Annotated in this window: 192 protein-coding genes, 1 pseudogene and 1 riboswitch (2 of these 194 running past the window's edge); of the genes and pseudogenes, 86 read left to right on the forward strand and 107 right to left on the reverse strand. The window is 69.9% G+C overall.

Annotated features, from left to right (window positions below; all coding sequences use genetic code 11):
* The 6 genes in view from JNUCC0626_RS09930 to JNUCC0626_RS09955 are tightly spaced (at most 45 nt apart) and all read right to left on the reverse strand, a layout consistent with a single transcriptional unit that may run on beyond the window.
* A protein-coding gene (locus JNUCC0626_RS09930; RefSeq protein ID WP_394619393.1) for an amidase crosses the window boundary here: on the reverse strand, window positions 1–1,193 show its 5' portion. 262 nt of this gene lie to the left of the window's left edge; only the first 1,193 of its 1,455 coding nucleotides appear in the window; the start codon lies at window positions 1,191–1,193; its stop codon lies beyond the left edge, outside the window.
* Window positions 1,194–1,219: 26 nt separating this feature from the next.
* A complete protein-coding gene (locus tag JNUCC0626_RS09935; protein WP_394619394.1) occupies window positions 1,220–2,029 on the reverse strand; it encodes a hypothetical protein in 810 nt (269 codons plus the stop codon).
* Window positions 2,026–3,774 carry an amino acid adenylation domain-containing protein gene (locus tag JNUCC0626_RS09940; protein WP_394619395.1) on the reverse strand — a complete coding sequence of 583 codons (1,749 nt, stop codon included), beginning with the start codon at window positions 3,772–3,774 and terminating at the stop codon, window positions 2,026–2,028. Before JNUCC0626_RS09940 ends, JNUCC0626_RS09935 begins: the two co-directional genes overlap by 4 nt.
* The gene (locus JNUCC0626_RS09945; RefSeq protein WP_394619396.1) at window positions 3,771–3,983 is read right to left on the reverse strand and encodes an MbtH family protein; all 213 of its coding nucleotides are present in this window, start codon (window positions 3,981–3,983) and stop codon (window positions 3,771–3,773) included. Before JNUCC0626_RS09945 ends, JNUCC0626_RS09940 begins: the two co-directional genes overlap by 4 nt.
* A 45-nt stretch (window positions 3,984–4,028) precedes the next feature.
* On the reverse strand, window positions 4,029–5,075 hold the full coding sequence (locus tag JNUCC0626_RS09950) for an NAD-dependent epimerase/dehydratase family protein (RefSeq protein ID WP_394619397.1): 1,047 nt from the start codon (window positions 5,073–5,075) through the stop codon (window positions 4,029–4,031).
* A complete protein-coding gene (locus tag JNUCC0626_RS09955; protein WP_394619398.1) occupies window positions 5,072–6,721 on the reverse strand; it encodes a condensation domain-containing protein in 1,650 nt (549 codons plus the stop codon). The genes JNUCC0626_RS09950 and JNUCC0626_RS09955 overlap by 4 nt, the downstream gene beginning before the upstream one ends.
* 108 nt (window positions 6,722–6,829) lie before the next feature.
* Here JNUCC0626_RS09955 and JNUCC0626_RS09960 point away from each other — a divergent pair, with 108 nt between their 5' ends.
* The 5 genes from JNUCC0626_RS09960 (at window position 6,830) to JNUCC0626_RS09980 (ending at window position 18,491) form a co-directional block, all read left to right on the forward strand.
* Window positions 6,830–9,505 carry an AfsR/SARP family transcriptional regulator gene (locus tag JNUCC0626_RS09960; protein ID WP_394619399.1) on the forward strand — a complete coding sequence of 892 codons (2,676 nt, stop codon included), beginning with the start codon at window positions 6,830–6,832 and terminating at the stop codon, window positions 9,503–9,505.
* Between the two features lie 514 nt (window positions 9,506–10,019).
* Entirely contained in the window at window positions 10,020–13,526 is a 3,507-nt protein-coding gene (gene car / locus JNUCC0626_RS09965; RefSeq protein ID WP_394619400.1) for a carboxylic acid reductase, read from the forward strand.
* A 53-nt stretch (window positions 13,527–13,579) separates the two neighbouring features.
* On the forward strand, window positions 13,580–14,299 hold the full coding sequence (locus tag JNUCC0626_RS09970; RefSeq protein ID WP_394619401.1) for a helix-turn-helix transcriptional regulator: 720 nt from the start codon (window positions 13,580–13,582) through the stop codon (window positions 14,297–14,299).
* 182 nt (window positions 14,300–14,481) lie between these two features.
* Window positions 14,482–16,635: a DEAD/DEAH box helicase family protein gene (locus JNUCC0626_RS09975; RefSeq protein ID WP_394619402.1), complete on the forward strand. Its 2,154-nt coding sequence runs from the start codon at window positions 14,482–14,484 to the stop codon at window positions 16,633–16,635.
* A gap of 164 nt (window positions 16,636–16,799) precedes the next feature.
* Complete coding sequence (locus tag JNUCC0626_RS09980) at window positions 16,800–18,491, forward strand: SIR2 family protein (protein WP_394619403.1); 1,692 nt, start codon at window positions 16,800–16,802, stop codon at window positions 18,489–18,491.
* An 18-nt stretch (window positions 18,492–18,509) separates the two neighbouring features.
* Here JNUCC0626_RS09980 and JNUCC0626_RS09985 read toward each other — a convergent pair whose 3' ends face one another.
* A complete protein-coding gene (locus JNUCC0626_RS09985) occupies window positions 18,510–18,668 on the reverse strand; it encodes a hypothetical protein (RefSeq protein ID WP_394619404.1) in 159 nt (52 codons plus the stop codon).
* Between the two features lie 193 nt (window positions 18,669–18,861).
* Here JNUCC0626_RS09985 and JNUCC0626_RS09990 point away from each other — a divergent pair, with 193 nt between their 5' ends.
* Window positions 18,862–19,932, forward strand: coding sequence for a sensor histidine kinase (locus JNUCC0626_RS09990; RefSeq protein WP_394619405.1), 1,071 nt, complete (start codon window positions 18,862–18,864; stop codon window positions 19,930–19,932).
* A 4-nt stretch (window positions 19,933–19,936) separates the two neighbouring features.
* On the opposite strand, the gene vanX is transcribed toward JNUCC0626_RS09990, so the two are convergent.
* The 4 genes from vanX to JNUCC0626_RS10010 all read right to left on the reverse strand — a co-directional run bounded on the left by vanX (window position 19,937) and on the right by JNUCC0626_RS10010 (window position 23,303).
* Complete coding sequence (gene vanX / locus JNUCC0626_RS09995; protein ID WP_394619406.1) at window positions 19,937–20,536, reverse strand: D-Ala-D-Ala dipeptidase VanX; 600 nt, start codon at window positions 20,534–20,536, stop codon at window positions 19,937–19,939.
* A complete protein-coding gene (locus JNUCC0626_RS10000; protein WP_394619407.1) occupies window positions 20,533–21,531 on the reverse strand; it encodes a D-alanine--D-alanine ligase family protein in 999 nt (332 codons plus the stop codon). The genes vanX and JNUCC0626_RS10000 overlap by 4 nt, the downstream gene beginning before the upstream one ends.
* A complete protein-coding gene (locus JNUCC0626_RS10005) occupies window positions 21,528–22,481 on the reverse strand; it encodes a D-isomer specific 2-hydroxyacid dehydrogenase family protein (RefSeq protein ID WP_394619408.1) in 954 nt (317 codons plus the stop codon). The genes JNUCC0626_RS10000 and JNUCC0626_RS10005 overlap by 4 nt, the downstream gene beginning before the upstream one ends.
* Window positions 22,482–22,667: 186 nt before the next feature.
* Entirely contained in the window at window positions 22,668–23,303 is a 636-nt protein-coding gene (locus tag JNUCC0626_RS10010; RefSeq protein ID WP_394619409.1) for a TetR/AcrR family transcriptional regulator, read from the reverse strand.
* 134 nt (window positions 23,304–23,437) lie between these two features.
* Here JNUCC0626_RS10010 and JNUCC0626_RS10015 point away from each other — a divergent pair, with 134 nt between their 5' ends.
* From JNUCC0626_RS10015 to JNUCC0626_RS10035, 5 genes are read left to right on the forward strand one after another with little or no spacing between them, the layout of a single operon-like run.
* Window positions 23,438–24,241, forward strand: coding sequence for an SDR family NAD(P)-dependent oxidoreductase (locus tag JNUCC0626_RS10015; RefSeq protein WP_394619410.1), 804 nt, complete (start codon window positions 23,438–23,440; stop codon window positions 24,239–24,241).
* Between the two features lie 4 nt (window positions 24,242–24,245).
* A complete protein-coding gene (locus JNUCC0626_RS10020; protein WP_394619411.1) occupies window positions 24,246–25,373 on the forward strand; it encodes a DUF5938 domain-containing protein in 1,128 nt (375 codons plus the stop codon).
* Window positions 25,373–26,908 (forward strand): acyl-CoA synthetase, encoded by a 1,536-nt coding sequence (locus JNUCC0626_RS10025; RefSeq protein ID WP_394619412.1) that lies wholly within the window; start codon window positions 25,373–25,375, stop codon window positions 26,906–26,908. Before JNUCC0626_RS10020 ends, JNUCC0626_RS10025 begins: the two co-directional genes overlap by 1 nt.
* 33 nt (window positions 26,909–26,941) lie before the next feature.
* Entirely contained in the window at window positions 26,942–28,789 is a 1,848-nt protein-coding gene (locus JNUCC0626_RS10030; protein WP_394619413.1) for a cytochrome c oxidase assembly protein, read from the forward strand.
* On the forward strand, window positions 28,786–30,888 hold the full coding sequence (locus JNUCC0626_RS10035; protein ID WP_394619414.1) for a heavy metal translocating P-type ATPase: 2,103 nt from the start codon (window positions 28,786–28,788) through the stop codon (window positions 30,886–30,888). Before JNUCC0626_RS10030 ends, JNUCC0626_RS10035 begins: the two co-directional genes overlap by 4 nt.
* Here JNUCC0626_RS10035 and JNUCC0626_RS10040 read toward each other — a convergent pair.
* A complete protein-coding gene (locus tag JNUCC0626_RS10040; protein WP_394619415.1) occupies window positions 30,848–31,738 on the reverse strand; it encodes an NADP-dependent oxidoreductase in 891 nt (296 codons plus the stop codon). The two genes, JNUCC0626_RS10035 and JNUCC0626_RS10040, sit on opposite strands and share 41 nt — an antisense overlap.
* Window positions 31,739–31,845: 107 nt before the next feature.
* On the opposite strand from JNUCC0626_RS10040, the gene JNUCC0626_RS10045 reads away from it, so the two are divergent.
* From JNUCC0626_RS10045 to JNUCC0626_RS10055, 3 genes are all read left to right on the forward strand, one after another.
* Entirely contained in the window at window positions 31,846–32,682 is an 837-nt protein-coding gene (locus JNUCC0626_RS10045) for a LysR family transcriptional regulator (RefSeq protein WP_394619416.1), read from the forward strand.
* A gap of 79 nt (window positions 32,683–32,761) precedes the next feature.
* Entirely contained in the window at window positions 32,762–33,913 is a 1,152-nt protein-coding gene (locus JNUCC0626_RS10050; protein WP_394619417.1) for a PucR family transcriptional regulator, read from the forward strand.
* Window positions 33,910–34,752: an RNA polymerase sigma-70 factor gene (locus tag JNUCC0626_RS10055; protein WP_394619418.1), complete on the forward strand. Its 843-nt coding sequence runs from the start codon at window positions 33,910–33,912 to the stop codon at window positions 34,750–34,752. Before JNUCC0626_RS10050 ends, JNUCC0626_RS10055 begins: the two co-directional genes overlap by 4 nt.
* On the opposite strand, the gene JNUCC0626_RS10060 is transcribed toward JNUCC0626_RS10055, so the two are convergent.
* Complete coding sequence (locus tag JNUCC0626_RS10060; RefSeq protein ID WP_394622004.1) at window positions 34,744–35,592, reverse strand: NAD-dependent epimerase/dehydratase family protein; 849 nt, start codon at window positions 35,590–35,592, stop codon at window positions 34,744–34,746. The two genes, JNUCC0626_RS10055 and JNUCC0626_RS10060, sit on opposite strands and share 9 nt — an antisense overlap.
* An 88-nt stretch (window positions 35,593–35,680) precedes the next feature.
* Between JNUCC0626_RS10060 and JNUCC0626_RS10065 the strand changes: the two genes are divergently transcribed.
* Window positions 35,681–37,027, forward strand: a complete 1,347-nt coding sequence (locus JNUCC0626_RS10065; protein WP_394619419.1) for a PLP-dependent aminotransferase family protein — start codon at window positions 35,681–35,683, stop codon at window positions 37,025–37,027.
* Between the two features lie 3 nt (window positions 37,028–37,030).
* Here the strand turns inward: JNUCC0626_RS10065 and JNUCC0626_RS10070 are convergent, their stop codons facing one another.
* The 3 genes from JNUCC0626_RS10070 to JNUCC0626_RS10080 all read right to left on the reverse strand — a co-directional run bounded on the left by JNUCC0626_RS10070 (window position 37,031) and on the right by JNUCC0626_RS10080 (window position 39,338).
* Window positions 37,031–37,441, reverse strand: coding sequence for a hypothetical protein (locus tag JNUCC0626_RS10070; protein WP_394619420.1), 411 nt, complete (start codon window positions 37,439–37,441; stop codon window positions 37,031–37,033).
* 20 nt (window positions 37,442–37,461) lie between these two features.
* Complete coding sequence (locus tag JNUCC0626_RS10075) at window positions 37,462–38,682, reverse strand: NAD(P)/FAD-dependent oxidoreductase (RefSeq protein ID WP_394619421.1); 1,221 nt, start codon at window positions 38,680–38,682, stop codon at window positions 37,462–37,464.
* Between the two features lie 83 nt (window positions 38,683–38,765).
* Window positions 38,766–39,338: a hypothetical protein gene (locus JNUCC0626_RS10080; RefSeq protein ID WP_394619422.1), complete on the reverse strand. Its 573-nt coding sequence runs from the start codon at window positions 39,336–39,338 to the stop codon at window positions 38,766–38,768.
* Window positions 39,339–39,543: 205 nt separating this feature from the next.
* Between JNUCC0626_RS10080 and JNUCC0626_RS10085 the strand changes: the two genes are divergently transcribed.
* The 3 genes from JNUCC0626_RS10085 to JNUCC0626_RS10095 are packed head-to-tail and all read left to right on the forward strand — an operon-like array spanning window position 39,544 to window position 42,087.
* Window positions 39,544–40,557, forward strand: coding sequence for a hypothetical protein (locus JNUCC0626_RS10085; RefSeq protein ID WP_394619423.1), 1,014 nt, complete (start codon window positions 39,544–39,546; stop codon window positions 40,555–40,557).
* Window positions 40,558–40,592: 35 nt separating this feature from the next.
* The gene (locus JNUCC0626_RS10090; protein WP_394619424.1) at window positions 40,593–41,453 is read left to right on the forward strand and encodes an alpha/beta hydrolase; all 861 of its coding nucleotides are present in this window, start codon (window positions 40,593–40,595) and stop codon (window positions 41,451–41,453) included.
* Between the two features lie 28 nt (window positions 41,454–41,481).
* The gene (locus JNUCC0626_RS10095) at window positions 41,482–42,087 is read left to right on the forward strand and encodes a TetR/AcrR family transcriptional regulator (RefSeq protein WP_394619425.1); all 606 of its coding nucleotides are present in this window, start codon (window positions 41,482–41,484) and stop codon (window positions 42,085–42,087) included.
* Here JNUCC0626_RS10095 and JNUCC0626_RS10100 read toward each other — a convergent pair.
* Together JNUCC0626_RS10100 and JNUCC0626_RS10105 are read right to left on the reverse strand one after the other, a co-directional pair.
* Entirely contained in the window at window positions 42,084–45,086 is a 3,003-nt protein-coding gene (locus JNUCC0626_RS10100) for an MGH1-like glycoside hydrolase domain-containing protein (protein WP_394619426.1), read from the reverse strand. The two genes, JNUCC0626_RS10095 and JNUCC0626_RS10100, sit on opposite strands and share 4 nt — an antisense overlap.
* Before the next feature lie 25 nt (window positions 45,087–45,111).
* On the reverse strand, window positions 45,112–46,266 hold the full coding sequence (locus JNUCC0626_RS10105; protein ID WP_394619427.1) for a glycosyltransferase: 1,155 nt from the start codon (window positions 46,264–46,266) through the stop codon (window positions 45,112–45,114).
* A 58-nt stretch (window positions 46,267–46,324) separates the two neighbouring features.
* On the opposite strand from JNUCC0626_RS10105, the gene JNUCC0626_RS10110 reads away from it, so the two are divergent.
* From JNUCC0626_RS10110 to JNUCC0626_RS10120, 3 genes are all read left to right on the forward strand, one after another.
* Window positions 46,325–46,939 (forward strand): class I SAM-dependent methyltransferase, encoded by a 615-nt coding sequence (locus tag JNUCC0626_RS10110; RefSeq protein ID WP_394619428.1) that lies wholly within the window; start codon window positions 46,325–46,327, stop codon window positions 46,937–46,939.
* 67 nt (window positions 46,940–47,006) lie between these two features.
* The gene (locus tag JNUCC0626_RS10115; RefSeq protein WP_394619429.1) at window positions 47,007–48,914 is read left to right on the forward strand and encodes a sigma-70 family RNA polymerase sigma factor; all 1,908 of its coding nucleotides are present in this window, start codon (window positions 47,007–47,009) and stop codon (window positions 48,912–48,914) included.
* A gap of 25 nt (window positions 48,915–48,939) precedes the next feature.
* Window positions 48,940–49,722: a lipoyl protein ligase domain-containing protein gene (locus JNUCC0626_RS10120; RefSeq protein WP_394619430.1), complete on the forward strand. Its 783-nt coding sequence runs from the start codon at window positions 48,940–48,942 to the stop codon at window positions 49,720–49,722.
* Here JNUCC0626_RS10120 and JNUCC0626_RS10125 read toward each other — a convergent pair.
* A complete protein-coding gene (locus JNUCC0626_RS10125) occupies window positions 49,704–50,660 on the reverse strand; it encodes a hypothetical protein (protein WP_394619431.1) in 957 nt (318 codons plus the stop codon). The genes JNUCC0626_RS10120 and JNUCC0626_RS10125 overlap by 19 nt on opposite strands.
* A gap of 242 nt (window positions 50,661–50,902) precedes the next feature.
* Between JNUCC0626_RS10125 and JNUCC0626_RS10130 the strand changes: the two genes are divergently transcribed.
* Complete coding sequence (locus JNUCC0626_RS10130) at window positions 50,903–51,700, forward strand: ion transporter (protein ID WP_394619432.1); 798 nt, start codon at window positions 50,903–50,905, stop codon at window positions 51,698–51,700.
* A gap of 498 nt (window positions 51,701–52,198) precedes the next feature.
* Here the strand turns inward: JNUCC0626_RS10130 and JNUCC0626_RS10135 are convergent, their stop codons facing one another.
* The 10 genes from JNUCC0626_RS10135 to JNUCC0626_RS10180 all read right to left on the reverse strand — a co-directional run bounded on the left by JNUCC0626_RS10135 (window position 52,199) and on the right by JNUCC0626_RS10180 (window position 67,946).
* Window positions 52,199–52,660: a DUF6892 domain-containing protein gene (locus JNUCC0626_RS10135; protein WP_394619433.1), complete on the reverse strand. Its 462-nt coding sequence runs from the start codon at window positions 52,658–52,660 to the stop codon at window positions 52,199–52,201.
* A gap of 425 nt (window positions 52,661–53,085) precedes the next feature.
* The gene (locus JNUCC0626_RS10140) at window positions 53,086–53,901 is read right to left on the reverse strand and encodes a peptide deformylase (RefSeq protein WP_394619434.1); all 816 of its coding nucleotides are present in this window, start codon (window positions 53,899–53,901) and stop codon (window positions 53,086–53,088) included.
* Window positions 53,864–58,564, reverse strand: coding sequence for a trypsin-like peptidase domain-containing protein (locus JNUCC0626_RS10145; RefSeq protein ID WP_394619435.1), 4,701 nt, complete (start codon window positions 58,562–58,564; stop codon window positions 53,864–53,866). The genes JNUCC0626_RS10140 and JNUCC0626_RS10145 overlap by 38 nt, the downstream gene beginning before the upstream one ends.
* A gap of 64 nt (window positions 58,565–58,628) precedes the next feature.
* On the reverse strand, window positions 58,629–59,558 hold the full coding sequence (locus JNUCC0626_RS10150; RefSeq protein WP_394619436.1) for a hypothetical protein: 930 nt from the start codon (window positions 59,556–59,558) through the stop codon (window positions 58,629–58,631).
* An 8-nt stretch (window positions 59,559–59,566) separates the two neighbouring features.
* Complete coding sequence (locus JNUCC0626_RS10155; RefSeq protein ID WP_394619437.1) at window positions 59,567–59,959, reverse strand: hypothetical protein; 393 nt, start codon at window positions 59,957–59,959, stop codon at window positions 59,567–59,569.
* A 658-nt stretch (window positions 59,960–60,617) separates the two neighbouring features.
* Entirely contained in the window at window positions 60,618–63,353 is a 2,736-nt protein-coding gene (locus JNUCC0626_RS10160) for a DUF5682 family protein (RefSeq protein ID WP_394619438.1), read from the reverse strand.
* The gene (locus JNUCC0626_RS10165; protein WP_394619439.1) at window positions 63,350–64,462 is read right to left on the reverse strand and encodes an AAA family ATPase; all 1,113 of its coding nucleotides are present in this window, start codon (window positions 64,460–64,462) and stop codon (window positions 63,350–63,352) included. Before JNUCC0626_RS10165 ends, JNUCC0626_RS10160 begins: the two co-directional genes overlap by 4 nt.
* 43 nt (window positions 64,463–64,505) lie before the next feature.
* Window positions 64,506–65,873: a VWA domain-containing protein gene (locus JNUCC0626_RS10170; RefSeq protein ID WP_394619440.1), complete on the reverse strand. Its 1,368-nt coding sequence runs from the start codon at window positions 65,871–65,873 to the stop codon at window positions 64,506–64,508.
* Window positions 65,870–67,249, reverse strand: a complete 1,380-nt coding sequence (locus tag JNUCC0626_RS10175; RefSeq protein WP_394622005.1) for a hypothetical protein — start codon at window positions 67,247–67,249, stop codon at window positions 65,870–65,872. Before JNUCC0626_RS10175 ends, JNUCC0626_RS10170 begins: the two co-directional genes overlap by 4 nt.
* A gap of 199 nt (window positions 67,250–67,448) precedes the next feature.
* Complete coding sequence (locus JNUCC0626_RS10180) at window positions 67,449–67,946, reverse strand: hypothetical protein (RefSeq protein ID WP_394619441.1); 498 nt, start codon at window positions 67,944–67,946, stop codon at window positions 67,449–67,451.
* A 170-nt stretch (window positions 67,947–68,116) separates the two neighbouring features.
* Here JNUCC0626_RS10180 and JNUCC0626_RS10185 point away from each other — a divergent pair, with 170 nt between their 5' ends.
* The 3 genes from JNUCC0626_RS10185 (at window position 68,117) to JNUCC0626_RS10195 (ending at window position 71,110) form a co-directional block, all read left to right on the forward strand.
* Window positions 68,117–69,496 carry a DUF2867 domain-containing protein gene (locus JNUCC0626_RS10185; RefSeq protein ID WP_394619442.1) on the forward strand — a complete coding sequence of 460 codons (1,380 nt, stop codon included), beginning with the start codon at window positions 68,117–68,119 and terminating at the stop codon, window positions 69,494–69,496.
* Between the two features lie 19 nt (window positions 69,497–69,515).
* The gene (locus JNUCC0626_RS10190) at window positions 69,516–70,187 is read left to right on the forward strand and encodes an AIM24 family protein (protein ID WP_394619443.1); all 672 of its coding nucleotides are present in this window, start codon (window positions 69,516–69,518) and stop codon (window positions 70,185–70,187) included.
* Window positions 70,188–70,309: 122 nt separating this feature from the next.
* Entirely contained in the window at window positions 70,310–71,110 is an 801-nt protein-coding gene (locus tag JNUCC0626_RS10195) for a hypothetical protein (protein WP_394619444.1), read from the forward strand.
* Here JNUCC0626_RS10195 and JNUCC0626_RS10200 read toward each other — a convergent pair whose 3' ends face one another.
* A complete protein-coding gene (locus JNUCC0626_RS10200; RefSeq protein ID WP_394619445.1) occupies window positions 71,111–72,019 on the reverse strand; it encodes an amidohydrolase family protein in 909 nt (302 codons plus the stop codon).
* Window positions 72,020–72,077: 58 nt separating this feature from the next.
* Between JNUCC0626_RS10200 and JNUCC0626_RS10205 the strand changes: the two genes are divergently transcribed.
* Complete coding sequence (locus JNUCC0626_RS10205; RefSeq protein ID WP_394619446.1) at window positions 72,078–72,524, forward strand: MarR family winged helix-turn-helix transcriptional regulator; 447 nt, start codon at window positions 72,078–72,080, stop codon at window positions 72,522–72,524.
* Here the strand turns inward: JNUCC0626_RS10205 and JNUCC0626_RS10210 are convergent.
* On the reverse strand, window positions 72,514–73,473 hold the full coding sequence (locus tag JNUCC0626_RS10210) for a helix-turn-helix transcriptional regulator (RefSeq protein ID WP_394619447.1): 960 nt from the start codon (window positions 73,471–73,473) through the stop codon (window positions 72,514–72,516). The two genes, JNUCC0626_RS10205 and JNUCC0626_RS10210, sit on opposite strands and share 11 nt — an antisense overlap.
* Before the next feature lie 108 nt (window positions 73,474–73,581).
* On the opposite strand from JNUCC0626_RS10210, the gene JNUCC0626_RS10215 reads away from it, so the two are divergent.
* Window positions 73,582–74,028, forward strand: coding sequence for a VOC family protein (locus JNUCC0626_RS10215; RefSeq protein ID WP_394619448.1), 447 nt, complete (start codon window positions 73,582–73,584; stop codon window positions 74,026–74,028).
* Here JNUCC0626_RS10215 and JNUCC0626_RS10220 read toward each other — a convergent pair.
* Window positions 74,025–74,453 carry a DUF6069 family protein gene (locus tag JNUCC0626_RS10220; protein WP_394619449.1) on the reverse strand — a complete coding sequence of 143 codons (429 nt, stop codon included), beginning with the start codon at window positions 74,451–74,453 and terminating at the stop codon, window positions 74,025–74,027. The genes JNUCC0626_RS10215 and JNUCC0626_RS10220 overlap by 4 nt on opposite strands.
* Window positions 74,454–74,561: 108 nt before the next feature.
* On the opposite strand from JNUCC0626_RS10220, the gene JNUCC0626_RS10225 reads away from it, so the two are divergent.
* Window positions 74,562–75,122, forward strand: a complete 561-nt coding sequence (locus JNUCC0626_RS10225) for a TetR/AcrR family transcriptional regulator (RefSeq protein WP_394619450.1) — start codon at window positions 74,562–74,564, stop codon at window positions 75,120–75,122.
* Here JNUCC0626_RS10225 and JNUCC0626_RS10230 read toward each other — a convergent pair whose 3' ends face one another.
* Window positions 75,123–75,461 (reverse strand): MerR family transcriptional regulator, encoded by a 339-nt coding sequence (locus JNUCC0626_RS10230; RefSeq protein WP_394619451.1) that lies wholly within the window; start codon window positions 75,459–75,461, stop codon window positions 75,123–75,125.
* A 72-nt stretch (window positions 75,462–75,533) separates the two neighbouring features.
* Between JNUCC0626_RS10230 and JNUCC0626_RS10235 the strand changes: the two genes are divergently transcribed.
* Both JNUCC0626_RS10235 and JNUCC0626_RS10240 read left to right on the forward strand, forming a co-directional pair.
* Window positions 75,534–75,854 carry a DMT family transporter gene (locus tag JNUCC0626_RS10235; RefSeq protein ID WP_394619452.1) on the forward strand — a complete coding sequence of 107 codons (321 nt, stop codon included), beginning with the start codon at window positions 75,534–75,536 and terminating at the stop codon, window positions 75,852–75,854.
* Entirely contained in the window at window positions 75,851–76,174 is a 324-nt protein-coding gene (locus tag JNUCC0626_RS10240; RefSeq protein WP_394619453.1) for a DMT family transporter, read from the forward strand. Before JNUCC0626_RS10235 ends, JNUCC0626_RS10240 begins: the two co-directional genes overlap by 4 nt.
* Here JNUCC0626_RS10240 and JNUCC0626_RS10245 read toward each other — a convergent pair.
* The 7 genes from JNUCC0626_RS10245 to JNUCC0626_RS10275 all read right to left on the reverse strand — a co-directional run bounded on the left by JNUCC0626_RS10245 (window position 76,171) and on the right by JNUCC0626_RS10275 (window position 82,526).
* Window positions 76,171–76,776 (reverse strand): response regulator transcription factor, encoded by a 606-nt coding sequence (locus JNUCC0626_RS10245; RefSeq protein ID WP_394619454.1) that lies wholly within the window; start codon window positions 76,774–76,776, stop codon window positions 76,171–76,173. The genes JNUCC0626_RS10240 and JNUCC0626_RS10245 overlap by 4 nt on opposite strands.
* Window positions 76,773–77,846 (reverse strand): sensor histidine kinase, encoded by a 1,074-nt coding sequence (locus JNUCC0626_RS10250; protein WP_394619455.1) that lies wholly within the window; start codon window positions 77,844–77,846, stop codon window positions 76,773–76,775. Before JNUCC0626_RS10250 ends, JNUCC0626_RS10245 begins: the two co-directional genes overlap by 4 nt.
* 9 nt (window positions 77,847–77,855) lie before the next feature.
* Complete coding sequence (locus tag JNUCC0626_RS10255) at window positions 77,856–78,584, reverse strand: ABC transporter permease (protein ID WP_394619456.1); 729 nt, start codon at window positions 78,582–78,584, stop codon at window positions 77,856–77,858.
* On the reverse strand, window positions 78,584–79,483 hold the full coding sequence (locus JNUCC0626_RS10260; RefSeq protein WP_394619457.1) for an ABC transporter ATP-binding protein: 900 nt from the start codon (window positions 79,481–79,483) through the stop codon (window positions 78,584–78,586). Before JNUCC0626_RS10260 ends, JNUCC0626_RS10255 begins: the two co-directional genes overlap by 1 nt.
* An 88-nt stretch (window positions 79,484–79,571) precedes the next feature.
* On the reverse strand, window positions 79,572–81,023 hold the full coding sequence (locus tag JNUCC0626_RS10265; protein WP_394619458.1) for an aldehyde dehydrogenase family protein: 1,452 nt from the start codon (window positions 81,021–81,023) through the stop codon (window positions 79,572–79,574).
* Window positions 81,020–81,880, reverse strand: coding sequence for an ROK family protein (locus JNUCC0626_RS10270; protein ID WP_394619459.1), 861 nt, complete (start codon window positions 81,878–81,880; stop codon window positions 81,020–81,022). Before JNUCC0626_RS10270 ends, JNUCC0626_RS10265 begins: the two co-directional genes overlap by 4 nt.
* Entirely contained in the window at window positions 81,858–82,526 is a 669-nt protein-coding gene (locus JNUCC0626_RS10275; protein WP_394619460.1) for a flavin reductase family protein, read from the reverse strand. Before JNUCC0626_RS10275 ends, JNUCC0626_RS10270 begins: the two co-directional genes overlap by 23 nt.
* Before the next feature lie 108 nt (window positions 82,527–82,634).
* Between JNUCC0626_RS10275 and JNUCC0626_RS10280 the strand changes: the two genes are divergently transcribed.
* Window positions 82,635–83,783 (forward strand): ROK family transcriptional regulator, encoded by a 1,149-nt coding sequence (locus JNUCC0626_RS10280; RefSeq protein WP_394619461.1) that lies wholly within the window; start codon window positions 82,635–82,637, stop codon window positions 83,781–83,783.
* A gap of 4 nt (window positions 83,784–83,787) precedes the next feature.
* Here the strand turns inward: JNUCC0626_RS10280 and JNUCC0626_RS10285 are convergent, their stop codons facing one another.
* Window positions 83,788–84,819, reverse strand: coding sequence for an N-acetylglucosamine kinase (locus tag JNUCC0626_RS10285; protein WP_394619462.1), 1,032 nt, complete (start codon window positions 84,817–84,819; stop codon window positions 83,788–83,790).
* 61 nt (window positions 84,820–84,880) lie between these two features.
* Between JNUCC0626_RS10285 and JNUCC0626_RS10290 the strand changes: the two genes are divergently transcribed.
* The 7 genes from JNUCC0626_RS10290 (at window position 84,881) to JNUCC0626_RS10320 (ending at window position 92,264) form a co-directional block, all read left to right on the forward strand.
* Entirely contained in the window at window positions 84,881–86,128 is a 1,248-nt protein-coding gene (locus tag JNUCC0626_RS10290) for a 6-phospho-beta-glucosidase (RefSeq protein ID WP_394619463.1), read from the forward strand.
* A gap of 77 nt (window positions 86,129–86,205) precedes the next feature.
* Window positions 86,206–87,462 (forward strand): extracellular solute-binding protein, encoded by a 1,257-nt coding sequence (locus JNUCC0626_RS10295; protein WP_394619464.1) that lies wholly within the window; start codon window positions 86,206–86,208, stop codon window positions 87,460–87,462.
* Between the two features lie 31 nt (window positions 87,463–87,493).
* The gene (locus JNUCC0626_RS10300; RefSeq protein ID WP_394622006.1) at window positions 87,494–88,426 is read left to right on the forward strand and encodes a carbohydrate ABC transporter permease; all 933 of its coding nucleotides are present in this window, start codon (window positions 87,494–87,496) and stop codon (window positions 88,424–88,426) included.
* Between the two features lie 8 nt (window positions 88,427–88,434).
* Entirely contained in the window at window positions 88,435–89,283 is an 849-nt protein-coding gene (locus JNUCC0626_RS10305; RefSeq protein WP_394619465.1) for a carbohydrate ABC transporter permease, read from the forward strand.
* Window positions 89,280–90,767, forward strand: a complete 1,488-nt coding sequence (locus JNUCC0626_RS10310; protein WP_394619466.1) for a GMC family oxidoreductase — start codon at window positions 89,280–89,282, stop codon at window positions 90,765–90,767. Before JNUCC0626_RS10305 ends, JNUCC0626_RS10310 begins: the two co-directional genes overlap by 4 nt.
* 4 nt (window positions 90,768–90,771) lie before the next feature.
* Window positions 90,772–91,434, forward strand: coding sequence for a type 1 glutamine amidotransferase domain-containing protein (locus JNUCC0626_RS10315; protein WP_394619467.1), 663 nt, complete (start codon window positions 90,772–90,774; stop codon window positions 91,432–91,434).
* Window positions 91,435–91,445: 11 nt separating this feature from the next.
* On the forward strand, window positions 91,446–92,264 hold the full coding sequence (locus tag JNUCC0626_RS10320; RefSeq protein WP_394619468.1) for an aminoglycoside phosphotransferase family protein: 819 nt from the start codon (window positions 91,446–91,448) through the stop codon (window positions 92,262–92,264).
* Here the strand turns inward: JNUCC0626_RS10320 and JNUCC0626_RS10325 are convergent.
* Window positions 92,261–94,123: a serine/threonine-protein kinase gene (locus JNUCC0626_RS10325; RefSeq protein WP_394619469.1), complete on the reverse strand. Its 1,863-nt coding sequence runs from the start codon at window positions 94,121–94,123 to the stop codon at window positions 92,261–92,263. The two genes, JNUCC0626_RS10320 and JNUCC0626_RS10325, sit on opposite strands and share 4 nt — an antisense overlap.
* 122 nt (window positions 94,124–94,245) lie before the next feature.
* Between JNUCC0626_RS10325 and JNUCC0626_RS10330 the strand changes: the two genes are divergently transcribed.
* Window positions 94,246–94,899 (forward strand): DUF899 domain-containing protein, encoded by a 654-nt coding sequence (locus tag JNUCC0626_RS10330; RefSeq protein WP_394619470.1) that lies wholly within the window; start codon window positions 94,246–94,248, stop codon window positions 94,897–94,899.
* On the opposite strand, the gene JNUCC0626_RS10335 is transcribed toward JNUCC0626_RS10330, so the two are convergent.
* From JNUCC0626_RS10335 to JNUCC0626_RS10370, 8 genes are all read right to left on the reverse strand, one after another.
* Entirely contained in the window at window positions 94,896–95,093 is a 198-nt protein-coding gene (locus JNUCC0626_RS10335) for a hypothetical protein (protein WP_394619471.1), read from the reverse strand. The genes JNUCC0626_RS10330 and JNUCC0626_RS10335 overlap by 4 nt on opposite strands.
* A gap of 141 nt (window positions 95,094–95,234) precedes the next feature.
* Window positions 95,235–96,437, reverse strand: a complete 1,203-nt coding sequence (locus JNUCC0626_RS10340; protein ID WP_394619472.1) for an ROK family transcriptional regulator — start codon at window positions 96,435–96,437, stop codon at window positions 95,235–95,237.
* Between the two features lie 52 nt (window positions 96,438–96,489).
* On the reverse strand, window positions 96,490–97,497 hold the full coding sequence (locus JNUCC0626_RS10345) for a sugar phosphate isomerase/epimerase family protein (RefSeq protein WP_394619473.1): 1,008 nt from the start codon (window positions 97,495–97,497) through the stop codon (window positions 96,490–96,492).
* Window positions 97,498–97,510: 13 nt separating this feature from the next.
* Complete coding sequence (locus tag JNUCC0626_RS10350; RefSeq protein WP_394622007.1) at window positions 97,511–98,650, reverse strand: Gfo/Idh/MocA family protein; 1,140 nt, start codon at window positions 98,648–98,650, stop codon at window positions 97,511–97,513.
* A gap of 253 nt (window positions 98,651–98,903) precedes the next feature.
* Window positions 98,904–99,932 (reverse strand): substrate-binding domain-containing protein, encoded by a 1,029-nt coding sequence (locus JNUCC0626_RS10355; RefSeq protein ID WP_394619474.1) that lies wholly within the window; start codon window positions 99,930–99,932, stop codon window positions 98,904–98,906.
* A gap of 44 nt (window positions 99,933–99,976) precedes the next feature.
* The gene (locus JNUCC0626_RS10360; RefSeq protein ID WP_394619475.1) at window positions 99,977–100,999 is read right to left on the reverse strand and encodes an ABC transporter permease; all 1,023 of its coding nucleotides are present in this window, start codon (window positions 100,997–100,999) and stop codon (window positions 99,977–99,979) included.
* Window positions 100,996–102,504: a sugar ABC transporter ATP-binding protein gene (locus JNUCC0626_RS10365; RefSeq protein ID WP_394619476.1), complete on the reverse strand. Its 1,509-nt coding sequence runs from the start codon at window positions 102,502–102,504 to the stop codon at window positions 100,996–100,998. The genes JNUCC0626_RS10360 and JNUCC0626_RS10365 overlap by 4 nt, the downstream gene beginning before the upstream one ends.
* A 181-nt stretch (window positions 102,505–102,685) precedes the next feature.
* Entirely contained in the window at window positions 102,686–104,671 is a 1,986-nt protein-coding gene (locus JNUCC0626_RS10370) for an FAD-binding oxidoreductase (protein WP_394619477.1), read from the reverse strand.
* A gap of 56 nt (window positions 104,672–104,727) precedes the next feature.
* Between JNUCC0626_RS10370 and JNUCC0626_RS10375 the strand changes: the two genes are divergently transcribed.
* Together JNUCC0626_RS10375 and JNUCC0626_RS10380 are read left to right on the forward strand one after the other, a co-directional pair.
* Complete coding sequence (locus JNUCC0626_RS10375; protein ID WP_394619478.1) at window positions 104,728–105,336, forward strand: TetR/AcrR family transcriptional regulator; 609 nt, start codon at window positions 104,728–104,730, stop codon at window positions 105,334–105,336.
* Window positions 105,337–105,480: 144 nt separating this feature from the next.
* On the forward strand, window positions 105,481–108,189 hold the full coding sequence (locus JNUCC0626_RS10380; protein ID WP_394619479.1) for a glycosyl hydrolase family 95 catalytic domain-containing protein: 2,709 nt from the start codon (window positions 105,481–105,483) through the stop codon (window positions 108,187–108,189).
* Here the strand turns inward: JNUCC0626_RS10380 and JNUCC0626_RS10385 are convergent.
* Entirely contained in the window at window positions 108,179–109,831 is a 1,653-nt protein-coding gene (locus JNUCC0626_RS10385) for a glycoside hydrolase family 76 protein (RefSeq protein WP_394619480.1), read from the reverse strand. The genes JNUCC0626_RS10380 and JNUCC0626_RS10385 overlap by 11 nt on opposite strands.
* A 37-nt stretch (window positions 109,832–109,868) precedes the next feature.
* Between JNUCC0626_RS10385 and JNUCC0626_RS10390 the strand changes: the two genes are divergently transcribed.
* The 4 genes from JNUCC0626_RS10390 (at window position 109,869) to JNUCC0626_RS10405 (ending at window position 111,149) form a co-directional block, all read left to right on the forward strand.
* Complete coding sequence (locus tag JNUCC0626_RS10390; protein ID WP_394619481.1) at window positions 109,869–110,075, forward strand: hypothetical protein; 207 nt, start codon at window positions 109,869–109,871, stop codon at window positions 110,073–110,075.
* Between the two features lie 137 nt (window positions 110,076–110,212).
* Entirely contained in the window at window positions 110,213–110,359 is a 147-nt protein-coding gene (locus JNUCC0626_RS10395; protein ID WP_394619482.1) for a hypothetical protein, read from the forward strand.
* Window positions 110,356–110,865 (forward strand): SigE family RNA polymerase sigma factor, encoded by a 510-nt coding sequence (locus JNUCC0626_RS10400; RefSeq protein ID WP_394619483.1) that lies wholly within the window; start codon window positions 110,356–110,358, stop codon window positions 110,863–110,865. The genes JNUCC0626_RS10395 and JNUCC0626_RS10400 overlap by 4 nt, the downstream gene beginning before the upstream one ends.
* Window positions 110,865–111,149: a hypothetical protein gene (locus JNUCC0626_RS10405; RefSeq protein ID WP_394619484.1), complete on the forward strand. Its 285-nt coding sequence runs from the start codon at window positions 110,865–110,867 to the stop codon at window positions 111,147–111,149. The genes JNUCC0626_RS10400 and JNUCC0626_RS10405 overlap by 1 nt, the downstream gene beginning before the upstream one ends.
* On the opposite strand, the gene JNUCC0626_RS10410 is transcribed toward JNUCC0626_RS10405, so the two are convergent.
* The 10 genes and pseudogenes from JNUCC0626_RS10410 to aceA form a co-directional block, all read right to left on the reverse strand.
* Window positions 111,121–111,588 carry a hypothetical protein gene (locus JNUCC0626_RS10410; RefSeq protein ID WP_394619485.1) on the reverse strand — a complete coding sequence of 156 codons (468 nt, stop codon included), beginning with the start codon at window positions 111,586–111,588 and terminating at the stop codon, window positions 111,121–111,123. The two genes, JNUCC0626_RS10405 and JNUCC0626_RS10410, sit on opposite strands and share 29 nt — an antisense overlap.
* Window positions 111,585–112,535, reverse strand: a complete 951-nt coding sequence (locus JNUCC0626_RS10415; RefSeq protein WP_394619486.1) for a DUF6461 domain-containing protein — start codon at window positions 112,533–112,535, stop codon at window positions 111,585–111,587. The genes JNUCC0626_RS10410 and JNUCC0626_RS10415 overlap by 4 nt, the downstream gene beginning before the upstream one ends.
* Before the next feature lie 13 nt (window positions 112,536–112,548).
* The gene (locus tag JNUCC0626_RS10420) at window positions 112,549–113,376 is read right to left on the reverse strand and encodes a hypothetical protein (RefSeq protein WP_394619487.1); all 828 of its coding nucleotides are present in this window, start codon (window positions 113,374–113,376) and stop codon (window positions 112,549–112,551) included.
* A complete protein-coding gene (locus JNUCC0626_RS10425; RefSeq protein WP_394619488.1) occupies window positions 113,377–113,781 on the reverse strand; it encodes a hypothetical protein in 405 nt (134 codons plus the stop codon). It abuts the gene before it with no gap.
* A gap of 29 nt (window positions 113,782–113,810) precedes the next feature.
* Complete coding sequence (locus JNUCC0626_RS10430; protein ID WP_394619489.1) at window positions 113,811–116,609, reverse strand: CHAT domain-containing protein; 2,799 nt, start codon at window positions 116,607–116,609, stop codon at window positions 113,811–113,813.
* 47 nt (window positions 116,610–116,656) lie between these two features.
* Window positions 116,657–117,181 (reverse strand): AAA family ATPase, encoded by a 525-nt coding sequence (locus tag JNUCC0626_RS10435; protein ID WP_394619490.1) that lies wholly within the window; start codon window positions 117,179–117,181, stop codon window positions 116,657–116,659.
* Window positions 117,182–117,185: 4 nt separating this feature from the next.
* Window positions 117,186–118,018 (reverse strand): annotated as a pseudogene (locus tag JNUCC0626_RS10440) (SAM-dependent methyltransferase).
* 11 nt (window positions 118,019–118,029) lie between these two features.
* Entirely contained in the window at window positions 118,030–118,572 is a 543-nt protein-coding gene (locus tag JNUCC0626_RS10445; RefSeq protein ID WP_394619491.1) for a molybdopterin-dependent oxidoreductase, read from the reverse strand.
* A gap of 123 nt (window positions 118,573–118,695) precedes the next feature.
* Window positions 118,696–120,210: a malate synthase A gene (gene aceB, locus JNUCC0626_RS10450; protein ID WP_394619492.1), complete on the reverse strand. Its 1,515-nt coding sequence runs from the start codon at window positions 120,208–120,210 to the stop codon at window positions 118,696–118,698.
* Window positions 120,210–121,472, reverse strand: a complete 1,263-nt coding sequence (gene aceA / locus JNUCC0626_RS10455) for an isocitrate lyase (RefSeq protein WP_394619493.1) — start codon at window positions 121,470–121,472, stop codon at window positions 120,210–120,212. Before aceA ends, aceB begins: the two co-directional genes overlap by 1 nt.
* A gap of 157 nt (window positions 121,473–121,629) precedes the next feature.
* On the opposite strand from aceA, the gene JNUCC0626_RS10460 reads away from it, so the two are divergent.
* A complete protein-coding gene (locus JNUCC0626_RS10460; protein WP_394619494.1) occupies window positions 121,630–123,000 on the forward strand; it encodes a short-chain fatty acyl-CoA regulator family protein in 1,371 nt (456 codons plus the stop codon).
* A gap of 13 nt (window positions 123,001–123,013) precedes the next feature.
* The gene (locus tag JNUCC0626_RS10465) at window positions 123,014–123,346 is read left to right on the forward strand and encodes a hypothetical protein (protein ID WP_394619495.1); all 333 of its coding nucleotides are present in this window, start codon (window positions 123,014–123,016) and stop codon (window positions 123,344–123,346) included.
* A 22-nt stretch (window positions 123,347–123,368) separates the two neighbouring features.
* Here the strand turns inward: JNUCC0626_RS10465 and JNUCC0626_RS10470 are convergent, their stop codons facing one another.
* The 7 genes from JNUCC0626_RS10470 to JNUCC0626_RS10500 form a co-directional block, all read right to left on the reverse strand.
* Window positions 123,369–123,647, reverse strand: a complete 279-nt coding sequence (locus JNUCC0626_RS10470; RefSeq protein ID WP_394619496.1) for a DUF3040 domain-containing protein — start codon at window positions 123,645–123,647, stop codon at window positions 123,369–123,371.
* A 111-nt stretch (window positions 123,648–123,758) separates the two neighbouring features.
* Entirely contained in the window at window positions 123,759–124,787 is a 1,029-nt protein-coding gene (locus JNUCC0626_RS10475) for a ribonucleotide-diphosphate reductase subunit beta (protein WP_394619497.1), read from the reverse strand.
* Window positions 124,784–127,156, reverse strand: a complete 2,373-nt coding sequence (locus tag JNUCC0626_RS10480) for a ribonucleoside-diphosphate reductase subunit alpha (protein ID WP_394619498.1) — start codon at window positions 127,154–127,156, stop codon at window positions 124,784–124,786. Before JNUCC0626_RS10480 ends, JNUCC0626_RS10475 begins: the two co-directional genes overlap by 4 nt.
* Before the next feature lie 109 nt (window positions 127,157–127,265).
* Window positions 127,266–127,486: riboswitch (cobalamin riboswitch) on the reverse strand.
* A 190-nt stretch (window positions 127,487–127,676) separates the two neighbouring features.
* Complete coding sequence (locus JNUCC0626_RS10485; RefSeq protein WP_394619499.1) at window positions 127,677–128,717, reverse strand: aldo/keto reductase; 1,041 nt, start codon at window positions 128,715–128,717, stop codon at window positions 127,677–127,679.
* 105 nt (window positions 128,718–128,822) lie between these two features.
* Window positions 128,823–129,431, reverse strand: coding sequence for a TetR/AcrR family transcriptional regulator (locus JNUCC0626_RS10490; RefSeq protein ID WP_394619500.1), 609 nt, complete (start codon window positions 129,429–129,431; stop codon window positions 128,823–128,825).
* A 33-nt stretch (window positions 129,432–129,464) separates the two neighbouring features.
* Entirely contained in the window at window positions 129,465–129,866 is a 402-nt protein-coding gene (locus tag JNUCC0626_RS10495) for an ATP-binding protein (protein WP_394619501.1), read from the reverse strand.
* Window positions 129,867–129,935: 69 nt separating this feature from the next.
* Window positions 129,936–131,033 carry a GAF domain-containing protein gene (locus tag JNUCC0626_RS10500; protein WP_394619502.1) on the reverse strand — a complete coding sequence of 366 codons (1,098 nt, stop codon included), beginning with the start codon at window positions 131,031–131,033 and terminating at the stop codon, window positions 129,936–129,938.
* A gap of 196 nt (window positions 131,034–131,229) precedes the next feature.
* Between JNUCC0626_RS10500 and JNUCC0626_RS10505 the strand changes: the two genes are divergently transcribed.
* From JNUCC0626_RS10505 to JNUCC0626_RS10520, 4 genes are all read left to right on the forward strand, one after another.
* On the forward strand, window positions 131,230–132,525 hold the full coding sequence (locus JNUCC0626_RS10505; RefSeq protein ID WP_394619503.1) for a cation:proton antiporter: 1,296 nt from the start codon (window positions 131,230–131,232) through the stop codon (window positions 132,523–132,525).
* A 40-nt stretch (window positions 132,526–132,565) separates the two neighbouring features.
* Window positions 132,566–133,588 carry a TerC/Alx family metal homeostasis membrane protein gene (locus JNUCC0626_RS10510; RefSeq protein WP_394619504.1) on the forward strand — a complete coding sequence of 341 codons (1,023 nt, stop codon included), beginning with the start codon at window positions 132,566–132,568 and terminating at the stop codon, window positions 133,586–133,588.
* 10 nt (window positions 133,589–133,598) lie between these two features.
* Window positions 133,599–136,292 carry a helix-turn-helix transcriptional regulator gene (locus JNUCC0626_RS10515; protein WP_394619505.1) on the forward strand — a complete coding sequence of 898 codons (2,694 nt, stop codon included), beginning with the start codon at window positions 133,599–133,601 and terminating at the stop codon, window positions 136,290–136,292.
* 100 nt (window positions 136,293–136,392) lie between these two features.
* The gene (locus JNUCC0626_RS10520; RefSeq protein WP_394619506.1) at window positions 136,393–137,142 is read left to right on the forward strand and encodes an SDR family NAD(P)-dependent oxidoreductase; all 750 of its coding nucleotides are present in this window, start codon (window positions 136,393–136,395) and stop codon (window positions 137,140–137,142) included.
* A gap of 6 nt (window positions 137,143–137,148) precedes the next feature.
* Here JNUCC0626_RS10520 and JNUCC0626_RS10525 read toward each other — a convergent pair whose 3' ends face one another.
* The 4 genes from JNUCC0626_RS10525 to JNUCC0626_RS10540 form a co-directional block, all read right to left on the reverse strand.
* Window positions 137,149–138,117, reverse strand: a complete 969-nt coding sequence (locus JNUCC0626_RS10525) for an MsnO8 family LLM class oxidoreductase (RefSeq protein ID WP_394619507.1) — start codon at window positions 138,115–138,117, stop codon at window positions 137,149–137,151.
* 7 nt (window positions 138,118–138,124) lie between these two features.
* Entirely contained in the window at window positions 138,125–139,333 is a 1,209-nt protein-coding gene (locus JNUCC0626_RS10530) for an MFS transporter (RefSeq protein WP_394619508.1), read from the reverse strand.
* Window positions 139,330–142,038: a class III lanthionine synthetase LanKC gene (gene lanKC / locus JNUCC0626_RS10535; protein WP_394619509.1), complete on the reverse strand. Its 2,709-nt coding sequence runs from the start codon at window positions 142,036–142,038 to the stop codon at window positions 139,330–139,332. The genes JNUCC0626_RS10530 and lanKC overlap by 4 nt, the downstream gene beginning before the upstream one ends.
* Before the next feature lie 80 nt (window positions 142,039–142,118).
* Entirely contained in the window at window positions 142,119–142,283 is a 165-nt protein-coding gene (locus JNUCC0626_RS10540; protein WP_394619510.1) for a hypothetical protein, read from the reverse strand.
* 262 nt (window positions 142,284–142,545) lie between these two features.
* On the opposite strand from JNUCC0626_RS10540, the gene JNUCC0626_RS10545 reads away from it, so the two are divergent.
* From JNUCC0626_RS10545 to JNUCC0626_RS10570, 6 genes are all read left to right on the forward strand, one after another.
* The gene (locus JNUCC0626_RS10545; RefSeq protein ID WP_394619511.1) at window positions 142,546–143,757 is read left to right on the forward strand and encodes a radical SAM protein; all 1,212 of its coding nucleotides are present in this window, start codon (window positions 142,546–142,548) and stop codon (window positions 143,755–143,757) included.
* Complete coding sequence (locus tag JNUCC0626_RS10550; RefSeq protein WP_394619512.1) at window positions 143,754–144,419, forward strand: iron-containing redox enzyme family protein; 666 nt, start codon at window positions 143,754–143,756, stop codon at window positions 144,417–144,419. The genes JNUCC0626_RS10545 and JNUCC0626_RS10550 overlap by 4 nt, the downstream gene beginning before the upstream one ends.
* Window positions 144,403–144,606, forward strand: coding sequence for an aroma-sacti cluster domain-containing protein (locus tag JNUCC0626_RS10555; protein WP_382441806.1), 204 nt, complete (start codon window positions 144,403–144,405; stop codon window positions 144,604–144,606). Before JNUCC0626_RS10550 ends, JNUCC0626_RS10555 begins: the two co-directional genes overlap by 17 nt.
* A gap of 101 nt (window positions 144,607–144,707) precedes the next feature.
* On the forward strand, window positions 144,708–147,497 hold the full coding sequence (locus JNUCC0626_RS10560) for an AAA family ATPase (protein ID WP_394619513.1): 2,790 nt from the start codon (window positions 144,708–144,710) through the stop codon (window positions 147,495–147,497).
* The gene (locus JNUCC0626_RS10565; protein WP_394619514.1) at window positions 147,494–148,306 is read left to right on the forward strand and encodes a S8 family peptidase; all 813 of its coding nucleotides are present in this window, start codon (window positions 147,494–147,496) and stop codon (window positions 148,304–148,306) included. The genes JNUCC0626_RS10560 and JNUCC0626_RS10565 overlap by 4 nt, the downstream gene beginning before the upstream one ends.
* A gap of 10 nt (window positions 148,307–148,316) precedes the next feature.
* On the forward strand, window positions 148,317–148,880 hold the full coding sequence (locus JNUCC0626_RS10570) for a GAF domain-containing protein (RefSeq protein ID WP_394619515.1): 564 nt from the start codon (window positions 148,317–148,319) through the stop codon (window positions 148,878–148,880).
* Here JNUCC0626_RS10570 and JNUCC0626_RS10575 read toward each other — a convergent pair.
* From JNUCC0626_RS10575 to JNUCC0626_RS10595, 5 genes are all read right to left on the reverse strand, one after another.
* The gene (locus tag JNUCC0626_RS10575; RefSeq protein WP_394619516.1) at window positions 148,849–150,636 is read right to left on the reverse strand and encodes an AfsR/SARP family transcriptional regulator; all 1,788 of its coding nucleotides are present in this window, start codon (window positions 150,634–150,636) and stop codon (window positions 148,849–148,851) included. The two genes, JNUCC0626_RS10570 and JNUCC0626_RS10575, sit on opposite strands and share 32 nt — an antisense overlap.
* Before the next feature lie 167 nt (window positions 150,637–150,803).
* Window positions 150,804–154,139, reverse strand: coding sequence for a BTAD domain-containing putative transcriptional regulator (locus tag JNUCC0626_RS10580; RefSeq protein WP_394619517.1), 3,336 nt, complete (start codon window positions 154,137–154,139; stop codon window positions 150,804–150,806).
* A 186-nt stretch (window positions 154,140–154,325) separates the two neighbouring features.
* On the reverse strand, window positions 154,326–155,276 hold the full coding sequence (cysK, locus tag JNUCC0626_RS10585) for a cysteine synthase A (protein ID WP_394619518.1): 951 nt from the start codon (window positions 155,274–155,276) through the stop codon (window positions 154,326–154,328).
* Window positions 155,277–155,300: 24 nt separating this feature from the next.
* Window positions 155,301–155,936, reverse strand: a complete 636-nt coding sequence (gene epsC / locus JNUCC0626_RS10590; RefSeq protein WP_394619519.1) for a serine O-acetyltransferase EpsC — start codon at window positions 155,934–155,936, stop codon at window positions 155,301–155,303.
* Entirely contained in the window at window positions 155,933–156,835 is a 903-nt protein-coding gene (locus tag JNUCC0626_RS10595; protein WP_394619520.1) for a DMT family transporter, read from the reverse strand. The genes epsC and JNUCC0626_RS10595 overlap by 4 nt, the downstream gene beginning before the upstream one ends.
* Window positions 156,836–157,012: 177 nt before the next feature.
* Between JNUCC0626_RS10595 and JNUCC0626_RS10600 the strand changes: the two genes are divergently transcribed.
* The 3 genes from JNUCC0626_RS10600 to JNUCC0626_RS10610 all read left to right on the forward strand — a co-directional run bounded on the left by JNUCC0626_RS10600 (window position 157,013) and on the right by JNUCC0626_RS10610 (window position 159,355).
* Window positions 157,013–158,194: a sensor histidine kinase gene (locus JNUCC0626_RS10600; RefSeq protein ID WP_394619521.1), complete on the forward strand. Its 1,182-nt coding sequence runs from the start codon at window positions 157,013–157,015 to the stop codon at window positions 158,192–158,194.
* The gene (locus JNUCC0626_RS10605) at window positions 158,185–158,835 is read left to right on the forward strand and encodes a response regulator (protein WP_394619522.1); all 651 of its coding nucleotides are present in this window, start codon (window positions 158,185–158,187) and stop codon (window positions 158,833–158,835) included. Before JNUCC0626_RS10600 ends, JNUCC0626_RS10605 begins: the two co-directional genes overlap by 10 nt.
* A gap of 88 nt (window positions 158,836–158,923) precedes the next feature.
* Window positions 158,924–159,355 carry a hypothetical protein gene (locus JNUCC0626_RS10610; protein ID WP_394619523.1) on the forward strand — a complete coding sequence of 144 codons (432 nt, stop codon included), beginning with the start codon at window positions 158,924–158,926 and terminating at the stop codon, window positions 159,353–159,355.
* Window positions 159,356–159,397: 42 nt separating this feature from the next.
* On the opposite strand, the gene phoA is transcribed toward JNUCC0626_RS10610, so the two are convergent.
* The 3 genes from phoA to JNUCC0626_RS10625 all read right to left on the reverse strand — a co-directional run bounded on the left by phoA (window position 159,398) and on the right by JNUCC0626_RS10625 (window position 162,972).
* Window positions 159,398–160,702, reverse strand: a complete 1,305-nt coding sequence (phoA, locus tag JNUCC0626_RS10615; RefSeq protein WP_394622008.1) for an alkaline phosphatase — start codon at window positions 160,700–160,702, stop codon at window positions 159,398–159,400.
* A 292-nt stretch (window positions 160,703–160,994) separates the two neighbouring features.
* Entirely contained in the window at window positions 160,995–161,657 is a 663-nt protein-coding gene (locus JNUCC0626_RS10620) for a potassium channel family protein (protein WP_394619524.1), read from the reverse strand.
* Window positions 161,647–162,972, reverse strand: a complete 1,326-nt coding sequence (locus JNUCC0626_RS10625; protein ID WP_394619525.1) for a TrkH family potassium uptake protein — start codon at window positions 162,970–162,972, stop codon at window positions 161,647–161,649. The genes JNUCC0626_RS10620 and JNUCC0626_RS10625 overlap by 11 nt, the downstream gene beginning before the upstream one ends.
* 91 nt (window positions 162,973–163,063) lie before the next feature.
* On the opposite strand from JNUCC0626_RS10625, the gene JNUCC0626_RS10630 reads away from it, so the two are divergent.
* The 3 genes from JNUCC0626_RS10630 to JNUCC0626_RS10640 all read left to right on the forward strand — a co-directional run bounded on the left by JNUCC0626_RS10630 (window position 163,064) and on the right by JNUCC0626_RS10640 (window position 165,475).
* Window positions 163,064–163,972 carry a DUF6891 domain-containing protein gene (locus JNUCC0626_RS10630; protein ID WP_394619526.1) on the forward strand — a complete coding sequence of 303 codons (909 nt, stop codon included), beginning with the start codon at window positions 163,064–163,066 and terminating at the stop codon, window positions 163,970–163,972.
* Window positions 163,973–164,058: 86 nt separating this feature from the next.
* Window positions 164,059–165,003: a hypothetical protein gene (locus JNUCC0626_RS10635; protein WP_394619527.1), complete on the forward strand. Its 945-nt coding sequence runs from the start codon at window positions 164,059–164,061 to the stop codon at window positions 165,001–165,003.
* Between the two features lie 61 nt (window positions 165,004–165,064).
* Window positions 165,065–165,475, forward strand: a complete 411-nt coding sequence (locus JNUCC0626_RS10640) for a Calx-beta domain-containing protein (protein WP_394619528.1) — start codon at window positions 165,065–165,067, stop codon at window positions 165,473–165,475.
* Here JNUCC0626_RS10640 and JNUCC0626_RS10645 read toward each other — a convergent pair.
* The 3 genes from JNUCC0626_RS10645 to JNUCC0626_RS10655 all read right to left on the reverse strand — a co-directional run bounded on the left by JNUCC0626_RS10645 (window position 165,453) and on the right by JNUCC0626_RS10655 (window position 170,712).
* The gene (locus tag JNUCC0626_RS10645) at window positions 165,453–168,236 is read right to left on the reverse strand and encodes an AfsR/SARP family transcriptional regulator (RefSeq protein WP_394619529.1); all 2,784 of its coding nucleotides are present in this window, start codon (window positions 168,234–168,236) and stop codon (window positions 165,453–165,455) included. The two genes, JNUCC0626_RS10640 and JNUCC0626_RS10645, sit on opposite strands and share 23 nt — an antisense overlap.
* 253 nt (window positions 168,237–168,489) lie before the next feature.
* Window positions 168,490–169,995, reverse strand: a complete 1,506-nt coding sequence (locus JNUCC0626_RS10650; RefSeq protein ID WP_394619530.1) for a hypothetical protein — start codon at window positions 169,993–169,995, stop codon at window positions 168,490–168,492.
* 42 nt (window positions 169,996–170,037) lie between these two features.
* The gene (locus tag JNUCC0626_RS10655) at window positions 170,038–170,712 is read right to left on the reverse strand and encodes a TetR/AcrR family transcriptional regulator (protein ID WP_394619531.1); all 675 of its coding nucleotides are present in this window, start codon (window positions 170,710–170,712) and stop codon (window positions 170,038–170,040) included.
* 53 nt (window positions 170,713–170,765) lie between these two features.
* On the opposite strand from JNUCC0626_RS10655, the gene JNUCC0626_RS10660 reads away from it, so the two are divergent.
* The 3 genes from JNUCC0626_RS10660 to JNUCC0626_RS10670 all read left to right on the forward strand — a co-directional run bounded on the left by JNUCC0626_RS10660 (window position 170,766) and on the right by JNUCC0626_RS10670 (window position 175,692).
* On the forward strand, window positions 170,766–172,190 hold the full coding sequence (locus tag JNUCC0626_RS10660) for an MFS transporter (RefSeq protein ID WP_394619532.1): 1,425 nt from the start codon (window positions 170,766–170,768) through the stop codon (window positions 172,188–172,190).
* A gap of 49 nt (window positions 172,191–172,239) precedes the next feature.
* A complete protein-coding gene (locus tag JNUCC0626_RS10665; RefSeq protein WP_394619533.1) occupies window positions 172,240–174,237 on the forward strand; it encodes a tetratricopeptide repeat protein in 1,998 nt (665 codons plus the stop codon).
* A gap of 93 nt (window positions 174,238–174,330) precedes the next feature.
* Window positions 174,331–175,692, forward strand: a complete 1,362-nt coding sequence (locus JNUCC0626_RS10670) for an alpha-amylase (RefSeq protein WP_394619534.1) — start codon at window positions 174,331–174,333, stop codon at window positions 175,690–175,692.
* Between the two features lie 55 nt (window positions 175,693–175,747).
* Here the strand turns inward: JNUCC0626_RS10670 and JNUCC0626_RS10675 are convergent, their stop codons facing one another.
* The 4 genes from JNUCC0626_RS10675 to JNUCC0626_RS10690 form a co-directional block, all read right to left on the reverse strand.
* Window positions 175,748–176,881: a S1 family peptidase gene (locus tag JNUCC0626_RS10675; protein WP_394619535.1), complete on the reverse strand. Its 1,134-nt coding sequence runs from the start codon at window positions 176,879–176,881 to the stop codon at window positions 175,748–175,750.
* A gap of 161 nt (window positions 176,882–177,042) precedes the next feature.
* Complete coding sequence (locus JNUCC0626_RS10680; RefSeq protein ID WP_394619536.1) at window positions 177,043–178,140, reverse strand: zinc-binding dehydrogenase; 1,098 nt, start codon at window positions 178,138–178,140, stop codon at window positions 177,043–177,045.
* A complete protein-coding gene (locus tag JNUCC0626_RS10685) occupies window positions 178,137–178,550 on the reverse strand; it encodes an acyl-CoA thioesterase (RefSeq protein WP_394619537.1) in 414 nt (137 codons plus the stop codon). Before JNUCC0626_RS10685 ends, JNUCC0626_RS10680 begins: the two co-directional genes overlap by 4 nt.
* A gap of 14 nt (window positions 178,551–178,564) precedes the next feature.
* On the reverse strand, window positions 178,565–180,931 hold the full coding sequence (locus tag JNUCC0626_RS10690; protein WP_394619538.1) for a helix-turn-helix transcriptional regulator: 2,367 nt from the start codon (window positions 180,929–180,931) through the stop codon (window positions 178,565–178,567).
* A gap of 185 nt (window positions 180,932–181,116) precedes the next feature.
* Between JNUCC0626_RS10690 and JNUCC0626_RS10695 the strand changes: the two genes are divergently transcribed.
* Entirely contained in the window at window positions 181,117–181,971 is an 855-nt protein-coding gene (locus JNUCC0626_RS10695) for a dienelactone hydrolase family protein (protein ID WP_394619539.1), read from the forward strand.
* A 314-nt stretch (window positions 181,972–182,285) separates the two neighbouring features.
* Window positions 182,286–185,345 (forward strand): tetratricopeptide repeat protein, encoded by a 3,060-nt coding sequence (locus JNUCC0626_RS10700; protein ID WP_394619540.1) that lies wholly within the window; start codon window positions 182,286–182,288, stop codon window positions 185,343–185,345.
* Here the strand turns inward: JNUCC0626_RS10700 and JNUCC0626_RS10705 are convergent.
* Window positions 185,336–186,511 (reverse strand): helix-turn-helix domain-containing protein, encoded by a 1,176-nt coding sequence (locus tag JNUCC0626_RS10705; protein ID WP_394619541.1) that lies wholly within the window; start codon window positions 186,509–186,511, stop codon window positions 185,336–185,338. The genes JNUCC0626_RS10700 and JNUCC0626_RS10705 overlap by 10 nt on opposite strands.
* A 98-nt stretch (window positions 186,512–186,609) precedes the next feature.
* Between JNUCC0626_RS10705 and JNUCC0626_RS10710 the strand changes: the two genes are divergently transcribed.
* Complete coding sequence (locus JNUCC0626_RS10710) at window positions 186,610–188,406, forward strand: NAD(P)-binding domain-containing protein (RefSeq protein ID WP_394619542.1); 1,797 nt, start codon at window positions 186,610–186,612, stop codon at window positions 188,404–188,406.
* On the opposite strand, the gene JNUCC0626_RS10715 is transcribed toward JNUCC0626_RS10710, so the two are convergent.
* From JNUCC0626_RS10715 to JNUCC0626_RS10725, 3 genes are all read right to left on the reverse strand, one after another.
* Window positions 188,399–189,145 carry a hypothetical protein gene (locus JNUCC0626_RS10715; RefSeq protein ID WP_394619543.1) on the reverse strand — a complete coding sequence of 249 codons (747 nt, stop codon included), beginning with the start codon at window positions 189,143–189,145 and terminating at the stop codon, window positions 188,399–188,401. The genes JNUCC0626_RS10710 and JNUCC0626_RS10715 overlap by 8 nt on opposite strands.
* A gap of 181 nt (window positions 189,146–189,326) precedes the next feature.
* Window positions 189,327–192,917 (reverse strand): S8 family peptidase, encoded by a 3,591-nt coding sequence (locus JNUCC0626_RS10720; protein ID WP_394619544.1) that lies wholly within the window; start codon window positions 192,915–192,917, stop codon window positions 189,327–189,329.
* A gap of 79 nt (window positions 192,918–192,996) precedes the next feature.
* Entirely contained in the window at window positions 192,997–194,850 is a 1,854-nt protein-coding gene (locus JNUCC0626_RS10725; protein ID WP_394622009.1) for an acyltransferase family protein, read from the reverse strand.
* A gap of 649 nt (window positions 194,851–195,499) precedes the next feature.
* Here JNUCC0626_RS10725 and JNUCC0626_RS10730 point away from each other — a divergent pair.
* Window positions 195,500–196,003 carry a CBS domain-containing protein gene (locus tag JNUCC0626_RS10730; RefSeq protein ID WP_394619545.1) on the forward strand — a complete coding sequence of 168 codons (504 nt, stop codon included), beginning with the start codon at window positions 195,500–195,502 and terminating at the stop codon, window positions 196,001–196,003.
* A gap of 83 nt (window positions 196,004–196,086) precedes the next feature.
* A complete protein-coding gene (locus tag JNUCC0626_RS10735) occupies window positions 196,087–197,370 on the forward strand; it encodes an SLC13 family permease (RefSeq protein ID WP_394619546.1) in 1,284 nt (427 codons plus the stop codon).
* Here JNUCC0626_RS10735 and JNUCC0626_RS10740 read toward each other — a convergent pair.
* Window positions 197,346–198,563 (reverse strand): MFS transporter, encoded by a 1,218-nt coding sequence (locus JNUCC0626_RS10740; RefSeq protein WP_394619547.1) that lies wholly within the window; start codon window positions 198,561–198,563, stop codon window positions 197,346–197,348. The two genes, JNUCC0626_RS10735 and JNUCC0626_RS10740, sit on opposite strands and share 25 nt — an antisense overlap.
* Entirely contained in the window at window positions 198,553–199,518 is a 966-nt protein-coding gene (locus tag JNUCC0626_RS10745) for a helix-turn-helix transcriptional regulator (RefSeq protein WP_394619548.1), read from the reverse strand. The genes JNUCC0626_RS10740 and JNUCC0626_RS10745 overlap by 11 nt, the downstream gene beginning before the upstream one ends.
* Before the next feature lie 90 nt (window positions 199,519–199,608).
* Between JNUCC0626_RS10745 and JNUCC0626_RS10750 the strand changes: the two genes are divergently transcribed.
* Entirely contained in the window at window positions 199,609–200,004 is a 396-nt protein-coding gene (locus tag JNUCC0626_RS10750) for a RidA family protein (protein ID WP_394622010.1), read from the forward strand.
* A gap of 58 nt (window positions 200,005–200,062) precedes the next feature.
* Here the strand turns inward: JNUCC0626_RS10750 and JNUCC0626_RS10755 are convergent, their stop codons facing one another.
* Window positions 200,063–200,860 (reverse strand): SDR family NAD(P)-dependent oxidoreductase, encoded by a 798-nt coding sequence (locus JNUCC0626_RS10755; protein ID WP_394619549.1) that lies wholly within the window; start codon window positions 200,858–200,860, stop codon window positions 200,063–200,065.
* An 82-nt stretch (window positions 200,861–200,942) separates the two neighbouring features.
* Here JNUCC0626_RS10755 and JNUCC0626_RS10760 point away from each other — a divergent pair, with 82 nt between their 5' ends.
* Complete coding sequence (locus tag JNUCC0626_RS10760; protein WP_394619550.1) at window positions 200,943–201,356, forward strand: MarR family winged helix-turn-helix transcriptional regulator; 414 nt, start codon at window positions 200,943–200,945, stop codon at window positions 201,354–201,356.
* A 93-nt stretch (window positions 201,357–201,449) separates the two neighbouring features.
* Here the strand turns inward: JNUCC0626_RS10760 and JNUCC0626_RS10765 are convergent, their stop codons facing one another.
* Together JNUCC0626_RS10765 and JNUCC0626_RS10770 are read right to left on the reverse strand one after the other, a co-directional pair.
* Complete coding sequence (locus JNUCC0626_RS10765) at window positions 201,450–202,064, reverse strand: ester cyclase (RefSeq protein WP_394619551.1); 615 nt, start codon at window positions 202,062–202,064, stop codon at window positions 201,450–201,452.
* Between the two features lie 245 nt (window positions 202,065–202,309).
* Window positions 202,310–203,092, reverse strand: a complete 783-nt coding sequence (locus JNUCC0626_RS10770; RefSeq protein WP_394619552.1) for a PaaX family transcriptional regulator — start codon at window positions 203,090–203,092, stop codon at window positions 202,310–202,312.
* 66 nt (window positions 203,093–203,158) lie between these two features.
* Here JNUCC0626_RS10770 and JNUCC0626_RS10775 point away from each other — a divergent pair, with 66 nt between their 5' ends.
* From JNUCC0626_RS10775 to JNUCC0626_RS10795, 5 genes are read left to right on the forward strand one after another with little or no spacing between them, the layout of a single operon-like run.
* A complete protein-coding gene (locus tag JNUCC0626_RS10775; RefSeq protein ID WP_394619553.1) occupies window positions 203,159–204,037 on the forward strand; it encodes an SDR family NAD(P)-dependent oxidoreductase in 879 nt (292 codons plus the stop codon).
* An 11-nt stretch (window positions 204,038–204,048) separates the two neighbouring features.
* Window positions 204,049–204,924, forward strand: a complete 876-nt coding sequence (locus JNUCC0626_RS10780) for an amidohydrolase family protein (RefSeq protein WP_394622011.1) — start codon at window positions 204,049–204,051, stop codon at window positions 204,922–204,924.
* Complete coding sequence (locus tag JNUCC0626_RS10785) at window positions 204,921–205,379, forward strand: MaoC family dehydratase (RefSeq protein ID WP_394619554.1); 459 nt, start codon at window positions 204,921–204,923, stop codon at window positions 205,377–205,379. The genes JNUCC0626_RS10780 and JNUCC0626_RS10785 overlap by 4 nt, the downstream gene beginning before the upstream one ends.
* Window positions 205,380–205,391: 12 nt before the next feature.
* Window positions 205,392–206,708, forward strand: a complete 1,317-nt coding sequence (locus JNUCC0626_RS10790) for an MFS transporter (protein WP_394619555.1) — start codon at window positions 205,392–205,394, stop codon at window positions 206,706–206,708.
* Window positions 206,647–208,083 (forward strand): acyl-CoA synthetase, encoded by a 1,437-nt coding sequence (locus JNUCC0626_RS10795; protein WP_394619556.1) that lies wholly within the window; start codon window positions 206,647–206,649, stop codon window positions 208,081–208,083. The genes JNUCC0626_RS10790 and JNUCC0626_RS10795 overlap by 62 nt, the downstream gene beginning before the upstream one ends.
* Here the strand turns inward: JNUCC0626_RS10795 and JNUCC0626_RS10800 are convergent.
* Entirely contained in the window at window positions 208,052–208,684 is a 633-nt protein-coding gene (locus tag JNUCC0626_RS10800; protein WP_394619557.1) for a TetR/AcrR family transcriptional regulator, read from the reverse strand. The genes JNUCC0626_RS10795 and JNUCC0626_RS10800 overlap by 32 nt on opposite strands.
* Window positions 208,685–208,786: 102 nt before the next feature.
* On the opposite strand from JNUCC0626_RS10800, the gene JNUCC0626_RS10805 reads away from it, so the two are divergent.
* The gene (locus JNUCC0626_RS10805) at window positions 208,787–209,542 is read left to right on the forward strand and encodes an SDR family NAD(P)-dependent oxidoreductase (RefSeq protein WP_394619558.1); all 756 of its coding nucleotides are present in this window, start codon (window positions 208,787–208,789) and stop codon (window positions 209,540–209,542) included.
* Window positions 209,543–209,656: 114 nt separating this feature from the next.
* Window positions 209,657–210,649 (forward strand): IS481 family transposase, encoded by a 993-nt coding sequence (locus tag JNUCC0626_RS10810; protein ID WP_394619559.1) that lies wholly within the window; start codon window positions 209,657–209,659, stop codon window positions 210,647–210,649.
* Here JNUCC0626_RS10810 and JNUCC0626_RS10815 read toward each other — a convergent pair.
* Window positions 210,646–213,681 (reverse strand): BTAD domain-containing putative transcriptional regulator, encoded by a 3,036-nt coding sequence (locus JNUCC0626_RS10815; RefSeq protein WP_394619560.1) that lies wholly within the window; start codon window positions 213,679–213,681, stop codon window positions 210,646–210,648. The genes JNUCC0626_RS10810 and JNUCC0626_RS10815 overlap by 4 nt on opposite strands.
* Before the next feature lie 44 nt (window positions 213,682–213,725).
* Here JNUCC0626_RS10815 and JNUCC0626_RS10820 point away from each other — a divergent pair, with 44 nt between their 5' ends.
* Window positions 213,726–214,589, forward strand: coding sequence for an alpha/beta fold hydrolase (locus tag JNUCC0626_RS10820; protein ID WP_394619561.1), 864 nt, complete (start codon window positions 213,726–213,728; stop codon window positions 214,587–214,589).
* A 110-nt stretch (window positions 214,590–214,699) separates the two neighbouring features.
* The gene (locus JNUCC0626_RS10825; RefSeq protein ID WP_394619562.1) at window positions 214,700–215,536 is read left to right on the forward strand and encodes a polysaccharide lyase; all 837 of its coding nucleotides are present in this window, start codon (window positions 214,700–214,702) and stop codon (window positions 215,534–215,536) included.
* A 43-nt stretch (window positions 215,537–215,579) separates the two neighbouring features.
* Here JNUCC0626_RS10825 and JNUCC0626_RS10830 read toward each other — a convergent pair whose 3' ends face one another.
* The gene (locus tag JNUCC0626_RS10830) at window positions 215,580–220,016 is read right to left on the reverse strand and encodes an alginate lyase family protein (protein ID WP_394619563.1); all 4,437 of its coding nucleotides are present in this window, start codon (window positions 220,014–220,016) and stop codon (window positions 215,580–215,582) included.
* 203 nt (window positions 220,017–220,219) lie between these two features.
* Here JNUCC0626_RS10830 and JNUCC0626_RS10835 point away from each other — a divergent pair, with 203 nt between their 5' ends.
* Window positions 220,220–221,062 carry a polysaccharide lyase gene (locus JNUCC0626_RS10835; protein ID WP_394619564.1) on the forward strand — a complete coding sequence of 281 codons (843 nt, stop codon included), beginning with the start codon at window positions 220,220–220,222 and terminating at the stop codon, window positions 221,060–221,062.
* A 2-nt stretch (window positions 221,063–221,064) separates the two neighbouring features.
* Here the strand turns inward: JNUCC0626_RS10835 and JNUCC0626_RS10840 are convergent, their stop codons facing one another.
* From JNUCC0626_RS10840 to JNUCC0626_RS10860, 5 genes are read right to left on the reverse strand one after another with little or no spacing between them, the layout of a single operon-like run.
* Complete coding sequence (locus tag JNUCC0626_RS10840) at window positions 221,065–221,892, reverse strand: carbohydrate ABC transporter permease (protein WP_394619565.1); 828 nt, start codon at window positions 221,890–221,892, stop codon at window positions 221,065–221,067.
* Window positions 221,889–222,770 carry a carbohydrate ABC transporter permease gene (locus tag JNUCC0626_RS10845; RefSeq protein WP_394619566.1) on the reverse strand — a complete coding sequence of 294 codons (882 nt, stop codon included), beginning with the start codon at window positions 222,768–222,770 and terminating at the stop codon, window positions 221,889–221,891. Before JNUCC0626_RS10845 ends, JNUCC0626_RS10840 begins: the two co-directional genes overlap by 4 nt.
* The gene (locus tag JNUCC0626_RS10850) at window positions 222,767–224,041 is read right to left on the reverse strand and encodes an ABC transporter substrate-binding protein (protein WP_394619567.1); all 1,275 of its coding nucleotides are present in this window, start codon (window positions 224,039–224,041) and stop codon (window positions 222,767–222,769) included. Before JNUCC0626_RS10850 ends, JNUCC0626_RS10845 begins: the two co-directional genes overlap by 4 nt.
* On the reverse strand, window positions 224,038–225,039 hold the full coding sequence (locus tag JNUCC0626_RS10855; protein WP_394619568.1) for a Gfo/Idh/MocA family protein: 1,002 nt from the start codon (window positions 225,037–225,039) through the stop codon (window positions 224,038–224,040). Before JNUCC0626_RS10855 ends, JNUCC0626_RS10850 begins: the two co-directional genes overlap by 4 nt.
* The gene (locus tag JNUCC0626_RS10860) at window positions 225,036–226,166 is read right to left on the reverse strand and encodes a GntR family transcriptional regulator (protein ID WP_394619569.1); all 1,131 of its coding nucleotides are present in this window, start codon (window positions 226,164–226,166) and stop codon (window positions 225,036–225,038) included. The genes JNUCC0626_RS10855 and JNUCC0626_RS10860 overlap by 4 nt, the downstream gene beginning before the upstream one ends.
* Before the next feature lie 131 nt (window positions 226,167–226,297).
* Here JNUCC0626_RS10860 and JNUCC0626_RS10865 point away from each other — a divergent pair, with 131 nt between their 5' ends.
* The 3 genes from JNUCC0626_RS10865 to JNUCC0626_RS10875 are packed head-to-tail and all read left to right on the forward strand — an operon-like array spanning window position 226,298 to window position 228,697.
* Complete coding sequence (locus JNUCC0626_RS10865) at window positions 226,298–227,293, forward strand: NAD-dependent epimerase/dehydratase family protein (RefSeq protein WP_394619570.1); 996 nt, start codon at window positions 226,298–226,300, stop codon at window positions 227,291–227,293.
* Complete coding sequence (locus JNUCC0626_RS10870; RefSeq protein ID WP_394619571.1) at window positions 227,293–228,309, forward strand: dihydrodipicolinate synthase family protein; 1,017 nt, start codon at window positions 227,293–227,295, stop codon at window positions 228,307–228,309. Before JNUCC0626_RS10865 ends, JNUCC0626_RS10870 begins: the two co-directional genes overlap by 1 nt.
* Window position 228,310: 1 nt before the next feature.
* On the forward strand, window positions 228,311–228,697 hold the full coding sequence (locus JNUCC0626_RS10875; protein ID WP_394619572.1) for a glycoside hydrolase family 20 zincin-like fold domain-containing protein: 387 nt from the start codon (window positions 228,311–228,313) through the stop codon (window positions 228,695–228,697).
* On the opposite strand, the gene JNUCC0626_RS10880 is transcribed toward JNUCC0626_RS10875, so the two are convergent.
* The 3 genes in view from JNUCC0626_RS10880 to ngcE are tightly spaced (each overlapping or abutting the next) and all read right to left on the reverse strand, a layout consistent with a single transcriptional unit that may run on beyond the window.
* Window positions 228,658–229,473: a carbohydrate ABC transporter permease gene (locus JNUCC0626_RS10880; protein ID WP_394619573.1), complete on the reverse strand. Its 816-nt coding sequence runs from the start codon at window positions 229,471–229,473 to the stop codon at window positions 228,658–228,660. The two genes, JNUCC0626_RS10875 and JNUCC0626_RS10880, sit on opposite strands and share 40 nt — an antisense overlap.
* The gene (locus tag JNUCC0626_RS10885; RefSeq protein WP_394619574.1) at window positions 229,470–230,444 is read right to left on the reverse strand and encodes a carbohydrate ABC transporter permease; all 975 of its coding nucleotides are present in this window, start codon (window positions 230,442–230,444) and stop codon (window positions 229,470–229,472) included. Before JNUCC0626_RS10885 ends, JNUCC0626_RS10880 begins: the two co-directional genes overlap by 4 nt.
* Window positions 230,441–230,686 carry the 3' end of an N-acetylglucosamine/diacetylchitobiose ABC transporter substrate-binding protein gene (gene ngcE / locus JNUCC0626_RS10890; protein ID WP_394619575.1) on the reverse strand. The gene runs 1,158 nt beyond the window's last position, so the window shows 246 of its 1,404 coding nt (coding positions 1,159–1,404); its start codon lies off the right edge, out of view — the gene reads right to left on this strand; its stop codon occupies window positions 230,441–230,443. Before ngcE ends, JNUCC0626_RS10885 begins: the two co-directional genes overlap by 4 nt.

Here is a 230,686-nt window from a genome sequence, read left to right on the forward strand (position 1 = left end):
TCGTCGGCCGAGGTGAACCATCCGACCGGCCGCGGCGGCTGGGCCAGCGTCGGGGTGAGCAGCGCGTCGTAGCCGGCGGCATGAACCACCGCGGTGCGTGCCAGCTTTCGCAATGCCCGCAACGAGGTGACGAACTCGACGGCCGAGACCTCCGTCCCCCGCTCTCGCAGCCAGCGGGTGAGCGGCGTCAGCTCGGCCGTCTGCCGGTCGTCGAGTGCGAGGGCGGCCGGGCCGACGCAGAGGACCGTCTCGAAGTGATGCACGATCTCCGCGGGGAACGGCGACTCCACGTCCTCCACCTCGTGCCCCAGCTCGGTCAGCAGCGCGGTGGCGTCGTCCCACGCGGCCATGCACTCCTCGTGCACGGGCAGGGCCGGGCCGGCAGGGGTGTTGTACCTGCCGATGCGGAGCTTGCCCGGTGGCCGGTGGGCATGGCCCAGGTACGTCTCCTCCAGCGGCAGCGGTGCCGCGGTGAACAGTTCGCCCGGCATCGGCACGGCCATCGCGTCCAGCATCGCGGCGGCGTCCGCGACGGTCCGCGCGATCGGGCCGTTGGCCACCATTCCTGTCGTTTCGCCGCCACCAGGACCGTTGGCGATCCTGCCGCGCGACGCCTTGAGACCCACGACACCGCACACGCTGGCCGGCACGCGGATGGAGCCTCCGCCGTCGTTTCCCTGCGCGATCGGCACCAGGCCCGCGGCCACGGCGGCCGCCGCGCCACCGCTGGAGCCTCCCGCCGAGCAGGTGAGGTCCCACGGGGTGCGTGCGGGTGGCGCGACCCCGCTCTCGGTGTAGAACGGCACGCCGAACTCGGGGACGTTGGTCTTGCCGAGGCTGATGGTCCCGGCGTCCCGCAACAGCGTCACCACGTGGTCGTCGTGCTCGGGCACGACGCCCGCAACCGCACGGGATCCCGACGACATGGGCACGCCCGCCACGTTGTTCAGGTCCTTGATCGCGGTCGGCACTCCGAAGAGAGGCGGGAACTGCCCGCCGTGGCGCAACAACGCCTCCGCGGCCGCAGCCTGGCCGCGCGCCAGGTCGGCGGTCACCGTGACGAACGCACCGAGCGCCGGGTCGTGCTCCCGGATCCGGTGCAGGTAGTGGTCGACGAGCTCGACCACACCCACCTCCCCCGTGCGGACGGCCGCAGCCTGTTCGAGCGCGGTGAGGTCGTGCAGTTCCGCCATGGTTCCCGCTTCCGTCACAGAGGTGGCTACAGCTGGATTCGCACGACGGTGGCGTCGTCGCTGATCTTCGTGCGGCGCCGACCGGGTTCCGGGTGGGCCCGCTCGTGCGTGCGCAGCCTGGTGATCAGCTCGTCGACGCCGTGCGCCGTCACGAGCTCGTGGATGCCCGCCCAATCGGTCAGTCCGAACAGGTCGGCGTACCGGGTGGCGCCGTCGGTCATGGCCAGCAGGCCACGGGCCGAGTCCCTCGCCACCGCGCCCGTCACCGCCTGGCGGACCGCCTGCGGGTCCGCCGCCGCCGTCCAGTACCCGCCTGGCGCGTTGCGCAGGGCGCGGTAGCGGTCCCGGGCTTTGCGCGCTTCGCCCGACCCGGCGGGCAGGTGACCGTAGCGGTGCAGGAACTCCTGGGCGAGCCGCTCACCGCGGTCGTCGGTGACGACGAGCAGGCCCGCGGGCAGGTCCACGAGCAGCACCACGTCGCCCAGCACGAAGTAGTCCACGGACGTGGGTCCGCACCTCACCACCAGCAAGGTCGCTTGCGGTGTCGCCCAGTTGTCCAGGTCGCACTGCACGCCGCCGCGCCGGTGTTCGCGAGCCGTCTCGGTGATGGCCGCGGCCACGCAGTCGCCGAGTGGCGCGCCGGGGCTGCCGGACAGCCCCCGCATGATCGCCGAGCCGAGCGTCCGGACGAACCATCCGACGCCGTGTACGCACCCGTCGTCGTCGGCCTGCGGAGTGACGCCGTCGAGCAGAACGCACACCTCCGGTGACAGCAACACGAAGTCGTCGTTCGGCACGCCGGCGTCACCCGGCTCGGACATCACCTGTGCTCTCACCGCTCGCTGCCCTCGATCGCCCTGGCGAACTCCGCCACGGTGGGAGCCTCGAACAGCAGGGCGATCGGCAGGTCGACACCGAACTGCCGCCACACCTGGTCGACTAACTCCGGGACCAGCAGGGAGTGACCTCCCAGCGCGAAGAAGTTGTCTGTCGTGCCGACCCGGGCGACCCCGAGCAACGACGACCAGATCGACGCCACCGCGTTCTCGATCGGGCCCTGCGGCGGAGAGTCGGCGACGACTTCCGCCGCCGCCGACTCCGCCACCGCCCGCCGGTCCAGCTTGCCGCTCGTCGTGACCGGCAGGGCGTCCAGCTGGACGAAAACCGCCGGCACCATGACCTCGGGCAGCCGTTCGGACAGGTGAGCTCGCAGGTCCTGGTCCACGGGCGCGGTGCACGGCTCCGCGACCCAGCAGGCCACCAGACGTGGTCCCGCCACCGGCGTGTCCGTGACCGCCACGGCGGCCTGGGCCACGCCGGGGCAGGACGCCAGCGTGTTTTCGATCTCCCCGAGCTCGATGCGCTGGCCGCGTATCTTGATCTGGTCGTCGACGCGGCCGACGAACACGAGCAGGCCGTCGCCGTCCCGCCGGACCAGGTCTCCGGTCCGGTACATGCGCTCACCGGGGCCGCCGAAGGGGTCGGCGACGAAGCGCTCCGCGGTGAGGTCCGGTCGTCCGAGGTAGCCGTGCGCGAGTTGAACCCCCGCGAGGTACAGCTCGCCCTCGGACTCCCCTGTGACGGGGTCGAGCCGGTCGTCCAGCACGTACGTGCGGCACCCCGGCACCGCAGTGCCGATCGGCACCACCGAGCCAGGCGGTTCGCCGGGGCAGTCGAACGCCGTGACGTCGATGGCAGCCTCGGTCGGGCCGTACAGGTTGTGCACCGGCACGTCCGTCTCCGCACGCAGGCGTCTGACCAGATCGGCGGGCAGTGCCTCCCCGCTGCAGAACACCCGCCGCAATGCCGTCAGGCCGGTGAACCCGCCGCGGTCGACGAAGACCCTCAACATCGACGGGACGAAGTGCGCGACGGTCACCCGGTTGTCGGCCATCAGCTGAGCGAGATAGCGGGGATCGCGATGTCCTCCTGGCTTGCAGACCACCACCGCAGCGCGGGCGTTGAGCGCCCACAGGTACTCCCAGATCGACACGTCGAACCCGCAGGGTGTCTTCAGCACGACCCGGTCGGCCTCCGCGAGCGGGTAGCGCTCCTGCATCCAGGCCAGGCGGTTGGCCAGTGCACGATGGGAGGTGATCACGCCCTTCGGTTCGCCGGTGGAGCCGGAGGTGTACAGGACGTACGCCGGGTGGTCGAAGCTCACCTCGCCCACCCTCTGCGGTTGCTGCGCGTTCGCCTCGCAGATCTCGTCGACGTCCACGATCGGCACGTCTGCCAGCCAGTCGGCGGCACCGGCCGCGGCCGAGGTGATGACGCACCTCGGCGCGGCATCCCCGACCACGTGCGCCAGCCGCAGGGCCGGGTGGTCGAGGTCCAGCGGAAGGAACGCCGCGCCTGCCTTCACCACCGCGAACATCGCCACGAACTGCGCCGCCGACCGCGGCAGCGCGATGGCGACCAGGTCACCCGCGCGGATGCCGCGCTCGAGCAGGCCGGCGGCCAGCCCGTCCGCCCGGCGGTTCAGATCCCCGTAGGACAGCTCCTCCGTCCCGTCCAGGACTGCGAGCTTGTCGGGCAACGCGGCCGCCGTCTGCTCGAACCGCTCGATCAGCGTCTTCACGACGGCGCTCCACTCGTGCGGACACCGGCGGGCCGGATGTCGGTCCAGCTCTGCGTGATGAACTCCAGCGCCACACTCCGCCTGGTCTCCGGAAGCACCTGCCGCCAACCCTTCGGCACCGGGACGAACGCGGGCCACAGCGAGTGCTGGTCCTCGTCGTTCACCAGGACGACGAACTTGCCCTCGGGGTCTTCGAAAGGATTGCTCACCAGCTCACGCTCCTCGACGTGGATGGGTGGGTGGGTGACGGCGGTTCACGCCGCGCCGAAGCTGAGCTGCGGCCAGCGGTGACCGCCCGTGGTCCCGGCAGCCGGGTGGGCGTCGCGGAGAGCGGTGCGCACCAGCTCGACGTTCACGTACTCAGCCGCGCCAGGGTCGGCCCACTGACCCGCGAGCAGCCTGTCCGCGATCGACCGCACGGCGTCAACGAGCTCACGACGCGGGGTGAAGCCGAGGGTGGTGCGCATGCGGCTGAAGTTGACCCGGTAGTTGCGCAGGTCCGCGGAGTCCGTCTCGACGTGCACCTCGGTGCCGGGCACGACCTCCGCGATCATCGTGGCCAGTTCGGCGATCGGGTAGGTCTGCTCCTCCGACCCGCAGTTCCAGATCCGCATCCCGTCCACCCGGTCGAGCTCTGCGGCCCGGATCAACGCGTCCGCCGCATCGGCGATGTGCAGGAACGGGCGCCATTGCTCGCCGCCGAACACCGTGATCCTCCTGTCCCGCACGGCGTGCGCGGTCATCACGTTGACCGCGAGGTCGAAGCGCATCCGCGGCGATATACCGTACAAAGTGGACAGACGCAGGATCCGCGGGCTGAACTCGCCATCGGCGTTGGCCAGCAGGTGGTGTTCGGAGTGGACCTTGCTCTCCGCGTAGACCGAGTGCGGGTGCAACGGTGTGCCGGCCTCCACGGCGTCCTCAATGGACATGCCGTAGTTGCTGCAGGTGGAAGCGAACACGAACTTCGACACACCGTGCCGCCGGCAAGCCTCTGCGAGCCGCACGGTGCCCAGGTAGTTGGTCTCCCAGGTCAGGTTCTCGTCGAGGCTGCAGGCTGGATCACCCACTATCGCGGCCAAGTGGATCACGGCGTCCACACCGTCCAGCACTGACGCCCACTCGCTCACGTCACGCAGGTCGGCGTCGAGGTGTTCACCGTTGGCCAGGGGTGCGCTCGGCCGGGCGACGAGCCCGTTGTCGATGCCGATCACCCGGTGGCCGCGCCTGTCCAACTCGGTGACCAGCACCGAACCGAGATAGCCCGACGCCCCTGTGACCAGGACGTTCAACTTCTTCATGCTGGGTGTCCTCCCTGCCCTGAGACCCGCCGGAGATCGTCGGCGGCGATGAGTACTAGCTCGTCCGGGACGACCGCACCGGACAAACGCCGCTGTCGGCCGACGTACCACTCCCACAACCGGTGTTCGGGCACTGGAACGTTGAGACGGACCTCGGCGCGCAGCAGGCGTCGTCCTTCCGCACCGATGTGCAGGCTGAAGTCGCACGCCACGACCGCCGGGTGGCTCAGCAGGAGATCGCGCGTGGTGGCGACGTCGAGAGAAACACCGCTGTGGTGCCCGTGCAGCAGCCCGGCAACGGCGGGTAACGGCTCCACGGCAACGTCGGTGACCTTGTCCTGCGGTGCCCGGCAGAGATGCCGTGTCGTCGTCAGCAGATCGGCCAGTAGCCGGGCCGGTTCCCGCTGCCGCCACACCGGGGGCCTCGCGGACAGGATCACCGCCGCGCCCGCCTGTTCCTCCCAGATGGAAACGGCGAGGTCCGCGTTCGCGGCACGTGGGTCCACCCGGACGCTGCTTTCCTCCTCCACCGGCGCCGTGCTCACGAGCGACGTGCTCAGATCGGCACGCATCGCCGCCGCGTGGTTGATCTCGAAGGCCGGCTTGAAGACGGCACCCGCACGCACGTCGGGCTCGTCGAGCCAGTCCAGGAGTGCGGCCACCTCGTGGACACCGTGGTGCTGCGCCGCGAGCACAGCGGTGTGCACCTGCCGGACCCGCTCCCCTGCGGTGTCCGAGGATCCTCCGTCAACTCGCGGGTAGAGGGCCTGTGCGAGCTGGGCGACGACACCGAATTCGGAGGCGCGGGTGCGGTTCGCCGTGGTGGAGCGGAAAACCAGGTCGTGCCTGCCGGACAACGCCGAGGCGAGCAGGTGCGCCGCAGCCGTCCAGATGACGAACGGGCTGGTCCGCAACCGGCCCGCCGCAGCGCGCACCTCCTGCTGCAGCGCGGATTCCACAATCACGCCGACCGATCTGACGACCTCCGTCAGTCCTCGGTCGCCGCCAGAGTACGTGCACGCTCGCGGTGCCCGCTGCAGAACCTCCCGCCAGTGCGCGGTGTTCGCCTCCAGCACCGCCTCGGCGCGTTCGCCGCTGAACGCGCTGGCCTGAAGCGCGGCGGGAACCTCGGTGATCGTTCCGTTCAGCAGCGCTTCCAGCGTGCGCACCAGGACCTGCTGGCTCACGCCGTCGGCGAAGACGTGCGACACGGACAGCATCACCACGCGGACGCGGCCTCGGATGGTGTAGAGCGTGCAGTGGGAGGCCGCCTTCTCCGGATCGACGGGATGGGGACGCAGTCGTTCGGCGACCTCCTCCGGATCAAGTGAGTCGTCGAGTTCCTCGTGGTGGTGGCCCAGGGTTCGCGCCGCGGTCGTCACGTCCACAACCTGCTGCGCCAACGCTCCGTTCGAGTCGTGCGCGAGCCTGCTGCGCAACGCTTCGTGTGCGGCGATCAAGCGGTGCAATGCCGTGTGCGCGGCATCCGCGGAACACCCGTCGGGCAGCGCGACGATGATCTCGACGACCTTGCCGGGGCGTTCCTCCACCGACCAGTTCCGGAGCACCCTGCGCTGTGCGTGGTTGAGCGCGAAGACACGTTCTACGGCGACAGATGTCAGCCGATCGCCAAGGTGTTCCTCCACCAGTGCTTCCCCCCGAGGTGAACCTGTTTCCAACGCGGCCGACTTTGGCGAAACGCTCTAACAACCTGCTAACAAGCCACTACCCTGTGCACTGGGGGAGGACGTGCTGTGCGGTTTGCTGTGCTCGGTCCGGTCGAGGTCTCGCGCGACGGGGAAGTCGTGCCGCCCGGCAGCGGACGGGAGAGGTTCGTGCTCACGACGCTGCTCCTGGCCGCTCCTGCGGCGGTGCGGGCGGATGCACTGATCGACGCGCTGTGGCCGGACGACCCGCCACCGACGGCCAAAGCCCAGCTGCACAACCTCGTCAGCCGGCTGCGCGGGCGCCTCGGCCCGGAGGTGATCACGTCCGGGACCGCCGGGTACGAGCTACGCATCGACGGACACCAACTGGACCTGCACGAGTTCCGCTCGCTGGCCGCCAACGGAGCGCTGGACGACGCGCTGGCGCTGTGGCGCGGGCCCGCGTTGGCGAACGTGCCGGACGAGCTGGCTGCCGGGTTGCGCCAGGCGCTGCACGGCGAGCGGCTCGCGGTGATCGAGACGCGGTTGGCAACCGAGCTCGAGGCCGGCCGGACCGAGGACGTGCTGCGCGAGTTGCGCGAGCTGATCCGCGAGCATCCGTACCGGGAAGAGTTGCGGGAGCAGCACATGCGGGCGCTGCTCAAGGCAGGGCGGCGCGCGGAGGCGTTGGAGGTGTACCGCCGGACGCACCGGGTGTTCGCCGACGAGCTCGGCATCAAGCCGGGAGAAGGCCTGCGCCGCCTGGAACAGCAGGCATTGCACGGGATCGCGGTGCGCCCGCGGCAACTGCCCGCTCAGGTCGTCCCGCTGGTCGGCCGGGCCGACCTGGTACAGGAAGTCAGCGCAGCGCATGGGGTCGTCCTGCTGCTCGGACCTGGCGGCGTGGGCAAGTCCGTGCTGGCGCTCACGGTTGCGCACCGGATGTCGGCCAAGTTCCCCGACGGGCAGCTGTACGCGGACCTGCGAGCCACTCCTGCAGCGCACGAGGTGCTCGGCAGATTCTTGCGGGCTCTGGGGGCCGAGCCTCCTGCGGACAGTGCCGAGCGGGTCGCCCTGTACCGCAGTCATCTCGCTGACCGCCAGGTGCTCGTGGTGCTGGACGACGCTCGTGACGAGGAGCAGGTCCGCCCGTTGCTGAACGGGACAACGCTGATCACCTCGCGCCATCGGCTCGGCGGGTTGCTGGGGGTGCGGCGGTGGACGTTGCCGCTGCTGTCACCCGCGTCGTCGGCCGAGCTGCTGGCGAGCGTAATCGGAGCACAACGCGTTGCGGCGGAACGAGAAGCGGCCACCGAGATCGCAGAGCTGTGCGGGCATCTGCCGCTCGCGCTGTCCGTCGCGGCGGGCAGGCTCGCGATCGAGGAGACGTGGCGGCTCGAAGACCTGCGGGCCAGGCTCACCGACGAACGCTCGCGGCTCGGAGCCCTCCGCGTCGGTGACGTGGACGTGCGGGCGAGCATCGAGCTGAGCTGCGAGGCGCTCGATCCGGCCGCGCGCAAGCTCTTCCACACCCTGGGCAACCTCAGCGGGCCCGACTGGCCCGCCTGGGTTGCCACACCGGCGGTCGACGCGCTCGTGGACGCGCACCTGGTGGTCCGCCTCGGCCGGGACGCCGCCGGCCAGGAGCGGTACCGCATGCACGAACTCGTGCTGGCATTCGCACGGGAGCGGGAAGAGGACGTGAGCGCGATCTTGACCGGGTGGCTCGCACTCGTGTCGGAGGCGGACGCGCAGCTCGATCACGACCTGCCGCGACCGTCTCCGCTGCGTGCGGTGGCTCCGACCACCGCGGCCCGGCGCCACCCGCTCGAGTGGTTCGACACGGAGTGGCCGAACCTGTTGGCCGCAGTCGCACAGGCGAGCGACCTCGAACTCGGCGACCTCGCCACCGAACTGCTGGTGCGCATGGCCGGCTACTGGTGGTTGCGCTCACTCGGCGACGAGCTGGAACACCTCATCCCGGTCAACGACGACATCCGGCTCATCGACGTGCTTTTCGAGATCCGGTTGCAACGCAACGAGTACGCCGGCCTGCCCGCGCTGGCCGACCGTCTGTTGTCGGCCGCGAGCACCCCGGAGTGGGAGGTGCGGGCCTTGCGCAGGCGCGGCCAGGCATCGATGCGCCAGGGCCTGCTGGGCGAGGCGGCCGCCTGGCACAGCCGCGCGGTGGCCGCCGCCCGCACCGGCTGCCCCGACCTGGTGCAGACGTGCCTGGACAGCCTCGCTTGGACACTCACCGAGTCGGGGAAACCGGAACGCGCGGTGACGCTGTTCGACCCCTCGGCAACCGGCGCGCTCGCTCACTACCACCGCGGCATCGCGCTCACCGACCTGAACCGGATCGAGGACGCGGACCGCGCCTTCGCCAAGGCACGCAAGATCGCCGACGAGGGCGGCGAGACCGCCGGACTCGCCTACCTCGACCAGGCGTCGGCGGACGCCGACATCCGTGCGGGCCGCTACGCCCAGGCAGCGTTCCGCCTCGACGCCGCCCTTGGCGAGCACGAACGCAACTCGTGCGCGGACGGCGTGGGCGAGGTGCTGCGCAGCCAGGCCGACCTGGCAATCGTGACTGGCCGCGAGGCGGATGCGATCCGGTACCTGCGACGCGCGCTGACCACCTGGCGTTCCATCGGCGACGACCTGCAGATCGCCCGCGTCCTCGCACGCCTCCACCACATCGGCGCGGCGGGCGACGAGCACCAGGCGATCCTGGCCAGGCTGTGCTTACCGGAGTCCTGTCTGCGCATGCCTCGGATGTGATCGCGGATCGTCCTCAGCGACCGCACACAACGGCGCTGACACCGGGACCTCATGCCGCAACACCAGAAACTCGACGTCCTTGGCCGCCTAGGACCGGCCGAGCAGCACCAGCCAGCCACGCAACCCGCCAGAGACGAAGTACAGCAATCACAACGCCACGCCCACGTCTCCGAGCGCGTCGAACATGGCGTGGATCCAGGCACCCTCGACCCCACGAGGGTGGGCACGTCCACGAGTTCGGGCTGAGCAACCGCCCGGCTCGCCTGCGTCTCGTTGATCGCCTCCACCAGCGCGGCCGGATCAACGCCCGCCTTGATCGCGTTCTGGAACCTCTTCAACTCCTCTCCGCCTTGGCTGGCTGCCGAACACCGTGCGAGAGCACGAGTTGCTCCGAATCGATCTTGACATCGACTGCTCCGCGGTGATCGTCTACAGCGTCAGACCGTTGCGGGGCCTCACTTCTGGCTCGCACTGGTCGTCACATGCCAATCGCCGAACGGACGTGGTGACAGCAGTGAGCTTGGATTCCGCGAGCACGCAATCAGCCAAGACGAAGCTCGTGGACGCGGTGCTCGCGAACGAACCGCAACTGCGCGCCCTCATGCCCGACCCGGCGATCACGGCGAGGATCCAGGAACCGGGTCTCGCGCTGGGCACCACGGTGGAGCGGCTGATGACCGCCTACGCCGACCGTCCCGCGGTCGCTGTGCGGGAGTTCGAGACGGTGACCGATCCGGCGAACGGCCGCCGCAGCCGGCGACTGCTGCCCGGCTTCGTCACCCGCACCTACAGCGAACTGTGGGCCGACGCGGGCGCGCTCGCGGCGGAGTGGGCGGCTCAGGGCATCGGCGCCGGCGACTTCGTGGCGACGATCGGGTTCACCAGCGGCGAGTACCAGACGGTGGACCTGGCGGCGATCCGGCTCGGCGCCGTGACCGTGCCGTTGCAGCCGAACGCGCCGGTCGCGCAGCTGCACGCGATCCTGGCCGAGACCCGTCCCGTGCTCTTCGCCACCAGCGTCGAGCACCTGCCCAAGGCGGCTGCGCTCCTGCGCGTGGCCGAGGGGGCACGCGCGGCTCTGGTCTTCGACCTGCATCCCGATGTCGACGAGGAACGTGACGCCTACGCCGAGTTCTCGGAGGCTCTGGCCGGGACGGGGGTCGAGGTGATCACGTACGCTGAGGTGCTCGACCAGGGGCGCGCGCGGCCGGCTCTGCCGGTGTACGTGCCGGAACCGGGCGAGGACCCGCTGGCTTCGTTGATCTACACCTCGGGCAGCACGGGCAGCCCCAAGGGCGCCATCTACACGCAGCAGTCGGTGCGCAAGCTGTGGACCGGCGGCAAACGGCCCGCGGCCGCCTTCCCGGTGGTCACGGTCAGCTACATGCCGATGAGCCACGCCTTCGGCCGGACGATGATCAGCGGCACGTTCGGCAACGGCGGGACGGTCTGCTTCTCCGCTCGCAGCGACCTGTCCACGCTCTTCGAGGACATCGCCCTGGCCAGGCCGACGCAGCTGATGGCCGTGCCGCGCGTCTTCGACATGCTGTTCCACGAGTACCAGGGGCTGTTGGAGCTGCGCGCCGGTGAGCTCGACGAACGCGAACGGGACGCCGCGGTCAAGGCGGACCTGCGCACCCGCGTCCTCGGCGGCCGGATCGTCGAGGCGCTGGTCGGCAGCGCGCCGATCTCCGCGGAGATGAAGCGGTTCGCCGAGGAGTGCCTCGACGGCCCGTTGACCCTGGGCTACGGAGCCACGGAGTTCGGCACGGTCCTGCGCGACGGCAAGCTGCTCCGCCCGCCGGTGGTCGACTTCCGGCTGGTCGACGTCCCCGAACTCGGCTACTTCGGGACGGACCGGCCCCATCCGCGCGGCGAGCTGCTGCTCAAGGCCGAGTCGATGTTCCCCGGCTACTTCAAGCGGCCCGAGCTGACCGCGTCGGTCTTCGACGCGGACGGCTTCTACCGCACCGGCGACATCATGGCCCTGACCGGCCCGGACGAGCTGCGCTACGTCGACCGCCGCAACAACGTGCAGAAGCTGTCGCAGGGCGAGTTCGTCACCCTGTCGAAGCTCGAGGCCGAGTTCACGGCTGATCCGCTGATCCGGCAGATCTACGTCTACGGCAGCAGTGCGAGGGCGTTCCTGCTGGCGGTGATCGTGCCGGCCGAAGCCGCTGTGCGGGAAGCACAAAGCACAGAGGCGCTTCGGGCGACGCTCGCCGAGGCGTTGCGGCGAACCGCGCTGAGGGCCGGGCTCGAACCGTACGAGATCCCCCGTGACTTCCTCGTCGAGACCGAGCCGTTCAGCGCGGAGAACGGCCTGCTGTCCGATGTGCGGAAGCTGCTGTCACCGCGGCTGCGCGAACGCTACGGCGAGAGGCTGGAGGCCCTCTACGCGGAGCTGGCGCGCGGCGAGGCGGACGAGTTGCGAGCGTTGCGGCGAGGCGGGCCGGATCAACCGGTCGCCGAGACGGTGACGCGAGCGGCGCGGGCCATGCTCGGCCGCAGCAACGAGGAACTGGACGACGAGGCGCGGTTCGTCGAACTCGGCGGAGACTCGCTGTCCGCGGTCTCGTTCGCCTCGTTGCTCGGCGAGATCTACCGGATCGAGGTCCCGGTGGGCGTGCTGCTCGGTCCGTCGGGCACGGTGCGGGGCATCGCGGCGCACGTGGCGGCGCAGCGCGCGTCCGGCAGTGCCAGGCCCACCTTCGCGTCGATCCACGGCGCGGAGGCGACCGAGATCCGGGCCACCGATCTGACCCTCGACCGGTTCCTCGACCCGGCCGTGATCACGGCGGCCGCCGCCCTGCCCCGCCCGAGCGGACCTCCGCGTGTGGTGCTGCTGACCGGGGCGACGGGGTACCTGGGCCGGTTCCTGTGCCTCGACTGGCTGCAACGCCTCTCCCGCACCGGCGGGAAGCTCGTGTGCGTCGTGCGCGGTGCCGACGACAAGGCGGCGCGCGAACGGCTCGACGCCGCGTTCGACACGGGCGACGCCGCGCTGCTCGATCTCTACCGCGACCTGGCCGAGGAGCACCTCGAGGTGCTCGCGGGCGACCTGGCGGAGCCGTCGCTCGGGCTCGACGCGCGGACCTGGCAGCGCCTCGCCGGTGAGGTCGACGCCGTCGTGCATCCCGGTGCCCTGGTCAACCACGTGCTGCCCTACGAGCACCTGTTCGGCCCGAACGTGGCCGGTACCGCCGAACTGATCCGGTTCGCGATCACGGAACGGATCAAGCCGTTCACCAACGTGTCGACGACCGGCGTCCGGAGCCAGGTTCCTCCAGGGGAGTTCGCGGAAGCCGCCGACGTCCGCACGATGGGCGCGGTGCGCCGCCGCAACGACGACTACGCCAACGGCTACTCGCTGAGCAAGTGGGCCGGCGAGGTGCTGCTGCGCGACGCGCACGAACGCTGCGGGTTGCCGGTGACGGTGTTCCGGTCGGACATGATCCTCACCCACAGCCGCTTCACCGGTCAGCTGAACGTGCCGGACATGGTCACCCGGCTCGTGTTCAGCCTGGTGGCCACCGGCCTCGCCCCGGCGACCTTCTACCGCAGCGCGGACGGCACGCCGCCCAGGGCCCACTACGACGGACTGCCCGTGGACTTCATCGCCGAGGCCGTGAGCGTCCTGGGCACCCGCGAGACCGAGGGCTACCGCACCTATCACGCGTTCAACCCGCACGACGACGGCATCTCCCTGGACACCTTCGTGGACTGGCTGGTCGAGGCCGGTCATCCGATCACGCGGGTCGAGGACCACGAGGAGTGGCACCGGCGCTTCGAGTCCGCGCTGCGCGACCTGCCCGACGCGCAGCGCCAGCACTCGTTGCTGCCGCTCCTGCACAACTACCGCACACCGGCTGACCCCGTGGGCGACGACGCGTCGCTCAGCCGTCGGTTCCGGGAGGCCGTGCGGGAGGCGAAGATCGGCCAGTCCGGGGACGTCCCGCACATCACCCGGGAACTGGTGCTCAAGTACGTCAGCGATCTGCGGCAGCTGCGGCTGTTGTAGATCGGGCGAGCACCTCCTGGGCGACCGGAGAACTTCCGATAAACTGCTCGCTTGTGTCGCAATACCGCCACGAGGTCGAGGCAGGCACGGTCATCGAGCCGCATCGGCACGACGGCGACCACCAGCTGCTCTACGTCAGCAACGGCCTCTTCGCGACGAAGACCGAGCACGGCACCTGGGTCGCGAGCGCCCAGCGCGCGATCTGGACGCCCGCCGAGACCTGGCACGAGCACCGCGTCTACGGCCGCACCCTGGTGCACCTGCTGCGGTTCCCCGTCGACCAGGAACTGTTCGCGGGCGACCGCCCGACGGTGATCGCCGTGTCGCCGCTCCTGCGCGAACTGCTGATGGCCTGCACCGAGGACGGTCTGCCCGAGGACGAGGCACAACGGCTGCGCGCGGTGATCCGCGACCGCGTCCGGCACGCGGACCTGGCGCCGTTGTCCCTCCCCGCAGCCAGTGACCCCCGCCTCGCCGACGCGTGCCGGCTGGTCACCGACGACCTCAGCGTCCCGCGCACGATCACGTGGCTGGCGGCCAGGACAGGCACCAGCGACCGGCACCTCGCGCGGTTGTTCCGCGCCGAGTTCGGCACCACCTATCCCCAGTGGCGCACCAACGTCCGGGTGTTCCAGGCCATGGTCGAACTCAACGGCGGGGCGACCGTGACCGAGACGGCGCACCGGTGTGGGTGGGCCACCACGAGCGCCTTCGTGGACACGTTCGCCCGCACGATGGGTCAGACGCCGGGCGCCTACCGGGCCGTGCGGTAGCCGCACTGAGACCTCAGTTCGGCACGGTTCGCGCATTCCCTCCATCAGCACGACCTGTCCACTAATTGGCCATAAATGGCATTCTCGTGAGGCGCGCGAATACTCCCGACTACGGGAGTCGCAACTCCGCACCTATTCACGAAACGGGCACACTCGCCACTGATCATCGCTAGCGTGACCGAGTGACAACTGACAGCCAGAGGGACGGTGTCGCGTCGCGGCCCGGCCGCGCGGGTTCGGCCTGGTCGGCGCAGGACACCGCGATTCTGTTGGACGGAGTGCGGCACGGCACGACGCTGGACGCACTGGCCGGGACGTTGCACCGCACAACCGGTGCCCTGCAAGCACGCTGTCAGGCTCTTCTTCCCCCGGAACTGCGCCCTGCGTTGCGAATCGATGCCGCGACGGTCCTGCGGAGGCATCTGGCGGCAGGCCTGGCTTCCGAAGTGCCGCTGGGAAATCCGGGCCGCACGTCGAGCCGGCGCCGGACGAGCCGCGGACCCGTGGCGACGCCTGTTCGGCTGAGCGACGAGCAGCGGCGGATGATCGACGCCGTGCGAGCCGGGCGGGACGTGATCGTCGACGCGACGGTCGGGTCGGGCAAGACGACGGCGATCCAGGCGTTGTGCACCGAAGTGGGCCGGAACCGGAACGTGTTGTACCTGACCTACAGCAAACTGCTGAAGGCGGACGCACAACGCCGGGTGAAGCACGCGAAAGTGCAGAACTACCACGGCATCGTGTACCCCTCGCTGATCGAGGCGCGCATCAGGTGCGGCGTCGGCGAGTCGATCCGGCGGTTCAACGCGGCGTTCGACCGGCTCTCGGCCAGGTTCCCCAGGTTCGACCTGCTCGTCGTCGACGAGTACCAGGACATCAACGAGGAGTACGCGCAGCTGTTGCGCAACATCAAGTCCCTGAACCCGTCGATGCAGACCGTGCTGGTCGGCGACCTGGCCCAGAAGGTGCAGTCGAACACGACGCTGGACGTCCAGCGGTTCACCCGGGAGATCACCCGGCAAGCCGAGTTGATGCCGTTCACGCAGTCCTTCCGGGTCGGCCGGGAACTCGGAGCACTGCTCGGCGAAGCCTGGAACAAACCGGTCGTCGGCGTGAACGACGCCCAGACGATCCGGTACGTCTCCTACGACGAAGCGCTCGAGTTCCTGGCTGCCAAGAGTCCTGGCGAACTGCTGTGCCTGGGCAGGCGCAACGGGCAGATGGCCGAGGCCCTGAACCACCTCGAACGCAAGCACGGCGAGGTGTTCAACAAGAAGACCGTCTACGCCTCCATCCGAGATGGCGACACCTCGGTGACCTACCACGACAACGCCGCGGTGTTCACGACCTTCGACTCCAGCAAGGGCCTGGAACGGCCGGTCAGCGTCGTGTTCGACTACGACGAGACGACGTGGGACATGCGCTGCAACTTCCCCAACGTCGACACGACCGTCATGCGCAACGTGTTCCTGGTCGCCGCTTCGCGCGGAAAGAACGAGGTCGTGTTCGTGCGATCCGAAAACTCCCAGCGAGGCCCCAAGAGCATCGGCTTCATCCCCGTCCAGCGGTTCACGAACCTGCCGGACGACGAACTGCCGAAGTACGAGAAACCGTTGCTCGCGTCGGACTGCTTCGACTTCACCTACGCGGAGAACCTCCAGGCGTGTGTCGACCTGCTGGACAGGCGTCGCCTCGACGACGGTGCGGGCGAGGAGATCAACATCGACCGCGTCGACGGGCTGATCGATCTCTCTCCCGTGGTGGGGCACTACCAGGAGGCGGTGTTCTTCGACGGGTACAACCCCGCCCTCGAGGTGCTGCTGAACCCCAAGCCGATCGCACGGCAACTGCAGGCGAGGCTGAACGAGGACGCCTGGCACAACTCGCTGGTGCTGACCGCCGTCGACACGGACCAGATGCGCTACGCGGAGCAGGTGACGCGGAGCGTCAGCGCCGAGGTGCGCGACGCGCTGGTCAGGCGGTTGGCCACGCGGCTCCCCCGCGGCTGTGCGGCACAGGTGCAGATGAGTCTGCCGGGCCGGGCGGTCGCCTCGGCGGCGGCGACACCGATCTCGTTCCTGGGCGTCGCCGACGCCGTGCACGACGACCAGGTCTTCGAGCTCAAGTTCGTCTCCGAACTCGACCACGCCATGTTCCTCCAACTGGCGCTCTACCTGGTGATGAGCGGGCACCGGAGCGGGGTGCTGTGGAACACGCGCACCGATGAGCGGTGGGCGGTGCGGGTGCCCGACCGCGAGAAGTTCATGAACGCCGTCATCGTGTGCGTGACCAAACAGCGCTACAAGGCGTTCAAGACGGCCTCAGCCCGCGGATAACGCCTACTCGCGTCGGCAATGATTCCACGTCGACCAGGAATGCGCTTTCACCCGATCGCCGCGAATTGTCGCCTGGGAAACTCGCGCAATCGAGTCGGGCGCGCCGCGAAGTAACGTTCGCCGTTCGTCGGCGAAACACAGAGACGTCTCCGGGAGGTGGGGCCATGAGTCGCCGCGAAAAGCCGACGCTGATCAAGTACGAGAGCTTCGTGCGGGGTCACGCGTTCTCGTTCCACGAGCAGCCCTACCTGGGCGAGCTGTTCGACGCTATTCGCGACACCCGCCGGCCGCTGACGCTCGTGGTCGGCGCCGGGGTCTCGATGAGCGCCGGGCTGCCGTCCTGGGAACGGCTCATCTCCAACATGGCGAAGTCGGTCAGGCCGGAGAACCTCTCCGAGATGGCGCAGCGGGACCGCTCCACGCCGATGCGCAAGGCCGAGATCATCCTCAACCTCGTCAAGGCGAGCAACCAGAGCAAGACCGAGCACGAGATCATCCGGGACGCTCTCTACCCGAGCGCCTTCGAGATCAACCCCGGCCAGCTGGCCAGCTCGATCGCCCGCCTCGTCGCCGCGCGCTCCGGCGAGGTCCGGCTGCTGACGACCAACTTCGACAGCATGCTCGAAGCGGCACTTCTCGCCTATTGCGGCTCCGACGACATCGACTCGCACTCGCTCGACGACGTCGACGCGTGGCGGGCCTCGCTCGGTTCGAAGAAGGTCGGTGTCCTGCACCTGCACGGGCTGGTGCCGTTCGGGCGGAAGCCCCTGCCGCGCACGCCGATCATCCTCACCGAATCGCAGTTCCTCAAGTACGGCGCCGAGGTCAGGCAGGTGATCTCGGAGAACCTCGCGGGCGCGGTCACCGTCTTCGTCGGGCTGAGCATGTCCGACCCCAACCTCATCGGCCCGCTCTACGAGAGCGCGGCGCAGAAGTCCGGCAGCGCCCGTTTCGCCCTGGTCGTTCCGGAAACGACGCCGGGGACGAGCTACGAGGACTCGGCGCAGTACGCGATCGAGTCGGCGGTCTACCTGGAACAGCACCTGGACCTCAAGTCCGTCTTCCTGAAGTCCTACTCGCAGCTCAACCAGGTCGTCGCGGACCTGTCGCTGGCAGTCGCCGAGCCTGCCCGGTACGACCACGGCCGCTCACGGCGCGGCCGGGATTCCCTCGTGTACGGAACGCGCCTCGCGGCCGCGCTGGACCGGTGTTACGGATCTCTCGGGTGCACGCGGACCCAGCAGGTGCCCACCGGCGACGCCGCCACCGACCTGACCGTCCGGCTGCACCGCGCGCTGCACGCGCCGAAGGGACCGGTCGCGCTGCTGAAGTCGTTGAGCTACCGGTACGGCGACTACCGCATCGGAGGCGCCGACGGCGAGAACTTCGCCCTGTTCCTGTGGTTGCGAGCGAGGAAGACCAAGGACGGACGTCAGCCCTACGCGCTGTCACTGGCGGGTTCGTCGGCGTACATCCACCGCGAGGAGTGGTCGCTGCGGCACGAGGTGCCCATCACCAGAGAAGCGCCGTTCGCGGCGGCCCAGGCGGTGTTCGAGGGCAGCCCGCAGATCGTCGACATCACGCCCGTACCGCCGCTGCCCATCTGGCGGGGCATCATCGCGGCACCGATCGTACTGGCTCAGACGGCCTCGACGGTGATGGTGGGCCGGCACCCGGCCGATGTGCTGACAGTCGGCGCGATCACCTTGAACGGCACCCGCTACGTCGCGGGCAAGCACACGAACGGCGCGGCTCCCGAGGAGCTGTCCCTCATCAACAAGCTCGACTCCGGCGACTTCTCGCGCCTGCTCACCACGCTGACGTGGACGGCGCAGGAGGTGTTGGCGCTCAGGTAGTGCGCATCAGGCCCGCGCTCACCGGGCAGCGGGCTCGGGCAGCGGCTTGACCACGATCGCCTCGACCGGTCCCGGCACGCGCACGAACGTCTTGTCGCCGACCTGGCGCTCTTCGGACTGCCGGATGATCGACTCGCCACGAGTACGTGCGTCGGTCTTCGACTTGCGCTCGGACATGACGCCACCATCCTCGTAATCGAACCCCCGTACCTGAACGGTACGCCGATCCCCACCACGTGAACAGCCGTGGTCTACCCATGTCGGACCTGATCAGAGGTCTGTTACACCGACTCTCGACCGGTCGCGCACCGGATGCGACGCTCGCCGGCGGATATGCGGACGATACGGTCGCTGTCCTAGGGTCGAGGCGGTGGACAGGGCACCAGGTTTGAGCGTCCGCCTCAAACTCACGATCAGCTACGCCGGCTTCCTCATGATCGCGGGCATCCTGCTGATGGCGGCCGTGCTCACCTACTACACCTACTTCCTGCCCGACGGCTGGATCCTCACGCCGACCGGCGACTTCCTGATCAACCGGACGCGGCTGGCCACGTCGTTCGCGCCGTTCGTCGCCGGGGTGCTCTGCTTCCTGCTGGTGTTCGGGCTGGCGGGCGGCTGGTTCCTGGCCGGGCGGATGCTCGCGCCGCTGGATCGGATCACGCACGCCACGCGCGTCGCGGCCGGTGGATCGTTGGCGCACCGGATCGCGTTGCCCGGCCGGTCGGACGAGTTCCACGAGCTGGCGGACGCGTTCGACGCCATGTTGGCGCGGCTGGAGACGCACGTGGCCGAGCAGCAACGGTTCGCGGCCAACGCGTCGCACGAGTTGCGCACGCCGTTGGCTGTTACGCGGACACTGCTCGACGTCGCGCGCAGCAGCCGGGACCCGGACGAACTGGTGGAGCGGCTGCACTTCGTGAACACCCGCGCGATCGATCTCACCGAGGCGTTGCTGGTGCTGAGCCGTGCCGATCAGCGGTCGTTCGCGCGGGAACGGGTCGATCTGTCGTTGATCGCCGAGGAGGCCACGGAGACGCTGATCCCGTTGGCGGAGAAGCACGGCGTCGCGGTCGAGACGGGCGGGGAGAGGGCGTTCGCGGCCGGGTCGCCCGCGTTGTTGTTGCAGGTCACCACGAACCTGCTGCACAACGCGATCGTCCACAACGTTCTCGACGGCACCGTGCGGGTCACGACCGCCGCCGGGCCCGCGTTCGTCTCGTTGACCGTGGAGAACACCGGGTCGAAGCTCACCCAGCAGCTGGTGGAGACGTTGACCGAGCCGTTCCAGCGCGGCACCACGCGGGTGCGCGGCGACCAGGCCGGGGTGGGGCTCGGGCTGGCGATCGTCAAGAGCATCACGCAGGCGCACGACGGGACGCTCGCGCTGACTCCCCTGGCCGACGGCGGACTGCGGGTCACGGTGCGGCTGCCCGCACCGTGACCGCTCAGGCGATCGGGAAGTCGAAGTAGGTGTCCGGGTACGGCTCTTCGATCAGGGTGTAGTGCCACCACTCGTTGTCGTAGCGCCGGAATCCGCAGGCTTCCATGATTGTCAGGAGGTGCTGCCGGTTCGGGGCCTCCGCGACGGGTGCGCCGTGGTGCGAGATCGGGTCCATCAGGTCGTGGCCGCCGCCCATCGCGACGAGGTCGCCGGTGTCGAGGTGGTAGAGGGTGAGGTCGGTGGTGCTGCCGCGGCTGTGGCCGGATCTCGTTGCCACGTAACCCTGTTCGAACATCTCGGCCCTGCTGATGTTCGGGTGGAATCGGGACTTGGTCACCGGGTCGTCGGGCTCGGACGCCCAGCGCAGGAAGCGGTCCACGGCGCGTTGCGGGCGGTAGCAGTCCCACAGCAGCAGCCCGAAGCCGACCGATTCGGCCTTCTGCTGGGCCAGGTCGAGGGCCGCGCACAACGCCGTGGTGCCCACGACCCGGTTGACGAGGTAGCCGTCGACGGGTTTGCCGGTGAAGTTGTCCCAGGTGGCGTACTTGGCGTCCCAGCGCACGCCCGGCACGGCCTCGTCGGCGAACGCGAAGTCGGGGTTCACCGGAGCTTTCCCGTCAGCGCCAACGACACGAGCCGGTCGACCACGTCACCGAGCGACAGGCCCGCCGCCGCCATCATGCGCGGGTAGCGGCTGTAGGAGGTGAGGCCGGGCATCGTGTTGACCTCGTTGAGCACGACTTCCCCTTGCGGTGTCAGGAACAGGTCGACCCGCGCGAGGCCCGAGCAGCCCAACGCGCGGTAGACGGCCTTCGCGGTCTCGCGGACCAGGGCGGCCGAGTCCGCGGGGATGTCGGCGGGAACGACGAACGTCGAGTTCTCCGAACCGGCTTCGGGCGCGTCCTCCTGGTGGATGCGGAAGAAGCCGTGGGTCAGCGCGACGCGGTCCAGTTCGCCGAGGACCAGGTCGTCGCCGACGCCGAGGACCGAGCAGCCGATCTCCTGGCCCGCCACCGCTTCTTCGACGACGACCTTCGAGTCGTACTGCCGGGCGACCTCCAGCGCTGTGTTCAGCTCGTCCTCAGTGGACACCTTGGTCACGCCGAACGACGACCCCGACCGCGCGGGCTTCACGAACACCGGCCAAGTCGGCGACTCCGGCACCTCGGTCCAGTACGTCGGCGTGGCAACGCCCGCGCTCCGGGCGACGACGTAGGTGAGCGACTTGTCCATGCACAGCGCGGAACTCTGCACGTCACAACCGACGTACGGGATGCCGGCGAGTTCCAGCAGCCCCTGCACCGCGCCGTCCTCCCCCTGCCTGCCGTGCAGCACCGGGAACACGACGTCGAGGCCGATCACCTCGAACGCCCCGTCGCCCAGCACCACCAACCCGGACGGCGAGAGCACCACCGGACGGCCGTCGACCGCCTCCGGGCCCGTGCACAGCAGCCAGTCGCCACCTCGGGTGATCTTGATCCAGCACGGCTCGTACCGCGCGGGGTCGAGGCTGCGCGCCACCTCCCCCGCGGACTTCACCGAGACGGGGTGCTCCTCGAACGCCCCGCCGAAGAGCACGCCGATCCTGACCTTGCTCATGCCGTTCCCCCAAAACTCACGCAGTTCACGAGTGTGTTCTCCACGGTGTCGCTCAGCGCGTGGTCCGTGTAATAAGCGGTGTGCGGAGTGATGACCACGTTCGGCATCCCGCGAAGACGCACCAGCGTGTCCAGATCGATTTCCCGGGCGCGGCAGTCGGTGTAGAAGATTCCTTCTTCGCCTTCCAGCACGTCCAATGCCGCACCACCCATCCGCCCGCTTTCCAACGCCTCGACCAACGCCTTGGTGTCGATCAGCGGACCGCGCCCGGTGTTGATGACGAACGCTCCGGGTTTCATCAACGCGATCCGGTCGCGGTCGAGCAGATGATGAGTTCCCGCGTTCAACGGCGTGTGCAACGTGACGACGTCGCTCACCCGCAGCAGTTCGTCCAACGGCAGGTAGTCCGCCGAATTGCGCGGCCTGCTGTCGTGCGCCACCACGCACCCGCCGAACCCGCGCAGCCGATCCGTCACCGCCACGCCGATCCGCCCGGTCCCGATCACCCCCACGGTCAGATCGCGCAGCTCACGGCCCCGCGTGCCGAGCCGGTAGTCGTGCAGGTCGGCCCGCCTGAGCACGGACCTGACGTCGCGCAGCAGCACGAGCGCGAGCATCACCGTGAAGTCGGCGACACTGTCCGGCGAGTAGGCGATGTTGCCGACCTCGATGCCGACGCTCGCGGCGAACTCGACGTCGATGTGATCGACCCCGATGCTCCGCGTCGACACGTAGCGCACTCCGGCACGACTCAACGCCTCAAGAACGGACTGGGTCACCCGCGTTTTGTGCCCGACGCTGACGCACCGATTCCCGAACGCCAGTGCGGCGTTCTCCGCAGACACCGGCTCCTCGACGAAGGTCGGCGCAACGCCGCACCGAGGTGCCATTTCCCGGAACAGGACGGCCTCATCGGGCTCGCACCCGTAAATCGTGATTCCTGTTGCCATGCGACTCAGTCAAGAGCGCACGCAGTTGCCACGTCGTATGCGGTTTTCGATATGCACGCGATATGCCGACGACGAAGCCGACTGCCGCGACGAGCTCGCGGAGGGCCTGACCTGACCCACGACCACCGCCCCGGCTGCGGCTGCGCACCCCGCCGGGAGTTCCGCCCCAGGGACCCGGCGCGACCTCTAAGCAGGCTTCACCAGCAGGTCCATCGTCACCGGCAGCTCCGCCCGCAACGACTCGACCACCTCGGCGTTGCCGGACAGCTGGTGCAGCAACGCGCGCTGGAACAGCCCGTCGAGCGTCACGTAGATGATCGCGGACGACGCCGCAGGTGTGCCGCCGAGCAGCTCGGCGTAGCGGTGGACCACCCGCCACACCATGGCCTCGCGGTGGCTGTCGATCTCCAGCACGTCCGCGCGGAACGACTCGTCGAACAGGCTCTGGTTGCGCAGGTCGTACCAGAGGCGGTGCAGCGTCGCGTCCTGGTCGAGGGTGTCGAAGAACATCGCCACGAACTCGTCGCGCAGCTGCTGAGCAGTGGTGGACGTCGCCACGACCTCGTCGTAGCGCGTCACGCAGACGACCTCGTACTGGCGGACCGCCTCGGTGATCAGGTCGCGCTTGTCCGCGAAGTAGTAGTGCAGGACGCCGTGCGAGAACTCGGAGTTCTGCGCGATCTCCCGCAGGCTGGTGCGTGCGTAACCCAGCTCGGCCAGCGTGTGCAGGGTGGCCACGGCGAGCTCCGTCCGCCGGGCGTCGAACTTGTCGACCTGCCGGCGGGCGATGCGGTCCTGCTTGCGCGAAGCGACTTCTGTCACGCCTCGGAGCCTACCGCTCACTGCTACAAACCTTGACCACCCGTCCAAAAAATCTTGGACAGTCGTCAAGGAAAATCTTGACGACTGTCCAGGAATAACTAGTGTGTGACCCATCCCACTGAGGAGGCGACTCAATGACGAGTTATCAGCTGGACGGGCGAAAAGCGCTGGTCACCGGGGGTGCGCGAGGGCTCGGCGCGGGCATGGCCCAGGCGCTGGCGCAGGCCGGCGCGGCGGTCCTGATCGGCGACGTCCTGGAGGAAGAGGGCAAGCAGACGGCCCAAGCGCTCCGCGACCAAGGTGCCGCAGCCGAGTTCGTCCCGTTGGACGTCACCGACGACGAAAGCTGGGCCTCCGCGGTGAGCACGGCCGTCGACGCCCTCGGCGGGCTCGACATCCTGGTCAACAACGCGGGCATCGAGATCACCAGCCTGATCACCGAGCTGAACCCGGCCGACGTCCGCAAGATGCTCGACGTCAACGTCCTCGGCACCGCGCTCGGCATGAAGCACGGCCTGCGCGCCATGCGTCCCGGCGGTGCGGCGGGCAACGGCGGGTCGATCATCAGCATCGCCTCCGTCGCGGCGACCATCGCGTTCCCCGGCATCAGCGTCTACTCGGCGACGAAGTCCGCGATCGACCGGCTGACCAGGGTCGCCGCCATGGAGTCCGGCAAGCTCGGCTACGGCGTCCGCGTCAACTGCATCTACCCCGGTCTCACGCCTACGGCGATGGGCAACCAGCTGGCCGTCGACTGCGCCGAACTGGGTCTCTTCCCGTCGGTCGAGGAGGCGGTGGGCGCGGTCGTCGGACTGACGCCGCTCGGCCGCCTCGGGCAGGTCGACGACATGGCGGACGCCGTGGTGTTCCTCGCGTCCGACGCCTCGAAGTTCATCACCGGCGCGGGTCTGCCGGTCGACGGCGGAATGGGGATGTGACGCGATGCCCACCGACAAGCCCGTCGTCGTCTACGGCGCCTCCGGCTACACCGGCCGGCTGATCTGCGAGTACCTCCGCGAATACGGCATCCCGTTCCTGGCCGCCGGTCGCGACGGCAAGCGCGTCAAGGAAGCCGTCGACGCCGTGCCCGGCATCGACACGGTCTCCTACGACGTGGCCGAGGTCGAGCACTCCACCGACGCCCTGACCGAGGCGTTCACCGGCGCCAAGGTCGTGCTCAACACCGTCGGCCCGTTCTCCCGCTACGGCCACGAAGCCGTCCAGGCCAGCCTCAACGTCGGCGCGCACTACACCGACACCAACGGCGAGCAGGACTGGATGATCGACGCCGACGCGCAGTACGGCGCCGAGTTCGCGAAGCAGGGGTTGCTGCTCTCCCCCGGCATCGCGCAGATGTACACGGTCGGCGAGATCGCCGCGCAGATCTGCCTGGAGCAGCCCGGACTGGACACTTTGGACATCGGGGTGTTCTGGAAGGGTTATCCCACCGTCGCTTCCACCAACACCATCCTCACGAACGCGGCGTTCGCGAAGGCGTACTACCTGGAGCAGAACGAGTACGTGGAGTGGCCGCCGGACGCGGGCCTCTACGAACTCGTCGTGCCCGGCCAGCACGAACTCGGCCTCGCCCTGCCGTGGGGCGGGACCGCGCACCCGGTGTGGTTCAAGCGCGATCCGCGGGTGGCGTCCGTGCGGGCGCTCGGTGGCGTGTTCAACCGGCCGTTGATGCTGGGTGTGCCGCAGATCGTCGCGGCCGCGCTGGAGCAGATGGAAGGCAAGTCGGACGCGGAGAAGTACGAGATCGTCGACGCGTTCTCCGCCCAGGTGCGCAGTGAGATGCCGCCGCGCGAGAACCCGCGGATCAACATCTCGCTCGACTCCGTGCACGCGTCCGGGCCGCTGGGCCGGTCGAGCTGCGTGATCCACGGCAACTGCAACTACAAGCAGACGGCGTTGCTGAACGTCCACGGCGCCGTGCACCTGCTGCAGGACGCGCCGCGGCGGGTCGGGTTCGCGTCGGGCTGCCAGGCGTTCGGGCATCGGGAACTGCTCGGCGCGCTGCGGTCGTTCGGGCTGGTGCTCGACCCGATCGTCGAAACGCACCGCTGATGCGCCTCAGTGACTACCTGGACAAGGGCGCGTCGCTCGGGGGCGACGCGCCCTGCCTGACCGTCGGCGGGGTCTCCCAGACCTACGCCGAGGTCCAGCAACGCTCCCGGGACATCGCGGGAGCGTTGCAGGGCAGCGGGATCGAGGCCGGTGACCGGGTCGCCGTGCTGTCCGCGAACGACCCGCTGGCGCTCACCTGCGTGTTCGGCATCTCGCGGGCCGGGGCGGTGTGGTGCCCGGTCAACCCCCGCAACGAGGCGGCGGAGAACCGCGAACTGCTCGACCTGTTCGGCTGCCGCTGCCTGTTCTTCCAGGCCAAGTTTGCTCCCCTGGTCGAACGGATCCGCGGCGACCTGCCCGCGTTGGCGATCCTGGTGTGCCTGGACGGCGAGGTCGACGGCGCCGTCCCGTTCGACGCCTGGCTCGCGAAGTTCGGCCGCGAGCCGGAGCCGGTGTTCGTCCCCGACGACGACCTGTGCGTGCTGGCGGGCACCGGCGGCACGACCGGGCGGCCCAAGGGCGTGCGGCTGACCGGCCACAACCTGGAGACGGCGACCGCGCTGACGCTGATGAGCTACCCGTTCGGCGTGCGTCCCCGGTACCTCGCGCTGGCCCCGCTGACGCACTCGGCGGGCGTGCTGACGTTCCCGATCATGTCGATGGGCGGCGAGACGGTGATCATGCCGTCGCCGGATCTCGGCGAGTTCCTGCGGCTGATCGAGCAGCACCGGATCACGCACGCGTTCCTGCCGCCGACGGTGATCTACGGCCTGCTCGACCACCCGGCGCTCGACGAGACGGACCTGAGTTCGTTGCGCTGCCTCTGGTACGGCGCCGCGCCGATGTCGCCGGTGCGGCTGACCGAGGCGTTGCGGCGGATCGGGCCGGTCATGGGTCAGCTCTTCGGGCAGACCGAAGCACCGAACATGATCGCGACGCTCGCCCCGGCCGACCACTTCCTGCCCGACGGGTCGATCGCGGTCGAGCGGCTGTCGTCGGCGGGCAGACCGTCGCCGTTGACGCAGGTCGCGATCATGGCTCCGGACGGCACGTTGCTACCACCCGGCGAACGCGGCGAGATCGTCGTGCGCGGGCCGTTGGTGATGGCCGGCTACCACGAGAACCCGGCGGCGACGGCCGAGGTGAGCGCGTTCGGCTGGCACCACACCGGCGACATCGGCTACCTGGACGCGGAGAACTACCTGTTCATCGTCGACCGCGCGAAGGACATGATCATCACGGGCGGGTTCAACGTCTACTCGGCGGAGGTCGAGCAGGCGTTGCGGGCGCATCCGGCGGTGCAGGACAGCGCCGTGGTCGGGCTGCCCGATCCCAAGTGGGGTGAGCGGGTCACGGCCGTGGTGCAGCTGCGGGCTTCCGGTCAGGCCGAGCCCGACGCGTTGATCGCGTTCGTGAAGGAACAGCTGGGCGGGGTGAAGGCGCCCAAGCAGGTGGAGATCTGGCCGGATCTGCCTCGGTCCAAAGTGGGCAAGGTGTTGAAGGCCGAGATCCGCGCGCAGCTCTCCGGGAACTGAAGCCGTTCCTCGCACGACCTGTGTCGTGTGAGGGTGGACAAGGCCGTCGTGCTCGCGACGGCCATCTCGGTTTCCTGTGTCGTGGCAGTGGTGTTGTGGGCCGGCGACGTGCACGCGTTGCTCGGGGACAGCGATCCCGGACGGCTGACCTCCGTGGCGTTCGGGCTGGTCAGAACACTCGCGAACGCGGCGGGGACGGTGGCGGTCGGCGCGCTGGTGTTCGGGGCCTTCGTGGTTCCGGCGCCGCCTCGGCGCGCTCAGCTCACCGCGCCCGCCTACGCGGCGGTGCGGACCGCCGCCAACGCTGCCGCTGTGTGGGTCGTCACGGCCGGATTCGCGGTCGTTCTGTCCACTGCGGACGCCACGGGTCAGCCGCTGTCCGTGGTGGTGCGGCACTTGCCGGGGTTGGTCGGGGCGACCGAGGAACCCAAGGCGTGGCTGATCACGGTCGTCGCGGCGGGCGTCGTTGCCGCCGGAGCGCGGGCCACGTTGACGTGGACGACCTCGGTGTTGTGGACTTTGCCCGCGTTGGCCGGGGTGCTGGCGCCGGTGATCACCGGGCACGTCGCGAACGGCGCGTGGCACGACGTCGCCACGAACGCCATGGTGTGGCACATCCCGGCTGCTGCTGTGTGGATCGGCGCCCTGGTGGCGTTGCGGCGGCGCGTGGGTGACGAGGTCGTGCTGCGCCGGTACCGCGTGCTCAGCAACTGGTGCATCGGCGTGCTGGTGCTGAGCGGGTCGGTCGTCGGCGTGGTGCTGGCCGGGCCCGATCTGGGCAGCGGGTACGTCGTTCTGTTGCTGCTCAAGGTCGCGGTGTGTGCGGTGATTCCGCTGGTCCGGGCGAGGTGGGGCACGCGACGGCCGCTCGGCGTCGAACTCGTCGCGGTCGGGCTGGCGCTCGGGGCCTCGACCGGGCTCGCTCATCTCGTGCCGCCCGCGTGGAGCGTGGTGCGGCCGTCACCGCAGGAAACCCTGATCGGGTACGAACTTCCGGTCGCGCCGTCGTTCACCGAGATCGTGCTGGGTTGGCGACTGGACCTCGTGGTCGGGCTCGGCGCGCTCGTGCTCGCCGTGCTGTACGTGGTGGCGGTGCGGCGGGTGCAATCGTGGCCGGTCGGGCGCACAGTCTCGTGGTTGTTGGGATGCTCGGTGCTGCTGGTGGTGACGTCGTCGGGCGTCGGCCGGTACGCGGCGGGCACGTTCAGCACGCACATGGTGGCGCACATGGCGTTGAACATGCTCGGGCCGGTGCTGCTGGTGCTCGGCGGGCCGATCACGCTGGCGTTGCGGGTGCTGCCACCGGGTCCGCGCGTGTGGATCAAGGCTCTGGTGCACTGCCGGGTGGCGCGGTTCGTCGCGCATCCGGCGGTCGCCGCGATCACGTTCGTCGGCTCGTTCTACCTGCTGTACTTCTCCGGGCTGTTCGGGGCGGCGATGCCGTTGCACTGGGCGCACCAGCTGATGAACGTCCACTTCGTGCTCACCGGGTACGTGTTCTTCTGGCTGGTGATCGGGGTCGATCCGGCGCCGCGCTCGTTGCCGCACCTCGCCCGGCTCGGGTTGTTGTTCTCCGTAATGCCTTTTCACGCGTTCTTCGGCGTGATCCTGATGAACAAGCAGACCGTGATCGCCTCGAACTTCTACCGGTCGCTGGATCTCGTGTGGGTGCCCGACCTGCTGACCGACCAACGGCTCGGCGGCGGGATCGCCTGGGCCACCGGGGAGATCCCGATGCTCGTCGTGGTGCTCGCCCTGATGCGCCAATGGGCCGTCGCCGACCGGCACGAGGCCCGGCGGTTCGATCACGCCGCCGACGACCGGCTCTCCGCCTACAACGCGATGCTCGCCGAACTCTCCGAACGGAAGACCTCCGCATGACCGTGGAACTGGCCGTGTCCGGCATGACGTGTGCCGCCTGCGCGACCCGCATCGAACGCAAGCTCAACAAGCTCGACGGCGTGCGCGCGACCGTCAACTACGCCACCGAACGCGCGATCGTGCACGGACTCCCGGAGTCCGACGCGGTGGAGGTCGTGCGGGCGGCCGGGTACGACGCCTCCACGACGGGCTCGCACGTCGACGTGGTCGGAGCGTTGCGGCGACGGCTCGTCGTGGCGGCCGTGCTGGCGATCCCGCTCGGGAACCTGACGCTGGCGCTGACGTTCGCGCCCGCGTTGCGGTTCCCCGGCTGGGAGTTGCTGTGCGTGCTGCTGAGCCTGCCGGTGGTGGCTTACTCGGCGTGGCCGTTCCATCGTGCTGCGGCGCGGAATCTGCGGCACGGATCGTCCAGTATGGACACCCTGGTGTCGCTGGGGGTGCTGTCGTCGTTCGGGTGGGCGGTGTGGACGCTCGACGTCGGGTACCTCGACGTGGCGGCCGGGGTGACCACGTTCCTGTTGGCGGGGCGGTACTTCGAGGTGCGGTCGCGCCGGACCGCGGCCGGGTTGTTGAGCGCCCTCGCGGGGCTCGCGGCCAAGGAGGCCCGCGTGCTGCGTGACGGCGCCGAGGTGATGGTGCCGGCGGCCGAGGTGCGCGTCGGGGACCTGCTGGTGGTCAAGCCCGGTGAGGCTTTACCCGCGGACGGGGTGGTGACCAGCGGGTTCTCCTCGATCGACGCGTCGTCGATGACCGGCGAACCGGTGCCGGTCGAGGTGACGGCCGGGTCGCCGGTCGTGGGCGGGACGGTCAACCACACCGGACGGCTCGTCGTGCGCGCCACCGCCGTCGGTGCGCACACGCAGTTGGCGCAGATGAGGGCGTTGGCGCAGCAGGCCGCCGAACGCAAGGCGCGCGTGCAACGGCTGGTGGACCGGGTGTGCGCGGTGTTCGTGCCGGTCGTGCTGTCGTTGTCCGCGTTGACGCTGGCCGGGTGGCTGGTGTTCGGCGGTACGGCGCTGGAGGCGTTCCGGGCGGCGGTGTCGGTGCTGATCATCGCGTGCCCGTGCGCTCTCGGACTCGCGACGCCGACCGCGTTGATGGTGGGCGTCGCGCGGGCCGCCCAACTGGGGATCCTGGTGAAGGGGCCGGACGCTCTGGAGGCGTCGCGGGCCGTCGACACCGTGGTGCTGGACAAGACCGGCACGGTGACGACCGGCCAGATGACCGTGGTGGGCACGTTCGGTCCGGACGTGCTGCGGTGGGCGGCGGCGGTCGAGTCCGCGTCCGAACACCCCATCGGTGTCGCGATCGCCGCGGCGGTGACCGATCCCCCGCCCGTCACCGGCTTCGAGGCGCTCGTGGGTGCCGGTGCGCGCGGTGTGGTCGAGGGGTCCGAGGTCCTCGTGGGGTCGCTGGCGCTCATGTCCTCTTTGGACGTTCCGGAGGACGTCCTGGCGTGGCACTCCGGCCTCGGCGCCGAGACCGGGGTGCTGGTCGCGCGGGACGGGGTGGTGATCGGCGGGATCGCGGTGCGCGACACCGTTCGGCCGTCCGCTCGCGCTGCCGTCGAACGGTTGCACGCCATGGGGTTGCGGACGATTCTGCTCACCGGGGACAGCGCCGCCGCCGCTCAGGTCGTGGCCGCCGAGATCGGTGTTCAGGAGGTGCTCGCCGGTGTGCGCCCGGCGGAGAAGGTCGAGGCGCTGGAACGGTTGCGGGCCGCCGGGCACCACGTCGCCATGGTCGGGGACGGGGTGAACGACGGCCCGGCGCTCGCCGCCGCACACCTCGGGATGGCGATGGCACGCGGCAGCGAGGTCGCCGCGCACGCCGCCGACGTGATCCTGGTGCGCGACGACCTCGACGCCGTGCCGGACGCGATCGTGCTGGCCAACCGCACTTTGACGACCATCCGCGGCAACCTGTGGTGGGCGTTCGGCTACAACGCCGCCGCGATCCCGCTGGCCGCCGCCGGACTGCTGAACCCGCTGATCGCGGGCGCGGCCATGTCGTTGTCGTCGGTGCTGGTGGTCGCCAACAGCCTCCGGCTCCGGTCCGTCACGCCACGCGCAGCACCGTCTTCCCCCGCGGACTCTTGATCTCGCCCTTCAGCACGCGGGGCGCGTCTTCGAGCGGTACCTCCAGCCCGATCACGGGCTGGAGCCCGCGCACCGCTGCGAGCCGCTCGGGCTTGCGGTCGAGCCGGTAGTTGAGCGCGGGGTCGTCCAGGCCGAACGCCGTCGAAAGCACCGTGGCCCCTTGTGCTGCGGCCTGCACGCGGCGCATGACCTCGCGATCTCCGACGGTGTCGAGTACGGCGTCAGGCCGGGTCCGGCGGACCACGTCCTCCAGGGGTTCTTGGCCGCGCAGCACCACCTCGACGTCCAGGTCGCGCAGCTGCTCGGCGTTGGACGCGGTGGCGATGACCTTGACGCCCGCCGCGAGCGCCAGTTCGAGGGCGAACGAGCCGACACCTCCCGGTCCGCCGATGACCAGCAGCGTGCCGCCGTCGGGCACGCGGAGGTGTTCGAGGGCGCCCAGGGCCGTCATGCCCGAGGTCGGCAACGCGGCGGCGACGTGACTCGGCACGTCGTCGGGGATGGTGGCCAGCGCGCCGAACGTCGGCACCGCCTGCACGACCGCGACCTCGGCGAACGTCCCGCAGCGCAGCGGTCTGCCCCAGAACTGCCCGAACACCCGCTCCCCCACCCGGAACTCGGTGACGCCCTCGCCCACCGCTGTGACAACCCCGGCGCCGTCCATGCCGAGGGTGAGCGGGAACCGGTACTCGCCGATGGCCTGCAGCGACCCGGACGCGATGGCCAGGTCGAGCGGGTTGGTGGCGGCCGCCTCCACGGCCACCTGGACCTCACCCGGTCCGGGCTCGGGAATGGGCTGGTCGGTGAGCTCCGGGACGTCCCCGAAGCCGTTGATGGTGATCGCTCGCATGCCCCCAGCCTGCGACTCTTCGGGCTCGAAGAGAACGACCGGTTCGGCAGCGACTAGTACCTTCCAGGTAACAATCCTGATGCTGATGAGGTAATAGGCTGGAGCGCATGGTGGAGTCTCGTCCTCTCCGGTACTTCGTGGCGGTCGCCGAGGAGCGTTCCTTCACCCGCGCCGCCACCCGCCTCGGCATCGCCGGACCGGCCCTCTCCCGCGCCGTCCAGGCGTTGGAACACGAACTCGGCGTGCCCCTGTTCACCCGCTCCACCCGCGTCGTCGACCTGACCGAGGCGGGCGAGGTCCTGCTGACCCACGCCCGCCCGGCCCTGGAAGCCCTCGACGCCGCCGCCCTCCGCGCGAGCCGAGCCACCCGCCGAGGCCTGGTGCTGGCGGTGAAGGCCGACACCGACGGCGGCCTGCTCGAACCGATCCTGCGCGCCTGCCCCGACCCGGTCACCGTCCGCCTGTGCGGCTGGCGCGAACACACCCGCCTGCTGCGCACCGGCGAGGTCGACGCCGCACTGATGTTCGAGCCCTACGACCCGGACGGCATCGACGTGGACGTGGTCGCCTCGGAACCCCAGGTGGCGGTGTTGCCCGCGACCCACCCGCTCGCCGACGCCCCCACCGTGCGGCTCGCGGACCTCGGCCTCTCCGGCGACCTCAGCGAGCAGGCGGAGCGCGACATCGGGGAGCACGGCGTGCACGACCTCGCGCAGCTGCTGGCATTGGTCGGCCTCGGGGTGACGATCACGGTGCTGCCGAGGTCGGTGGCGGCGAAGTACCCGCGCCCGGCCGTGCGGTACGTGCCGATCGAGGACTGCCCGCCCGCCGCACTGGTGATCGGGTGGGCTGAGCGGTCTCGCAGCCGGGAGGTCGCGGCCCTCGTCAGAGCGACGCTGGCGGTGGCCGAGGAGCACGGGATGCACCCCGTTCCCAGGACGTGACGACAGCGCGGAATGGCCCACGAAATCCGTGCGAGAGCGGCCCAAGGACCGGGCCGCGCGGCACCTAGAGTTCGAGGGGATGACCGCAGATCGATCGTGGCTGGACGACGTGCGCCCGCACGCGGTGACCGAGCCCGCCGGCAGGCCCGAGTTGCTCGAAGAGGTGGCGAGCGTCATCGGCGACGACCTCGTCCGGTGGGGTGTGGCGTTGCGCGCGGACGAGTTCGACGACGCCCGCGTCGCCGAGGCCGTGGTGCTCAGCGCGTTGCTGGCGGTGCGGACGGGCGAGGTGGTCAGCGAGCGCCTCACCGCGGAGGCCGACCTCGCCACGAAGACCGCCGTCGCGCGCGGGATGGCCGTCGAGACGATCGTGCAGGCCGTGCAACGCACCTACGCCGTCGTCGCCCGCGAACTCGCCTCCCGGGCCACCGGGCCGCAGGCGCACCAGTTGATGGCCGACCTGTTCCGCGGGCTCGACCACCTGTCGACCACGTTGATCGCCCAGTTCGCCGCCGAACGGGAACGCTGGGTGCGCAGCGCGGCGTTCGCCCGGCGCGAGTTGGTCGAGTCGGTGCTCGACGGCGGCACCGGCCGGCTGGGCTACGACCTGACGCGACACCACCTCGCGCTCGTCGTCCGGTCCGCGGAGCACTCGACGCGGGAACTCGAAACGACGGCCGCCGAGGTCCTCGCCGCGGCCGGCTGCACGGCCCGGCTGCTGGTGGTCGCGGGGCCCGCGACGTTGTGGGCGTGGGGATCGCGCACCGCGCCGGCACTCAAGGAACTCCCGCACACACCGGGCATCCACGTGGCCGCCGGGTTGCCGGGCGAGGGCGTGGAGGGGTTCCGTGCGAGTCACCGGCAGGCCGTCAAGGCGCTGGAACTGGCGCGGCTCGCCCAGCGCCCGCCCGGCCTGCACACCTACGAGGACCTGGCGGTCGCCGCGCTCGCCGCCGAGAACCTCGACGCCACGGCGGAGTTCGTCCGCCACGAACTCGGCCCGCTCGCGGACGCGGCCAACGCCGACCTGCGGCACACCCTCAAGGCCTACCTCGACCACGACCGGGGGCTGTCCGCGGCGGCGGCCGACCTGCACGTCGCCAAGAACACCGTGCTGTACCGGGTGCGCAAGGCCGAGCACCTCCTCGACCGCACCGTCCGGACCGAACGGCTGCGGCTGCACGTCGCGTTGCACCTGGCCGACGCGCTCGGACCGGCGGTGCTGCGGTGAGCACCGAGTTCGACCGGGCGCGGCTGTTCGGCATCGCCTACCGCGTGCTCGGCAGCGCGGCCGACGCCGAGGACGTCGTGCAGGACACCTGGCTGCGGCTCCACCGCACCGATCCCGCGTCCATCACCAACCCCGGCGCGTTCCTCGCGACCACCGCGACCAGGCTCGCGATCAACGCCGCCACCTCGGCCAGGGCGCGCCGCGAGGTCTACGTCGGACCATGGCTGCCCGAGCCGGTGAGCACCGAGGACGACCCCGCGCTCGGTGCCGAACGGGCCGAGGCGCTCGACCTCGCCCTGCTGTTGCTGATGGAGCGGCTCACCCCGAAGGAACGGGCCGCGTACGTGCTGCGCGAGGCGTTCGACTACCCGTTCCGGCAGATCGCCGAGATCCTGGAGACCTCCGAACCGCACGCGCGCCAACTGGCCAAGCGCGCCCGCGACCGGATCACCGACGAACGCCGCCGCCCGGTCGACGCGGCCGAGCACCGGCGGCTGCTGCGGGCGTTCCTCGACGCGGCCCGGTCCGGTGACGTCGCGGCTCTGGAGAACCTGCTGGCCGACGACGCGGTCTCGTACTCCGACGGCGGCGGACTCGTGCGGGCGGCGCGGGCCCCGGTGTGCGGGCGAAGTCGGGTCGCCCGTTTCCTCGCCGGAGTCGTGCGGAAGTTCCACGGTGGCACGGAAACCACGCTGATCGAGGTGAACGGCCGCCCGGCGGTGCTCGTCAGCCGGGACGGCCGTCCTGTCTCGCTCGCCGCGATCGACGCGACGACGGCGGGCATCGCGCGGGTGCTGATGGTCGTCAACCCGCACAAGCTCACCCGGCTGTCACGCTGACCCGAGGCTCTCCCGCCACGTCGTCCACCGCGGCCGCCACCCCAGCGCACGGGCGAACGTGTTGTCCGCACCGCGAGCCCACGGCGTGCGCGGAAGGTCCGATGTGGACGGTGCGGGCGCCCCGGCCCGTGCGCAGAACACCGGCAGCCAGTCGTGGCCTGAAGCCGGTTCGTCGTCGCACACGTTGACCACTCCGGACGGCCAGTCCAGCGCTGCCACACCGGCGCTCGCCGCGTCGTCGACGTGCACGAAACTGGTCACGTCGGCGGTGGCCGGCAGGTGCCCGCCCAGTGCGGCCGCGACCATCATCCCGCCGGGCGCGTACCAGGTGTCGGGCCCGTAGAGCAGGCCGTAGCGCAGCACGACCCACTCCGGAAGTTCCTGCACCGCCGACTCCAACGCGGCGATGCCCGCCACCGTGTCGTGTCGTTCCCCCTCGGCCACCGGGTCCAGCGGCACGGTCTCGGCGGCGGGCGCGTCACCGGGTTCGTAGGCCCACGCGATGCTCTGCGCGACGATCCGCCGCACGCCCGCGGCCAGTCCCGCGTCGACCAGGTTGCGCGTGCCGACCGTCCGCACGCGGGAGTTCGCCGCCCGGTCGCCGCCGCGCAGGTCCGTCAGCTGGTGCACGAGGACGTCCGGCTGGGCGGCCCGCACGAGTTCGGCGAGGTGTTCCGCGTCGAACACGTCTCCTAGCACCGCCTCCGCGCCTACCGCCTTCAGCCGCGTCGCCTCGTCCTCGCTTCGGGTCAGGGCGACGACCTCGTGTCCCTGCTCCAGCAACGCCCTGGTCACGCGCCTGCCGATCACGCCAGTGGCGCCGGCCGCGAACATACGCATCTGTTCCACGTCGTACAGACCACGTAGGCCCTCGGTTTCGTGACAGTCGCTCTGTCACGAATCAGGTCGCCCGCTCGGTCCTTATGTCATGAACGGCGTCGATCTGCATCTGGAAGTCCGGGGACCGCGCGTGCTGGCGGGGCTGACCGAGGCCCTGCGCGAGGCGGTGCGCACCGGACGGCTCGCGCCCGGCAGCAAGCTGCCGTCGAGCCGCACCCTCGCCACCGACCTGGGCCTGGCCCGCAACACCGTCGTCGCCGCCTACGGGTCGTTGATCGACGAGGGCTGGCTGACCGCACGTCCCGGCGCGGGCACCGTGGTCGCCCGCCGCACCCCGCCGCCGACCACGCCACGACCCCTGCCCGCGCAGGAAGTCCAGCCGCTGCACGACCTGCGGCCGGGCCGTCCGGACACGTCGTCGTTCCCGAGAGCCGACTGGTCCCGCGCCACCCGCCGCGCCCTGGAGCAGGCACCGCACGAGGTGTTCACGTACTCCTCGCCGTTCGGCCGGATCGAACTGCGCCGTGCCCTCGCCGACTACCTCGCGCGGGCTCGCGGCGTGTACGCCGACCCGAGCCGGATCCTGGTCTGCTCGGGCGCGTCGCACGGCTTGTCGTTGCTGGCCACCGCGTTGCGCGCCCGCCAGGTCCACCGCATCGCCGTGGAGAGCTACGGCATGCCGATGCTGCGCGACCGGTTCACCGCCGCCGGACTGCGCACGGTGGCCGTGCCGGTCGACGCCGACGGCGCCCGGATCGGCCGGCTGCCCGGCGTGGGAGCGCTCCTACTGACGCCCGCGCACCAGTTCCCGACCGGAGCCCCGCTGCATCCGGCCCGCCGCGCCGCCGTGGTCGACTGGGCGCGGCAGACCGGCGGCATGATCGTCGAGGACGACTACGACGGCGAGTTCCGCTACGACCGCAAACCCGTGGGAGCGTTGCAGGGCCTCAGTCCCGAGCACGTCGTGTACCTCGGCACGGCGAGCAAGACCGTCGCTCCCGGCCTGCGCCTCGGGTGGATGGTGCTGCCGGACGCCCTCGCCGATGACGTGGCGCGGGCGTTGGGCGGCGTGTCCCAGACCAGCGCGCTGGACCAGCTGGTGCTCGCCGAACTGCTCGACTCCGGTGCCTACGACCGGCACGTGCGCGCGATGCGAGCCCAGTACCGGCAACGCCGTGACGACCTGACTTCTGCGTTGCCCGGCCGGGTGCACGGGATCTCCGCCGGGCTGCACGCGCTCGTCGAACTGCCTCGTGGCACGGAAAACGCCGTGCTGCGCGAGGCTGCGGCGCAGAAACTCGCGCTGCTGGGCCTGGACTGGTTCCGGCACCCGGCCACCGAGCCGGAGCGGGACGCCGTCGTCGTGGGGTTCGCGACGCCGTCCCGCAGCGGGTGGCCCGCCGCCCTGGCCGCACTGACCCGCGTGCTGGCCTGAGGCTCAGCGCTTGGTGCGGTCCGGGATCACCAGGATCACCGACAGCACTACGAGCAGGCTCAGCAGCACGACGTTGAGCACCTGGTCGCGTGGCTCGTACATGTGCAGCATCGTCAGGTGGTAGATGAAGTGCAGCGTGTTGAACACCAGCAGCGGGGCGCCCGCGAGCGGCACCACGGCCTGCTTCTTGGCGTACAGCAACGCCATCACGCTCAGCGCGGTGAACGCGAGGTACGCCGCGCCGACGTCCTTGGCGAAGTGCTCGTTGTACGGACCGAGTTGCGGCAGCCAGCGCAGGCCGAGGCCGGGGAACGTGTCGAACCAGGTCTTCGGCGCGAAGTACGCGAAGAACCCCACGTACGCCGACGTGAGCGCGATGAAGGCGAGGCTGATCCGGTCGAGCAGGAGTTTCACGTGACGGTCCTTCGTCGGTGTTACGGGGCTTCAGGTTGCCGGTACTCCGGCCATCCCGCCTGCGGACCTGCCTGGCTGAGCAGGGCCTGCGGGTCGTCCACGGGTGGGTAGATCCACTGCTGGTTGATGGTCTGCTTGAGGTCCTTGGCGACGTGCTCGGTCATCTGCACCTCGCGGTCCCAGCCGGACGTCACGACCGCACCGGCCGGGCCGAGCGCCAGGCACGTCACGTAGGAGGCCGGTTCGAACCGGACCAGGTCCTCGTCCAGGAGGTCCGCGGCGACGTTGTGGCCCGCGAACTTGCCTTGGGGCAAGGCGTGCTGGCAGCTCTGCATCACCACGCGGCCCTCGGCCGGGGAGAGCGCGGCCGCCGTGTCGCCCGCCGCGTAGACGTCCGGCACGCCGCGCACGCGCAGGTACTCGTCCACGTCGAGGCGGCCGAGGTGGTCGCGGGGTGCCGGGACGAACGACGTGAGCGGGCTCGCCGCCATGCCCGCCGTCCACACAACGGTGTGCGCGGCGATGTCCGTGCCGTCGGCCAACGTCACGCCCTCGCGGGTGACCTCGGTGACGCTCGTGCCCAGCCTGACCTCGACGGAGAGCTTGGCGAGCGCCTTCTCGATCGCCGGGCGCGGACCGGGGCCGAGTTCCGGGCCCACCTCGCCCTGCCGTTCGACCAGCACGACCCTGACCTGCTCCGCCGAGGTGAGCTTCTGCAGGCGGCCCACCAGTTCCGTGGCGATCTCCAGCCCGGTGAAGCCCGCTCCGACGACCACGGCGGTGAACCGGCCGTCGCCCTCGCGCTGCGGCAACCGCCGCAGGTGCGCTTCGAGGGTGGCGGCACCTGTCATCGTGTCGATGTCGAAGAGGTGTTCGGCGCCGGGCAACGACGGCCGCACGACCTGGCTGCCCGAGGCCAGCACCAGCCTGTCGTAAGGGATCTCGTCGGTGGTGCCGTCGCGCCGGACCGCCGTGACGGTGCGGGCGGCGGTGTCGATGCCGGTGACCGTACCGGAGAGCCGGCGCACCCCGATGGGGCCGAGCACGCGGTCGAGCGGCACGCGCATGCGGTCCGGGTCGGCCTCGTAGAGCCGAGGCCTGATCACCATGTCGTCGCCCGCGCTGATCAGCGTGACCCGGAGGTCCTCTTCGGACAGTCCGCGCTCCCCGCGCAGCTTGGCGGCGCTGGCCGCACTCCAGACGCCGGCGAAACCGCCACCCACAATCAGGATACTGGACATCCAGGTTCTCCTAGGTCGTCACGAACCGGTGCTGACAGGGCGAAGGTAGGGAACCTGGACATTGAGTGTCAAGGTTCGAGGCCTCAGCCGACGGGGTGAACCGATGCGGAACGCGCGGGCGTCACCGCGATCAGCAGCGCCCCGCCCAGCAGCACCACGACGGCGTTCGACGCCACCGCCGCGAGCCCGACCGTGGCCGTCATCGACACCAGGAACACCACCAGCAACGCCGCCGCGGCCATCCCGGCGTACGCGCGCGCCCAGCCGGACACCAGCCACATGACCAGCACGATCTCGGCGACCGTGGCACCGGCCGCCGAGATCTCCACCAGCCAGCCGGGCGCCCACGGCATGAGCTCGCCGGTGTAGCCGACGAACGCCGCCCAGTCGCCCCAGACCACCCCCGCCGCACCGGGCTCGCCGAGGAGCCCGAACCGATCGGCGACCGCGCCCGCGAACAGCACCGCGAGCAGCACGGCCGTGACCCAGCCGGCGACCACTTTCAGCTTGTCCCCCAACGCCAACACGCACCCCGCCAGCACCACGATGCTCGCCGCCACCACCAGCGGGATCGCCCCCGGCACCACCCCGGCCAGGGCGTACCCGACCTGCAGTACCAACCCCGCCCCGACCACCACAAGACCGCTCGTGCGCATACCCGGCAGTGAATCCGCCCAGCGTCCATCACCGCTTGCGCTGGGAGCACAGAGATCACGCCCGAGTTGCTCCGCCGGCGCAGCTACCGCTCGACGGCGTCCATCACCGTGTCGGCGTACAGGGCACTTGTCATCCATGCACCGTAGTGACAGACGAAAGCCGGGGTGCCACGGTGGAGTGATGGGGATGTCCGGGGAACGGACCGTGACGAGGCTCCGCGCGAAGGCGACCACCGAACACCAGCGGTTCGAGGCCGCGGTCCGCGCACAGGACCTGCGCGAAGCGTTGCGGCACAGCGAACTGCTCGAGAAGACGATCACCGAACTCACCGAACGCGAGCCGGGGCAGGCGTTCCACCGATTCCAACTCGCGGGGGTCCAGTACAACCGAGCCACGGTCCTGGACGCGCTCGGACGCGGTGACGAGGCCGTCGCCGCCGCCCAAAGCGCCGTGCGGACGTACGCGGCGTTCGACCCGGCCTCCGGTGACCCCGCCGCCGTCGCACGGCAGTTGCGCGAGATGCGCACGGACGGGGTTGCTCCCGAGACCCTGATCCGTCACGCCGCCGACGCGGCCGCGCGACTCGCCCGCCTGCTCGCCAAGTACGAGAGTGACGTCGACCAGATCGCCACCCGACCCGCGAAGGCCAAGGCGCAACCGCCCCGCAGAAGGCCCGCCGCCCGTCCGCGTCCGGCGGGCAAACCCAACACCAGCCCGGAGCTCAAGGCGAACCAGCGGGCGCTCGAGCGGCTCGAACGCCAGGTGAGCCGTGATCCCACCGGCGTCGCCTGGAACGCCAACCAGCCCCTCCTCGCGCGCCTGCACTACGACGCGGCCGCCCTGCACTACAACATCGGCAACGGTCCCCAGGCCGTGGAGGCCGCGCGCACCGCCGAGTTCCTCTACACCGACATCGATCCGACGCACGGTGATCCGTCGCGGGTCGAGGCGACGGTCCAGCGGTACCGCCGCGAGCACCCGGGATCCGTGCAGGAGTTCGAGGAGCTGATCGGCAACGCGGCCAACGCGCGGTCGCAGCTCGCCTGGATGCTCGCCTGCCACCACGGCGGCAGAGAGGCCGCGGCCGTCGAACGCCTGGCCACCAACGCCGTCCGGACCTACGAGCAGCTCATCCTGGTCAGCCACCAGTACAGCCCCGTCGACCTGCGGCTGGTCCACGATCAGGTCACTCAGGCCTACGCCCTGCTGCGACGCTGACAATTTCCTCACAACTCCTTGGCAGCATGCGGGACATGACCGCACGCACCACCGTTCTCGCTGCCCTGTTCGCCCTGACGCTGACCTCGTGCGGTGCCGGTTCAGCGGCCACGACGACAACTCCGTCTTCCACCACCACAACCACAACAACAACGACCACGAAGGCCCCGTATCCCCCAGCGGTCGACTACGCGCCGTCCGTCCCCGAGCGCACCCGCAAGACCGCGGCCGGGCACCAGGTCAACGTGTGCGTGCCGGAAAGCCTGGACCCCAACGTCTTCACACTGACCACTTCGGACGGTGTGCGACTGTCCGGTTTGGAGCTCGGGTCCGGCGATCGCGGTGTCCTGTTGTCGCACGAGCAGGGCTACTACATGTGCTCGTGGCTCGCGTTCGGCCAGGAACTCGCGGCGGCCGGCTATCACGTCGTGCTGCTGGAGTACCGCAACCACGGCGCGTCGGAGAAGTCGGAGGACAACGACAACATCGATCGCGACACGCGGGCGGCGCTGGCGGCGTTGCACTCGTTCGGCGCGGACCGGGTGCTGCTGGCCGGAGCGTCGTGCGGCGGCACGGCCAGCGCGGTCACGGCGGCGGACGAACCGAAGCTCACCGGCCTGCTCATCCTGTCCTCACCCGCCCAGTGCGCGGGCATGGACGGCGAGGCGGCGGCCCGCAGGATCACCGCGCCGTCGTTCTTCGCGGTGTCGCCGGAGGACTACAGCGGCAACATGATCACGCACACGCGCCGCCTGTACGAGGCGGCGGGCTCGGCCGACAAGCACCTGGAGATCATCCCCGGGGGTCGCCACGGCACGGACATGCTGCGCGAGGACAACCCGGAGAAACTGCAGAAGCTGATCCGCGACTTCGTCGACTCCGCCTTCCGGCGCTGACCGGTGATCAACAGGTAGCGTGCGGGGCGTGGAACCTGTCGCGCTGCCGTTGGGACGCCCCCGTGAAGAGCGGGCCGATGCCGCACGCAACCGTGCGCACCTCATCGAGGTCGCGCGGGAGATGGTCGCCGAACTCGGCGCCGACAAGGTCACGATGGACGGTCTCGCCGACCGCGCCGGGCTCGGCAAGGGCACGGTGTTCCGCCGGTTCCGCACGCGGGCGGGCATCTTCCACGCGTTGCTGGACGAGGAGGAGATCCGGTTCCAGCAGGAGGTGATGAGCGGCCCGCCGCCGCTCGGGCCGGGAGCGCCGGCGTCCGAGCGGCTCGTCGCGTTCGGCCGGGCGCGGCTCGAGTTCCTGGTGCGGCACGTGGTCCTGGCGCGTGCATCGCTCGACCCCGGTCAGCCCGTGGTCGCGAACGAGAGCCCGTCGCTCTTCCACGTGCAGATGCTGCTGGCCGAGGCGTGCCCGGACGACGCGCTGAGCGGCACCCTGGCGTTGCAGCTCGTGGCGGCGCTGGAAGGGCCGATCCTGCTGTACCTCCAGTCGCAGGACGACGCGCCCGACCTGGACCACGTGGTGGAGAACCTGATCTCCAGCTGGCGGGTCCTGGTCGAGCGCGTCTGCGGCTAGACCTTCGTGCGGACGGTGAACCTGTCGATCGCGAGCGCGCCGGAGTCCAGGCGCAGGCCGAGGCCCGGTGCCCAGCCCGCGACCACGTCCGGGGCGACCGCCGCGCCGATCGGGGCAGACCTGAGCAAGGTCCACCGGTTCGCGTGCTGCTGCCAGCTGGTGAGCTGACCGTTCTCCAGCACGACGGCGAGCTTGTCGCCCGCGGCCCAGGTCAGCGTGGCGCAACACCCGCCGGTGGCCTCGTCACCCCGTCTGGTGCCGCCGACGGTCACGTCGACGCCGGACGCCTTGCCCGCGTTGTTGAACCAGGCCAGCGCGAAGTCGCGGTTCCCGGCGGTCTGGCCGAGGAACAGGCTGTCCTCCGGCGCCGATCCCGCGAACGCCTTGGGTTCCACGACGATCGCGGTGCCCTTCGCGCTGCCGGACACGGGTGCGGCCAGCACCGCGCCCGCCCTCGATCCCGCACTCGCCGTCAGCACGCCGTTCGCGACCTTCAGGGCCGGTGACGGCTCGCCGAACGGTCCGTCCACTCGGTACGAACCCAGCCGGTCCGAGTCGTAGGTGTCGTCCCAGACCACCGCGCCGTAGTCGGTGGGGTCGAAGACGGCCTGCGCCGACGTCAGCGCCGAGGTGGCCCCGGTGCTGCCGGAAGCCGTTGCCAGCAACCGGATCGGCGCGCGGTCACCGAGTTTCGTGGCCGGTGCGGTGATCCGCCAGCGCGTGACGAGACTGCGGCCCGGGTTGAGCGTCGCGGCGGTCGCCGGGGTGAGCGCGACCGCAGACCATCCGGGCGGCACGGCGAGCGTGGCCCGCACGCCGCGCAACGGTTGCTGTGCCTGCAAAGTCGTCGTGGTCTCGACCGTGCCGGAGCGAAGCGCGAGGTCGTCCGGGACCGTCGCGGTGAGACCGGCGACGGGTGCGCGCCACGACGAGAACGACGTGATCCCGACGGCTCCCCCGTCCGCGCGGCGCGGCGCAACCCGCACCCGGCTGGTGGTGACCGCGGGTTCCACGAGGACGCGGTTCACCTGGCGGGCCACCGGTTGCGCCGGGGTTCTGCGCTGGCCCGGCAGGTCGCGCCACTGAGAGCCGTCCCAGTGCTGGAGGTCGAACGTCGTCGGCCCGCGCACTCCCCCGCCGTCGTCGTAGAACATCAGGCGCAGGTCGGAGATCTGCGTCGGGGCGCCGAGGTCGACCTCCAGCCAGTCGGCGGCGTTCGGGCTGCCGTACGAAGTCCAGCGCGTGCCGGGGACGTCGAGGTGGAAGTCCTGGCCGTCGATCGCCTTGGTGGGCGGGTCGGCGCTGTAGCTGTAGGACGCGCGGGCCGTCGGGAAGCCGGTGCGGCTGACGTTGGAGAAGTCGTCGACCAGCTCCGGGGTGTCCGGGGTCGTGCGCGCCGGGACGGTCAGCTGGACTTTCGCGAGGGTCGGCTGAGAATGCGTGAGCCTGCCGTCGAGCCAGACCTTGAGCCCCGCGCCCTGGCCGTACTTGGAGCCGTCCCTGTCCCACAACACCGTGAGGTTGCGGCCGTGGTACGGCAGGTTCTCGACGGCGAAGTGGCTCCACGAGTCCGGGACCAGCGGCGAGAGCTGCAGCGAGTTGCCCAGTTGCGGACGGATGCCGAGCAGGCCGGACAGGACGTTGTCGTTGAACGTCGAGTGGTTGTAGTCCTCGCTGTGGCCCTTGCCGTCGTAGATCCAGCGGTTCTCGTCGGGGTGGTGGGCCTCCGCGACGTACGGCTCGCCGTTCTTGCGCTGGGTCAAGGCGTACCCGCGCAGCACCGACGCGAAGTCGTCGCGGTCGACGTAGGGCTGGCTCGGGTAGTCGATCAGCAGGTTCGCCATCGCCGTCAGCGTCTGACTGGTCGCGTACGGCCAGCTGGGACCGTTCCAGCGGCAGCAGCCGTTGAGCGCGTCCTTCATGAACCACGGGCTGCGCCGCTCGGCGGTCGTCGGCCCGTACGGTGCCGCGAAGCCCTGCGGGTCGGTGAGCTGCGCCCACGCCGCGCTGTTCGCCGCCGGGGGCATGTGGAAGTACCAGGGCACGAACCCGATGCTTTCGCGATCGGCGAGCTTCGTGCGGCCGGGGTTGTCGTCGCGCATGACGTGCTTGTAGAACTTGCCCGCGTCGTCCCAGAGCCAGCGTTCCTGGTTGGTCTTGAGCGCTTCGGCGGCCTGCTCGTACTGGCGGGCGCTGTTGGCGTCCCCACGTGCCCTGAACAGCTGCGCGATCGCCTGGGCGTCGCCGTACTGGTAGGCGTTGAGGGTGGGCCGGAAGCCGTCGCCGCCGTGGTACGGGTCGGGGCTCTGGTAGGAGCTGACGGTGTACTCCATGGCGTCCCACACCGGCGTCTGCCAGTAGAGACCCAGGTTCTGGTCGAACTGCGGCTGCCAGCGCTGCCACTGCCGGGTGAGCTCGGGCAGCCGGTCCGTGGCGAACTTCGACCGGCCGTCGACGGCGGCGCGCGCGGCCACGGCGTCGGCGGCCCAGAACGAGTACTGGTGGGCCCAGTCGGTGGTGTTCTTGTTGAGGAAGTCGGTGGCGGGCTTGGGCCCGGAGCCCGCGCCGCGCAGCCAGTAGTCGACGTAGTCGTCGAGGTAGCGGTGGTCGCGCAGCCAGCGGCCCTCGTAGACGTGGTGGCCCGCCGCGGCGACGATGCCGCCGTTCGGTGCGGAGTAGCCGACCGGGCCGAGGAACTCGGAGACGATCCAGCCGTCCTTCGGACCCGTGTACTTGAGCGCTTCCTTGTAGGTGCGCCAGCGGTAGTAGTAGGTGTCGCGGATTTCGCGATCGGGCAGGTCCACGAACGGGATGTTGGCCTCGTACCAGGCCGGTTCGGGGACGTTCCCGAGCAGGTCGGAGTGGTTGAGGAAGCTGGTGCCCGCGCCGACCGAGGGGTACAGGTCGGGTGCGGCCGCGCGGTTCGGTTGCCCCACCGCTGGCCATGCCGTCGAAATGGATAACGCCGCCACCACGAGCATCGTCACTGACACACGCATGACGCTCATTGAAGTGGGAGCGCTCTCAACGCGCAAGAGTCAACGCAGTCCGACATACCTCCACAGGATCACGAACATCACTCACCGTCGCGGCGGCCCGAGCCGCCGCGGCTGCGAACCTGGGGTCGCCCAGCACTCGCGCGACGGCGTACTTCAGGCCGTCCACAGTGGACGGCCGGACGATCAGCCCGCTCCCCTGCCGCGCCACCCGGCAGGCCATCTCCCACTGGTCACCGCCACCGGGCACGACCACCACCGGCACCGCGGCCCTGAGCGCCTTGACCAGCATCCCGTGGCCGCCACCGCACACCAGCACGGCGGACTGCCGCAGCAGTTCGTCCTGCTTGCCAGGCCCCGACCGCGCCCAGTCCGGCAGGGTCGCCGGTGGTGCGAACGTCGAGATCACCGCACGCACTTGGAGCTCCTCCAAGGCTTCCAGGGTCATCTCGGCCATGCCCTGCGCGCCGGTCCAGGCCGTCGACGGCGCCACCATCACCAGCGGCGCGTCCCCCGGTGGCGGCGTCAGCACGTCCCGGCTCGCCTCCCACAGCAACGGCCCGACGACGTGCGCGTCGCGGGGCCAGTCCGGGCGGGGCACCTCCAGCGCCGGGAGGGTCGCGATCAGCCGCGCGATCCGCCCGGTCTCCTGAGCCCCGAGACCGATGCGTTCCCGGACGACCGCGCGTTGCCGTTCGCCCTGCTTCAGCGACCTCGCGGTCAACGCTCGCAGCACCGCGTCACGCAGCCGGCCGCGCACGCCCGTTCCTGCCTCCAGCCCGCTGCCCATCGGCGGCAGCCACTTCGACGGTTCGTACAGCGGATGCGGCGAGAGCTGCGCCCACGGCACCCCGACGAGTTCGGCGGCCATGCTCGCGCCCAACGCCAGGACGTCGCAGACCACGAGGTCCGGTTCGAGCACGGCGAGCTGGGGCGCGAGCACCGTGGCGAGGTCCGCGGCCTGGTCGCAGAGGGCGAGCCCGAGGTCCGGCGCGTCCTTCAGATCCGCGAGCGAGAGGCCCACGACGTTCGACGCCGTGATGCCCTCCGCCCGCGCCGCCTCGACCCACCGGTCGCCGGTGAGCAGAATCGGGGTGTCGCCGGCTTCGGCGAACCGCAGGCACAACGCGATGGCCGGCACCACATGACCGGGATCGCCTCCGGAGACCACTACAACGCGCACGGCACAGATCTAGCGGAGTTGCTCGCACGAGTCGAGGCGGGATGCTTCGCTGAACGGCATGGACCGGCCGCGCTGGCAGAACTACTGGGACCGCAAGTCCGCCACCTACGACCAGGAGATCGGCGTCCTGGACCGCAAGGTCTTCGGCGACTCACGCGCGTGGGCGTGCTCGCAGGCGCACGGCGAGGTGCTCGAAGTAGCCGTCGGCACCGGCCTCAACCTGCCGCACTACCCGCCGGACGCCGTGGTCACCGGCCTGGACCTGAGCGACGGCATGCTCGACCTGGCCCGAGCGCGCGCCGCTGACCTCGGTTTGCTGGTGACTTTGCAGCAGGGCACCGCGCACGCCCTGCCGTACGCCGACGGCTCGTTCGACACGGTCGTGTGCACGCTCGGCCTGTGCGCCATCCCCGACCACGAGACCGCACTCGCCGAGATGGTCAGGGTGCTCCGGCCGGGTGGGCGCCTGATCCTGCTCGACCACGTCGCCGGCACGTCCCGCCTCACCCGCGCCGTGCAGTGGCTGCTCGAGCGCATCACCGTGCCGATGGCGGGCGAACACTTCCTGCGCCGCCCGTTGCCGCTGGTAGAAGCCCACGGCCTCGTCCTGGAACGCGCCGACCGCTTCAAGCTCGGCGTGGTCGAACGACTGGTCGCGACGAAGCCGAAGTAGTTTCTGTTATCGCCGGACGTCCTGTGCATCTCCTGGTCGGACCAGAGGACCGGCAAGTGAGGTGGGCATGGCAGCACCGGAGGACCCCGCAGTAGCGACGGTGATCGCCGCGCGCGAAGGCGACCAGCGCGCCCTGGACGACCTGGTGAGCGGCTACCTGCCCCTCGTCTACAACATCGTGGGCCACGCCCTCGGCGGCCACGCCGACACCGACGACGTGGTCCAGGAAACGATGCTGCGCGCCGTGCACGGCCTGCCGTCGTTGCGCGACCCGGCGGGCTTCCGCTCGTGGCTGGTCGTGATCGCGATGAACCAGATCCGCCTGCGCCACCGCGAACGCCAACGCACCCCGATCGCCGGCGAGGTCCCCCACGACGTCGCCGATCCGGGCGCCGACTTCGTCGACCTCACGATCATGCGGTTGCAGCTGTCCGGCCAGCGCCGCGAAGTCGTTTCCGCGACCCGGTGGCTCAGCGAGGACGAACGCGAACTGTTGTCGTTGTGGTGGCTGGAGGCGGCCGGGCGCCTGACCCGCACCGAGGTCGCGACGGCGTTGGATCTGACCCCTCAGCACACGGCCGTGCGCGTCCAACGGGTCAAGGCACAGCTCGACGCCGCACGGATCGTCGTGCGCGCGTTGGAACGCACGCCCCGTTGCCCCGACCTCGCCGACATGGTGGCGGAGTGGGACGGGTCGCCGAGCGCGTTGTGGCGCAAGCGGATCGCTCGGCACAGCCGGGAGTGCGTCCGCTGCGAGCGTTGTGGGCACGACCTCGCCTCGGTGGAGGGGTTGCTGGCGCGGCTGCCGCTGGTGCCGCTGCCGTTCACGCTCGACCAGTCGCTGTTCGCGGGGGTGGGCCAGGCTTGGGGAACGGCCGACCCGACCGCCCTCGGCGGCGCAGCCGACCCGACCACGCTGACCGGCGTGAGCCATGTCGGCGGCGCCACCTCGCCGGCCTCCACCCCAGCCGTCACCGGCGGCAAGTTCTCCCTGCTCCTCAAGGGCGCCCTGGTCAAGCCCATCGCCGCCGCAGCAGCGGCCGTCCTGGCCCTGGGTGTCGCGGTAGCCGTCATCCCGTCCGGCGAGGAGCCGGTCGCCCGCGCCGTCCCCATCGCCACCAGCACCCCGCCCACCACGACGACCACCGTTCCCTCGTCTTCGTCCGCGCCGTCTTCGACCCCGTCGTCCACTCCGCCCACCACCACCGTGCAGCCCGCACCGCCCGCCGTGCCCGTGACGAAGTCGATCAAAAAGGGCGTCAGCACCTGGAAGTTCGACGGCGTCGGCAAGGCGCTCACGGACGTCCGCGCGGGCTGGTACTACAACTGGGCCGCCACCCCCGACGGCATCGCGACGCCGCCGAACGTCGAGTTCGTGCCGATGATCTGGGGCACCAAGTTCACCGACGACGCGACGCTCGCCAAGGCCAAGGCGAGCGGCAAGGTGCTGCTGGGATTCAACGAGCCCGACTTCCCCGAGCAGGCCGACATGACGCCCGAGCAGGCGCTCGACCTGTGGCCGAAGCTCCAGGCGACCGGGTTGCGGCTCGGCAGCCCCGCCGTCGCGCACAGCGGTGACAAGGCCGGTGGGTGGCTCGATCGGTTCATGACCGGTGCGGCGCAACGCGGTCTGCGGGTCGACTTCATCGCGGTGCATTGGTACGGCGCGGACTTCAGCGACGCCGCCGTCGGGCACCTGAAGAACTACCTGGCGGCGGTGCACGCGCGGTACGGCAAGCCGATCTGGTTGACCGAGTACTCACTCATCGACTTCTCCGGTGGTGCGGCGCGGTTCCCGACGCAGCCGCAGCTCGCGGCGTTCGCCAAGAACTCCAGCGCCATGATGGAAGGCCTGCCCTACGTCGAGCGGTACGCGTGGTTCGCGCTGCCCGACGAGAACAAGCCCGGCACCGGCCTCTACAAGGCGGGCGGCACCCCGAACCAGGCCGGTGAGGCATACCGCGCCGCGGGCTGAGCGGCCGTGCCCGAGAATCACGGGCGTGAACAACCTGCTGGTCTCCGGGAGCGCCGGGAACGCCATCACCGAACTGGTGATCCCGGCGCTGCTGCTGCGCACGCCCAACGCGCCGTGGTCGCAGCTCGTGCACGTGTACGTGCCGTCGGGGCGCACGGTCGCGTTCAGCGGCCGTGACCTGCGCTCACCCGGCATCGCCGAGGCCACCGCGATCGCCCGCGCCGCAGGGTTCGAGCCGGTCGTCCGCTCGCCCGGCGGGCGGATGGTCGCCTACGACGGCGGCGCGGTCGTGATCGACCACCTCGACAGCACCACCGACATCCGCCACGCGGGCGCCTCGACGTTCGCCGCGAACGCCGAGGCCCACGTCCGGGTGCTGCGCGGCCTCGGCCCCATCGACGCCCGCGTTGGCGAGGTGCCGGGCGAGTACTGCCCCGGCGAGTTCAGCGTCAACGTCGCGGGCGAGGTGAAGGTCATCGGCTCGGCGCAGCGCGTCACCTCGACCGGCTCTCTGTTCAGCACCGTCGTGCAGGTGGCCGTGTCGGACGAGGTGCACGCCGTGATCACGGACGTCTCGAAGGCGCTCGGCTACGAGCTCCGCGAGAGTTCGATCGCGGGCCTGGCCGACTACGAACCCTCGCTGACCGCCTCAGCCGTCGCGGAGGCGTTCGTGGCCGACTACCGCGCACGGCTGGGCATGACACTCGCCGAGATGCCGGGCTGGGCCCTCGCGCACGCGTCGACCGCGCGCGGCGAGGCACCCTTCCACGTCGACGACTGGACCCGCGCTCACCCGGTGACGGGCTGACGCCTGTCCTTGAGGAACAACACGCCCGCGCACACCGCGATCCAGGCCGCCAGCACGAGGAGCCCTGTCGCGAGCCCGTCGTTCTGGAAGTACGAGACGCCCTTGATCGCCCGCACGCCGACCCCGACCGGCAGCACGCCCGACGCCCACTGCAGCCACTCCGGCAGGTAGGCGACGGGCAGCGTGCCGCCGCCGGTGGCGTTGCCGAGGATCAGCAGCACCACCGACGAGATCGTGGTGCCGACCGGCCCGGCCAGCCGGATGATCGTCACCGTCGCGGCCGCCACCGCGGTCGCCACCAACGCGACGACGAGGGCGAGCACCGCGACGTTGCCCGGCAGGGCGTTCAGGCTGCTGCTGATCCCCGCGACCAGCACGCCGTTGAGCGCCCCGAAGATCCCGATGCTCAGCAACCGCCGACGCAACGGCAACAGCGGCGCCATCCCGTACGAGATCTGTCCGAACAGGAACCCGGCCAGCACCACGCCGAACCCGGCGTAGAACGTCGACAGCCCGGCGGTGTCCCCTGCCGACGACGGCAGCACGTCCACTGGTTGTGCCTGCAAAGCCTGGCTGACGGTCGCGGTCACCGAAGGCCCGTTGGCCCCGGCGACGAGCACTTTCCCTTCGTTGGTCAGGAAAGCGCCGTAGATCTCGCGGCGCCTGATCGCTTCGGTCGCGCTCTGCGCGTCCACGAAGGACGTCAGCGTGAACGCTCCGGGCCGTTGTGCGTCGAGCCTCGCCTGGACGGTGTCGACTGCCCCGACGATCCCGAGTGGCAGCCCGTGCGGCGTCGGCGCGTGGAAGAGCGCCAGGAAGACGGTCACGAAGATCGCCCCGGTGAGCGTCCCGATCAGGACGGGGAGCATGACCCCGCGCATCCCGGTCTGGGCGTGCCCGCGCGGTGCGGCGTCTTCGTATTCGGTCGTGGTGGTCACAGCTGGTTTCCGTTCCTCGCCAGGAGACCCTGTGACAACCCGCGCCACATCGCATCCCCCGACGAACTCGTGTCGTCAGAAAGATGCCGTGGCCGCAGCGAGTGCGAGGACGTGTGGACTGCGAAGACCCGACCAGACCAAGCGGGCGCCTCACGTCTTTTCGGCGGCTCAACCTAGCACGCCCTCCAGCGGCCGAACGGGCGAACCGCCACCGTCGCCGGACCGCTCGCTAGATTGATCTTGTGCTGTCCCGTGAGCGGGTGCGCCTCCTGGTGGACGCCCCGTGGTTCAACAAGGTGATCACCGTGGTGATCCTGGTCAACGCCATCACGCTCGGCGCGGAAACCTCGCCCGCGCTGCTCGCCTCGTTCGGGGACGTGCTGCACGCGATCGACCGCCTAGCGCTGGCGGTGTTCGTGGTCGAACTGGGCCTCCGCTTCAGCGCCTACGGCAAGGACTTCTTCCGCGACCCGTGGAACTGGTTCGACACCGCCGTCGTGGCGGTGACGTTGCTGCCCACGGCTTCCGGCGCGTTCTCGGTGCTGCGCGCGTTGCGGGTCATGCGGGTGCTGCGGCTGGTGTCGGTCGTGCCCAGCATGCGGCGGGTGGTGTCCGCCCTGCTGACCGCGTTGCCGGGCATGGCTTCCATCACCGCGTTGCTCGCACTGGTGCTGTACGTGTCGGCGGTGATCGCGACGAAGCTGTTCAGCGGCGTCGCCCCCGACTACTTCGGCGACCTCGGCGACTCGCTGTTCACGCTCTTCCAGGTCATGACCGGAGAGGCGTGGTCGGAGGTCGCACGGCAGGTGATGGCCGAGCAGCCGTTCGCCTGGATCTTCTTCGTCGGCTACCTGGTAGTCACGTCGTTCACCGTGCTCAACCTGTTCATCGCCGTCGCAGTGAGCGCGATGCAGAACCAGATGAGCGAGGAGCACGCCGAGCACGACCGCGAGGAGATGGCCGCGACGATGGAGATCCTCACCGAGGTGCGCCGCCTCCGGGCCGACGTGGAGGCGTTGCGCGCCAAGGCTTCCGCCTGAATCCTGTTCAGGAAGACAACGACCAGCCTTGTAGTAGACACGCTTCCACATAGCTGTCGTTGTCGAGTGATTCCCTGAGCTGAAGACTGGAAAGCGCACCGCCATGCGCATCGGAGAGGACCCAGCCGGAATGTCGCTGCACCCTCGAGATCGGTCACGCCTGCGCCGCTGAGGTGATCGAACAGCAGGAACTGCGAGAGGCCACAACATGACGACTCTCGGCAAAGTGGTGACCGTGTTGCGGCGTCTGGTTCGTCCCCAAGGCCCGCACCGCGGAGCAGGTAGCGGTGGGACCATCCGTTCGTGGCGTTCCTGCTCGAAACCCGGATCCACCCGCTGCCCGAGCGGCGATCCGTTCCAGTCCAGTCGACCGCAGGACCATCGCTGGCCCTGGCTCGACCTGAGTTGAACGCATCCAGGCAAGAGCGGCCGGTCAGAGCCAGTCCGCCTTGATCCTGCGGGCGCGCAGCGCCTCCTCGTTGCCCGTGCAGAGGAGGGTCATCGACTTAAGTTGGGAAAGTGCCGTACTTCGGCGAACTCGTCAACATCGAACAACCCGCCCTCGCCGTCCCAGTTCGGCGCGATCTCGAGGTAGATCTCGTTGCCGCCATCCATGTAGATCTCGGTGATCTTCTCGGCGAGTTCGACCGGGACTTCGAGCGCCGCGTAGTAGGCGAGTGCCTCCGGTACCGCCTCGAAACTGCCGTCGTCGTAGGTGAAGCCCTGCTCGGCGGCATACTCGCCCAGTTTGAACTTTGGCAGGAGCTCCTGGTTGTACGTCAACTCTGGGACGACAGCGAGCTTGAACTTGGCGTCGGCGAAGGGAATCAGCTGACTCCTGTCCGAATACCCTGTGAGGGCCCTGACCGCGGCCGCCGTCAGCACCGGTTTGGGGCCGTACGGGCAGAACTGTCGTTCGGCGCTTTCACCGAAGACCGATCGGGCCGAACCGAACGGCACGAAAGCCGAACCAGAACGCAACACAGCAAAGCCATGCCGATGCTTGTGCTTCGGAGCGGCCTGGCGCTTGTTTCATGTGGTCATACTGGTCGGCTGTCATGACCACATGCCTTGGTCAGCGAACTGCCATCGCGTGCGTGTTTGGCAGTGGCAGTGCCTGGTGTTGCCTGCGGTCCACGTGGCCAGCACTCCGGTGATCAGGAGGGTGTCCGAGTGGTCTGGACCGAGCAGGCGCGCGGTCTAGGCGGCCAGCCGTTCAACTACGGCAATCGCGTCGTCACCACGCACCGCAGGGCGGTACAGGTGCGCGAGGTTTCCTGGGCTGTCAGTACCTCTGGGTGCTTGGGTCCCAGAACACGCACCATGTCGTCGAGCACCTATTGCCGCACGGTCACCGCAGCTCGGCGGACCGAGGTCGGAGCGTGCTACCTCACAGGATCGAGCGGGGGCAGCTGCTCCAAAGGCAATCCGTGGTCGCGCATGAGGCAATACACCCGTTCCTGCTCGCCGCCCACCAACCGTTGCACGTACTCGATGCCGTCGAGGTGATCGATCTCGTGCTGGAGCACCCGAGCCAGGTACTCGTCTGCACTTACGACCACCAGCGCACCGCTCGGTGTCCAGGCGCGCACGACAACCCGGCGTGGTCTTGTCACCAGTGCTGCGGAACCGTCGAGCGCTAGTGAGAGACAGCTCTCGCGCGCCTCAGCGGAACCGCGCGCTTCCAGTACGCAGGCATTGACCAGCACCGGGGACATGACCCGTGCGAGACCGTGGACGAGGATGCGCAACGGCACGTCGAGCTGGTTGGCGGCCAGTCCGATACCGCCTGCCCGGCGCATCGCCGACAACATCTGATCGCCGAACCTGCCCGCCCACACCGTCAGCTCGCCTACCGGGCGTGTGGCCACGTGCAGGGCCGGCGTGCCGACAGGGGCAATACCGGGCTTGGCGAACTGGTGTTTCCGCTCGGAAGGCCAGCGAGTGCCGAGGTAAGTGTCGATCTCGGGCAACCTCGCGCCGTCCGGTGCCTCGCAGGCAGCCAGCTTCCGCAGTTTCCGCCTGACATCATCCGCCAGCGGGTAACGCTTGCCACAGCCGCAAGCGGAGTAGGCCTCCTCCCCAAGCGAGCCGGGAACCAGCACCACGACGTGGTTCACCGGCCGGCAGGGTTTGCCCCGGTCCGGACACCGTCCCGCGTCGTCACTGGCCCGCGCCGGGCGACGGGTCGTCTTCTTCATCGACGGAACTCCCTCCGTCTGTTTGAGCCCCGTCTGGGCCGCTTTCGCCCTCGAGAATCGCGCAAAGCTCCTCGACCATCTCTGAAGACCAGCCGAAACGCTCCCCCTCCCGCCGGATGGTGTCCCGCCCCTGGCCCCGCCGGGCGTCGTCCGCGTGCGAGTTGCTGTAGCGCATCATCGAAAGGCTCAGCTCGTGCCGACCTTCGATCGCCGCACCCAGTGCGGCGTAGAAGTAGACCGAGGGGTCTGTCGGGTCGAAGTGCGCGCCAACCGTGCCCGCGTTGAACAACTCGCCCCCTCGGCCATTCGCAAGCAGGGTGCAAAACCGGTCATGCAAGTAGTCCGGTTCCGCAGCGAGTTGTTGAGCCACTCCTACTCCCTCATTTCGCGCGACAAGCATCAGGTAGCGCAGCGCGTGCCAGGTGAACTCGTTCCCCTCCGCCAATTTGTGCGCCACTTCGAAGACATCCAGGGCCGTCTCGCTGTTGATCACCTCATAATTGAACGCCAGGAACTGATTGAACTCATTTACGCGCCTTCTTTTCGCGAGCTGGAGCCACTCCTCGAGAACGTTCGCGACGTACGCCACTCGAATGAATTCCGGCGGAGGCTCGGAAGGATCCGGATCAGGATCGACCTGGATTTCTCGCTGCAGCTCCGCCGCCAGCACACCAACCAGTTCACGATAGCCGGATGCGTTGTTCTGAAGGAACTCTGCCCGTTCTTCGTCGTTGTCAAGGTCTTCGAATTCTTCCAGCTGATCAGACGTCAGGAACGCGACGACTTTCGACCCGACGCGCGCCTCCAGCACTGAGTAAATGCGTACGCAAAGTGCCTGACGAGCGGTGTCGGAGTTCCAGGTCAGCCCGCATCCTCGCAAGAATGCGTCGTCCACGATCCGTGATGGACTGGCCGGAGCAACAGCCGCACTCGTCACGGTCCCCCACCTGAGCATGTCCTGAACCATCGAGAAGGTGACTCGCGGTGTCGACAACATCTTGTGAAGGGCAGTGCCAGCCGTTCGGTCGACCGGCAGGTACGCGACGACCTCATCGCGCACCTCGTGCACGCCCTTCTCCGCCAGGAGCAGAACCAAACGGGATCTGATGAACGCAGAGAAGTCCGCGAGGTGACGCTTGGCCACATCACCTGCCGCTGCAGGCTCCGACTCGGCGAGACCGATCATCGCAAGCGCGCGATCCTCCTGCGCGACCTCGCTGTTCTCGGCGATTCGCTGCAGCACAACCGCTCCGCCGTACCCTGCCTGCGCCAGCAAGGTGATGAAACTCGAGTGCCCGCTGTATGCTTTCTTGTCCTTCTCCGCTCTGTTCAGGAGCAGCTCGATCGCTCCGGCGACAGGGTCTCCCCGGTCGCGGTTGGCCATTTCCGCGATGAGCTCTTCTTTGAAGTCGTGATCATCCGGCGCTACGACCAACGAGTGCAGAACCTCAGGTTCGACGCTGAGACCTCCGACCTCCAGGAGTGTCCGCGCGAGCCGCGTCCGAACCCACGCCGGCGCACCGGGACTGGCGACAACTCGGTTCGCCGCCTCCATGGATTCGCCGACTTCCACCAGTGCGACCAGTGCGCGCAGCTTCAGATTGACGGGCAGCGGCGATTCGATGAGCCCTTTGAGTTGCTCGACACCAGCACTGCCCAACTCTGCGACAGTCCGCGCGATTCGCCGCCGGGTCTGCCAGTTGACGTTGCCCCGCCTGAGCAGTGACATCGCCCGTGACAACACACTCGTCTCGCCGGCTCGGATGAGGCTCTCGACCAACCGTGCTTCGGTGTCGTCGGAAACGCTCGGGTTCTCGACAAAAGCGATTCCACGAGGGATGAGCTCGGTCTCTCCGATGGCGATCAGCTCCGCGATGAGGGCAGCACTGAGCTCGACGGGCGTGAGGCTGCTGTCCTCGGCAACCTCCTCGACCGAGACAATTCGATCTCGATCACCCGTCCGGATGAGCGCTGTACCGGCCTCCAGACGGATCACCATCGGCGTCGAGTGCTGACGCAGCACAGTAAGGACGAGGTCACCTCCTGACTTGGTCTCCACCGGCACCGCCGCGACGAGACGCCGCAGTTCGCCGATGGTCCGCGCCTGCCCTACCGCCTGCCGCACCGCGTCGAGTCCGACATCGTCCTGGGCGATCACCAACGCGTTCGCGAGCCAACCGCGATGGCTGGCGGCCACGGACTGGTCGGCGACTGCTTTGCGGGCGAGCGTCAAGCCTTGATCGTCGCCGACCTCGGCCAGCATCGCGGTGATTGCGATCCGCGGCCGGCGTTGGAGATCCTCATCGGTGAGTAGATCCCTGGATGCGGTCTTCGCTCCGGCGACGTCTGCGCGCACAAGCTCTCGCATCCTGCCCAACGCGCGCTCGCGGTCAAACGGCAAAGGCGCACGCACCATCTCCGCGACCTTACCCACCACTTGCCGGGTGAGTTCCAGGTCAATTCGCCCCCTACCCCCAAGCAGGCAACTGCACGCGAGCAAGGTCTGTTCTCGCCAGCTGTCCACGGAGGACGCGAGCACCGTCCTGATGAGCCGGTCGGGGTCGGTCATCAGCTCCGCGGTGAGGGGCCACACCTGGTCCCAAGACGAGTCGAACCAGCGGTGCGCGTCCACGGTCGTGGTCAGTGCCGCGTCGTCGAGTTCAGCGACGTGGCAGGCGAGCACGAACTCGCCTAGCACCGGGTGCACGAAACGGGCCATCGGACCGCCGTCGTCTCCGCTGTCGAACGTCAGCAGTCCGTCGAACATGTACTCCCAGAGAACCGGGCGCTGGTGCAGCTCTGGCGAGTTGCCCTGAATGCGCTGCCACGCGCGATGGCGCGCCGATGCACTAGCCTCCAGCGCATCGTAGTCGCGGTGCTTGGTCAGCTCGCGGTTCAACTCGGTCACGGGAAAGCGGTCAAGACGGGAACGCCACGTCCGGGTCAGAGCACCGATCGCGTCGGCCAGCACCCGCAGTCGCAACTCCGGGTCCGGTGCGGCCTCAGCGTCAACCGCCCGCTGAGAGGGATCACGCCACGACCCGGACAACGCCGCCGACACAACAGCTCGGTAGAGACCGGCAGCCGACGCAGGCAACGCACGGATGTTGCTGCCTTCGGTGACAAGCCGACACAGGAAGGCAGCCAGCAGCGGGATACGCGCCAGGTCGCGCAGCTCGACGCGGTCCTTCAGCCCTTCCTCGAACCGGGTCGTCAGCTTGTCGGCATCGCCGAACCACGCCTTGGCGAACGAGTACACCTGGCCGGGCGAGAATCCGAGCACCTCGGCGCGCAGGCCCGCTGGGACCTTGGCCGTCTCGTCCCGCAACCGGGGTTGCGGACGTGAGGTGACCAGGAGCTTGTTTCCGTGCGCCGCGAGGGAGGTCAGTGCATGCAACACGCGTTGACGCTCCTTTCCGGTCACCTCGTCCAGAGCGTCGAGACAGGTCACCAGCCTGCCGCTCGCGTACGCCGAACTGATGACCGCGGTCAGCCACGATTTCGCGTCGTCGTGTGTGTCTGCCTTCACCACAAGAGCCGAAGCGAGTGCTGCGACAGCGTTCTCCTGGTTCACGACGCTCGGCAAGGCGCTACCCAGGGTCGCGCAGTCGATGAGGACGGGTACCGAGATCGCAAACGGGTCCACGCTTGATGACTCGAGTTGCTTCAGAGCGTCGATGGCGAGCGTGTCGCAGTGCACGTTGAGCAGACAGGACTTCCCCATGCCCGGCATACCCGTGAGTACGACTGTCTGCCAACGCGCCTGAGTCGGCGACCACCTGAACAGGCCATCAGTCGCGGACAATTCAGTGACGTCAGCGAGAGTGGTCGACGCGATACCGGCATCGGACGCGGACTTGGCGCCATGGACAGCTCGCACGGTGGGGATCTGCTGGATCGAGTCGAGTTCCTTCCCCGACGGTGTGATCACCGGCCGGCGAGAGACCTCCTCACGCAACCACTCCAGATAGCGGCGCAGCGCATCCCCTGGATCGATCCGTCTCCCGCCGCACCGGCGCGCGAAGTCCCATCTGCGATCTGCCTGCGCATGACGGACGTTCGCGGTCCAGAGATCGGGATGCTCTCTTTTGATGACCTCGGCACTAAGCGCAAACGCACCCAACGGCCCAGCTCCGCGGCGTTGCGCCTTCGTGATGCCGACGACCGTCCCCGTCGTCAGGTCGAGGAGCGGACCGCCGCTCATCCCGGGGTCCACCTTGGCACCCATGCACTTGATCACGACGTAACCGTTGTGCGGACTCACCGACTCGAAGCGCAGCCGCGCGCTGTCCGGTGCTGGTGCACCGGTGAGGACGCTGGTCGAGCCCTCAGCCAGGAGTTCGCCGGACGGGATGTGGTCGCTCAACTCCACGCACGGATGCTCGGCGATCACGTCGTCTTCAATCCTCAACAAAGCGATGTCAGGAAGTTCCAGTGCTCCTTCGGCTGACTTTTCGTCAGGACAGGCCCACACCACGGACAAGGATTTCAGGCGGTGGCCCATCCACAGTGCCGTCATTCGCTCGGGTTCGGGCACCACGACGTGCGCGGCGGTGAGGGCAAGTCCACCGGCGACGAAGAACGCCACCCCCAGCGCCTCTCCTTTGGAACCGAATAGAAGAATCGTGCAGTCGCGAAGCTGTGCTTCCAACGCGGCAGTCATCGTGCTCAGGCCCCTCTCCTCCGCGTGATTCAAGCGTTCGTCTTTCGGCCGTCCGCCCGTGCTGTCACTCTTTGGCGAAACTCGGTTTGGCCGCGTCCGAACCGCGCCAGAGATAAGCAGTCAGCGCCCGGCCGGATTCCTGCTCTCCCGCGGGATTGGCTGGCAACGGCCAGCGGAGGTGTTGGTAGAGCAGGGATCGATGCAGATCGAAAGCCGCTTCGAGCAGATCGGCGAAAGCTTGGGCCCTGGGCGGCAACCACACGCACAACGCAAGCACGGACACGGTCAGTCCAACGAGCACAGCCCAGGGGGTGAGGGCGCCGAACGTCGTGAACAGCAGGCCCCACAACGCAGCGACGACCGCACCAGTAACGGCACGGCGAGCCGCAATGAGCTCATCACGGGTCAATTCGGGTAACAGGAGCCACAACCGCGGCCACACCGCCGTAGTCTCCAAGCCGTACTTGTCCAGCGGCCAGCTTTCCGCTGCCCTCAAGATCGCACCAATCCTGGTCGGCATGCGACGGTATGGCACCGACGCCTGTCGTCGTTGTGCCCGGTCGAGACGGAGATACGTCGCGAAGTCCTCAGGACGCAACGCGGGATCCTCGTCGGCGATCCGCCGTTGCAGTGCCTGCCAACTGCGCTGTCGTCGTTCGGTGCGCTTCCCGGCCACGCGGGCGAGCCTCCACCACACCTTCAACACCCAGCCGGGCCAATAGCCCTCAGCGATCCGCAGAGCGGGCCCAGAGAGCCGGTCCACGACCACCCCAGAACCGGCCACCAGCACCAGCGCGACAAGTAGCGCCCCGCCCTGGACCACTGCGGGCCGATGGGACAGCCAGGCGACTACGGGCTCCGCGCCGGACCAGCCCCCTGCGGAATGAGCCCAGGCGAGCACACCTCCAGACCAGAACAGGAAGGCGGGCGCCGACACCGTCAGCCAGCGATCCGCGAGCTTGCCCCCGGCGGCTTCCCAGAACTTCGTCAGCATTCCGGGTGTCAGCTCCTCACGAGTCGGCAGCCGTGCGTACCGCAGACAGGCACCTGCACTCCGACTCCAGGCTGGTACCAGAGGAAGTCCCCGTTGACTGGGCAGACGAAGAGCTCAGCCTGGATGGGCGCGCCACCGCCCAGCAGCGGTTCGTAACCGACATCCCGAACGCCTGCACCGGGCAGGCCCGGCGGGAGCAGACACGGGTCGTCAAGCACTTCCTCGACCCATTCCAAGACGGGGTCGTCCTCGCCGAGCATCGCGTGGAGTTCGGCCGCCAGCACCGGATCGGGGGCGTCTTGGCCGACGATCTCACCTATGCGGCGATCGAGCGCAATGGCTCGCTGCTCATCCACCAGGTCCGGAAGATAACCGCGGACCAGTTTGGCCACCTTGATCAAATCTGAGTCCTGCATGGTGGCGGTATCGCTTGCCAGGACACGACCGTTAGCAGTACGGCTGTTTATGTCACAAGAAGGCGAAAATTTCTTATGTCGCTTGGAATAGTGTCACACAGAGCTTGATCCACACGAACTACCGAACCGACACAACGTTCAGCGCAATAGTCGATTTGATCTTGTGGAAGGACAAGCGAAGGCAACCGCGGCCTCCTCCATCATCACCTCTTCACACGAATCAGTAAGCCCGGCGATTCGGATCTCGGCGTGAATCGTCCCTTGAACACTCCGCCGCGAACCACATCTGCGCAGGCTCAGCGACACTGGAAGAGTCGTCATGGATGAACACGCTGAGACGATTCCCAGGGGCACTGTTGGAGTGTTGAAGGGCGAGCAGCCATCGGCCGTTCGCCCTTCAACATTCCGCGCCGCTCTTCAGCTTGCCACGCTGTATGCAGGCCGTCCTGGCACCTGTCCCAGTGCGGCTGACCGCGGGACCGACCAGGACTCGACTCGCACTCCCGCTCCCGCACGTGCTGTCGCATCAACCGACGCCGGAGCTCGCTCGTTGCCTTCACAAGACCGTGGGCTTGCCGTTGAGAGCACGGGCCAGGTCCTCTGTAGGCACGAACTCCCACAGGGGACGAGATCGGCTGGCGTTTCAGGGGGTCAGCAGCGCCTCCAGAGCCACCGCGGTCTCCGGGTGACGGACCAGCAGTGCCACGCCCGCGGCGGGTGTCGCCTGCCAGGAGCCCTCGCAGCCCAGCAGGGCCGCGAGTGCGTCGGTCGTGGCCGGGTGGGTGGAGAGCAGGGTCGAGCCGGTGCTGCTGCCTCGCTGGGTGCGGGGTGCGATGGCTGCTGGTTCGTGTTCCCACGGTGGGACCCACTCGTCCAGGGCCGGTAGGCGGGCCGGGAAGAGGCGGCCCGCTTCCTTGATCAGCAGTGGGACGTGTTGTGCGCTGTGGTTGCGCAGCGTGCCGATCAGGGTGGGGAGCCACGGGAGCAGGAGTGGGTCTGGGAGGTGGGCGAAGGCGTTGGACATCGTTTCCACCACGAAGTCCACCATGCTCGGGACTGGGTCCAGGGCGTGGACGAAGCCGCTCAGGTACTTCGGGTAGCTCGGGAGTGAGAGCGGGTTTGTCAGCAGGGCGGTGCAGCGGTCGCGTAGTTCTGCTCTGGTGAGGTTGCCCAGGTGGACCTGGGCGGCCCAGAGCAGGGCCACTTTGGACGGTTCTTGTGGGTGGGACTGGGCTACTGCCAGTTCCAGCTGGGTTCGGTCGCAGCCCAGGGAGAGGGCCAGGGATTCCATGCTGAACAGGAAGCCCAGCATGGCGGCTACCTGGTTGGCGCCTGCTTCCTCGTCGGTGAACGCTGTGGGGAGCAGGGTGCAGTAGTGGGCGTAGCCGGTTTGGACGAACGACTCGATCCACTGTGGTAGCTCTGGTTCGTTGGTGCGGTAGTACGCGAGCAGGCGGCGGGTGCGGCGTAGGACTTCTGGGGCACCGTCTACCGTGCGTTCGCTGGACAGGACTTCTAGTGCTTTGGTGCCCAGTTCGTTGGAGAGCCTTGGGCTGTGGAGGTAGCGGATGGCGTCCTCTACCGCTTCGAGCACCTTTGCCGTGGTGGCTTGGGGGTCGTTTGCGCTGCGGCGGAGGCGTTGTTCCACCACCTGTTCCACGCTCACGCCCTCGTAGCCCAGTTCGATCAGGGCTCGCTGGTGGGTGCCGAGCGCCAGGTCCCAGGATTCCTGGATGGGGCGTTCGCCCAGCTTGCGCTCGCCCATGATCGGGCGGGCGGCGCCTTGTGGCATCAGGTAGCGCAGCATCCAGAGGAGGTTGGAGCAAGGTTCCAGTTCTGGGGTGCCGGCTATGTCGAGCAGGGCTCGTTGGACGCCTCGTTGCTGGAGTTTCAGGTTGAGCGGGGCCAGGCGGTCGTGCACGTCCCTGGCCAGGGGTGGGAGGGCGTCGTAGCCGACCTGGCCTATGCGGTCGCCGCCCATCATGATCTCCACCAGGCGGCGGACGTCGCGGCGGCCCGGGACCACGTCCTTCTCGATGCACGTGACGGCGGCGTCCTGGAAGTCGTACGGGGTGGGGCGTGCCCGGTCCCGCATGCCTGCCAGGAGGATCGACGTCTCGAACACCGCGATGGCGTCGGCCGTGGAGGCCAGGTAGCCGTTGCGGCGGGCCGCTCTGACGATGTCCACCGACCAGCCCAGGAGTTCCGCCTCGTCGAGGCGGTCCAGGATCGGTGGGCGTTGCAGGAAGCCGGTCAGCTGGTCGGAGGCTTCGAGCTCGGCTACCGGGGCGGGTGGTGCCGGTTGCTTCGCCGGCTTCTTCTTCGCGCCCGCTTGGCCTGCCAGCTGGAACGGCTTCACCTTGGTGCGGCGCAGGTTCTTGGCGTATTCGGTGGCCGCGATGGACACCGAGCCCGGGGCCAGGTCGAACTGGGCCTCGATCGCCGCGTGGCTCGACGGGATGAGGCCGTGCTGCCACTTCGTCGCGCTGCGCGGGGTGATCACGAAGCCGCCGGTGCCGTCGACGCCGAACTCGGCGACCCTGCTGGCCGCGTGGAACGCGCCGCACACGTACAGGCAGTCGGCCGGGTCCGTGCCGGTGGCTTCCAGGTGTTCGCGCATCCGGGTCCACATGTAGCGCTCGCGGTCCTCGTCGATGCGCACCCGGCGCGGGTCGCCGGGGGCGAGCCTGCGGAACAGGCTGCCGATCAGGAACATCACCTGGCGGTAGGTGTCGTGGTCGCTGTCGCCCAGCGGCAGTTCGACGTACTGGTGCCACCACTCCGACCAGTGCCGCACCTTGCCGTGGTGCAGCAGGTGCTCTTCGAGCTCGGCGAAGCGCGGGCGCAGGTCGCCGATCTCCACGCCCACCGCGTCGCCGTGCAGCGCTTCCTCGCCGTCGGTGTGCTTGGTCTCCGGCGTCTGCCACTGGAAGACGTGGTCGGTGGAGCGGTCGGCCAGCACCAGCTCGACGTCCGGGGTGTCCAGGGCGTACGCGATCGCCTGGTACTCCGCCGACGCCTCGGTGATCGGGGCGACCACCGACAGCGGTGCCCACTCCGCCGGGAACCCCTCGATCTCGCTGGAGAACGCCTGCACCGCAACGGGAAGACGGCAGTTGCGCAGCTCGGTGAGCAGCGGTGCCATGTCCTCGCACAGCTCCAGGTAGATCACCTTGGGCTGCTTGTCCCGCAGCCGCCGGGCCATGGCGACGGCGGAGGACGGCGAGTGGTGGCAGACCGGGAAGATCTCCAGCGGTTCGTGCACCGCCCGGTCGACGTCGTCGACCATGCCGAGCAGGATGCCCTCCAGGGCACCCGGCCCGTCGGCGAACGTCGTCGCCGCCTCGTGCAGCTGCGTGCGCAGCGACTCGAAGCTCACGAGAGGGTGGCGATCGTGTCACGCCCGCCCGCGAGGAACTCGGGCCACTCGCCGCCCTCGTCCTTGCCCCGCGGCTCGACGACGCCGTGCAGGTACTTGTTCATGATCGCCAGGTCTTCCGGCGCGCGCCGCGACAGCGAGCCCACCAGCGACGAGCCGAGCGCGCGGGCGGTCAGCTGCCGTTCGCCGAAGAAGTTGCTGTGCAGGATGGCGTCCTCGAGCACGCCGATCTGCTCGGCGGTGGACAGCGCGGACTCGAGCTTCTCGTCGTCGCTGCCCGCCGACTCCGACGCCGCGCGCAGGTCGGCGAAGCTGCGCAGCAGCACGTCCAGCAGGGTCGGCGGCACGTCGAGCTCGATCTGGTGGCGGCGCAGCAGTTCCTCGGTGCGGAACCGGACGATCTCGGCCTCGCTCTTCTTGTTCGTCACCACCGGGATGCGCACGAAGTTGAAGCGCCGCTTCAACGCAGACGACAGGTCGTTGACGCCCCGGTCGCGGCTGTTCGCGGTGGCGATGACCGAGAAGCCCGGCTTCGCGAACACGATGTTGTCTGAGTCGAGCTCGGGCACGGAGATGTACTTCTCGGACAGGATCGAGATCAGCGCGTCCTGCACGTCACTGGTGGAGCGGGTGAGCTCCTCGAACCGGCCGATGGTGCCGGACTCCATCGCGTTCATGATCGGCGACGGGATCATGGACTGCCGGGACTGGCCCTTGGCGATCACCATCGACACGTTCCACGAGTACTTGATGTGGTCCTCGGTGGTACCCGCGGTGCCCTGCACCACCTGGGTGGAGTTGCGCGAGATCGCGGCGGCGAGCAGTTCGGCGAGCCAGCTCTTGCCGGTGCCGGGGTCGCCGATGAGCAGCAGGCCGCGGTCGGACGCCAGCGTGACGATGGCCCGCTCGACGATGCTGCGGTCGCCGAACCACTTCTGCGCGACCTCGCGGTCGAGGCCGTCGGAGCGCTCGGCGCCGAGCACGAACAGGCGGATCATCTTCGGCGACAACCGCCACGAGAACGGCTTGGGGTTGTCGTCGATCGACTCCAGCCAGTCGAGTTCCTCGGCGTACTTGAGCTCGGCGGGGGCGCGCAACAGGTCGGACATGAGTTCGTGGTGCCTTTCGCGGGTGTCGGGGAGGTGGGGAAAGTCAGATGGTGAGGAAGGTCTTCAGCTCGTGCACGAGCTTGCGGACGTGGCCGGAGATCACCGGTGTGCCCAGGTCCTTGAACCGCTCGCGGAACCACGGGTTCACGCTGCCGCGGCCGGCGCTGGTCACCGAGCCGACCGGGATGAACTTGGCTCCGGAGCGGTGGATCGCGGCCATCGACTCGAAGAGCGGCTCGCACTGCCACTCGTAGAAGTCCGAGATCCACACGACCACGGTGTTGCGCGGTTCGGCGATCTTCGGCTGGGCGAGCGCCATCGCGACCGTGCCGTCCGTGCCGCCGCCGAGCTGGGTGCGCAGCAGCGTCTCGAACGGATCGGCGACCCACGGCGTGAGGTCCAAAGCCCTGGTGTCGTAGGCGATCAGGTGCACGTCGACCTTGGGCAGCCCGGCGAAGATGGACGCCAGGATCGTGCAGTTGACCATCGAGTCGACCATCGACCCGGACTGGTCCACCACCGCGATCAGCCGCTGCGGCGTGGTTTTCCGAGCGGTGTGCTTGTAGTAAAGGCGGTCGACGTAGAGCCGCTCCTCCTCCGGGCTCCAGTTGGTGAGGTTCTTCCAGATCGTGCGGTCGAGGTCGAGGTTGCGGAACACCCGCTTGGGCGGCACCGACCGGTCCAGCGCACCGGCCGTCGCCTTCTGCACCTGGGTGCGCAGCACCTCGGCCACCTCGTCGACGAACCGGCGGATGAGCGACTTGGCGTTGGCCAGCGCGACACCCGACAGGTTGTCCTTGTCCCGCAGCAACTGCTCGATCAGCGACATGCTCGGCGTGAGCTGGGCGGCGAGCGCCGGGTCCGCGAGCACCTCGCGCAGGTGCATGCGCTTGACCAGATCCGCTTCCAGAGCACCGAGTTCGGGGCCGATCTGCGGGATCAGGGTGCTCAGGTCCGGGGTGCCCGAGCCGACACCGGTGCCGGTGCCGGACGCCTGCGTGCCGTTGCCGCCGCGCAGCTGCCCCGGCTGACAACCGAGCGCGCGTTCGAGCCAGCCCGCGTCGGACTGCCAGCGCGCCAGCTGTCCGGCGCTGACCGTGCCGGAGCCGGTGGCGAAGACGTTGAGCAGTACCTTGGACACCAGCGCTGCCCGGCGCACCTCGGCCGCCTTGTCGCGCTGTTCCTGCTGCTGCGGAACCATGACGCCGTCGATCTCGGCGGCGAGTTCGGGGTGCCGCTGCACGATCGAGTCGACGCCGGCGTGCTGGTCGAGCAGGGCCGGGGGCAGGCCGATGTCCTGGAGCACGGCGAGGCTCGCCGACTCCAGCGCGGCCTGCTCCTCGTGGTCGAAGAGCCTCGACAGCAGGCGCCAGTACAGGACCTGGCGGCGGTTCTCCTGGGCGTCCGTCATTTGCGCAGCAACCTTCCCGCGCGTTCGCGCAGCACGGTCGCGGCGTCGGTGGCGGCCTTCTCGGCCTTCACGCCGACCTTGTCCACCGCTCCCCCGGCCCACGCACCGGCGTGCAGCGCCACCGTCTTCTTGCGGGCGGTGGTCTCCACGGCGAGCGGCTGCACCCGGAACGCGCCCGCGTCCCAGCGCAGCAACCCGATGCAGGCGTTCGAGCCCGCGACGGCCTCCGGCGTGAGCGGTCCGGCCGGCACGCGGTCGGTGTCCACGCCGACCGGGCTCCCGCCGATCGCGAACGTCAGCGCGTCATCGGTTTGCTCGGCCGCGTAGCCCTCCAGGAACACCGGCACGGCGATGCGCGCCGGGTGCCGGTCGAGCGGAGCCGTCGGCGGCGTGCTCGCGGTCGGCAGCACGACCCGGGCGGTGACGAACGGGTCGGCGGGCTCGCCGAGCTTCGCGTGGTCGTCCTGCCACAGCAGGTCGCCCTCGGCGGTGATCGGCATGTCCGTCAGCTCGACGGACCTGCCCTCGCTCACGGCCGTCAGCAACGACATGTGCGGGCGCAGGATCTGCCAGACGCCGACGCCGATGATGGTGTCCGGCTTGGGCGCGGACACGCTGGCGCGCACCAGGAACGGCGTGCCGCCCACCGGTTCGAACACCGCGTGCACCTGGGCCTGCGCGGCCGTCGCGTGCTCGTGCAGGTCGACGCCCAGCGGCAGCAACCGGCCGGTGACCGTGCTCGTGGGCGCGTCGGTCGACCCCGGCACCGTCAGCAGCAGCGCGCGGGACCACAGGTCGCCCCAGCGGCGGGCCGGGATCCGGTCGAGCGCCGAGCCGGGGCACGAGGCGGCCAGTTCGGCGGCGAACCCGTCCAGCAGCGCGGCGAGGCGGCGCAGGCGCGGGTGCGGCAGGAGGGCGGAGATCACCGGTTCGGCGCCGGAGACCAGGTCGTGGTCGATGCCCTGCCAGCCGGCGCGGGCGACGTCGGCCAGCCAGGAGCGGGCGGCCAGCACGAGGTTCTCGGGCTTGCTCGGGTCTGCGGGTGGGGCGGTCCAGTCCTGCTGGGTTCGGCTGGTGGCCTGGTCGACACGGGCCATCAGGGCGTCGTGGACGGAGCCGAACAGGGCGATCCTGGCGGCGGCGAGGAAGAGGAAGTGCTCCTCGCCTGCGGCGCCTGCGGCTGCCTTGTCGGCCGCTTCGGCCACCTTGGACGCCAAGGGAGACGCGGAGACGGCGTCGGCCAGTGCGGCCAGACCGGCTGCCTGGGCCGGTTGGGGGCGCAGGAGGCCGGTGGTGAGGGCCTGGTCGAGGGCGGCCACGGCGGCCAGGGCCTCGTCGACTCCGTCGAGGGGGTCGGTGAGCAGGTCAGCGCGCATCACGCCATCACCTCGTCAGCTGTGTCGATGGGGTTGGGCCGAGCGTCGGCACGCAGCACGCCACCACCTTGGTGAGCGGTGCCGGCAGAACCGGTGCGAGCGCCGGCGCACATCACGCCACCGCCTCGGTACGCCGTGCGGAAGGAGTCGGCACGCCTGGCGCCGCCCGGTCGGCTGGAACGGTCTGCACGTCCGCGCATCACACCACCGACCTGGTCGGCGGGAACCACTGCAGCTCGGGCAACGGCGACGTGGTCGGCGGAAGCTCCACAAAGGCCAGGTGGCGCAGGAAGCGGCTGAAGACCTGTGCGGCGGCGGCACTGTCCGCCTGCGACGGTCGGGTGGCCAGCATCAGCGACTGCAGGGCCGGGGCGTCCAGGTCGGCGCCTTCGACGCGAAGGTAACGCGCCACCCGGTCCACTCCGTACTGCAGGACGGACTCGGAGATCAGCGCGTAGATGTGGTTGCAGAACGAACCACGGGCGCCGCCGCACGGCCGATTGTTGTTGGTGCTGCAGGCGAACTCGTACGTGCCCGCGGCGATCGAGGAGACGTAGACCCGTTCGATGTCCGAGCCGCTGGACACCACCCCCTGCAGGCGGCCGTCCGCCAGTTCCACGAACGGCACCTTGGCGAGCTTGCGCGGGCGGGCGGGTGGCAACACCCTCGCCGTGCTCGCGCTTTCCCAGTCTGACAACGATTCCTCTCCTTGCCCCGAGCCGGTGGACCCGCCGCAGTGGCGGTACGGGTGAGACGTTAGCGAGGGGGTCTGACAATTTTTGAAGATCCACAGAAGTCGCAGGTCGCGACACGCCCGGTGATGCGAACGGACGATTGCGATCGACCGAAAGCGGGCATGCTGCGCGGGTGAAGTCCAACGAGAAGCGGTGCATCGTGCTGGGCGCGACCGGACACCTCGGGTCGCGGCTGGTGCCGGCGCTCGTCGCCCAAGGGCACCAGGTGGCCGTGCTGATCCGTGACGGCGCTCAGGCGACGCGGTTCCCCACGAACGTGATGGTGCACGTCGGCGACGTGACGGACGCACGGGCGGTCAGAGAAGCATTGGCAGGCAACGACGTTGTGTACTTCCTCGTGCACTCGCTCGACCAACGCGGCTTCGCCGGCATCGATCGCGAAGCCGCCACCACGGTCGCGTCCGCCGCCGAGGAAGCAGAAGTCGGGCAGATCGTCTACGTCGGCGGGCCTCAGCCCAAGACGACCCTGTCCCCTCATCTCGCCTCACGGGCCGAGGTCGGCGACGCGCTGGCCGCCACCGGCGTTCCCACGCTCGTCCTCCAGGCGTCGATGATCATCGGCGACGGATCGGCCAGCTTCGAACTGCTGAAGTCCACGGCAACGCTCACGCCGTGGGTGCCGGTGCCGCAGTGGATGCACAACACCAGCAGGCCGGTCGCGGTCGCGGACGTCGTGCACTTCCTGACCGCCGCAGCCGAGACCGAACCACTCGACGGTGTGTTCGACGTGCTTGGGCCGGAGCGGCTCAGCTACGTGGAGCTCGTCCAACGATGCGCACGGGTGCTGAAGCTGCCGGTCCGCGTGCCGCTGCCCGCGCCGGTGTGGTCGCACAAGCTCGCCGCGCAGGTCGCGGGGCTGGTCACGCCGGTGTCGGCGACCGTCGCCGAGCCGTTGTTCGCGTCGTTGGACCTCGACCTCGTCCCGGACGGCCCACCCGCCACCGACGTCCTGCCCGCGCCCCCGCACGGCCTGACCAGCATCGACAACGCCATCCGCGCCGCGATCACGAACGAACCGGAGCAGACCGGCGGGGAGATGTACGCCGAGGAACGCACGGTGCTCACCGACGCGTCCCCGGAAGACGTCTGGCGCACCGTCACCGATCTGGGCGGGGACGACGGCTGGCACACCCTCCCTCTCGTGTGGACGGTCCGCGGCGCGATCGACCACCTGCTCGGTGGCAGCGGCCTCTACCGCGGGCGCGCGCCGAAGATCGACGAGGGTGACGTCGTGGACTTCTGGACCGTCGTGCACCGCGACGACGACGCGAAACGTCTCGTGCTCAAGGCCGACATGAAGATGCCCGGCCACACGGTGCTGGACATGCGTGTGGACCGCCACGACGACCGCACCCGCTACCGGCAGAAGGTCACGTTCGCCGCTGACGGCCTGATGGGGCAGCTGTACTGGATGGCGCAGAAACCGTTGCACGACATCGTGTTCGCGATGATGGCGCGCGGAATCGTCCGAACGGCGTGCACGAGCCGGTGATCACCTGCATGATCTGCGCATGCGCAGCTCACTGTTCAACCACGCGGAACGGCCTGTCGAGCCCGGAAGCTTCCAACTGCAGAACGAACGCATGCTCAAGGTCGACCTCACGGGCAGTGGCGGCTTCTTCTTCGCCAAGCAGGGATCGATGGTCGCCTACCAGGGCGACGTCGACTTCGCCTACGAAGGCGCGGGCGGCCTCGGCAAGCTGTTCAAGAAGGCCTTCACCGGTGAGGGCATGTCGCTGATGAAGGTGTCGGGCAGCGGCGACGTGTTCCTCGCCCAGGACGCCGACGAGATCTTCGTGCTCTACCTGGAGAACGAGAGCGTCACGGTCAACGGCAAGAACGTGCTCGCGTTCGACAGCACCCTCACGTGGGACATCAACCGCACCGAGGGCGCGTCGATGCTCAGCGGCGGCCTGTTCAACACCACGTTCACCGGCACTGGTGCGCTCGCCGTCACCGCCTACGGCACGCCGGTCGTTTTGAACGTCGACGTGCCCACGTACGTCGACATGCAGTCGGCCGTGCTGTGGTCGACCTCGCTGCAGTCCTCCATCAAGAAGACCGCCAAGATCGGTGCTGTCATCGGCCGCGGCTCGGGTGAGGCCTACCAGCTCGCCCTGACGGGTCAGGGCATCGTCGTCGTGCAGGCGTCCGAGGGACATCCGATCCCGACCGCGCAGTAGCAGCAACGGGTGCCGGTCTCGGTGACCGAGATCGCCGAGACCGGTTCCCCGGCAGCGTTTGACGCCGATCCGGGCGGGTAAGTGATCACGGGATCGTGGATCGCACCGGCCGGAGGCCCCTGATGTTGTTGCCCGCTGCTCGCGGACCGTTGAGCGCAGGAGTCATCGCCGCGTTGCTGGCGGTCGACGCTCCTCCACCGCCGCTGACCGTCGTGGACGACCCGGAACGGCTGGTCCACGACGCCGACTTCCAGCTCGCGTTGTGGATGGCTCTCGGGGCAGACGGGTTCGACGGCGTCGCGCCGGAGCGGGCGGACGACCCGGAAGTCCTGCGGTGGCGTTCACTTCTGAGCGAATGGTGGAGCGCCGCTCTGCACGAGCTCACGACGCCCCTGGTGCGCGCGGCCGGCGGTGACACGGCCTCGCCGCACCGCATCGGCGACCACCTCATCGGCCTGATCAGCGGCGGCCACACCGGGCTGCGCTCGTTCGCCGCGACCAGGGCGACCACCGCTCAGCTGCGGGAACTGGCCGCCGTCAAGGCACTCGACCCGCTTGACCGGATGCCCGCCGTCGCGTTCGCCGCGCACAACACCGCCCGTGTCCTGACCGGGCCGTCCGCCGTCGGGTTCCACGCCGCGTCCGCCGCTGTTTCCCTGTTGTTCGAACGGAATCCGGCACACGAACGAACCTGGACCGAGCTGCTGGACGCGTGTCGCGAGCACCTGACCGCGAACCCAGGGCGCACCCAGGAACTGCTGCACGCCGCGGCCGCCGCGATCGTCCTCGAAGTGCGGCTCGGACGGCACCTGCTGCACTGCTGGACACAGGCCGTGCCGGTGCTCGACCCCGTGCGGACGGTGCTGATCGCTGCCGAGCAACGGACACGACCGGCGTTCTCGCTGGCGACCGAGTCCGCCTGATCAGCGGACGCGCTCACCACCGATCCACACGCCGACGATGTTCCGGGTGGCCGTGATGTCGACGGTCGGGTCACCTTCGACCTCCATCCGGTCATCCCCTGCTGCCAGCCCGAAGACGCGCGCCGGCAGTTCGGTCGCGCCGCGCACGGCCTCGGCCGGGGTGAGTCCGGCGGCGACCAGCAACTCCAGTTCATGGTGCATCGACTCGCCGTGCTTCGGCGCGAACGGCGCTCTGGGTGCCGAGTTCGCGTCCGTTCCGGCGAGCACGTCGACGCCCGCGTCACGGAACCGGGTCACCGTGTCGCGGGCGTGTTCGTACCGGAACCCCAGTGGTGCCAACAACTTCGCGGTGCCCTCCATCATCGTCAGGGTCGGCACCGAGACCATGCCGATCTCGCGCATGCCCGCGATGGTGTCGTCGTCGAGCACGGCATCCAACGGCGCGTGTGTACTCACGTCGACACGGGCTTCCACGGCCACACGGAACGCACCGGTCGTCACGGCGTGGGCGACGACGAGCAACCCGTGGTCGTGCGCGGCACGCACGAGCGCATCAACGGTCGGCTGGTCCATGCCCTCGGGCGGAGCGGCCTCGGTAACGATCTTGACGAAGTCCGCGCCGTCCGCGACCCGCCTTTCCACGAACCGCTTCGCCTCGTCCGGGCTGGTCACGATCCCTTCAGCCGGAAAGCCCGGCATCTGCGCGTGACGTCCGCCCTTGCCCACGGCGGGAATCGTGGCGCTCTTGATCCTCGCCACGCCCTTCTGCGCGCGCATCTCATCCACGAACCCACGTGGCCACGAGCCCATGTCCAGCCCCGTCGTCACGCCCCAGCGCGCTAGTTCCTCCAGATCGGCCCGGCCGGACAGGTGGACGTGGGCGTCGATCAGGCCTGGCAGCACGGTCATGACGTCTCCCTCGGAGTTACCTTTTATGAAAGCTATCTCTAAAGGTACTATCACGGACATGTCCTCGCTGTCACTCGCCCAGCACGCCGTCAGGCTGCAGACGCTGCTCGAACGGCACATCGCCGACGTCCTCAAGCAGCACGGACTCTCGCGCAGCGAACTCGACGTGCTCGGCGCGTTGGCGGGCGGCGAGGCACGCCCTCAGGAGCTGTCGGCACAACTGCTGCTCACCACCGGCGGCATCAGCAACATCCTGCGCAGGCTCGAAGCCGACGGGCACATCACCCGCGAGGCGAACGCCAAGGACGCGCGCAGCAACATCGTGCGCCTTACGCCCCAAGGCAAAGCCATCGCACAACAGACAGGCGACGCCGTCACCGACGTGATCAACCGTGTGCTCGGCCCAGTCGACGACTCACTGATCAAGAAGGCCGCGGACCAGCTGCACGAAGTCCTGGTCGCACTCGGCGAGGACACACCGGTGCACCGCGGTTCTACGAACTGACGGCCCGGACGGCGCGAGCAGCCAGCGCCGCGAACGCGTCCCGCAGCTCCGGCGGCCCGACGACCTCGATCTCGGCCCCGAACCGCGCCAGCCCGGCGGCGAGCGCGTCCCACGACCACGCCCCAGCCGTCAGACGCGTCCGCGACGGTCCGACCTCGGTCGCGACCCCGTCCCCCACGAACGGCGCGACCTCGGCCAACGGCAGCCCGAGCACCACCTCACCCCGGCACGACCACCCGGTGTCCGACCCCTTGAACCGGGCAGCCAGGAACTCGGTGACGCTCCCGCCAGGCACCTCCCGCACCGCGAAACGCGGTCCGTTCGGGATGCGCAACGTCAGCCGGTCCACGCGATAAGTGCGCCAGTCGGAACGTTCGTCACTCCAGCCGACGAGGTACCAACGGCCACCGCGCACCACGAGATGATGCGGCTGCACACGACGCAATGCGGGCTCACGGCCAGGCGAGGTGTAGTCGAACCTCACCTCTTCACGGCCACGAATGGCCGTGCTCAACGCCAGCAGCAGCGAAGTGTCCACGGTGGACGCAGCTTCGGCCGCCGTGACCTCCAACGCGTCGACCCGCTGCCGCAACCGCGACGGCATCACCTGCCGCAGCGTGACCAACGCCCGCGCCGCGCCCTCCTCGATCCCCGCGCCCGCGCTGACCGCGATCCGCAACGCGACCGCGAGCGCCACCGCCTGCTCCTCGTCGAACAGCATCGGCGGCATCTGCGCACCCGCCTCGAGCCGGTACCCGCCGTCCGGCCCCTTCACCGCGTGCACGACGTACCCGAGTTCGCGCAACCGGTCGACATCGCGCCGCACGGTCCGTTCGCTGACGGCCAGCCGCTCGGCCAGCACGGTCCCGGGCCAGTCGCGGCGCACCTGGAGCATCGACAGCAACGCGAGCAGGCGCGCGGAGGTGGTCGCAGCGGAAGCGGTCGGCATGTTTCAAAGTGTGCCAGGAGTAGCGGCCGTTCTCTGTCCTGTACTCACGACATCGTGGTCCTCGTCGCCGGAAACCTCCGGCGGCAGGCAACTCGAAGAAGGACCACCATGCCGCTCAACGCAGTCACCCACCTGAACTTCCGCGGCCAGGCCAGGGAGGCCCTGGAGTTCTACGCCTCGGTGTTCGGCGGGCAGACCACCATCGCCACCTATGGCGACTTCGGCATGCCCGCTGAGGTCCCCGGCGCGCAGAACGTCGTGTTCGGCCAGGTCGTCGCGGACAACGGCTTCCGCGTCATGGCCTACGACGTGCCCGGCGCGAACGCCCCGGCCAGCCCCGGCGACACCCGCCGCGAGAACGGCGTCACCCTCACGACCGAGCCGTTCTTCCTGTCGGTGCGCGGGGACGACGCCGAGGAGATGAGCGCCCTCTGGAAGGGCCTGGCCGACGGCGCCACCATCGTCGAGGAGTTCGGGCCCGCGCAGTGGTCGCCGGGCTTCGGCATGCTCACGGACCGGTTCGGCGTGACCTGGATCGTGGACGTCGCCGTCTAACGCAGGGGCAGCACGCGGATCAGCACGGGCACGGTGGCCGCCGCGACGACGGTGTGCATGAGGATGAGCGCCAGCGAGTTCGCCACGGCGGCCCCACCCGCGAGAATCCCCAGGTCAGGGATCCACGAGACCACGACGACAACCGGCACGAGCACCCGCAGCACGCGCCGCGGGTTGCCCGCGAACCGGCGCACGAGGTACCAGCCGAGCGTGCCGAGCAGAATGCCCAGCACCGTCGCCGGCGCGTACTCGGCGAACGCGAGCCCGACGCGTTCCGTCCCCTCCGGCACGAACTTGCCCGCGACCAGGGCGATCAGGGCGTTGACGACGATCGAGACCACCGCGGCGCCGAGCAGGCCGACGACGACCTCTCCTGCGCTCGGCGCGAGTGCCGAGGTACGGGTGGGGAAGCTGGTGTCGGCCATGGTCCGCGTCCTTCGGTAGGCTGATTTGCAAGCAGTCACTTGCAAACAAGGTAGCCACCGAGGCACGCTCAATGCAAGTGCACACTTGCATTGAGTTTGGAGGGGCGCGTGGCGAGCCGGGTGAGCGATCAGGCGGTGTTCGACGCGATGCTGGAGGTGATCGCCGAGCAGGGGTACGAACGGGCGACCACGCGCACCATCGCCGAGGCCGCCGGGATCAACGAGGCGACGCTGTTCCGCCGGTTCACCTCGAAGGAGAACCTGCTCAAACAGGCGGTGCGGGGCAGCTTCGCGGGCTTCGCGCTCGACCTCGACGCGCCCGGCGACGACGTGGCGGCCGACCTGCTCACGATCGTCCGCTACTATGCGCACCTCTACGAGGCCCGCAGCGGTGTCGTGCTCACCCTGATGCGCGAGGCGAAGTTCAGCCCCGAGGTGGCCGCGGTGCTCACCGAACCGGAGAAGCTGCTGCGGCGGGTGGACGAGGTGATCCTGCACCACCAACGGCGCGGGTCGCTCGTCGTGGAACCGCCGCGGCACACGTTCTTCGCGCTGGTCGGGCCCTTGATGATGCGGTCGCTGGCCCGGCGCGTGGACCAGCTCGCCACGCAGTCGCCCGCCGATCCCGAGGCCGTGGTCCGCCGGTTCCTCGACGGCCACCGCCCCTGATCAGAGGTCGCGGCGCAACGCCTGGAGCACCTCGAGTTCGCGGTCGAGGTCGCGCCGCTTCGCTTCGAGCCGGACGACCTCCTGCGCGAGCAACTCCTCCATCACGCCGGTGCGCTCCTCGGGCGTCGCCTCCAGGCACGGCAGCAGCTCGCCGATCGTGAAGCTGGACAACCCGGCGGCCAGCAGGTGCTGGATCATCACGACCCGCTCGACCGTCGCCAGGTCGAAGTCGCGCCACCCTCCCCCGGACCGCGTGGAGCGGATGAGCCCGACGCTCTCGTAGTAGCGCAACGAACGAGGGCTGACCCCGCTCGCCTCCGCCAGTTCGCCGATCCGCACTCACCCAGTCTTGCACCTGACATTGGTGTCAGGTTCGACCCTCGTGGAGCACAACACCGGGAAGGAAAACCCATGCACTGGCTCCACCTGGCGGTCGCCGTCGTCTTCGAGACGGCCGTCGCGATCTGCGCCGGCAAGGCACAAGGCTTCACCCACCGCGGCTGGACCGCCGCCACGCTCGTCACCGGCGGGCTCGCCACCTACTTCCTCAGCCGCGCCCTGCTGACGTTCGACGTCGGCGTCGGCTACGCCCTGTGGACGTCGCTCGCGGGCGTCGGCATCACGCTGCTCGGCGCGCTCGTGTTCGGGCAACGGCTCACCTGGCGCAAAGCTGTCGGGATCGCCCTCGTCATCGGCGGCGTCGTCGGCCTGCAGCTGGCGGGTGCCGCGTGAACGCCTGGCTCACCCTGCTGCTCGCCGGCGTCTTCGAGGTCGGCTACGCGTTGTCGGTCGGTGGCAGCCAGGGCTTCACGCACCTGTCGTGGTCGCTCGTGGCCGCCGTGTTCTTCCTGCTCACGCTGTGGGCGCTCAGCCGGGCGCTGCGGACGATCGACGTCAGCATCGGGTACGCGGTGTGGGCGGGGATCGGGGCCGTCGGGGCGGCGTTGCTCGGGCCGGTGTTCTTCGCGGAGACGCTGACGCTCGCCAAGGCCGGGTGGCTGGCGGTGATCATCGCCGGGGTCGTGTGGCTCAAGCTGGCTGACAAGGCTTAGAGCCAGCCGCTGTCCTCGGCGACCTTCACGGCCTCGGCACGGGTGCGCGCGCCGGTCTTGCCGATCGCCGCGCTCAGGTGGTTGCGCACGGTCCCCTCGGACAGGTGCAACGCCCGTGCCAGGTCCGCCACCGTGCCTCCGTCGCGGGCGACGGCGAGCACGTCGCGTTCGCGGTCGGTCAGCGGGCTCTGGCCGGTCGCGAGTGACTCGGCGGCCAGCGCGGAGTCGACCACGCGCAGGCCCGCGTGCACCCGGCGGACGGCGTCGACCAGCTGTTCCGGTGAGGCGTCCTTCACCACGAACCCCGCCGCGCCCGCCGCCATCGCCCGCGCCAGATAACCGGGCCTGCCGAAGGTCGTGCACACGATCACCCGGCACGACGGCAGGGCGCGGCGCAGGTCGGCGGCGGCGCTCAGGCCGTCCTTGCCCGGCATCTGCACATCCAGCAACGCCACGTCGGGGCGGGTGCGCTGGGCCTCGGGCACGACCTCGTCGCCCGAGCTAACCTGGGCGACGACCTCGATGTCGGCCTCCAGGCCGAGCATGGCGGCGAACGCGCCCCGCACCAGCGCCTGGTCGTCGGCCAGCAGCACCTTGATCACACCGTCTCCCCGACCTCGGCGCGCAGCCGGTAGCCACCCTCGTCCAACGGACCGGCGACGACCCTGCCGCCGTGCGGCGCGAGCCGTTCCGCCAGCCCCTGCAGACCGGTGCCGGGAGTGCCGACGCCGGTGCCGCGTCCGTTGTCCCACACCTCGAGCCAGGTGTCCCCGAGGCGCACCGAGACGCGGGTCGCGGCGGCGTGGCGCAGCACGTTCGTGATCGCCTCGCGCAACACGTACCCGAACACCCCCTGGAGTTCGGGTCGCACGTTGTCCACCGCGTGCGGCAGGTCCGCCTCGACCTCGGCCGCCCGCAACGCCGCCCGCGCGCCGACCATCTCGGCCGACAGCGACACCTCGCGGTAGCCCGAGACCGTGGTCCGCACGTCGCTCAACGCCTGCCGCGTCAGGTGTTCGACCTCGCGGATCTCCTCCAGCGCCCGGTCGGTCGAGGAGTTCTCCAGCAACCGCCGCGCGACCCCGGCCTTCAACGTGATCGTGGTCAGGCTGTGCCCCAGGACGTCGTGCAGGTCGCGGGCGAGACGGCTGCGTTCCTCGGTGCGGGCGAGCGCGGCGATCTCCTCCTGCGCGACCGACAACGCCATGTTCGCCCTGATCATCCGGCCCACCGCGAGCATGCCCAGCGACAGCGACAGCAACGTGCCGAGCTGGCCGCCGTCGATCGCGAGGTCCTGCTCCAGGTACATCGTCCCGGCCAGCAGCACCAGCACCGTGCCGTCGATCAGGATCGCGCGCACCGGCTTGAGCACCACCGCCGTCGACGACATGACGTAGACCATCAGGCCCGCGTACGCCATGCCCAGCGAGTACACGACGACCAGGCCGAGTGCCGTCAGGCCCAGCGCCAGCCCGGTGTTGAAGTTCTCGCTGCCGCTGCTCCAGAAGAACTTCGGCGCGACCAGCCAGCCCACGCCGTAGGCCACCAGCAGCAGCACGAGGACCACCCGCGCCACCACGCCCCGGTCGCTGACCACGACGTCGTAGATCACCGCCGGGACGTACAGCAGCACGAAGATCGCGCCGAACCAAAGCCACCTGCCACCGTCCACCGGACGAACCTAGCTCTGCGTGCGGTAGCGGCGCGCGGCGATCGCCCCCAGCACCACGACCCAGAGGCCGATCACGAGCAACGCCTCCTTGACGTCCACTCCGGACACGAACGGCGCCTGCGTCAGCTGCTTCACCCAGTACGTCGGCAGGATCTTCATGATGCCCGCCAGCCACGCCGGTGCCACGTCCGCCGGAATCCAGATGCCGCCGAGCAGACCGAGCAGCATCGACGCCAGGCCGGTGATCGCCTGCATGCCGTCCGGGGTCGCGATCAGCCCGATCACGATGCCCAGCAGCACGAACGGGATCGCGCCCAGCCACAGCGTCGCGAACACGCCGAGCCACTGCGGCGCGCTCATCCGCACGCCCTCGACCGCGCCGATCACGCACACCAGCACGATCCCCGGCAACCCGACCAGCATCGCCAGCGCGCCCTTGGTCGTCAGGTAGCCGGAACCGGTCAGCGGAGTGAGCCTGAGCTGCCGCTGCCAGCCGAGGCCTCGTTCGACGGCGATCCGCGCGCCGATCGTCAACGGCCCGGCCATCACCCCGAACAACGCCATGTTCATCATCAACGAGGTGGTGACCGGCAGGCCGTTCGGGAACTTGCCGTCGCCTCCGCCGTAGAGGTTCACAAAGAGCACGAACAACACGGCGGGCATGATGATCGTGAAGATCAGGTACCGGCCGTTGCGGACGGCCCTGCGCAGTTCCAGCCCCAGGAAACGCGTGTTCATCAGTGGTCCTCCCCCGTCAGCGCGAGGAACGCGTCCTCCAGACCGAGTGCGGTGATCTCGATGTCGTGGGCCTGCGGGTAGCGGGTCAGCAACGCGCGCACGGCGGCGTCGGAATCCGTGCAGGTCAACGTGATCCGGTCGCCCCGGCGTTCGACGGCCCGCACGCCCGGCAGGTCCAGGTCCGCGGCACCGGGCACGACCGCGCGCAACGTCCGCCCGGACACCGCCGCCCGCACCTGCGCCACCGAGCCGTCCGCGACGATCTTGCCGGACCGCATCAGCACGACCCGGTCGGCGTACTCCTCGGCCTCTTCCAGGTAGTGCGTCGCGAACAGCACCGTGCGGCCGGTGTCGGTGTACGCGCGCATCTGGTTCCAGAACGCCCGGCGCGTCTCGACGTCCATCGCGACCGTCGGCTCGTCCAGCACCAGCAGGTCGGGGTCGCAGACCAACGCCAGCGCGAACCGCACGCGTTGCTTCTGCCCGCCGGACAGCTTGGTGCACTTGCGCCCGGCCAGATCGGCGATTCCGGCCTGCTGCAACGCCTGCGCGACCGGCATCGGCTCGTGGTGCAGCGCCGCGATCAGCCCGACGGTCTCGCCGACCGTCGCGTCGTCGGGCAGAGCGCCGCTCTGCAGCATCGCCGAGATCTGGCCCGCCACCACGGCTTCGCGGGGTGTCTTGCCGAACACGCCGATCTCCCCGGCGTCCGGAGTGGACAGTCCGAGGAGCATGTCGACGGTCGTGGACTTGCCCGCGCCGTTCGGGCCGAGCAACGCCACCACCTCGCCGGGCGAGATGACGAGGTCGATGCCGTCGACCGCGCGCACCTCGCCGAACTTCTTCCGCAGGCCGCTCAACGCCACCGCGGCGCCGGCCCGCACAGCTGTCTCCGTCATGCGTCCAATGCTCGGCGCACGAGGGCAGCGAAGAGGGGCTCAAGCGTCACGTCCTGGCCATGACAGATGTCATGGCCAGGACGCCCGATCACGGCTTGAAGAAGATGGGCTTGAGGTGCGTGAAGAACGCGATGCCCGCGTCCGCGCCCTCGTACTCCCCTCGCCCGCTGTTCTTGCGGCCACCACCCGGCACCTGCTGGTCGCCCACGGACGTCGGCATGTTGACGCCCACCCGGCCGACGTCCACGGCGTGCGCGAACTTCACCGCCTTCTCGCGGTCCTGGGTGAAGATCGCCGCGCACAGCCCGTACGGCGTGCCGTTGGCCAGCGCGATCGCCTCGTCCAGGTCGGCGGCACCGAACAACGACACCACCGGGCCGAAGATCTCCTGCTGGGTGACCGGCGAGTCCTGGTCGGGGCGTTCGATGACGGTCGGCGCGATGAAGTAGCCGTCCGGGGCGTCCGGAGCGGGCCCGCCGCCGATCAGCACCGTGCCCGACAGCTTGTCCGGCTCGAAGAACGACAGCACCTTCTCGTACTGGACCTGCGAGCTGACCGGGCCCATCGTCACGTTCTCGTCGAACCCGTCGCCGACGCGGACCTCGCGGGTGCGTTCGAGGAAGCGGGTGCGGAACTCGTCGAACACCGTCTCCTCGACGATGATCCGGCTCGTCGCGATGCACCACTGGCCCGCCGCCGTGTAGGAGGCGTGCATGGCGGCGTCCACGGCCGCGTCGAGGTCGGCGTCGGCCAGCACGACCAGCGGGTTCTTGCCGCCCATCTCGACCTGGACCTTCACGTCCCGTCCGCCGGTGGCCTCGGCGACGGCGAGACCGACGCGAGTGGAGCCGGTGAACGAGATCGCGTCGACGTCCGGGTGGTCCACCAACCGTTGGCCTGCGGCGGCACCCGTGCCGTAGACGAGGTTGTAGACACCGGCGGGCAGTCCGGCATCCGTCAACGCCGCGCCGACGAGTTCGCCGGTGATCGGGGTGAGCTCGGACGGCTTCACCACCACCGAGTTGCCCGCCACCAGCGCCGGAATGCTCTTCCGCAGCACGGCGCTGAACGGGTAGTTCCACGGCGTGATCAGCGCGGCCACGCCGACCGGAGCGAGCTGCGACCAGGCCTCCAGCCCCGAGTCCAGGACGCCGCGGCTGTCCAGCAGGTCGGGCGCGATGTCGAGCTGGTACTTCGTCGCGGACAACGCGCGGGCGACCTCGCCCGCGCAGTCGGCCCTGGTCTTGCCGGACTCCAGCACGTCCGCGACGACGATCTCCTCGGACCGATCGGTCAGCAGGTCCAGGGCGCGGCGGAGGACGGCGATGCGGTCCTCGACGGAGGTCGCGGCCCAGCCGGGGAACGCCCGCCGCGCCGCCTCGACCGCCGCGTCCACGTCCTCGGCCGACGAGGCGGGACAGGTGGCCACGACGGACGCCTTGTTCGCGGGGTTCTCCCTGGTGAGGGTCTCGCCGGAACGCGCGGGCCGCCACTTGCCGTCGATCAGGTTGAGCACCTCGCGCGGATCGGTGTGGGTCATGCGTCCTCACTCTCGTAGGCCTGGTCCAGCAGCAACGTGCCGAGCACTCCGGCGCGCCCGCCCAGCGGCGACGCGACGACGTAGGTGTCGATGGCGGCTTTCACCCCGGCCATCGCGGGGTCGGCGCCGAGCCGGTCGAGGGTCGCCTCGCGCAGGGCGGGCAGCACGCCGGGCATCGTGCCCACGGCGCCGTCGAGCACGATCACCTCCGGCGACAGCGAGTACGTCATGGTCATCACGACCTGGGCGAGGTACCAGGCGGCGAGCAACGCCTGCTCGTGCCCGGAGAGTCCGCGCGCGGCCAGTCCGGCCGGGTTCACCAGGCCCTCGAAGCAGTCGCCGTGCGCGGGACACGTGCCGGCGAAGACGTCCGACGGGTGCCGGGCGACCGGCAGGTGTCCCATCTCAGGGTGGCTGCGGCCGCGCACCGGCCGTCCGCCCAGCACCGCGCCGATCCCGGTGCCCTTGCCGACGGTCATGAACACGACGCTGCGCTTGCCGACGCCCGCGCCCGCCGCGCACTCGCCCAGCGCCGAGGCGTTGACGTCGATCTCCAGCGTCACCGGCACGGGCAACGCCGCGCGGACCGCCCCGAGCAGGTCGTAGTCGCGCCAGGTCGGTTTGAGCGACGAGGTGATGTGCCCGTACGAGGGGGAGCGCGGGTCGAGGTCGAGCGGGCCGAAGCACGCCAGCCCGACGTGGTCGAACTCCCCCTGCGCGGCGAGGAACCCGGTGACGCGCGCGATCGTCTCGTCCGCGGTCGTGGTCGGGAACACCTCCTCGGCGCGCACGTCGTGCGGCCCCGTTCCCACCACGGCGCGGAACTCCGTGCCACTACCCTTGATTCCGGCGAGCATCGGCCTCCTGTCGGTCCAGATCAGTCCATCGTGGACGGTCAAGTCCGAAGATCTCCCCCAGGGCCGCGTACCCGCTGCCCGCGAGCCGGCACACCGGGTCGAGCAACCTCGGGTCCACCCGGCCGTCGCGCCACACCCGCTCGTCGACGTGCAGGTGCAGCACCTCGCCGATCACGAGCGTCGCCGTGCCGACGGGGAGTTCGTGCACGACGCGGCACTCCAGGTGCGCCTTCGCCTCCCCCACCCTCGGCGCGCCGACCGTCCGCGCCGCGACCGCGCTCAGTCCCGCCCAGCGGAACTCGTCCTGCTCCGGCGGGAAGTCCGCCGACGTCAGGTTCATCGGTTCGACGACGTCCATCGTCACGATGTTGACGACGAACTCGCCGGTGGCGCGGAGGTTCGTCAGCGTGTCGCGCACGGCGGTGGTGCTGAACGCGACGTGCGGCGGGTCATGCGAGACCAGGTTGAAGTACGAATGCGGTGCCACGTTGGGAACTCCGTCAACGCCCACAGTGGACACCCACGCGATCGGCCGTGGCACCACCAAAGCCGTCAGCACGTGGTACACATCCCCGACGGACCAGTCGGACGGGGCGAGTTCCAGCGGTCCGGACAGTTCCGCCGGAGGGCCGGGACGGGTCGTCATAGGTGATCTCCCTCCGCGACCGTACGATTACCCAGCCCGACCACGCCGAGCAGAAGGGACAGGACGACGTTCGTCGAGCGCAGGACCTTCGCGAAAGCCGAGCCGTCGATGGTGCGAGCCATCAACCGGCGTTCGGTCGTCGAGGCGATCGCGCACCACGGCGCCCTGTCCCGATCCCAGGTCGCCCGCGCCGTAGGACTGTCGAAACCCACGACGTCCGAGGTCGTCACCGGACTGCTCACCGCGGGCCTGATCCGCGAGGCCGGGTCCACGCACGGCACGCAGGGCCCGAAAGCCGTGCTGTACGAGGTGAACGACGCGGCCGCGCACGTGATCGGCATCGACCTCGGCCGCCGCTGGGTGCGCGCCGCCGTCGCCGACCTGTCGGGCCGGATCATCGCCCGCCACGACGAACGCGCCCGGCTGCGCAGCAACCAGACGTTGCTCGACCAGCTCGGCGACGTCGCCCGCACGGTCATGCGCGAACGCGGCATCGAGTGGTCGAAGGTCGCGCAGGTCGTCGTCGGCTCTCCTGGCGTGGCGGACCCGGTGCGCGGCGTGGTGATGCTGCCCGCGAACCTGCCCGGCTGGGAACGCCAGGGCATGGTCGAGTCGATCCGCGCGCGGTTCGAGGCGCCGGTGATGATCGAGAACGACGTCAACCTGGCCGCGCTGGGCGAACTCACCCAGGGCCACGGCCGCCAGACCGGCGACTTCGCATACCTGTGGATCGGCACGGGTGTCGGCCTCGGCCTGGTGATCAACGGCCGCCTGCACCGCGGCGCGCACGGCCTCGCGGGCGAGATCGGCTTCCTGCCGATCAGCACCGACGGTGAGCACGCGGCGGGCAAGTGGCCGCGCTGGTTCGCGAGCCCGTCCGTGCAGGAGGCGACCGACCGCCTCGCCGCCGCGCGCGAGATGACGAACCCGCCGACGTTGCGCACGGTGTTCTCGCTGGCGCGCAAGGGGGATCCGCTGGCCCGCGAGGTCGTGGACGTGGTGGCCGGACTGGTGGCGCGGGCGGTGTCGACGGTGGCGGGTGTGGTCGACCCGGAGATGATCATCCTGGGCGGCGGGGTCGGCCACAACGGCGACCTGCTGCTGCACCCCATCGAGATGGCACTGCGGTCGCTCACGCCGTTGTCGGTGCAGGTGGTGACGTCGGCGCTGGGCACGGACGCGGTGCTGCACGGCGCGGTGGGGACCGCGACGTCGGCCGCGTGGGACGCCCTGCTCGCCGAGTCCGCGAACGACTGAACCATCACGCCGGAGGCTCCACCAGTTCAGCGGGCCCGACAGCCCCCAGCGCGTCGTAGGTCAGCTGCTCGGTCAACCGCCGGGCCGCCTCCTCTCCCGCCCCGAGCTTCGCCAGCCCGAACAACGCCGCTCCCAGCACCGGCGGCGCGTCCAGCACGCTGAACTCGGCCTTCGGCGCGGCCTCCAGCACTCCCGCACGCACCCCGTCGAGCAGCATCCCGTCGCCGGAGTGCAGCAACCCGCCGCCCAGTACCACCGGCACGGCGAGATCGGCCAGGTCGAGCCGCCGCACCGTGACCCCGACGAGGTTCACGATCTCCTCGACCACCGAGTCGATCAGCTCCCGCGCCACCGGGTCCCCTCCGGCGGCGGCCTTGAACACCGTCGGTGCCAGCGCGAGCAGCGAGCGTTCCTCGATCCGTCCCGTGTAGACGGCCTCGGCCACCGCCATCGGGTCCGCGAGGCCGAAGTACTCCGGCACAGCGCGTTGCAGCTCGGTCGGCGAGCCCCGGCCGTCGCCCGCGCGGATCGCCTGGCCCAGCGCGCGGACGCCAAGCCAGCGTCCGCCCGCGACCCAGTCGCCGGAGATGCGGCCGAGCGACGGGAACCTGACCTCGCGGCCGTCCGGGGCCAGGCCGACGCAGTTCAGGCCGGTGCCCGCGCCGACCGCGACGCCCCAGCCCGCAGGGCTGCCCGCCCAGAGCATGGCGAACATGTCGTTGTGCACCTCGAGGCCATGCGCGAAGCCCTCGCCGCGCAGGGCCGCGCCGACCCGGTCGTCGTCCACCGGCAGGTCGATGCCCGCCAGGCAGAAGACGCCCAGCTCAGCGGGTCCAAAGGCGCCCGAACGTCCGGCGGCGGTGCGGAGTTTCGCCACTCCCGCGCGCAACGAGCTCATCGCGCCGGCGAGGCCGAGCCGCTGGTGCGAACACCCTGGAGTGCGCACGGCGGCGAGCAGTGTGCCGTCCTGGGCCACGAGCGCCAGGTCGGTCTTCGAGTTGCCGCCGTCCACGGCGAGTAGTGCTACATCGTCCACAGTTCGATACTGTAAGCCCTCCTAACGAATTAAAGCGACCCTCAGAGTTGGGTGGATTCGGATGACAGTCAAAGTCGCGGTGATCGGCGGGGGCAGCACCTACACCCCCGAGCTCGCCGACGGGTTCGGCAGACTCGCCGACCGGCTGAACGTGGACGAACTGGTGCTGCACGACATCGACCCCGCCCGGCTGGAACCGGTGGCGGCGGTGTGCGGCCGGATCCTTCGCCGGCACGGCTGGACCGGCACACTGACGTCCACAACGGACCTGGTCAAAGCCCTGGAAGGCGCCCACTTCGTGCTGGTGCAGCTGCGCGTCGGCGGCCAGGAGGCGCGGCTGCGGGACGAGACGTTGCCGCTCACCTACGGCCGGATCGGGCAGGAGACGACCGGCGCCGGCGGGTTCGGCAAGGCGATGCGGACCGTCCCGGTCGTGCTGGACCTGGCCGAGCAGGTCGGCTGGCACGCCGCGCCGGGCGCCTGGATCATCGACTTCACCAACCCGACCGGCATCGTCACGCAGGCGCTCGTCGACGAGGGCCACCGCGCGATCGGCCTGTGCAACGTGGCGATCCACCTCCGTCACCGCGCCGCCGAACTCCTCGGCGTCGACGCCGACCGGCTGGAGATGGAACACGTCGGGCTGAACCACCTCACGTGGGAGCGATCGGCCGTGGTGGACGGTGTCGACCGCATGCCCGAGTTGCTCGGCAAGCACGGCGAGAAACTGGCCGAGTACCTGGAGTTCCCGCTCGACCTGCTGCGCGAGCTGGGCGCCATCCCGTCGCGCTACCTGCGCTACTACTACCTGACCGAGCACATGCTGGCCCGCCAGCAGGCCGGGCACCTGCGCGCCCGGGAGGTGCAGAAGATCGAGTCCGAGTTGCTGGAGCTCTACCGGGACCCGACCCTCGACGTGAAACCACCGCAGCTGCTCAACCGGGGCGGGCGGTACTACAGCGACGCGGCCGTCGCCTTGATCGCCTCCCTGCACGACGGCCGCGGTGACGTGCAGGCGGTGAACGTGCGCAACAACGGTGTCCTGCCGGGACTCGACGACGACGCGGTGATCGAGGTCCAGGCCCGGATCGACCGCGACGGCGCGCATCCGTTGCCGCAGCGCGCCTTACCGGCCGAGATGCTCGGGCTGGTCCAGCAGATGAAGCAGTACGAACGCCTCACCGTGCAGGCCACGAAGACCCGTGACCGCCGCACGGCGCTGATGGCGTTGATGGCGAACCCGCTGGTCCGCGAGTACGACCCGGCCCGCGGCATCCTCGACGAGTTGCCGATCGCCACGAAACTGTAAGTACCCCTTCCTATCTCCTGTCTCGGCAGGTAGCGTTCGGCGCAGCGACGGGGGCCCGGGGTTCGAGGAGGCATCCGATGGGCAGAATCCGACTCTTGCTGACGAGCGTGCTGATCGCCGCCACGACGGTGGCGTGTGGGAGCAGTGGTGGCGCCGGTGACGGCAAGATCAAGCTGACCATCGGCACGTTCAACGACTTCGGCTACAAAGACCTGTACCAGCAGTACATGAAGGACCACCCGAACATCGAGATCATCGAGCAGGTGAGCGAGTACCAGGCGCACCACACGCAGCTCGCGACGAGACTCGCGGCCAAGACCGGCGCACCGGACGTGGTCGCCGTCGAGGGAGAGTTCCTCGGCCAGTTCACGGCACAACCGCAGAACTTCAACAACCTCAACGACTACGGCGCCGGCGACATGGAGAAGGACTACCTCCCGTGGAAGTGGGAGCAGTCCAAGGCCGGCGACGTCCAGATCGGACTCGGCACCGACGTCGGCAGCCTCGCGATCTGCTACCGCCGCGACCTGTTCGAGAAGGCGGGTCTGCCGTCCGGCCGCGAGGAGGTCGCGCAGCTCTGGCCGACCTGGGACGCGTTCCTCGACGTCGGCAAGCGGTTCCAGGCGGCGAACACCGGCGCGAGCTTCTTCGACTCCGGCGCGCTGCTGTTCAACGCGGTGCTCGGCCAGGCGAACGAGGCGTTCTACTCGCCGGACAACAAGATGATCGCCGAGTCGAACCCGGCGGTGAAGCAGGCCTACGACCTCACCACGCAGGCCGTGGAGGCGGGGTTGTCGGCGAAGATCGCCGCGTTCAGTCCACAGTGGAGCACCGGGTTCAAGCAGGGCAGCTTCGCGCTGGTCACCTGTCCCGCATGGGTGATGGCGTTCATCCAGAGCCAGGCCCCGGACACCAAGGGGCAGTGGGACGTCGCGGCCGTGCCGAACGGCGGTGGCGGCAACTGGGGCGGGTCGTGGCTGACCGTGCCCAAGCAGTCCAAGAACCCCGAGGAAGCCTACGAGCTGGCGAAGTGGCTGACCGCGCCCGAGCAGCAGCTGTCGATCTTCAAGAAGATCGGCAACCTGCCCTCGCGGCCCGCTCTCTACGACGACCCGGCGATGAGCGGGTTCACCAACCCGTTCTTCAACGACGCCCCCGTCGGGAAGATGTTCGGTGAGGCGGCGAAGGCGCTCAAGCCGCAGTACCAGGGTCCGAAGACGGCGGCGGTGCGACTCGCGGTGCAGAACGGCATCAGCCGGGTGGAGCAGGGCAAGGAGTCAGCGTCCGACTCCTGGCAGAAGGCGCTCCGCGACGCCGCAGCGGCGGCGGGCTGAGGTGACCGCACTGATCGAGTCGCCGTCGGCGGTGACCGGGGAGCCCTCCCCCGGTCACCGCTCGAAGCGGCGCCGCGGCTTCGACGACCGGGTGTCGCCGTACCTGTACGTGACGCCGTTCTTCCTGCTGTTCCTGGGGTTCGGGCTGTTCCCGCTGGGCTACACGCTCTGGGTGTCGCTGAGCGACTGGAACCTGATCAGCGACGACCACACGTTCATCGGGCTGGACAACTACGCGTTGCTGGTGTCCGACCCGTACTTCTGGAACGCGCTGTTCAACACGCTCTCGTTGCTGGTGCTCTCGACCGTGCCGCAGCTGGCCCTCGCTCTGGGACTCGCGCACGTGCTGAACTCGCGGTTGCGGGCGAAGACGTTGTTCCGCATGGGAGTCCTGCTGCCGAACGTGACGTCGCTGGTGGCGGTGGCGATCATCTTCGCGCAGCTGTTCGGCCGCGACTTCGGCCTGATCAACTGGAGCCTCGGGCTCGTCGGGATCGCCCCGGTCGACTGGCAGGCGGACACGGCGACCTCGCACATCGCGATCTCGATCATGGTGATCTGGCGGTGGACGGGCTACAACGCGTTGATCTACCTCGCCGCGTTGCAGGCCGTGCCGCGTGACCGGTACGAGGCGGCGTCCTGTGACGGCGCGGGCACGTGGAAGCAGTTCCGGCACATCACGATTCCCGCGCTGCGACCGGTGATCGTGTTCACGGTGATCATCTCGACGATCTACGGGATGCAGCTGTTCGCGGAGCCGTTGCAGTTCGACGCGACGCCCGGCAGCGTCACCGGCGGGTCCGACCGGCAGTTCCAAACGCTCACCGTCTACCTGTACGAGAAGGGTTTCCGCGAGTTCGACTTCGGTTACGCGGCCACCATCGCCTGGGTGATGTTCCTGGTGATCGTGCTCGCCGTCGCGGTCAACTACCTGCTCACCCGCCGCATCCGCTCGGACCGCTGAGGGGACCCATGGCCACGATCACCAAAGGCCGTCTCGGCCAGTTGCACCGCGCGGGTCCGCTGACCTACGCGATGCTCGGCGCCGTCATCCTCGGCTCCGCGTTCCCGTTGTACTGGACCGTGGTCGTCGCGTCGCACACCAACGACGTCGTCGGCAGCGTGCCCCCGCCGTTGGTGCCGGGCGGGCACCTGTTCGAGAACATCGGCCGCGTCTTCGACCAGACGAACTTCCAGCTGGCGCTGTGGAACTCGTTCGTCGTGTCCGGCGCGATCACGCTGTCGGTGCTGGTGTTCTGCTCGCTGGCCGGGTTCGCGTTCGCCAAACTGAAGTTCCGCGGCCGCAACGTCCTGCTGCTGCTCGTGATCGCGACGATGATGGTGCCGACGCAGCTCGGGATCATCCCGCTCTACATCATGATGGGCGAACTGGGCTGGGCCGGCGGCATCTCGGCGGTGATCGTGCCGAACGCGGTGACGGCGTTCGGGGTGTTCTGGATGCGGCAGTACATCAGCGAGGCGGTGCCGGACGAGCTGATCGAGTCGGCGCGCCTGGACGGCTGCCACTCGTTGCGGATCTACTGGAACGTCGTGGTGCCCGCGATCCGTCCCGGTGCCGCGGTGCTCGGGATGCTGACGTTCATGCAGGCGTGGAACGACTTCCTGTGGCCGCTCGTGGTGCTCGACCCGGACAACCCGACGGTGCAGGTGGCGCTGTCCACGCTGGCCGCCGGGTACTTCCAGGACTACTCGCTGATCCTGACCGGCACGGCGCTCGCGACGTTGCCGATCCTCGCGGTGTTCCTGGTGCTGGGCAAGCAGATCGTCGGCGGAATCATGGAAGGCGCGGTCAAGCAATGAGCTACGACTACGTGGTGGTCGGGGCCGGTTCGGCCGGGTGCGTGCTCGCCTCGCGGCTCAGCGACGACCCGTCCGCGCGGGTGTTGCTGCTGGAGGCCGGACCTGCCGACGGTGCCCGGTCCATCGCCGTGCCCGCGCGGATGCCGTCGTTGCTCGGCAGCGGGTTCGACTGGTCCTACCGGACCGTGTCGCAGCCGCACGCGGCCGGGCGGCGGGTGGACTGGCCTCAGGGGCACGTGCTGGGCGGCACGTCGTCGATCAATGCGATGATCTACGTCCGGGGGCACTCGGCGGACTTCGACACGTGGCGTGATGCTTACGGCGCAACGGGATGGGGCCATGCCGATCTCGTGCCGTACTTCCGGCGGGTCGAGGAGCGGTTGCGGGTGGAGGCGCCGCGCCGGCGCAGTCGCGTTCCCCGTGCGTGGGTGGACGCCGCCGGGTTCGAGGTCGTGGAGACGCTCTCCGGTGAGGACGAGGCCTCCGGGTTCTACCGGCTCACGACCCGGCGCGGGCGGCGGTGGTCCGCGGCGGACGCGTACCTGCGGCCGTCCCGGCCCAACCTGCACGTGCTCACCGGGGTGCTGGTGACGAAGGTGTTGCTGTCCCGGGGTCGCGCGGTCGGCGTCCAGTACCAGCTGGGCGGCGACGACCAGGAGGTGCGGGTGCGGCGCGAGGTGGTGTTGTCGGCCGGGGCGATCCGGTCGCCGCACCTGTTGCTGCTGTCCGGCATCGGACCGGCGGATCACCTGCGGTTGCACGGGATTCCGGTGGAGGTCGACGCGCCGTCGGTCGGTCAGGGCCTGCAGGACCACCCGCGCGTCACGGCGTTGTGGCAGACGAAGTCCGGGCCACGGCTGGGCGGCTACTGGCGGTGGCGGCTGTTCGGGCGCGGGCCGCTCGCGTCCAACGGCGGTGAGGCGGGTGCGTTCGTGCGCACCAAGCCCGGTCTCGCAACACCTGATCTGCAGTACCACGTGTGTCCGCCGGGGGTGCGCGGCCGGGAGGCGGCGGTGCTGGTCACGGCGGTGGCGGTGCGCAGCCGGGGCAGCATCCGGCTGGCGTCGGGCAACCCGCACGTGTCCCCGTCGATCGACCCCGGCTACCTCAGCGACGAGGCCGACCTGGACGTGCTGGTCGCCGGTGTCCGGCAGGCGCGGGAGATCGCGTCGCGCGCCCCGTTCGCCGGTCTGGTCACCGGTGAACTCGCGCCCGGCGTGCCGGACGACCGCGTGCCCGACTGGGTGCGCGAGAACCTGGTGACCATGCACCACCCGACCAGCAGCTGTGCGATGGGCGGCGCTCCGGGCTCCGTCGTCGCCCCCGACCTGCGCGTGCGCGGCGTCGAGGGCCTGCGGGTCGTCGACGCGTCCGTGATGCCGGCCGTCACCAGCGGCAACACCAACGCCCCGACCTATGCGATCGCCGAGCGCGCCGCGGACCTGATCCTCGGCAACACCCCGCTCGCGCCAGTGGAGGAGTAGCCCGATGCCCGACACCATCCTGTTCGTGCTCACCAGCCACGCGGAGCTGGGTGACTCGGGCCGTCCGACCGGCTTCTGGCTCTCCGAGGCCGCCGACCCGTGGCACGTGCTCACCGAGGCCGGCTACCGGGTCGAGCTCGCGTCGATCGCCGGAGGCCGTCCGCCGATCGACGGCGCCGACCTGTCCGACCCGGTGCAGAGCGCGTTCGTCGCCTCGGCAGTGCTGGACTCGACTTTGGTGCTGTCCACTGTGGATCCTTCTCGTTATGCCGCCGTGTTGTACGTCGGTGGGCACGGCACCATGTGGGACTTCCACGGCAACGCCGACATCGCGCGCCTCGGTTCGTCGGTCTACCAGTCCGGTGGGGTGATCGGCGCCGTCTGCCACGGTCCGGTGGCGTTGCTGGACCTGACCGACGCCGTGGGCGCGTCCTTGGTGTCGGGGTTGCAGGTCACTTCGTTCACCGACGCCGAGGAACGGGAATCGCAGACCTGGGAGGCGATCCCGTACTCGCTGGAGGGCGAGTTGCGCGCACGCGGTGCCGTGCACTCGAACGGCGACGTCTACGCGCCGCACGTGGTGGTAGACGGCCGGATCGTCACCGGCCAGAACCCGTCGTCGGCCCCCGGTGTCGCCCGCGAGATGGTGCGTCTGCTGTCGCGGTAGGTTCTTCGTTCGTGGACCTTTTGGACATCGCCTCCGCCCTGCTGCCCGATGTGCGCCTCGACAAGGCTTTTCTTGCTGAGGAAGGCAACATGCACGACGTGCTGCTGATCCCGGGTGTGGCGGCGGTGCGGGTGAGCAAGCGTCCGCTGGGTGCCGCGTCGATGCCGCGCCGGATGGAGGTGTTGCGGCAGTTGGCTGCCGCGGGCCTGCCGTTCCAGATCCCCGAACCGCTGACGCCCGTGACGTCGTTCGGTTCGCGCGCCGCCGTGGCCGTGTCCTGGGTGGACGGTCGCGGTCTGCCCGCCGGTGAGGGCGATCCGGCTCAGGTGGCGTCAGTGCTGGAGGCCGTGCGGTCCGTGCCTTTGACGCCTGCTTTGATGGCCGTGCTGGACGACCGCGCGCAGGGCCCGTCGTGGTCGGAGATCATCACCACTCAGATCCTGCCTCGGTTGCCTGCGAGGTTGCGCGCCGAGTCGGAACGGCGGCTGGACGCGGTGCTCGCACTGGATCCCGTTCCCGAAGCGTTGGTGCACGGCGACCTCAGCGGGTCCAACGTGCACTGGTCACCCGACGGCAAGCTGCTGGGCGTCCTCGACTGGGACTTCGCGATGCCCGGCGACCCGGCCATCGACGCGGCCCAGATGTCCTGGCACGGCTGGGACACCGTCCGCGCGGCCGTGCCCGCCGCCGTCTACGAGCGCGCCCGGACGTGGGACGCGCTGTTCGGCATCGGACACCTCGTCGCCACGATGAACGGCCGCCCGATGACCAGCCCGGACGGGTTCGTGTCCGCGATCGTGCCGTGGCTGGAGAAGGACCTGCGGGCCTAGAACTTCGACAGGATGTTGCCGTTCCACCACAGGTCGAGCTTCCCGAGCACCTCCAGGTCACCCGGCCGCTTCAGCGTGCCGATGGTGAGCGTCTTGGTGTCGACCCACCACACCTCGGCCTTGCCGTTGTTGAGGAAACAGGTCGTGAAGTCGCCCGGCAACGGCCCTGATGTGTCGCGGTAGTAGAGCGCGTAGTGGATCGGATCGACGTCAGGACGGCAGCCGCCGCGGTCGTCCATCCGCGGGATGCCCCGGCTCGTGACGACGTTGAGGAAGTAGGCGTCCTGGGCCGACCTGTCGGCGAACAACCGGAACTCCGCCTCGGTGGGCGGAGGGAAGCGGTCGTTCGCGCCGACGTTCGCGGTGGCGCACCTCGTGGCCGCCACCGTGCCGGCGTCGGGTGTCGCGGTCACGCAGGAGTTGGCGGAGCGGTAGACGGCGGGGAGCGCGGCCTGCAGCGCGTCGTCCTGCGGGGACCGGGACGTGGTGACGGTCGAGAGCTTGGTCGTGGTCGTGGTGGTGTTGCCGGACGTGCTGGTCGGGGTGCTGCTGGTGGTCGTGCCGCTGCCGGTGGTCTTGGTGTTGTTGGACACGATCAGGATGGTGGCGACGATCGCGGCCACGACGGCCAGCGCGGTGCCGGCCAGGGCGAGGTGCTTGGTGCTGGGGCGTCGGTTCTGGGCCGGAGGCTGGAACGGTGGGGTGGTCCACTGCTGGGGGCCGGGGGTGGTGGGGCGGGGGAACTGCGGGTGCGGGCCCGAGGTGGCCTGAGGTGCCATCGGCTGGGGGATCCCACCGGGAGGACTGGCCATCGGCTGGGGAATGCCACCAGGAGGGCTCGCCATCGACGAGTGGTTCGGCGAGGAGAAGGCCTGGCCGCCGGGTGGAGTGGCGGGGCGTGGGTGGCCGGCGGCAGGAGTGCCGGGCGCGGCAAGACCTGCGGGCGGCGTGCCGGGAGCAACGAAGCCGGGCCGTCCACCCGCCGCCGCACCACCCGGTAGCGCTCCCCCGGGGATCGGCTGCCCGCCCGGAGGCGTTGCCGGTGCCGCCATCGCGAGCGCCACCGCCTGGGCGAACTCCCCCGCCGTCGCATACCGATCGGCAGGCCGCTTCGCCATCCCCTTGGCGATCACCTCGTCCACCGCGGCCGGAACTGCCGGGTTCAACGGCGACGCCTTCGGCGGCGCCTCGTTCAGGTGCGCCCAGATCTGCGCCGCCGTCCCATCGGCCGTGAACGGCCGCCGCCCCGACAAACAGGCAAAAAGAACACAGGCGAGCGCGTACACGTCCGCGCGGCCGTCCACCGGGCCGCTTTCGAAGCGTTCTGGCGCCATGTAGTCCAAAGTGCCGACGACGGAGCCCGAAGCGGTCAGGCTCGTCGCGGCCGGGGACGCGCTGCGGGCGATGCCGAAGTCGACCAGGTACACGAAGTCGCCGGCCGTGACGAGGATGTTGGACGGCTTCACGTCGCGGTGGATCAGGCCGTCGGCGTGCGCGGCGTCGAGCGCGCTCGCCACCTGCTCGACGATCCGCACGGCCCGCGCCGGCTCCAGGGGTTCGGTGCGGATCAGGTCGGAGAGGTCTGCGCCCTCGACCAGGCGCATGTCGAGGTAGAGGCGGTCGTCGATCTCGCCGTAGGCGTGGATCGGGATCACGTGCGGTTCGCGCAGGCGGGCGACGATCTGGGCCTCGCGGCGGAAGCGGGCCCGGTAGTCCTCGTCGTCGTGGTAGCCGGGCGACAGGCGTTTCAGCGCCACGAACCTGTCGTGTGCCGTGTCGTAGGCGCGGTGCACCTCGCCCATCCCGCCGCGGCCGAGCAGTTCCTCGATCCGGTACGGCCCGAACGTTTCTTCCGTCATCGTCCCCGTGTTCCCGAGCGCCCTGTGTCCCACCGTGTCGACGCGCGCCGACCGTTGCGGGTTCCCCCGGACGCCCGCGGGGAACAGGCTACAAAAGGCCGCAGCAGAAAGGACTCGATCCCATGACTCGCCCCCGAGTCGTGTCCGCCACTGAGTGGCAGGCGGAACGCGACGCATTGCTGGTCAAGGAGAAGGAACTCACGCACGCACTCGACGCGCTCGCCGCACAACGGCGCAGGCTGCCGATGGTCAAGCTCCGCATCGACTACGAGTTCACCGCACCCGACCAGAAGAAAGTGCAGCTCACAGACCTGTTCGCCGGACGTCGGCAGCTCGTGATCTACCACTTCATGCTGGCGAAGAACCAGGACTTCATCTGCGACGGCTGCGCGTCGTTCACCGACAACATCGGCCACCAGGAACACCTCAACGCCCGCGACACCACCCTGATCCTGATGGCGCCCGCACCCCAGAGCGAGATCGAGCCGGTGCGGCAACGGTTCGGGTGGACGGTGCCGTGGTTCTCGTCTCACGGCAGCGACTTCCACGAAGACCTCGAACACGGCGAGGGTTTCGGACTGAGCGTGCTGCTGCGCAACGACGACGAGGTCTTCCGCACCTACTACACCAACGGGCGTGGCGTGGACCGGCTGCGACTGGACCTCAACCTGCTCGACCTCACGCCCTACGGCAGGCAGGAGGAGTGGGAGGACTCGCCGCAAGGCTGGCCGCAGACCCCGACGATGGCGTGGATGCGGCTACGCGACGAGTACTAGTCACTCTCCTGGGCAGACAGCCACTCCATCTCGGCGGCCAGCGCGCCGAGTTGGAAGCGGGACTGCGCTCCCAGCAACGACTGCAGGCGGGAGATGCGGCGGTTCAGGGTCCGCAGGCTGACGTCCAGCTCGCGGGCGATCGCGCGGTCGGTCGCGCCGGTGCGCATGAGCCCCAGCAGGCGCTGGGTCGCCACCGTGGGCTCCGTGCGGAGCCTCGGTGTTACACGGGTCACAGCCATACGGCGACGGTATGTCGGACTATTGGCGGCTGTCAATCAAAAGTCCGGACACCGTTGCCATATCGAAGCCATCTTCAGGCTGCGACCAGCCAATAGTCAGCGGGAGACCAGCACCTCCCCCGCCGCGACCGACTCCAATCGGGCGTCCAGGACCTCGGGTGACAGCACGTGCCGCACGACCATCGCCGCCGCGCCCAACGCACCCGCCGTCACGCCCGCTCCCGACGCGACGATGCGCAGGTTCTCGGTCGCCAACGGCAGCGAGCGGCGGTAGATCGACTCGCGCACGCCCGCCAGCAGCATCTCGCCCGCGTCGGCCAGCAGCCCGCCGATCACCACCAGCGACGGGTTGAACATGCTCACGCACCCCGCGAGCACCTCACCGATGTCGCGGCCCGCCTGCCGCACGACCCGGCCCGCTTCGAGGTTGCCGGCGCGCACCAGGTTCACCACGTCCGCTGTGGACGCCGCCGGGTGCCCCAACTCCCCCAGCCGCACCGCCAGCGCCGGACCGGCCGCCACGGCTTCCAGGCACCCGGTGTTGCCGCACCGGCACAACGCCTCGCCACCCTGCGGCACGCGGATGTGCCCGAGGTCGCCCGCCGCGCCCGCAGCGCCGCGGTGCAGCACGCCGTTGCTGATCAACCCGGCGCCGATGCCGGTGGCGGCCTTCACCACGATCATGTGCGCCACGTCCGGGTGCGAGGCGGTGTGCTCGCCCAGCGCCATCAGGTTGACCTCGTTGTCGACGAGCACCGGCACGTCGAATTCGGCGGCGATCGCGGCGGGCACGTCGAACCCGTCCCAGCCGGGCATGATCGGCGGGTTGTTCGGTCGTCCCGTGGAGTGCTCGACGGGGCCGGGCAACCCGATCCCGACTCCGGCGATCTCCGCGGACGGAACGGTCTCGAGCAACGAACGCCAGGACGCCACCAGCAACGGCAGGATCACGCCCGGCCCGTCCGCCACGTCGAGGTCGACCTGCGCGACGGCCAGCAGCTGACAGGCCAGGTCGGACACGGCGACCGTCGCGTGTGTCGCGCCCACCTCGGCCGCCAGCACCAGGTGCGCGCGCGGGTTGAAGCCGAACCGGCCGGCGGGACGTCCGCCGGTCGACTCGCCCGTCCCGCTGCCGGTCACCAGCCCGGCCGCCACCAGCAGATCCAGCCTCGCCCGCACGGTCGAGCGGGCGAGCCCGGTCGCGTCCACGATCTCCGCTCGGGTGCGCGGGTTGCCGTCCATCAGCATGCGCAGCACTGCGGCCGGCGATCCCGCCTCGACACCCAAGGAGCTCTCCATCGAACAATTGTCACATCGGCCAAGAAGTGCGGCGGGCAGTCCCGCCGCCGTGTCACCCACCAGAGCTGAACGCGGCGTCGAACGCGGCGGTCGGCGGGTCGAAAGCGTTGCGGCGGATGAACTCCAGCGCCTCGGGGGCGCCGATGAGCCGGTCCATGCCGGCGTCCTCCCACTCGACGCTGATCGGACCGTCGTAGCCGATGGTGTTGAGCATCCGGAACGACTGCTCCCACGGCACGTCACCGCGTCCCGTCGAGACGAAGTCCCATCCGCGACGAGGGTCGGCCCACGCCAGGTGCGAGCCCATCCGGCCGTTGCGCCCGTTGCCGACCTGACGGCGCGCGTCCTTGCAGTCGACGTGGTAGATCCGGTCGCGGAAGTCCCACAGGAACCCGACGGGGTCGAGGTCCTGCCACACGAAGTGCGACGGGTCCCAGTTCAGCCCGAACGCGGGCCGGTGCCCGATGGCCTCCAACGCGCGCACGGTCGTCCAGTAGTCGTACGCGATCTCCGACGGGTGGACCTCGTGCGCGAACCGGACGCCGACCTCGTCGAACACGTCGAGGATCGGGTTCCAGCGGTCGGCGAAGTCCTGGTACCCGGCGTCGATCATGGACTGGGGTGCGGGCGGGAACATCGCCACGGTCTTCCAGATGGACGACCCGGTGAACCCGACGACCGTCTTGACGCCAAGTTTCGCGGCGGCCCGCGCGGTCATCTTCATCTCCTCGGCCGCGCGCTGCCGCACGCCCTCGGGGTCGCCGTCGCCCCAGTTGCGAGCCGAGAGGATCCCCTGGTGCCGTTCGTCGATCGGGTCGTCGCAGACGGCCTGGCCGGTGAGGTGGTTGGAGATCGTCCACACCTTGAGGTCGTGCTTGGCGAGGATCGCGAGCCGGTCCGCGACGTAGTCGTCGTCCTCGGCCGCGCGCCACGGGTCGAGGTGGTCGCCCCAGCAGGCGATCTCCAGCCCGTCGTAGCCCCAGCCCGACGCGAGCCGGCAGACCTCCTCGAACGGCAGGTCGGCCCACTGGCCGGTGAACAACGTGATCGGACGCGCCATCTGCCGTCTCCTCCTAGACCTGCTGCCAAGTGCGGGACTCCGAGCTTGCCTCAACCGCCGCGAGGACGCGCTGCACCCGCAGGCCGTCCGCGAACGTCGGCGCCGGGTCGGTGCCCGCCGCCACCGCCCGCACGAAGTCGACGGCCTGGTGGGTGAACGCGTGCTCGTACCCGAGGCCGTGCCCCGCGGGCCACCATGCGCCGACGTAGGGGTGGCTCGGTTCGGTGACGAGGATCCGGCGGTACCCCGCGATCGCCGGATCCTCCTTGCCGTCGAAGAACTGCAGCACGTTCATGTCCTCGAAGTCGAAGGCGAGGCTCCCCTCCGCGCCGTTGACCTCGATCCGCAGTGCGTTCTTGCGACCGTTGGCGAAGCGGGTGGCCTCGAACGAACCGAGTGCTCCGCTGCCGAACCGCGCCAGGAACAACGCGGCGTCGTCCACGGTGACGGGTCCGGTCTGTCCGGTCGCGGCGGTGCCGGACAGACCGGAGTGAGAGGAGGCGACGGGACGCTGCGACACGAACGTCGCGAGCGTGCCGACGACCTCGGTGATGGTGTCGCCGAGGATGAACTGGGTGGCGTCGACGATGTGCGCACCGATGTCTCCCAGGGCACCCGAACCGGCCTTGTCCTTGTCGAGGCGCCAGGACAGCGGCGCCTGCGGGTCGACGATCCAGTCCTGGAGGTACTGGGCGCGCACGTGGTGGATGCGGCCGAGCCTGCCCTGAGCGATGAGATCGCGGGCCAACGCCAGGGCGGGGGTGCGGCGGTAGGTGAAGCCGACCATGGCCCGCACGCCGCGTTCGGCGGCCCGTGCGGCGGCTTCCGCCATCGCGACGGCCTCGTCGACGGTGTTGGCCATCGGCTTCTCGCACAGCACGTGCTTGCCCGCGTCCAGCGCCGCGATCGCGATCTCGGCGTGCGTGTCGCCCGGCGTGCAGATGTCCACGACGTGCACGTCGTCGCGCTGCAGCACGGACTTCCAGTCGGTCACCGCCTCCGCCCAGCCCAGGCGGTCGGCGGCGGCGCGGGTGCGGTCGGCGTCGCGGCCGCACAGCACGGACATCACCGGCCGCAACGGCAGGTCGAAGAAACGCGGTGCGACCCGCCACGCCTGGGAGTGGGCTGCTCCCATGAAGGCGTGGCCGACCATCGCGATGCCAAGTTCAGTCACGTGCGGTTCTCCTCGTGCCGGTGTCGAAGGCGGAAGCCGTGCCTAGGACGTGAAGGCGGAAGCAGGGGCCTAGGACGTGTTCTGCAAGTTCGTCAGGTGACAGGCGCGGGCGAGTGACCCGGAGGCGGTGCCGCCGCCCTGCCCTCATACCGGGCGTATTCGGGCATGGCGGCGGTGCTGTCTCCGGGTCCCTCGGCCGCTACTGTCGCCCGACGCACTTGCAGGACACGGCCTAGGACTCGAAGGCGGTCGGCAGGTAGCGGTCGACGTTGTCCTTGGTCACGACCGGGGCGTAGAGCTGCACCTCGCGCGGGACCTCCACCTCGACCAGGTCGCCGAGGGCCTTGCCCTGCACCGCGAGCCGCGCGAGGCGGATGCCGTCGGCGCCCTGGGTGGACGGGTAGATGACGGTGGCCTTGTGCGGGCCGTTGTCCGCCTTGATCTCGCGCATCACGTTGGCCGAACCGGCGCCACCGACCATGAAGAACTCGCTGCGGCCGGAGTTCTTGATGGCCGCGGCCACGCCGACGCCCTGGTCGTCGTCGTGGTTCCAGATGGCGTCGATCTTGCGGGCGGCCTGCAGCAGGTTGGCCGCGGCCCGCTCGCCGCTCTCGACGGTGAACTCGGCGGCCACCCGGTTGCTGACCTTCAGTCCGCAGCCCTGCAGCGCGTCGGCGAAGCCCTTGCTGCGGTCCTGGGTGAGCGGCAGCGAGTCGATGCCGGCGATCTCCGCGACCACGGCGTCGGCCTTGCCGTTGAGCTTCTCGCAGACGTACGTGCCGGCGGAGACGCCCATGCCGTAGTTGTCGCCCAGCACCGTGGAGCGGGCGGCGAACGGGCTGTCGAACTCGCGGTCGACGTTGATCACCGTGATGCCGGCCTTCATGGCCTTCAACGCGACCGGCGTGAGCGCGGCGCCGTCGAAGGGCAGCAGGACGATCGCGTCGACCTTGTCGTTGATGAACGTCTCGACCTGGCTGATCTGGAGGTTGACGTCGTTGGTGCCCTCGACGACGCGAAGCTCCACATCGGAGTACTTGCCGGCCTCGGCCTTGGCTGCGTTGGTGATCGCGGCCATCCAGCCGTGGTCGGCGGCCGGGGCGGAGAAGCCGACGACGACCTTCTTGCCGGGTTCGTCGTTGGCGACCTTGACGCCGCCGCCCTGGTTGTTGCCGCCCTGGCTCTCGGGCGTGTTGCCGGTGCAGCCGGCCAGTACCAGTGCGGACGCGGCGGCGAGCAGAGCGACTCTCTTGAACTGCATGGGTTTCTGGTCTCCTCGGGTGGCAGCGGTCGGGTGTCGCGGCGTCAAGCGCCGCTGCGGCGGGCCAGTCGCTGCTGGAGGAGAACCGCGACCACGATGATCGCGCCCTTCGCGACGGCCTGGGCGGAGATGGAGAGGTTGTTGAGGGTGAAGACGTTGGACAGCGTGGTGAAGATCAGGACGCCGAAGACGGTGCCGGCGATCGTGCCGCGCCCGCCGGAGAGCAGCGTGCCGCCGATGACGACCGCGGCGATGGCGTCGAGTTCGTACAGACCGCCGTGCGTGGCGCTGCCCGTGGTGGTGCGGGCGATCAGCATCACGGCGGCGAGCCCGCAGCACAGGCCGAGCAGCGTGTAGAGCATCACGGTGTGCCGCTTGACGTCGATGCCCGCGAGCCGGGCCGCCTCGGGGTTGCCGCCGACGGCGAACGTGCGGCGCCCGAACGTGGTGCGGTTCAAGAGGATCCAGCCGCCGACGGCGACCAGCGCGAAGATCACGACCAGCACCGGGATGCCGAGGATCGAGGCGTCGAAGAACGCGGCGAAGCCCGGCACGTTCACGATCTGGGTCTTGCGGTTGGAGATGATCTCGGCGAGGCCTCGTGCGGCGGCGAGGCTCGCCAGGGTCGCGATGAACGCGACGACCCGCCCGTACGCGATCAACGCGCCGTTGACGAGTCCGCACGCTCCGCCCACCAGCAGCGCGGTGAACACCATCACGATCCAGTGCGAGTCGTTCGCGATCCCTTGTGTGGCAAGGGTGGTGGCCCACACCGACGACAACGCGACGATGGCGCCGACCGACAGGTCGATGCCGCCGCCGGTGATCACGAACGTCATGCCGATGCTCACGACGCCGATGACGGCCGCGAGCCGCAGGATGGTGAGCACGTTGTCGACGTCGGCGAACCGGTCGCCCGCGGTGATCACCCCGCCCAGGCACAGCAGGACCAGCGCGACGACGAGGCCGGTGTTGCGCCCGGCGGCGGAGCCGAGCAACGCCGAGACGCTTCCCTGCTTCGCCACCGGTGGGCTCTTCTGCGCGGGCAAGGCGGTGTCCTCGCTCATGCGGCGTGTCCTTCCATGACCAGGTCGAGGACCCGGGACTCGTCGATCTCGTCGGCCGGGCCGTCGTGCACCACCCGGCCCTCGCGCACCACCAGGACCCGGTCGGCCAGGCCCAGGACCTCCTCGACGTCGCTCGACACGACGACCACGGCCACTCCCCTGTCGGCGAGGTCGCGCACGAGTTCGTAGATCTCGCTGCGCGCGCCGACGTCGACGCCGCGGGTGGGTTCGTCCAGCAGCAGCACCCGGCACTCGCGCAGCAACCACCGCGCGAGCACGACCTTCTGCTGGTTGCCGCCGGACAGGCCGCGCACCATCCGGTCCACCCCGGCGGGCCGGACGTCGAGCGCCTCGGTCAGCTCGCGGGAACGGGCCCGTTCGGCGCTGTCGTCGAGGAACCCGAAGCGGGCGAAGGCGGACATCGACGAGACGGTGATGTTGCGGAACACGGCCTGGTCCAGCAGCAGGCCCTGGCTCTTGCGCTCCTCGGGGCACAGTCCCATGCCTGCCCGCACGGCCGCGCCCACACTCCCCCGCCGGAGGGCCTTGCCGTCGACCGCGACCGTGCCCGCCGCGGACTTCCTGGCGCCGTAGATGGTCTCCAGGATCTCCGAACGCCCGGAGCCGACGAGTCCGGCGAGCCCGACGACCTCCCCGGCGTGCACGGTGAGGTCGACGCCTTCGAAGCGGGAACCGTCGGCCAGGCCGCGCACCGAGAGCACCTCGGGCGCGGCCGGGTCGACGGGTTTCCGGTCCGGGTACACGTTCTCCAGCACCCGGCCGGTCATCAGGCCGATCAGCTCCGACGTCTTCACCTCGCGCGCGGGCAGTCCCGTCGCAACCGTGCGGCCGTCCTTGAGCACGGTCACCCGATCGCCGATTTCCCTGATCTCGGCGAGCCGGTGCGAGATGTAGACGACGGCGACCCCGTGCGCCGTCAGGTCCCTGATGATCCCGAACAACACCCGGACCTCGTCCGGGTCGAGCACGGCCGACGGTTCGTCCATGATCAGGAGCTGTCCGTCCAGCGACAGCGCCCTGGCCATGCTGACGATCTGCTGGTGCGCCACGGACAACCGGCCGACGTCGCGGTCGGGTGAGATCTCCGGATGTCCCAGGCGAACCAGCAGCTCCCTCGTCCGCCGCCGTGCCTCCGCCCGCCGCGTGAACCCCGCGGTGGACAGCTCATGGCCCAGGAACACGTTGTCCGCCACCGACAACCCGGCGACGAGGTCGAGCTCCTGGTAGATCGCGGCCACGCCACTGCGCATCGCGGCCGTCGGGTTGCCGAACGACACGACCTCGCCGCGCCAGCGGATCTCCCCTTCGTCCGGCCTGTGCGCGCCGGACAGCACCTTGATCAACGTCGACTTGCCGGCGCCGTTCTGCCCGAGCAGGCAGTGCACCTCACCGGCCCGCACGTCGAAGTCCACGCCCTGCAACGCCAGCACGCCGGGAAAGCGCTTCACCAGTCCCCGTACCGAGAGCAGTGCCGAGCTCGTCATTGAGTCCTCCGGGCCCCGGCAACCCTTGTGCCGGCAGGAAGTTCGGCCTAACGAGAACTCACGCTAATGAGACGCTCCGGACATCGACAAGGCGTTCGGGGTGGCGCACATCGGCCATCTTTTCCCTTGACCGCGACGCCCGTTTCAGCCTGGGTCGCGCCCGGTTTCGCAGCGTCGCGCTCTACAGCTCCAGCGTCACGTCGGTCAGCGGCGCGCTCGTGCAGGTGAGCACCCGGCCGTCGTCCTGCCGCGACACGGTACCTCCCAGGAGCTTCGCGACGCACTCGTGACAGCTGCCGACCGTGCACGAGTACGGCATCGGCAGTCCGGCGGCGAGCCCCGCGTCCAGCAACGTCTGCCCCGGCTCCACGACCGCCTCGCCGACGGTCTGCCCGCCGGACTGGACGCGCATCCGTTGCGGCACAAGTGATCCCGCTGCCGTCGAGGCGCTGGTGTAGCTCTCGACGTGCACGCGCTCGTCCGGGAGGTCCAGGGCCTTCAGCGCGATGTCGGTCAACGCCTGGGGCCCGCAGAGGTAGAACTTCGCGCCCGGCCCCACTCCCGCAGCCCACCGCTGGACGGCGGGCGCGTCGAGCCGTCCGTCGCGGGAGGTCAGGACCACCGTGACCGCGAGCCGGTCGGGGTGCTCGGCGCCGAGCCGGGCGAGCTCGGCGGCGAAGATCGTCTCTTCCGGGGTCCTGCTGCTGTACAGCAGGGAGATCCGCTCGCCGGGCTTCGCGAGCAGCGTGCGGATGATGCTCATCATCGGCGTGACACCGCTGCCCGCCGCGATCAACGCCACCTCGTGGCCGGGTTCGGCGTGGAAGTCACCGGACGGGCCGCGCACGTGCAGCCGGTCGCCGGGCGCGAGCGTCCGGACGTGCCGGGAGAACAGGCCGCCGTCGACCTGTTTGACCGTGACCTCGAGCGTCGTCGACCCCGGCACGGACGACGCCGAGTACGGCCTGCGCACCGGCACGCCGTCGATCTCGGTGACGAGCGTGAAGAACTGGCCGGGCCGGAAGTCGAACGGCCGGTCGCCCTCCAGCACCACCGTCACGGCGCTCGGCGTCTCCTCCCGCACCTCGACGACCCGTACCTCGCGCAACGGGTCCTCGGCGGCCGCTCGGGGTGCCAGGTCGGCGACGTCGAAGCCTTCCTTGCGCAGGCCGGAGCGGTAGGCGAGGTTCATCGCGGACCGCATCAGCCGCTTCGGCATCAGCCCAGCGAGCTTGACCAGCAGTCCGCTGCGCGAGTTGGCGGCCAGGTGCAGGCTCGCCAGCGCCATCAGGTCGGGCACTCCCTCGGGCGTGGCGGCGGTCCACAGCCGGGCGCGCGTGACGGCGTCGTTCGCGCTGAGTTCGGCGGCCTCGACGTCGACGAGCACCCCGGCGTGCGGCGGCATCCCCCGCAACGCCATGGGTTCCAGCAGCGCCGGGTCGACGGTGATCACCGCGCGTCCCCGCACGTGCACCACCCCGGTCCGGCCGGGCACGAGCGCCGCGAACGAGATCCGGTCGTCCTGCAGCAGGTTGTGCAGCGTGTCGGCGCGCTTGTTGCCGCGCCGGTCGGCGATCAGCAGCGTGCGGCCGTCGACGATCCGCGCGACCGTCCCCTGATCGCCCCGCGGACTGGTGTCGCTGCCGCCCTCGGCGTCCCAGGTGGACGCGACGAGGAACGGCGAGGCGGCCAGGAAGTCAGCGATGCCGGGACCGCCCAACGGACCCTCACCCGCCACGGTCGCGATCCCGGGTTTGCCCGGCGGTTGCCACAACCCGGACCGCAGCACGGCCTGCGCGCAGTGCACGTACACCTGCTCGACGTCGAGGCGCCCCCGCCGCACGGTCCCGTTGACGCGCAGCACCTCCCCCACCCCGGGCAGCAGGAAGACCAGCGACGCGGGCCCCTCGGCGTTCTCGCACAACGGGAACGAGATCCGCGTCGGCGAGTGCACCCGCGCGAACCCCGGTGTGCCGCCCACGAACGTCGTCCGGTGCACCCCGTCCGCACCCAGGTACCCGAACCCCGCCACCGGGCTGCCCGCGAGCACCCGCAGACACCCGTCGTCCAACGCCGCGAGCTGCTTCTTCATGATCACCGAAGGCGCGCGGCCGATCACCTCCTCCACCGCAGCAGCCGTCGCGAGAACATTGTTTTCCCAGCTCATAGTACTATTATGAGCTTTTGCTCAGCTTCTGAATACTCGCTTTTGAAGGGCCGATCATGCCGACGAACAGCCGCGACGTAGGTCCACGTCGCAAGCCCAGCCAGGTCCGCGCGGAGCTCACCAGGGACCGCATCCTGACGGCGGCTGCTCACGTTTTCTCCGAGCACGGCTACGCCGCCGGCACCACGAACCGCATCGCCGAACGCGCGCGGGTGTCGATCGGGTCGCTGTACCAGTACTTCCCGAACAAGGACGCGATCCTGGCCGAGTTGATGATCAGGCACATCGATCGGGGCACCTGGACGCAGGCCGACGGCCTCGACTTCACGCCGGGCAGCCTGGAGTCGGTGGTGCGGGCGCTCGTGCGGGACGCGATCGACAACCACCGCGACGACCCGCGGCTGCTGCGGATCATGATCGAGGAGGGTCAGCTCTCCGAGGGCCTGCGCGACACGATCACCCGGCACGGTGCCCAACGCATCGCCCAGGTTCGTGAGGTGTTCGCCCGCCACCCCGACGTCCGGGTGCGGGATCTGGACACGGCGGTCGAGCTCGTCGTGTTCACGGTGGAGCTGAACACGCACCGGCTGGCGGCGCTGCACCGCGACGTCGAGACGGTCGAGACCGAGCTCGTCGCGATGGTGACTCGCTACCTCAGCAGGTGACCCGAGCTGTGACGATCCCACATTGGTCGGATCTGTGCCGGAAAATCCCGGTACAAGCTGGGCGATCCGCTTCTTGACGGCCGTGAGACATCGGATGTTCACTGAGGGCCCCGTTCACCTTCTTCCTGCTTCGGAAGGTGCTAGATGAGGTTGTTCCGTCTCTTGCCCACCGCCGTGCTCGTAGGCGCCTCACTCACCATCTCTCCCGCCCTCGCCGCTCCGGGCGACGCCGCGTTCTCGAACTCCGCGGGCCGTCTGGACGTCGACTACGCCAGTTACCTGTCCAAGCACGACGTCGTCTACAACCGCCCCAACTCGAACCCGAACTACGGTCTGACCGTCGGCAACGGCCGCACCGGCGCCATGGTGTGGCAGTCCGGTGGCCTGAACATGCAGGTGTCCAACGTGGACGCCTCGCAGCAGACGGCGTTCGGGGCCGGCATCGTCAACCTCGCCACCACCCCGGCGATGGACGCGAGCTACAGCACCTACCAGCAACGGCTGTCGCTCTACGACGGCACGTTGACCACGAAGTACGACAACAACCGCACCGTCACCATCATGGGGCAGCCCAACTCCGAGGTGATGGGCATCCACGTGGAGGACAGCCGCAGCGGCGTCAGCGCCGTGACGCTGGAGCTGTCGTTGTGGGACGTCGCGAACCTCGGCAACAGCGGTGACGTGCCGGACATGAACACCTGGCGCACGGTCAGCAGCTACGCCGACTCGACCGGTGCCGGGATCAGCCGCGGGCAGACCGACGCGCAACGCTTCGGCTACACGCTCGCCGCGACCGTGGAGGGCGCGAGCTACAACGCCTCAGTCGTGAACAACAGCCGGGTCCGGCTGTCGATCACGCCGTCGTCGAGTTACACGGTGTGGTTCACCGTCTCCACGAGGCTCAACGCGCCGAACAACAACTCGATCGCCCAGGCCCGCACGGCGCTCAACGCCGTGAAGGCCACCGGGTACAACACGACGTACAACAACTACCGCAACTGGTGGCACGGTTTCTGGAACAAGTCGTTCGTGCAGTACGGCGGCGTGAACGGCGAGGCCGACTACCTGGAGAACGTCTACTACCTCTCGACGTACCTGATCGCGGCCGGCGGGTACGGCAACTACCCGTTCCACTTCATCAACGGCGTGTTCCGCGCGACCGGGGACAGCACGAAGTGGAGCAACGCGTACTGGTACTGGAACCAGCGCGACGTCTACAACTCGTTCCTCGCGTCGAACCACGTCGACCTGATGAACACCTTCAACAACCTCTACAGCCGCAACTACAGCGCGCTCAAGGCCTACACGCAGACGCGGTACGGCATAGACGCGTTGTGGGTGCCCGAGACGATGGGCTGGGACGGCAACGCGCGCGGCACCGTCAACAGCGACTTCACCAAGAACGTGCTGTCGACCGGCTACGAGGCCGCGTTCAACATGTACCTGCAGTACCGCTACACCAACGACGCCAACTACCTGCGCACCGTGGCGTACCCGTACATCCGCGAGGTCGCCAAGTTCTACTCGCGCACGCTGTCGGTCGATGCCAACGGCCAGTACTACATGGCCAACTCGCACGCGCACGAGACGTATTGGAACGTGCGCAACGCGATCACCGACCTGGCGGCCGTGCGGAGCCTGTTCCCGATCGCGTTGCAGGTGTCGCAGCAGCTCGGTCTGGACGCGAACCTGCGGTCGGAGTGGCAGCAGATCCTCAACAACCTGGTCCCCTACCCGCAGCAGAATGGTGCGTACCTGGCTCACCAGCCGCCGTTGGCGCAGACCCGCAACGGCGAGAACGTGGCGGCGGAGCTGATCTGGCCGTACAACATCACCGGCATCGGGTTCCCGGACTACCAGACCGCGCTGAACACGTGGAACACCAGGCCTTTCCCGTACGGCAACGTGTGGGCGAACGACGCCGTGCAGGCCGCCCGGCTCGGGCTCGGTGACCAGACGTTCAGCGGCATGAAGCGGATGTTGCAGCAGTACCAGAACTACCCCAACGGGTTCACCAACAACACCAACGGTGTCTTCGAGTACCACGGTGTGCACCTGTCCGCGATGAACGAGGCGTTGCTCCAGTCGTACAACGACAAGATCCGGGTGTTCCCGGCGGCGCCGACCAGTTCGTCGTTCGTCGGCAAGTTCACGCTGCTGGCGAAGAACGGGTTCCTGGTCAGTTCCGAGCGCGAGGCGAACGAGACCAAGTACGTCGGGCTGCGCAGTCAGTGGGGTGCGACGGCGCAGGTCGTGAACCCGTGGGGCACGCAGCAGGTCCGCGTCCGGCGCACGTCGGACAACGCCGTGGTGCTGACCACCTCGGCCGCGGAGTTCCAGTTCGCCACGGCGACGGGCGGCACGTACGTCGTCGAGCGGACGGCCAAGCCGCTCACCTCCTACGCCACCACCCGGCTGACCGGCAGCCAGAACCAGGTCGCGAAGTCGTTGAGCGGCACCGCGTCCACGCTCGGGCTCAACGCGACCGGCGGTGGCCTGATCAACAACACCGAGGGCAGCTACGACAACAACTGGCACCTGACCACGAACCGCGGCTACGGCGACTACAACAACGACACGCACCACTCGACGACCGTCAACGCCGCGGCCACGTACACGTTCACCGGCACGGGGATCGAGTACATCTCCGAACGCAACGGGGACATGGGCACGGTCGACGTCTACCTGGACAACGTCTTCCAGGCCACAGTGGACCTCCGGGTCACGGGGACGAGGCAGGTGCAACAGGTGGTGTGGCAGAAGTCCGGCCTCACCAGAGCCCAGCACACCATCCGAATAGTCAACCGCAGCACGTCGGTCGGCATGATCGACGCCTACCGGATCACCCCGTGAGCACGGCGTTGAGCCCGCTCGCCTGAGTGCGCCAGTCCCGCTGGTTCGGGGTTCCCCCGGACCAGCGCTGGCCGATGCGGTTCAGCGCGTCGCGGTCCGCCGCCCACACGGTGTCGGACTGCTGGCGTGCGAACCTCTGGTAGGCCTCGGCGTTGGTCGTTCGGTAGAGGTCGTTGAGGTAGCGCATGAAGATGCCCTTGAACTGCTTCTGGTTGTCGTCGCAGGTCGCGGCGGCGTCGCACGACTCGGTGAGCACGCCGTTGCGGGTGAGGCCGGTGATCGCCGAGTCCGCGAGCCGTGTCGCCGCGGTGAGGTACTTCGCGTCGCCGGTCGCGCGGTAGACCTCGGTGAGCCCGCCGATGCCGAGGCCCTGGTTGTAGGTCCACACCGTCTGGCCGTTGTTGCGGCAGTCCTGCGTGATCCCGTCGTTGACCAGTCCCGCTGCGTTGATCATTCCGCTCGCGAGGTACCAGTCGGCGGCCGTGCGCGCGCGTTGCAGCCACACGGTGTCGCCCGGCGTGCGGCGGTGGATCGACGCCGTCAGCCTGACGTACTGGCCGTTCGTGACGGCGTTCTTGTAGGTGCGTTCCCTGTCCCACCACACACCGCCGCCGCACGTGCGTGTGTCCCAGTACTGGTGCACGTACGCGGCGATGGTGGTGGCCATCGTCAGGTAACGCCGGTCTTGGGTGTGGTCGTACGCCGCCACCCAGGCAAGACCCCACCACGCGCTGTCGTCGATGGACCGGCTGATGAAGTCGCCCTCGATCGGGTCCGTGCTGCGCTGCCCCGCCGCGAACGGCACCCGGTTGACGTCGAACGTCCGCGCGATCAGCCAGTCGTAGTCGCGGATCCCGGAGTCCATGACGGCCGTGAGCGTCGTCGCCGAGTTCCACCAGCTCGACCGCCACCACGCCGTGTACGGCTCGTAGTCGTAGACGAGCGCATCCGCGGCCGCGCGCGCACGACTCGGCGTGGGCCGTGCCCACGCCGTGCAGCTGCCTTCCTGGTGGGCCGCTTCCCTGCCGCACGCCCGGACGGCTCCGCCGTAGTGGCGGCCGCGCGGGTCGCGGGTGGCGAACATGGTGGTGCGCGTGGTGGTCGCGCCGGCCGGTGTCGCGGTGCGGCCCAGCGACGATCCGCCGGGCCAGCTCACGCCGGCGTCCCAGGAGCGGTCGAGCCACACCTCGTCGCCCGGCCCGCCTGCCTCGATGCTCGCGAACGCCATGCCGTTGGCATCGGTGTGCAGGCGGATCGTGCGGCCGTACAGCGTGGTGGGCGGCACGGGTTGTGCCGGAGTGACGGCCTGGGACGCGTTGGTGCGGTCGCACAGAACGTCGCACACGGTCGGGTAGATCCAGTCGGTGCAGGTCACGGCCCTGGCGTCGCCGCACGCGCGGATCAGCCCGCGGCGGTGCCGGCCGGGGTCGGTGACGTTGTACATGAGGGTTCTGGTGCCGGTCCAGGTGCCGGGGATGCTCGCCCGGCCGAGCAGGCCTTCCCAGGTGGCGCCGCCGTCGAAGGAGCGGTCGAGCCAGACCGAGTCGCCGGTGACACCGTTGTCGATGCTCGCCCAGGCCATGCCGTCGGGGTCGGAGGCGTGCAGGACGAGGCGGCGGCCGTTGATCAGGCGTTCAGGCACCGGGAAGGTCTCCTGCTTGGCCCGGGAGGGGTCGAGGGTGTCGCAGGAGAGAGCGCACACGGCCGCGGCGGCGACCAGAGGGGTCGCGGAGGGCGATGGGGCGGTCGAGGGCGGGGCGGTTGGGCTGCCGGGCGGGGCGGCGGTCTGGCTCGGTGGCGGCGGTGCGGCCGGCGCCAGAACCATCAGCAGGGCCACCAGGAAGTGCAGCAAACCGACCACCCCCGACGTCGCGGACGATCCGTGAGAACGCTCTCATGGTCTTGGATCCGGCACCGTCCGGTCAACCGGCAGAAAAACTCAGGGCAACCCCGCCGGCTCCCGGCCGCATTGATAGGGGTGAGGGCACCTGTCGGGGTGCCACTGACGTTCGGGGTTCGGGCAGTGCGCACAGGACTGGTGATCGCGGTGACCGTCTTCGTGCTGGCCGCCGCGGGTCTAGCCCTCGCCGCGCTCACCCTCACCGGCGTCGAGCGTCCTCCAGAGCAGCGGCCGACCGTGATCAGGACCGACGACATGAAGACCCGATGACGCCGGGCTGGGAGGCCGAGTTCACCCGGCTCTACGACCGGTGTCAGGAGTCGATGCGCTTCACGGCGTTCCTGTTGTGCGGCAACTGGCACGAGGCGGAGGACGTGCTGCAGGCGGCGTTCCTCAAGCTGTACCTGGTGGGGCCGAAGCTCGCCGACCACAGCGGGATCGAGGGGTATCTCCAGCAGATCGTGGTGCGGACGTTCCTCGCCGAGCGCCGCAAGGTGCGGTGGCGGCGGGAGAAGCTCACCGACGCGCCGCCGGAGAGTCTGGTCGCCGCACCGGACTCGGAAGACGGGCTGATCGTGTGGGCCGCGCTGACGAAGATGCCCGCGCGGCAACGGGCCGTGCTCGTGTTGCGTTACTGGCACGACCTGAGCATCGACGACGTGGCGGCCGCGCTCGGCTGTTCCACGGGCACGGTGAAGTCGCAGAGCAGCAAGGGGTTGCAGACGTTGCGGCAGCGGCTCGGGCCGGGGTTCGGGCACTCACGGCTGGAGGTGTGATGGAGCACGAGGACACGCTGCGCGCGACTTTCGCCAAGCTGCAAGGGGAAGCGGTGCCGTCGCACGCCCACGGTGCCGCGAACGTGATCCGGCGTGGGCGAGCGGTGCGGTCACGCCGGCGCACGGCCGCTGTGGTGGGCACGGCGGTCGCGACGGCCGCTGTCGCCGCGCTGGCGTTGGCGTTGCTGCCGAGTCAGCCGACCACCCCCGAGCCCGGTGCGCCGGTGCCGACCGAGACCACGACGCCCGGGGTGCTCACGACGCCAACGGACTTGCCTCCCTGACGAACCTCGCCGTCTGCCTGGGGCCGCGGAACACGTGCAGCGTCACGTCGTGGGCGCCGATCGCGTCCAGCAGCGGTTGCCGGTGCTTGCGGCGCCACGACCACACCCAGACCCAGAAGTCGCGGCTTTCGCGGGACCGCAGCAGTGCCTGCCAGGCGCAGCGCGGGAACGAGTAGTCGAGCAGGAGCACGGTGTCCGCCCGACGCAGCCGCACCTCCAGGGCGTCGTACGGGCCGAGGTCGCCGTCCATGATCCACTCGTTGGCCTCGGCGAGCTCGCCCTGGACGACCTCCCACAGCTCCAGAGGGGTAGCTTCCAGGTTGGGGCCCCAGAAGTGCTTGTCCAGTTCGACGACGGGCAGGCCGGTCGCGGCGCCGAGGGTCCTCGCCAGGGTCGACTTCCCGGCGCCGCCGCGACCGAGGATCAGCACGCGCTTCATCGTGCCGCCAGCTTCCGCAGTTCCGGCCAGTGCTCGCGGTCGGCCTGGCAGGCGTTGATCAGCGCCTGTGCCGCCGCGGTGAACGGGTCGTCGAGGTCGCAGGCGCGCACGGCCGCGAGCGCGTGGGCTCGGGTGACGAGCAGGCGTTCGGTGGCGGGATCCGCGCCTGACGGCGTCGGCCCGCACCGGTCCCAGCGCAGGTTGAGGGCCTGCAGGTGGGTCCCGCGCACGGAGGCTTGCCGATCTTCGACGCCCGTCGCGGCGCACGCCCGGTCGGCGGCCAGTGCGGCGACCTCGCGCAGCACGGGTTCGGCGGCGCGGGGGAACTCCTCCAGCAACTCCGGGGCGTTGACCTGGAGCCAGCCCGTCGGGCCGACCGTCTCGAACTGCGTCGGTGAGGAGATCACCGAGGTAGGCCACCGCGTGCGTGCCCAGTCCTCGTCGAGGCGGACGCCGGTCACCCGTTCCACGAACGCGAGGGCCGCGCCGCACAGGTCGTCGCCCTCGAAGTCGAGGCCCGCCACGAGCTCGGCGAGTTCCCGGGGTGGTTCGTCGCCGAGCACGAAGTCCATCTCGGTGAGGCGGCCGTCCTCGGCGAGCGCGAGGGTGTTGTCGAGGTTCACGTTCCAGTAGGCGGTCGTCGCGACCGTGCCGGCGGACAGGCGGGTGAGCACCTCGGGCATCGCGCCGTGCCAGCCGTTGTCGGCGGCCAGGAACACCCAGCCGCCCACCGTGCTGGCGGTGACCACCGGCAGGTCGTCGGGATAGGCGTTCACGGAGGCCTTTCCGGCCTCGGCGAGCGTGGCCGGACGCGTCAGCAGGGACGCGTCGAACCGGGCGAGCGCTTCCTCGATCGTCACGCCGCGCACCGCGGTGAGGCAGAAGGCCTCCGAGGGCAGGACCTCGGCGTTGAGCAGTGCGGCGTAGTGCGCCGCAGCGTCGGACATCGTTCCCCCAGAATCACTTCATCAGATAGGTGCCCTTGTCGAGCACCGCTTCCAGCGCGCCGCCGTCCTTGGCGGTGAACCTGCCGTGTGCCAGCGGAACCCCGATGGCGGCAGCCAGCACCACGAGCTTGACGTCGACCAGCGCCTCGATCGCCGTGCGCAGATCTTCCGCCGCACGCCGAGCCGACGCCACCGCGCTGACGTACAACACCACGGCCACCACGACCGAAGGCCACCACAGGATGCCGATCAGCAGGTAGCCGGCGGCCCACGTGGCACGTAAAGACGCTGCCGTGTAACGATCCCACGCCAGCTGGGTCATCGCGCGTTCGTCCGAAGAGGACAGCTGCCACAAGCGCGGCCAGACGCGGATCAGCGCCACCCCGTACTGGGCGGCGATCCGCTGCTCGACCAGGCGGATCGCGTCGCCGATGCGGGTGGCGCGGGCGGGCAGGTACCGCTCGGGCACCTGGTAGCCGTCGGGCGCGGCGGCCTGGGCGCGGCGGATCCTGCGGCGCAGCAAGGGACTCATCAGCCACGTCGACACGCGGCCGTTGCCGGTCCAGGTCCGGGCGACGAAGCGGCTGAGTTCGGCGGCGAGTCCAGCGCACGCCGTCGCGACCACGGCACCGGCCGCCGCGAGCAGCGCGAGCTGGCCGTTCTGCTTGGGCACCGCGAGTTCGCCGAGGCGGCGAACGATCGCGGTGACGTCGAGCGCGCCCACCGGGTGCACCCACCACGCGAACGCCAGCACGAGCGTGAACAGCACGCCCGGCAAGGCGAGCAGGTTGATCCAGCGCTCGGCGAGTTTGGTGCCCAGGCCGGACAGCAGCTTGTCCATTCAGGAGTCCAGCCGGTGGGTGGACGGCGTCATCGGCCGGTCGTCGAGGTGGCACCAGGGCTCGGACGCGTCCTGGCCACGCCCTCGATCAGGGCAGGCGAAGCGCGGGCACGTGAACCGCTGGCCGATCGGCGCCGCGTCCCACAACGCCTGCAGCCCGGCCGCTCCGTCACCGCGGATCGCGCCGGCGTCGTCGAGCATCAGGTTGTGCAGGGCCTCGCGGGCGGGACGGCCGTCGCGGACCGCCTGGATCTCCGTCTCGAGTTCCCGCCGCCAGCCGTGCTTGTCGGCCTTCGCGCGCAACGCCGGCAGCTGGTCGCAGAACCACCCGACGGCCTGCGCGGCCTCGTCCGGGCGCGGCGGCGGTTCGGGTTCCTTCTTGGCACGGCGGAAGAACGACGGCATCTCCCCACTCCCCTCGGTGGATCACCGTATCAAGGTCCGATGTGCACGAACGGGGCCCAGCGCGCGGGGTCGTCCGGCGCGCGGGACCGCAGCGCGCGCTGGGCGGCGTGCAGGGCGAGCGCGGGCGAACGGCCGTCGAGCAGGTGCGCGTAGAACTCGTCGGCGACGACCGGGCCGTCCTCGCTGCGCATGTGCCACAACGTGCCGACGACGTGCGAGAAACCGTGCAGGTGCAACGCGGCGGCCGGGTGCAACGCCTCGTCGAGGTTGTCCGAGTCCGGCACGGCGGTGACGCACGCGGACAGGAACGCCAGCTCGTTCGCGCCCGTCTCGATCCCGGCGAGTTCGTCCAGCCCGAGGCTCCCGTCGTGCAGCACGAGGCCGTTCATGTCGCCGTGGCAGGCGAAATGCGCCCACGTGCTGCCAGGCAACGCGGCTTTGGTGGCGGCGACGGTGGCAGCGCTCTCCGCGAGCCGTGCGGCACCGGGCACCCGTGCGGCGATCAGCTCGGCTTCCTCGTCGGCGTGCGGCAGCGGTGCCCACGTCGTGCCCGGCGGTGTGGCCCGCACAGAGGCGATCAGCACGGTCGGCTCGGCGACCGGCCGGTGACCGCGCCGCGCGTCCAGCAACGACCACAGGCTCGGCGTGTACGACGAGACGACGCGGTCCAGCACGGAATCACCGTCGCGGCCCGCCACGTGCAACGGCACCGGCGTCAACGCGCCGGTCGGGCACCACCAGATCCGCCGGTCCTGCCCGAGGTGCGGTTCGACGGCGGCCAGCACGGGCGCGGCGACGGCGTCCCACAGCCGGGGTGCGATGAACCGGGCGTTCATCCGCCTCGTCTGGGCATCGAGCAGGCCTTCCGCCCACGCCCGTGCGTCCCCTTCGGTCAGGTCCGGCAGCGGCACGTGCACCGGAGCACCTCCGGCGAGCACGATGATCGCGTCGCACCGTTCGGCGCCGGCGTTGACCAGCACTACCGGGCCGTCCGCCGCCGCCTCGCGCAGGTCGGCGAACCGGATCTCGTGCCCGAACGTCCGCCGCTGCGCCAGCTCGTCCCACTCGCGAGCCAGCTCGGCCCTGGTCACGGCTTGGCGATGCACGGCCAGCAGGTCATCTTCGGTGGTGGTGTCGTAGCCGGGCTGTTGCAGGGCGGCGCTGATCTCGGCGATGCGCTCGTCGCCGGTCGTGGTCCGCAGTTCCCGCACCTGCGCCCAGATGACCGTCCGGCTGAGTTCCAGCAGTTCCACGGCCCGTTCGACCCGTCCTGCGGCCAGGGCGAGCGTGGCGACGGTGGCGGGTGCCAGCCGTGACTGGTTCAGCACGGCCTGCCGGTCCGCCCTGCTCAGGCCGAGCGACGCGGCCCTGATGACGATCCGCAGCACCTGTTCGAAGTGCGCGAGCGCCGCGTCGGAGTCGCCGCTCTCCAACGCGCGAATGCCTTTGATCGCCGCCGCGAGGTGCGCGAGCTGCCACGGCGGATCCGGCAACGCGTCCACTCTTTCGAACGCGTCGAGCAGGTCCGGCGACTCGAAGTCGTCGAGGTGGCCCAGCGCGGTGAGGCGGTGGTCGAGCACGTCCGAGCGGTCCTCGCCCGGCTCAGCGAGCCTGCGTCCGGTGAGCGCGACGACCTCGTGCAGGTCTGCCGGGTCCTGGTCGCGTTCGAAGCGGACCACCAGTGCACCGGCGAGCCTCATCTCCTCCGCCTCGCCGAGCCCGCGCAGCACCGTGATCGCCTCGTCGAGGTCGGTCGACATCAACAGGATCGCGCGCATGAGGCGTGCCTCGTCAGGCGTTGTTCGCGCGGCTTTGCCGACGAGTTCGTGCGCGCGGGCGGTGTCTTCAGGCGTGTCCCGCAGCACCAGGGCGTGCGCGAGCGTCAACGCGATCTTGGCCCGGTTCGCCTTGCGCACGGTGAAGTGCGGCCTCTTGTGCAGTCCTTCGAGCAGCCGGATCGCGACGTCGAGGTGGGCGCCGGAGTCGGTGCGGACGTGGGTGGTGATGAGCGTGTCCGCGAACTGGTAGCGGGCGTCGACGTCGTCGAGCAGCGGGGAGAGGACGTGGGTCCAGGACCGTTCTTCCAGTCCTGGCAACGACGCCATCGTGCGCAGCATCGCGTCGTCGAGCGGCTCGCCGTCGTCCAGCTTCGCGAGCTGAGCCCTGGCCAGCACGGTCATGGCCAGCTGGCTGCGGTAGGGGTAGCGGACGAACTCACGTTCCAGCCGCGCCACCTCGTCCGCGACCTCGCCGGGCTTGCCCGAGCGGATCATCCGTTGCACGACCATCAACCGGACGAGCCGGGGCACCAGGTCCAGCAGCCACGGCGCCGACACCACCAGGAACACCGCGGCCACGAGCATCGACCCGCCGATCGTCACCGTCACCGGCACGTCGGTGAAGAACCCGATCTCCAGGTATCGCTGGAGCGAGATTTCCGTTCCGGCGGTGTGGATCCAGTACGGCACCAGCACGCAGCACGGCACCAGCAAGGCGAAGAGGAGTGTCCCGAGCCCCAGGCCGAGCGGCCGGTCCCGCAGCGCGTGCCAGCCGATCCTGATGTCGCGCAGGTGCCCGCGGACGATGGAGATCGTGAACGCGGCGAGCACGAGCATCAGCACGGGGAAGGTGAAGATCACGACCGGGCCCGGCGCCACGATCCGCTGCGTCCTCCCGGTCACCGAGTCGTAGACGTAGCCGGTGTCGCCGAAGACGCTGTCCGCCGGCAGGTACGCGAGGGTGTAGCGGCGCCAGCCGATCCACGCTCCCCACGCGACCAGGGCGAGAACGACGGTGGTGATCGCGGCGAAGCGCACCCGGTTCCCCATGCGGCCCAGCTTGGCAGATCTTGAAACCACCGGTCACCGGAACGGCTTCAGAGCCGGTGGGCACCTGCCGAGACAGCTCGCCGAACAGCCACAGCGGTCTCTGCCGTGGAGAGCGAACCGCTGTCGAGCACATGACGTTCCAACGGCCCCAGGTCGGCGAACGCCTCGTGCATGCCCGTGATCGCCGAAGCGTCCGTCAACTCACCAGCCCCGCGAGCCATCCCCCGAGCCAGCGTCGTCTCCAACGAAGGCCGCAACACGACGTACGACACCGGTACATCCAGCGAACGGAACGGCGCGAGGAACCACGGCCCGATGATGCCGTCCACCATCACGTCATAACCACCGCGCGCATAAGTGGCGACGGCACCCGCGATCACGTCGATCACGACCTCGTTCTGCCGCTGCGCCTCCGGCAGAAAGGGCAACACGAACCCGGTGCGGATCGCGCGATAGAACTCGTCGGTCACCAGGTGCACCGTCGGACGACTCGCATCACTGGCGATCAGGGCCGCGACCGTCGTCTTACCGGCGCCGGGCGGCCCGGTGAGGATGACGACTTCGCCGGACAAAGGCTCAGGCCTTGCGGCCGACCGCGGCACGCCCGGTGAAGCGTTCCGGGTTGTCGTCGACGTCCTCAGGGGCGACCGGGCGCCACTCCGGGAAGTACACGACACCCGGCTCGACGATGTCGAAGCCGTCGAACAGGGCCGTGACCTGCTCCTTGGTGCGCATGGTCATCGGGTCGCGGTGCGGCGATAGAGGTCCTGGTGCGAGTCGGCCTGGCCCGGCTGGCCGTCCTGGCTCGCGTGCGACAGGACCAGATAGCTGCCGGGGGCCATGACCTCGCGGTACTTCGCGATGATCGCGGGCGGGTCGTCCTCGTCGGGGACGAAGTGAAGGACGGCCACCATCATCACCGCGACGGGCTCGTCGAAGTTCAGCAAAGCCTGCACACCGGGGCTCGCCAGCACCTCGTCGGGCCGGCGGAGGTCGGCCTGGACGACGCTCGCCAGGTCGTTGCCGCGCAGGATGTTCTCGCTGTACGCGGCGGCCACCGGGTCGTTGTCCACGTAGACGACGCGGGCGTCGGGGTCCAATGCTTGGGCCACCTCGTGCACGTTGCCGACGGTCGGGATGCCCGAGCCCAGGTCGAGGAACTGGCGGATGCCGTTGTCGATGCAGAAGCGCACGGCCCGGCGCAGGAACGCGCGGTTGGCCTGCATGATCTGGGGCAGGTCAGGCCACAGGCCGATGGCGCGTTCACCCATCTCGCGGTCCACGGCGAAGTTGTGCGCGCCGCCCAGGTAGTAGTCGTACACCCGCGCCGCGCTCGGACGGCTCAGGTCCACACCGCTGGTCTCCGCACTGCTGTCCGTCATGCCGCTCCCCCAACGCGATCGAAGCATTGATCGGCACGCTACCCCAAAGATCGGCTCCGAGCGGCCGTTGAGCCGACGCGTGCGCAGGAGGGGTACCCGAGCTGCACCTCGTTGCGCAACCGCACCGGCGCCCCGTGCCGGAACGGCAACGGCTCACCGTTCATGTCCAGCGCCAGCATCGACAGGTGGTACCGCATCTGCTCGATGGCGTGCACGTCGTAGTAGATGCCCTCATCCGACCCCTGCGCGAACGAGTAGAACACCACCCACTTCGCCTCCGGGCGCGGCCGCACCAGGTCCAGCACAGCCGACATCGGCACGCCACCCCACCGCGCCACGCCCGACCACCCCTGGATGCGGAAGTGCTGGGTGATCTGCGAGGTGCTCGGCAACGCCCGCAGCTCGTCGAGGCTCAACGAGACGGGGTTGTCCACCAGCCCGTAGACGAACAGCCGGTAGTCGCGGAAACCGTTGTCCCGCAACGCCTCGTACTCAGCGGACTCCGGCACCCGGCCGTTCGCCCAGAAGAACGGCGAGATGTCGCACTTCCCGAGCAGGTCGGCAACCGCAGCGCACCGCACGACTCACCCGGCGGGAAGACTGACTTCGGTCAACACTGAAGCAATAGAGTCAACTGCAAAGCGCCGCCGACCGGGTTCTCGGTCGACGGCACTCGCATCCCCTTCCCACGCGGCCTCGCCGCTTCAGACCCGCAGGGAAGCCTCCTGACGCGATAGGTGCTGGGCGTAGGCGCGCGGCGTGATGAACGCCGGCAGGTCCTCCCCCAACGCCGCGTCGGTGAACAACGCGCGCACGGCCTCCCCGTGTGTGAGTCCGATCAGCTCCTCGTCCAAGATCTTCTCGACCAGTTCGCGGGTGAACAGGCCCTGCCGCAGCCACTGCCACACCTGGCAGCGGGAGATCTCGGCGGTGGCCGCGTCCTCCATCAACCCGAAGAGCGCAACGGCACCGGTACCGCCCAGCCACGCGTCGAGGTAGCGCACGGCCACCGCGATGTTGTTGCGCAGCCCCGGTTCCGTGACCTCGTCACCGGCCGACGAGAAGTCCAGCAGGTCCGCCGCGGTGACCGCCACGTCCTCGCGGAGCCGGCCCAGCTGGTTCGGCCAGCCGCCCAGGACCTCGTCGAACGCGTCGCGGCACACCGGCACCAGCGCCGGGTGGGCGACCCACGAGCCGTCGAAGCCGTCGGCGGCCTCGCGTTCCTTGTCCTGCTTGACCTTCTCGACCGCGGCCGCGTTCGAGACCGGGTCCTTCGTCGGGATCGCCGCCGCCATGCCCCCGATCGCGTGCGCGCCCCGGCGGTGACAGGTGCGCACCAGGAGTTCGGTGTAGGCACGCATGAACGGCACCGTCATGGTGAGCCGGGCGCGGTCCGGGAACGGCTGGTCGCGGAACGTCTTGATGATGCTGAACAGGTAGTCCCAGCGGCCCGCGTTCAGGCCCGCGCAGTGCTCGCGCAGTTCGAACAGGATCTCGTCCATCTCGAACGCCGCGGTGATCGTCTCGATCAGCACGGTGGCCCTGATGGTGCCGCGCGGGATGCCGAGGATCTCCTGTGCCAGCAGGAAGACGTCGTTCCACAGGCGGGCTTCGAGGTGGCTCTCGAGCTTCGGCAGGTAGAAGTACGGCCGGGAGCGGCCCGCGTGCACCAGGAACAACGCGAAGTCCACGAACGCGGCGGCGACCGGGCGGCCGTCGGCCACCACGTGCTTCTCCACCAGGTGCCAGCCGCGCGGGCGGGCCACGATCGTCGCCGGGTCGTCGCCGACGGCGTAGCGCTTGCCGTTCTCGGTGAAGTCGAGGCGGCCCGTGACGGCGTCGAGCAGGTTGCGCTGCCCGCCGACGATGTTCTCCCACGTCGGCGAGGTGGCGTCCTCGAAGTCCGCGAGCCACACCTTGGCGCCGGAGTTGAGGGCGTTCACGGTCATCTTGCGCGTGGGCGGGCCGGTGATCTCGACGCGCCGGTCTTCGAGGCCCGGTGCGTACCCCACGACGGTCCAGTCGCCGTTGCGGATGTGCCTGGTGCTGTCGAGGAATCCCAGCGGGACGGGCTCGTCGCGGCGACGGCGGCGTTCGGCCAGCAGGTCGGAGCGGCGGCCGGCGAACGCCTGGTCGAGGCGGGCGATCAGGTCCAGGGCCTCGGGCGTGAGGATCTCGGGATCGTGCGCGCCGACGACCTCGATGCGGTGGCTCAGCATCAGAACTGCTCCTCCTCGGTCGAGCCCTTCAGCGCCGTGGTGCCGCTGGCCGGGTTGATCGCGGTGCTGACGAGGTCGAAGTAGCCGGTGCCGACCTCGCGCTGGTGCCGGGTCGCGGTGTAGCCGTCCACTTCGGACGCGAACTCGCGCTCCTGCAGGTCCACGTACGCGGTCATGCCGGTCTCGGCGTAGCCCTGGGCGAGCGTGAACATCGAGTGGTTGAGCGCGTGGAACCCGGCGAGCGTGATGAACTGGAACTTGTAGCCCATGTGCCCGAGCTCGCGCTGGAACTTCGCGATGGTGGCGTCGTCGAGGTGCTTGCGCCAGTTGAACGACGGCGAGCAGTTGTAGGCGAGCAGCTGGTCCGGGTACTGGGCCTTGATCGCCTCGGCGAACTCGCGGGCGACCTCCAGGTCCGGCTTCGAGGTCTCCATCCACAGCAGCTCGGCGTGCGGCGCGTAGGCCAGACCGCGGGTGATGCACGGCTCGATGCCGTTGCGCACCTGGTAGAAGCCCTCCGCCGTGCGCTCGCCGGTGATGAACGGCCGGTCGCGCTCGTCGACGTCGCTGGTGATCAGCGTGGCGGCCTGCGCGTCGGTGCGGGCGACGATCACGGACGGCACGTTCGCGATGTCGGCGGCCAGGCGGGCGGCGTTCAACGTCCGCACGTGCTGCTCGGTCGGGATCAGCACCTTGCCGCCGAGGTGGCCGCACTTCTTCTCGGACGCGAGCTGGTCCTCCCAGTGCACGCCCGCGGCGCCGGCCGCGATCATGCCCTTCATCAGCTCGAACGCGTTGAGCGTGCCGCCGAAGCCCGCCTCGGCGTCCGCGACGATCGGGGCGAGCCAGTCGACGCTGTGGTCACCCTCGGAGTGGCTGATCTGGTCGGCGCGCAGCAGGGCGTTGTTGATGCGACGCACGACCTGCGGCACCGAGTTCGCCGGGTAGAGCGACTGGTCGGGGTAGGTCTGGCCGGAGAGGTTCGCGTCGGCCGCGACCTGCCAGCCGGACAGGTAGATCGCCTTGAGACCCGCCTTGACCTGCTGCACGGCCTGGTTGCCGGTCAGCGCGCCGAGGGCGTGGACGTAGTCCTCGGTGTTGATCAGGTCCCAGAGCTTCTCGGCGCCGCGCCGGGCGAGCGTGTGCTCCTCGACGACCGTGCCGCGCAGCCGGAGCACGTCCTCCGCGCTGTAGCTGCGTTCGATGCCCTTCCACCGCGGGTCGGTGGACCATTGCTGCGCCAGCTCGTTCGCCTCGGTCATCGCACTTCTCCTTGCCAACCGCTCGTCGATCCGTTGCGAACGAACGTATGGCGGCACTGGATCCCTGGTCGAGAGCCGCAATCAGCCAAGATCTGCCAACTTTCGACCAGCATTTTGCGAACGTTGCGAAGACATTCGTTCGCTATAGTTCGCAGCCGTGGACAAGACCTTCGCAGGGCCTCGGCTGCGGCAGCTCATCGCCGACCGCGCGATGAGCCAGATCGAGGTCGCCCGGCTGCTGGAGATCTCCCCCAGCTACCTCAACCAGCTGCTGCACAACGCCCGCCCGCTCACGGTGCCGGTGCTGCTCAAGATCACCGAGGCGTTCGGCGTCGACGCGACCTTCTTCGCCCACGACGACGTCACCCGCCTGGTGGCCGAACTCCGCGAGGTCTTCTCCGACCTCGGCGTCGCCGTCCCGACCGAGCTCGCGGACTCCTCCCCCGCCGCCGCCCGGGCCGTCATCGCCCTGCACCGCCGCTACCGCGAAGCCTCCGAGCAACTCGCGCTGCTCACCGGCGACCGCGACTCCCCGCAGGCCGTCACGATGCCGCACGAGGACGCCCGCGACTTCTTCTACGAACGCCAGAACTACATCGGCGTCCTCGACGAGCCGGCCGAACGCCTCGCCCTGGAGTGCCGTCTCAGGCGCGGCGAGGTGCGCACGGTACTCACCGAACGCCTGGCGCTGCACGGAATCCGCGTCGCCCACCTGGACACGCCGGACGAACGCCACCGCTACGACCCGACGACGAGCGTGCTGCACCTGTCCGCAGGTCTGCGACCGGGCCAGCAGGCGTTCCGGATGGCCGTCCAACTCGCCTACGCCGAACACGGCGACCTGCTCACCTCACTGGCCGCCGAGGTCCGCAACCCGCAGTCCCGCACCCTCACCAGAATCGGCCTGGCCAACTACTTCGCGGCCGCGTTCATCCTGCCGTACCAGGACTTCCTGGCCACCGCCGAACGCTTCCGCTACGACGTCGAACGCCTCACCGACCACTACGGCCTGGGCTTCGAGACCATCTGCCACCGCCTCTCGACCCTGCAACGCCCACGCGCCCGCGGCGTCCCGTTCTCCCTCATCCGCATCGACCGCGCCGGCAACATGTCAAAACGCCAGTCCGCCACCGGTTTCCACTTCTCCCGCACCGGCGGCACGTGTCCACTGTGGAACATCTACGAGGCCTTCAGCGCACCGGGCCGCGTCCTGCGCCAGATCGCCGTCATGCCCGACGGCCGCGGCTACTTCTGGATCGCCCGCACCGTCACCCGCCGCCCGCACCGCTACGGCACCCCGTCCAAGACCTACGCCGTGGGCCTGGGCTGCGAACTGCGCCACGCCTCTCGCCTCGTCTACTCGGCAGGCCTGGACCTCGACGACCACGAGGCCGCCGTCCCGATCGGCCCGGGCTGCAAGACCTGCCCGCGCGTCGGCTGCGCGCAACGAGCGTTCCCCCAGGTGGGCCGAACGCTGTCGATCGATGAGAACCACAGCACGTTCACGCCCTATCCCGTGCACGAGTGAGTAGACAGAGATCATGACCGCACGGATCACCGTGTGCCGCGGCTGCTGCTGCGGCACCGAGCGCAAGCACCCCGACGTGGACCACGACCGCCAGCTCGACCTGCTGCGCGCCCGCTTGACCACCGTCAAGGTCGCCGACTGCCTGGACGCGTGCGAGGTCTCGAACGTGGTCGTCGTGCAGCCGAGCCCCGCCGCCCGCGCTGCCGGTGCCAAGCCCGTGTGGGTGGGCTCGATCCTGGACGACGAGTCGCTGCACGGCGTGGCGGACTGGGTGGACGCGGGCGGTCCCGGCGTGGCCGCACCACCGTCGTCGATCGCGGATCTGATCGTCGCAACCCCGAAGTGACCGCTACTGCGCTGTTGATCTCCTAGGACTGCCGGGCACCCACGAAGAGCTTCGCGAACACCCCGACGCACACGAGGGCGCCGAGCGCGATCACCGCCGCCGAAGACCACGTCACGCCCGCGACCACGACGAGCAGGCCGGCGAAGAACGCGGCGAGCACGCCGAGTGCCCGCACGGCGCTGCCGAACAGGAACGTGAGCACCGAGGGTCTGGTCAGCTTGGCCGCGAGTGCGGGGTCCTCGTCGAGCAGGCGCTGCTCGATCTCTTCGAGTTCACGTTGTTCACGGTCTGCCAAAGCCATGGAAAGCCTCCGTTCCAGGCCCATGGTTGCTCGGGCGGCGGCCGTGTCCAATCCGTGCTGACCCCCAATTCGCCGGTGCCCCCAGCTGGGCCGGGGGCACCGGGCGAACTCCTAGAAGTCCTCGTCGAACGCCACCGTGCCGGTCACGCCCACCTGGTAGGCGGACACGCGGCGCTCGAAGAAGTTCGAGAGCTCCTGCACGTCCTGCAGTTCCATGAACGCGAACGGGTTCTTGGAACCGTAGATCGGCTCGATGCCGAGCACCTGGAGGCGCCGGTCGGCGACGTGCTCCAGGTAGGAGCGCATGTCCGCCACCGACATGCCGGCCACGCCGCCGCCGAGCAGGTCGTCGGCGAACTGCACCTCGGCGTCGACGGCCTCGCGCAGCATCTGCCGCACCTCTTCGTACAGCGACTCGTCGAACAGGTCGGGCTCTTCGCGGCGGACGGTGTCCACGACGTCGAACGCGAACGCCATGTGCATCGACTCGTCGCGGAACACCCAGTTGGTGCCCGAGGCGAGGCCGTTCAGGAGCCCGCGCGAGCGCAGGAAGTAGACGTAAGCGAAGGCGCCGTAGAAGAACAGGCCCTCGATGCACGCCGCGAAGCAGATCAGGTTGAGCAGGAACGAGCGGCGGTCCTCGCGGGTGCGCAGCTCGGTCAGCGACGAGATCGAGTCGATCCACTTGTAGCAGAACTCGGCCTTGGCGCGGATCGACGGGATCGTCTCGACGGCGGCGAACGCGTCGGCGCGGTCGTTCTCGTCGGGCAGGTAGGTGTCGAGCAGCGTCAGGTAGAACTGGACGTGCACGGCCTCCTCGAACAGCTGCCGCGACAGGTAGAGGCGGGCCTCCGGCGCGTTGACGTGCTCGTACAGGTTCAGCACGAGGTTGTTCGCGACGATGGTGTCACCAGTCGCGAAGAACGCGACCAGGCGGTTGACGAGGTGCCGCTCGGCGTCCGACAGCTTGTTCAGGTCGGCGAGGTCCGAGTGGAGGTCGACCTCCTCGACGGTCCAGGTGTTCTTGATGGCGTCGCGGAAGCGCTCGTAGAACAGCGGGTAGCGCATCGGCCGCAGCGTGAGGTCCATGCCGGGGTCGAGCAGGGCGTTCTTGCGGGCGGTGTTGGACAGGGCGGTCACTGGCAGGCCTCACATGCTTCGGGGTTTTCGAGGGAACAGGCGAGCGCCTCGGCGTCGGCGACAGCGGCGGGGGTGGCCGGCGCGCTGGCGGGGACGGAGACGGTGGCCTGCTGGATGCGCGTCGCGGGGCGGGAGCGCAGGTAGTACGTGGTCTTCAGCCCGGCTTTCCAGGCGTAGAGGTACATCGAGGAGAGCTTGCCGATCGTCGGCGAGGCGACGAACAGGTTCAGCGACTGGCTCTGGTCGATGTACGGGCCGCGCGCGGCGGCCAGTTCGATCAACGCCTTCTGCGGCAGTTCCCAGGCGGTGCGGAACAGCTCGCGAACCTCGGCGGGCAGTTCGCCGAGACCCTGCACCGACCCCTCGTCCTGCTTGAGGCGGTTGCGGATCGCGTCCGTCCACAGGCCGCGGGACTTGAGCTCGCGCACCAGGTAGGAGTTGATCTGCAGGAACTCACCGGAGAGCGTCTCGCGCTTGAAGGTGTTGGACACCTGCGGCTCGATGCACTCGAAGCAGCCCGCGATCGAGGCGATCGTGGCCGTGGGAGCCACGGCGATCAGCAGCGAGTTGCGCAGGCCGTGCTCGGAGATCCGCTCGCGCACGGACGCCCAGCGCGCGGTCTGCGTGGGCGTGACGCCCCACAGGTCGGGCTGCAGATCTCCCTTGGCGGCACGAGTTTCCGCGAACGCCGGGTGCGCACCGGCCGAGGAGGCCAGCTCCGCCGACGACTCCAGAGCCGTCAGGTAGATCTCCTCGGCGATGCGCGTCGACAGCTCGCGCGCGGCGGGCGAGTCGAAAGCCAGGCGCAGCTTGAAGAACACGTCCTGCAGGCCCATGACACCGAGACCCACCGGGCGCCAGCGCGGGTTGGACTGCGCCGCCTGCTCGGTCGGGTAGTAGTTGATGTCGATCACGCGGTCGAGGAACACCACGGCCGTGCGGACGGTGGAACGCAGGCGCTCCCAGTCGATGTCACCGGCAGTGTCGTCGATGTGAGCGCCGAGGTTGACTGAGCCGAGGTTGCAGACCGCGGTCTCCTCGTCGCTCGTCACCTCCAGGATCTCGGTGCACAGGTTCGACAGGTGCACCACGTTCTCCGGCGACGCGGTCTGGTTGCACGTGCGGTTCGACGTGTCCTTGAACGTCATCCAGCCGTTGCCGGTCTGGGCGAGCGTGCGGATCATCCGTCCATAAAGGTCACGAGCCTTCACGGTCCGCACCGCGCGGCCGGCTTCCTCGGCGGCGCGGTAGGCGCGGTCGAACTCGTCGCCCCACAGGTCGACCAGTTCCGGCATCTCGTCCGGGTCGAACAACGACCAGTCGGCGTCCGCCTCGACGCGGCGCATGAACTCGTCGGGGATCCAGTTGGCCAGGTTGAGGTTGTGCGTGCGGCGCGCGTCCTCACCGGTGTTGTCGCGGAGCTCCAGGAACTCCTCGATGTCCGGGTGCCACGTCTCCAGGTACACGCACGCGGCGCCCTTGCGGCGGCCGCCCTGGTTCACGGCCGAGACCGACGCGTCCAAGGTGCGCAGCCACGGCACGATGCCGTTCGAGTGGCCGTTCGTGCCGCGGATCAGCGCACCCCTCGAACGCACCCGCGACCACTGCACGCCGATGCCGCCGGCGAACTTCGACAGCCGCGCGATCTGGGCGTAGCGCTCGTAGATCGACTCCAGCTGATCCTTCGGCGAGTCGAGCAGGTAGCACGAGGACATCTGGGTGTGCTGGGTGCCCGAGTTGAACAGCGTCGGCGAGCTCGGCAGGTACGCGAGCGACGACATCAGCCGGTAGAAGTCGATCGCCTCGGCCGCGGTGTGCGAGAGCCCGCACGCCACGCGCAGCAACCAGTACTGCGGCTGCTCGATCACCGATCGCTGGGACGGGTGGCGCAGCAGGTACCGGTCGTAGACGGTGCGCAGGCCGAAGTACTCGAACCGCCGGTCGCCGTCGAGGTCGATGGCGTCGTCGAGCTTGCGGGCGTTGGCGGCCACGAACTTCGCGGTCGCGTCGCCGATCAGGCCCTCGGCGTGGCCGAGGGCGATGCTCTGGCTGAAGGACTGCACGCCCTGACGGCGCACCTCCTTCTCGATGAACGCGGCCAGCAGGCCCGCGGCGAGCTTGGAGTACTCGGGTTCCTCGGCGACCAGGGCGGCCGCCGTCTGGATCGAGAGCTTGTCCAGCTCCTCCGTGGTGGCGCCGTCGTAGAGACCGCTGATCGTCTTGGTCGCGACCCTCAACGGGTCGACGTCGTGCAGACCGACCGTGCAACGCTCGACCGCGCGAACGATCTTGTTCAAGTCGACCGGTTCGAGTGAACCGTTGCGTTTTTTGACGCGCATCGTGGTGGTGACTGTGTCGACCGCCGTCACAGCTCTCTCCTCGCGAGCTCGGTGGCCACGAGAGCAGCGAGGAGTGAACGGGCGCGCGCGACCGCCACGTCCTCCCGCCCTCCCTCGGGGCCTCGGACGCCCGCACGCAGGCGCGTGCGGGATGCTGGCAGGTCTTCGGACTCACGGGCGTGCCCGGTGATCGATCACCGAGGCGCCTACCGGCCGTCGCTTCCCAGACACCCTCGTCCAGTGCTTTCTGACGGCTTTCGTTCCCGTTCACCGCTGCGGGGCAGTCCCGGATTCACACCGGGTTCCCTCTTGCGACGACCGATCTGGATGATCGGCCGAACCAGCTGCGGGACACAATACATGGGCGCGATCATGAGACACGCACCTACATGTAGTGGGCGTGTCGCCCGGTTGGACCAGTGCCTGAAACGTCCCGCCGCGCGGCTCGCGACGTGGCGGGACGACCCTGCGGTCAGCGCAGGTGGTGGGCGTTGAGGACGGTTCGTTCGGCCCCGTTGGCGGCGGCGTTCGCCGCCTGAACTCCCGAGGCTCAGCCGAGCGGCACGGGACCGCGCACGGAGGCGGAGTAGTCGTTGATCCACTTCGGGTACACCGGCGCCGGGGCGCTGATCGCGTCCAGTTCGGCGAGGTCCTTCTCCGCCAACGGGTTCTCGACGGCCGCGAGGTTGTCCCGTAGCTGCTCGACGGTGCGGGCGCCGATCGTGACGCTGGTGACCGCGGGCCGGGCGAGCAGCCACGCCAGCGCGACCTGCGGCATGCTCGTGCCGTTGCGCTCGGCCACTTCGCGGACGACGTGGACGATCGGCGCGGCGGTGGACGGGTCGACCGGCGGAATCGCCTGAGGGGCCTTCGCCCGGCGCGACCACGGGTCCGTGCTGTTGCCCTCGGCGTCGAACTTGCCGGTCAGGTACCCGGCGGCGAGCGGGCCCCAGACGGTCAGGCCGATGTTCTCGCTCTCGACCATCGGCAGGATCTCGGCCTCCAGGTCGCGCACCAGCAGCGAGTAGTGCGCCTGGAGCGCGACGAACCCGTTGAGCTGCTTGAGCGCGGAGATGCCGAGCGCCTTCGTGATCTGCCAGGCCGGGAAGTTCGCGACGCCGATGTGCCGGACCTTGCCCTGGCGCACGGCGTCGTCGAGCGCGCTCAGCGTCTCCTCCATCGGCGTGACCGAGTCGGTGTTGTGCAGCTGGAACAGGTCGATGTGGTCGGTGCGGAGCCGCCGCAGGCTCCTCTCGATGCTGCGCAGCAGGTGCACGCGGGTCGCGCCGAGGTCGTTGGGACCGGGGCCGAACCGCGCCATCGCCTTGGTCGCGATCAACACCTGGTCGCGGCGGCCTTCGAGGATCTCGCCGAGGTGGTTCTCGGACTCGCCGTCGGCGTAGACGTCCGCGGTGTCGATCAGGTTGACGCCCGCGTCGAGCGCCTCGTCGACGAGCCGGCGGGCCTGGGCCACGTCCAGCGCGCCGACCGCACCCCAGATCGGGTGGTCGGTGGCGCCACCGAACGTCATGGCGCCCAAGGACACCTCCGAGACCCAGAGTCCGGTTTTGCCCAGCGTGCGGTACTGCATCGAGCTCTCCTCACGACTTTTCGGACACCATGTCCGACATCGTGTCCGACTCTACACCCGAACGGACCAGCGCGTCGGTGTCGAGCGGTTTCGGAGGGTGAATCCTCAGGGTCGGCGGAACGCGCCGTACCACTGGTTGGCGGCGAGTTCGCGGGCCACGGCCAGGTCGGACTCGAGGCCGTTCGTGGCGACCTGGTGGGCGATCGCCCGCATCCCGCCCCACACGATGACCTCGGCGCACGTGTGCGGCACGAGGTCGGCGGACGTGCGGCCGGCCTCCTGCTCCTCCTCGAGCATGCGGGTCATGTTGTCGGCGAACCGCTGCACGGCCGCGTTCCACACGTCGCGGATCTCCGGCTCGTAGCCGGAGACCTCGACGATGGCGGCGAGCAGATGCGCGCGTTCCCGGTAGAAGGCGAAGATCTCCACCTGCGACCGCGTGATCGACTCCAGGTCCGCGGTGACGGTCCCCGGTGCCTCGAACGCGGCCCGGCCGAGGTTCTCGGTGATCCGCCGCATGACGTCGGTCTTGTCGCGGAAGTACAGGTAGAACGTCGACCGCGCGATGCCGGCCGCGTCCGCGATGCGCTGCACACCGAGTTCGGTGAAGGCGGTGCCGTCGCGCAGCAGCCGTTCGGTCGCGCCCAGCACGGCGGCCTCTACCTCGGCCTGACGTTCGGCCTTTTTGGACGGTCGGCGGGTGATGGAAGCCACGGACCCGATCGTAGCCAGCTGCTCAGCGGGTGCTCACGGGCACGGCACGACGGCGAACACCGTCTTGCCCCCGCCGGGACGCAGGCTGGTGCCCCACTTGCTGGTCGTGCTCTCGACCATCACCATGCCGCGACCGCGGTTCTCCCCCAGCCGCGAGTGGCCGTAGACCGGCTGCGTCGACGACTCGTCGTCCACCTCGACGGTGACGACGCACGGATCACCGGCGCGGAACAGCCGCAGGGTGCCGCTGCCGGTCGTGTGGTCGAGGACGTTGCTCACCAGTTCCGTGACGACGAGCTGCACGTCGTAGAGGTGGTCCTCGCCCAGGTCGGGTAGCAGAGCGCCGAGCTCGTGACGCAATCCGGACAGCACGACGTCGCGCGGGACGTGCAGGTCCACGACCAGGCGCTGGGCCTGGTCACCGGCAAAGGTCACGTGCGTTCGCGCCTCTCACAACTGTCGCGTACTGCGTTCGACGATAGCCGTAGCCCGAACTCGGGCGTGTCAAACCTCGTTTCGCCGACGATTTCGGCGATCGAGGTAGGCGCCCAGACCGCCGAGCTCCTCGCTGGCGATGAACACCGACCGCACGTGGATCAGCACCTCCTCCACGTGGGCCGCGCAGCCCCAGGCCGCGTCACCCCACGAGTCGGCCACCTTGATCTCCGCCGGGGCCGCACAGGCGTCCCGTCCGCCCAGCTCACAGCGTTCCGGGTGCGGGCTCCGGGACTGGGCCACCGCCGCCTCCCTCATCCGGTCCGCGCGTTCGGCGGCTTCGGCGTGATGGCGCTCGATCGCCAGGGCGGCCGTGTCGGCGAAGATCTGGATCAACGCGCGGTCGGTGTCCTTCGGGGTGCGCGGCGTGCGGTGGTACATCGCGAACGTGCCCAGCAGGGTGCCGTCGCCCGCCAGGATCGGGGTGGACCAGCAAGCCCTCAGGTCCGCCTGCTCGGCCAGGTGGCGGAAGTCGGTCCAGAGCGGGTCGGTGGCGATGTCCGCGGTGATGACGGGCTCACGCCGGTGGGCCGCCGTGCCGCACGAGCCGATGCCCTCGCCGGTGGCGATGCCGTCGATCGCCTCGTTGTAGAAGTCCGGGAGGCTGGGGGCGGCGCCGTGCCGCAGCGTGCCGTCCGGGGCGGCGAGCAGGACCGAGGCGACCAGTTCCCTCGGCGCGAGGTCCTCGATGCAGCGGGTCATGCCGTCGAGGACGTCGGCCAGGGGTGCCTGGCGGGCGATCTGCACCAGCAGTGCGCGGTGGTCGGCCATCAGCCGTTGCGCGTTCCTGACCTGGGTGGTCTCCACGCCGATCACGCGGACACCGGTCAGGTCGGCCCGGGGCTCGCAGGTCAGGTCGAAGAACGCCTCGCGCTCGTCCTCACCGGTGCCCACGACCACCCTGACGTCGTGGTCCGTGCGGGACTCGCCCGTGCGGCGGACGTCGTCGAGCAGATCGGCGAGCGAGCCGCCGTCGCCGAACAACGTGGTGAAGGACTCGTTGGCCGTCTCGATCTCGTGCGACGGGCCGGTGAAGGCCGCGAAGACGGTGGTGGACTGCCCGAACAAGGCGCGCAGGTCGTAACCCCGCAGGCCGGACGCACTCACAGCGGTGCCCTCTCGCCGTGCGTCACCAGCACGCTGCTGAACCTGGACGCGCTCTGCTGCGCCCGCTCCCCGGCGGGCGCGCACATCCTAAGCGCCACCGGCTCGCCTCCGGAAGGCGGCCATCCGGCGTCCACAGTAGACGGTTTGGGCGAACGCGTGCGGGGTACCTCCGTCTGATCGGAACGAAAGGCGGACAGTGGATCCCGCTCCCCTGCTCTACACCGGTGCGGGCCTCGCGACGCTCGCCGCCGCGTTGCTGCCGCGCCTGCTCGACCGGGCGCCGGTGTCCATGCCGATGGTGTTCCTCGGGGCGGGCGCGCTGACGTTCGCGGTCGTGGAACCGTTGCCCGACCCCGATCCCGTGGCGCACAGCACCGTGCTGCTGCACCTGGCGGAGATCTGCGTGATCATCTCGTTGATGGGTGCGGGACTCGCCCTCAACCGCGCGGTCAGCCTGCGCGGCTGGGCGACGACGTGGCGGCTGCTCGCGATCACGATGCCGTTGACGATGCTGCTGGTGGGACTGCTCGGCTGGGGCGCGCTCGGGCTGGGGGTGGCGGGTTCGGTGCTGCTCGCCGCGGCACTCGCGCCCACCGATCCCGTGCTGGCGAGCGAGGTGCAGGTCGCGGAACCCGCCGAGCACCCCGAGTCCGACGAGGACGAGGCGCGGTTCGGGCTCACCTCCGAGGCCGGTCTCAACGACGGGCTCGCGTTTCCGTTCACCTACGCGGCCATCGCGATCAGCCTGGTCGGCGCGGCGCCCTCGGCGTGGTTCGGGCACTGGCTCGCGGTCGACGTGCTGTGGCGGATCTCCTCCGCCGTGGTGATCGGGTGGGTCGCCGGGTGGTTGCTGGGCAAGCTGTTCTTCTCGGTGCCGTCCGAGAAGTTCCGGCTCGCCGAGCACGCCGAGGGGTTCGTGGCGATCGCGGCGACGTTCCTCGCGTACGGGCTCACCGAACTCGTCGAGGGCTACGGCTTCATCGCGGTGTTCGTCTGCGCCTGCGCGATCCGGGCGGCCGAGCGGCACCACGGGTACCACCAGGTGCTGCACCGGTTCGTCGAGCAGATCGAGCGGATGCTGACGGTGCTGATCGTGTTCCTGCTCGGCGGGGCGGCGGTGACCGGGCTGCTGGCGGGCACGGGCTGGCGCGAGGTGCTGGTCGCGGCGGTGATCCTGCTGGTCGTGCGGCCGTTGACGGGCTGGATCGGTCAGCTGCGGGGCCGCACCGGGCCGCGGGAACGGTCCGTCATCGCGTTCTTCGGCGTGCGCGGGATCGGGTCGCTGTTCTACGTCACGTACGCGCTGCAGGAGGGCGAGTTCGCCGGTGAGCAGCACGCGTTGTGGCGGGCCGTCGGGCTGGTCGTGATCGGGTCGATCGTGCTGCACGGGCTGTCGGCGTCGCCGGTGATGTGGCTGCTCGACCGGCGCCGGGAGGAGAAGGCCGAGGCGAGGCACGGCGACAAGGGGAAGGCGAACACCACGCCGGTATGAGATCGCCCGCGCCGGGTATCCCCCGGCGACGGGAGGTGACATGAGCACCGAGCTCAACATCAGCCTGCTGACCTGGGCGCTCACCATCGGCTTCGTCGTCGCGTTGCTGACCGTGGACCTCGTGGTCGCGGCGAAGCGGCCCCACCACGTCGGGATGAAGGAAGCCGCCGTGTGGTCGGTGGCCTACGTGGCCATCGCGCTGGGATTCGGCCTGTGGTTCACGCTGCACTACGGCAGCGGGCCGGGCACCGAGTACTTCGTGGGCTACCTGGTCGAGAAGAGCCTCTCCGTCGACAACCTCTTCGTGTTCGTGATCATCATGACCACGTTCGCGGTACCGGACGAGCACCGGCACAAGGTGCTCACGTTCGGCATCGTGCTGGCGTTGCTGATGCGGGCGATCTTCATCGCGCTCGGCGCGACGCTGCTCTCGTTGTTCTCCTTCGTGTTCCTGCTCTTCGGGCTGCTGCTGATCTTCACGGCCGTGCAGCTGTTCCGGCACCGCGACGAGGAGCCGGACATCGAGAACAACGTCGTCGTCCGCACCTCGCGCCGCGTGCTGCCGCTCACCGACGACTACCAGGGCGGCGAGCTGTTCACGCGGGACGGCGGCAAGCGGGTGGCGACGCCGTTGTTCCTGGTGCTGGTGGCGATCGGCACCATCGACCTGCTGTTCGCGCTCGACTCCATCCCGGCGGTCTTCGGCATCACCGCGCAGCCGTACGTGGTGTTCTGCGTGAACGCGTTCGCACTGCTGGGGTTGCGGGCGTTGTTCTTCCTCGTGCAGGGGCTGCTGGACCGGTTGGTGTACCTGTCGGTGGGGCTGTCGCTGATCCTCGCGTTCATCGGGGTGAAGCTGATCCTGCAGTGGTTGCACGAGGACGTGAGCAAGAGCGTGCCGGAGATCCCCACGCTGCTGAGTCTCGTGGTGATCGCCGTGGTGCTCGCGGTCGTGACGATCGCGAGTCTGGTCAAGACCAAACGCGACCCGAGTGCGAAGGCACGGCCGGGTTCGTTGCGGACCCGGCGGGAACGCGCCGACGCGAAACGGGAGCGCGGCTAGTCTTTCCGCCATGTTGGTCGGCCGGCAGTCCGAACGGGACCGCGTCGCTCAGTCGGTGCTGGAGGCTTCCTCCGGTCGCAGCGCGGCTTTGGTGCTGCGCGGGGACACCGGGGTCGGCAAGTCGGCGTTGCTCGACGACGCCGTGGCGGCGGCCGGAGACGTGCGGGTGCTGCGCGGGGTCGGCATCGAGTCGGAGGCCGAGCTGGCGTTCGGCGCGTTGCACCTGCTGCTCTACCCCCACCTCGACCGGCTCGACCTGTTGCCCGCACCGCAGGCGGCGGCGTTGCGCGGGGCGTTCGGGCTGAGCGACGCGCCGGCCACGCCGTTCCTGATCGGGGCGGCGACGCTGACGTTGCTCGCCGAACTCGCGGCCGAGAAACCGGTGCTGTGCGTGGTGGACGACGCGCAGTGGCTCGATCGCGGGTCGTCGGACGCGTTGCTGTTCGCGGCGCGAAGATTCCAGGCCGATCCGGTGGCGATGCTGTTCGCGGTGCGCGAGACGGCGGTGCCGTTCCCGACGCCCGGCCTCGCGGAACTGCGGCTGGCCGCGCTGCCACCGGACGAAGCGGCGGCGTTGCTCGACGAACGCAGTCCCGGGCTGACCGCGCCGATGCGGGCGCGGGTGCTGGAGGAGGCGGGTGGCAACCCGCTCGCGTTGCTCGAACTCGGCGCGGCCCGGCTGGCGGCGCAACGCGAGGGCAGGGCGGAACCCGCGCACCAGGTCGGGCCGCTGCCGGTGACCCGCCGGGTGCAGGACTCGTTCCGCGCGCAGATCGCCGGGCTGCCGGGGCCGTGCCAGTCGATCCTGCTGGTCGCCGCCGCTGACCGGTTCGCGGGCATGGACACCGTGCTGCGGGTCGCTCGTGCCGTCGGCGCGGACACCTCCGACCTGGCCGCCGCCGAACGGGCCGGGCTGATCAGCGTGGCTGACGGCGAGTTGGCGTTCCGGCATCCGCTCGTGCGGGCCGCCGCCTACCAGTGCGCCACGCACCACCAGCGCCTCGCCGTGCACCGCGCGTTCGCCGAGGCGCTGACCTCCCCCGACGTCCTCGACCGCCGCACCTGGCACCTCGCCGCAGCCACCACCGAGCCCGACGAGGCCGTGGCCGCCGAACTGGAACGCACGGCGCTGCGGGCCGAACGGCGGGGTGGCGCGATGGCCGTGTCCGCCGCGTACGACCGGGCCGGACGGCTGAGCGTCGATCCGGAACTGAAGGCGCGGCGCATCGCCAAGGCCGCGCTGGCGGCCTACGACGCGGGCAAGCCCGACCGCGCGGCCCGCCTCGCCGTCGAGGTCACGTCGCTGACCGGCGATCCGGGCGTGCTCGCGGACGCGACGTTGCTGCGCGGCCAGATCGAGTACGAGCGCACCTCCCCCGAGGCCGACGCGGCGTTCGCCTGCCGGGCCGCGCGGCTGGTGCTCGTCAGCGATCCCGAACGCGCGGTCGTGATGCTGACCGAGATGATCTGCGCCGGACGGGACGCGGGCGCGTTGCCGCTGGTCGCCGAGGGTGGCTCGTTGATGAGGAGCCTCGAACTGGAGGCCGGGTCGCACGCTCGCGCCGCCGCCGACGCCCTGATCAGCTGGGGCGAGGTGCTGGCCGGACGGCCGACGGCCGCGCCGTTGCGGACGATGCTCGACATCGGGCTCGAGCAGGACGTGGACCTCATGCACCGGGTCGTCGCGGGGTTCAGCGGGCTCATGCTGGCCGACGACGAGGCGACCGTCGCGGTGATGGACCTGATGCTCGCCGAGGTGCGCGCGATCGGTGCGTTGACCTGGGTGCCGTACGCGCAGGAGGTCGCCGCGTTCGCGCAGGCGCTGCGCGGGGAGTTCCTCTCGGCGGCGGCCTGTGTGGCCGAGGCGGAGGCGTTGAGCAGCGAGTTCGGCATGGAGATGGAGGTCGCCGTGCTGCGGTCGACGTCCGTGTGGCTCGCCGCCGTGACGGGCGACGAGGACCGTTGCCGTGCGCTGGCCGCCGAGGTGCTGCCGGTGTTGGAGGGCAAGCACGCCGTGGGCAGCGCATTCGTCTGCTGGGGTCTCGGGCTGCTCGACCTGGCCGCCGGCCGGTACGCCGCCGCGTTCGAGGCGCTGCGGAAGGTGTGCACCGGTCCGGCGCGGCACGACTTCGTGATCCGCGCGGTCGCGGACCTGGTGGAGGCGGCGGTGCGGGACGGTCGCGCCGCCGACGTGGCCGAGCCGTTCGCCGCGCTGCGCCAGTGGGCGTCCGAAGTGGACAGTCCGGCCGCGACGGCGTTGCTGCGGCGGTGCGAGGCGCTGCTGGCGGACTCCGAGGAGCACTTCCAGGCGTCGCTGGCGGTCGGCACCGGGCGGTTCGACGAGGCCAGGACCCACCTGCTGTACGGGGAGTGGTTGCGCCGCAGGAGACGCCGGGGTGACGCCCGAGTCCACCTGGAGGCCGCGCTCACCGGCTTCACCCGCTGCGGCGCGGCGATCTGGCGGGACCGGGCCGCCACCGAACTCGGCGAACGGCCGGAGCAGCAGCTCGCCGACGACCCGCTGAAGGACCTGACACCGCAGGAGGTGCAGGTCGTTCGGCTCGCGGCGGCAGGCCTGAGCAACAAAGAGATCGGCGCGCAGCTGTTCCTGAGCCCGCGCACGATCGGGCACCACCTGTACCGCGCGTACCCGAAGCTCGGGGTCACCCGCCGGATCGAACTGGCGCAACTCGGCCTCGGATGACTTACCCGCGCACCGGTCACCGCGCGGCACACCAGTCACGTGACCGATGTGGACCACCCCGGCCCCGGCCTAGCTTTGCTGCGACGAGAGGAGCAGCAAGATGTTGCTGGAGAACAAGACCGCGGTGATCTACGGGGGCGGTGGCACGATCGGCGGGGCGATGGCGGACGCGTTCGCCGCCGAGGGCGCGCGGGTGTTCCTCGCGGGCCGCACCCCGGCGAAGCTGGAGGTGGTCGCCGACCGCGTCCGGGCCGCCGGCGGTCAGGCCGAGACGGCCGTGGTCGACGCCCTGGACGCGTCTTCGGTGAACGACCACATCGACGCCGTCGTCGAGAAGACCGGCAGCGTCGACATCTCGGTCAACGTGATCACGGTCGAGGCGCTCTTCCAGCCGCTCGCCGACATCCCGACCGCCGACTTCGTCGCGGCCATCGGCAAGGGCCTCACCACCCAGCTGATCACCACGAAGGCCGCGGCCCGGCACATGGTGAAGCAGGAGTCCGGTGTGCTGCTGTTCTTCGGCGGCTCCGACCACGCGAACATCCACCCCGGCATGGGCAACGTGCAGATCGGCATGGACGCCGTCGACTCGTTGCGCAAGCAGTGGGGTGTCGAGCTGGCGCCGCACGGCATCCGCACCGTGACGTTGCTGACCGGCGGCATCATCGACTCGTTCCCGGACATCCCGGAGATGGACGCCGCGCGGCAGGGCATCATCGACGCCTCGCCGATGAAGCGCGCCGCGACGTCGTCCGACGTGGGCGCGGTGGCGGCGTTCGTGGCGTCCGACAAGGGCCGCACGATCACGTCGACGCAGGTCAACATCTCGTGCGGCGCCTGCTACGGCTGAGCCTTCCTAACCGACCACCAGCCGGGCCCGTGCCACCGAGCGCAGGGTCCGGCTGCGGCCGATCCCGGTGTGCTCGAACGGCACCAGCATCATCTCGTCCGCACCCAGCCGCTCCGCGAGCGCGTCGATCTCGCGCATCACCTTCTCCGGGCCGCCGCGGATCACCTGGGCGTCTTCGAGGGCCTGCCCGGCGAGGTAGCGCAGGCGGGTCTCGAGGACGTCGGTGCCCTCACGTCGTTGCACCTCGCTCAACGCCACCACCATCGCCTCGTCCTCGGCGAGGTCGTCGGTGTCCGCGCAGACGACGTTGACCGAGGCGATGACGTACGGGCTCTCCCCGACGAACGCCGAACGGTAGCGGTCGACAGCCGCCGGACGGGCCTTCGTCGCGCCGAGGTGGTGGCCGTAGACGAACGGCAGCCCGCGTTCGGCGGCGATCCGCGCGCCGTTCTCGCTGGCGCCCAGCACGAACAGCTCCGGCGGGTTGCCGATCCGCGGTGACATCGGCAGCGCGGTGAACTCGTGGCCCTCCGGGAACGAGTCGTGCAGCCAGTTCACCAGTTCGTCGATCAACGCCGGGAAGTCGGCGGTGGCGCGCGGGCCCCGGTGCAGGGCGCGGTCCAGCGCGGTGCTCGCGGTGTTGCCGCCGGACGACCGGCCCACGCCGAGGTCCACCCGGCCGTTGTGCAGTGCCTGCAGGACGGCGAACTGCTCGGCAACGACCAGCGGAGCGTGGTTCGGGAGCATCACTCCACCCGAGCCGACACGCAAAGACGTTGTGGCAGCAGCGATGTAGGCGAGCAGAACGGCAGGAGAGCTGCCCGCCGTCGCCGGGGCCGCGTGGTGTTCGGCGACCCAGAACCGGTGGTAGCCGTGCTGTTCCGCGGTTCTGGCCACCTCGACGACGTCCCGCAGCGACTGCTCCGGCGTGCGGCCGGGACCGACCACGGCGAGGTCGAGCACCGACAGTTCCATGGGTCTCCTAGTTGCTCGGCGTGGGCACGAGAAGGGCGATCAGGGCGAGTGCGCCCAGGCAGACGGCGAAGAGTCCCGCGGTGGCGGAGAACGTCAGGTGGGCCAGCACGATGCCCGCCGCTCCCGGCCCGAGTGGTTGCAGCAGTTGGGAAGCGAACCCGCTGGCCGCCGTCACCCGGCCGTAGACGTCCTCCGGCACGGCCTTGGCCATGATCGTCGCGAGCACCGCGCCGATCAACGGGGTGAGCAGGCACAATGCCGAGAAGGCCGCCACGAACGGCACCGTGCCGCCACCGGACCAGGCGACCGTCAGGAGTACCGCGCCGAGCACCGGACCGGCCATCAGCACGGCCCGCAACGAGAGCCTCTTCGCCGCGTACGGCACGAGCAACGACCCCGCGAGGCCCGCCAGCGCGGCCGAGCTCATCGCCACGCCGACCGCCGCCGCACCACCGGGTTGCGTCGCCGCGCCCAGGATCAGGGCGTAGCTCAACGCCGAGAAGATCAGGTTCAACAGTGCGAAGTAGACGGACGAGATCCGCAGGAACCGGTCTCTGACCACGTATCTGAGTCCGGCGCTGACCTCGGGCCAGAAGGCTTCTCGCTTCGCCGGAGCGGCCGGAGCCGGGGTGCGGGCGAGCAGGAAGATGCACCAGGCGGACACGGCGAACGTGACGGCGTTGGCCGCGAAGGGAATCCACGGCGCGAGCGCGATCAGCACACCGGCGACGGCGGGCGCGGCGATGCTCGCCCCGTACATCCGCGCCTGGTTCAGCGAGACCGCGTGGCCGAGCTGGTCCGGGGGCACGACCCGGCGCACGACCTTGTTCTGCGCGGGCCGGAACGCCTCCACCGCGACGGCCGACACGACCACCACGAGCAGCGCCACCCACAACGGCAGCGTGCCCGCCAGCAGCCACGCGGTCGCCACGACGACCACGCCGAGCCGGGCGATGTCACTGACCAGCATCAGCGCCCGCGAGTCGTACCGGTCGGCCAGGTAGCCCGACGGCACCCGGACGACCATGCCGACCACCAGCACCACCGTGCCGATCAGGCCCGCCTCCGCCGGGCCGTACCCGGCGGCGAGCAGGACCAGCGGCAACGCGAGGCCCGCCATCGCCGAGCCGAAGTCCGACAGCGCCTGCCCGATCCACAGCAACCGGAACTCCCGGTTGCGGCGCAGCGGAACCTCGACTTCGTCCACCGCTGTCATCGCGGGTCCCCGAGCAGGTCGTCGAGGACGAAGTTCAGGTTGGTGCGGGCGCCGGGCGCGGTGCGGCGGAACCGGTCGAGGAACAGCGTGACGCCGGCCGATCCGGTGGCGAGGTCGGCGCTCTCGCGCAACGTCTGCTCGCCGGGGAACACGATGCCCTCCGGCCGTTCGGTGGCGCTGCACAACACCGACGCGGCACACCGTTCGGCGTCGCCGAGCAGGTCCGGGTCCCCGAGGAACTCGTAGGCGTCGAGCAGCGTGTTGCCCATGCCCGCGACGCCGTGGAAGAGCTGCGGGAACACGACGTACTTGCGGCGGACGTCCGGCAGCAGCTGGTCGATCCGGTCGCGCCACCGTCCGGTCACGTGGTGGTAGCGCAGCGTCGTGGTGAGGATGCCCGCGGTGCCCTCGTCCCAGTAGGCGCGCAGCACCTCGGTCGGATTGTCCTCAGTGGACACGACCGGCGGGAACGTGAACAGGCCGCCGGGGGTGTACTCGCCCTGGGACAGGTCGAACTCCAGCGCGGCCTCGCCCAGCCCGAGGACCTCGGCGTCGCCGGTGGCCGCGTGCAGCGCGAGCAGGAACATCGCGACACCGGCCGCGCCGTAGCCGTAACCGACCGGGACGTCCCCCTCGGGGCCCGGCCAGTGCGCGCGGTCGTCGTCCCGGATCGCGGTGGCCGCGAGGTGGGCGCCGATGTTCTGCGCGCGGTCGAGGAACTCGTCGAGGCCCGTGTCGCGCCACAACCTCAGGCACGCCATGCCGTGACCGGCCGCGCCGATCAGCACGCCGGGTTCGGTCAGCAGCAGCGGGTGGTCGGCGCTGCCTCGCATCGTGGCGATCGCGAGGTCCCGGAGGCCGAGTTGCGACTGCGCCCAGGCGACGCCGGCCGTGCCGTAGTAGAGACCGGGCGGGATCATCGGGTGCGTGGTGGAGCGTTGCAACGTCCAGCCGAGCAGCTCGTCGGGGACCTCGCCGCGGATCGTGTGCAGGGCCAGGAGCGTGCCGTAAGCACCGTGTGCCAACGAGAGCGGGTTCGTCTCGAACACCAGCAGGTCGGCCGGGAACAGCCGGTCCTCGCGCTGCGGTGTCGCGGTGGTGAGCACGTAGTCGGCGACGCCGTCGAGGGTTTCGTCGATCCGCTTGTGCAGTCGCGCGCTCGCCGCCTTCTCCGGGACGGCGCGGACGGCCAGCGGCGGCGGCTGCGTCCAGGCCGTGCCGAACGGGAGGTCGACGAGACGTTGCCGAAGCGTTGCGGGGTCGGGCAGTTCGGCGTTCTCGTCGTAGAGGTCGCCGATCAGGTCGACGAGTTCCTGCGGCAGGTCGAGGTCGGCGGCGGCTTCGGCGAACAGCCGGCGCGGGACGTCCTGTTCCATGACGTCGGCCTGCTGGCACATGAGCACGCACGACAGGATCACGCCGCCGAGCGCGTAGTAGTCGGTGCGGCGGTCGCCCTTGCGCACGGCGAGGCTTCTTCTCGTCACCATGCCCGGGGTGCTCAGGCCCGCGCCCGTGTCGACGCCCTCGTGGAACGCCGACTCCAGGTCGATGATGCCGATGCGGTCGCCGGGCTGGACGATGATGTTGGTCGGCGAGAGGTCGCCGAGCACGATGCCGCGCTCGTGGCAGACCGCGATGGCGTCGGCGATCTGCACCCACATGTCGCGGAACCGCGAGTAGTAGTCGGTGAGGCGGCCGGGCGTGAGGTCGAGGGCGTAGATCGGGTTCTCGATGATGCTGAACCGGCCGATCGGCGTGCCCGGCAGGTACTCCTCGACGAGGTAGGCGTGTTCCCACTCGGTGAAGTACGCGATCGGTTTGACGAACAGGCCGGTGTCGGCGAGATCGGTCAGCAGGTCGTACTCGTGCTTGAGGAGCCCGACCGCGTCCACGCCGTTGGGGCCGACCTCGACGCCGGGGCGCGCCTCGCGCAGCACGATGTCGGCGCCGGTCTCGGTGTCGTAGCCCTTGTAGACGCCGCCCCGGTTGCTCTGCAGGAAGGCGCTCTCGACGACGAACCTGCCGTTCGCCAGCGCGGTCTTGCTCTTCCCCGGCTTCGCTTTCGGGCGCGGGAACGGGTCCTCCGCCCACTCCGGGACCGTCCAATAGGGAGTGCGGACGTCCGGGACGCGCGTGCCGTCCGGGGCGTTGATCATCAGCTCTCTGACTCCTCCCGGCCTGAGCCGGAAGAAGCTGCGGAAGCCGCCGTAGCGGTAGTAGACGACCCTCGATCCCGGGAACCGGCGGTCCGACAACAGGTACGGGCCGTCGAAGCCTTCCAGTGCCTTGGTCAGCGCCTGGCCGACGGCGTGGAACTCCTCGGCGCCCACTGGGTAGACGGTGATGAACTTGCCGCTGGAGCCACGCGGGAACGACTTGCCGTTCGCCTCCTGCACAGCGGCGGGGTCCATCAGGAACTTGAACCGGACGTTCGCGCTGAGCAGCACGGGCAATGCGGCCTTCAGCACCTCGGCGGAGTTGTGCGAGGTGGCGGAAACGTGCAGCTTCCAGCCCTCGCCGGGCATCGGCACGTCCGGCGGCTCGGAGACGATCCAGTGCGCGCGCCGGGTCAGCTTCCACTCGGCGGGCATCACGGCGCGGTACTCGCGGAAGTGCTCCGCGGTCGGCGGGCGTTGCGTGAAGTCCTCGAACCACCTCGGGTGGTGCATCATGTAGGACACCACCGTCTCCCAGCTGACCTGCATTCCGCTCCTCCGTCCGGTGGGTTCCCCTGGGTGTAGCCGCGTGGCCCGGGACGTGCCCGGGCCACGCGCGGTGCGAGACGTCAGCAGCTGCCGCCGGCGCAGGAGCTGCAGCTCATGGCGGGGCTGCTGTAGCCCAGCGCCTTGTCGGACTCCAGGGACTGCAGGCCCAGCACGTCCGCGCTGTGGGCCTCGACCTCGTCGGACTCGGTCTCTTCCGGCTGCGGGTTCGCGGTCTCGTCAGACATGGTTTCTCCCTGTTGCGATAGGGGCTTGGGTGTCACGCCGGCCGCTGGGCGATCGGCGACGGGGAGAACGCTAGGAACGCCCGCCACAAACCCGGTATGCATCCGGTTAAACCGTTGTCTCTTCTAGGTTTTCTCTGGTTCGCGGAGTTCCTTGCTACGTCCTTTTCGGACTGCTCAACGGTGGCTGTCTGCCCTTATACCGAACTCAAACCGCCCCGCAAGCGCCCGCCCCACACTCGGTGCAGGACGAGGAGGTGGGCGAATGCGGCTGGCCGAGATCATGGCTCTGCGCCAGGACGTCTGCGCGGGTGTCCTGGTGACCCTGACCGAACGGTGCCCCCTGCACTGCGCACACTGCTCCTTCGCCGCGGGCCTGCGCGGCCGCCACCTGGACGCCGACCACCTGCTCCGCTTCGTGAGCACCCTCGACCGCCGCCGCCCACCTCAGCTCCTGATGCTGACCGGCGGCGAACCACTCCTGCGCCCGGACCTGGTGGCCCGAACCGCCCTGGCCGCCAACACAGCAGGTACCAGAACCGCAGTCCTGACCGGCGCCTTCTTCGCGCGCGGCGGCGACATCCCGGCCCCGATCCGCCGAGCCGCCCGCGCCGTGGACCACCTCTCCCTCAGCCTCGACGTCTTCCACGAGCGAGAAGTCCCCCGCGCAGACGTCTTCGAGGTGCTCCGCGCGCTGCTGCGCGACGGCACCGCCACCAGCCTGCACGTCACCGGCACGGGCCCCGACGACCCGTACCTCGCCGAGGTCACCGCCCAGGTCGAAACGGAATTCGGCGAGGACGTCCCGATGCTCGTGGCCGGCGTCCAACCACTCGGCCGTGCGGCGTCCTGGGCGCAGGCGGTCCCTGTCGCGGACGGCTCGGTGGCGCCGTGCGCCACCGCCGCCTGGCCGGTGATCGCGGTGGACGGAGTGGTGGTGGCGTGCTGCAACCAGGACGTGGTGGACGGGCGGATGCGCCCGGATCACCTGGTGCTGGGCGACATCGCTCGGTCGGACTGGGCCGATGTGCAGGAGCGCGCCCAGGCCCGGCCGGTGCTGCGGATGGTGCGCACGGTGGGCCCGCTGCACATCGCGGCCCGCGCGCAAGCCAACTGCGCCAGCCACCTCGCGGCCGCCGCACCTGCCACCGGCACCACGGACACGGCGCCCCACCAGCTCTCACCCGCAGTCCCCCACCAGCCAAGCGACTCACCCGCCCGCCAGCTCCCCATCGCCTCCGTCACCCACCCCGCCCCACCTCCCAGCCCCACACCCTCGGAACCCGGCAGCTACTGCGGCACCTGCCATCTCCTCCCCCACTCCCCCGGTGCCCTCGCCTGGGCCACCCGCGCGGGCTCCGGTCCCGTCGGCGAACTCCTCCAAGCCGCCGCCCGAGACCGCTCCGGCGGCCCCCAGGCCCTGCTGCGCCGGCACGGCATCCCCCGCTACGCCCACCTCGTAGGCGGTGAAGCATGAGCGTCGACCTCCAGCCGATCCTCGATCTCGTCACCCCCACCCTCCGCCGCAGCGCCGCCGCCCTCTGGCAACCCGACGGACTGCGCGAGCGCTACGGCCGCTACCTCTCCGAGATGCACGCGGTCATCAAGGCCTCGGTTCCGTTGATGGAACTGGCCTTCACGCGCTGCACCGGCCGGGATCCGGTGAGCGTCCGGTTGCGCCAGTACCTGCCCGCGCACATCGAGGAGGAGCTCGGCCACGACGACTGGCTGCTCGACGACATGCGGGTCGCCGGGCTAGACCCCGAGGCCGAACTGCTGCGGGCGCCGTCGGTTCAGGTCGTGCGGCTCGTCGGGCCGCAGTACTACTGGATCAACCACGGTCATCCGGTGGCGTTGCTCGGGTACATGGCGGTGCTGGAGGGGAACTCGCCGTCGCCCGGGCTCGCCGGACTGCTCGCCCACCGAACGGGCCTGCCGGACAAGGCTTTCGACACGCTGCGGCACCACGCCGACGCCGATCCCGGCCACAGCGACGACATCTTCGCGGTGCTCGCGGAGCTGGAACTCAGTGCCGCCCAGCGCGCGGCCGTTCGTGCCAGTGCGCTGCACACCGCTGCCGCGCTGATCGACCTCTTCGACCACCTGACCCTGGAGGCCCGCAGTGAGCTCCGAGTTTGACACCAACCTCGACGCGTTGGCAGCAGCAGGTTTTCCCGTCGACTCGTGCACCGACGAGCAGCGCGCCGTGTTCGGTGAGCTGTCCGGCCAGGAGTTGGAGTTGATCCTCGACATCAAGCGGCGCCTCGACGAGGTCGAGCCCGAGGTGCAGGCCCATTCGGTCGTCGCGGGCGCGGCGTTGTTCTAGGCGGCGTCTGACAATTCCGTCGGGCGACAGTGGCAGCCGAGGGATCCGCGGGCCGCGCCTCTCACCAAACGAAATTCTCAGACACCGCCTAGGGGGATGACGTGGAACAACGCAAACTCGTGACGGTCCTGTTCTGCGACCTCGTCGGGTCGACGGAGTTGTCCGGGATCCTGGAGCCGGAGCTGCTGCGGTCGATCGTGCTGCGCTACTTCGACACCGCGCGCGAACGGATCGAAGGCCACGGCGGCACGGTCGAGAAGTTCATCGGTGACGCCGTCATGGCCGTGTTCGGCGTGCCGGTGGTGCGCGAGGACGACGCCCGGCGCGGCACGGCGGCGGCACTCGACATCATCGCGGGCCTCGACGAGCTCAACGTCGACCTGGAGGAGAGCTTCGGCTGCCGCCTGGCCGTGCGGATCGGCGTCAACACCGGCGAGGTCGTCGCCACGTCCGCGGTGGGCGCCAACGAGAACCTCGTCGCCGGCGAGGTCGTCAACGTCGCCGCGCGGCTCGAGCAGAACGCGGGCCCCGGCGAGGTGCTGATCGGACCGGTGACGCGCGCGCTGCTCGGCTCGACGGCCGACGTGGAGGAGGTCGGCGCGCTGGCGTTGAAGGGAAAGCGCGACCCCGTCATCGCCTACCGGGTGCACTCGGTGCAGACCCACGCCGACCGCACGCTGCCGTCGGACGTCCCGTTCGTCGGGAGGGCGGCGGAACTCGGCGTGCTCGCCGACCGGTGGGCCGAGGTGCTGCAGGGACGCGGTCAGCACCTGACGATCAGCGGCGAGGCGGGCATCGGCAAGACGCGGCTGATCCAGGAGTGGTTGCCCGCCAACGCCTTCGTGGGCGCCGGACGCTGCCACCCGTACCGCGACCAGGCGAGCCTCGCACCACTGGCCCAGGCCGTGCGGGGAATCCTCGACGCGGCGGAAACCCAAGCCGGCCCGCACCCCGCGGCCGCACAGGTCGGCACCGACGGCCCTGCCCTTCAGCTCCTGCGCTCGGGCCTGCTCCGCGACGGCGCCCCCGGCCACTCCGCCGACGCCACCTTCCACGCCGTCGCCACCGTCCTCACCGACCTGGCCGCCACCCACCCGGTGGTGCTGGTCATCGACGACCTCCAGTGGGCCGACCGCACCCTGCTCGAAGGCATCACCCAACTCGCCGAGTCACTCAAAGCAGCACGGGTCATGCTGGTCTGCGCCGGCCGAGGCCTGACCGACGCCGCCGTGACCCTGCACGTCACTCCCCTGACCCCGGACGAATCGGCCCGCCTGGCCGCCGAACTGGTGCCGGTGCAGGCCCACGGCCCCACGGTCCTCGACCGCGTGATCGACCGAGCCGAAGGCAACCCGCTCTACCTCGAACAGCTCGTGGCCATGCTCGACGACGGCGCCGACCCCGACACCCTCCCGGTCACGGTGACCGCCGTCCTGGCCGCCCGGATCGACGCCCTCGACGCACCGGACCGGGTCGTGCTGGACGCGGCAGCCGTGGTCGGCAGGCAGTTCGCGGCGAACAAGGCCGTCACGCTGGCCGAGTCCTCCGCCTCCGTCGGCGAACTCATGCGGCGCGGCCTCGTCGAACCGGCGGCCCGGGACTACCGGTTCCACAGTGGACTCCTCAGAGACGTGACCTACCACGGCATCAGCAAGCGCCGCCGGGCCGACTGGCACGAACAGCTGGCCGCCCAGGACGCCACCGGACACCACCTCGAACAGGCCTACCTGCATCGACACGGCCTGGGCATGCGCGACGCCCACACCAGCGGCCTGCGGTGCCAGGCAGCCGAGGTGCTCACGAGCGCCGCCCGCACCGCACTCGGCCGAGCCGACCTGTCCTGGGCGGAAGACCTGGGCAGCAGAGCACTGTCCCTCACCAGAACCGACGACCCCTGGTGGACGACAGCCGCACAGGTGGTGGCCGAAACGAGAATCGCCACCGGCGACCCCGCCACCGAACTCCTCCAGCAGATCATCGACATCGGCGACGCGAAGGCCGCAGCCCACGCCCGTCTCCAGCTACCGGCATCCCCGAAGGACCGAGCCGAGACGGCAAGGCAGGCCCTCCCGACGTTCGAAACCGAGAACGACCATCTGGGCCAGGCCCGCTGCCTCATCCGGATCGCCCAGGAACAGCAGATCCAGGGCAACCACGCGGCCGCCGAACAACTCCTGACCAACGCCCTCACCCACGCCGAAGCCGCCCCGGAACAGGCGATGGCCCTGGGCGCGCTGGGCATCTCGCTCTGGCACGGCCCAGCGCAGGCAGCGCAGGCAACACGCCGCTGCCGAGCACTGCTGGCCGAACACGACCACGACGTCATAGCCCTCACCCTCAACTACCCGCTGGCCAACCTCCTGGCCCTGCAAGGCGAACACGACCAGGCCAAGACCCACCTCCAGGCAGCCGAGAGGTTCGCCAGGGAACTCGGCTACGCGGAAGCCGCGATCGTCGGCCCGCTGTTCGCCGCCGGAGTCGCAGCCCTCGCCGGCCGTCTCGACGAAGCCGAACGCCTGCTGCGCGAAACCCTCCGCCAGGCCAACGGCATCGAGAGCATCACCGCCACCACCCGACGAGAACTGGCCAGAATCCTGCTGCGCCAAGGCAAACCGGCGGAGTTCACCCCGGCCGACAACCTGGCCGCGCCGGAAGCCGCCGACCAACTGGGCATCCAGGCACGAATCACCCAAGACCCGGAACTGGCCGAAGAAGCCGTGGCACTGGCGCTGACCACCGAGTCGCCGATCACCCAGGCCACCGCCTACCTCGACCTGGCCGCGACGAGCGGAGACGGGCAAGCAGCCGAACGGGCCGAGGAGTTGTTCCGCGGCAAGGGACACGTCGTGGGCGAGCGCATCGCCGCCCGACTGAGAAAGGCGGTGCGGTGACCCGCACACTGAGCTGGGGCCTGCGCAACCAGGGCCCCGACGACATCGGCGTCGACGCCATCGCACTCGGCCAGGTCGACCAGGAGTGGGCCTGGGGCGGGTCGACCGGCGCCGGCGTCCGGGTCTGCGTGGTCGACAGCGGGGTCGACGGCGACCACCCGATGGTCGGCCCCGTCACGAGTTCGCACGAGGTGGTCAAGGGCGAGAACGGCCCGGAGGTGCGGCCCGCCGAGCACCGCGACACGTGCGGCCACGGCACGGCGTGCGCCGGGATCATCCGCCAGATGGCCCCGGACTGCGAGCTGCACAGCGTCCGGGTGCTCGGCGAACGGTTCTCCGGCAGCGGCGACTTCCTGCTGACCGGGCTGCGATGGGCCGTGGAGCAGGGTTTCGACGTCATCAACATGAGCCTCTCGACCACCCGCACGAAGTTCGCGCAGGACCTGCACGAACTGGCCGACGAGGCGTACTTCGGGCGGTCGGCGATCGTCGCCTCGGCGCACAACACGCCCGTGGTGAGCTTCCCGTGGCGGTTCTGCTCGGTGCTGTCGGTCGGCAGCCACCAGGAGTCCGATCCCGACCTGTACCTGTACAACCCGGCGCCACCGGTGGAGTTCTTCGCGATGGGACGGGACGTGGTGGTGGCGTGGCCCGGCGGCGGCACGGCCCGCACGACCGGCAACAGCTTCGCGACGCCCCGGATCGCCGGGCTGGCGGCGTTGATCCTCGCCAAGCACCCCGGCCTGACGATCTTCCAGCTCAAGACCGTGCTGTACCTGGCCGCGGCGAACGTCCGCACGGAGAAATGAGGTTCTGGCCGTGACACTCGACGTCTCACCGGCTCCCGGCGGTACCCGCGCGCTGCTCCAGTCGATCGTGGAGGTCGCGAGGGCGATCTTCGGCGCGGCGGCGAGCTCGGTGTTCCTGCTCGACGACGCCGCGGGCGAACTCGTCTTCGAGGCCGTCGCCGGTGAGGGGCAGGACTTCCTGATCGGCACGCGCATCCCCGCCAACCGGGGCATCGCGGGCTGGGTGGTGAGCTCCGGGCAGGCGATGATCGTGGACGACCTGAGGGACAACAACACCTTCGCCCGCGACATCGCCGAGTCCACCCAGTACGTGCCGAACGCCCTGATGGCGGCGCCGTTGCTGGCCGACGGGCAGGTGCTCGGCGTGCTCCAGGTGCTGGACCCCGCCGAGCAGAGCCGTTCGGACCTCGGCGACCTCGACCTGCTGGCGTTGTTCGCGCACCAGGCCGCGACCGCGTTGCGCGTCGCCAAGGGGTGCGCGCGGTGCGGGCCGGACACCGACCCGCTCGCCAGCATCGACCCCGACGAACTGGTCGACGTGTTCAGGGACTTCCTGCGGCATCGAAATGGATGAGGCCGGGACGCGGGAACGGCACCACTGTCGCAGCCTGCTCTGGCGCCGCCCGCTCCGCGGTCTCCCGCAGCAACCAGTACACCGCCGCGGGCATGTCGTAGCTGGCCTCGCAGGCGACGACCTCGGCGTCCGGCGCGGTCAGCACGTTGGCCTCCAGCAACGACTCCAGCAGCAGATCCTCCGATGTGGACAGTCCGGCGAGCGCGGCGGCGATCCCGCCGTGCCCGAACGGCGGCGGGGGCAGCTGGGCGATCCGGTGGCAGGCGGCCCGGTGCTGGTCGCTCAGGCCGCGGTACCAGCGGGTCAGCCGGTCGCGCAGGGTCAGCCCGCCCACCGCGAGTTCGTCGAGCACCCGGCGCTGGTCGGTCAGCCGGTCCGCGAACTCGCCCAGCGCGAGGTGCCGCAACGTCGCCAGCTTGGCCGCCGCGATCCGGATGGCCAGCGGGGAACGCTCGCAGCCGTCGAGGATGCGCCGCACGGCGTCGCGGTCGGCGAGCACCCGGCTGGAGCCGACGACCCGGCCGAGCAGTTCGCGGCTCTCCGCGTCGCCCAACGGCGGCAGCGGCACGCGCAGGACCGACTCCAGGCCGCTCAGCCACGTGCTGCCGGCCACGATCACCGCGCTGGCCCCGGAACCTGGCAGCACCGCGCGCACCACGTCCTCGTGGGTCGCGTTGTCCAGGACGATCAGCAGCTTGCGGCGGGCGATCCAGCGGCGCCACCGGCCGAGCGGCTGCGGGCCGGGGTCCTGGCCGGACAGGTCGAGCAGTTCGGCGAGCACCCGCTCGGCCGGTATCGCGGTGCCGTCGCCGTCCGCGAGGTCGACGAGCACCTGCCCGTCGGGGAACGTGTCGCGCAGCAGGTGGGCGACGTGCACGGCGAACGCGGTCTTGCCGCTGCCGACCGGCCCGGACACCAGCACCACGTCGAGCCCGTGCGGGCTGGTGAGGTGCGCGAGCACCTGTCCCGCCTCGGCGCGCCTGCCCACGAAGTCCGGCACGTCGCGCGGCAGCTGGTTGCCCGGCGTGTGCCCACCGGCCCAGCTCGCCGGTGCGGCGGCGCCGTCGAGCAGTTGCCGGTACACCAGCGACAACTCGGGCCCGGGGTCGACGCCGAGTTCGTCGGCCAGCGTCCGGCGCACGTGTTCGTAGTGCGCCAACGCCTCTCGCACGCGACCGGCCGCGGCGAGCGACCGGATCCACGCCGCGCCAAGGCGTTCGCGCAGGGCGTGCGGCCGGACGTGGTCGCCCAGCCGGTCGAGTGCCTGCTGGTGGTCGCCCGCTGCCACCGCGAGCTCCGCCCAGTCCTCCAGCACGACGAGGAACAACTCCTGTCTTCGCCCCAGTTCGGCGGCGAGGCTCGGGTCGTCGGCGAACTCCGCGAGCGGCCGCTGCCACAACCCGATCGCCTGTCCCAGCAGGTCCGCCGCCGCCTCGGTGTCCGCGCCGCGCAGCAGTTGCCTGCCCTGCCGGGCGAGCGCCTCGAACCGCAGCAGGTCGCACTCGGCCGGCCCCAGGCTCAGCCGGTAACCGTTGCCCGCGTGGCAGAGCCGCTCGCCGAACACGCGACGCAGCTTGGAGACGTAGACCTGGAGGTTCTTGAGGGCCGTGCGGGGTGGCGCGTCGCCCCACAGCGCGTCGAGCAGCTCCTTCACCGACACCACGCAGTTCGCCCGGCACAACAGATGCGCGAGCAGCAACCGCTGCTTCGGGCCGCCGATGTCCGCGGGCCTGCCGTCGGCAAGGACGGTGAACACGTCGAACGTCCTGCACTCGACGGAACCCGGTGAATGAATCACGTGATCGTCCCTTCTTCCCGGTCGAGGATCACGGGACGGGATTGGGACGACGTTGGACCCGGATTGGGGCGGACCCGGACCTGCTCGGACAGCGAGGTTTCCGGGGTGGTGAAAGCGCTCTCCGGTCAGCCCGGCGAGCGAGCGCTCAGCACCAGCTCGGCGATCCGCGCCTCCGAGCGCTTGCGCCACGTCTCGCAGCCCATGGCGGCGTTGTGCCGCATGCCCTTGCCCAGCAACACCAACGCGAGATCGATCTCCCCGGCCGCGGCGGCGATCTCCCCGAGGAAGTGGTCGATCGAGCCCCAGCACAGGATCGCGGACCCGGTCGTGACGCTGCGCCCGGTGTACCGCATCAGCCTCGCCAGCGCGTACCGGCAGGACTCGACGTCGCCGCACAGCGCCCAGGTGTACGCGCGCAGCACCATTTGCATGAGCCACAACCAGTCCTGCGGCGGCTCGGGCAGCACTCCGGCCGCGGGACAGTTCCGCCGCGCCGACGCGACATCGCCCTGCAACGCCTGCATCAGGCCGAGGTGCTCGGCGCTCACCGGGCTGCCGGGCACGTTGCGGCTCGCCAGCACGCGGGCGGCGTCGGCGAACCTGCCCTCGTCGATCAGCCACGACATGAGCTGCGCGACGATCGCGGGCTCGGAACCCCACACCGTCTGCCGGTGCACCTCGAAGACCTGCTCCGACAACCGCACCGCGGTCCGGGTGTCGCCGGACAGGCCGGCGCGCATCGCCGTCCACCACCGCAGGTGCACGTCGACCTCGGGCAGCTGGATCAGCTGGTTGGCCTCCGCGCACGCGTCGATATCGGCCTGGGCGGCAGGCATGTCGCCCGCCTCCAGGAACGTCAGCGCCCGCCGCAGCTTCACCCGAGGGATCCAGTCCGCGTTGATCTCGGGCAGGGCGGCCAGTTCCACCTGCTCCTCGACGATCCGGCGGCGTTCGTCCAACGTGTCGGCGTGCCGGATCGCCTGGTGCCGCAGGTGCAGCACGCACATCAGCAACACCGGATCGCCGAGTCTGCGCGCCATCGCCACAGCGGTCGCGGACGGCTGGTCGGCCTCGTCCACGTCCGGCCCGGTCTCGAAGTACCGTTCGGTCGCGATCGCGGCGAGCGACAGGCACCGCAACGGCGAATCCTCCTGCGGCAGTTGACGAAGCGCCTCCCGCAGGGCGTCCAGCACGGTGTGCTCGACCACCCGGTAGTCGCGCATCGTCCAGAAGGACTCGGTGCAGTAGGTGGTGGCGGCGATCGCGAGCGCCTCGGGATCGCCCAGCCGTCCGGCGACGCTGATCGCCCGCCGCAACACGGAAGTCGCCTGTTGTTCCAGTCCCGCACGGCAACTCGCGCGCCCGAGCCGCACCAGCACGTCGAACAACCGGCGGGTCTCCTCGGTGGTGCGCGGCGCCGCGTGGCGGTCGATCACGTCGACGACCGACGCCAGCACCGTCGCCGCGTGCTGGTAGGCGTGCACGCGTTCGGCCCGGCCGGCGGCCGCCCGACCGGCCTCGATCGCCTCCTCCGCGTGTCCGACCGACGCGGCCTCCAGCCAGTGGAACGCCACCACGTCCAGGGCGTCATCCCCTTGTGCCCGCTGGGAAAGCACTCGTCCGATGGTGGCGTGCCAGTGCGCCGAACGCAGCTGCGACAACGACGAACGGACGGTGTCGCGCACCAGCGCGTGGCTGAACCGGTAGTGGCCGGGCGTCGCGCCTTCGGCCACCAGGCCCCAGCTCAGCGCCGCGTCGAGCACGTCCAGCAACGGCGCGGCGGACATCCCGGCGACGTCCGCCAGCACGTCCGCGCGGAACTCCTCGCCGATCATCGCCGCCGCCACCAGCACCGCGCCCGCCTCGCCGGGCAGGCTGCGCAGGCGGTGCTGGATCAGATCGCGCGTGCCGTGCGGCAACACCTCGGCCAGCTTTCCCGGCGCCACCTCGGTCAGCAGTCTCGCGAGCTCCACGACGTGAAAGGGGTTTCCACCGGAGCGTTGGAAGACGACCCGTGCCGCGTCGGGCTGCCCGGCGTCCGGCCAGTCCGCCAGCACCTCGTCCACCTCGGCCTCGGTCAGCCGCCGCAACGGCCAGCGCGTCGCCCAGCGCCCGGTGAGCTGCGCCAGCACTCCCGCGACCGGCTCGGTCAGGTCGGCGCCGTCCCGGCTGGCGGCGAGCAGCAGCAACGGCAACTCGGGCAGCATCGTCGTCAGCACCCGCAGCACCACCACGGAATCCGGGTCCGCCCAGTGCAGGTCGTCGAGGATCAGCAGCACCGGGCGGCGGCGCACGGCCTCCGCGACCACCTCGGCGATCGCGCCGTGCACCCCGCTCTCCCGCGGCAGCGCGGCCGATCCGGTGTCGAGCAACGCGCCGAGCCCGACCCGATCCGCCAACGCGCGCAACGGTTCGTCGCCGTCCAGCAGGGTTCGCAGCACCGAGACCCACGGCCAGAACGCCGGTGCGCCCTCGCTGTCCGGGCAGCGCCCGAGCACCACGGTGAACCCGAGGCCTCGTCCCATCGCGGCCGCCGCCTCGGCCACCCGCGTCTTGCCGATGCCCGGTTCGCCGGTGACCAGGAACAGTTGCCCCTGCCCGGTTCCCGCCGCCGCGAACGCCTGCCCGAGCGACCGCAACACGTCCCCGCGACCGGGCAACACCTCCGGCGCGACCACCCGAACGGGGGTGCTGACGAGGTCGAGAGCGCTGTCCTGGTTGAGGATCGCCTGCTCCAGGTGCCGCAGCGCCGCCATCGGTTCGATGCCGAGTTCCGACACCAGCGACCGGCGCGCGTCGCGCAACGCCGTCAGCGCGTCGGCCTGCCGCCCGCTGCGGTAGAGCGCGAGGGCGAGCATCTCCCATCTGCGTTCCCGCAACGGTTCCGCGGCCACCAGCAGTCGCAACGCCACCGCGGCCTGCACCGGCTGCCCGACCGCGAGTTCGGCGGCGGCGTGATCTTCCTGGGCGGCGAGCCGCAGTTCTTCCAGTTCGGCGGCCGCCGTGGCCGCGAAGGACTCCCCGGCGAACTCGCCGAAAGCCGGGCCCTGCCACAGTTTCAGCGCGATCTCGAGGTCGGTGAGCGCGTCCAGCGGACGGCCCTGCGCCCGTGCGGCCGCCGCCGACGCGACCAGAGCGCGGAACCGCACGGCGTCGAACTCGTCCGGCGCGACCAGCAGCCGGTAGCCCTCAGGAGAGGTGGCCAGCACGGTCTCCGCCGCACGCGGCGCGCGGTTCGGTTCCAGTGCCCTGCGCAGATTCGCGACGTACGCGCGCAACGTGCCCACCGCCGTTGCGGGCGCGGACACACCCCAGACCGCGTCGATCAGCCGGTGCACCGCCACAGCCGAACCAGGCTCGACCAGCAACGCCGCCAGCACCCGCCGCTGCTTGGGGCCGCCGAGGTCGATGCCCCGGCCCTCCTGATACGCCCCGACCGCCCCGAGCACCGTCCACCACATGATCACAACACTAATCTCGGGAACCGGTCCGGACACTGAGCCAAAAGAAGCTCTCTCGCCGCGAATCCGCGCGCCCTGCGGCCGTTTGCCGTCTCAATTCGGCACAGCGCGCCCGCTGCTGTCCACTGTGGACGGCAACGGGCGCGCTCACCTTTGTGCCCGCCCCGTTCGGGGAGGTCTGGGACGTCAGGAGTTCTGCTCCTCCTGGTCGAACCACGAGAGGTACCGCTCGCCGGTGTCCGGGAACACGGTCACCAGGTTCTTGCCGGCGTGCTCCGGGCGTCCGGCGAGCACGCGGGAGGCGTGGGCGGCCGCGCCGGAGGAGACCCCGACCAGCAACCCGGCCGTGCGAGCCAGCTCGCGCGCGGTGGCGTAGGCGTCGTCGTTCGACACGGTCAGCACCTCGTCGATCAGGCCGACGTCGGTGGTGGGCGCGACGAAACCGCCGTTGAGACCGGGAATGCGGTGCAGGCCGCCCCAGCCCTGGCTGAGCACCGGCGAGCCCTCGGGCTCCACCGCGACCACGCGGATCGCGGGGTTGCGCTCCTTGAGGTACTTCGCGGTGCCGCTGAGCGTGCCGCCGGTGCCGACGCCGCAGACGAACACGTCGATCTCGCCGTCCGTGTCGTTCCAGATCTCCGGCCCGGTGGTGGCGTAGTGCGCGGCCACGTTGTCGGAGTTCTCGTGCTGGCAGGCGAACCACGAGCCCGGCCGTTCGCGGGAGATCTCCTCGGCCTTGGCGATCGCCGCCACGTAGCCGTCCTGGTACGGGGTCAGGACGATCTCCGCGCCGAACGCCCGCAACAGCTGGATCCGTTCGCTGGTCGCGCTGTCCGGCAGGACGATCACGCACTTGTACCCGCGTGCGGCGGCAATAGCGGCCAGTGAGATGCCGGTGTTGCCGGACGTGGCCTCGACGATCGTGCCCGACCCTCTGGTGAGCTGGCCGCGTTCCTCCGCGCCGTTGATCATGAAGAGGGCGGCGCGGTCCTTCACGCTCGACAGCGGGTTCGCCATCTCCAGCTTGGCGTGCAACCGCGCCGTGGTGACGCCGAGGTCGAGCCGCACGATCGGGGTGCCGCCGACGAGGTCGGCGAGCGACTGGGCGAGAGGTCGCCCGGTGAGCTGACGGGTCATCACGGGTCTCCGGTCGGTTGGGTGTCACCAGGTCGGGAACACGGCGCCCTTGTGCCGCGGGGTGGTGGCCACGGGGTGGCGCACCCTGGCCGCCTTCACCACGCCGCGCGTCGACTTGAGCGCGGGCACGGAGAACGGGGCCAGCACCCGGGAGTCGGCGGGGACGTCGCGGATGACGAGGGCCTGGGCGCCGACCACGGAGTCGTGGCCGACCGTGATCGGGCCGAGCAACGTCGCGTTCGCCCCGATCACCACCCGGTCGCCGAGCTTCGGGTGCCGCCGCGACCCCTCGGGCCGCTGGTTGTCGTGCCACCACCCGACGGCGCCGAGGGTGACCTGGTGGAAGATCGTCACGTCGTCACCGATGACGACGGTCTCGCCGATCACGACGCCCGCGCCGTGGTCGATGAAGAACCCGCGCCCGATCGTCGCGCCGGGGTGGATCTCGATGCCGCCGGTGAGCAACCGGGCCAGCACCATGACGAGTCGTGCGGACCGCCGGTGCCCCTTCAGATGCAGCCGGTGCGACAGCCGATGCCCCCAGATCGCGATGACCGTCGGGTGCAGCAACGCCTCGCTGCGGGACAGGATCGACGGGTCGCGGTCCATGACCATGTCGAGGTCGGCGTGGATCCGCCGCAGCGCCGCCACCGGTGTCATCGGACCACTCCCGTCTTCTTCCCTCGCAGGTTCCCGAGCCGGTTCTCCGCGTACGCCACGCCAACGAGCACCACGAGGCCGCCCGCAAGGAGGTTCCAGGTGATGTGCTCGCCGAGGAACACGACGCTGACGAGCACCGCGAACACCGGCACCACGTAGTTGACCGCCGACGCCGTGGTGGCCCCGGCGTCCCCGATGAGCCGGAAGTACAGGACGTACGCCAGCCCGGTGCTGAACAGCCCGAGCAGCACGATGCTCGGCGCCACTGGCCAGGTGAAGTCCGGCGTCCGCCAGTCGAGGAACGGCGTCACGACCCCCTGCACCACCGCCGCCGACACGAGCTGCGCGGCCGCGAGCGCCAACGGCGCCAACCCCAGTGGCGACAGGAACTTGCGGACGTACACGAACCCGATCGCGTAACTGACCGCCGCGCCGAAGCACGCGATCCGCCCGCTGAGCGAGCCGAGCGACTCGTGCCACGGCCCGATCAACAGCACCACGCCGACGAACCCGAGCGCGAGCCCGACCACCTTGCGCGGCGTCGCCCGTTCGGACGGCAGCGCGGCTGCGGCGAGCCCCAGCGTGAGCAACGGGGTCGCGCCGATCAGCACACCCGCGATGCCCGCGCCCGTCGTCTTCTCGCCGTAGGACAGCAGGAGGAACGGGATGACGTTGCCGAACAGGCCGGCCGCCGCGATGTGCGCCCAGACCCTGGCGGACTTCGGCAGTGCGACCTTGCGCAGTGCCGCGACCGAGAGCAGGACGGCCGCGCCCAGGACGAGTCTGGCCAGCACGAGTTGGCTTGGGGTCAGGCCTTCCAGGGACACCTTGATGAAGGTGAAGCTGCTTCCCCACAACAGCGCCAGGAGCAGGAAGCGCGCGACGGATGCCTTGTCCATTGCGCCTCCGTTCAGGTGAGCTGCCGGCGAGATCGTTTGGACACTGCACCAGAGCGGGCTCGGGGCGTGGTGGAGCGCGCGGCACAGTTGCACACACGCGGCGGGAACGCTCTCACCACGCGTCGCCTCCACCGAAGGTCGGAACCGCCGCCCTGCCAAGATCCGTAGGCTGCCGTCGTGCCCGTGCCGCGCGCCTCCTCCCTGCCCTCCACCACCCTCCGCCGCTGGCAGCACGTCGGCACCGACCTCACCGCGGCCGCCGGCGGCCTGCTGGTCTGGGGCGCGATGGCCGCGTGGGCGCTCACCGGCCCGCACATGGACCAGCACCGCCACATCGTCATCACCACGCTGACGATCGACGTGGTACTCGGCCTCGGCACGATCGGCCTGCTGGCGGCCCGGCACCGCTACCCGCTGGCCGCCGCCTGCCTCACCGCCGCACCGGTCGGGGTCTCGGTATCGAGCTTCGGGCCGGCGTTGATCGCGATGGCGACGATGGCCACGGGGCGGCGCTGGTCCTGGGTCGCCGCAACGGGTTCGGTGTGGTTCGTGTCGTTGTTCCTCGGCACGGTCGTGTACGCGCCTTACGCAGTCGGGTTGCGCATCACGGCCTCGGCCGTCGCCATCAACCTGCTGCTCGGGACAGCGTTGTTCGTCGCCACGGTCGCCGCCGGGTACTACGTCGGGATGCGCCGCGACCTGGCCGAGGCGATGCACCAGCGGGCGCTGGCCACCGAACGCGAGCAGGCACTCACCGCCCGAACGGCCGAACGGACCCGCATCGCCCGCGAGATGCACGACGTGCTGACGCACCGGATCTCGTTGGTGGCACTGCACGCCGGGGCGTTGACCTACCGCGACGACCTCACCCGCGAGCACGCGGCGGAGACGGCGTCGATCATCCACGGCAACGCGCGGCTGGCGTTGTCCGAACTGCGCGAGGTGCTCGGGGTGTTGCGTGCCGACGAGCCGTCGCCGCCCACGCTCGCGGAGCTGAGTGCGTTGCTGGCCGACGTGCACGAGGCGGGCGGCAAGGTCTCGCTCGACACCCGAGGACTGGACCGGGCGCTCGCGGACGTGCCGGAGTCGTTGTCGCGCACGGCCTTCCGGATCGTGCAGGAGTCGCTCACCAACGCCCGCAAGCACGCTCCCGGCGCGGCCGTGGAGGTCCGGCTGTCCGGAGGCGCGACCCTCGACCTGAGCATCCGCAACCAGATCACCGGCACGGGCCATTCGCTGCCGTCGGCCGGAGTGGGGTTGCGGGGCCTGGAGGAACGGGCGGCGCTCGCCGGCGGCGTGCTGACGACGAACACGGACGCGAACATCTTCGAGGTCAGGGCGGAGTTGCCGTGGCAGTGATCAGGGTTCTGGTGGTCGACGACGACGTCCAGGTCCGTGCGGGCCTGAAAACCGTGCTGGGCGGCGCACCCGACGTGGTTGTAGTAGGTGAGGCGGGCGACGGGCAAGAGGCCCTGAACGTCACGTCCAGCGCCATGCCCGACGTCGTGTTGATGGACATCCGGATGCCACGGATGGACGGCGTGCGCGCAACGTCAAGGCTGCGCGAGAGAGGGACACCGGCACGCATCCTGATCCTCACGACGTTCGACACCGACGAACTCGTGCTGGCGGCGCTCAGGGCCGGAGCGAACGGCTATCTGCTGAAGGACACGCCACCCGAGGACGTCATCACGGCGATCCGGCGGGTCGCGGCGGGCGAACCGGCGTTGTCCCCCAGCGTCACGAACCAGGTGATCGCCGCCGCCGTCCGCCCGAACGACCGGCAACTCACGGCCCGCGCGCTCGTCGCGAGCCTCACCACGCGCGAACGCGACGTCGCGGTGTTGATCAGCGACGGCCGCACCAACCAGGAGATCGGCAAGGCGTTGCACATGGGCGTCGCGACGGTGAAAACCCACGTGGGCAACGTGTTCGTGAAGTTCGGCGCGACCAACCGGGTGCAGGTCGCCCGCTGCGTGCACGACGCCGAACTGGGCTGAGGAGGCTCCGACTTTGGTCTGAGGCGCGGGCCCCCGGCGGCCAGCATGATCGTTCCAGAGCCGCCGAAGTCCTTCAGGAGGAGCCAAGATGTCCAAGCTGTTCAGCCGCCTGCGCGCCGTCGTGCTGGCGGGCGTGTTCACCGCGGGCGCCATGACCGCCGTCGCCGCACCTGCCTCGGCGTTCGACGGCTGGGCGTGCAGCGTCCCGAGCGGCCACACCTTCATCCAGGTGGAGCGGAGGGTGAACACCTGCGGGACGGGCTTCATGCCCTACTACTACGTGCGTCAGCCGGTGAACAACCTGGTCGCGTGCACGCTGCCGTCCGGCTTCACCTACGACATCGTCGACCGCTCGAACGACTGCAGCACCTCGGGTCTCGCCCCGAGATACCGGCTGCGCACGCCGTCGGTCGGCCTGTGGGCGTGCACGGTGCCGAGCGGCTGGACCTACACGGCGTCGCAGCGCACGAACGACTGCAGCACCTCGGGTCTGGGCTGGCAGTACCGCCTGACCAGGTGACGCGGAAGGGCCCGCGCCGGACAGCGCGGGCCCTTCCCGGGGTCAGCGCAACGACAACGCGCGGCTGATCGTGTGGAACAGGTCGGTCTGGTCGGTCACGCCAACGACGTTCGCCGCCTGCGGCCCGTAGCCCGCGATGCGCACCTGCGTACCGGTGTGCTCCTGGGACGCGCCAGGGGTGTTGGTGGCGTAGTTGATGGTCATCTCGGCGTTGTCGTGCGTGATCAGCGTGGCGGTCTGGCCGGGGCTCGCCGTGCCGTTCGGGATGATCTGGCTGGTGTGGCCGTGGTCAGCCGTCACGACGACGAGCGTGTCCTGGTGGCTGCGCGCGTACGCGAGCCCGGCGGCGATCGCGTCGTCGAACCCGACGGTCTCGCCGATCTGACCGCACGGGTTGGCGGCGTGGTCCTGCTTGTCGATGCTCGCGCCCTCGACCTGGAGGAAGAAGCCCTTGTCCCGCTTGTTGCCGTGGTCCAACAGGTCCAGCGCCTTGCGGGTCATGTCGGCGAGCTTCGGCGCGGCCGCCGGCAACGCGGGGTTCGGCGTGCACTTCGCCGCCGGGGTGCCGCCGACCTTCGCGGCCGGACCCGCCCACTGGACCTCCATGTTCGAGTCCGCGAACAGGCCGAGCACCGGCTTGTCCTTCTTCACCGACTGGAGCGCCTTCGCGTCCGTCGCGAGCTGGTAGCCGGCGGCCTTCGCCTGGTCCAGCACGGTCTTGCCCTTGAACTGACCGGACTTCACGGTCTGGTTGAAGTACTTGGCGCCACCACCCAGCAGCACGTCCGGGCGGGTCTGCACGAGCTGCTCGGCGATCGAGCCGGCGCCGCCGTTCTCCTTGGCGTTCACCGCGCACTTGGCCGACGTCTCGTCCGGTCCCTTGCAGTCGCGGTTGACGACGTGCGATCCGAGCACGGCGGGCGTCGCGTCCTGCACCTCGGCGGTGGTCACGTCGCCGGTGCGGTAACCCTGGCGCTTGGCCAGCTCCAGCAACGTCGGCACCGCGTTGCCATACGCATCAACGGAAATCGCGCCGTTGTAGGTCTTCGTGCCGGTCGCCCAGCCGGTGCCGGACGCGGCCGAGTCGGTCACGTAGTCCGGTTTGGACGGATCGTTCCGCGTCACCGCGTACGTCGTGTACGCGCCGGTGAGCGGGAACGTGTCCATGTTCAGTCTGCCCGCGGCACCGCGCGAGTAGTTGCGGGCACTCGTGATCTCCGAGTCGCCCATGCCGTCCCCGATGAACAGGATGACGTTGCGCGCCTTGCCACCCTGGATGGCCTGGCGCACCTCCTGCGTGCGGTCACCGGACGACGCGCTGCGCTTCGACGCGTCGTCCTGCGCCATGGCCGACGGCGCGACCGCCGCGACGACCAGTCCGAGCGCGGCCAGGGCCGTCCAGCCCTTCCGATTCAACGCTCCCACTCCGAACACCTCCACAAGCACGACAGCGGGACGCCGAAGTACCTCACTTCCGCGTGTGCCTCACGCGTCGTGGAGGTGTGCGCTGACCTGCCTTCTGATGAACAAGGCGACCAGACGTACTACTCGGATGGGCCTTCTGGCGGACCTTCCGGCCGCAACCCGGCGAGGCGGGCGACCGCCGCAAACCCGTCATCCGCCCCAGCCCGGGCCAGCGTCACGTCCTGTCCGCGAGCCGTTCCACGTCCGTCACCTTGCCCGCGATGATCAGCACGTCCCCGCGTTCGATCACGGTCTCCGCCGTGGCGTAGGTGAAGCCCTCCCCCGGCCGCTTCACGCCCACCACCGTCACGCCGTACTTGCCGCGCAGCTTGCTCTGCCCGAGCGGCTTGCCGATCGCCTCGTGCGGCGGCAACGCCTTCATCATCGCGTAGTCGTCCTCGAACTCGATGTAGTCGAGCATCTTGCCGGTGACGACGTGCGCGACCCGTTCGCCCATCTCGTGTTCGGGCAGCACGACGTGGTGCGCGCCGATGCGTTCGAGGATGCGGCCGTGCTCGCGGCTGATGGCCTTGGCCCAGATGTTGGGGATCTCGAAGTCGACCAGCACGGCGGTGGTCAGGATCGACGCCTCGAGGTCGGTGCCGATGCCGACGACCGCGCGCTGGAACTCGTCCACGCCGAGCTGGCGCATGACCTCGGCGTCAGTGGTGTCGGCGACGACGGCGTGCGTGACGTCGTCGGCGTGCCGCTGCACGAGCTTCGGGTCCGAGTCGATCGCCATGACCTCGACGCCCTGCGCGACCAGTTCGAGCGCGAGCGAGCTGCCGAAGCGGCCCAGTCCGAGCACGACGACGCGGGATGCCTGCTTATCCGACAATGGGTCGCTCCTCGGGTAGTTCGTAGCGCCGGCGACGTTCCCGCAGCGCCAGGGCCGACACCAGGGTGATCGGCCCGACCCTGCCGACGAACATCAGCACGATGATGACCAGTTGCCCCGTCACGGACAGCTGGGAGGTGATCCCGGCGGACATGCCGACGCCGCCGAACGCCGCCGTGGTCTCGTAGAGCACGTCGTCGAGGCTGAACGTGCTGGTGGCGAGCAGGATCATGGTCCCGGCCATCACCACGCCGACGCCGAGCAGCGCGACCGTGACGGCCTGGCGCTGCACCTCCGAGCTGATCCGGCGGCCCATGACGTGCACGGTGGGCTCCGCGCGGACCTCGGCCAGCAGCACGAACGCGAGCAGCGCGAACGTCGTCACCTTGATGCCGCCGGTGGTGCTCGCGCTGCCACCGCCGACGAACATCATCACGTCGTTGACGAGCATGGTGGCCGGCTGCAACTGGGCGACGTCGACGGTGTTGAACCCGGCCGCTCCGGGCATGACGCCGTGGAACAGCCCGATCAGCAGCTTGTCCCAGAAGCCGTACGGCCCGAGCGTCCCGGCACGGCCCCACTCGACGGCGAGCACGGTCAGCGTGCAGAACGCCATCAGCCCCAGGTAGACCGGCACGGTGATCTTGGTGTGCAGCGACCACCGCTTGCGGTGCCGCCGCAGGAACTCGAACAGCACCGGGAACCCGAGGCCGCCGGTCACCGAGAGCGCCATGATCGGGAAGCACACCCACGGGTCCGTCGCGTACCGCATCAGACTGTCCGGGTAGAGCGCGAGACCGACGCTGTTGAACGCCGAGATCGAGTGGAACACACCCGAGTACAGCGCCCGCCCGAACGACTCGCCGTAGCCGAGCCAGAAGCGCAGCATGAGCAGCACCGCGCCGATCGCCTCGACCACCAGGCTGGTCACGACCACACCGAGAACGACCCGGCGCACCTGGCCGAGGTTCAGCGTGTTGGTCTCGGTCTTGGCGGTGAGCTGCATGTGCAGGCCGAGCCGGTGCGAGACCAGCAACGCCAGCAGCGACGCGAGCGTCATGATGCCGAACCCGCCTACCTGCCACAGCACCAGCAGCACGACCTCGCCGAACACCGACCAGTGCGACCCGGTGTCGACCACCGCCAAGCCGGTGCCGGAGACCCCGGAAACGGCGGTGAACAGCGCTGTCATGAACCCGGTCGTCTCGCCGGTCTCAGCGGAGACCGGCAGCATCAGCAGCGCCGTTCCGGCCGCGGTGGCCGCCAGGAAGGCGAGGACGACGAGGCGGGCGGGGTGCCGCCACCCGTTGATCACCGCGACAGCCTAGAACGTCCATCCAGGACATGTCGGACGGCAGGTCGTGGTCCGGGACATCGCCCACGTAAGGCCTGTTTAGAGTCTTCGCATGCTTGCGATCGTCGTGGAGACCGAGAACTGGGAGCGGCACGTCCGCCCGTCCGCCGAGGAGCTCGCCGACCTCGTGCGACGCGTCGGCGGCGAGGGCGACCGGTTCCTCGTGCTCCAGCGGGTCCCGGACCAGCCGAACGTGTTCGCCCAGATCTGGCACGAGAACGGCGGCGCGTACACCGTCGAGCACCGCGACGCCACCGGCCAGTTCGAGACGTCGACCGGGGACGTGGACCAGGTGATCGCCGCGCTCACCGGCTGGGCTCGTGCGGACGAGGGCTGGGACAGCGCTCTCACCTGGGACCCGCTCGCCCTGCCGGCCGCCCCCGAGGTCCCGCCGCTCGACCTGTCCGACGAGGAACGCACGCAGCTCGAGACCCGCGTCCGCACCGAACTGGCGGGCGGCTACACCTCCCGCGTCAAGCTGGCGGAACTGGCCGAGGAGTACCTGGTCGACGGCGACCGCAGGCCCGTCTCGCCGGAGCAGGCGCGGGCGCTGGCCGACCGGCTGTGGGTCGAACGCGTCGAGGAGCAGGCGGGCTGGCAGGGCGAGACCGACCCCGAACGCTTGACCCGCGCGTTCGCCGCCCTCGACGGCAACGGCGTCACCGCCCGCGAGAACTTCACCTGCTGCCGCACGTGCGGTCAGGACGAGATCGGCGCCGAGGCCGCACCGGGCGCACGCGGGTTCGTCTACTTCCACAACCAGTGCACCGAACACGCCGCGGAAGGCCACGGGCTGACGTTGCTCTACGGCGGTTTCGACGGCACGGCCGAGACGACGACGGCGATCGGTGACGAGGTCGTCGCAGCGCTGCGAGCCGTGGGGCTGAACGCCGAGTGGGACCGCGACCCCAACCGCACGATCACCGTGCCGCTCGACTGGCGCCGCCGCCTCGTGGGCTAGTCCCTGTCCGGGGACAACAGCGCGACAACCTCGCCACAACAGCACGCCGGTACCTCTTCGGTCGTAGGACCCCAACCGAGGAGGACATGGTGAAAGCCAAACTGGCGACGGTGCTGGCGGGGCTGCTCGCGATCGCGACGCTCATCGCACCCGCCGTGAGCGCCACGCCGTTCCAGCGCGACGTCTTCGTCCGCGACAACGTGAGCGACGTCGGCAACGAGCCCAGCACCGGCAGCATCTACTACAGCCCGGACATCAAGGTGTGCCACACGCCGGTGCCGTGCGCCGTGTCCCAGAACCCGATCGTCGGCGTGAACAACTACGTCTTCGTGAACTTGAGACGCAAGCCCGGCGGCATCGGCAACATCGACGGCGCCCTGTACCTGTACCGCAGCAACCTCGGTGGCGGCACGGCGTGGCCGGGTGGCTGGACCTTCGTCGGCGTCAGCGGGGCGAGCGTGCCGGTGGCCGGCACCACCGTGATGATCACCTGGAACGGCGCGAACGTGCCCGGTCCCGCGCACTTCTGCCTGCTCGCCCGGTGGGTGTCGAACGCAGACCCGATGACGTTCGCCGAGGGCCCCAACACCCAGCTCAACGCCCAGCGGAACAACAACATCGCGTGGCGCAACGTCGACTCGGTGCGGGTGCGGCCGTTCGAGCCGGTCAAGGTGCCGTACACGATCGGCAACCCGGACCGCGGCGACGCCCGGCAGGCGTTGCTGATCGAGGCGCCCCGGCCGTTCGCGGGCACCGTGACGTTCGACCTCGGCCAGGAGCTGACCGCGCGCTGGAAGCAGGCAGGCGGCAGGGCCGTCGGTGTGAAGCAGGTCGGTGAGACGCAGTTCCTGCTGGCCGAGGCGAAGGCCCGTTTCGACGGCATCGTGCTCAAGGGTGAGGAGCGGGTGGAGACCGCGCTGACGTTCGCGACCGAGCGCGAGGCCGGTCCGGCCGAGCTGCACGTGCGCCAGCTCGACGCCCAGGGCGCGGACCTCGGCGGTGCCCAGTACCTGATCAACGAGAAGGACTGAGTATCAACCCCGGTGGGTCCGTCTCCGTTACTCGGAGACGGACCCACCGAAAGGGTTGTCAATGAAGACCATCATGGTGTTGTTGCTGCTTCTGCTCGGGATCGTGCCCGCGCACGGAGCAGCGGACTGCCAACCGCCGGACTGCCCGGTCGTCGTGGACGCGATCGACGGTCCGGTGCACGAGTCGGCGGACTCGTACACGGCGACTTTGAAGCTGCGCAACGGTCCGGCGAAGCAGGACGTCGAGGTCGCGTACCGGTTCGTCGACGGCACCGCGAAGCTGGGTGAGGACTACTCGGCGGCGCCGCGCGGCACGGTCACGATCAAGGCGGGCGAGGCCCAGGGCGCGGTGCCGTACAAGGTGATCCGGGTAACGGGTCAGGAGAAGAAGTTCACGCTGGAGATCACCGCGGTGAAGCAGGGCCAGATCGGCAAGCGGGTGGCCGTGTTCACGATCGCCGGCAAGAGGTGAACAGCCTGACGGCCTGAGCCCAGTGCCGCACGGCCTCGGTCCACCGCCCGTTCCGGCCCTCCAGGTCGGCGAACGTGCGGTGGACCAGGGCCTGTTCGAACTCGTCCGGGGCCTGGGTCCGCGCGTGCAACGCCTCGGTGAGGTGGTCGCGGGCCGATTCTCGTTCGCCCAGGGCGAGTTCCGCCTCGGCGAGGTCGCGCAACGTCGAGGCCTCCCGGTGGCCGTCGCCCAGGTCGCGGCAGACGGTGAGCGCGGCGGTGAGGTTCGCCCTGGCCGCGGCGGGATCTTCCAGCGCCAGCTGGGTCACGCCGAGTCCGGTCAGCGCGTCGGCCTCGAAGCGGCGGTCGGCGATCTCGCGGCTGATCTTCAGCGCGTCGCCGAAGTAGAGCAACGCCGGGGCGTGGTCGGCGAGCCGGTGGAAGGCGTCGCCGAGCGTCATCAGCGTCGCGGCCTCCAGTCGCCGGTTCTCCTTGGCGCGGAACGTGTCCAGCGCCTTGAACAGCGGTTCGGCGGCCTGCTCCGGCCTGCCCATCCGGACGTAGGTGTAGCCGAGGTTGCGCCGGGCCAATGCCACGCCCACGTCGTCGCCCGCGGCGCCGTGCACCTCCATGGCTGCCTGGTAGGACTTCAACGCCTCGCCGAACGCCCTGAGTTCCGAGTGCGCGTTGCCGATGTTGTTGTGCAGCCTGGCTTCTCCGCGCAGGTCGCCGGCTTCGCGGGTGAGCTGGAGCGCCTGCCGTTGCACGATCATGGCTTCGGCGATGCGGGACGTCATCTGCAGCGCGATCCCCTGTCCCCGCAGCATTTCCGCCTCGGCGCGCTGGTCGCCGAGCGCGCGGGCGGCGTCGACGGCGTGTTCGCACTGCTCGACGCGGGCCGCCCAGTTGCCGCGCGCCTCGAAGTAGCTCGTCAGCAGGTAGGCGAGTTGCCAGGTCTCGCGGTGCAGGCCTTGTGTCGCAGCGAATCGGATGACGTGCAGCAGGTTGTCGCGTTCGGCGTCGAGGTAGGCGAGCACCTCGGCGCGGTCGTCACCGAACGGCAGGTCGTCCGACGGCGGTCTGCTCACCAGGTCGTGGCGCGGGTTGAGCACCTGACCCGCCGCGTGCGCGATGGTGAGGTACCGGTCCAGCAGGCGTTCGGCGCCGTCGCCGAGGTCGCCGCTCTGCCGGGCGAACAGGCGGATCAGGTCGTGCAACGCGTACCGGCCGGTGCCGGTCTCGCTGACGAGGTGCGAGGCGACGAGTTCGTCCAGGCCCGGTCCGAGCGCGTCGGCGAGGTCGGCGGGAAAGCTCGCGCCGGGATGTTCGCCGAGCACCCGGAAGAGCCGCGCGGCCTGCGGGCTCAACGTCCGGTGCGCGCTCGCGAACACCGTGCGGACCGTGCGGTCGTCGCCGTCGACCGACAGGACGTCCAACGGGTCGTTGCGGGTGAGTTCGCGCACGAGGTCGGCGATCCGGCGGCTCGGCCGGATCGCGAGGCGGGCCGCGGCGATCCTGAGGGCGAGCGGCAGTCGTCCACAGTGGACGGCGAGGTCGGCGGTGGCGGCTGCCTCGGCGTTCGTTCTGGACTCGCCGAGGATTCCGGTCAGCAGGTCGTGCGCTTCTGTTTCGCTGAGCAGGCCGAGGCTCACGGTGTGCACGGCGTGCCGCGTACCCAGGGCCGAGAGCGCGTCGCGGCTCGTGATCAGCAGCAGGTTGCCCTGATCACCCGGCACCAGCGGCAGCACGTCCCTGGCGCGCCGGACGTCGTCGAGCAGGATCAGGATTCTCTTGCCGTGCAACAAACTCCGGTACAGCGGCGCGGGATCGGCCGGAACCCGGTCCGCCGGGACGCCGAGGCCGTGCAGCATCTCGGTCAACGCCTGGGCGGGCGTGAGCCGTTGCAGGTCCAGGAACACCTGCCCGTCGGGGAACCGGTCGGCGACGCGCCGCGCCCACTCGACCGCGAAGGTGGTCTTCCCGACGCCCGCCACGCCGGAGACCACGACGATCGGCGGCAGGTTCTCGAGTTCGGCGAACTCGGCGGTGCGGCCGGTGAAGTGCCCGGCGCGGGCGGGCAACTGAGCGGGTTTCGCACTGTGCAGCAAGGGATCGCGGCGCAGGATGGCCGTGTGCAGGGCGCTGGTCTCCGGCCCGGGATCGGCACCAAGCTCGTCGGCGAGCCGCTGCCTGAGTCTTCGGAACACGTCGAGCGCGTCGGCATGCCTGCCGTCGTGGTGCAACGCCCGCATCAGCAGCCCTGCCAACCGTTCCCGGGTGGGATGGCCGACCACCAGCCGTTCGAGTTCCTCGATCGCGTCGCGCTGCTCGAGCCGCTCGCCCCAGAACGTCTCCAGCGCCGTGATCCGCTGCTCCCGCAACCGATCGACCTCCGCGCGCCCCCACCCGAACAACTCCGTGCCGGCCAGCGGTTCACCCCGCCACAGACTCAGATCGCGGGTCCGGTCGAACGCCGCCGCGTCCACGTTGGCGTCGAGCTGGTACCCGCCCGGCTTGGTCATGAGCGCGCCGGGCATGCCGCAGTCGGCGAGCGCCTGCCGCACCCGCGCGACGTGGCTGTGCAACGACCTCACGGCCGTGCGCGGCGGATCGTCCCCCCACAGCACGTCCACAAGGCGGTTGATGGCCACCGGCATGCCGGCGTTGAGGGCGAGCACCGCGACGATGCTGCGCTGCCGGGCCCCGGTGAGGACCGCGGTCCCCTGCGGCCCGCACACCTCTACGGGCCCGAGGATCCGCACCTCACCGTCAGTTCGCCGCACATCGCGTTACGTTAGCCCGCGCAATTCACTGGTCGTAGCGCTGAACGTGGGACGAAACCGGCAATTGCACAGCCGGTTCGCCCCGATCGCAGCCTCCTACGGACGGACGCGGTCCGTCGCGCAGCCGACCAGGAGCACACCCAGGACGGCCGCGAGCGCGTGGTCACCGCTGAGCGCGCACGCGCCGGCGATTGTGATCCAGAGCACAAGCCTCATGGATCGAGGTTAGGGACCGTACGAGGCTCACCGCATCTCATTTGGGGAAGGCTTGATAGTCCCTTAAGCGAAACTGCAAACGGAGACTCATACCGAGCAGCTGACCAGCGATTTCGAGCCCCGCGATCGTTTCGTCCGCCACCTCGCCCGGATCCCGCCCCTCCACGTCGATCCGCACCCGGAACCTGAAGTGGGCGTCGGTGAACATCTCCGCGTACGAGAAGGCGAGCTCGGCCACATCCGGGCTCTCCCACGAGGACCAGCACGACCCGCGACCGCACCCCCACCGCCCCAGGATCGACGGGTCGGCGCCCAGGCGTTCGTTGATGAGCCGCGACACCGTCCTCGCGGGCCACTCCCAGGTGTGGTCCCGCGTGACGCGGGCGACCTCGCGGTCGTAGGCCGCCGCGTCGAACCTGTGGTCACCCGGCAGCCTGGCACCGATCTCACACTTCCAGTCGCGCCACACGACTTCGTCGCCCTCGCGCGCGATCGTGACCCGCAACTCGACGTTGTCGTTCTCGTCCACGACGATCTCGCGCGGCTCAGCGGTGGCGGCGAGGCGCGGCAACAGGTCCTCCGGCACGTCGGCCCGGAAACAGCCGAAGACCCTGGCCGCGATCGGCACGCCGTCGATCACCACCCTGGCCTCGGCGAAGCTCACCGGGTCCGGCGGCGACGTCACGACCCGCACGGCGAACCCGGACCCCGGCACGTCCAGCGCGGCCACCCGGTGCGCCGCCCACGGACTGACCGGACCGAGTTCGCCGAGCCACGCCGCCGCGACCTTCTTCAGCTCCGCCACCAGATCGACGCGCTGGTCGCCGAGCACCAGGGCCCCGTAGCCGGTGGCGAGTTCGTCGGCGAACGAGACGAGCGCGACGAGCCGTTCGACGGTGGCGGGACGGAGGTGAGCGAGCGCGACCCAGCGGCGGCACGCGGCGACCGCGTCCGGGTACGCGTGCAGCACCGTGTAGCTGCGCGTCCAGGCCATGCCGTGCAGCAGCCTGCCGGCCTGGTCCCACAGCCGGTCCGGCACGTCGAACTGGTCGAGCAGCCCCAGCAGGTCCTGCGCGATGGCCACCCTGCGCGAGGGGGCGCCGGGGCGGACCCGCTCCCGGATCCAGTCCCTGACCAGCGGATGAGGATGCTGGGACGGAGGGCTGATCGGGCGGCCCTCGGCGCGTGCACCCTCGGCGACATCGATGGCGTCCTGCTCGGCACCGGGGATGCGCAGCAAGGCGTCGAAGGCGCACCTCGCCGCTACCGGCGACTGCCCCGCCGCGACGATCGCCGGCACGTCCGTGAGTTCGGCCGCCCGCGCGATCAGGTGGAGGCCCAGGAAGCGGACGCGGTCGTCAGCACCGTGAGACAGCAACCACCGGGCCGCGTCCACCACGGGAGGCTCGGGTTCCGCGAAGTTGTAGAAGACGAAGTCCTCGACGGGCGGGAGGTCGAGAGCGACCACCTCGTCGTGCAGCCGCCGCGGATCACCGTCGTACTGGGCGAGGAGAGCGAGCACCTGCTCGCGGGTCTCGCTCACCGGGCGGAGAAGAACTCGATTCTGTTCGTCATGATCGGAACCCTACCCGAGCCCGCCGAGCATCAGCCGCAGCGCGAACTCGAACCGCTCGTGCCCGTCGCCCGAGTTCAGCTCCGAAGCGTGCTCCACCACCAACGGGAACCGGCTCGTCGGCAGCATCCCCAGCCGCGCCAGCATCTCGTCGCGGTCGACCGAGCCGCGCAGTGACGACTCGAACGTGTAGGCGCTGACGTACAGCAGCAGGGCGTCGATCGTCCACGCCGCCGTCCGCACCGGCACCCCGCCCGCCACGAACAACGCGAGCAGCCCCTCGGTGATCCGGAGCGTGTCGAGGTTGGTGGGCGGGGCGTTCAACGCGGCCCGCGCGATGCCCGGATACCGCAGGAACTCGTCCCGCAGCTGCCCGCACACGTCGACGACCTGCTCGCGCCACCGTCCGGCATCGGGCGACGGCAGCGTGATGTTCCGGCTGAGCGTGCCGATGAGCAGGTCGTCGAGGTCGGCCTTGTTGCGCACGTGGGCGTAGAGCGACGCGGGCCCGGTGCCGAGCGCGGCGGCGACGCGGCGCATGGTCAGCGCGTCGAACCCCTCGGCCCGCACGAGTTCCAGCGCGGTCCCGACGATGCGGCCGACCGTGATCGGCTCCTTGCGCACCGGCGCCGCGTCCAGTGCGGCGATCCGGTCCGCCCACTCCTCGCGGGACGAGTTCCTGGTCATACCCGTGACTCTACCAGTTGACCCGAACAGTGTTCGTGAGTAGAACAGTGTTCGTGACTACTCATGACCTCGCGCAACCCGGACTGCGCTCACCGCGGTCGCTGCGAGAGGCGTGGATCGCCCTCGCCGGCCTGTCCGCCGTGTTCCTCTTCGAGATGCTCGACAACTCGATCCTGAACGTCGCGCTGCCCACGATCGGCCGCGACCTGCACGCCTCCACCACCTCCCTGCAGTGGGTCTCGAACTCCTACGCCGTCGTGTTCGGCGGCCTGATGCTGGTGTTCGGCGCCGTCGCGGACCGCTGCGGCCGCCGCCGCGTGATGCTGATCGGCCTGGCCCTGCTCGGCCTCGCGAGCCTCGCCACCCTGGTCGTGACGTCGACCGCGGGCCTCATCGCCGTCCGCTCGGTGATGGGCGTCGCCGCCGCCATGACCACGCCGGGTTCGATCGCGCTGGCGTTCCGCCTCTTCCGCACCGACGACCTGCGCGTCCGCGCGATGACCCTCATCTCGACCGTCGGTCTGGTCGGCCTCGCGATCGGCCCACCCCTGGGCGGCTTCCTGCTGGCCGTCGCACCCTGGCAGGCGTTGCTGCTGATCAACGTCCCGATCGCCGCGCTGGCGTTCGCCGGCATCGGCCGCGGCATCGCCCCCGACGACGACCTGCACCGCGACCCCGCCGACTACCTCGGTGGTGTGCTCGGCACCGCGACCATCGTGCTGGCCCTGGTCGTGCCCACCCTCTTCGCCGACGGCCACCCGTGGGCGGGGTCGGGCGCCACCGCGCTGACCTTGGTTTTGGCGGTGCTCTTCGTCGTGCGCCAACGCACTTTCCGCCACCCGTTGCTCGACCTGAAGCTCATCAGGCACCCGCTGGTGTCGAGCGGCCTCGCCTACAAGGCCGCGACCGGCCTCGCCGCCGCCGGACTCACCTACCTCGTGACGCTGCAACTCCAACTCGACTGGGGCTGGTCCCCCGCCCTCGCCGCGGCCGGCATGCTCCCGCAGGTGGCCGTCCTGATCGCGGCGGGCCCGGTGGTCAACCGGTTCGTCGGCCGCGTCGGCCTGGACCGCGCCGTCTGGCTGGGCGCGCTCGCCGTCGTAGCCGGACTGGCCGTGTACGCGACGCTCGGCCGCCTGAGCTACCTGCCGATCGCCTTCGCTTTGGTCCTGGTCGCCATCGGCATCCGCGTGGTCGGCGCGGTCGCGGGCGTGAACGTCCTCAAAGGACTGCCCGAGGACCGCACCTCGATCGGCGCCGCACTGGTCGACACCGCGTCCCAGGTGACCTCGGCCGCCGGGGTGGCCGTCAGCGGCACCGTACTGGCGGTCCTGTTCGCGGGCGGCATCGCGCAACCGGGTTGGACCGCCCGGCAGACCGAGCAGTTCGAGACCGCCGTGACGATCGGCAGCCTGGCCCTCACCGCCATGGCCGCGGCGCTCGTCGCCTGGGCGTACTTCCGCACCCGCTCTGTTTGACCTCGTATGGCCTACTGCGTGTCCGCGACGCACGCGGTTACCGTGCCTTGTGAGCAACGAGGTCGGCGACGTCCACGGCCAGGTCGTGCAGGCCGGACACGTGGGCCGCATCGACGTCCACCCGGCGCCGATCCTGGTGACCGCGCTGTCCGGCCTGCCACCCGCCACCGCGGTCTTCTGCGGCAGACACACCGAACTCGCCGCTTTGAGGGCCTGCTGGTCGGCCGAAGGCCCGGCGGTGGTGTCGAGTTCCGTCGCCGGCCTCGCGGGCATCGGCAAGACCGAACTCGTCCTGCACGCCGCCCACCGCGCGGTGGACGACGGCGAGTTCCCCGGCGGCGTCCTGTTCGTCGACCTCCAGGGCTACGACGAGGCCCGCCGCGTCTCGTCGGCCCAGGCGCTGGACGGCTTCCTGCGCGCGCTGGGCGTCGACAGCCACCAGATCCCGCCCACCGAGGACCAGCGGGCGGTGCTCTACCGGTCCGTGCTGCACTCCCGCCCGCGGATGCTGGTCGTGCTCGACAACACCGCCTCCACCGCCCAGGTCAGGCCGTTGCTGCCGGGCTCGCGGCACGCGGTGGTGATCACCAGCAGGCACACACTGTCCGGACTGGACGAAGCCCACCACCTCGACCTGGGCCTGCTAGCCGAGTCCGAAGCCGTCGACCTGGTCGGGCACCCAGGGCTCGCCACGTTGTGCGGACGTCTCCCGCTGGCGTTGCGGATCATGCGGGCCCTCATCACGACCGACCCGCACGCCGACTGGGAACAGGAACTGGCCGACGCCCAGCACCGCCTCGACCTGCTCGACGACGGCGACAGCCGCGGGGTGCACGCCGCGTTCGACCTGTCCTACCGCGCGCTCGACGCGGAGCAGGCGAGGCTGTTCCGCCTGCTCGCCCTGCACCCCACCGACGAGTTCCCGGTAGAAGGCTCGGCGGCGCTGGTTGATCGGCCGCTGCCCCGCGTCCGCCAGTTGCTCCGGGAACTCGTCCGCGCTCACTTGGTGGAGCCTGGTACCTCTCCCGGCTGGTACACGTTCCACGACCTGGTCCGGTTGTACGCGAGCTGTCACGCGAAAGTCGATGACGAGAGCACTGCCGCACTCTCCCGGATGCTGCGGCACTACGCGACCAGAACCTTTGCAGCGCAAAGCTTCCTCTCCCCCAGACTCATCCCGGACGACGAGCACTTCGACAGCCGCAAGAGCGCGTTCGATTGGCTGCATCGCGGCTGGCGCGTCCTGGACGCCGCACTGCGGCTCGCCGCCGAACAGCACGACCACGACGCGCTCTTCACACTGATGGGAGGCCTCTGCTCCTACTTCGACGTCTACCGGCACACCGATGAGCTGCACGCGATCTACGTGCTGGCCCTCGACGCCGCCAGATCGACCGGCGACCGGCTCCGCGAGGCGGCCATGACTGCCGAACTCGGCAACGCGCACGCGCGCATCCGGCAGTACGACGACGCCCTCGCACTCCTGGACAGCTCGCTGTCCCTGCACCGCGCTCTCGGCGACGCGTTCGGCCTGGCCAAGACGCTCAACGACATCGGCACCGTCCACCGCAAGACGGCCCGCCTTTCCGAGGCGTCCGCCCGCTACCACGAAGCCCTCGACCTCTGGCAGTCGATCGGCGACAGGTACGGCATGGCGCAGACGCTCAACAACCTCGGCAACACGGCTCGCGACCTCGGAGACCACACCGGCGCGAGCGAGCGGTACGAGCAGTCTCTCGCGATCCGCCAGGAGATCGGCGATCGGCTCGGCGAGGCGCAGGTGCTGAACAACCTGGGAGCCAACCTCGCCCTCGCGGGACACAGCGCGGCCGCGCTCCTGCATCATCGGTCCGCCCTGCGGATGTACCGCGAACTGGGACAGCAGTTCCGCGAGGCGGGCACGCTCTTCCTGATGGGCAGGACTCAGCACGCGGCAGGCACACCCGAGTCGGCGAGATCGTCCTGGCAGGCCGCGCTGGCCATCTACGAACGGCTGGGCGCCGAGCGTGAGGCGCAAGAGGTCCGCGACCTCCTGGCCCACCCCTAGACGGCGGAATTGCTCCGGAAAGTTCTTGCAACGCTTTGCCCGGTATGCCCTCGGATGCTACGAACGGGGTACCCCTGCAAACAAGGAGACAACGTGGTTTCCTCGGTTTCGCGCACCCTCCTGGCGGTGCTGTTGATCGCCGGACTGTCCACACCGGTGCAAAGTCTTGCGGCACCACCAGGTGCCAAGGACGTGACCGTCACCCTGTTCCAATGGCCGTTCGCCCGCGTCGCAACGGAATGCACGAACGTCCTGGGCCCGAAGGGCTACGGCTACGTGGAGGTCTCCCCGGCCACGGAGCACATCCAGGGCCCGCAGTGGTGGACCAGCTACCAGCCGGTGAGCTACAAGATCGCGGGCAGGCTCGGCGACGAGAACGCCTTCCGGAACATGATCACCACCTGCCACAACGCGGGGGTGAAGGTCATCGCCGACGCGGTGATCAACCACATGAGCGCCGGATCGGGCACGGGCACCGGCGGGTCGGGCTACTCGAAGTACAACTACCCCGGCTACTACAGCGACTGGGACTTCCACGGCTGCCGCAGCCCGATCAACAACTACCAGGACCGCTTCAACGTCCAGAACTGCGAGCTGGTCAGTCTGTCCGATCTGGACACCGGCAGCGACTACGTGCGCACCACCATCGCGGCCTACCTCAACCGGTTGATCTCGATGGGCGTGGACGGGTTCCGCGTCGACGCGGCCAAGCACATCCCGGCCGCCGACATGGCCGCGATCAAGGGCAAGCTCAGCAACCCCGGCATCTTCTGGGTGCACGAGGTCATCTACGGCGCGGGTGAGGCCGTGCAGCCCGGCGAGTACACGGGGTCCGGTGACGTCGACGAGTTCCGGTACGCCTACGACGTCAAGCGGATCTTCCAGAACGAGAACCTGGCGTACCTCAGGACGTTCGGGCAGTCGTGGGGCTTCCTGCCGAGCGGACAGGCGAGGCCGTTCGTCGACAACTGGGACACCGAGCGCAACGGGTCCACGTTGACGTACAAGGACGGGTCGACCTACACGCTCGCGAACGTGTTCATGCTGGCGTGGAACTACGGTGCGCCGCAGGTGTATTCGGGTTACGAGTTCACCGACAAGGACGCGGGGCCGCCCGGCAACAACGTGTGCTTCAGCGGCTGGAAGTGCCAGCACGTGTGGACGCAGATCGCGAACATGGTGCAGTTCCGCAACACCGTGGCGGGCACGGATGTGAACAACTGGCAGGACAACGGGTTCGACCTGATCGCGTTCGGGCGCGGCAACAAGGGCTTCGTGGCGATCAACCGGGAGACCTTCGCGGTGACGCGCACGTTCCAGACCGCGCTGCCCGCCGGGAGTTACTGCAACGTCCAGGAGAACGGCTGCGTCCGCGTGACGATCGACGCGACCGGCCGGTTCACCACGACGCTCGGCGCCGGCACCGCGCTGGCGTTGCACGTCAACGCGCGCTAGCGAAAATCACCGGCCGGCCGCCGCGTGGAAGCGGTGGCCGGCCGGGAGTTCTCACCTACGCGGTGTGCAACCTCAAGCCGTAGACGTTGAGGATCTCGTTGATCGGCTGGAACCACGTGCGACCGCCGCTGGTGCAGTTGCCGTAGCCGCCGGACGTGACGCCCTGCGCCTGGTCACCGGTGATGAACGAACCACCGGAGTCGCCGCCCTGAGCGCACACGCTGGTGCCGACCATCTGGTAGACGGCGCCCTGCGCGTAGTTCACGGTCTCGTTGCGGCCCTGGATCACGCCGCAGTGCCACTGGGTCGTGGAACCCGAGCGGCAGACCGAGGTGCCGACCGGCGCCTCCCACGAGCCACGCACCAGCGCGTCCGGCACCCGGCCCCAGCCGAGCACGACCGGCACGGTCCACCAGCCGCCGCCGATGCGCACCCACGCGTAGTCGTTGCCGGGGAACGAAGAACCGGCGAAGTTGCCCTGGAACGAGCGGTCCCAGCCGTAGACGGCCGCGCCGCCACCGCCGCAGTGGCCCGCCGTCACGTAGCCGCCGTGCACCGAGAAGCCGATGGAGCAGCGGACGTTGCCGGTGTAGTACGGGTCGCCGCCGACCGTGCCCGCGGCGTAGGTCTGCGGCTTCTGCACGCCGTCGGTCTTCACCGTGATCGCGCCGAGCTGCCGGGCCTTGTCCAGGAACGACGCGACCTCGGCGGTCTCCTTGCCGGCCTCGACGTTCACCACGACCGTGCCGGTGCGGGCGTCGGGCTGCCAGCTCGCGACCGCGGACGGCACCGTGCCCGCCGCGGACATCGCGTCCAGCTTGTTCTTCTGGGCCACCATCGAACCCGACGAGCGGCTGACGACGACGGTCTCGGCGCCGGTGGCCTCGACCTTGCGCGCCGCCGTCTTGTCGGTCACGGCCACGACCAGGCGGTTCTTCGCCTCGTCGAACCAGCTGCCGGCGTAGGAGGTACCGGCCTCGCTTTCGGCGCGCGGCGCGATGAGCGACGCGCGTTGTTCCTTCTCCAGACGCAGCCGCGCCTGGGCCTCGGTCAGCCCGAACGCCGAGCTCATCGCGGTGAGCAGGCCGGGTGACAACTCCTTCTCGGACGCCTGGGCAGGCGCGGTGAAGGTGGTCCCGACCAGCACGAGTGCCAGCGCGGGCACGATTCTGGGCATGGTGAAGCGCATGCTCTTCTCCTTGTCCGTGCAGGGATCGCTACCCGCCCCGTTGCGGGGAGCGACGAACATGAGAGCGCTCTCACCGTGCAGCACGCGGACCCGGCCGGTCAACAATCTTGGCCGGAACTGTCATGCCCGATTCGTGCCCGGATGGGCCGAATCGGGCAGGCTCACATCACCACGACCTGCCGGACGGCCTCTCCGGAGGCGAGCCTGGCGAACCCGTCGTTGATCTCGGGCAGCCCGAGGCGCCCGGAGAGCAGGCCGTCGACGGGCAGCCGTCCGGCGCGGTAGAGGTCGATGAACCTGGGCACGTCCCGGCGCGGCACGCACGAGCCGAGGTAGCTGCCCTTGAGCGTGCGTTCCTCGGCGACGAGGTTCAGCGCGGGCAGGCTGACGGTCCGGTCGGGGTGCGGCAGGCCGACGGTGACCGTGGTGCCACCGACGGCCGTGGCCGCGTAGGCCTGTTCGAGGACGGCCGCGACGCCGGTGGTGTCGATGACCTTGTCCGCGCCGCCGCCGGTCAGGTCGCGGACAGCGCCGACCACGTCGGACCCGCCCGCCGCCTCGTGCGTGGCGCCGAGTGTGAGGGCGAGCTTGCGCTTGTGCTCCACCACGTCCACCGCGACGACCTGGGTGGCCCCGGCCGTGATCGCCGCCAGCACCGCGGCGAGCCCGACCCCGCCGAGCCCGAAGACCGCGACCTTCTCCCCCGGCTTGACGTCGGCGCTGTAGAACGCGGCTCCCGCGCCGGTCAGCACGGCGCACCCGAACAGCGCCGCGACGTCGAGCGGCAGGTCCTTTGGGACCAGGGTGGCGGAGCGGTCGGAGATCACCGTGTACTCGGCGAACCCGGACACGCCGAGGTGGTGGTGCGGGCGCGTGCCGTCGGGGAGGGTCCAGCGCCGGGCACCGCTGAGCAACGTGCCGTCGCGGTTCGCCACCGCGCCCGGTTCGCACAACGCCTGCCGCCCCGACGCACACCGGCGGCACGCACCGCACGCGGGCACGAACGACAGCACGACGTGGTCACCAGGCTTGAACTCGGCGTTCGGGCCCGCCTCCACGACCTCGCCCGCCGCCTCGTGCCCGAGCACCATCGGCAACGGCCGCACGCGCGAGCCGTCGATCACGGACAGGTCGGAGTGGCACAGGCCGGTCGCGTGCACGCGGATCAGCAGTTCGCCGGGGCCGGGCGGGTCGAGTTCGAGGTCCACGATCTCCAGCGGCCCACCGACTCCGCTCAGCACCGCGCCACGCGTCTTCACACCACCACCAGCCCTTCCATCGCCGTGCGCAGGTCTACCGGGATCTCGACGGGTTTGCGGGTCGCGCGGTCCACGAAGACGTGCACGAAGTGGCCCTCCGCGATGACGTCCGCCTTGTCCTCGAAGAAGAACCCGACCTCGTAGCGCACGCTGGAATGGCCGAGGTGCCCGATGCGCAGCCCGGCGTCCATGGCCTCGGGGAACGAGACGGAGGCGCGGTAGTTGCAGTGGGACTCCACGCACAGGCCGATCTGCTGCCCCGCCTGGATGTCCAGCCCGGCGCCGATCAGCCACGTGTTGATCACCGTGTCCATGAACGCGTAGTGGACGACGTTGTTCACGTGGCCGTAGACGTCGTTGTCCGCCCATCGGGTCGGAATCCGCTGCCAGTGCCGGTACCGCTCGCGCACAAAACCTCCATCGTTCAATCGAGTCTCCTGGTGAGCTCGACCCTCGACCGCACGCCGAGCCGCGCGAAGATGTTGCGCAGGTGGTGTTCGACGGTGCGGTGGCTCAGGAACAACCGGGCGGCGACCTCGCGGTTCGTCGCGCCCTCCGCGACCAGCCTGGCGATCTGCGCCTGCTGCGGCGTGAGGCCGGGGTGGTCCTTGGGTTCGGTGGAGTCACCGGCCGCGCGCAGTTCGGCGCGGGCCCGGTCGACCCAGTGATCAGCCTGGTACGACTGGAAGATCCGCACCGCGTCGCGCAGGTGTTCGCGCGCCGCCTTGGGTTTGCGGCCGCGGCGCAGCCGGTTCCCGTACAGCAGCTCGGTCTTGGCGAGTTCCAGCGCCGTCCCGCTGGCGCGGTGCAGCCGGATCGCCTCCTCGAAGTGCTCGTCGGCGGTGCCGGATTCGAGCAGACCGTGGCAGCGGTGCGACAACGCCAGCCGGGCCGTGCTTCCCGTGGTACCGGCCCACTTCTCGTACGGCTGCAATGCCCTGTCCCCTGTGGACGGCCGGCCGCACGCCACCGCGGCCTCGACGACCTGGGGTGCCGCCATGACCTTGATGCCCGCGTGGCCGGGGTTGAGCCGCAGCCGGTCCAGCGCGTCGGCGGGCCGGTCGCGGGCGAGGTCGACGCACGCGGACGCCCACGCGCCGAACGTGCTCGGCCTGATCAGCCCGCGCTGGGTGATCTGCTCGGTCGCGGTGTCGATGCGCTCCAACGCGATGTCGGTGTCCCCTCGCAGTGCCGCCAGCAGCGCGAGGATCGTCAGGTGATCGACCACGGCGTTGTGCTGCCCGATCGCCGTCGCCGCGTGCACGCCCTCCGTCGCCGCGTTCAACGCCGCCGCGTGCTGGTCCAGCAGCAACGCCGACAACGCCCGGTAGACCAGCGCCCACGGCACCAGCGCGGTGAACCCGCTCTCCCGCGCCGCCGTGACCGCGCTGGTGGCCATCTCGTGCGACCGGGTGGCGTCCCCGAGCACGTAGGCGGCCTGACTGGCCCAGATCCGCGCCTGCGGTCCCGGCACCTGCTCCGCGAGGTCGACGACGGTCCGCAACGCGGGCAACGCCTCGAGGTGCCGCCCCTCGAACGTCGCCAGCATGCCGGTCAGGTGGTCGAGCGTGAGCCTGGTGGCGGCCGGTTCGTCGGGCTCCCGGATGTGCTCGGCGAACTCCGCGACGGCCGTGTACCGGCGCAGATCGCCCGCGATGCTCGCCGCCTCGCCCGCGAACCCGAGCGCCGCGACGGCCATCGCCCTCCGCGACCCGACCAGGCCTTTCGCCGCGCGGATCAGCCGGTCCGCCGCCACGTCCGGCAGGCTCTCGCCGAGGTCGATGCCGCCGACGACGAGGTCCATGAGCGCTTTCAGTTCAGGCGTGTGGGTCATCCGGGTCGCGAGGCGCAGCACTCCCCTGGCCCGGTGCGGCGCGCCGTGGGCCCAGTGGTCGGCGGCGGCCTTGAGCAGGTTGTGCGCCTTGTGCTCGGGATCGGTCGTGAGGCTCGCGGCACGGTCGTGGTCACGGGCGGCGCGCGCGAAGTCCCCGCACCTCCGCGCGTGCTCGGCGTGGGCCGTGAGCACGTCGGCGAGCTGCTCGTCGTGCGCGGTGACGGCCTGGTGCCACGTGCGGCGCGCGCCGGGTGGCAGTGTCTCCGCGAGCGTCGCGTGGGCGTGCCGGAGCAGTTCCCTGGGCACGTCGGCCAGCAACGCCGACCGGACCAGCCGCCGCGAGTCGAACAACGGCCCAGCCTCGGCGACGGCGGCCAGGTCGAGGGTCTCGGGATCGATCTCCTCGTCCACCGCGGCCAGCGCCACGACGTGCCGCGCCTCCGGCGACAGGGCGTCGAACCGCGCACGCCACCGCTGCCGCAGCGCGCTGCTCTCCGGCAACCGCTCCGGGGCCGGGGCGATGCCGCCGAGCTGCGCGGACGTGAGCGAGCCGGCCAACTCGACCAGCGCCAGGGGGTTGCCGCAGGCCAGGTCCGTCAGGTCGGCCGCGAGGGTGGCGGGCAGCCCGGGCACGAGGTCGTGCAGCACCCGCACGCTCGTGGCGGCGTCCAACGGGTCGAGCGCGATGCCCGGCAGCCCGCGCGGCGCCCCTTCCGTGGCGATGACGAGCGCCGCCCGCGTCCGTTCGACGTCCCGAGCGAGCTGAAGGAGCTCGTCGTCGATCTCATCGACCTCAACACTCAACAACGCGTCGTAGGAGTCTTGGATGGCGTCGAGCAGCGCAGTCTTGCCCGCCCCCATCTCACCGTGCACGACAATCGCCCCGCCACGCCCAACGCGCGCACGGTCGACCAACGCGTCCACGGCGACGCGCTGCCGCTCTCGGCCACGCAGCATCACCCCAGTCTTATGGCGGCACCGGCTCCACCGGAAGAGGTAGGCCCCAAATTCACCTACCACCGTTAGTTTTCCCATCGAAGCTGTTCACCGAGACCGGTGGTTGCACCGATGCGCACCGCTCGCCCGGGGTTGCAGGGTCGAGACCGTTCCCCCGTTCCCTGCCGAATGAGGTGTACAACGCCGTGCAACTCCGCACCCTGCTCCCCGTCGCACTCTCCCTGGCGCTCCTGGGCGGCGGCACGTTCGCCCAGGCCGCCGCCAACCCGTACGAACGAGGCCCCGCCCCCACGAACTCGAGCATCGAGGCCTCCCGAGGCTCGTTCGCCGTCTCGGAGACCTCGGTCTCGTCCCTAGTGAGCGGCTTCGGCGGCGGCACGATCTACTACCCGACCAGCACCGCGTCCGGCACGTTCGGCGCCGTGGTCATCTCCCCCGGCTACACCGGCACCCAGTCGAGCATCTCCTGGCTGGGCCCGCGCATCGCGTCCCAGGGCTTCGTCGTCTTCACCATCGACACCAACACGATCTACGACCAGCCCGACAGCCGAGCCTCACAACTGCTGGCCGCCCTCGACTACCTGACTGGTCAAAGCAGCGTCCGCACCCGAATCGACTCCACGCGCCTCGGCGTCATGGGCCACTCGATGGGCGGCGGCGGCACCCTCCGCGCCGCCAGCCAACGCCCGGCCCTGCAGGCAGCGATCCCGCTGACCGGCTGGCACACCACCAAGAACTGGTCGTCGGTCCGCGTCCCGACTTTGGTGGTCGGCGCCGAAAGCGACTCGATCGCCCCGGTCTCGTCCCACTCCGAGCCGTTCTACAACTCCTTGCCGTCCACTTTGGACAAGGCGTACCTGGAACTCAACAACGCCTCGCACTTCGCCCCGAACTCGTCCAACACGACGATCGCGAAGTACAGCATCTCGTGGCTCAAGCGCTTCATCGACAACGACACCCGCTACGAGCAGTTCCTCTGCCCGGCCCCGGGCCGCAGCACGCTGATCGAGGAGTACCGCGACACCTGCCCGCACTCCTAGGCCAACCGAGCACGGGTCGCGGCGCCAACCGAGCGCGGGGCGCCGCGACCCGACCCCATCTCCTCAGGCATGATTGACGTCCAAACGGATGCCGAGGAGACGTACGCGTGGTCGTGCGACCGACGAACAACTTCCGCGCCGACCTGCCCCGCGCCCGCAGCACCTACCTGCACCAGGTAGCGCAGATCGCGCCCGCCACCCTGCTCGACCGCGAGCAGGAACTGGCCTCGCTGGCCACGTTCTGCACGTCATCTGACACCTCGGGCCGTTACCTCTGGTGGCGCGCGGACGCGTGGTCCGGCAAAACAGCCCTGTTGTCGACGTTCGCGCTGAACCCGCCCGCCGACGTCCAGGTCGTCTCGTTCTTCATCACCGGCCGCCTGAACGGCCAGAACGACCAGACCGCCTTCCTCGACAACGTCCTCGAACAACTCCTCTCCCTCCTGCACCAGGACGTCCCGGAGTTGCTCACCGAAGCGACCAAACACGCGCACCTGCTTCGCCTGCTCGACGCCGCAGCCGCCCAGTGCCACTCCCGCTCCGAGTCGCTGGTGTTGGTCGTCGACGGACTGGACGAGGACGCCGGCGGTCACAGCATCGCTTCGTTGCTGCCGGCCCGGCTGCCGGAGGGCATGCGCATCGTCGTGGCCGGACGCCCCAACCCGCCCGCCGACGTACCGGACGACCACCCGCTGCGGTGCGGCACCGCGGAGATCCGCACGCTCACGCCCTCGCCTCAGGCGGTCGCGGTGCGCAGGGAGGCGGAACGCGAACTCAAGTCGTTGCTGCACGGCCCCGCCAGAGACCTGCTCGGGTTGATCTGTGCCGCCGGCGGAGGCCTGACCGCGGCGGACCTCGCCGAGCTCACCGCCACGTCCTCGTTCGAGATCGAGGAGCACCTGCACACGGCGGCGGGCCGCAGCTTCTCCCGCCGCGACGAGCTGTACCTCCTCGCCCACGAAGAACTGCGGGTCACCGCACTGCGGATGTTCGGTCCCCGACTGGCCGACCACCGCGAGCGCCTGCACGCCTGGGCCGACGGATACCACGACCAGGGCTGGCCCGAGTCGACCCCTGACTACCTCTTGCACGGCTACGCCGCCATGCTGCGGTCCCTGACGGACACCACCCGGCTGGTGAGCTTGGTGATCGACCGGGAGCGCGCGGCCCGGTTGCGGCACCGCACAGGGGGCGACGCCGCCGCCTACTCGGAAATCCTCTCCGCCCAGCAGTTGGTGCTGGACCACACACCGGCCGACCTGCTTTCCACGGTGAAACTGGCCTCAGCCCGTGGAGTGCTCGGCGCGCACAACGGTCACCTTCCAGTCAAGTTGCCGACCGTCTGGGAGGTGCTCGGCGAACCTCAACGCGCAGCCGCTCTCGCTCACGGCATCGTCAACGAGCGGACCCGGTCAGAGGCACTGGCGATGCTGGCCAAGACCACGGCGGAGGCAGGTGATCTTGCGCGCGCAGAGGAAACGGCGGACAGCGTTTCCGATCTCTCGTACCGTGCGCAGGCCTTCACCGATCTCACGCTGATCGCCGCGTCCGCAGGGGACCATCAGCACGCCGACCTACTGCTGACACGAGCAAGAGCCGCCGCTGACCAGATCGATGACGCCCGCGCATCCATTCATCTGGCCCGGGCCGCTCACTCGCTGGGCCATCGCGACCAGGCCTCAGCATTGCTCGATTCCGGTGAACTTCCGGACAGAGACGACCTCTCGCTCGTGACCGTCGAACTCGTTGCATGCGCCGAGGCGGTGGGAGACTCACGCCGAGCGGCCCGGATCATCTGGGCGATTCCCGATAAGTACGAGCAGGTGATCCTGCTCTGTGCACTGGCCGACGAGGCGTTCCGCCAAGGTCGAACCGAGCGGGCCACGACGGTTCTCGACATCGCGGAAGTCCTCGCGCTGCAGGTTGACAATCAGGTCGAACGGGTCTGTGCCCTGTCCAAGGTCTGTCAGACCGCCAATTCCCGCGACCGTTCGACAGCAGTGGCTGACGCGGCCTTTGCGGAGGCGAGGTTCGTCGACGACGAGTTTGAAGACACCCCAACATTGGCCGCTCTCGTTGACTGCGCGTTAGCTTGCGGTGACCTCCAGAGGGCGGAAAGCAACGCCCGGATGATCACCAGACCGTCTGAAACGGCCGAAGAGCTCGTGAAGGTTGCTGGGCTGGCTCTGGAGATGGGCGACAGGAGTCGGGGCGAAACCCTGGCCGCTGAGCTCATGACCTCACACGCGCCTAAGGACACTCTGGCGGAACTGGCACTGCGCGTGGCCCAGCTGGGTGAGCACCCGCTCGCCAGAAAGCTCGCCGAACGCTCAGAGGCCATCTCCCGCAACGGCCCCACCCCTTACTTCGATCACGTCGCCGCCGACCTTACTTCGGCGCTGTGCTCTCTCGGGTGGTACGAGGAGGCGGAGACCGTCGCACACACCGTCGTGTCTCCCGACGCCAGCGCAGAGATTCTGACCACCGTGCTGAGCTCGGTCGGCCCGACCGGTGATCGAGATCGGGTGTTCCGGCTCGCAGACGCGATCGAGGTCGCCCTGTCGAGGCTAACGGTGGAGCACGTGCACGAGCGGGCTTCGCAGGCGTATTTGACCGCCGTGACCGCCGCAGCCGAGTTCAGCAGAGCGACGACGATCATCGACGCCTACCCGCGAGGAAGGGCACGGGCAATCGCCATCGCCATCGCAGCCGTGGCGGCCGCACCGATTGATCTGCAACTGGCCATCAGGTTTGCTGAACGCGCTGAAGCCGACGTGCACCAGCTGAGCCGTACAGGTCACTACATGCCGTACTCGGACATAGCGATCGCCTACGACGTGGTCGGCCTCACCGATCGCGCGATGGAGATAGCAGACCGGCAGGGCGATCGAGATCCGGCATTGCGCACGATGGCCACCAACGCTGCGCGCAAAGGTGAGCTCGATCAGGCCCGACGACTTCTTGAACTGATCACCGATCGCTACACCCACCAGTCCGCGCTCGCGGACGTGGCAGCGGCCGCCGCAATGGCCGGCTCGATCAAGGAGGCTGAATTCCTGGCCGCCCAGATCGAGGCCGAATACCGGCGCGACGAGCCTGCCACTGGACTCGCGATCGCAGTGGCGAAAGCTGGTGAGTTCTCTCGCGCGCGGCAATACGCCGACATGGTGAAGGACAAGGACCACCGCTTCGTGCTGCTCGGAGACGTGGCGATGGTGGCCGCCGACGCCGGCGAGAACACGATGGCACGGCAGCTCCTCCAGGAAGTGCTGACGACCGCAGACCGGTGGTCACGCGGGCTGAAGGCGCTCGGCAAGCTGGAGCCCGACACCCTGCGGGCGTTCTACCGCCTGTATCGAGAAGCTCAGGGCTGATCCACCACGGACATCCGCACGTCGCTCGACAACCGATAGGGCCGAGTCTCCACCAACGCCCCGAGCAGCCGCCGCAACCGAGACACCTCCGCCCGCACCGTCACAACGTGCTCGGCATCCCCGTACAACGCCTTGCTCAACGCCTCCGCGGACACCCCCACCCGCCCAGCCCGCCAAAGCAGCACCAAGATCTCCGCATGCCGACGCGTAACCGTCCGCCGCCACTCCGAATCACCACCGGACAACCGAACCTGCGGCGTCCGCGTCAGATCCAACTCCAGCCGCACAACCCGATCCGCCGAGCAGGGCCGAATCACCCACCCACCGGCCAACCGCTCAGCAGTGCACGCACCAAGCCCAGGCACCGCCACCGGCAACCCGGCCACCGGAGCCGCAATCCTCTCGCCAACAGCCACCCCGTGCGCAGCAGCCACCCACCCGTGGTCGTCGACGACCAACGAGGGCCCGGTGAGCAGCACAGCAGACCGCAGCCGCTCGAGCCGTTCCTGGTGATACCGCCACAACCGGGACTCGGCCAACATCCGCCCGGTCTCCACCAACGCGCCGATCGCCGGATGCAACGTCAACGCCGGCCCGCTCACGTCGATCACCCCGAGCAACGCCCCGGTGCGCGGATCGTGCACGGGGGTCGCCGTGCAGTACCAGGGGTGCTGCCCCTGCTCGAAGTGCTCCCCCGCCAGCAACTCCACCGGCGCGGCCTCGGCCAGCGCGGTCCCGATGGCATTGGTCCCGACCCGGCTCTCGGTCCAGTCAGCACCCTCGAAGAAACCCAGGGCATCGGCCCGGCGGCGCACGGCCGGGGTGCCGGAGCGCCACAGGATCACCCCGTCCGGGTCGGTGACGACCAGCAACAACTGGGAGGCGTCGGCCAGAGAGCCGACGACGGCGCGCAGGTCGGGGACCACCGAGCGCAACAGCGACGACTCCTGGCGGCGGGCGATCTCGGCGTCGTCCAGCCAGTCGCGGGTGTTGACGCCGTCGGCGCGCAGGCCCAGGTCCAGGACTCGGTTCCAGGAGCGGGACACCAGGGCTCGTGGGCGCAGGGCCGAGCGGCTGCCCGCGATGACCGCGTCGTGCATGCGCACCAGTTCGCGGGCATACGTGGGCAGGTGCTGACCGGGCGGCACTGCCCTGGGCACGCTCACCGGTCGAGCATGACCCAGGCGTGCAATCCGGTGCAACGGTTTCGCCGAGGCGCGGTGCGGAGGTGAATCGGGGCAGGACGAGCGACGAGGAGTGGCCGATGACGCAGACCGCGGAACGCACGGCGCAGGCCCGCGTGGATGCCTGGCTCGAACAGTTCGAAGCCGCGCTGAAGGCGAGGGACGTCGACGCCGCCGCCGGGTTGTTCGCGACCGACAGTTACTGGCGTGATCTGGTGGCCTTCACCTGGAACATCAAGACCGTCGAGGGGCGAGACGGGGTCGCGGACCTGCTCAGCGCCTGCCTCGACGGCACGGACCCCGAGAAGTTCCGCACCACCGAGACGCCGACGGAGGCGGACGGCGTCACCGAGGCGTGGCTCGAGTTCGAGACGGCGGCCGGGCGGTGTCGCGGGCATCTCAGGCTCAACGACGAGGGCGCGTGGACGTTGCTGACGAGCCTGTACGAGCTGAAGGGGTTCGAGGAGAGCAAGAAGGACACGCGGCCCAAGGGTGTGCGGCACGGGGTGATCGAGGACCGGAAGTCGTGGGCCGAGGAACGCGAACGCGAACAACGAGAACTCGGGTTCGAGCAGCAGCCGTACGTCGTGGTCATCGGCGGCGGGCAGGGCGGCATCGCGCTGGGGGCACGGCTGCGGCAGCTCGGGGTACCCGCGCTGGTGCTGGAGCGCAACGACCGAGCCGGCGACTCGTGGCGCAAGCGGTACAAGAGCCTCTGCCTGCACGACCCCGTCTGGTACGACCACCTGCCGTACCTCCAGTTCCCCGACAACTGGCCGGTGTTCGCGCCGAAGGACAAGATCGCGGACTGGCTGGAGATGTACACCCGTGTGATGGAGGTGCCGTACTGGACCCGAAGCGAGGTCAAGGAAGCCACCTTCGACGGGACACAGTGGACGGTCAAGGTCGACCGCGACGGCGAGGAGATCACCCTCCAGCCCAAGCAACTCGTGTTCGCGACCGGCATGTCCGGCAAGGCGAACGTCCCGACGTTCCCGGGAACAGAGGTCTTCGAAGGCGACCAGCACCACTCCTCGCAGCACCCAGGCCCCGAGAAGTACGCCGGGCGCAAGGCCGTCGTGGTCGGGTCGAACAACTCCGCCCACGACATCTGCGCGGCCCTGTGGGAACACGGCGCGGACGTCACGATGGTGCAGCGCTCGTCGACGCACATCGTGCGCTCGGACTCGTTGATGGACATCGCCCTCGGCGACCTCTACTCCGAACGGGCGGTGGCCGCCGGCGTCACGACCGACCGCGCCGACACGATCTTCGCCTCACTGCCCTACCGGATCCTGCCGCAGTTCCAGGTCCCGGTGTACCAGCAGATCAAGGAACGCGACGCGGACTTCTACGCACGGCTGGAAAAGGCGGGCTTCGACCTCGACTGGGGTGACGACGACTCGGGGCTGTTCCTGAAGTACCTGCGCCGCGGCTCCGGCTACTACATCGACGTGGGCGCCTCGGAACTCGTGGCCGACGGCAAGATCAAGCTCGTGCGCGGCCAGGTCGACCGGCTCACGAAGAACGCGGTGGTGCTCGCCGACGGCACCGAGCTGGAGGCGGACCTCGTCGTCTACGCCACCGGCTACGGGTCGATGAACGGCTGGGTCGCCGACCTCGCCGGCCAGGAGATGGCCGACCGGGTCGGCAAGTGCTGGGGTCTCGGCTCCGCCACCACCAAGGACCCCGGCCCGTGGGAGGGCGAGCAGCGCAACATGTGGAAACCGACCCAGCAGCCCGGCCTGTGGTTCCACGGCGGCAACCTGCACCAGTCGCGCTATTACTCGCTCTTCCTGGCACTGCAACTGAAAGCGCGCTTCGAGGGCCTCCCGACACCGGTCTACGGCCTGCAGGAGGTGCACCACCTCAGCTAGTCAACGCACGCAGCTCGGACCGCCTCACCGGCAGACCGGCCAGCTGGAGCCACTTGTCGCCATCGGCCATGGGGTTCCAGCACCGGTCGGTCTCCAGCAACGCGGTCAGCACCCGTTGCTGGTTCTCGGTCGGTTCAGCCGGAAAGCCCTCCGGGAACGCCTTCACGAGGAAGCGGCCCCAGTCGTCGCTGTCCTGGCCGGTCGCGCCCCGGACCGAGTCGGGGAACGGCGTGGGGTACATGGCGGTCACCTTGGCCAGCGCCCGAAGGGCCGCCAGCACCTCCTCCATGGCTGCGGGATCGCCGTCGTACGCGGGAAGCGACGCCGCGCAGGCCCGGACAGCAGGGTGTTCGTCGTCCAGGAACGCCCGCACACCCCAGTTGCCCACCCTCACCGCGGCCTTGGCCCACTCCTCCGACTCGACGTCCACAGTGGACTCCACCAGGCGGCGTGCGACGTCCGGCCGGTGCTCAGCGAGTTCCGGCGCCTCGATCAACCACGCCACCGCCTGCGACGCCTCGCGGCGGACATCAGGGTCTTCGTCGTCCAGCAACTGCGCGGCGGCGGCGTGCAGTTCGGGACGGATCGCCCGGCAGGCGTCGACGTCGTCGTCCTGCTCCTTGTACTCGTAGGCAGCGGCGTCAGCCACCCAAGCGAGCCATTGGAGCAGCGAGGCGAGAATCGGCCGGTCGACCTCGCGCTCCTCCCACGCCAGCTCGCTCTCGCACCGGAACCGCACCCGCGGGTCGTCTTGTCCTCGATCAGCAGACTCATCAACGCGTTCGGCACGTTCTCCGCGTTGCCGTACGCGGTTTCCAGCGCCGCCCAGTCAACACTGTCCATGATCACCTTGGCGGGATGCATGGCGAAATCGTGCAGGGGTGGGGTGCCCCGCCCCCGAGCGGGGCACCCCAGGCCTCTTACCTGACCGCGTAGGCCTTGGTGATCGTCTCCGTCACCGAGTTGCCCAGCAGGTCGACCGCCTTGGCCCGCAACGACGCGAAGCCCGCCGGTCCAGCCGGGATCTCCAGCTTGCCGTTGCCGGAAACCCTGACCCGCTGCCACGAAGCGCCGTCATCGAACGACACCTCGACCTCGATCGCCCGCGCCCGCGTCGGGGCGACGCCGGGCTGGTGCGCGACGGACACCGTGCCCCGCACCGCACCGTGCGCGGTGTTGTGGTCGTCGAGTTCCAGCGCGTACCGGATGTCGAGCAACGGCAACGGCGCCCGCTCGTCGGTGCCGGACCGCGTGTGGAACTTCCACTCCGAGCGCACCTTCGGCGACAGCGCGGGGGTGAAGTTGCCGTTCGGCCGGGTGGCCTCCGCGGTGAGCGTCATCCAGCCGGGTCCGGCGGGAACGTCGTACGACCCGAGGGCCGGACGGTCACCGCGCGCGATCTCCTTGCCGTCCTTGGACAACACGGTCGTGCCGGTGTTGGAGGGGTTGTAGGAGCTCATGGTGCCGGGGTCGCTGTCGGCGAACATGGGCACCATCAGGCTGATCCGGTTGCCCTTGCGGTACGCCCACGGGAGCGGCTTGCCGTCGTCGGGAGACACCGGCTGCGTGGTGAGCTCCGGACCGAACGGCGCCGAGAACACCCGGGACGTGCGCTTCTCGCCCGCCCGCAACGGCACAGGCGACGTGATCTCGACGTAGGACAGGTCCCCGTTGTCCTGGAACGCGCCCGAGTCGAACAACGTCACTCCCGCGCCGGGGCTCACGTAGTCGGTGCGGCGCTGCGGCCACTTCGACTCCACGTCCGCGCCCGCGCGCATGCCGCCGAACGTCCACGACGCGCTGCCGAACCGGTAGGTGTTGGCGGGCATGGTGTCGACGAGCGTGCGTTCGAACCGGCCGAGGCGCGACTTCGAGTACCGGAAGGCGTACCCGGACGGCAGGCCCTTGACCTCCTCGGCGAGGAAGTACGACACCGGACTGTTGGGGCGCACCGACATCGTGGCCTCGACGGTCCGCTGCGCCATCAACTCCTGGACCTTGCGCAGGTCGGCCGAGTTGAAGACGAGGCCCAGCGGCAGCACGGGTTCCACCCCGAAGCCGTCCGGACCCGTGGAGGTGAAGTACGACAGCACGGCCTTCGCACCGCGCTGCTTGAGCAGCTCGATGCCCGCGGCCACCTGCCCGTCCGGCGGGAACACCGGGTCGTCCCAGTTCTTCGGCGCGACCACCGCGATGGCACCGGAGACGTCACCGGCCGCGTCGATCGAGGCCCTGTCCGCCTCACCGACGGCGACGAGCCTGCCCGTGTACTTGCCGGAGAAGTCGCGCGCCCACGGGAAGTACGTCTCGCCGATCTCGAACCCACCGGCGCCGGCGAGCGTCGTCAACGCCCACGGGTGGTTGAAGTAGCTCAGGTTCGTGAGCGACAGGCCACGCATCGCCGGTGCGGCAACGCTGTAGAGCCGCGCACCCTCACGAGGCACACCGCCGCCGCGCACGATGACCGCCGCCTCCAGGGGTCCCGCCTCGTCGGGGTCGGAGACGAGCCCGAACCCGCCACCGAGCTGCGAACGCGCGTCGGGGTCGTCCACGCCGACGGTGAGGGGCTTGCCCGACTTGGTGTCGACCTCGACGGTCGTGTCCTTCGTGACGTCCGCGCGCTGCACGAACATCGTGTCGCCGCCCGTCAGATCGCCGATGTAGCCGAGCACCCGGTACTGGCCGCGCGGCACGGTGAGGCTCACCGACTCGGTGTCGGTGAACGCCCGGAAGCCCTGTCCCGTGCGCTCGTTCTGCGCGATCACGATCGACTGGAACGGCGTGCCCGACCTGGTCGGGACCTTGACCGTCAGCGTCTGCTGCGCGGCGTTGAACTGCCCGGTCACCGGCGTCGTCAGCACGACGTCACCGGCCCGCGCGAGCAACACCCCGCTGACTTCGCCTGGAGGCTGGGCACCGGGACGCGCGATCAGCTCGACCGTCGTCGTCCCGCCCGCGGGAACGGTCACCGACTTGGCCACGGTGAAGAGCGCGTTGTTGTTGGTGTTGAGCTCCAGCGTCAACGTGACCGGCGCAGTACCCGAATTGACGTACTTGATCTCCCGCTTCGTGTCGGCGGACCCGTAGGTCGCGCCGAACCCGGCCACGCCCTCGACCCGCACCTGCTGGGCGACGGCCCGGGCGACGTCGAGCCTGCCGGCGCCCTGCGCGAGCGTGGAGATGTCCGGCAGCCGCTTCGACGAGCCGATCAGCGCGTTCTTGATCTGGTCGCCGGTCCAGTCCGGGTGCTGCTGCGCCATGATCACGGCGGCACCGGCGACGTGCGGCGACGACATCGACGTGCCGGAGACCTGCGCGTAGTTCGCGCCCACCGCGAACTGCTCCCACGTCCCGGCGGCCCGCGCGGCGACGATGTCCGTGCCCGGCGCGGCGATCTCGGGCTTCAGGCCGAAGTCACCGGCCCGCGGGCCCTGGCTGGACGTGCGGTTGAGCTGGTCCTTCTTGTTGACGTTCGCCACGGTCAGCGCGGCGTCCGCGGCGCCGGGCGAACCGACGGACTCGCGCGCCCCGTTGTTGCCGGCGGCCACGACGAACAGCGTGCCGCTCGACGCGGACAGCTCGTTCAGGGTCTGGGACATCAGGTCGAGACCGTCGCCGATGCCGCCGCCGAGGCTCATGTTGACGACGTCGGCACCCTGCTCGACGGCCCAGCGCATGCCGTCGATGATCCAGGACTCGCGGCCGCCGTACACGCCGAGCACCTTGCCCACCAGCAGCTTCGCACCCGGCGCGACGCCCTGGTAGCGGCCCTGCGAGGCCGCGCCGCTGCCCGCGATCGTGCTGGCCACGTGCGTGCCGTGGCCGTCGGTGTCCTGCACGCCCTCGCCGGTGAAGTCGGCGGAACCGTCCACAACGGACTTGAGGTCCGGGTGCGCGGCGTCGTACCCGGTGTCGAGCACGGCGACCTTGACGCCGTCACCGCGGAACCCGGCCTGCCACGCGGCGGGCGCGCCGATCTGCTGCACGCTCTCGTCGAGCGAAGCGCGCACACGGCCGTTCAGCCAGATCTTCTCCGGCGCGGCCAGGCGGGCGGCTCCGCGATCGCGCCACCGGGCGGCGGCCTCGGCCTTCGGGATGTCGACGGCGTTGACCGCCGAGGTCAGCGCGCGGGCGGCGGTGCCGGTCACGATCGTCGGCACGCTCGGTTCGGTGCGGTCGTCGTAGCCCTGCTGCACGAGCCCGGTGACGTCGAACAGCCTGGGGTCGAGCCGACCTGCCTGGAGGTCGGCGACGGCGTCCTGCGGCACGACGTGGTCGTGGCCGTCGAGGCGGTAGCGCCACGCCCGCAGCTGCTCGCGGCCCTTGGCCATCTTCACGTTCGCGACCTGGTCGCCCGTCACGTCGACCTGGTCGCCGGTGATCAGCGTGACCGTGCCAGGCGTGCCCTCGGCCTGGGGCGCGGTGGTGTCCGCGGCCGCCGGCGCGGGCGTCGCCGCGGTGAGCGACACGAGGAGCGCGGCGGACAGTGCCGCGCTTCGTTTTCTGTACATGGGCCCCGAAACTAGGGCGCCCGATTCATCCTGTCCGCGATCTTCATGACCTCTTCACAACAACCGGGAAATTCACGGTTTACGCACCGGTGACCGCGTCGAGCGCCGCCTCGACGGCGTCCGACATCGACCGCATGTACGTGGCGCTCACGTGGTTGTCGTCGAAGTTGACCAGCAGCTCGCCGATCACCGGCGGGCACTGCAGTGCGGTGCAGAGCTGGTCGCTGAAGTCCACGAACGACACGTTGCCCGGCACGTCGAGCAGTGCGTAGGGTGGCACCGGCGCCAGCAGTTCGGCTCTGGGCGCGCCGCACCGGTCGGCGGCGCCGTGCACCTGGACGCAGTCGAGCACCGAGAAGCCGTAGCGCGGGTTGTCCCGCACCGCGATCACCGGGATCTCCTCGGCGTCGAGCTGCCGCCAGCGTTCGACGAACCCGGGCGGCGTCACCTCGGTCAGCCCGACCTGGACGTCGCGGCTCGCGAGCGTGAACACGAAGTCGGGGCGCAGCGCGATGATCTCGTCCGCCGCGTTGTTCCCGAACCGCACGCACGACTCGTCGTCCGGGTACTTCTCCGATCGCGTGGAGAACGGGCACGCGGACTTGAGCATGGTGATCAGCTGCCAGTTCCGGCGTTCGGCGATCGGGGTGAACGCCGCCAGGTACTGCTGGACGTGCGAGTCGCCGACGAGCACGACCCGTTTGGCCGGAACGCCCTCGACGGGCCCGTAGCAGACGTCGAGTTCTTCTTGCGGCGTCTCGCAGTGCTGCCCTTCGAGCCCCGCGAAGTCCGTCGCCGCGACCTGGGCGGCGACCTCCCGCGGCCCGGCCGGTTGGATCACCAGCGCCGCCGTGAGCAGTGCTGCCAGCAGTGCCGCCGTGATCGTCCGGGCACGCCACTTCGACCGGCGCACGGGTTCCTCGACGAGGTGGTGCGTGGCCGCCGCCAGCACCAGCGACGCGCCGATGATCACGACACCGCCGACCAGGCCGACCTCGGTGCGGCCGCGCAGCACGAGCCAGCAGACGAGCACCGGCCAGTGCCAGAGGTAGAGCGCGTAGCTGAGATCTCCCAGGTACCGCAGCGGTTCGCTGGCCAGCAGCCGGTCCGCGCCGACCCTGCTGCCCGACGTCCCGGCCGTGATCACCGCGGCCGCACAGGCCGTCGGCCACAACGCGAGGTAACCGGGGAAGCCCGCGCCGACGTCCAGCACCATCCCGCACACCACGAGCCCGGCGAGGCCCGCCCACCCGAGCACCGTCCTCAACGGACTGCTGAGGTCGATCTTCGCCACCGCGATCGCCAGCAGGCCACCGAACGCGAACTCCCAGATCCGCGTCGCCGTGTGGAAGTACGCGAGCGGCTGGTCCACGGCGGTCAGCCACACCGAGTACCCGAACGACAGCGCGAAGACCACGCCGAGCACTCGGGTGAGGTTCCGCCGGAGCAGCGTCACCACCAGCACCAGCAACGGCCACAACAGGTAGAACTGCCCCTGGATCGACAACGACCAGAAGTGCTGTACCACGCTCGCCTGCGCGTGCTGCGCGTAGTAGTCGGTGGAGTCCGCCGTCAGCTGCCAGTTCTCCACGAACAACGCCGAGGCGACGATCTCGCGCACCGTCTGCGCCCACCGGTTCTCCGGCAACCACCACGCCGCCACGACCAGCGTCGCCCCGAGCACCACGACCGCGGCGGGCAGCAGCCGTTTCGCCATCCGGCTCCACACGGCCCGCAGGTCGAGCCGCCCGCGTGCGGCGGCGCGCACGAGCTGCCCGGTCACGAGGAACCCGGAGATCAGGAAGAACACGTCCACGCCGCCGGAAACCCGGCCCAGCCACACGTGGTAGACCACCACGAGCACGACGGCGACCGCGCGCAACCCCTGCAGTTCCGGTCGATAAGTCCGCTCCGGCGCCGAGGCGCGCACCATCGCGGGGTGATCACTGGCAAGCACGCCTGCGAGGCTGACGACTCACCCCCGCCCGCGTACATCCGTGGCAGCACCCATATCGGCCCTGCACGGTGCCCCGGGGACGGACAGAAGTTGAGCAACCGGACGGATCGCCCGCGAGCAGACTGCCGGGAGATCGTAGGAGGTGTCCAGACCTCGACCTGAGGTTCCCTCCCACCGGAAGGCGAACTCCTGCCGAACCGAAGCAGCACACCGACTGTCGCTCGCGTCCGCCGCACCAGAGCCCGCACGAGCGTTCCCACTCGCCTGCGCCGCACCAGAGGCCGTGCAAGCCGTCCCGTCCGCGTCCGCCGCACCGCGGGCCGCACCAACCGTCCGGCCGGCGTCCTCACCCACCGCGTGACCTCCCCCACTCCACAGCGCTCCCGCCGCCCGCTCCCCTGGGTCTTCCTCGGTGTTGCCCTGGCCCTGCTGATAGCCGGAATCACCGCACCCCAAGCGGTTCTCGTCGCCGCAGGCCTGATCGTCGCGGGCCTCATCGGCCTCGGCCACCGACGCTGAGCTCCTACATGACTGGAACGTCCGAAATGGGTGTTGCACCCGATGGTTCCGGAACGCCGTTCCGCACAGACTTGCCCCCAAGACCTGGCTGGAGACGGGAGGCGTCATGTCCACAGCGGGACTCGCCGGACGCACCGAACGGGCTGATGCCATGCAGGCACGCGACATCGCCATCAACGTCCCGACCGTGACGGTCGACGACCCGATCACCAAGGCGGTGAGGGTCATGGCGGTCAACAGGCTGCCGGGACTGATCGTGGTGGACGACCGCGCGCGGCCGTGGACCGTGTTGCCCGGCACGCAGGTGCTGCGACTCGCGGTGCCGCAGTCCTATCAGGACGATCCGGCGCTCTGCCGGGTCGTCGACGAGAGCAGCGCCGACCTGTTCTGGATGGAACTCTCCGACCGCACGGTCGGGGACGTGGCGCCGCACCAACGCGCCAAACCCGCGACCGTGCGGGCCGAGGCGACGTTGCTGGAGGTCGCCGCCCTGATGGCGCGCCAGCACAGTCCGCTGGTGGCCGTGGTCGACGACGCGGGAGCGCTCGTCGGCGCGATCACCCTCGACCGGCTCATCACCTCGCTCGCCGTCTACAGCGGCGAGGACTGAATCACCCCACCTGACCACTGTCCCCGTCACCGCCGGCGTGCTGAACTCGCGCCGGCGGTGACACCCATCGGGTTGGGAGATCCGTGAGCGCCGCACTCGCCCTGACGATCTTCCTCGTCGCCTTCTTCTTCATCGCCACCGAGAAGGCGAACAAGGTACTGGTCGTCCTCGTGGCCGCGGGGCTGATGGCCGTGTTCGGCCTGGTCCCGGGTTCCGAGGTGTTCTTCTCCGAACACGCGGGCATCGACTGGAACGTCATCTTCCTGCTGTTCGGCATGATGATCATCGTCGGGATCGTCAAGCAGACCGGCGTGTTCGACTACCTCGCCATCTGGGCGGCCAAACGCGCGCGAGGACGTCCGTACCGGCTGATGGTCATGTTGATGATCATCACGGCCATCGCCTCGCCGTTCCTCGACAACGTCACCACGATCATGCTGGTCGCGCCGGTGACGATCGTGGTGTGCAACCGGCTGCGCATCGCCGCGCAGCCGTACCTGATCGCCGAGGTGCTCGCGTCCAACATCGGCGGCGCGGCCACGTTGATCGGCGACCCGCCGAACATCATCATCGGCAGCCGGGCCGGGTTGTCGTTCATGGACTTCCTGGTGCACATGGCGCCGATCGTCGTGGTCGTGTTCGTCGTGTTCGTGCTGATGACGAAGGTGTTGTTCCGCAAGTCGTTCCAGTACAACGCCGAGCACGTCGAGTCGGTGATGGCGTTACAGGAGCGGAAGGCGATCACCGACCCCGCGATGCTGCGGCGGTGCCTGATCGTGTTCACCGGGGTGGTGCTCGGGTTCGGCCTGCACTCGGTGCTGCACCTCGACCCGGCGATCGTCGCGCTGGTCGGCGCGGGTGTGATGCTGCTCGTGACGCGGGCGGACGTGAACGACGTGCTGGCCGAGGTCGAGTGGCCGACGCTGACGTTCTTCATGGGCCTGTTCGTGATGGTGGCGGGCCTCGTGCACACGGGCGTCATCGAAACCATCGGCACGTGGGCGGTCTCCGCGTTCGGGGACAACCACTTCGCGGCCGCCTCGGCGTTGTTGTTCGGGTCCAGCGTGCTCGGCGCGTTCTTCGACAACATCCCTTACGTGGCCACGATGGCGCCGGTGGTCGAGGGCATGGTGGCCGGGATCCCCGACGCCGCCACGGGCCAGTCGCTGTGGTGGGCGTTCGCACTGGGCGCGGACTTCGGCGGCAACGGCACGGCGGTCGCGGCGAGCGCCAACGTCGTCGCGCTCGGCATCGCGGCCCGCGCGGGACACAAGATCACGTTCTGGCAGTTCACCCGCTACGGCATCGTCGTGACGCTGGTGAGCACCGCGATGGCCTGGGGTTACGTGTGGTTGCGGTACTTCTGACCCCGCAGCACCGGTGACGCCCAGGCCCACACCACACCGACGAGGAACACCGCGAGCCCGGCACCCAGCCCGGCTCGCGGGTCTCCGGTCGCGACCGACACGGTGCCTGCGAGCGCCGCGCCGAGCGGGTGGCCGAGACCCCAGGCGACCATCCGCGCCGTCGTGTTGACCCGCGACTGCAGGTCGTCGGGACACACCTGCTGCCGGTAGGTGATCGCGTTGATCACGACGATCGCGCCCGCCACACCCCAGCAGGTCGCCGTCACGCAGAGGACCAGCCAGTGCCCGCTGAGCAGCACGAGCACCCCGATGACGAACGAGACCGGCAACGCCACCAGCGACACCCGCGCGTTGCCCCAGCGCGCCGTCACCTTGGGCAGCAACCGGGACCCGATCACCGCGCCCACGCCCCAGCAGGAGAACAGGACGGCGAGCCGCGCGTCCCCCTTCGGCGCCACGCCGAGGACCTGGTCGGCGAACGGCACGAGCATCGACATCCACGCGCCGCCCACCACGGAGTGGGTGGCACCGACGAGGGTCAGCAACCGGATGATCGGTTCGCGCCAGACGAACCGCAGCCCCTCCCGCACGTCGGCGACGAGATGGCTCCGACGGCCCTCCGCACGCGGAGGCGTCAAGCTCCTCGTGATGGACCGCAACAACAACGCCGAGCCCACCGCCGTCAGCGCGTTCACCACGAGCAGACTCGCCGGTGCGACGATCGCGACGACCAGGCCGGTGACGCCCGGCACCACGAGTTCCACCACGGTCGTGCGCCCGAAGACGGTCGAGTACGCGGTGGCGAGGTTGTCCTTGCCCACCAACGTCGGCAGCGCGCCGAAGTTGGCCGCGTCGAAGAACACGAACGCGGTCTGCGTGGCGAAAGCCACGACCACGACGTGCGGTGCGGTCAGCACCCCCGCGAGCCACGCCAGCGGAACGGTCAGCAGCACGGCGGCGACCGTGAAGTCCATCGCGACCATCATCGTGCGGCGGTCCAGCCGGTCGGCGAGCGCACCGGCGAGCAGCCCGAAGACGAGGTACGGCAACGCCTCCGCGGCCGTGACGGCGGCTGTCCAGCCCGCCGACCCGGTCAGCTGGTAGACGAGCACGGGCAACGCCACCGCCGACACGACGGCACCGGTGACCGACAGGACGCGGGCGTTCAGGTACCGCTTGAAGTCAGTGTCCACCAGGCTCCCCGTAGTTCGCCGCAACGGCCAGCGCCCGTTCTCTCACCGCGGCTCGCAACCATTGCGGCGCCAAAACTTCCGCCCCGGTCGACAGCCGCCACACCGCCCACTCGGCGTGCCGCGCGTCCTGGAACGCGACCTCCAGCACGCCGGACTCCTCAGCGATCACGGCCACCGCCGTCCCCAGCACCTCTTCGCGCCGCTCCGGACGCACCCGCAACCGCACCACGACCTGATCTTCCCCGGCGCGGAACCGCGTGCTGCGCTCCTGCCAGGCCCGGTCGAGATCGACGCGGTCGGGCCTGGCAGCGGGTTCGTCCAACTCCTCCGCCGCGACGATCCGCGACAACCGGTACGTCCGATCTGCGCCGTCCCGTGTGGCCAGCAGATATCCCTGCTCCCGCACGGTCACGAGCCCGATCGGGTCGACCGTGCGCCACCGCGGCTCGGCGTCCTTGGCCGCGTAGTGGATCCGCAACCGCCGCCCGGCGAACACCGCCCGCCGGACCTCCGCCACCACGTCGTCCGGCAGTTCCTCCTCAACGGACCGGCGCGCCAGCAGGTCGATCTCGGGGTCGATGAGCAACCGCTCCGCCGCCCCCGCAGCCGTCAGCCGATAGCTCTCCGGCAACGCGTCGACGACCTTCAACATCGCCGACGCCAACGCAGACCCGAGCCCGAACACCTGCGCACCCCGCCGCGATCCCGCAACCAGCAAGGCGAGCGCCTCGTCGTGGTTCAGCCCCGTCAACTCGGTCCGGAAGCCGGGCAACAACGCGAACCCACCGTGCCGCCCGCGCTCGGCGTACACCGGCACCCCAGCCGCCGACAACGCCTCGATGTCGCGCAGCACCGTCCGGTTCGACACCTCGAGCTCACGGGCCAGCGCCGTCGCCGACAGCCGTCCGTGCCGCCGCAGCAGCAGGACCAGCGAGACCAGGCGATCGGCACGCATGCGCGAACCCTACGGGAATACGTGACACAGGATGTCGTGTATTGCTTGCGAGGCTTCAGCGGTCCCCGAGAAGAAGGAGCCGTTGTGGCAGTGGAACGAACGCCGGTCGACCCGTGGCCGTGGTCGGCGGCGCTGGGCTACCACCAGGGTGAGGTCGTCACCGGCCAGACCCGCACGCTGTACTGCGCCGGGCAGACCTCGATGAACGCCGAGGGCAAGCCGGAGCACGCCGGCGACATGGCCGCGCAGGTGTCGTCGAGCCTCGACAACCTCGAGGCGGTGCTGGCCGAGGCGGGCATGTCGCTCGCGAACCTGGTGCGGCTCAACGTCTACACGACCGACGTCGACGTGTTGTTCCAGCACTACGGGGTGTTGGCGGCCCGGCTCGGGCAGGCGCGCGTGTCGCCGCCGACGACGATGCTCGGCGTGAGCAGGCTGGCGCTGCCGGAGTTGATGATCGAACTGGAGGGGACGGCGGTGGCGTGACGCCCCGGCGGCGGCCCGGCTCCCGTCAGGCCGCCGCTGTCCCGGGCGAACACCCCGACTAGGACTTCAGGTCCACGACCTCGTGCATGCCCAGCTTGCGGTTGAGGACGCCCGTGATCCGCGTGACGGCGGCGCGCGGGAGCACCCGGGACGACGAGGTCATGGCCCGGTTGACGAACCGCATCACGGCACGGCCGGGGAACGACGCCGTGCGGCGGCGGGCGAAGTCGTCCAGCGTGCGGACGGCGACGTCCTCCGGGGTGTCGGCCATCGGGTGGATCGTCGCCGACGTGCCGTCGAAGAACGCCGTCGCCACCGGGCCGGGGTGTGCGGCCATGACGTGCACGCCGCTGCCGCGCAGTTCCTCGGCCAGCGCCTCGGTGAAGGAGAGGACGAACGCCTTGGACGCGGCGTAGCTCGCCTGGTACGGCATCGGCTGGAAGGCCGCGGTGGACGCCACGTTGATGATGCCGCCGGAACCCCGGGCGACCATGCCCGTGCCGATCGCGTGGGTCAGGGCCAGCAGGCCGTCCACGTTGAGCGCCACCGAACTGCGCTGCGCGTCCAGCGGGCGGGTCAGGAACGGGCCCGCGATGCCCGCGCCGGCGTTGTTGACCAGCAGGTCCACGGTCAGACCCCGCTCCTCCAACGCGCGCATCACCTGCTCCGGTCCCGCGGTCAGGTCGGCGACGATCACCTCGGCGCCCTGGATCTCGGCGGCCAGCGTGCGCAGGCTCTCCTCGGAGCGGGCCAGGACGATCACGCGTGCTCCGCGCCGTGCCAGTTCCAGCGCGTAGGCCCGGCCCAGGCCCTTGGACGCGCCGGTCACGAGTGCGGTCTGCCCCTGGTAGGTCACTGCGTCCTCCGAATGTTTCGAGTCTCGAAGCATCGACCGTAGCACGATACTTCGAGACTCGAAATACCAGTAGGATGGGGTCATGACCGCGCCCGACCTCTCCGCGGCGGTCGCCGCGATCTACGACTCCTGGATGCGGACCGTCGACGCCATCGGGCCCGTGCTGGCCGAGCACCGCCTCACGCCGGCGACGTTCCAGGCGCTGTGGGCGATCGACCCGCTCGAGGTGCCGCCGTCGATGAAGGTCATGGCCGAACGCCTCTACTGCAACGCCCCGAACCTCACGTTCATGACGAACCAGCTGGTCGACCGGGGCATGGTGGAACGCGCGGTGGACCCGGCCGATCGACGCTCGCGCGTGCTGGTGCTGACCGCCAAAGGGCGCGAGGTGCGGGACGAGGTGCTGAAGGCGGCACTGGAGACGACCCCGCTGGGCAACCTCGACGCCGACGAGCTGCGGCAGCTCACGACGTTGCTGGGGCGCGCGCTCCGCTGAACCGACCTGGCGCGGACGAACGGAGCCCGCAGCTTCGCCCTGGGCAGGGTCGATCCGGCTCCCGTCGGATCGGCCCTGCCTCTCCGTTGCGACTCAGCCGAGGCCGATCTGCGAGAAGAAGGCCTGGTTGTCCCAGAAGAGGAACTCCTCGTCCATCGTGCCGCGCCGGTTCCACAGCCCGATGGTGGCCATGTTGATCGCGTACTTCTTGCCGGTCGGCGCGATGAACCCGCCCTTCCCGTCCGGCATGGGCCGCGTGAACGTGCCCTGCATGACGCCCGCGACCGCCGTCAGCCCTCCGTTCGCGACCCGCAGGTAGTGCGACTCGATGCGGGTGTCGGGCGCCCACACGAAGAGCGCCTTGAGGTCCGCGATGTGCTTGTCGATGCCGTCGGTGTAGTGGCCGTCGGGCCAGTGCACGCGGATGTTGCGGGCGTGACTCTCCCCCAGCCGCGCCCACTTCTCGTGGCTGAAGACGTCGAAGTCGAGTTCGTCGAACGTCCTGAGGTTCTCGCGTTCCTCCCTGGTCAGGTCCTTGGCGAACGGCGGGTTCGGCACGGGCGTGGTGGCCGGGTCGGGCAGGGGCGTCCACGGCGAGTAACCCGCCGGGGCCGCGGCTTCGGCGACGCCACCGGTGACGGCGGCCAGCGCCATCGCACCGAACGCGGCGGTGCTGCCCTGCGTGATGAGCGAACGACGGTTGAGCATCTCGTGCACCTTCCACTGGACTGGTGCACGAGAGCATCGCACTAACTTTTCGTTAGCGCTATCCCCTGGGTTGCGTTGTGATCTAGTCGTGCGGCTCGGAACGTCGCCGGGGGAATTCGCGGTCAGACGGGTGCATCGTGGTGCCGCCCCCACGTCCTCGTACTGGTGGTACGGGGGCGTGGGGGCGGTGCCGCGAGGCGCCCTGCTGAGCGTGGATTACCTCGCCGACGTTCCGAGTCGCACGACTAGCCAGCAGGGATCGACTCGACGACCCCTTCCGCGATCGGGGTGGCGGTCGCGGCGTAGCGGGTGGCGAGGGTCTGGAACAGCTGCTCGGCCTCGATCGCAGGCCAGTCGCGGTCCAGCAGTTCGGCGGGCAGGTGCGGATCCTGGCGGACGAGGTCGAGCCAGTCGCAGTGCAGCAGGAGTTGGCGGGCCAGGTCGTCCGGCGCGTCGAGCGGGTTGTGCCAGCGGGCCAGGAAGTCCTGGTAGCGGGCGCCGATCGCGGCCGTGTCGAACGCGCGGCGGGCCAGGTCGGCGGCCTCGGTCGGCTTCGCGTGCTGCGCGGTGAAGACCGTGACGTTCTCCGCGAGCGACTCGACCAGCGCGGTGACGTCGCGGGTGCCCGGCGCGATCCACAGACCGTTCTGGACCGGGCCGAAGCCCGCCCACTGCAGCTGCGAGCGCAGGTCGTGCCGTTCGCCGCGGCGGCCCTCCGGCAGCGAGAACCCGACGAGCGTCCAGGTGCCGTCCCAGTCCCGGTTCACCGCGCCGCGCTGCCAGATGCGCTGCTCGCCGTCGCGCAGGACCTCGGTGGCGCGCGGCGTCAGTCCGAAGTAGACCTTGCGGCCGTTGCGGCGCTTGGCGAGCAGGCCTCGCGAGGTCATCCGGGTGAGCGTCGAGCGGACCGCCTCCTCCGAGACGTCGACGCGCGCGAACACGTCGATCACGCTGCCCGAGTAGACCGCGATGTCGCGGCCGAACACGTACAGGCCCAGGAAGTTGAGCATCAAGGACTGGGGCGTCACCCTGCTCACGATACATGTTGGGCAACATCTAGACGAGCGTCACGATAGTGCCCTACTTTGGGTGCCATGGAGCTGTCGGGAAAGGTCGCGATCGTCACCGGTGCCGGCCGCGGGCTGGGCCGGGCGTACGCGAAAGCGTTGGCGCGCAACGGCGCCCGCGTCGTGGTCAACGACGTGGACGAGTCGGTCACCGAACTCGCCGAGCAGATCGGGGGCGTGGCGGTGATCGCGCCGGTCGGGCCCGCCTCGACCGCAGATCAGCTCGTCGCGGCCGCCGTCGAGGAGTTCGGGCGGCTGGACGTGCTGGTCACGAACGCGGGAATCCTGCGCGACCGGGTGCTGTGGAAGATGAGCGACGACGAGTTCGACGCCGTGATCGACGTGCACCTGCGCGGCACGTTCACCTGCGCCCGCGCGGCGGCGATCCGGATGCGCGAGCAGGGCACCGGCGGGAGTCTCGTGCTGGTCTCCTCCCCCGCCGGTCAGCGCGGCAACTTCGGGCAGACCAACTACGCGGCCGCGAAGGCCGGAATCGCCGCCATGGCACGGACGTGGGCGTTGGAACTCGCCCGCTCCGACATCGCGGTGAACGCGATCGTGCCGGTCGCCGCGACCGAGATGACCAGGACGATCCCCGCGTTCGCGCCGGTGATCGAGGAGTCCGAACGCACCGGCGCGCCATTGCCCGCCTGGGTGCGGCGCGACGAGGGTCTCGGCACTGTCGAGGACGTCGCCTCGCTGATCGTCTACCTGGCCTCGGACGCCGCGAAAGGCGTGACCGGACAGGCGATCGGCATCGGTGGCGACCGCCTCGCGCTCTGGTCTCACCCCGCCGAGAAGCAGGTCCAGTTCGCCGACGGCGGCTGGACCGCCGACGGGATCGCCGCGAGCTTCGCGGAGTTCGAGCCCGAGACCTACGGCATTCCGGCACCGGTGGCGCCGTGAACGTTCCCAAGATGAACGTGGACGACCTGGTCGCGATCGACGTGCACACGCACGCCGAGATCTCGCGCGACGGCCACAGTTCGCTGTCTCCGGCCCTGATCGAGGCGTCCGCCAAGTACTTCAAGACCGCGCATCGGCAGCCCACGATCGCCGAGACGGCGGAGATCTACCGTTCTCGGAAGATGGCCGCGGTGATCTTCACGGTCGACGCGGAGCACGCCACCGGCCATCCCCGGATCTCCAACGAGGAGGTCGCCGCGTCCTGCGCCGAGCACGCCGACGTGCTCATCCCGTTCGCGAGCGTCGACCCGTGGAAGGGCCGCGCCGCCGTCCGGGAGGCCCGCAGGCTGGTCGAGGAGCACGGCGTGAGGGGGTTCAAGTTCCACCCGAGCCTGCAGGACTTCTCGCCGGACGACCGGATGGCGTACCCGCTGTACGAGGTGATCGAGGAACTCGGCGTGCCCGCGCTGTTCCACAGTGGACAGACGGGGATCGGCGCCGGGGTGCCCGGTGGCGGCGGCATCCGGCTCAAGCACTCCAACCCGATGCTGGTGGACGACGTGGCCGTGGACTTCCCGCACCTGCGGATCGTCCTCGCGCACCCCTCGTTCCCGTGGCAGGACGAGGCTTTGGCGGTCGCGACGCACAAGCCGTTCGTGTACATCGACCTGTCGGGCTGGTCGCCGAAGTACTTCCCGCCGCAGCTCGTGCGGTACGCGAACACGTTGTTGCAGGACAAGGTGTTGTTCGGTTCGGACCACCCGGTGATCACCCCGGACCGCTGGCTCGCCGACTTCGCCGAGCTCGACATCTCCGACGGTGTCCGTCCCAAGATCCTCAAGCTCAACGCCGCCCGCTTGCTCGGACTCGTGAAGGAGGACGCGTGACCATCTCCGTGCAGGGAACCGCAGAGCTGAAAGCCCTGGCCGGCAAGAACCTCGGCCACACCGACTGGCTCCAGATCGACCAGGTCCGGGTCGACACGTTCGCCGCCGCCACCGACGACCACCAGTGGATCCACGTCGATCCGGAACGCGCCGCCGCCGGACCGTTCGGCGGCACGATCGCGCACGGCTACCTGACGCTGGCGCTGCTCATCCCGTTGATGACCGAACTGCTCGACGTCTCCGGGGTGCGGATGAGCCTCAACTACGGCCTGGACAAGGTGCGGTTTCCCGCGCCCGTGCCGGTCGGCGCCAAGATCCGGCTGGCCGGCCGGGTCGACACCGTCGAGGACGTGGCAGGCGACGGCGTGCAGCTCACCGTCGACTTCACCGTCGAGATCGAGGGCTCCGCGAAGCCCGCTTGCGTCGCCCGTGCCGTCTACCGCCACTACACATGAGGGTGTGAAGTCATGGCGCCAACAACGCAGTTACGCCGTGCCGTCGCGTCGAGCTACCTCGGCAGCGTGATCGAGTACTACGACTTCCTGCTCTACGCCACCGCTTCCGCGATCGTGTTCAACAAGGTGTTCTTCTCGTCGCTGGACCCGCTGGTCGGCACGATCGCGAGCTTCGGCACGTTCGCCACCGGCTACCTGGCCCGGCCGCTCGGCGGAGTCCTCTTCGGACACTTCGGGGACCTGCTGGGGCGCAAGAAGATGCTCGTGCTGACCATGAGCCTGATGGGTGTGGCGAGCTTCCTGATCGGCCTGCTGCCGACGTACGCGCAGGTGGGCTGGCTCGCGCCGGCCGGACTGATCCTGCTGCGGGTCGTGCAGGGCATCTCCGTCGGCGGCGAGTGGGGCGGCGCGGTGCTGATGTCCGCCGAGCACGCGACGTCGCGGCGCGGGCTGTGGGCGAGCTTCACCAACGCGGGCGCGCCGTCCGGCATGGTGCTGTCGACGCTGGCGCTGACCGGCACGGCCGCACTCGTCGGCGAGCAGGCGTTCCTGGAGTGGGGCTGGCGGGTGCCGTTCCTGCTGAGCATCGTGCTGCTGGGCGTCGGCCTGTTCGTGCGCCTCAAGGTCGAGGAGACGCCGGTGTTCCAGGCGTCACGCCGGCGCGGCTCGCTGCCGTTGCTCGACGTCCTGCGCAACCACCCGCGCACCCTCGCGCTCGGCATCGGTGTCGGTCTCGCCGCGTTCGTCGCGCAGTCGACCTTGACGACGTTCGTGCTGGCCTACGGCGTGCAGGCCGGGGAGAGCAGGCAGGCGATCCTGAACGCCCTGACGTTGTCGTCGGCTCTCGCGGTGGTCGGGATCATCGGCTGGTCGGCGGCGTCCGACCGGTTCGGCCGACGGCCGGTCGTGCTGGCGGGCGCGGTGCTGATGGCGGCGTTCGGGTTCGCGTTGTTCCCGTTGGTGGACAACGGTTTCGTGGTGATCGCGCTGGTACTCGGCCAGGCGGTGATCCACCCGATGATGTACGGGCCGCTGGCCGCGTTGTACAGCGAACTGTTCCACACCGGCAGCCGCTACACCGGAGCGTCGCTCGGCTACCAGCTCGCCGGTCTGGGCGCGGGGCTCGCACCGTTGCTGTTCGCGCAGGTGCAGCGGTCGGCGGGGGTGGGAGCGATTCCGTTCATCCTGGCGGGGTTCTGCGTGCTCACGGTCGTGTGCACGGTGGCGTTGCGGGAGACCAGCCGGACCAGCCTGACGGGAGACGGGGATGCGGAACGCGGGACTGGGCAGCTGGCCACACCGCCGCGCACGCATGGCGCCGAAGCGTGAAGCCCTGACCTACGAAGGGGTTTCGACCTCGTACGGCGCGCTGGCGCTGCGCACGACCCGGCTGGCGTGGAGCCTGCGCTCGTTGGGCGTGGGTGCGGGCGACCGGGTCGCGTACCTCGGGCCGAACCACCCGTCGTTCGTGGAGACGATGTTCGCCGCGCACCAGCTGGGCGCGATCTTCGTGCCGTTGAACTTCCGGCTGAGCCCGGCGGAGATCGACTACCAGCTGGCCGACTGCGGCGCTTCCGTGCTCGTGCACTCCGCGTCGCACATCGTCTCGCATCCTCGCGCCGTGTCTTTGGCTTCGTACGAGGAGTTCTTGGCCGCTGGTTCCGCTGAGGTGATGGACGAGCCGGTTTCGGTGGACGACGTCGCTCTGATCCTCTACACGTCCGGCACCACCGGCAGGCCCAAGGGCGCGATGCTCACGCACGCCAACCTGCTGTGGAACACGTTCAACCTGATGGTCGGCGTGGACCTGCGTTCCGACGACGTCGTGCTGGTCACCGCGCCGTTGTTCCACGTCGCCGCGCTCACCCAGACGCTGCTGCCCTCCTTCGTGAAGGGAGGGCACAGCGTGCTCACCTCGCGCTGGTCCGTCGCCGACTGCTTTTCCCTGATCTCTCGTCATGGCGTGACGTGGATGTTCGGGGTGGCCACGATGTACGCCGACCTGGCGTCGTCTGCTCTCTGGCCTTCCAGCGACCTGTCGTCGTTGCGCGTGCTGCTGTGTGGCGGGGCGGCGGTGCCGGACTCGCTGATCCGGTCGTTCCAGGACCGCGATCTGGTGTTCTGCCAGGGGTATGGCCTCACCGAGACCGCGCCCGGCGCCACGTTCCTCGAGGCCTGGGACAGCGTGGCCCGTGCCGGTTCGGCCGGACCTTGCGTGTTTCTCGGCGACCTTCGGCTCGCTGACTCCGGCGAGATCGAGGTGCAGGGTCCCAACGTGACGCCGGGCTACTGGAACGACCCGGCGGCTTCCGCTGCGGCGTTCACGTCGGACGGCTGGTTCCGCACCGGCGACCTCGGGCGTCTCGTCGACGGCCACCTGTACGTCCTCGACCGCCTGAAGGACATGTTCATCTCGGGTGGCGAGAACGTCTACCCGGCCGAGGTGGAGAACGCGATCTCCGCGCACCCCGACGTGGCCGAGGTGGCGGTCGTCGGGGTGCCGGACGCCCGGTGGGGCGAGGTGGGTCGCGCGTTCGTCCGTCCGCGCTCCGGGGTCTCGTTCGACGTCGCGGCGTTGCGCGAGTTCCTGTTGCCGCGCCTGGCGAAGTACAAGATCCCGGTGCACGTGTCGGTGGTGTCGTCGTTGCCGCGCACGGGGTCGGGCAAGGTGCTCAAGCCCGCGTTGCGGCGGCTCCCGCTCTGACCTCGTGGCGGGCCAGCAGCGTGTGGACCGCTTCGTGCACCGCGTTGGACATGGCCTTCTCGGTCGGCGACCAGTTCATCAGCAGCATCCGCGGCCAGAACGCGAAGTTGGAGATCATGCCGAGGAACTGCGTCGCCGCGAGCACCGGGTCCGCGACGTCCAGCGTGCCCTCCTCGTGCTCCTGCCGGAGGTAGTCGCGCACCGCGTCGAAGAACGGCTGCTTGCCGAGCTTGAACTGCGTCTGCCCGAGCTCGGGGAACCGCGGCGCCTCGGCGATCACGATGCGGAACAACGCGACCATCCCCGGCCGCGTCAGCAACGTCACGTACCGCCGCCCGAGCGCGGTCAGCCCCTTGCGCGGGTCGCCGGCCGGGGGCGTCAATGCGCCCTCCTCTGTGCGCCAGTAGTCCGTGACGATGGCGTCGAACAGCTCCGCCTTAGTCGGGAACTGCTTGAACAGCGTCGCCTTCGACACCCCGGCCGCGTCGGCGATGCGCGCGAGCGACGTCTTGTCGTACCCGGACTCCAGGAACAACGTGGTGGCGGCGTCGACGATGGCCGTCCGCTTCTGCTCGGCCATGCGCTCGTGATAGGTCGGCACACCCTCATTGTGCCATGAGGTGAGTCACTTGACTCGCCATAGCGTTCCCGCCTACGGTTCCGAGGTGAGTCACTCAACTCACCACTCCCGAAAGGAATCACCATGGCGCGCTTCGACGGCCAGACCGTCCTGGTCACCGGTGCAACGAGCGGAATGGGCGCGAGCCACGTGCGGGGCTTCCACGAGGCAGGCGCCCAGGTCGTGATCGCCGCCCGAAACCTCGACGCGGCTTCTTCGTTCGCTTCCTCCCTGGGCCCCCGCGCATCTGCCGTCCGCCTCGACGTGACGTCCGAACAGGACTGGATCGCGGCGATCGAGCAGGCAGGCCCGCTGTCGGTGCTCGTCAACAACGCGGGCGCCCAACACCCGGCCGCCTTGATCGAGGACACACCTCTGTCGGTCTGGGAACAAACCCTGGCCGTGAACCTGACCGGCCAGTTCCTGGGCATCAAACACGCGGCGGTGTCCCTGCGCGCGGCAGGCGGCGGCGCGATCATCAACATCGCCTCGACCATGGCCAACGTGGGCCAGGCGTACTACGCCCCCTACGTGGCGAGCAAGTGGGCGCTACGCGGCCTGACCCGCACCGCCGCCCTGGAACTGGGCCGCGACAACATCAGGGTGAACTCGATCCACCCCGGCGTGGTCGCCACCCCGCTGATCACCGAACCGATCGCCGACCAGCCCGCCATCGCCGACCTCTACTCCCCAGCCCCGTTCGCAGTCCCCCGCCTGGGCACCCCGGAAGAGGTCACCGCCCTGCTCCTGCACCTGGCCTCCACCGACGGAACCTTCGCCACAGGAGCCGAGTTCGTCCTGGACGGCGGCCTACTGCTGGGCCCAGCCCTGGCCGCCTAGATGTGATGTCCGGGGACGTTGTTCTGGACGTGATGGCCTGTCGTGAAGACAGGTGAAGGCCTCTGGAGGTGAAGTGGAGCTGTCTAGGAACCGCTTCACACACCGGAGGCCTTCGTGTCCCACCCTAACGCCACGCTGACTCCGCGGACACGGCTGCGGCTCGCGCGTCTGATCGTGGAACAGAACTGGCCCGCGGCCGCCGCGGCGAAGATGTTCATGGTCGCGGAGCGCACCGCCCGCAAGTGGGCCGCCCGTTACCGCGACGAGGGCCAGGCAGGGATGCTCGACCGCAGCTCACGACCACATCACAGCCCGAACCGGACATCCGAGCCGGTCGTGCGGCAGATCGTGGTCCTGCGCTGGCGGCACCGGCTTGGGCCGGTCCAGATCGCCGGCCGGCTGGGACTGGCCGCCTCGACCGTGCACGCCGTGCTGACCCGCTGCCGGATCAACCGCCTGTCCCGCATCGACCGCGTCACCGGCGAACCCCTGCGCCGCTACGAACACCCGCATCCAGGCTCGCTGATCCACGTCGACGTCACCAAGTTCGGCAACATCCCCGACGGCGGCGGCCACCGCTTCGTCGGCAGGCAACAAGGCGACCGCAACAAACGAGCCACGCCCGGACTGCCCAAAGGCAAGGACTACAAACCCTTGACCGGCAAAGCCTTCCTGCACACCGTCGTCGACGACCACTCCCGCGTCGCCTACGCCGAGATCCACGCCGACGAACGCGGCGACACCGCGACCGCCGTCCTGCGCCGAGCCGTGGCCTGGTTCCGCGAACACGGAGTCGTCGTCGAACGAGTCCTGTCCGACAACGGCTCCGCCTACCGCTCCTTTGCCTGGCGCGACGCCTGCACCGAGCTCGGCATCACCCCGAAACGCACACGTCCCTATCGGCCACAGACCAACGGCAAAGTCGAACGCTTCCACCGCACCCTGGCCGACGGCTGGGCCTACGCACGCCACTACCAGTCAGAAACCGAACGACGAGCCGCCCTGCCCGACTGGATCCACTTCTACAATCACCACCGAGCTCACTCCGCCCTCGCAGGCCAGCCGCCCATCACCAGGCTGACCAACCTCCCCGGACATCACACCTAGAGGAAGTCCGCCACCGCCCCGAACGTGAACAGCCCGGTCCCCGCCACCACCTCACCAGCAGCAGGCAACAAAACCCGCCGCGCCCGCTCCCGCACCCCGTCGTCCCGCAACCTGGCACCTGCCATCGCAACCAGACACCCACGCACCTCGGCCAACAGGTCAGCCGGCCCGTCCGGCAACGCCCTCACCGCCACCAACGCCTCGCCCACCGGCAACACCAACGGCTCGACCCACACACGATGCGGCCCCCAGTCGTCACTGAGGTCCACCGCCTCGGGCCCGTGCAAACTGAGCAGCGCCAACGGCAACAGCCCGCGCTCCATCCCCCACATCCCGGTACCGGTGACACGCCCGGCAGCCGCCCGATAAGCCCGCTCGGCACCAACTTTGTCCCCGCCCGCCGCGAGCTTCAGCCCCGCGAACCACTCGGTGAACACCCCCACCAGCGGCAAGTCGTTGCGCTCAGCCAGTTCGTCGGCTGCCCGCGCATGCACGCCGGCGGTCGCCAAGTCACCCAACGCACAGCTCGCCTGCACAAGAATCAGGTGGCCGAGCACCTCGTGGGTGGTCAGCCGCCCCGCCGCCACCGCCACCAGTTCGCGCCCGATGGCAGCACGTTCCCGCGCCAGGCCGGTGCGGTGAAACGTGTGCATGAAGCGGGCGTTGAGCGCGAACGCCAACAGCGCCGGGTCGTCCAGGGTGCGCGCGATCGCTTCAGCCTCGGTCGCTTCGGCCAGCCGCCGTCCGGTGCCGCGCTCCTCCATGGCGATGGTGGCCAGCAGGCGGGCGCGGGTGGCGGTCGGCTCTGGGAAGGCGGGCAGGGTGGCCAGGGCGGCGGCGACGAGTTCGGCGGAGTGGGCGGGGTCGTCGTTGGTGGTCCAGATGCCGGGCACGTCGAACGAGCCGATGACCTCGGCCACCGCACTCGGGTCGGCGGGGGTGGCGAGGGCGCTGGTGTCGGCGGGGGTGGCGGTGTCGGCGGGGGTGGGCACGGCGGCTGGCACGGACGCAGGCGTGCTGACGCCGGGTGTGGACGTGGCGGCGTCGCACGTGTCCGTGGTGGCAGCGGGTGTGGACGTGGAGGTGGCGGACGCGTCGGCAGTAGCGGTGGAAGCGGTGGGTGTGCGCGTGACGGTCGGTGTGGTGGTGCGGGTCATGGCCAGTTGTAGTGCGGCTGACCTCTGCGTCCGCGCCGCCTCCAGATCCCCGCTCACCGCCAGCGCCCGCACCAGCCCGGTCACCAGGCCGAGCCGCTCCTCCCCCGCTGCCGCGATCGCCGTCCTCCACAACCCCACCGCCTCCCGAGGCGAGTGCGTCACCGAGGCGGCCCCGGCCAGCGCCCGCACCGCCGCCTCTCCCCGAGCCCCCGCCAGCAGGTAGTGGTGGGCGAGCAGCGACACCTCGTCCGGCCGCGACGACTCCAACGCTGCCGCCGCGGATGCGTGCCAGCGGGCCCGCCGGGTCAGCGACAGGTCCTCGTACACCGTGTCGCGCACCAGAGCGTGCGTGAAGCGAGCCCTACCGGGTGACTCCTCCACCACGAAGCCCGCTGCCAGGGCCAGGTCGAGAGCGTCCAGCACGTCCGCGCCGGCTACGGCGGCCAGCAGGTCCACGTCGATGTCTCGGCCCAGCACCGATGCCTGCCGCAGCACGGTCGAGGCCTGCGCGGGGAGTGCGGCCAGGCGGTGGCGGATCACCTCGCGGACGCCCGCCGGCACGCCGAGGGTTCCCTCGGCGGCGTAGAGGCGGGCCAGTTCCTTGGCGTAGAAGGGGTTGCCGCCGCTGCGTTCGCAGACGGCCCGCGGGTCGGCGGTCGGCGCGATCGGGTTGATCAGGGTGGCGATGGTGTCCGAGTCCAGGCCGTGCAGGTCGACGCGCACCGGTTCGGCTCGGGCCAGGGCTTCCAGAGGCAGCGGTGACCGGGAGGTGGCGACGATCAGGACTCTGCCGGAGAGGCGGGCGGTGGTGAAGGCGGCGAGTACGGCCAGGGTTTCGTCGTCGGCCTGGTGCAGGTCGTCCAGGACAACCAGCAACGGAGCGGCTGACTCCACCAAAGACACCACGGATCGTCGCAGGTGGAAGCGGTCGGCAGCGGCCAGGCGAGAACCCAGCGCCTCCACCACCTGTTGCCACGGCCAGGCCACGGGAGCGTCCTCGGGGCAGCGTGCCCAGACGAACTTCCAGCCGAGACGGGTGGCGAACGCCTCGGCCAGGGCCGTCTTGCCCACGCCGGCTTCGCCTGTCACCAAGACCAGGCCGAGGCCTGCGGCTGGCACGGCCGAGAACAGGGTTGCCAGCTCTGCCGTGCGGCCTGCCAGCGGCGACGGCAACGCGAGACGGGGCGAGTGGGCGAGAATGTCGGCTTCCACCGAACGGAGTTCCGGGCCTGGGTCGACGCCCAGGTTCTCGACGAGCACCGCACGTGCCTCTCGCACGGCGTCCAGGGCGTCGCCTTGGCGGCCCTCTCGGTAGAGGGCGAGGGCCAGGAGGCTCCAGGCCTTTTCGCGCCACGGGTGGTCGGCCAGGTGGGCGCGCAGGTCGGCTACGACACCGGCGGAGCGGCCCAGGTCCATCAGAGCGGAGGCGCGGCGTTCGACGGCCAGCAGACGCAGTTCGGTCAGGCGGGCGATTTCGGCTCGTGCCCACGGGAAGTCGAACTCGGCGTAGGCCGGGCCGCGCCACAAGGAAAGCGCACGGTCCAAGGCGGACAGGTCGCCGTCGAGCAGCGATTCGAACTCCCAGGCGTCGACGTCCGACGCCAGCAACGCGTATCCGGCGCCTGACGTGATCAGCAAAGAAGACGGAGTCCGGGGTGGACGGTCCGGCTCCAGCGCCTTGCGCAACGCGCCCACGAAAGTCTGCACGGTGCCGACGGCGCCGGACGGCGGGTCGTCCCAGAGATCGGACACCAGCACCTCGACGGGGACCACGCGGCGGCGGGCCACCAGGAGGCGGGCCAGGACCGCTCGTTGTTTCGGGCCGCCGAGGCGGGCGGAACCGGCGGTCAGCGGGCCCAGGACGCCGAACCTCACCGTTCACTGATCCGTTGCTGATCGGCCCCGCGCACAGTGGCGGCGTGAACCACACCGCATTCGACTACCAGCGCGTTCAGGTCTCCGCAGGCATTGAGCTGAACGTGGCCACAACCGGCAGCGGGACGCCCGTCGTGCTGTTGCACGGCTTCCCGCAGACCCACCTCATGTGGCGGCACGTCGCCGCCGGACTGGCCGCCGACCACACGGTGATCATGCCCGACCTGCGCGGGTACGGCGACAGCGACAAGCCTCAGGACACCGGCGAGACCTACGGCAAGCGGGCGATGGCGCAGGACGTCGTCGACGTCGCGAAGGCGCTCGGGCACGACAGGTTCGCGTTGGTCGGGCACGACCGGGGCGCGTTGGTGGCGTTCCGCGCCGCGCTCGACCACGCCGACAAGATCACGCACCTGGCGTCGCTCGACGTGCTGCCCACGTTGGACATGTGGGACGTCATGCACGGCACGTCCGCCGCCGTCGGCTTCCACCTGTTCCTCATGGCGCAACCGCCCGGCCTGCCCGAACAGCTCATCGGAGCGAGCCCCGACGCGTTCTTCGGGCACTTCCTCGACGCGTGGGGCGCGACACCGTTCCCCGCCGACATCCGAGACGAGTACCTGAGGGCGAGTCGCGAGGCCGTCACGTCGATCGTCGCGGACTACCGGGCGTCGGCCACGATCGACGTCGAGCACGACAGCAAGGACAAGGACGCCCGGAACCGCCTCACCATGCCGGTCACCGTGCTGCAGCAGGACTGGGGCACGGCACTCGGCTTCGACGCGAAGGCCCGCTGGAGCGCCTGGACGCAGGATCTCGACCACCGCACCGTCCCCTATGGACACTTCATGGCCGAGGAAGCCCCGGACGAGATCGCGCAGATGATCCGCGAGCTGCAAAAGCGATAATTCCTGCGCACACAAGGAAATTCATTCCATTGACCACCCACGGAGAGCGCGCGAATACTGGATCGCAGCAATGGTCCATACCATTTGCGAAATCCCTGTGAGGAGACTCGATGAGGAGAACTTCCTTGTTATCGCTGGCCGTCTGCGCGCTCATCGGCGTGCAGACGGCCCCCGCGGCGCACGCCGCTACTCTCACCAACACGTTCGAACGACCTGGCAGTGGGAGCGCTTACACCAGGGCGGAGTGGGCGAAGGACGGGTTCGCGTCCACGTTCGACGTGGGCATGGGCAGCCGCACGATGATCGACACGGCGCAGAAGAAGTCCGGGGCGAAGTCGCTGCGGGTGTTCTACCCGGCAGGCAAGATCAGTCCCGAACTGTCCGGCGCGTCGGCTGATCTGGCCGTGCCCAAGGCTCGGGAGTACTGGCTGCGCCAGCACGTCCGGTTCTCCCCCGACTTCAGCTGGGGCGGCACGGAGTTCGGAGGCAAGGTCGGGCTCGGCCTCGCGGGCGGCAAGCGCTGCTCGGGTGGGCAGGGCTGTGACGGTTACAACGGCTTCACGGTCCGGTTCGCGTGGGGCCGCGACGGCAAGGCGATCCTGTACTTCTACCACATGGGCAAGACGGGGAAGTTCGGCGATTCCTTCCAGCTCAGCCCGAACGGCAGCGGCTACGCGTTCCCGCGCGGGCAGTGGATCGAGCTGAAGATGCGGGTCCGCGTCAACACCGTCAGCGGCAGCACGGCGAACGCCAACGGCGAGGTGCAGGCGTGGGTGAACGGCGTTCCGGCGGGCACCCGCACGGGCCTGCAGTTCGTCCGCAACGCCGACCAGATCAACTTCGCCTACTTCTCGTCGTTCTTCGGCGGTGACCGGCAGACGTTCGCACCGACGCGCAACTCGTACATCTGGTACGACGACGTGCGCGTGCAAACAAGTCCGCTGTAGCAACGAAAGGCCGGGGCTCACCAGAGCCCCGGCCTTCCGCCATCTATCCGACCGTGAACGTCACCTTCAGCAGATCGCCGTGCCGGGTGACCGAGCTGACGGGCTGGTTGTTCAGCTCGACGGTGCGGACACCAGGAGCGTGCACGGTGATCGTCACCTGCCCGCGGTCCGCCGGACGCCCGACCGAGAGCCGTAAGACACTCCCGTCGAACACCGCGGAGGCCTTCTCCAGCGGTCGAGACGCCGTGAACCACGTGCGCCCGTCGATCTCGACCGTCTGACGGCCCAGCACGTCGATGCTCAACGGCGCCGAACCCGCCCGCCGCACCAGCGCGTACCCGCCGTCGTACAGCACGTCGTCGCGACGGTCACCGGCCAGCTGCACCCGCACGTGCCCGTCCCGCACCTGCCCGGCCGACACGATCGCACTGGGAGCAACAGCAGATCGGGTCTCCAGCAGCGTGGCGAACCGAGTCGCCACACCCTCCCGACGCGCCAGCACGAACGGAATCTGCTTGCCGTCGGTCGCGAGCCCCGGCCCGGTCGCCTGCACCACACGGGTGGCAGACGGTTCCAACGCGCGCATCGACAACACCGACTGCGGCGTCTTCCACTCCGCCTGCCACGCGGCTCCGCTGCCTTCGCCCACCACCCGGATCTTGTCGTACCCGAAGTCCTTGTCGGCAGGATCGAGCACGCACGTCCCGCACGCCGGCGGCGTCATCGGCACACCGGAGACGGTGAGGTCACCCACCCCGTGCCACGACTGGTCGAACCGGTGCGCCGAAGAGCCGCGGGCGTCGAAAACGTCCACTGTGTACTCGTCGGTCATCAGCTCGGCCCGCCGCAACGAGACATCCGGCATCGCCGCGTAAGGCTTGTCCGCGCGGGCATCGACCACCTTCAACCGCGGTGTGGTGCCGAAGAACTCCAGCGCGCCGCGGATGTTGCGGTCCTGACTCTTGCCGTCGACCACGACGGTGTTGTGCGACACCGACTCCCGGTACCAGTTGTTGGTCAGGTCCGCGTTGTCGGCGCCGTAGATCTGGCCGAGGTCGGTGGACTGGAGCCCTCCCCCGCCCACCACGTCGAGGTGCAGCTTGTCCGCGTGGCCGTGGGTACCGCCCGCGACGCCGTGGTCGAGCCGCACCGCGTTGGCCTGGAACGGATCCACCGCGCCGGAGAACCCGAGCCGCACGTCGTCGAACAACGCCACCCCCGCCGCGTTCTCCACCACGAGCGAGATCCGCGCGGCAACGGCGTCCTTCGGCACGTCGGCCTTCAGCGTCCGCGACCGCCAGCCGAGCAGGTCGTGGAACGTGAGGCTCGCAGGCTGAGTCGTCCCACCGGGCCCGACGAACGACAGCTCGATCCGGGCGCCACCACCAGGACGCAACGGCAACACCGGCGAGAACGTCCGCGCGTCCAACTGCACCGACGACACGTTCCCGCCGGTCACGGGCACATCAGTCGTCCACGAGCTGCGGTTGAGGCCCCCCGTGATCTTCGCCGACGACGAGCCCCGGTACGCCACCGGCGACAGTTCCGCCGCCCCCTGACGGGTCCAGCCCCCGTCCTCGAACCCACCGGACCCCAGCAGGTCGTCCGCGAACAGGTCGACGTCGTCCACCGTGACGTCCCCCTTCACCGACAACCGCACCGCACGGGCCAGCGGCGGCACGTCCAGCCCGGTCTCCCGGGCCGCCCAGGCACCATCGACGGTCAACGTGCCCCGCCCGACCTCCCACCGGTCGTGCAGGAACACCGCCTCGACCGCGCCCTTGCCCCGTGTCATCGCCTGCAACGTCAGATGAGCGAGCCGGGAGCCGTCGAGAGGAATCGTCTGCGAGGCCGCGCCGACCAGGCGGCCGTCCACCACCTTGCCGCCGTCGAGCTTCCAGAACGCGGGCTTGCCGGCATCCGCCAGCGAGAGATCCGAGAAACCGGAGTTGGGCACGAGGTTCACCGCGTCCGACGACCGCAGCACCGTCTCGCCGAGGCCTCCGAACGTCGCGCTGGGCTGCCGCGGACCGCTCAGGCGAGGCAGCGAGTCCACACCGAACCGCAACGCCCACCGGTCCGACCGAGGCCGTCCGAGGTTGTCGTAGGCGTAGGACAACCCGGTCGCGAAGTCCCGCGACCCGTACTCCGCGAACGCCCACTCGGCCATCGCCGCGAAGCTCGGCCCGAACCGGCGGCCCCACGTGCCACCATCACCGGCCGCCGGGATCGTCAGATCCGGGTACAGGTACGGCAGCAACGTCGTGTGCATCGACCGGAAGCGCTCGTCCGCGGCGTAGTCGCGTTCGCCCAGGTTGCGCGCGGAGATCGCGAGCGACGTCAACGCCTGCAACGCGTACACGTGGTAGCTCGCGGCACCCTCCCACCACCAGCCGTCGGCGAGCCGTGCCTTGTTCAGCAGGAACTCCGTGCCCATCTCGGGATCGTCCAGCGCCCACTTCCGCAGGCCCTCGTCGCCGATCGCGGAGCCGACGCCGTGCACCGCCGCGACCGTCCAGGCCTGGAAGTTCGACGTCACCGTCGGATAGGCCTGCACGAGCTCCGCCAACGGCTTCAGCAGGTTCAGCGAGATGTCCACCCGGTCGGACTCGGGCAGCACCTCGCGAATCAGGTCGTACCCGTCGATCAACCCGATCGCGGCCACGGCCTCGTCCAACGACTGGTAGTGCACCCGGCCGTAGAGCTGGTTCATCGGCACCGACAGAAAGCGCTCGGCGTAGTACGACAAGATGTCGCGCGCCTTGGTCGCGTACCGCTGATCACCGGTGACGCGGAACGCCAGCCCGAGGTCGGCGACGGCCTGCGCGGCGTTGTTGTGCCAGATCTCGATCCACGCGGCGTCGAGCAGGTCGCCGGTGTAGGACTTGCCGTCGATCGGGCAGCGGTGCAGCTTCGGCGAGGAGTAGTTGAACTCCAGCGACGTGTTCGTGCCGGGGCACTTGAAGTTGCCGCTCCAGCCGCCGTGGTTCACCGGCTGGTCGAGCGGCCGGGCGAGCCACGCGTCCGCCTCCGCCTTCACGACGGAGTCGAACGCCTTGCGCGCCCAGTCCTGCCCGGCGATCCGCTGCTTCAGCACGTCGAGCTGCGCGGGCGTGCTGTAGACCCGTGGCGCACCACCGGGAGAAGTGGCTTCCGAAGCCTGGAAACTCGCCTGTTGCGCCAGGTTCGCGTCACCGGCGGGCGTCGCCGTCAGCACGGTCGACGCCCCGGCGGGCACCGTCACGGAGACCACAGTGGACTCCCCCGGCTGGAGCACCTGCGTGGTGGGCGCGACGGAACCGGGTCCGTCGACCGCGAGCTGGAACGAGTCGGCGACGGCACGGCGGTTCGTGACCGTGGTCAGGAACTTCGCGGACGTGCCGGCGGCCGCGCTCTTGGTCTGGCTGTCCGGCGCGATCCACGGCGACTCGGGCGTCACGCGGACGTCGTCGACCCACGCGGTGCCGGTGGCGTTCTGGATCGCCGGGATGATCTGGAGCTTCGTCATCAGCGGCGGCACCCGGAACGTGCCGGAGATCGTCGTCCAGTCGCGCGAGCCGGTCAGCACGCCGTTGAGCAGCCCGGAGGCGGCGTACACGCTGGCGCCGGCAGCGTCGGTGTAGAGGAACCCGACGGAGACCCGCAGGCCGCCGGGGAAGTCGGTGTAGTCGGCGGTCTCGACCCGGTCGAGCTTGACCTTCGCCGACACGTGCACCACCGGCCACGTCTTGTGGTCGAGCGGCACGGTGACGAACCCGCCGATCTTCTGCGTCGGCGAGGCGTCGATGCGCAACGACCTGGTGCCGTGGAAGGCGTTCTGCGTGTCGACCTTGTAGGTGGCGCTGAGGTACGGCGTGCACCAGGCGGGCGCCGGACAGGCCTCAGTGGACGGTGAGGTGAGCTCGAAGCTGGGGTTGTTGACCAGGTTCACCCACGACTCGGCGCGCACGCTCAGGTCGTCGAACCGCACGGTGCCCTTGGCCCGGTCCAGCGCGACCGACAGGAACGCCGACACGGTCCCGGCGGGCACGGTGTGGACGTCGCTCCGCGAGGTCCAGTCCTGGGTACCGGTGAGGTTGACGCCCTTCCAGGTCCGCTTGCCGGTGGCGTCCACGAACGCGATGCTGATCTTGGCCGCGTTGTCGGCCGTGGCGCCCTGGACGACGTCGTCCAACTTGACGCGCCCGGACACCTTCACCGAACTCACGCGCCGCACGTCGATCCCGAACGACGCTGAAGTCCCGCCCTCCCACGCGGTTCCGGTGGCCGACGTGACGACGAGCGCACCGGCATCACGCCGAGCGCCGTTGGACAGCGTCCACGACAGGGCGTTCTCGAAGCCGCCGTTGCGCAGCAACTCGTGCGCGACCGGCGTGTCCGGCGCCGGTGGACCGGGCGCGGCCGCGGCGGTCGCGCTCGTGGCGACGGCCATCGCCGCCACCACCGCGACCACCTGCAAAACCGCCACAGGCTTTCTCATCGGGTTCCTCCAGAATTCATTCCGCGAGACAGAAGGAATTGCGCGGCCCCCAGACCTGGCCGAATACTGCGACACCGCAGAAGCCCAAGTCAATGCCCGGTTTCCATGCACGGAATCATTCCCGGAATGATTCCGCAAAATGTTGACCGAAGACACTTGACGTGGCGATACTGCCCGAACCCTCGAACGAGTGGAGGAAGTGCATGCGAACAATGAGGTTGCTCGCGCTTTCCGGATGCGCGGCGATAATCGCGTCGACCATTGCCGCGCCGAGCGCGATGGCAGCGGCGTTGAACAACTACTTCGAAACCCCGGCGGCGGGCTCGACCTACACGTTGTCGAAATGGGCGGCGGACGGCTGGAACGCGCCCTGGCACCAGGGCCTCGACACCCGCACCTACGTCGACTCCAGCGTGAAGCGCAGCGGCGGCAAGTCGTTGCGGGTCACGTATCCGGCGGGCAAGTTCGGCCCGGCGGACTCCGGCGCCCAGGCCCCGTTCGCGATCCCCCGCGCCCAGCAGTACTACGTGGCCCAATGGGTGCGGTTCAGCCCGGACTTCAGCTGGGGCAACACGAACTTCGCCGGCAAGGTCGGCGTCGGGCTCGGCGCGGGCGCGTCCTGCTCCGGCGGCATCCCGTGCGACGGCTACAACGGCTTCACGTCGCGGTTCATCTGGCGCAGCGGCGGCAAAGCGGCGATCTACTACTACAGCATGGATCACGCCGGTCAGTACGGCGACTACCGCGACCTCTCCCTCGACGGCAAGCCCGTCTACTACCCGCCGGGCCAGTGGGTGGAGATCGTGAAACGGGTCAAGGTCAACACCGTCACCAACGGCAACGCCAACCCGGATGGCGAGATCCAGGTGTGGTTCAACGGCCGTTCGGCGGCGCTGATCACCGGCATCAAGTTCGTCCGCAACGGCGACCTGATCGACCGCGCCTACCTGTCGTCGTTCGCCGGCGGCGGGGACGCGACGTTCGCGCCGACCAGGACCGGCTACATCTGGTACGACGACCTGCGCGTGAACACCAGCCCGATCTAGCGTCATTTCACGCTCCCGGCCGTGAGTCCTGACCGCCAATAGCGTTGGAGCAGCAAGAAGGCCAAGACGAGCGGCAGCAGCGCGAACATCGACCCGACGACCATCAACGGGTAGTAGTCCGGGTCGATGTTCGCCAGCGAGTTCCAGCTGTAGAGCCCGAGGCTCACCGGGTAGAGGTTCTGGTCCGACAGCATCACCAGCGGCAGGAAGAAGTTGTTCCAGATCGACGTCAGCTGGAACAGGAAGATCGTCACGTACCCCGGCGCGAGCATCCGCAGTCCCACGAACGCGAAGCTGCGGATCTCCGTCGCCCCGTCGACCCGCGCGGCCTCCAGCACCTCGTTGGGCACGTAGGCCGCGGAGAACACCCGAGCCAGGTACACGCCGAACGGGTTGAACAGCACGGGGATGATCACCGACCACACCGTGTTGGCCAGCCCGGCCGCCGACGCCATCAGGTACAGCGGCAACGCCAGCACGGCGGCCGGCACCATCACCGACACCAGCACCAGCGCGAACAGCTGGTTCTTGCCCGCGAAGGAGAACTTGTCGAACACGTACCCGGCGGCCGTGCTGATCAACGCACCCACCGCCGCGCCACCGACCGCGTAGAGGATGCTGTTGAGGTACCAGCGGCCGTAGATGCCCTTCTCCTGGGTGAACAACCCCTTGACGTTGTCCACCAGAGCGAAGTTCTCCAGCGAGAAGAAGTCGGACGCGAACAGCGCCTCGGTGTCCACAGTGGAGGCGAGCAGCAGCCACACCAGCGGCAGCAACGCGTAGAGCGCGCCGACACCGATCACGACGTTCGCGGTGAGTCGCCCGGTCACGCGCGACCTCCCCTCGAGGCGCCGCGCGTCACGGCGAACGACAGCAGGCAGCACACGATCAGCAGCAACACCGAGGCCGCCGCGGCGAGGCTGTGGTTGTTGCGCGCGAACGCCGCGTCGTAGATGTACATGTTCGGCGTGAACCGCGGGCCGATCAACGGCGTGACCTTGCTGAGCAGCATGGGTTCGGTGAACAGCTGCAACGCGCCGATCACGGTGAAGATCAGCACCGTCACGACCGTGCCCCTGATCAACGGCACCTTGATCGTCACGGCCGCGCGCACCGGCCCGGCGCCGTCGATCTCGGCCGCCTCCAGCACTTCCCGGGGCACGGCGCGCAACGCGGCGAAGAAGATCACCGTGGTGTAGCCGAGTCCGCTCCACAGCGCGATGTTCACCAGCGACGGCACGATCATCTCGAGGCCGAGGAAGTTGATCTCGACGTCGAGCCCTCGCATCAGGTCGATCACCGGCGAGATGCCCGGTGTGTAGAGGTACAGCCAGAGGACCGTGGCGATGATGCCCGGCACGGCGTGCGGCACGAACAGGATCGTCTGGCTGAGCTGCCGGAACCGCACCACGCCGGAGTCGAACAGCAGGGCGAGTCCCAACGCTCCGACGATCACCAGCGGGATGAACACGGCCGAGTACAGCAGCGTGACGCCGACGCCCTGCAGGAAGCTCGGGTCGGTCAGCACCACCCAGTAGTTGCGCAGGCCGACCCACGCCGTCTGGCCGTTGCCGAACCCGAGGCCGGTGTGGCTGCGCGCGAAGAAGCTGAGGTAGATCGCGTACAGCGTGGGCGCGAGGAACACCACAGCCAGCAGCGCGACGAACGGGCCGAGCAGCAGGCCGACAGCCGAGCGTTGCCTGATCACGACCGCCTCACCGCCAGGCCGAGGCTGCGCATGTCCGGCAACGTCTCCGCCTCGGCGTCGCGCAACGCCTGCGTGATCGTGGTGCCGTACGGGATGCGCGCGAGCCCGTGGTGGAGGGACGTGGCGGTGGACTGCATGCGCGGCCCCCACATCCAGTCGCCGTGCTGGAGTTCGTACTGACCGGCCGCCAGTCCGTAGAGGTCCTGGCCGCCGTAGAAGGTGGTCTTGAACTGCGTCGACGCCGGTCCCCACAGCTTCGGCGACGCCGGGAAGAGGCTCGACCGGCCGCTGGACAGGCGCGCGACGATCGCCTCGGGCGAGGTCGACATCCACTCGATGAACCGCATCGCGCGGTCCTTGCGAGGGCTGTCCGCGGTGATCACGTGCAGCGACGCGCCGTCCCGTCCGATCGACGGCCGCGCCGGATCCCACTGCGGCACGGGCGCGATCCGCCACTTCCCCGCGCCGCCGGGTGCCGACGACGCCAGCGCCGCGACACCCCAGACGCTGACGAGGTGCGCGGCGACCCGGCCCTCGGCCAGCGCCGCGAGCCACTCCTGACTGCTGCCGGGCGCGAGGAACAGCAGGTCCTCGTCCAGCAACGACTGCCAGTACTCGGCGGCCTTCAGCGAGCCGGGGTCGGTGAAGTTCACGGCCCACGAGTCGCCGTCGACGCCGAACCACCGGCCGCCGGTCTGCATGACGTGCGCGGCGAACAGGTTGTAGCCGTTGGGGTGGAACGAGGTCAGGTAGATGTCCTTGGACTTCAAGACGCGGGCCGCCGCCCGGAACTCGTCCCAGGTCGTCGGCACCTCGACGCCGTGCTCGCGCAGGAGGTCCTCGCGGTAGAGCATCAGCAACGGCGGCAGGTCGAGCGGCACTCCGTAGACGCGCCTGCCGAACGTGGCGCCCGCCCACGCGACCGCGCCGAGATCGTCCCGCAGCCCTGCGCTGACCAGGTCGGTCACGTCCGCGGCCACGCCGTCCAGGGCGAACATCGGCAGGTCGGCGTCGGCCATCGACACCACGTCCGGGGCGTTCCCGGCGCGGGCAGCGTTCGAGAGCTTCGCGTTGCCGCCGGCGAACCCGGACGTCACGGTCTCCAGCACGACGGGTTCGCGCGGGTTCCGCGCGTTCCAGGCGTCCACGACGGTGTTCGTGCCGCGCAACGACGACCAGAACGTCAGCGGCCCGTTGGGATCCTTTGTGGATGAACACCCGGCGAGCAGGGTGAGTCCGGCAGCGGTGAGCAGACCGCGGCGGCTGATCACGGGCGTACCGCCGGGCGCGGCACGTCCACGGGGTTGCCCCGGTCGGCCGCCTGGTAGACCGCGAGCGCCGCCGACACGACCGAACGGCCGTAGGAACCGTCGATGTACTCGCCACCCTCACCTCGGGCGGCCGACACGAACCCGTCGAGCTGCGCGCGGAAGGCTTTCTCGAGGTGCACCGGACTCGCGCCGACCAGCGTCGTGATGTTCCCGTCCCGCAACAACAGCAGGCCGTCGCTCGCGCTCACCCGCAGCGTCACCTCGGGCATGACGACGTCGGTCTCGTCGTAGTACGGCGTTCCCCTGCTGGTCAGCACGACGCTGGCGGTGACGCCGTTGGCGAGTTCGATCAACGCCAGCGAGTCGGTCTCGACGTCGATCCCGTCCCGGCCGCGCACCACGCTGCTGACCCGGCGCACGGTGCCGCCGCCGAACCACTGGATGCGGTCGAGGCCGTGCGTGCCGACGTTCAGCACGATGCCGCCGCCGGCCAGCACGGGGTCGAAGAACCAGGCGGGGCGCGAGTTCGGTTCGTAGTGCGCGGAACGGCGGTGCGCGATCAGCAGCGGCTCGCCGAACTCACCGGACGCGATCAGCGCGCGGGCCTCTCGCGCCACCGGGTCGAAGTGGATGACGTGCGCGACCGCGAGCAGCACGCCCGCGTCCCGGCAGACCTCGATCATCCGCGAGCAGTCCTCGACGGTGGTCGCCATCGGCTTCTCCACCAGCACGTGCAGCCCGGCCTCGGCGGCCTCCACGACCTGCTGGGCGTGCAACGCGTGCGGCGTCGTGATGATGACGGCGTCGAGGTTCCCCTCGGTGATCATCGTCCGGTAGTCGTCGTACACCTCGACACCCGGTGCCGCGAGCGCCTCGGCGGCCTCGCGCCGCACGTCGCAGATCGCCGCGATCGCGTAGGCATCGGCGCCGGCCGCCGCTCGGACGTGGTGCGCGCCGACGGCGCCGGCGCCCAGGAGTCCGATCCGGAATGACGTCATGTTCCCGCTTTCTCGTGAAGCACCGCCGAACCGCAGGACGCCCTGACGACGAGCCGCGGCTGGATCAGCACCTGTTGGGACGGAACGGTGCGGCCACCGTCGATGCGGTGGAGCAGGAGCTGGGCGGCGAGCGCGCCCACTTCGGACTTGGGCGGCGAGACGGCGGTCAGCGGCACGTCGCCGACCTCGGCCACCTCGTCGTCGTAGGCCACCACCGCGAGGTCGCCCGGCACCGACAGGCCGAGCCTGCGGGCGGCGACGATCAACGCGGCGGCGTCGCGGTCACCGTGGCAGAACACCGCCGTGACGCCGGATTCGACGCAGCGCCGGGCGTAGGCGGAGATGTCCTGGGCCTGCCAGAGCAGGCGGCACGAGGTGGCGGCGGCGTCGACCTTCAGCAGTTCGACGGCCTGCTCGAACCCGGCCGCGACCTGCTCGGACGTGCCGGTGCTGACCCGGCCGAGGAACCCGATGCGCTGGTGGCCGAGCTCCTTGAGGTGCCGGACCGCCTTGCACACGCCACCGGCGTGGTCGGTGCCGACGAACGTCGTGGGGTCGTCCGGCTCGGGCGACGGCGGGCGTCGTTCGGCCAGCACGTACGGGACGGGCAGGTCGCGCAGACCGTCCACGTAGGACTGCGGGTCGTCCATCAGATGCAGGCTCGGCACCAGGAGCAGGCCCTGCACGCCGGTTTCGAGCATCGTGCGCAGTTCTTCGCGTTCGACGTCCAGGTCGTACTTCGAGCACACCAGCACGACCCCGACGCCCGCGCCGCGCAGGACTCGTTGCAGGCCGTCGATCACGCGCGGGTAGTAGTAGGTGGTCGAGGGCACCAGCACGCCGACGAGCGGCCGTCCGGTGGCGATCGGCGCCGACTCGGACCGGACGAACGTGCCCGCGCCCTGCCGTCGCAGCACGATCTGCTCGTGCACGAGCTGGCCGACGGCCCGCCGGATGGTGTTGATGCTGACGTTCAACGTCGTGGCGAGCTCGCGTTCGACCGGCAGCTGATCGCCCGGCCCCCACACCCCGTCGGCGATGTCCTTGCGCAGACGGTCAGCCGCCCACTGCCATTTCGGGCGAGCGGAGGAATGAAGGAATGAATCCTCCGATTCAGCTGATGTCATGCCGGGAAGAATGACTGATGATGCTCCTTGCCGCAAGAGGTGACCTGTGATTTTGTGTGCACAGACCACATCAGGCCAAAAATTCATTCCTTTCAGAGAATGAATTCGTACCTCGCCGGGAGTGCGCCCTCATGAATGAGGCAGACCTCGAAGAAGAACTCAGCAGGCCGTCCCCCGCGTTGGTCGCGGAGGCCTCGGGCTGGGGTGACGTCGTCGTGCTCGGCGCGGGCGGCAAGACCGGCTCGGGCATCGCGGGCATGGCCCGGCGTGCCGGTTCGGGTGTCGTCCACGCCGTCTCGCGCTGGTCCGATGAGGACAGCCGGCAGCGCGTCGAGGCGCAGGGCGTGTCCGTCGTGACGGCCGATCTCTCCGATCCCTCCGCGGTGACGACCCTGCCCGACGCCGACACGGTGATCTTCCTGGTGGGAGCCAAGTTCGGCACGGCCGGTGCGCCCTCGCAGGCGTGGATGACGAACACCGTGCTGCCCGCGTACGTCGCCGAGCGCTACCCGAAGGCGCGGATCGTCGCGCTGTCCACCGGCAACGTCTACGGCATGACCGCGCCGGTCGGCGGCGGCAGCGTCGAAACCGACGACCTGAGGCCCGACGGCGACTACGCCATCACGTGCCTCGGCCGTGAGCAGGTCTTCACCCACGCGGCCCGGACGCGCGGCACGCCCGTGGCGTTGATCAGGCTCAACTACGCCTGCGAACCCCGCTACGGCGTCCTCGCCGACCTCGCGCGGCGGTTGCTCGACGGCAAGCCGATCGACCTCACGACTGGCGCCGTGAACGTCGTCTGGCAGCGCTACGCCAACGAGGTCGTGCTGCGCAGCATCGCGCACAGCTCGGACGCGCCGTTCGTGCTGAACCTGACCGGCCCGGAGACGGCGTCCGTGCGTTCGATCGCGACGCGCCTGGCCGCACGGCTCGGCGTCGAGGCCTCCTTCACCGGCTACCTGCCGGAAACGTCGCTGCTCAGCGACGCGACGACGTGCCACGAGCTGTTCGGCTACCCCGACCGCACGCTCGGGCAACTGATCGACCTGCAGGCCGCGTGGCTGCGCGATGGCGGGGCGTTGTGGGCCAAGCCGACCAAGTTCGAACGACGGGACGGACGGTTCTGATGGACTTCGAGACAGCCGCACTGCTGCGCCGCGGCACGGTGATCCCGGCGCACCCGCTGGCGTTGGACGAGACCCGCGCGCTGGACGAGGAGCGGCAGCGGGCGTTGACCCGGTACTACCTGGAGGCGGGGGCGGGCGGGCTCGCGGTCGGGGTGCACACGACGCAGTTCGAGATCCGGGAGCACGGGCTCTACCGGCCGGTGCTGGAACTCGCCGCCGAGGAGATCGCCGCTCGGTCTGGCCCCGGCCCCGAGGATTCGGTTCCTCCCGGTCCGTTCGTGCGAGTGGCGGGCGTGGCGGGCCCCACCGATCAGGCCGTGAAGGAAGCCGAAGTCGCTCGTGAACTCGGCTACGACGCCGTCCTGGTCTCCCCCGGCGGCCTCCCCCACCTGTCCGACGCAGACCTCCTGGACCGCAGCGCGGCCATCGGCGAAGTCCTCCCGACCATCGGCTTCTACCTCCAGGAAGCCGTCGGTGGCCGCTACCTCCCCCGCTCCTACTGGCACCGCCTGGCCGACCAACCGAACACCGTCGCCGTCAAAGCGGCCCCCTTCGACCGCTACCGCACCTTGGAACTGGTCCAAGGCGTGGCGGACTCCGACCGCGGCGAAGAAGTAGCCCTCTACACCGGCAACGACGACAACATCATCAGCGACCTGCTGACCCCGTTCCACGTGCGCGGCGGCGTCCGCAGGTTCGTCGGCGGCCTCCTCGGCCACTGGGCGGTGTGGACGCGCTCAGCCGTTCAGATCCTCCAGAACGCCCACGCCGCGGTGGCCGGTGATCAAGCCGCCCGTGCCCGTGTGGAAGCGCTCAACGCCATGTGCGTCGACGCCAACGCGGCGGTGTTCGACGTCCGCAACGACTTCAAGGGCGTGATCGCCGGCGTTCACGAGGTCCTCAGGCGCGACGGGATCCTCAAGGGCATCTGGTGCCTCGACCCGGACGAAACCCTCTCCCCCGGCCAGGCCGAGGAACTCACCCGCGTCCAGCACACCTACGCGGAACTCCGCTGACATGGCGATCCGCAGGAACGGCAAGGAGCCGCGCCGTCGCACCGGGGAGTTCCAGCTGCGCAACGGCATGAGCATCCGAGCGATCGGCAACGCGCAGGAGGCCGCCCGCCTCCTGCGCGCGCACGTCCGCGAGACCACCGGCATCGTGCTCGGCAACTCGCCGGACGGCATCGTCATGCTCACGCACGAACCGGCGATGCGCGGCCTGGGCGAAGACGGCTACGCCCTGCTGGTGAGCCCGAACGCGGTGATGCTGCGCGCGGCCACTCCAGCAGGGCTGCTCAACGCAGTCGCGCAGTTCCGCCGGCTAGTGACAGCCAGCGGAACCGTGCCCGCCACGGACCTGACTCACTTGACCGCCCCGGCCGTGGCACCGGCCTGGATGTAGCGCTGGAAGCACACGTACGCGAGCAGCACCGGCAGCATCGCGATGGTGAGCCCGGCGAACAGGCCGCTCCAGTCGCTCTGATATCCCTGCGACGTCGACAAAGCCGCGAGTCCCTGGGCCAGCACGTAGTTCTCCGGGTCAGGGTTGAGCACCAGCGGCAGCAGGTACTGGTTCCACAGGCCGAGGAAGTTGAAGATCGCGACCGACACCAGGCCCGGTCGTGCCATCGGCAGCATCACCCGGAAGAACACGCCCCAGTGCGTGCAGCCGTCGATGAACGCCGCCTCGGCGATCGCGGACGGCAGCGTGCGGAAGAACGCGTGCAGGAAGAAGATCGTGAACGGCGTCGCGAACGTCGCGTACACGAGGATCAGCCCGAGTTTCGTGCCCAGCAAGCCCATCTGCTCGACTGTGAAGAACAACGGCACCAACGCCAGGAACGTCGGGAAGAACTGGGACGTCACGAACAGGTAGTAGACGAACCTGTTGCCGGGAAAGCGGTAGCGGGCCAGCGTGTAGGCCGCGATGCCGCCGAAGAGCATCGTCAGGAACAACGCGCCGCCGACGACGATCACCGAGTTCAGGAAGTACTGCCCGATCGACGCCTCGTTCCAGGCGCGGCCGAAGTTGTCCCAGCGGATCTCGGACGGCACCGTCCACGGGCTCGACAGGATCTCGGCATCGGACTTGACCGAGCTCGTCACCGCCCACAGCAGGGGAAACGCCGTGACGACCGCCCAGAAGCCCAAAGCGATGTGCAGCGGGAACCGTTTCATGCCAACTCCGTCCGGTTCTTGTTGCCGCGCAACGCCACCAGCGCGAACACGAGCGTGCCGAAGAACAACGCGACACCCATCGCCGAGGCGTAGCCGAACTTGCCGTACTCGAACGCCGTCCGGTACAGCGACAGGCCCATCACCTCGGTCGAGCCGTCCGGTCCGCCCGGCCCGACCGTCATGATCTGGACCAGCGCGAACGCGTCCAGCGCGACCATGCCGAGGTAGACGAACGCCACCTGGACGTTGTCCCGCAACAACGGCAACGTGATCCGCCGGAACGTGGTCCAGCCCGACGAGCCGTCGATCAACGCGGCCTCGAAGATCTCCTTCGGGATGCCGTCGATCGCGGCGCTGAACAGCACCATGTAGAAGCCGACCCCGGACCAGATCATCACCGCCATCACGGCGAACAGCGCGAGCGAGGGTTCGGCGAGCCAGCTCCGGGCCAGCCCGTCCAGGCCGATCGCGCGCAGCACGCCGTTGATCAGGCCGTTGTTGGGGTTGTAGGCGAAACCCCACAGCACGGCCACGATCGCCACCGACAGCATCTGCGGGAAGAAGAACACGATCTCGTAGAACCGCGACCCGCGCACGCCGGTCCGGCCGTTCTTGCCGCCGCGCTGGATCATCGTGGCGAGGAACAGCCCGATGCCGATCGTCGCCGCGGGCATCAGCAGCAACAGCAGCAGGTTGTTCTTGATCGCGTCGAGGAAGAGCGAGTCTCCGGCGAGCCGGGTGAAGTTGTCGAACCCGACGAAGTCCGCCTTGCCCGCGACGCCGTTCCAGTCCGTCAGCGACAGGTAGAACGCCTGCGCGTAAGGGGAAACGACGAAGACGAGGTGGAGGATCAACGCAGGAGCGAGCGCGCCGATGACGAACCCGTACCCGCGATTGAGCTTGCGGCGCCTCGACGGCCGAGGTGGAGCGGGCGCCGCAACCCGCTCCACCGGCCTGGTCAGCAGGCTCACTTCCGCTCGTACTTCTTGATGCTGGTGTCCTTGGCGAGGTCGTCGGCGGCCTTCTGCACGCGGTCGACCCACTCCGCCGGGGTGATCCGGCGCGTCACCAGTTCGGCGACCGCGTCGTCGACGGCCTTGGTCAGCGTCGGGTACCAGATGCGGTGCCGGTAGTTGATCGTGTCGTCGCCGGCCTTCTTCACCGCCTCCGCGACCGAGCTCAGCGCCGGTGACATGGTGAGGCCGTCGGTGGC

The organism is Lentzea sp. JNUCC 0626 (genome assembly GCF_043632865.1).
In the GTDB taxonomy this organism is placed as follows: domain Bacteria; phylum Actinomycetota; class Actinomycetes; order Mycobacteriales; family Pseudonocardiaceae; genus Lentzea.

Excerpts from the sequence above, each read along its gene's own strand:
- JNUCC0626_RS10780 (WP_394622011.1), top strand. The coding sequence starts at position 204,049 with ATGAACGTGGACGACCTGGTCGCGATCGACGTGCACACGCACGCCGAG.
- JNUCC0626_RS10655 (WP_394619531.1), bottom strand. The coding sequence starts at position 170,712 with ATGACCAGGAACTCGTCCCGCGAGGAGTGGGCGGACCGGATCGCCGCA.
- JNUCC0626_RS10525 (WP_394619507.1), bottom strand. The coding sequence starts at position 138,117 with ATGGAACTGTCGGTGCTCGACCTCGCCGTGGTCGGTCCCGGCCGCACG.
- JNUCC0626_RS10020 (WP_394619411.1), top strand. The coding sequence starts at position 24,246 with ATGCCCACCGACAAGCCCGTCGTCGTCTACGGCGCCTCCGGCTACACC.
- JNUCC0626_RS10200 (WP_394619445.1), bottom strand. The coding sequence starts at position 72,019 with ATGACCGTGCTGCCAGGCCTGATCGACGCCCACGTCCACCTGTCCGGC.
- JNUCC0626_RS10410 (WP_394619485.1), bottom strand. The coding sequence starts at position 111,588 with ATGAAGCGCGTGCTGATCCTCGGTCGCGGCGGCGCCGGGAAGTCGACC.
- aceB (WP_394619492.1), bottom strand. The coding sequence starts at position 120,210 with ATGCTGAGCCACCGCATCGAGGTCGTCGGCGCGCACGATCCCGAGATC.
- JNUCC0626_RS10195 (WP_394619444.1), top strand. The coding sequence starts at position 70,310 with ATGTTGTTGCCCGCTGCTCGCGGACCGTTGAGCGCAGGAGTCATCGCC.
- JNUCC0626_RS10205 (WP_394619446.1), top strand. The coding sequence starts at position 72,078 with ATGTCCTCGCTGTCACTCGCCCAGCACGCCGTCAGGCTGCAGACGCTG.
- JNUCC0626_RS10025 (WP_394619412.1), top strand. The coding sequence starts at position 25,373 with ATGCGCCTCAGTGACTACCTGGACAAGGGCGCGTCGCTCGGGGGCGAC.
- JNUCC0626_RS10420 (WP_394619487.1), bottom strand. The coding sequence starts at position 113,376 with ATGGACAAGCTGCTGTCCGGCCTGGGCACCAAACTCGCCGAGCGCTGG.
- JNUCC0626_RS10220 (WP_394619449.1), bottom strand. The coding sequence starts at position 74,453 with ATGGCCGACACCAGCTTCCCCACCCGTACCTCGGCACTCGCGCCGAGC.
- JNUCC0626_RS10775 (WP_394619553.1), top strand. The coding sequence starts at position 203,159 with ATGGAGCTGTCGGGAAAGGTCGCGATCGTCACCGGTGCCGGCCGCGGG.
- JNUCC0626_RS10730 (WP_394619545.1), top strand. The coding sequence starts at position 195,500 with ATGTCCACAGCGGGACTCGCCGGACGCACCGAACGGGCTGATGCCATG.
- JNUCC0626_RS10870 (WP_394619571.1), top strand. The coding sequence starts at position 227,293 with ATGGACTTCGAGACAGCCGCACTGCTGCGCCGCGGCACGGTGATCCCG.
- JNUCC0626_RS10110 (WP_394619428.1), top strand. The coding sequence starts at position 46,325 with ATGGACCGGCCGCGCTGGCAGAACTACTGGGACCGCAAGTCCGCCACC.
- JNUCC0626_RS10265 (WP_394619458.1), bottom strand. The coding sequence starts at position 81,023 with ATGACCCACACCGATCCGCGCGAGGTGCTCAACCTGATCGACGGCAAG.
- JNUCC0626_RS10275 (WP_394619460.1), bottom strand. The coding sequence starts at position 82,526 with ATGACGACCCGTCCCGGCCCTCCGGCGGAACTGTCCGGACCGCTGGAA.
- cysK (WP_394619518.1), bottom strand. The coding sequence starts at position 155,276 with ATGACCCGTCAGCTCACCGGGCGACCTCTCGCCCAGTCGCTCGCCGAC.
- JNUCC0626_RS09985 (WP_394619404.1), bottom strand. The coding sequence starts at position 18,668 with ATGTCCGAGCGCAAGTCGAAGACCGACGCACGTACTCGTGGCGAGTCG.
- JNUCC0626_RS10345 (WP_394619473.1), bottom strand. The coding sequence starts at position 97,497 with ATGGCGCGTCCGATCACGTTGTTCACCGGCCAGTGGGCCGACCTGCCG.
- JNUCC0626_RS10425 (WP_394619488.1), bottom strand. The coding sequence starts at position 113,781 with ATGCCGTCGTTCTTCCGCCGTGCCAAGAAGGAACCCGAACCGCCGCCG.
- JNUCC0626_RS10630 (WP_394619526.1), top strand. The coding sequence starts at position 163,064 with ATGCTTGCGATCGTCGTGGAGACCGAGAACTGGGAGCGGCACGTCCGC.
- JNUCC0626_RS10035 (WP_394619414.1), top strand. The coding sequence starts at position 28,786 with ATGACCGTGGAACTGGCCGTGTCCGGCATGACGTGTGCCGCCTGCGCG.
- JNUCC0626_RS10720 (WP_394619544.1), bottom strand. The coding sequence starts at position 192,917 with ATGTACAGAAAACGAAGCGCGGCACTGTCCGCCGCGCTCCTCGTGTCG.
- JNUCC0626_RS10045 (WP_394619416.1), top strand. The coding sequence starts at position 31,846 with ATGGTGGAGTCTCGTCCTCTCCGGTACTTCGTGGCGGTCGCCGAGGAG.
- JNUCC0626_RS10465 (WP_394619495.1), top strand. The coding sequence starts at position 123,014 with ATGACCGCACGGATCACCGTGTGCCGCGGCTGCTGCTGCGGCACCGAG.
- JNUCC0626_RS10190 (WP_394619443.1), top strand. The coding sequence starts at position 69,516 with ATGCGCAGCTCACTGTTCAACCACGCGGAACGGCCTGTCGAGCCCGGA.
- JNUCC0626_RS10330 (WP_394619470.1), top strand. The coding sequence starts at position 94,246 with ATGACTCGCCCCCGAGTCGTGTCCGCCACTGAGTGGCAGGCGGAACGC.
- JNUCC0626_RS10280 (WP_394619461.1), top strand. The coding sequence starts at position 82,635 with ATGGTGCGAGCCATCAACCGGCGTTCGGTCGTCGAGGCGATCGCGCAC.
- JNUCC0626_RS10855 (WP_394619568.1), bottom strand. The coding sequence starts at position 225,039 with ATGACGTCATTCCGGATCGGACTCCTGGGCGCCGGCGCCGTCGGCGCG.
- JNUCC0626_RS10540 (WP_394619510.1), bottom strand. The coding sequence starts at position 142,283 with ATGTCTGACGAGACCGCGAACCCGCAGCCGGAAGAGACCGAGTCCGAC.
- JNUCC0626_RS10760 (WP_394619550.1), top strand. The coding sequence starts at position 200,943 with ATGACCGCGCCCGACCTCTCCGCGGCGGTCGCCGCGATCTACGACTCC.
- JNUCC0626_RS10090 (WP_394619424.1), top strand. The coding sequence starts at position 40,593 with ATGACCGCACGCACCACCGTTCTCGCTGCCCTGTTCGCCCTGACGCTG.
- JNUCC0626_RS10115 (WP_394619429.1), top strand. The coding sequence starts at position 47,007 with ATGGCAGCACCGGAGGACCCCGCAGTAGCGACGGTGATCGCCGCGCGC.
- JNUCC0626_RS10790 (WP_394619555.1), top strand. The coding sequence starts at position 205,392 with ATGGCGCCAACAACGCAGTTACGCCGTGCCGTCGCGTCGAGCTACCTC.
- JNUCC0626_RS10430 (WP_394619489.1), bottom strand. The coding sequence starts at position 116,609 with ATGGGGAACCGGGTGCGCTTCGCCGCGATCACCACCGTCGTTCTCGCC.
- JNUCC0626_RS10295 (WP_394619464.1), top strand. The coding sequence starts at position 86,206 with ATGGGCAGAATCCGACTCTTGCTGACGAGCGTGCTGATCGCCGCCACG.
- JNUCC0626_RS10545 (WP_394619511.1), top strand. The coding sequence starts at position 142,546 with ATGCGGCTGGCCGAGATCATGGCTCTGCGCCAGGACGTCTGCGCGGGT.
- JNUCC0626_RS10370 (WP_394619477.1), bottom strand. The coding sequence starts at position 104,671 with ATGAGCTGGGAAAACAATGTTCTCGCGACGGCTGCTGCGGTGGAGGAG.
- JNUCC0626_RS09950 (WP_394619397.1), bottom strand. The coding sequence starts at position 5,075 with ATGAAGAAGTTGAACGTCCTGGTCACAGGGGCGTCGGGCTATCTCGGT.
- JNUCC0626_RS10100 (WP_394619426.1), bottom strand. The coding sequence starts at position 45,086 with ATGCGTGTGTCAGTGACGATGCTCGTGGTGGCGGCGTTATCCATTTCG.
- JNUCC0626_RS10875 (WP_394619572.1), top strand. The coding sequence starts at position 228,311 with ATGGCGATCCGCAGGAACGGCAAGGAGCCGCGCCGTCGCACCGGGGAG.
- JNUCC0626_RS10725 (WP_394622009.1), bottom strand. The coding sequence starts at position 194,850 with ATGGTGCGCGCCTCGGCGCCGGAGCGGACTTATCGACCGGAACTGCAG.
- JNUCC0626_RS10635 (WP_394619527.1), top strand. The coding sequence starts at position 164,059 with ATGGTGAAAGCCAAACTGGCGACGGTGCTGGCGGGGCTGCTCGCGATC.
- JNUCC0626_RS10710 (WP_394619542.1), top strand. The coding sequence starts at position 186,610 with ATGACGCAGACCGCGGAACGCACGGCGCAGGCCCGCGTGGATGCCTGG.
- JNUCC0626_RS10305 (WP_394619465.1), top strand. The coding sequence starts at position 88,435 with ATGGCCACGATCACCAAAGGCCGTCTCGGCCAGTTGCACCGCGCGGGT.
- JNUCC0626_RS10415 (WP_394619486.1), bottom strand. The coding sequence starts at position 112,535 with ATGTCCGACGCTGCGGCGCACTACGCCGCACTGCTCAACGCCGAGGTC.
- JNUCC0626_RS09980 (WP_394619403.1), top strand. The coding sequence starts at position 16,800 with ATGAGTCGCCGCGAAAAGCCGACGCTGATCAAGTACGAGAGCTTCGTG.
- JNUCC0626_RS10610 (WP_394619523.1), top strand. The coding sequence starts at position 158,924 with ATGTCCAAGCTGTTCAGCCGCCTGCGCGCCGTCGTGCTGGCGGGCGTG.
- JNUCC0626_RS10290 (WP_394619463.1), top strand. The coding sequence starts at position 84,881 with ATGACAGTCAAAGTCGCGGTGATCGGCGGGGGCAGCACCTACACCCCC.
- JNUCC0626_RS10170 (WP_394619440.1), bottom strand. The coding sequence starts at position 65,873 with ATGACGGACGCCCAGGAGAACCGCCGCCAGGTCCTGTACTGGCGCCTG.
- JNUCC0626_RS10005 (WP_394619408.1), bottom strand. The coding sequence starts at position 22,481 with ATGGCAACAGGAATCACGATTTACGGGTGCGAGCCCGATGAGGCCGTC.
- JNUCC0626_RS10350 (WP_394622007.1), bottom strand. The coding sequence starts at position 98,650 with ATGGTCGGCCACGCCTTCATGGGAGCAGCCCACTCCCAGGCGTGGCGG.
- JNUCC0626_RS10485 (WP_394619499.1), bottom strand. The coding sequence starts at position 128,717 with ATGCAGTACCGCACGCTGGGCAAAACCGGACTCTGGGTCTCGGAGGTG.
- JNUCC0626_RS10470 (WP_394619496.1), bottom strand. The coding sequence starts at position 123,647 with ATGGCTTTGGCAGACCGTGAACAACGTGAACTCGAAGAGATCGAGCAG.
- JNUCC0626_RS10360 (WP_394619475.1), bottom strand. The coding sequence starts at position 100,999 with ATGAGCGAGGACACCGCCTTGCCCGCGCAGAAGAGCCCACCGGTGGCG.
- JNUCC0626_RS10380 (WP_394619479.1), top strand. The coding sequence starts at position 105,481 with ATGAGGTTGTTCCGTCTCTTGCCCACCGCCGTGCTCGTAGGCGCCTCA.
- JNUCC0626_RS10405 (WP_394619484.1), top strand. The coding sequence starts at position 110,865 with ATGGAGCACGAGGACACGCTGCGCGCGACTTTCGCCAAGCTGCAAGGG.
- JNUCC0626_RS10000 (WP_394619407.1), bottom strand. The coding sequence starts at position 21,531 with ATGAGCAAGGTCAGGATCGGCGTGCTCTTCGGCGGGGCGTTCGAGGAG.
- JNUCC0626_RS10675 (WP_394619535.1), bottom strand. The coding sequence starts at position 176,881 with ATGCGCTTCACCATGCCCAGAATCGTGCCCGCGCTGGCACTCGTGCTG.
- JNUCC0626_RS10835 (WP_394619564.1), top strand. The coding sequence starts at position 220,220 with ATGCGAACAATGAGGTTGCTCGCGCTTTCCGGATGCGCGGCGATAATC.
- JNUCC0626_RS10340 (WP_394619472.1), bottom strand. The coding sequence starts at position 96,437 with ATGGAGAGCTCCTTGGGTGTCGAGGCGGGATCGCCGGCCGCAGTGCTG.
- JNUCC0626_RS10235 (WP_394619452.1), top strand. The coding sequence starts at position 75,534 with ATGCACTGGCTCCACCTGGCGGTCGCCGTCGTCTTCGAGACGGCCGTC.
- JNUCC0626_RS10315 (WP_394619467.1), top strand. The coding sequence starts at position 90,772 with ATGCCCGACACCATCCTGTTCGTGCTCACCAGCCACGCGGAGCTGGGT.
- JNUCC0626_RS10075 (WP_394619421.1), bottom strand. The coding sequence starts at position 38,682 with ATGTCCAGTATCCTGATTGTGGGTGGCGGTTTCGCCGGCGTCTGGAGT.
- JNUCC0626_RS10050 (WP_394619417.1), top strand. The coding sequence starts at position 32,762 with ATGACCGCAGATCGATCGTGGCTGGACGACGTGCGCCCGCACGCGGTG.
- aceA (WP_394619493.1), bottom strand. The coding sequence starts at position 121,472 with ATGACCGAGGCGAACGAGCTGGCGCAGCAATGGTCCACCGACCCGCGG.
- JNUCC0626_RS10530 (WP_394619508.1), bottom strand. The coding sequence starts at position 139,333 with ATGACAGCGGTGGACGAAGTCGAGGTTCCGCTGCGCCGCAACCGGGAG.
- JNUCC0626_RS10255 (WP_394619456.1), bottom strand. The coding sequence starts at position 78,584 with ATGAACACGCGTTTCCTGGGGCTGGAACTGCGCAGGGCCGTCCGCAAC.
- JNUCC0626_RS10640 (WP_394619528.1), top strand. The coding sequence starts at position 165,065 with ATGAAGACCATCATGGTGTTGTTGCTGCTTCTGCTCGGGATCGTGCCC.
- phoA (WP_394622008.1), bottom strand. The coding sequence starts at position 160,702 with ATGGCGCAGGACGACGCGTCGAAGCGCAGCGCGTCGTCCGGTGACCGC.
- JNUCC0626_RS10065 (WP_394619419.1), top strand. The coding sequence starts at position 35,681 with ATGAACGGCGTCGATCTGCATCTGGAAGTCCGGGGACCGCGCGTGCTG.
- JNUCC0626_RS10865 (WP_394619570.1), top strand. The coding sequence starts at position 226,298 with ATGAATGAGGCAGACCTCGAAGAAGAACTCAGCAGGCCGTCCCCCGCG.
- JNUCC0626_RS10260 (WP_394619457.1), bottom strand. The coding sequence starts at position 79,483 with ATGACGGAGACAGCTGTGCGGGCCGGCGCCGCGGTGGCGTTGAGCGGC.
- JNUCC0626_RS10860 (WP_394619569.1), bottom strand. The coding sequence starts at position 226,166 with ATGACATCAGCTGAATCGGAGGATTCATTCCTTCATTCCTCCGCTCGC.
- JNUCC0626_RS10165 (WP_394619439.1), bottom strand. The coding sequence starts at position 64,462 with ATGTCCGACCTGTTGCGCGCCCCCGCCGAGCTCAAGTACGCCGAGGAA.
- JNUCC0626_RS10210 (WP_394619447.1), bottom strand. The coding sequence starts at position 73,473 with ATGCCGACCGCTTCCGCTGCGACCACCTCCGCGCGCCTGCTCGCGTTG.
- JNUCC0626_RS10145 (WP_394619435.1), bottom strand. The coding sequence starts at position 58,564 with ATGACTGCCGCGTTGGAAGCACAGCTTCGCGACTGCACGATTCTTCTA.
- JNUCC0626_RS10745 (WP_394619548.1), bottom strand. The coding sequence starts at position 199,518 with ATGCGTGCCGATCGCCTGGTCTCGCTGGTCCTGCTGCTGCGGCGGCAC.
- JNUCC0626_RS10150 (WP_394619436.1), bottom strand. The coding sequence starts at position 59,558 with ATGCTGACGAAGTTCTGGGAAGCCGCCGGGGGCAAGCTCGCGGATCGC.
- JNUCC0626_RS10310 (WP_394619466.1), top strand. The coding sequence starts at position 89,280 with ATGAGCTACGACTACGTGGTGGTCGGGGCCGGTTCGGCCGGGTGCGTG.
- JNUCC0626_RS10515 (WP_394619505.1), top strand. The coding sequence starts at position 133,599 with ATGTTGGTCGGCCGGCAGTCCGAACGGGACCGCGTCGCTCAGTCGGTG.
- JNUCC0626_RS10365 (WP_394619476.1), bottom strand. The coding sequence starts at position 102,504 with ATGACGAGCTCGGCACTGCTCTCGGTACGGGGACTGGTGAAGCGCTTT.
- lanKC (WP_394619509.1), bottom strand. The coding sequence starts at position 142,038 with ATGCAGGTCAGCTGGGAGACGGTGGTGTCCTACATGATGCACCACCCG.
- JNUCC0626_RS10520 (WP_394619506.1), top strand. The coding sequence starts at position 136,393 with ATGTTGCTGGAGAACAAGACCGCGGTGATCTACGGGGGCGGTGGCACG.
- JNUCC0626_RS10175 (WP_394622005.1), bottom strand. The coding sequence starts at position 67,249 with ATGCGCGCTGACCTGCTCACCGACCCCCTCGACGGAGTCGACGAGGCC.
- JNUCC0626_RS10080 (WP_394619422.1), bottom strand. The coding sequence starts at position 39,338 with ATGCGCACGAGCGGTCTTGTGGTGGTCGGGGCGGGGTTGGTACTGCAG.
- JNUCC0626_RS10550 (WP_394619512.1), top strand. The coding sequence starts at position 143,754 with ATGAGCGTCGACCTCCAGCCGATCCTCGATCTCGTCACCCCCACCCTC.
- JNUCC0626_RS10140 (WP_394619434.1), bottom strand. The coding sequence starts at position 53,901 with ATGAAGAAGACGACCCGTCGCCCGGCGCGGGCCAGTGACGACGCGGGA.
- JNUCC0626_RS10400 (WP_394619483.1), top strand. The coding sequence starts at position 110,356 with ATGACGCCGGGCTGGGAGGCCGAGTTCACCCGGCTCTACGACCGGTGT.
- JNUCC0626_RS10825 (WP_394619562.1), top strand. The coding sequence starts at position 214,700 with ATGAGGAGAACTTCCTTGTTATCGCTGGCCGTCTGCGCGCTCATCGGC.
- JNUCC0626_RS10880 (WP_394619573.1), bottom strand. The coding sequence starts at position 229,473 with ATGAAACGGTTCCCGCTGCACATCGCTTTGGGCTTCTGGGCGGTCGTC.
- epsC (WP_394619519.1), bottom strand. The coding sequence starts at position 155,936 with ATGACACCGGTGGCGGCGCTGCGGCGGATCCACGCCGACCTCGACATG.
- JNUCC0626_RS10580 (WP_394619517.1), bottom strand. The coding sequence starts at position 154,139 with ATGTGGTGGACGGTGCTCGGGGCGGTCGGGGCGTATCAGGAGGGCCGG.
- JNUCC0626_RS10595 (WP_394619520.1), bottom strand. The coding sequence starts at position 156,835 with ATGGACAAGGCATCCGTCGCGCGCTTCCTGCTCCTGGCGCTGTTGTGG.
- JNUCC0626_RS10805 (WP_394619558.1), top strand. The coding sequence starts at position 208,787 with ATGGCGCGCTTCGACGGCCAGACCGTCCTGGTCACCGGTGCAACGAGC.
- JNUCC0626_RS10355 (WP_394619474.1), bottom strand. The coding sequence starts at position 99,932 with ATGCAGTTCAAGAGAGTCGCTCTGCTCGCCGCCGCGTCCGCACTGGTA.
- JNUCC0626_RS10015 (WP_394619410.1), top strand. The coding sequence starts at position 23,438 with ATGACGAGTTATCAGCTGGACGGGCGAAAAGCGCTGGTCACCGGGGGT.
- JNUCC0626_RS10040 (WP_394619415.1), bottom strand. The coding sequence starts at position 31,738 with ATGCGAGCGATCACCATCAACGGCTTCGGGGACGTCCCGGAGCTCACC.
- JNUCC0626_RS10325 (WP_394619469.1), bottom strand. The coding sequence starts at position 94,123 with ATGACGGAAGAAACGTTCGGGCCGTACCGGATCGAGGAACTGCTCGGC.
- JNUCC0626_RS10270 (WP_394619459.1), bottom strand. The coding sequence starts at position 81,880 with ATGCTCGCCGGAATCAAGGGTAGTGGCACGGAGTTCCGCGCCGTGGTG.
- JNUCC0626_RS10690 (WP_394619538.1), bottom strand. The coding sequence starts at position 180,931 with ATGCTGCGTGGCCGAGAGCGGCAGCGCGTCGCCGTGGACGCGTTGGTC.
- JNUCC0626_RS10765 (WP_394619551.1), bottom strand. The coding sequence starts at position 202,064 with ATGCTCAACCGTCGTTCGCTCATCACGCAGGGCAGCACCGCCGCGTTC.
- JNUCC0626_RS10795 (WP_394619556.1), top strand. The coding sequence starts at position 206,647 with ATGCGGAACGCGGGACTGGGCAGCTGGCCACACCGCCGCGCACGCATG.
- JNUCC0626_RS10060 (WP_394622004.1), bottom strand. The coding sequence starts at position 35,592 with ATGCGTATGTTCGCGGCCGGCGCCACTGGCGTGATCGGCAGGCGCGTG.
- JNUCC0626_RS10510 (WP_394619504.1), top strand. The coding sequence starts at position 132,566 with ATGAGCACCGAGCTCAACATCAGCCTGCTGACCTGGGCGCTCACCATC.
- JNUCC0626_RS10375 (WP_394619478.1), top strand. The coding sequence starts at position 104,728 with ATGCCGACGAACAGCCGCGACGTAGGTCCACGTCGCAAGCCCAGCCAG.
- JNUCC0626_RS10215 (WP_394619448.1), top strand. The coding sequence starts at position 73,582 with ATGCCGCTCAACGCAGTCACCCACCTGAACTTCCGCGGCCAGGCCAGG.
- JNUCC0626_RS10830 (WP_394619563.1), bottom strand. The coding sequence starts at position 220,016 with ATGAGAAAGCCTGTGGCGGTTTTGCAGGTGGTCGCGGTGGTGGCGGCG.